General features: G+C 57.0%; 220 protein-coding genes, 2 tRNA genes and 2 pseudogenes (2 of these 224 only partly in view). 115 read left to right on the top strand and 109 right to left on the bottom strand.

The features are described 5' to 3' along the window. The 6 genes from COL8621_RS02510 to COL8621_RS02535 all read left to right on the top strand — a co-directional run. Positions 1-1,497 carry the 3' portion of a glycosyl hydrolase family 28-related protein gene (locus COL8621_RS02510; RefSeq protein ID WP_093966878.1) on the top strand. 795 nt of this gene lie to the left of the window's left edge, so the window shows 1,497 of its 2,292 coding nt (coding positions 796-2,292); the start codon falls outside the window, past its left edge; it ends in the stop codon at positions 1,495-1,497. A 179-nt stretch (positions 1,498-1,676) separates the two neighbouring features. Beyond that, positions 1,677-2,306, top strand: coding sequence for a ParA family partition ATPase (gene parA / locus COL8621_RS02515; RefSeq protein ID WP_093965750.1), 630 nt, complete (start codon positions 1,677-1,679; stop codon positions 2,304-2,306). A 72-nt stretch (positions 2,307-2,378) separates the two neighbouring features. Then, entirely contained in the window at positions 2,379-2,786 is a 408-nt protein-coding gene (locus COL8621_RS02520; protein WP_093965751.1) for a universal stress protein, read from the top strand. A gap of 25 nt (positions 2,787-2,811) precedes the next feature. Further along, complete coding sequence (locus tag COL8621_RS02525; protein WP_093965752.1) at positions 2,812-3,132, top strand: antibiotic biosynthesis monooxygenase family protein; 321 nt, start codon at positions 2,812-2,814, stop codon at positions 3,130-3,132. Positions 3,133-3,203: 71 nt separating this feature from the next. Next, the gene (locus COL8621_RS02530; RefSeq protein WP_093965753.1) at positions 3,204-3,605 is read left to right on the top strand and encodes an excalibur calcium-binding domain-containing protein; all 402 of its coding nucleotides are present in this window, start codon (positions 3,204-3,206) and stop codon (positions 3,603-3,605) included. 104 nt (positions 3,606-3,709) lie between these two features. Further along, complete coding sequence (locus COL8621_RS02535; RefSeq protein ID WP_141137808.1) at positions 3,710-4,132, top strand: hypothetical protein; 423 nt, start codon at positions 3,710-3,712, stop codon at positions 4,130-4,132. Here COL8621_RS02535 and uvrB read toward each other — a convergent pair whose 3' ends face one another. Further along, positions 4,133-6,328, bottom strand: coding sequence for an excinuclease ABC subunit UvrB (uvrB, locus tag COL8621_RS02540; RefSeq protein ID WP_093965755.1), 2,196 nt, complete (start codon positions 6,326-6,328; stop codon positions 4,133-4,135). Positions 6,329-6,923: 595 nt separating this feature from the next. Between uvrB and COL8621_RS02545 the strand changes: the two genes are divergently transcribed. Continuing rightward, entirely contained in the window at positions 6,924-7,238 is a 315-nt protein-coding gene (locus COL8621_RS02545; protein ID WP_093965756.1) for an ETC complex I subunit, read from the top strand. A 43-nt stretch (positions 7,239-7,281) separates the two neighbouring features. Then, positions 7,282-7,358, top strand: a tRNA-Arg gene (locus tag COL8621_RS02550). Between the two features lie 102 nt (positions 7,359-7,460). On the opposite strand, the gene kdgR is transcribed toward COL8621_RS02550, so the two are convergent. Then, a complete protein-coding gene (gene kdgR / locus COL8621_RS02555; RefSeq protein ID WP_093965757.1) occupies positions 7,461-8,258 on the bottom strand; it encodes a DNA-binding transcriptional regulator KdgR in 798 nt (265 codons plus the stop codon). Positions 8,259-8,464: 206 nt separating this feature from the next. Between kdgR and bglB the strand changes: the two genes are divergently transcribed. The 9 genes from bglB to COL8621_RS02600 all read left to right on the top strand — a co-directional run bounded on the left by bglB (position 8,465) and on the right by COL8621_RS02600 (position 18,346). Then, positions 8,465-9,586 (top strand): beta-galactosidase BglB, encoded by a 1,122-nt coding sequence (bglB, locus tag COL8621_RS02560; RefSeq protein WP_093965758.1) that lies wholly within the window; start codon positions 8,465-8,467, stop codon positions 9,584-9,586. Positions 9,587-9,677: 91 nt separating this feature from the next. Continuing rightward, complete coding sequence (locus COL8621_RS02565; RefSeq protein ID WP_093965759.1) at positions 9,678-10,958, top strand: ABC transporter substrate-binding protein; 1,281 nt, start codon at positions 9,678-9,680, stop codon at positions 10,956-10,958. Positions 10,959-11,099: 141 nt separating this feature from the next. Beyond that, positions 11,100-11,921, top strand: a complete 822-nt coding sequence (locus tag COL8621_RS02570) for a carbohydrate ABC transporter permease (protein WP_235823710.1) — start codon at positions 11,100-11,102, stop codon at positions 11,919-11,921. Further along, positions 11,902-12,810, top strand: a complete 909-nt coding sequence (locus tag COL8621_RS02575; protein WP_093965761.1) for a carbohydrate ABC transporter permease — start codon at positions 11,902-11,904, stop codon at positions 12,808-12,810. Before COL8621_RS02570 ends, COL8621_RS02575 begins: the two co-directional genes overlap by 20 nt. A gap of 13 nt (positions 12,811-12,823) precedes the next feature. Then, positions 12,824-13,915 (top strand): ABC transporter ATP-binding protein, encoded by a 1,092-nt coding sequence (locus tag COL8621_RS02580; RefSeq protein ID WP_093965762.1) that lies wholly within the window; start codon positions 12,824-12,826, stop codon positions 13,913-13,915. Beyond that, positions 13,912-15,204, top strand: coding sequence for a Gfo/Idh/MocA family protein (locus COL8621_RS02585; RefSeq protein WP_093965763.1), 1,293 nt, complete (start codon positions 13,912-13,914; stop codon positions 15,202-15,204). The genes COL8621_RS02580 and COL8621_RS02585 overlap by 4 nt, the downstream gene beginning before the upstream one ends. 18 nt (positions 15,205-15,222) lie before the next feature. Next, on the top strand, positions 15,223-16,269 hold the full coding sequence (locus tag COL8621_RS02590; protein ID WP_093965764.1) for a Gfo/Idh/MocA family protein: 1,047 nt from the start codon (positions 15,223-15,225) through the stop codon (positions 16,267-16,269). Next, positions 16,266-17,288 carry a Gfo/Idh/MocA family protein gene (locus tag COL8621_RS02595; protein ID WP_093965765.1) on the top strand — a complete coding sequence of 341 codons (1,023 nt, stop codon included), beginning with the start codon at positions 16,266-16,268 and terminating at the stop codon, positions 17,286-17,288. The genes COL8621_RS02590 and COL8621_RS02595 overlap by 4 nt, the downstream gene beginning before the upstream one ends. Next, the gene (locus tag COL8621_RS02600; protein WP_093965766.1) at positions 17,285-18,346 is read left to right on the top strand and encodes a Gfo/Idh/MocA family protein; all 1,062 of its coding nucleotides are present in this window, start codon (positions 17,285-17,287) and stop codon (positions 18,344-18,346) included. Before COL8621_RS02595 ends, COL8621_RS02600 begins: the two co-directional genes overlap by 4 nt. A gap of 171 nt (positions 18,347-18,517) precedes the next feature. Here COL8621_RS02600 and COL8621_RS02605 read toward each other — a convergent pair whose 3' ends face one another. The 10 genes from COL8621_RS02605 to pobA all read right to left on the bottom strand — a co-directional run bounded on the left by COL8621_RS02605 (position 18,518) and on the right by pobA (position 27,526). Next, the gene (locus tag COL8621_RS02605) at positions 18,518-19,753 is read right to left on the bottom strand and encodes a mandelate racemase/muconate lactonizing enzyme family protein (RefSeq protein WP_093965767.1); all 1,236 of its coding nucleotides are present in this window, start codon (positions 19,751-19,753) and stop codon (positions 18,518-18,520) included. After that, entirely contained in the window at positions 19,750-20,835 is a 1,086-nt protein-coding gene (locus tag COL8621_RS02610) for a Zn-dependent alcohol dehydrogenase (RefSeq protein WP_093965768.1), read from the bottom strand. The genes COL8621_RS02605 and COL8621_RS02610 overlap by 4 nt, the downstream gene beginning before the upstream one ends. Before the next feature lie 83 nt (positions 20,836-20,918). Next, complete coding sequence (locus COL8621_RS02615) at positions 20,919-22,250, bottom strand: class-II fumarase/aspartase family protein (RefSeq protein WP_093965769.1); 1,332 nt, start codon at positions 22,248-22,250, stop codon at positions 20,919-20,921. A gap of 1 nt (position 22,251) precedes the next feature. After that, positions 22,252-23,082 (bottom strand): 3-oxoadipate:acetyl-CoA acetyltransferase, encoded by an 831-nt coding sequence (locus COL8621_RS02620; RefSeq protein WP_093965770.1) that lies wholly within the window; start codon positions 23,080-23,082, stop codon positions 22,252-22,254. Then, positions 23,079-23,801 carry an alpha/beta fold hydrolase gene (locus tag COL8621_RS02625; protein ID WP_093965771.1) on the bottom strand — a complete coding sequence of 241 codons (723 nt, stop codon included), beginning with the start codon at positions 23,799-23,801 and terminating at the stop codon, positions 23,079-23,081. The genes COL8621_RS02620 and COL8621_RS02625 overlap by 4 nt, the downstream gene beginning before the upstream one ends. Positions 23,802-23,816: 15 nt before the next feature. Next, positions 23,817-24,443, bottom strand: coding sequence for a protocatechuate 3,4-dioxygenase subunit alpha (gene pcaG, locus COL8621_RS02630; protein WP_093965772.1), 627 nt, complete (start codon positions 24,441-24,443; stop codon positions 23,817-23,819). Positions 24,444-24,446: 3 nt separating this feature from the next. Next, positions 24,447-25,187 carry a protocatechuate 3,4-dioxygenase subunit beta gene (gene pcaH / locus COL8621_RS02635; protein WP_176438418.1) on the bottom strand — a complete coding sequence of 247 codons (741 nt, stop codon included), beginning with the start codon at positions 25,185-25,187 and terminating at the stop codon, positions 24,447-24,449. Further along, on the bottom strand, positions 25,184-25,564 hold the full coding sequence (gene pcaC / locus COL8621_RS02640) for a 4-carboxymuconolactone decarboxylase (RefSeq protein ID WP_093965773.1): 381 nt from the start codon (positions 25,562-25,564) through the stop codon (positions 25,184-25,186). The genes pcaH and pcaC overlap by 4 nt, the downstream gene beginning before the upstream one ends. Then, positions 25,557-26,345, bottom strand: a complete 789-nt coding sequence (gene pcaD / locus COL8621_RS02645) for a 3-oxoadipate enol-lactonase (RefSeq protein ID WP_093965774.1) — start codon at positions 26,343-26,345, stop codon at positions 25,557-25,559. The genes pcaC and pcaD overlap by 8 nt, the downstream gene beginning before the upstream one ends. Before the next feature lie 11 nt (positions 26,346-26,356). After that, positions 26,357-27,526 carry a 4-hydroxybenzoate 3-monooxygenase gene (pobA, locus tag COL8621_RS02650; RefSeq protein WP_093965775.1) on the bottom strand — a complete coding sequence of 390 codons (1,170 nt, stop codon included), beginning with the start codon at positions 27,524-27,526 and terminating at the stop codon, positions 26,357-26,359. A gap of 172 nt (positions 27,527-27,698) precedes the next feature. Between pobA and COL8621_RS02655 the strand changes: the two genes are divergently transcribed. After that, positions 27,699-30,032, top strand: a complete 2,334-nt coding sequence (locus COL8621_RS02655) for a Tex family protein (protein ID WP_093965776.1) — start codon at positions 27,699-27,701, stop codon at positions 30,030-30,032. A gap of 90 nt (positions 30,033-30,122) precedes the next feature. Here COL8621_RS02655 and rpsD read toward each other — a convergent pair whose 3' ends face one another. Further along, the gene (gene rpsD, locus COL8621_RS02660; RefSeq protein ID WP_093965777.1) at positions 30,123-30,743 is read right to left on the bottom strand and encodes a 30S ribosomal protein S4; all 621 of its coding nucleotides are present in this window, start codon (positions 30,741-30,743) and stop codon (positions 30,123-30,125) included. A 292-nt stretch (positions 30,744-31,035) separates the two neighbouring features. On the opposite strand from rpsD, the gene COL8621_RS02665 reads away from it, so the two are divergent. The 4 genes from COL8621_RS02665 to COL8621_RS02680 all read left to right on the top strand — a co-directional run bounded on the left by COL8621_RS02665 (position 31,036) and on the right by COL8621_RS02680 (position 34,495). Beyond that, complete coding sequence (locus COL8621_RS02665) at positions 31,036-31,575, top strand: TIGR00645 family protein (protein ID WP_093965778.1); 540 nt, start codon at positions 31,036-31,038, stop codon at positions 31,573-31,575. Between the two features lie 81 nt (positions 31,576-31,656). Then, complete coding sequence (gene hisC, locus COL8621_RS02670) at positions 31,657-32,739, top strand: histidinol-phosphate transaminase (protein WP_093965779.1); 1,083 nt, start codon at positions 31,657-31,659, stop codon at positions 32,737-32,739. Beyond that, entirely contained in the window at positions 32,739-33,659 is a 921-nt protein-coding gene (locus COL8621_RS02675) for a prephenate/arogenate dehydrogenase family protein (RefSeq protein ID WP_093965780.1), read from the top strand. Before hisC ends, COL8621_RS02675 begins: the two co-directional genes overlap by 1 nt. Further along, entirely contained in the window at positions 33,656-34,495 is an 840-nt protein-coding gene (locus COL8621_RS02680) for an extensin-like domain-containing protein (protein ID WP_093965781.1), read from the top strand. Before COL8621_RS02675 ends, COL8621_RS02680 begins: the two co-directional genes overlap by 4 nt. Here COL8621_RS02680 and COL8621_RS02685 read toward each other — a convergent pair. Further along, positions 34,483-35,472: a DUF2125 domain-containing protein gene (locus tag COL8621_RS02685; protein WP_093965782.1), complete on the bottom strand. Its 990-nt coding sequence runs from the start codon at positions 35,470-35,472 to the stop codon at positions 34,483-34,485. The genes COL8621_RS02680 and COL8621_RS02685 overlap by 13 nt on opposite strands. Before the next feature lie 67 nt (positions 35,473-35,539). Between COL8621_RS02685 and COL8621_RS02690 the strand changes: the two genes are divergently transcribed. The 4 genes from COL8621_RS02690 (at position 35,540) to COL8621_RS02705 (ending at position 40,733) form a co-directional block, all read left to right on the top strand. Then, on the top strand, positions 35,540-36,091 hold the full coding sequence (locus COL8621_RS02690) for a gamma-glutamylcyclotransferase (RefSeq protein ID WP_093965783.1): 552 nt from the start codon (positions 35,540-35,542) through the stop codon (positions 36,089-36,091). A 74-nt stretch (positions 36,092-36,165) separates the two neighbouring features. Continuing rightward, on the top strand, positions 36,166-37,350 hold the full coding sequence (locus COL8621_RS02695; RefSeq protein ID WP_093965784.1) for a biopolymer transporter ExbB: 1,185 nt from the start codon (positions 36,166-36,168) through the stop codon (positions 37,348-37,350). A 3-nt stretch (positions 37,351-37,353) separates the two neighbouring features. Next, positions 37,354-39,594: a peptidoglycan -binding protein gene (locus COL8621_RS02700; RefSeq protein WP_093965785.1), complete on the top strand. Its 2,241-nt coding sequence runs from the start codon at positions 37,354-37,356 to the stop codon at positions 39,592-39,594. A gap of 209 nt (positions 39,595-39,803) precedes the next feature. Further along, complete coding sequence (locus COL8621_RS02705) at positions 39,804-40,733, top strand: hypothetical protein (protein WP_093965786.1); 930 nt, start codon at positions 39,804-39,806, stop codon at positions 40,731-40,733. 227 nt (positions 40,734-40,960) lie between these two features. Here the strand turns inward: COL8621_RS02705 and clpA are convergent, their stop codons facing one another. Together clpA and gloB are read right to left on the bottom strand one after the other, a co-directional pair. Beyond that, positions 40,961-43,294 carry an ATP-dependent Clp protease ATP-binding subunit ClpA gene (clpA, locus tag COL8621_RS02710; protein WP_093965787.1) on the bottom strand — a complete coding sequence of 778 codons (2,334 nt, stop codon included), beginning with the start codon at positions 43,292-43,294 and terminating at the stop codon, positions 40,961-40,963. A 184-nt stretch (positions 43,295-43,478) separates the two neighbouring features. After that, positions 43,479-44,246, bottom strand: coding sequence for a hydroxyacylglutathione hydrolase (gloB, locus tag COL8621_RS02715; protein WP_093965788.1), 768 nt, complete (start codon positions 44,244-44,246; stop codon positions 43,479-43,481). Positions 44,247-44,308: 62 nt separating this feature from the next. Between gloB and COL8621_RS02720 the strand changes: the two genes are divergently transcribed. The 7 genes from COL8621_RS02720 to COL8621_RS02750 all read left to right on the top strand — a co-directional run bounded on the left by COL8621_RS02720 (position 44,309) and on the right by COL8621_RS02750 (position 50,652). After that, positions 44,309-45,055, top strand: coding sequence for a methyltransferase domain-containing protein (locus COL8621_RS02720; RefSeq protein ID WP_093965789.1), 747 nt, complete (start codon positions 44,309-44,311; stop codon positions 45,053-45,055). A gap of 267 nt (positions 45,056-45,322) precedes the next feature. Next, on the top strand, positions 45,323-45,883 hold the full coding sequence (locus COL8621_RS02725; RefSeq protein WP_093966880.1) for a F0F1 ATP synthase subunit delta: 561 nt from the start codon (positions 45,323-45,325) through the stop codon (positions 45,881-45,883). Further along, the gene (atpA, locus tag COL8621_RS02730) at positions 45,884-47,422 is read left to right on the top strand and encodes a F0F1 ATP synthase subunit alpha (RefSeq protein ID WP_093965790.1); all 1,539 of its coding nucleotides are present in this window, start codon (positions 45,884-45,886) and stop codon (positions 47,420-47,422) included. 21 nt (positions 47,423-47,443) lie between these two features. Further along, positions 47,444-48,313, top strand: a complete 870-nt coding sequence (locus COL8621_RS02735; RefSeq protein ID WP_093965791.1) for a F0F1 ATP synthase subunit gamma — start codon at positions 47,444-47,446, stop codon at positions 48,311-48,313. Between the two features lie 18 nt (positions 48,314-48,331). After that, a complete protein-coding gene (atpD, locus tag COL8621_RS02740) occupies positions 48,332-49,756 on the top strand; it encodes a F0F1 ATP synthase subunit beta (RefSeq protein ID WP_093965792.1) in 1,425 nt (474 codons plus the stop codon). 11 nt (positions 49,757-49,767) lie between these two features. After that, the gene (locus tag COL8621_RS02745) at positions 49,768-50,187 is read left to right on the top strand and encodes a F0F1 ATP synthase subunit epsilon (RefSeq protein ID WP_093965793.1); all 420 of its coding nucleotides are present in this window, start codon (positions 49,768-49,770) and stop codon (positions 50,185-50,187) included. 114 nt (positions 50,188-50,301) lie between these two features. Next, a complete protein-coding gene (locus COL8621_RS02750) occupies positions 50,302-50,652 on the top strand; it encodes an H-type lectin domain-containing protein (RefSeq protein ID WP_093965794.1) in 351 nt (116 codons plus the stop codon). Positions 50,653-50,669: 17 nt separating this feature from the next. Here COL8621_RS02750 and COL8621_RS02755 read toward each other — a convergent pair whose 3' ends face one another. Next, complete coding sequence (locus COL8621_RS02755) at positions 50,670-51,692, bottom strand: ribose-phosphate pyrophosphokinase (protein WP_093965795.1); 1,023 nt, start codon at positions 51,690-51,692, stop codon at positions 50,670-50,672. 107 nt (positions 51,693-51,799) lie between these two features. On the opposite strand from COL8621_RS02755, the gene COL8621_RS02760 reads away from it, so the two are divergent. Together COL8621_RS02760 and COL8621_RS02765 are read left to right on the top strand one after the other, a co-directional pair. Continuing rightward, entirely contained in the window at positions 51,800-52,399 is a 600-nt protein-coding gene (locus COL8621_RS02760; protein WP_093965796.1) for a 2-hydroxychromene-2-carboxylate isomerase, read from the top strand. Further along, positions 52,399-53,226, top strand: a complete 828-nt coding sequence (locus COL8621_RS02765; RefSeq protein WP_093965797.1) for an alpha/beta fold hydrolase — start codon at positions 52,399-52,401, stop codon at positions 53,224-53,226. The genes COL8621_RS02760 and COL8621_RS02765 overlap by 1 nt, the downstream gene beginning before the upstream one ends. On the opposite strand, the gene COL8621_RS02770 is transcribed toward COL8621_RS02765, so the two are convergent. The 6 genes from COL8621_RS02770 to COL8621_RS02795 all read right to left on the bottom strand — a co-directional run bounded on the left by COL8621_RS02770 (position 53,213) and on the right by COL8621_RS02795 (position 58,170). Next, a complete protein-coding gene (locus COL8621_RS02770; protein ID WP_093965798.1) occupies positions 53,213-54,265 on the bottom strand; it encodes a threonine aldolase family protein in 1,053 nt (350 codons plus the stop codon). The two genes, COL8621_RS02765 and COL8621_RS02770, sit on opposite strands and share 14 nt — an antisense overlap. Before the next feature lie 3 nt (positions 54,266-54,268). Then, complete coding sequence (locus COL8621_RS02775) at positions 54,269-54,739, bottom strand: YcgN family cysteine cluster protein (RefSeq protein ID WP_093965799.1); 471 nt, start codon at positions 54,737-54,739, stop codon at positions 54,269-54,271. A 40-nt stretch (positions 54,740-54,779) separates the two neighbouring features. Continuing rightward, positions 54,780-55,706: a bifunctional riboflavin kinase/FAD synthetase gene (locus COL8621_RS02780; protein WP_093965800.1), complete on the bottom strand. Its 927-nt coding sequence runs from the start codon at positions 55,704-55,706 to the stop codon at positions 54,780-54,782. A gap of 32 nt (positions 55,707-55,738) precedes the next feature. Then, positions 55,739-56,182, bottom strand: a complete 444-nt coding sequence (locus COL8621_RS02785) for a MaoC family dehydratase (RefSeq protein ID WP_093965801.1) — start codon at positions 56,180-56,182, stop codon at positions 55,739-55,741. Positions 56,183-56,318: 136 nt separating this feature from the next. Continuing rightward, the gene (locus tag COL8621_RS02790) at positions 56,319-57,188 is read right to left on the bottom strand and encodes a TIGR01459 family HAD-type hydrolase (RefSeq protein WP_093965802.1); all 870 of its coding nucleotides are present in this window, start codon (positions 57,186-57,188) and stop codon (positions 56,319-56,321) included. A gap of 61 nt (positions 57,189-57,249) precedes the next feature. Continuing rightward, on the bottom strand, positions 57,250-58,170 hold the full coding sequence (locus COL8621_RS02795) for a manganese-dependent inorganic pyrophosphatase (RefSeq protein WP_093965803.1): 921 nt from the start codon (positions 58,168-58,170) through the stop codon (positions 57,250-57,252). 171 nt (positions 58,171-58,341) lie between these two features. On the opposite strand from COL8621_RS02795, the gene COL8621_RS02800 reads away from it, so the two are divergent. The 5 genes from COL8621_RS02800 (at position 58,342) to COL8621_RS02820 (ending at position 63,036) form a co-directional block, all read left to right on the top strand. Next, positions 58,342-59,022, top strand: a complete 681-nt coding sequence (locus COL8621_RS02800; protein WP_176438419.1) for a DUF2161 domain-containing phosphodiesterase — start codon at positions 58,342-58,344, stop codon at positions 59,020-59,022. A 134-nt stretch (positions 59,023-59,156) separates the two neighbouring features. Then, positions 59,157-59,444, top strand: a complete 288-nt coding sequence (locus COL8621_RS02805; protein ID WP_093965804.1) for a co-chaperone GroES — start codon at positions 59,157-59,159, stop codon at positions 59,442-59,444. A gap of 49 nt (positions 59,445-59,493) precedes the next feature. Further along, positions 59,494-61,134 (top strand): chaperonin GroEL, encoded by a 1,641-nt coding sequence (groL, locus tag COL8621_RS02810; protein ID WP_093965805.1) that lies wholly within the window; start codon positions 59,494-59,496, stop codon positions 61,132-61,134. 188 nt (positions 61,135-61,322) lie between these two features. Beyond that, positions 61,323-61,835: a GNAT family N-acetyltransferase gene (locus tag COL8621_RS02815; protein ID WP_176438420.1), complete on the top strand. Its 513-nt coding sequence runs from the start codon at positions 61,323-61,325 to the stop codon at positions 61,833-61,835. Between the two features lie 85 nt (positions 61,836-61,920). After that, the gene (locus COL8621_RS02820; protein ID WP_093965807.1) at positions 61,921-63,036 is read left to right on the top strand and encodes a DUF8173 domain-containing protein; all 1,116 of its coding nucleotides are present in this window, start codon (positions 61,921-61,923) and stop codon (positions 63,034-63,036) included. On the opposite strand, the gene COL8621_RS02825 is transcribed toward COL8621_RS02820, so the two are convergent. Beyond that, positions 63,033-63,485 carry an NUDIX domain-containing protein gene (locus COL8621_RS02825; protein ID WP_093965808.1) on the bottom strand — a complete coding sequence of 151 codons (453 nt, stop codon included), beginning with the start codon at positions 63,483-63,485 and terminating at the stop codon, positions 63,033-63,035. The genes COL8621_RS02820 and COL8621_RS02825 overlap by 4 nt on opposite strands. 78 nt (positions 63,486-63,563) lie before the next feature. On the opposite strand from COL8621_RS02825, the gene COL8621_RS02830 reads away from it, so the two are divergent. Continuing rightward, positions 63,564-64,283, top strand: a complete 720-nt coding sequence (locus COL8621_RS02830) for an esterase/lipase family protein (protein WP_093965809.1) — start codon at positions 63,564-63,566, stop codon at positions 64,281-64,283. A gap of 41 nt (positions 64,284-64,324) precedes the next feature. Then, on the top strand, positions 64,325-65,161 hold the full coding sequence (locus tag COL8621_RS02835; RefSeq protein WP_093965810.1) for a DMT family transporter: 837 nt from the start codon (positions 64,325-64,327) through the stop codon (positions 65,159-65,161). Between the two features lie 9 nt (positions 65,162-65,170). Here the strand turns inward: COL8621_RS02835 and COL8621_RS02840 are convergent, their stop codons facing one another. From COL8621_RS02840 to COL8621_RS02850, 3 genes are read right to left on the bottom strand one after another with little or no spacing between them, the layout of a single operon-like run. Further along, on the bottom strand, positions 65,171-66,247 hold the full coding sequence (locus tag COL8621_RS02840) for a 5-(carboxyamino)imidazole ribonucleotide synthase (RefSeq protein WP_176438421.1): 1,077 nt from the start codon (positions 66,245-66,247) through the stop codon (positions 65,171-65,173). Beyond that, positions 66,240-66,728 carry a 5-(carboxyamino)imidazole ribonucleotide mutase gene (gene purE / locus COL8621_RS02845; protein WP_093965812.1) on the bottom strand — a complete coding sequence of 163 codons (489 nt, stop codon included), beginning with the start codon at positions 66,726-66,728 and terminating at the stop codon, positions 66,240-66,242. Before purE ends, COL8621_RS02840 begins: the two co-directional genes overlap by 8 nt. A 46-nt stretch (positions 66,729-66,774) precedes the next feature. Continuing rightward, positions 66,775-66,996 (bottom strand): YdcH family protein, encoded by a 222-nt coding sequence (locus COL8621_RS02850; RefSeq protein WP_093966882.1) that lies wholly within the window; start codon positions 66,994-66,996, stop codon positions 66,775-66,777. 171 nt (positions 66,997-67,167) lie between these two features. Between COL8621_RS02850 and COL8621_RS02855 the strand changes: the two genes are divergently transcribed. The 3 genes from COL8621_RS02855 to COL8621_RS02865 are packed head-to-tail and all read left to right on the top strand — an operon-like array spanning position 67,168 to position 68,712. Next, complete coding sequence (locus COL8621_RS02855; RefSeq protein WP_093965813.1) at positions 67,168-67,581, top strand: Hsp20 family protein; 414 nt, start codon at positions 67,168-67,170, stop codon at positions 67,579-67,581. Between the two features lie 19 nt (positions 67,582-67,600). Then, the gene (locus COL8621_RS02860; RefSeq protein WP_093965814.1) at positions 67,601-67,828 is read left to right on the top strand and encodes a DUF1150 family protein; all 228 of its coding nucleotides are present in this window, start codon (positions 67,601-67,603) and stop codon (positions 67,826-67,828) included. Further along, complete coding sequence (locus tag COL8621_RS02865) at positions 67,828-68,712, top strand: PhzF family phenazine biosynthesis protein (protein ID WP_093965815.1); 885 nt, start codon at positions 67,828-67,830, stop codon at positions 68,710-68,712. The genes COL8621_RS02860 and COL8621_RS02865 overlap by 1 nt, the downstream gene beginning before the upstream one ends. Before the next feature lie 21 nt (positions 68,713-68,733). Here COL8621_RS02865 and COL8621_RS18950 read toward each other — a convergent pair whose 3' ends face one another. Further along, positions 68,734-70,506 (bottom strand): calcium-binding protein, encoded by a 1,773-nt coding sequence (locus COL8621_RS18950; protein WP_141137809.1) that lies wholly within the window; start codon positions 70,504-70,506, stop codon positions 68,734-68,736. Positions 70,507-70,737: 231 nt separating this feature from the next. On the opposite strand from COL8621_RS18950, the gene COL8621_RS19350 reads away from it, so the two are divergent. Then, positions 70,738-70,863 carry a hypothetical protein gene (locus COL8621_RS19350; protein WP_268875506.1) on the top strand — a complete coding sequence of 42 codons (126 nt, stop codon included), beginning with the start codon at positions 70,738-70,740 and terminating at the stop codon, positions 70,861-70,863. A gap of 7 nt (positions 70,864-70,870) precedes the next feature. On the opposite strand, the gene COL8621_RS02875 is transcribed toward COL8621_RS19350, so the two are convergent. Together COL8621_RS02875 and trxB are read right to left on the bottom strand one after the other, a co-directional pair. Then, on the bottom strand, positions 70,871-72,580 hold the full coding sequence (locus tag COL8621_RS02875) for a bifunctional sulfate adenylyltransferase/adenylylsulfate kinase (protein WP_093965816.1): 1,710 nt from the start codon (positions 72,578-72,580) through the stop codon (positions 70,871-70,873). 297 nt (positions 72,581-72,877) lie between these two features. Continuing rightward, positions 72,878-73,819, bottom strand: a complete 942-nt coding sequence (gene trxB, locus COL8621_RS02880) for a thioredoxin-disulfide reductase (RefSeq protein ID WP_176438422.1) — start codon at positions 73,817-73,819, stop codon at positions 72,878-72,880. Between the two features lie 189 nt (positions 73,820-74,008). Here trxB and COL8621_RS02885 point away from each other — a divergent pair, with 189 nt between their 5' ends. Next, complete coding sequence (locus COL8621_RS02885; RefSeq protein ID WP_093965818.1) at positions 74,009-74,509, top strand: Lrp/AsnC family transcriptional regulator; 501 nt, start codon at positions 74,009-74,011, stop codon at positions 74,507-74,509. Positions 74,510-74,511: 2 nt separating this feature from the next. Here the strand turns inward: COL8621_RS02885 and COL8621_RS02890 are convergent, their stop codons facing one another. The 5 genes from COL8621_RS02890 to lgt all read right to left on the bottom strand — a co-directional run bounded on the left by COL8621_RS02890 (position 74,512) and on the right by lgt (position 78,582). Further along, entirely contained in the window at positions 74,512-75,297 is a 786-nt protein-coding gene (locus tag COL8621_RS02890; protein WP_093965819.1) for a Hint domain-containing protein, read from the bottom strand. Positions 75,298-75,585: 288 nt separating this feature from the next. Next, complete coding sequence (locus COL8621_RS19355; RefSeq protein WP_268875507.1) at positions 75,586-75,720, bottom strand: hypothetical protein; 135 nt, start codon at positions 75,718-75,720, stop codon at positions 75,586-75,588. A gap of 161 nt (positions 75,721-75,881) precedes the next feature. Next, positions 75,882-76,637 carry a peptidoglycan editing factor PgeF gene (pgeF, locus tag COL8621_RS02895; protein ID WP_093965820.1) on the bottom strand — a complete coding sequence of 252 codons (756 nt, stop codon included), beginning with the start codon at positions 76,635-76,637 and terminating at the stop codon, positions 75,882-75,884. Further along, positions 76,634-77,698, bottom strand: a complete 1,065-nt coding sequence (locus COL8621_RS02900) for a class I SAM-dependent methyltransferase (RefSeq protein WP_235823712.1) — start codon at positions 77,696-77,698, stop codon at positions 76,634-76,636. The genes pgeF and COL8621_RS02900 overlap by 4 nt, the downstream gene beginning before the upstream one ends. After that, positions 77,695-78,582: a prolipoprotein diacylglyceryl transferase gene (gene lgt, locus COL8621_RS02905; protein ID WP_093966884.1), complete on the bottom strand. Its 888-nt coding sequence runs from the start codon at positions 78,580-78,582 to the stop codon at positions 77,695-77,697. Before lgt ends, COL8621_RS02900 begins: the two co-directional genes overlap by 4 nt. A gap of 97 nt (positions 78,583-78,679) precedes the next feature. Here lgt and COL8621_RS02910 point away from each other — a divergent pair, with 97 nt between their 5' ends. Continuing rightward, on the top strand, positions 78,680-78,925 hold the full coding sequence (locus COL8621_RS02910; RefSeq protein ID WP_093965821.1) for an accessory factor UbiK family protein: 246 nt from the start codon (positions 78,680-78,682) through the stop codon (positions 78,923-78,925). Between the two features lie 109 nt (positions 78,926-79,034). Here COL8621_RS02910 and COL8621_RS18955 read toward each other — a convergent pair whose 3' ends face one another. Then, positions 79,035-79,484, bottom strand: a complete 450-nt coding sequence (locus COL8621_RS18955) for a hypothetical protein (protein ID WP_141137810.1) — start codon at positions 79,482-79,484, stop codon at positions 79,035-79,037. 115 nt (positions 79,485-79,599) lie between these two features. Between COL8621_RS18955 and COL8621_RS02920 the strand changes: the two genes are divergently transcribed. The 5 genes from COL8621_RS02920 to COL8621_RS02940 all read left to right on the top strand — a co-directional run bounded on the left by COL8621_RS02920 (position 79,600) and on the right by COL8621_RS02940 (position 83,278). Then, positions 79,600-80,256, top strand: coding sequence for a hypothetical protein (locus tag COL8621_RS02920; protein WP_141137811.1), 657 nt, complete (start codon positions 79,600-79,602; stop codon positions 80,254-80,256). Positions 80,257-80,496: 240 nt separating this feature from the next. Continuing rightward, positions 80,497-81,000, top strand: coding sequence for a type III secretion system chaperone family protein (locus COL8621_RS02925; protein WP_093965824.1), 504 nt, complete (start codon positions 80,497-80,499; stop codon positions 80,998-81,000). 165 nt (positions 81,001-81,165) lie between these two features. Next, complete coding sequence (gene proC, locus COL8621_RS02930) at positions 81,166-81,987, top strand: pyrroline-5-carboxylate reductase (protein WP_093965825.1); 822 nt, start codon at positions 81,166-81,168, stop codon at positions 81,985-81,987. Next, on the top strand, positions 81,984-82,322 hold the full coding sequence (locus COL8621_RS02935) for a tRNA-binding protein (RefSeq protein ID WP_093965826.1): 339 nt from the start codon (positions 81,984-81,986) through the stop codon (positions 82,320-82,322). The genes proC and COL8621_RS02935 overlap by 4 nt, the downstream gene beginning before the upstream one ends. After that, complete coding sequence (locus tag COL8621_RS02940; protein WP_093965827.1) at positions 82,322-83,278, top strand: 2-hydroxyacid dehydrogenase; 957 nt, start codon at positions 82,322-82,324, stop codon at positions 83,276-83,278. Before COL8621_RS02935 ends, COL8621_RS02940 begins: the two co-directional genes overlap by 1 nt. Here COL8621_RS02940 and COL8621_RS02945 read toward each other — a convergent pair. Then, positions 83,275-83,853, bottom strand: a complete 579-nt coding sequence (locus tag COL8621_RS02945) for a thymidine kinase (protein ID WP_093965828.1) — start codon at positions 83,851-83,853, stop codon at positions 83,275-83,277. The genes COL8621_RS02940 and COL8621_RS02945 overlap by 4 nt on opposite strands. Before the next feature lie 412 nt (positions 83,854-84,265). Here COL8621_RS02945 and COL8621_RS02950 point away from each other — a divergent pair, with 412 nt between their 5' ends. Next, on the top strand, positions 84,266-84,721 hold the full coding sequence (locus COL8621_RS02950) for a hypothetical protein (RefSeq protein WP_093965829.1): 456 nt from the start codon (positions 84,266-84,268) through the stop codon (positions 84,719-84,721). Positions 84,722-84,785: 64 nt separating this feature from the next. Here COL8621_RS02950 and COL8621_RS02955 read toward each other — a convergent pair whose 3' ends face one another. Then, on the bottom strand, positions 84,786-86,018 hold the full coding sequence (locus COL8621_RS02955) for a DEAD/DEAH box helicase (protein ID WP_235823714.1): 1,233 nt from the start codon (positions 86,016-86,018) through the stop codon (positions 84,786-84,788). Positions 86,019-86,294: 276 nt separating this feature from the next. Then, positions 86,295-87,182 (bottom strand): YghX family hydrolase, encoded by an 888-nt coding sequence (gene yghX / locus COL8621_RS02960; RefSeq protein WP_093965831.1) that lies wholly within the window; start codon positions 87,180-87,182, stop codon positions 86,295-86,297. 256 nt (positions 87,183-87,438) lie between these two features. Here yghX and COL8621_RS02965 point away from each other — a divergent pair, with 256 nt between their 5' ends. After that, positions 87,439-88,137: a hypothetical protein gene (locus tag COL8621_RS02965; protein ID WP_093965832.1), complete on the top strand. Its 699-nt coding sequence runs from the start codon at positions 87,439-87,441 to the stop codon at positions 88,135-88,137. Positions 88,138-88,426: 289 nt separating this feature from the next. Here the strand turns inward: COL8621_RS02965 and carB are convergent, their stop codons facing one another. After that, a complete protein-coding gene (gene carB, locus COL8621_RS02970) occupies positions 88,427-91,654 on the bottom strand; it encodes a carbamoyl-phosphate synthase large subunit (protein WP_093965833.1) in 3,228 nt (1,075 codons plus the stop codon). A gap of 73 nt (positions 91,655-91,727) precedes the next feature. Further along, the gene (locus COL8621_RS02975) at positions 91,728-93,008 is read right to left on the bottom strand and encodes a glycosyltransferase family 87 protein (RefSeq protein ID WP_141137812.1); all 1,281 of its coding nucleotides are present in this window, start codon (positions 93,006-93,008) and stop codon (positions 91,728-91,730) included. A 171-nt stretch (positions 93,009-93,179) separates the two neighbouring features. Between COL8621_RS02975 and COL8621_RS02980 the strand changes: the two genes are divergently transcribed. Next, positions 93,180-93,851: a CPBP family intramembrane glutamic endopeptidase gene (locus COL8621_RS02980; RefSeq protein WP_093965835.1), complete on the top strand. Its 672-nt coding sequence runs from the start codon at positions 93,180-93,182 to the stop codon at positions 93,849-93,851. Between the two features lie 3 nt (positions 93,852-93,854). Here the strand turns inward: COL8621_RS02980 and COL8621_RS02985 are convergent, their stop codons facing one another. Next, on the bottom strand, positions 93,855-95,075 hold the full coding sequence (locus COL8621_RS02985; RefSeq protein ID WP_093966886.1) for an SAM-dependent methyltransferase: 1,221 nt from the start codon (positions 95,073-95,075) through the stop codon (positions 93,855-93,857). Between the two features lie 278 nt (positions 95,076-95,353). Here COL8621_RS02985 and aspS point away from each other — a divergent pair, with 278 nt between their 5' ends. From aspS to COL8621_RS03010, 5 genes are all read left to right on the top strand, one after another. Then, positions 95,354-97,129, top strand: coding sequence for an aspartate--tRNA ligase (gene aspS / locus COL8621_RS02990; protein ID WP_093965836.1), 1,776 nt, complete (start codon positions 95,354-95,356; stop codon positions 97,127-97,129). A 165-nt stretch (positions 97,130-97,294) separates the two neighbouring features. After that, entirely contained in the window at positions 97,295-97,918 is a 624-nt protein-coding gene (locus COL8621_RS02995) for a DUF3885 domain-containing protein (RefSeq protein WP_141137813.1), read from the top strand. Between the two features lie 282 nt (positions 97,919-98,200). Then, the gene (locus tag COL8621_RS03000) at positions 98,201-99,580 is read left to right on the top strand and encodes a DUF1800 domain-containing protein (RefSeq protein ID WP_235823715.1); all 1,380 of its coding nucleotides are present in this window, start codon (positions 98,201-98,203) and stop codon (positions 99,578-99,580) included. A gap of 2 nt (positions 99,581-99,582) precedes the next feature. After that, positions 99,583-100,824, top strand: coding sequence for a DUF1501 domain-containing protein (locus COL8621_RS03005; RefSeq protein ID WP_093966888.1), 1,242 nt, complete (start codon positions 99,583-99,585; stop codon positions 100,822-100,824). 65 nt (positions 100,825-100,889) lie between these two features. Beyond that, on the top strand, positions 100,890-101,603 hold the full coding sequence (locus COL8621_RS03010) for a GNAT family N-acetyltransferase (protein WP_093965838.1): 714 nt from the start codon (positions 100,890-100,892) through the stop codon (positions 101,601-101,603). Between the two features lie 11 nt (positions 101,604-101,614). Here the strand turns inward: COL8621_RS03010 and COL8621_RS03015 are convergent, their stop codons facing one another. After that, positions 101,615-102,331, bottom strand: coding sequence for a response regulator (locus COL8621_RS03015; protein WP_093965839.1), 717 nt, complete (start codon positions 102,329-102,331; stop codon positions 101,615-101,617). Positions 102,332-102,474: 143 nt separating this feature from the next. On the opposite strand from COL8621_RS03015, the gene mce reads away from it, so the two are divergent. Next, the gene (gene mce, locus COL8621_RS03020; protein WP_093965840.1) at positions 102,475-102,879 is read left to right on the top strand and encodes a methylmalonyl-CoA epimerase; all 405 of its coding nucleotides are present in this window, start codon (positions 102,475-102,477) and stop codon (positions 102,877-102,879) included. After that, positions 102,879-103,172, top strand: a complete 294-nt coding sequence (locus COL8621_RS03025) for a DUF1467 family protein (protein ID WP_093965841.1) — start codon at positions 102,879-102,881, stop codon at positions 103,170-103,172. The genes mce and COL8621_RS03025 overlap by 1 nt, the downstream gene beginning before the upstream one ends. Here COL8621_RS03025 and COL8621_RS03030 read toward each other — a convergent pair. Continuing rightward, positions 103,111-103,827 carry an EI24 domain-containing protein gene (locus COL8621_RS03030; RefSeq protein WP_093965842.1) on the bottom strand — a complete coding sequence of 239 codons (717 nt, stop codon included), beginning with the start codon at positions 103,825-103,827 and terminating at the stop codon, positions 103,111-103,113. The two genes, COL8621_RS03025 and COL8621_RS03030, sit on opposite strands and share 62 nt — an antisense overlap. Continuing rightward, on the bottom strand, positions 103,824-104,402 hold the full coding sequence (locus COL8621_RS03035) for a nitroreductase family protein (protein ID WP_093965843.1): 579 nt from the start codon (positions 104,400-104,402) through the stop codon (positions 103,824-103,826). The genes COL8621_RS03030 and COL8621_RS03035 overlap by 4 nt, the downstream gene beginning before the upstream one ends. Positions 104,403-104,566: 164 nt before the next feature. Here COL8621_RS03035 and COL8621_RS03040 point away from each other — a divergent pair, with 164 nt between their 5' ends. Next, entirely contained in the window at positions 104,567-104,824 is a 258-nt protein-coding gene (locus COL8621_RS03040) for a DUF167 domain-containing protein (RefSeq protein ID WP_093965844.1), read from the top strand. 8 nt (positions 104,825-104,832) lie between these two features. Here COL8621_RS03040 and COL8621_RS03045 read toward each other — a convergent pair whose 3' ends face one another. Further along, a complete protein-coding gene (locus COL8621_RS03045; RefSeq protein ID WP_093965845.1) occupies positions 104,833-105,072 on the bottom strand; it encodes a DUF8831 family protein in 240 nt (79 codons plus the stop codon). 166 nt (positions 105,073-105,238) lie between these two features. Here COL8621_RS03045 and COL8621_RS03050 point away from each other — a divergent pair, with 166 nt between their 5' ends. The 4 genes from COL8621_RS03050 (at position 105,239) to COL8621_RS18960 (ending at position 107,610) form a co-directional block, all read left to right on the top strand. Beyond that, positions 105,239-105,943, top strand: a complete 705-nt coding sequence (locus COL8621_RS03050) for a M48 family metalloprotease (RefSeq protein ID WP_093965846.1) — start codon at positions 105,239-105,241, stop codon at positions 105,941-105,943. Positions 105,944-106,015: 72 nt separating this feature from the next. Continuing rightward, positions 106,016-106,273: a DUF6455 family protein gene (locus COL8621_RS03055; protein WP_093965847.1), complete on the top strand. Its 258-nt coding sequence runs from the start codon at positions 106,016-106,018 to the stop codon at positions 106,271-106,273. A gap of 3 nt (positions 106,274-106,276) precedes the next feature. After that, the gene (locus tag COL8621_RS03060) at positions 106,277-106,531 is read left to right on the top strand and encodes a DUF6455 family protein (RefSeq protein WP_141137814.1); all 255 of its coding nucleotides are present in this window, start codon (positions 106,277-106,279) and stop codon (positions 106,529-106,531) included. Between the two features lie 260 nt (positions 106,532-106,791). Beyond that, positions 106,792-107,610, top strand: a complete 819-nt coding sequence (locus COL8621_RS18960) for a hypothetical protein (protein ID WP_141137815.1) — start codon at positions 106,792-106,794, stop codon at positions 107,608-107,610. Positions 107,611-107,766: 156 nt separating this feature from the next. Here the strand turns inward: COL8621_RS18960 and COL8621_RS03070 are convergent, their stop codons facing one another. Continuing rightward, positions 107,767-108,339 carry a GcrA family cell cycle regulator gene (locus COL8621_RS03070; protein ID WP_093965850.1) on the bottom strand — a complete coding sequence of 191 codons (573 nt, stop codon included), beginning with the start codon at positions 108,337-108,339 and terminating at the stop codon, positions 107,767-107,769. Positions 108,340-108,480: 141 nt separating this feature from the next. On the opposite strand from COL8621_RS03070, the gene COL8621_RS03075 reads away from it, so the two are divergent. The 3 genes from COL8621_RS03075 (at position 108,481) to COL8621_RS03085 (ending at position 111,188) form a co-directional block, all read left to right on the top strand. Then, entirely contained in the window at positions 108,481-109,284 is an 804-nt protein-coding gene (locus COL8621_RS03075) for an ABC transporter permease (protein ID WP_235823717.1), read from the top strand. A gap of 203 nt (positions 109,285-109,487) precedes the next feature. Then, a complete protein-coding gene (locus COL8621_RS03080; protein WP_093966889.1) occupies positions 109,488-110,702 on the top strand; it encodes an aminopeptidase P family protein in 1,215 nt (404 codons plus the stop codon). A 138-nt stretch (positions 110,703-110,840) separates the two neighbouring features. Continuing rightward, on the top strand, positions 110,841-111,188 hold the full coding sequence (locus tag COL8621_RS03085; protein WP_093966890.1) for an SH3 domain-containing protein: 348 nt from the start codon (positions 110,841-110,843) through the stop codon (positions 111,186-111,188). A 33-nt stretch (positions 111,189-111,221) separates the two neighbouring features. On the opposite strand, the gene COL8621_RS03090 is transcribed toward COL8621_RS03085, so the two are convergent. Next, positions 111,222-112,691 carry an ABC transporter substrate-binding protein gene (locus COL8621_RS03090; protein WP_093965852.1) on the bottom strand — a complete coding sequence of 490 codons (1,470 nt, stop codon included), beginning with the start codon at positions 112,689-112,691 and terminating at the stop codon, positions 111,222-111,224. A 179-nt stretch (positions 112,692-112,870) separates the two neighbouring features. Between COL8621_RS03090 and panB the strand changes: the two genes are divergently transcribed. Further along, on the top strand, positions 112,871-113,704 hold the full coding sequence (panB, locus tag COL8621_RS03095) for a 3-methyl-2-oxobutanoate hydroxymethyltransferase (protein WP_093965853.1): 834 nt from the start codon (positions 112,871-112,873) through the stop codon (positions 113,702-113,704). Then, positions 113,701-114,549, top strand: a complete 849-nt coding sequence (panC, locus tag COL8621_RS03100) for a pantoate--beta-alanine ligase (RefSeq protein WP_093965854.1) — start codon at positions 113,701-113,703, stop codon at positions 114,547-114,549. Before panB ends, panC begins: the two co-directional genes overlap by 4 nt. Here the strand turns inward: panC and COL8621_RS03105 are convergent. Beyond that, positions 114,546-115,832, bottom strand: coding sequence for an acetylornithine deacetylase/succinyl-diaminopimelate desuccinylase family protein (locus tag COL8621_RS03105; protein ID WP_093965855.1), 1,287 nt, complete (start codon positions 115,830-115,832; stop codon positions 114,546-114,548). The genes panC and COL8621_RS03105 overlap by 4 nt on opposite strands. A 129-nt stretch (positions 115,833-115,961) precedes the next feature. Here COL8621_RS03105 and COL8621_RS03110 point away from each other — a divergent pair, with 129 nt between their 5' ends. The 7 genes from COL8621_RS03110 (at position 115,962) to COL8621_RS03140 (ending at position 123,282) form a co-directional block, all read left to right on the top strand. Beyond that, on the top strand, positions 115,962-117,038 hold the full coding sequence (locus COL8621_RS03110) for a hypothetical protein (protein WP_093965856.1): 1,077 nt from the start codon (positions 115,962-115,964) through the stop codon (positions 117,036-117,038). Positions 117,039-117,080: 42 nt separating this feature from the next. After that, entirely contained in the window at positions 117,081-118,223 is a 1,143-nt protein-coding gene (locus tag COL8621_RS03115) for a hypothetical protein (RefSeq protein WP_093965857.1), read from the top strand. 87 nt (positions 118,224-118,310) lie between these two features. Beyond that, entirely contained in the window at positions 118,311-120,245 is a 1,935-nt protein-coding gene (locus COL8621_RS03120; protein ID WP_093965858.1) for an AAA family ATPase, read from the top strand. A 13-nt stretch (positions 120,246-120,258) separates the two neighbouring features. Further along, positions 120,259-120,996: a hypothetical protein gene (locus COL8621_RS03125; RefSeq protein ID WP_141137816.1), complete on the top strand. Its 738-nt coding sequence runs from the start codon at positions 120,259-120,261 to the stop codon at positions 120,994-120,996. After that, on the top strand, positions 120,993-122,339 hold the full coding sequence (locus COL8621_RS03130) for a DUF6638 family protein (protein ID WP_093965860.1): 1,347 nt from the start codon (positions 120,993-120,995) through the stop codon (positions 122,337-122,339). The genes COL8621_RS03125 and COL8621_RS03130 overlap by 4 nt, the downstream gene beginning before the upstream one ends. Beyond that, the gene (locus tag COL8621_RS03135) at positions 122,339-122,620 is read left to right on the top strand and encodes a hypothetical protein (RefSeq protein WP_093965861.1); all 282 of its coding nucleotides are present in this window, start codon (positions 122,339-122,341) and stop codon (positions 122,618-122,620) included. Before COL8621_RS03130 ends, COL8621_RS03135 begins: the two co-directional genes overlap by 1 nt. Positions 122,621-122,628: 8 nt before the next feature. Beyond that, on the top strand, positions 122,629-123,282 hold the full coding sequence (locus tag COL8621_RS03140) for a DUF1523 family protein (protein ID WP_093965862.1): 654 nt from the start codon (positions 122,629-122,631) through the stop codon (positions 123,280-123,282). Between the two features lie 117 nt (positions 123,283-123,399). On the opposite strand, the gene COL8621_RS03145 is transcribed toward COL8621_RS03140, so the two are convergent. From COL8621_RS03145 to COL8621_RS03155, 3 genes and pseudogenes are all read right to left on the bottom strand, one after another. Beyond that, entirely contained in the window at positions 123,400-125,925 is a 2,526-nt protein-coding gene (locus COL8621_RS03145; RefSeq protein WP_141137817.1) for a hypothetical protein, read from the bottom strand. Positions 125,926-126,035: 110 nt separating this feature from the next. Further along, a protein-coding gene (locus COL8621_RS03150; protein WP_370804551.1) for an IS3 family transposase occupies positions 126,036-127,378 on the bottom strand; the annotation gives its coding sequence in 2 pieces (ribosomal slippage) (positions 126,036-127,049 and positions 127,052-127,378; 1,341 coding nt in all). An 81-nt stretch (positions 127,379-127,459) separates the two neighbouring features. Beyond that, positions 127,460-128,691: pseudogene (locus COL8621_RS03155) on the bottom strand (IS3 family transposase); the annotation flags it as partial. A 260-nt stretch (positions 128,692-128,951) separates the two neighbouring features. On the opposite strand from COL8621_RS03155, the gene COL8621_RS18965 reads away from it, so the two are divergent. Continuing rightward, complete coding sequence (locus COL8621_RS18965; protein ID WP_141137818.1) at positions 128,952-129,389, top strand: site-specific integrase; 438 nt, start codon at positions 128,952-128,954, stop codon at positions 129,387-129,389. A gap of 30 nt (positions 129,390-129,419) precedes the next feature. Here the strand turns inward: COL8621_RS18965 and COL8621_RS03165 are convergent, their stop codons facing one another. From COL8621_RS03165 to COL8621_RS03185, 5 genes are all read right to left on the bottom strand, one after another. Next, entirely contained in the window at positions 129,420-132,815 is a 3,396-nt protein-coding gene (locus COL8621_RS03165; RefSeq protein WP_093965866.1) for a DEAD/DEAH box helicase family protein, read from the bottom strand. A 115-nt stretch (positions 132,816-132,930) separates the two neighbouring features. Further along, on the bottom strand, positions 132,931-133,557 hold the full coding sequence (locus COL8621_RS03170) for a DarT ssDNA thymidine ADP-ribosyltransferase family protein (protein ID WP_093965867.1): 627 nt from the start codon (positions 133,555-133,557) through the stop codon (positions 132,931-132,933). Continuing rightward, on the bottom strand, positions 133,541-133,870 hold the full coding sequence (locus COL8621_RS03175; RefSeq protein ID WP_093965868.1) for a hypothetical protein: 330 nt from the start codon (positions 133,868-133,870) through the stop codon (positions 133,541-133,543). The genes COL8621_RS03170 and COL8621_RS03175 overlap by 17 nt, the downstream gene beginning before the upstream one ends. Then, positions 133,870-135,039 (bottom strand): restriction endonuclease subunit S, encoded by a 1,170-nt coding sequence (locus tag COL8621_RS03180; RefSeq protein WP_093965869.1) that lies wholly within the window; start codon positions 135,037-135,039, stop codon positions 133,870-133,872. The genes COL8621_RS03175 and COL8621_RS03180 overlap by 1 nt, the downstream gene beginning before the upstream one ends. Next, positions 135,036-136,568, bottom strand: a complete 1,533-nt coding sequence (locus tag COL8621_RS03185; RefSeq protein WP_093965870.1) for a type I restriction-modification system subunit M — start codon at positions 136,566-136,568, stop codon at positions 135,036-135,038. The genes COL8621_RS03180 and COL8621_RS03185 overlap by 4 nt, the downstream gene beginning before the upstream one ends. 162 nt (positions 136,569-136,730) lie before the next feature. Here COL8621_RS03185 and COL8621_RS03190 point away from each other — a divergent pair, with 162 nt between their 5' ends. Beyond that, a complete protein-coding gene (locus COL8621_RS03190; RefSeq protein ID WP_093965871.1) occupies positions 136,731-137,084 on the top strand; it encodes a TA system antitoxin ParD family protein in 354 nt (117 codons plus the stop codon). Between the two features lie 38 nt (positions 137,085-137,122). Here the strand turns inward: COL8621_RS03190 and COL8621_RS18970 are convergent, their stop codons facing one another. Both COL8621_RS18970 and COL8621_RS03195 read right to left on the bottom strand, forming a co-directional pair. Continuing rightward, complete coding sequence (locus COL8621_RS18970) at positions 137,123-137,524, bottom strand: hypothetical protein (protein ID WP_141137819.1); 402 nt, start codon at positions 137,522-137,524, stop codon at positions 137,123-137,125. Between the two features lie 339 nt (positions 137,525-137,863). Then, a complete protein-coding gene (locus COL8621_RS03195; protein WP_093966891.1) occupies positions 137,864-138,889 on the bottom strand; it encodes a hypothetical protein in 1,026 nt (341 codons plus the stop codon). Between the two features lie 376 nt (positions 138,890-139,265). Here COL8621_RS03195 and COL8621_RS03200 point away from each other — a divergent pair, with 376 nt between their 5' ends. Both COL8621_RS03200 and COL8621_RS03205 read left to right on the top strand, forming a co-directional pair. Continuing rightward, a complete protein-coding gene (locus COL8621_RS03200; RefSeq protein ID WP_141137820.1) occupies positions 139,266-139,541 on the top strand; it encodes a hypothetical protein in 276 nt (91 codons plus the stop codon). Between the two features lie 4 nt (positions 139,542-139,545). Then, positions 139,546-140,382: a pPIWI-associating nuclease domain-containing protein gene (locus COL8621_RS03205; protein WP_093965873.1), complete on the top strand. Its 837-nt coding sequence runs from the start codon at positions 139,546-139,548 to the stop codon at positions 140,380-140,382. A 106-nt stretch (positions 140,383-140,488) separates the two neighbouring features. Here COL8621_RS03205 and COL8621_RS03210 read toward each other — a convergent pair whose 3' ends face one another. The 10 genes from COL8621_RS03210 to COL8621_RS19265 form a co-directional block, all read right to left on the bottom strand. Beyond that, a complete protein-coding gene (locus COL8621_RS03210; RefSeq protein WP_093965874.1) occupies positions 140,489-142,717 on the bottom strand; it encodes a hypothetical protein in 2,229 nt (742 codons plus the stop codon). Positions 142,718-143,839: 1,122 nt separating this feature from the next. Next, positions 143,840-144,208: a helix-turn-helix transcriptional regulator gene (locus COL8621_RS19430; protein WP_093965875.1), complete on the bottom strand. Its 369-nt coding sequence runs from the start codon at positions 144,206-144,208 to the stop codon at positions 143,840-143,842. A 659-nt stretch (positions 144,209-144,867) separates the two neighbouring features. After that, positions 144,868-144,944, bottom strand: a tRNA-Arg gene (locus COL8621_RS03220). A 57-nt stretch (positions 144,945-145,001) separates the two neighbouring features. Beyond that, positions 145,002-146,270, bottom strand: coding sequence for a hypothetical protein (locus COL8621_RS03225; protein ID WP_093965876.1), 1,269 nt, complete (start codon positions 146,268-146,270; stop codon positions 145,002-145,004). A 288-nt stretch (positions 146,271-146,558) separates the two neighbouring features. Further along, on the bottom strand, positions 146,559-147,428 hold the full coding sequence (locus COL8621_RS03230; protein WP_093965877.1) for a hypothetical protein: 870 nt from the start codon (positions 147,426-147,428) through the stop codon (positions 146,559-146,561). Positions 147,429-147,733: 305 nt separating this feature from the next. Beyond that, a complete protein-coding gene (locus tag COL8621_RS03235; protein ID WP_093965878.1) occupies positions 147,734-148,492 on the bottom strand; it encodes a hypothetical protein in 759 nt (252 codons plus the stop codon). Positions 148,493-148,927: 435 nt separating this feature from the next. Then, positions 148,928-149,878, bottom strand: a complete 951-nt coding sequence (locus tag COL8621_RS03240) for a hypothetical protein (protein WP_093965879.1) — start codon at positions 149,876-149,878, stop codon at positions 148,928-148,930. A 369-nt stretch (positions 149,879-150,247) separates the two neighbouring features. Then, positions 150,248-151,348 (bottom strand): hypothetical protein, encoded by a 1,101-nt coding sequence (locus COL8621_RS03245; protein ID WP_093965880.1) that lies wholly within the window; start codon positions 151,346-151,348, stop codon positions 150,248-150,250. Between the two features lie 234 nt (positions 151,349-151,582). Next, positions 151,583-152,731: a helix-turn-helix transcriptional regulator gene (locus COL8621_RS03250; protein ID WP_093965881.1), complete on the bottom strand. Its 1,149-nt coding sequence runs from the start codon at positions 152,729-152,731 to the stop codon at positions 151,583-151,585. 550 nt (positions 152,732-153,281) lie between these two features. Continuing rightward, the gene (locus COL8621_RS19265) at positions 153,282-153,566 is read right to left on the bottom strand and encodes a hypothetical protein (protein WP_235823810.1); all 285 of its coding nucleotides are present in this window, start codon (positions 153,564-153,566) and stop codon (positions 153,282-153,284) included. Here COL8621_RS19265 and COL8621_RS03255 point away from each other — a divergent pair. Together COL8621_RS03255 and COL8621_RS03260 are read left to right on the top strand one after the other, a co-directional pair. Further along, positions 153,483-154,124 carry an SOS response-associated peptidase gene (locus COL8621_RS03255; protein WP_235823787.1) on the top strand — a complete coding sequence of 214 codons (642 nt, stop codon included), beginning with the start codon at positions 153,483-153,485 and terminating at the stop codon, positions 154,122-154,124. The genes COL8621_RS19265 and COL8621_RS03255 overlap by 84 nt on opposite strands. A gap of 246 nt (positions 154,125-154,370) precedes the next feature. Beyond that, the gene (locus tag COL8621_RS03260; RefSeq protein ID WP_141137821.1) at positions 154,371-155,102 is read left to right on the top strand and encodes a Rieske (2Fe-2S) protein; all 732 of its coding nucleotides are present in this window, start codon (positions 154,371-154,373) and stop codon (positions 155,100-155,102) included. Between the two features lie 174 nt (positions 155,103-155,276). Here the strand turns inward: COL8621_RS03260 and COL8621_RS03265 are convergent. Further along, positions 155,277-155,908 (bottom strand): annotated as a pseudogene (locus COL8621_RS03265) (tyrosine-type recombinase/integrase). A 177-nt stretch (positions 155,909-156,085) separates the two neighbouring features. Here COL8621_RS03265 and COL8621_RS03270 point away from each other — a divergent pair. Then, positions 156,086-157,717, top strand: a complete 1,632-nt coding sequence (locus COL8621_RS03270) for a phage minor head protein (protein WP_093965884.1) — start codon at positions 156,086-156,088, stop codon at positions 157,715-157,717. Then, a complete protein-coding gene (locus tag COL8621_RS03275) occupies positions 157,714-157,992 on the top strand; it encodes a hypothetical protein (protein WP_093965885.1) in 279 nt (92 codons plus the stop codon). Before COL8621_RS03270 ends, COL8621_RS03275 begins: the two co-directional genes overlap by 4 nt. A gap of 260 nt (positions 157,993-158,252) precedes the next feature. On the opposite strand, the gene COL8621_RS03280 is transcribed toward COL8621_RS03275, so the two are convergent. Both COL8621_RS03280 and deoC read right to left on the bottom strand, forming a co-directional pair. After that, positions 158,253-160,613 carry an aldehyde dehydrogenase family protein gene (locus tag COL8621_RS03280; RefSeq protein WP_093965886.1) on the bottom strand — a complete coding sequence of 787 codons (2,361 nt, stop codon included), beginning with the start codon at positions 160,611-160,613 and terminating at the stop codon, positions 158,253-158,255. Positions 160,614-160,617: 4 nt separating this feature from the next. After that, positions 160,618-161,730 carry a deoxyribose-phosphate aldolase gene (gene deoC, locus COL8621_RS03285; protein WP_370804553.1) on the bottom strand — a complete coding sequence of 371 codons (1,113 nt, stop codon included), beginning with the start codon at positions 161,728-161,730 and terminating at the stop codon, positions 160,618-160,620. Between the two features lie 237 nt (positions 161,731-161,967). On the opposite strand from deoC, the gene COL8621_RS03290 reads away from it, so the two are divergent. From COL8621_RS03290 to argF, 4 genes are all read left to right on the top strand, one after another. After that, positions 161,968-163,041: a DoxX family protein gene (locus tag COL8621_RS03290; RefSeq protein ID WP_093965887.1), complete on the top strand. Its 1,074-nt coding sequence runs from the start codon at positions 161,968-161,970 to the stop codon at positions 163,039-163,041. After that, positions 163,038-163,481 (top strand): hypothetical protein, encoded by a 444-nt coding sequence (locus tag COL8621_RS03295; protein ID WP_093965888.1) that lies wholly within the window; start codon positions 163,038-163,040, stop codon positions 163,479-163,481. The genes COL8621_RS03290 and COL8621_RS03295 overlap by 4 nt, the downstream gene beginning before the upstream one ends. A 244-nt stretch (positions 163,482-163,725) precedes the next feature. Continuing rightward, positions 163,726-164,907 (top strand): aspartate aminotransferase family protein, encoded by a 1,182-nt coding sequence (locus COL8621_RS03300; RefSeq protein WP_093965889.1) that lies wholly within the window; start codon positions 163,726-163,728, stop codon positions 164,905-164,907. Between the two features lie 36 nt (positions 164,908-164,943). Beyond that, positions 164,944-165,870, top strand: coding sequence for an ornithine carbamoyltransferase (argF, locus tag COL8621_RS03305; RefSeq protein ID WP_093965890.1), 927 nt, complete (start codon positions 164,944-164,946; stop codon positions 165,868-165,870). 84 nt (positions 165,871-165,954) lie between these two features. Here the strand turns inward: argF and COL8621_RS03310 are convergent, their stop codons facing one another. After that, positions 165,955-166,989 (bottom strand): Hint domain-containing protein, encoded by a 1,035-nt coding sequence (locus COL8621_RS03310; protein WP_093965891.1) that lies wholly within the window; start codon positions 166,987-166,989, stop codon positions 165,955-165,957. A gap of 142 nt (positions 166,990-167,131) precedes the next feature. Beyond that, positions 167,132-169,570 (bottom strand): ATP-dependent helicase HrpB, encoded by a 2,439-nt coding sequence (gene hrpB, locus COL8621_RS03315; RefSeq protein WP_093965892.1) that lies wholly within the window; start codon positions 169,568-169,570, stop codon positions 167,132-167,134. 120 nt (positions 169,571-169,690) lie between these two features. Between hrpB and meaB the strand changes: the two genes are divergently transcribed. From meaB to COL8621_RS03335, 4 genes are all read left to right on the top strand, one after another. Continuing rightward, positions 169,691-170,665, top strand: a complete 975-nt coding sequence (meaB, locus tag COL8621_RS03320; protein WP_093965893.1) for a methylmalonyl Co-A mutase-associated GTPase MeaB — start codon at positions 169,691-169,693, stop codon at positions 170,663-170,665. Positions 170,666-170,851: 186 nt separating this feature from the next. Next, positions 170,852-171,139, top strand: a complete 288-nt coding sequence (gene rpmB, locus COL8621_RS03325) for a 50S ribosomal protein L28 (protein ID WP_093965894.1) — start codon at positions 170,852-170,854, stop codon at positions 171,137-171,139. 104 nt (positions 171,140-171,243) lie between these two features. Beyond that, positions 171,244-171,591: a hypothetical protein gene (locus tag COL8621_RS03330; RefSeq protein ID WP_093965895.1), complete on the top strand. Its 348-nt coding sequence runs from the start codon at positions 171,244-171,246 to the stop codon at positions 171,589-171,591. A gap of 45 nt (positions 171,592-171,636) precedes the next feature. After that, positions 171,637-172,140, top strand: coding sequence for a copper chaperone PCu(A)C (locus COL8621_RS03335; protein WP_093965896.1), 504 nt, complete (start codon positions 171,637-171,639; stop codon positions 172,138-172,140). On the opposite strand, the gene COL8621_RS03340 is transcribed toward COL8621_RS03335, so the two are convergent. Then, on the bottom strand, positions 172,137-172,829 hold the full coding sequence (locus COL8621_RS03340; protein ID WP_093965897.1) for an NAD-dependent deacylase: 693 nt from the start codon (positions 172,827-172,829) through the stop codon (positions 172,137-172,139). The two genes, COL8621_RS03335 and COL8621_RS03340, sit on opposite strands and share 4 nt — an antisense overlap. 45 nt (positions 172,830-172,874) lie before the next feature. Here COL8621_RS03340 and COL8621_RS03345 point away from each other — a divergent pair, with 45 nt between their 5' ends. After that, on the top strand, positions 172,875-173,333 hold the full coding sequence (locus COL8621_RS03345) for a low molecular weight protein-tyrosine-phosphatase (protein ID WP_093966893.1): 459 nt from the start codon (positions 172,875-172,877) through the stop codon (positions 173,331-173,333). On the opposite strand, the gene COL8621_RS03350 is transcribed toward COL8621_RS03345, so the two are convergent. Beyond that, positions 173,334-173,636, bottom strand: a complete 303-nt coding sequence (locus COL8621_RS03350; RefSeq protein ID WP_093965898.1) for a hypothetical protein — start codon at positions 173,634-173,636, stop codon at positions 173,334-173,336. A 243-nt stretch (positions 173,637-173,879) separates the two neighbouring features. Between COL8621_RS03350 and lepA the strand changes: the two genes are divergently transcribed. The 3 genes from lepA to COL8621_RS03365 all read left to right on the top strand — a co-directional run bounded on the left by lepA (position 173,880) and on the right by COL8621_RS03365 (position 176,900). Then, positions 173,880-175,679, top strand: a complete 1,800-nt coding sequence (gene lepA, locus COL8621_RS03355) for a translation elongation factor 4 (RefSeq protein WP_093965899.1) — start codon at positions 173,880-173,882, stop codon at positions 175,677-175,679. Positions 175,680-175,964: 285 nt separating this feature from the next. Continuing rightward, positions 175,965-176,468 (top strand): hypothetical protein, encoded by a 504-nt coding sequence (locus tag COL8621_RS03360; protein WP_093965900.1) that lies wholly within the window; start codon positions 175,965-175,967, stop codon positions 176,466-176,468. A 3-nt stretch (positions 176,469-176,471) separates the two neighbouring features. Further along, positions 176,472-176,900, top strand: coding sequence for a hypothetical protein (locus tag COL8621_RS03365; protein ID WP_093965901.1), 429 nt, complete (start codon positions 176,472-176,474; stop codon positions 176,898-176,900). Between the two features lie 10 nt (positions 176,901-176,910). On the opposite strand, the gene COL8621_RS03370 is transcribed toward COL8621_RS03365, so the two are convergent. After that, positions 176,911-177,168, bottom strand: a complete 258-nt coding sequence (locus COL8621_RS03370; RefSeq protein ID WP_176438425.1) for a type II toxin-antitoxin system Phd/YefM family antitoxin — start codon at positions 177,166-177,168, stop codon at positions 176,911-176,913. A 186-nt stretch (positions 177,169-177,354) separates the two neighbouring features. After that, positions 177,355-177,723 (bottom strand): hypothetical protein, encoded by a 369-nt coding sequence (locus COL8621_RS03375; RefSeq protein WP_093965903.1) that lies wholly within the window; start codon positions 177,721-177,723, stop codon positions 177,355-177,357. Positions 177,724-177,908: 185 nt separating this feature from the next. On the opposite strand from COL8621_RS03375, the gene COL8621_RS03380 reads away from it, so the two are divergent. Then, positions 177,909-178,370: a cytochrome b/b6 domain-containing protein gene (locus COL8621_RS03380; RefSeq protein WP_093965904.1), complete on the top strand. Its 462-nt coding sequence runs from the start codon at positions 177,909-177,911 to the stop codon at positions 178,368-178,370. Here COL8621_RS03380 and COL8621_RS03385 read toward each other — a convergent pair. Then, positions 178,367-179,137, bottom strand: coding sequence for an alpha/beta fold hydrolase (locus tag COL8621_RS03385; RefSeq protein WP_093965905.1), 771 nt, complete (start codon positions 179,135-179,137; stop codon positions 178,367-178,369). The genes COL8621_RS03380 and COL8621_RS03385 overlap by 4 nt on opposite strands. A gap of 98 nt (positions 179,138-179,235) precedes the next feature. Between COL8621_RS03385 and COL8621_RS03390 the strand changes: the two genes are divergently transcribed. After that, the gene (locus tag COL8621_RS03390; protein WP_141137823.1) at positions 179,236-179,607 is read left to right on the top strand and encodes a hypothetical protein; all 372 of its coding nucleotides are present in this window, start codon (positions 179,236-179,238) and stop codon (positions 179,605-179,607) included. A gap of 38 nt (positions 179,608-179,645) precedes the next feature. Here the strand turns inward: COL8621_RS03390 and COL8621_RS03395 are convergent, their stop codons facing one another. The 12 genes from COL8621_RS03395 to glyA all read right to left on the bottom strand — a co-directional run bounded on the left by COL8621_RS03395 (position 179,646) and on the right by glyA (position 193,674). Further along, positions 179,646-181,001, bottom strand: coding sequence for a TRAP transporter large permease (locus tag COL8621_RS03395; protein ID WP_093965907.1), 1,356 nt, complete (start codon positions 180,999-181,001; stop codon positions 179,646-179,648). 1 nt (position 181,002) lies between these two features. Further along, positions 181,003-182,307, bottom strand: a complete 1,305-nt coding sequence (locus COL8621_RS03400; protein ID WP_093965908.1) for a TRAP transporter small permease subunit — start codon at positions 182,305-182,307, stop codon at positions 181,003-181,005. Between the two features lie 86 nt (positions 182,308-182,393). Next, complete coding sequence (gene dctP, locus COL8621_RS03405; protein ID WP_093965909.1) at positions 182,394-183,494, bottom strand: TRAP transporter substrate-binding protein DctP; 1,101 nt, start codon at positions 183,492-183,494, stop codon at positions 182,394-182,396. Positions 183,495-183,640: 146 nt separating this feature from the next. After that, positions 183,641-184,105: an SRPBCC family protein gene (locus COL8621_RS03410; RefSeq protein WP_093965910.1), complete on the bottom strand. Its 465-nt coding sequence runs from the start codon at positions 184,103-184,105 to the stop codon at positions 183,641-183,643. 108 nt (positions 184,106-184,213) lie between these two features. Then, positions 184,214-185,041, bottom strand: coding sequence for an XdhC family protein (locus COL8621_RS03415; RefSeq protein WP_093966894.1), 828 nt, complete (start codon positions 185,039-185,041; stop codon positions 184,214-184,216). A gap of 11 nt (positions 185,042-185,052) precedes the next feature. After that, positions 185,053-186,240 carry a vWA domain-containing protein gene (locus COL8621_RS03420; RefSeq protein WP_093965911.1) on the bottom strand — a complete coding sequence of 396 codons (1,188 nt, stop codon included), beginning with the start codon at positions 186,238-186,240 and terminating at the stop codon, positions 185,053-185,055. Further along, positions 186,237-187,115, bottom strand: a complete 879-nt coding sequence (locus COL8621_RS03425) for an AAA family ATPase (protein ID WP_093965912.1) — start codon at positions 187,113-187,115, stop codon at positions 186,237-186,239. Before COL8621_RS03425 ends, COL8621_RS03420 begins: the two co-directional genes overlap by 4 nt. Positions 187,116-187,163: 48 nt before the next feature. Then, positions 187,164-189,584 (bottom strand): aerobic carbon-monoxide dehydrogenase large subunit, encoded by a 2,421-nt coding sequence (locus COL8621_RS03430; protein WP_093965913.1) that lies wholly within the window; start codon positions 189,582-189,584, stop codon positions 187,164-187,166. After that, positions 189,581-190,075: a (2Fe-2S)-binding protein gene (locus COL8621_RS03435; protein ID WP_093965914.1), complete on the bottom strand. Its 495-nt coding sequence runs from the start codon at positions 190,073-190,075 to the stop codon at positions 189,581-189,583. Before COL8621_RS03435 ends, COL8621_RS03430 begins: the two co-directional genes overlap by 4 nt. An 11-nt stretch (positions 190,076-190,086) precedes the next feature. Continuing rightward, complete coding sequence (locus COL8621_RS03440; RefSeq protein WP_093965915.1) at positions 190,087-190,941, bottom strand: FAD binding domain-containing protein; 855 nt, start codon at positions 190,939-190,941, stop codon at positions 190,087-190,089. A 158-nt stretch (positions 190,942-191,099) separates the two neighbouring features. Beyond that, positions 191,100-192,197, bottom strand: coding sequence for an MHYT domain-containing protein (locus tag COL8621_RS03445; protein WP_093965916.1), 1,098 nt, complete (start codon positions 192,195-192,197; stop codon positions 191,100-191,102). Between the two features lie 181 nt (positions 192,198-192,378). Beyond that, positions 192,379-193,674 carry a serine hydroxymethyltransferase gene (glyA, locus tag COL8621_RS03450; protein ID WP_093965917.1) on the bottom strand — a complete coding sequence of 432 codons (1,296 nt, stop codon included), beginning with the start codon at positions 193,672-193,674 and terminating at the stop codon, positions 192,379-192,381. Between the two features lie 184 nt (positions 193,675-193,858). Between glyA and COL8621_RS03455 the strand changes: the two genes are divergently transcribed. Next, positions 193,859-194,626, top strand: a complete 768-nt coding sequence (locus tag COL8621_RS03455; protein WP_093966895.1) for an NAD kinase — start codon at positions 193,859-193,861, stop codon at positions 194,624-194,626. On the opposite strand, the gene COL8621_RS03460 is transcribed toward COL8621_RS03455, so the two are convergent. The 4 genes from COL8621_RS03460 to COL8621_RS03475 form a co-directional block, all read right to left on the bottom strand. Next, positions 194,623-196,026 carry a sigma-54-dependent transcriptional regulator gene (locus COL8621_RS03460; RefSeq protein ID WP_093965918.1) on the bottom strand — a complete coding sequence of 468 codons (1,404 nt, stop codon included), beginning with the start codon at positions 196,024-196,026 and terminating at the stop codon, positions 194,623-194,625. The two genes, COL8621_RS03455 and COL8621_RS03460, sit on opposite strands and share 4 nt — an antisense overlap. Then, complete coding sequence (locus COL8621_RS03465) at positions 196,023-197,600, bottom strand: ATP-binding response regulator (RefSeq protein WP_176438426.1); 1,578 nt, start codon at positions 197,598-197,600, stop codon at positions 196,023-196,025. Before COL8621_RS03465 ends, COL8621_RS03460 begins: the two co-directional genes overlap by 4 nt. 102 nt (positions 197,601-197,702) lie before the next feature. After that, positions 197,703-199,598 (bottom strand): propionate-CoA ligase PrpE, encoded by a 1,896-nt coding sequence (gene prpE / locus COL8621_RS03470; RefSeq protein ID WP_093965920.1) that lies wholly within the window; start codon positions 199,596-199,598, stop codon positions 197,703-197,705. 219 nt (positions 199,599-199,817) lie between these two features. Further along, positions 199,818-202,097 (bottom strand): NADP-dependent malic enzyme, encoded by a 2,280-nt coding sequence (locus COL8621_RS03475; RefSeq protein ID WP_093965921.1) that lies wholly within the window; start codon positions 202,095-202,097, stop codon positions 199,818-199,820. Positions 202,098-202,326: 229 nt separating this feature from the next. On the opposite strand from COL8621_RS03475, the gene COL8621_RS03480 reads away from it, so the two are divergent. The 6 genes from COL8621_RS03480 (at position 202,327) to COL8621_RS03505 (ending at position 207,669) form a co-directional block, all read left to right on the top strand. Next, the gene (locus tag COL8621_RS03480; RefSeq protein WP_093965922.1) at positions 202,327-202,719 is read left to right on the top strand and encodes a cytidine deaminase; all 393 of its coding nucleotides are present in this window, start codon (positions 202,327-202,329) and stop codon (positions 202,717-202,719) included. Positions 202,720-202,721: 2 nt separating this feature from the next. Then, positions 202,722-204,029 (top strand): thymidine phosphorylase, encoded by a 1,308-nt coding sequence (locus tag COL8621_RS03485; RefSeq protein ID WP_093965923.1) that lies wholly within the window; start codon positions 202,722-202,724, stop codon positions 204,027-204,029. Then, positions 204,029-205,237, top strand: a complete 1,209-nt coding sequence (locus COL8621_RS03490) for a phosphopentomutase (RefSeq protein WP_093965924.1) — start codon at positions 204,029-204,031, stop codon at positions 205,235-205,237. The genes COL8621_RS03485 and COL8621_RS03490 overlap by 1 nt, the downstream gene beginning before the upstream one ends. After that, positions 205,230-206,216, top strand: a complete 987-nt coding sequence (locus COL8621_RS03495; protein WP_093965925.1) for an adenosine deaminase — start codon at positions 205,230-205,232, stop codon at positions 206,214-206,216. The genes COL8621_RS03490 and COL8621_RS03495 overlap by 8 nt, the downstream gene beginning before the upstream one ends. Further along, the gene (gene upp / locus COL8621_RS03500; RefSeq protein WP_093965926.1) at positions 206,209-206,841 is read left to right on the top strand and encodes a uracil phosphoribosyltransferase; all 633 of its coding nucleotides are present in this window, start codon (positions 206,209-206,211) and stop codon (positions 206,839-206,841) included. The genes COL8621_RS03495 and upp overlap by 8 nt, the downstream gene beginning before the upstream one ends. A 66-nt stretch (positions 206,842-206,907) precedes the next feature. After that, on the top strand, positions 206,908-207,669 hold the full coding sequence (locus COL8621_RS03505; RefSeq protein WP_176438427.1) for an SPOR domain-containing protein: 762 nt from the start codon (positions 206,908-206,910) through the stop codon (positions 207,667-207,669). A gap of 15 nt (positions 207,670-207,684) precedes the next feature. Here COL8621_RS03505 and COL8621_RS03510 read toward each other — a convergent pair whose 3' ends face one another. Then, positions 207,685-208,701, bottom strand: coding sequence for a hypothetical protein (locus COL8621_RS03510; RefSeq protein WP_093965928.1), 1,017 nt, complete (start codon positions 208,699-208,701; stop codon positions 207,685-207,687). A 92-nt stretch (positions 208,702-208,793) separates the two neighbouring features. Further along, positions 208,794-210,431, bottom strand: coding sequence for an AMP-binding protein (locus tag COL8621_RS03515; RefSeq protein WP_093965929.1), 1,638 nt, complete (start codon positions 210,429-210,431; stop codon positions 208,794-208,796). A 111-nt stretch (positions 210,432-210,542) separates the two neighbouring features. Here COL8621_RS03515 and COL8621_RS03520 point away from each other — a divergent pair, with 111 nt between their 5' ends. After that, positions 210,543-211,184, top strand: a complete 642-nt coding sequence (locus COL8621_RS03520) for a sulfotransferase family 2 domain-containing protein (RefSeq protein ID WP_093965930.1) — start codon at positions 210,543-210,545, stop codon at positions 211,182-211,184. Between the two features lie 44 nt (positions 211,185-211,228). Here the strand turns inward: COL8621_RS03520 and COL8621_RS03525 are convergent, their stop codons facing one another. From COL8621_RS03525 to COL8621_RS03555, 7 genes are all read right to left on the bottom strand, one after another. Beyond that, on the bottom strand, positions 211,229-213,433 hold the full coding sequence (locus tag COL8621_RS03525) for a 3-hydroxyacyl-CoA dehydrogenase NAD-binding domain-containing protein (RefSeq protein ID WP_093965931.1): 2,205 nt from the start codon (positions 213,431-213,433) through the stop codon (positions 211,229-211,231). Between the two features lie 12 nt (positions 213,434-213,445). Then, entirely contained in the window at positions 213,446-214,657 is a 1,212-nt protein-coding gene (locus tag COL8621_RS03530; protein ID WP_093965932.1) for an acetyl-CoA C-acetyltransferase, read from the bottom strand. A 14-nt stretch (positions 214,658-214,671) separates the two neighbouring features. Beyond that, on the bottom strand, positions 214,672-215,310 hold the full coding sequence (locus tag COL8621_RS03535; protein WP_093965933.1) for a glutathione S-transferase family protein: 639 nt from the start codon (positions 215,308-215,310) through the stop codon (positions 214,672-214,674). Between the two features lie 13 nt (positions 215,311-215,323). Beyond that, entirely contained in the window at positions 215,324-216,463 is a 1,140-nt protein-coding gene (locus tag COL8621_RS03540) for an acyl-CoA dehydrogenase family protein (RefSeq protein ID WP_093965934.1), read from the bottom strand. Positions 216,464-216,491: 28 nt separating this feature from the next. Then, positions 216,492-216,704, bottom strand: coding sequence for a hypothetical protein (locus tag COL8621_RS03545; RefSeq protein WP_093965935.1), 213 nt, complete (start codon positions 216,702-216,704; stop codon positions 216,492-216,494). A 99-nt stretch (positions 216,705-216,803) separates the two neighbouring features. After that, complete coding sequence (locus tag COL8621_RS03550) at positions 216,804-218,582, bottom strand: acyl-CoA dehydrogenase C-terminal domain-containing protein (protein ID WP_093965936.1); 1,779 nt, start codon at positions 218,580-218,582, stop codon at positions 216,804-216,806. Positions 218,583-218,600: 18 nt separating this feature from the next. Then, positions 218,601-218,999 carry a MerR family transcriptional regulator gene (locus tag COL8621_RS03555; RefSeq protein ID WP_093965937.1) on the bottom strand — a complete coding sequence of 133 codons (399 nt, stop codon included), beginning with the start codon at positions 218,997-218,999 and terminating at the stop codon, positions 218,601-218,603. A 291-nt stretch (positions 219,000-219,290) separates the two neighbouring features. Between COL8621_RS03555 and COL8621_RS03560 the strand changes: the two genes are divergently transcribed. Then, positions 219,291-220,328, top strand: coding sequence for an SGNH/GDSL hydrolase family protein (locus COL8621_RS03560; RefSeq protein WP_093965938.1), 1,038 nt, complete (start codon positions 219,291-219,293; stop codon positions 220,326-220,328). An 8-nt stretch (positions 220,329-220,336) separates the two neighbouring features. On the opposite strand, the gene COL8621_RS03565 is transcribed toward COL8621_RS03560, so the two are convergent. Both COL8621_RS03565 and COL8621_RS03570 read right to left on the bottom strand, forming a co-directional pair. Beyond that, the gene (locus COL8621_RS03565) at positions 220,337-220,705 is read right to left on the bottom strand and encodes a MerR family transcriptional regulator (RefSeq protein WP_093965939.1); all 369 of its coding nucleotides are present in this window, start codon (positions 220,703-220,705) and stop codon (positions 220,337-220,339) included. A gap of 64 nt (positions 220,706-220,769) precedes the next feature. Further along, a complete protein-coding gene (locus COL8621_RS03570) occupies positions 220,770-221,918 on the bottom strand; it encodes a putative manganese transporter (protein WP_093965940.1) in 1,149 nt (382 codons plus the stop codon). Positions 221,919-222,027: 109 nt separating this feature from the next. Here COL8621_RS03570 and COL8621_RS03575 point away from each other — a divergent pair, with 109 nt between their 5' ends. From COL8621_RS03575 to COL8621_RS03585, 3 genes are read left to right on the top strand one after another with little or no spacing between them, the layout of a single operon-like run. Next, positions 222,028-222,465: a PaaI family thioesterase gene (locus tag COL8621_RS03575; RefSeq protein ID WP_093965941.1), complete on the top strand. Its 438-nt coding sequence runs from the start codon at positions 222,028-222,030 to the stop codon at positions 222,463-222,465. Continuing rightward, entirely contained in the window at positions 222,462-222,971 is a 510-nt protein-coding gene (locus COL8621_RS03580) for a PaaI family thioesterase (RefSeq protein WP_093965942.1), read from the top strand. The genes COL8621_RS03575 and COL8621_RS03580 overlap by 4 nt, the downstream gene beginning before the upstream one ends. After that, positions 222,964-224,280, top strand: coding sequence for an MATE family efflux transporter (locus COL8621_RS03585; protein ID WP_093965943.1), 1,317 nt, complete (start codon positions 222,964-222,966; stop codon positions 224,278-224,280). The genes COL8621_RS03580 and COL8621_RS03585 overlap by 8 nt, the downstream gene beginning before the upstream one ends. Here the strand turns inward: COL8621_RS03585 and arsC are convergent. Genes arsC through COL8621_RS03600 form a run of 3 tightly spaced genes read right to left on the bottom strand, consistent with a single transcriptional unit; the run spans position 224,277 to position 226,011 of the window. Further along, complete coding sequence (arsC, locus tag COL8621_RS03590) at positions 224,277-224,627, bottom strand: arsenate reductase (glutaredoxin) (RefSeq protein WP_093965944.1); 351 nt, start codon at positions 224,625-224,627, stop codon at positions 224,277-224,279. The two genes, COL8621_RS03585 and arsC, sit on opposite strands and share 4 nt — an antisense overlap. Continuing rightward, complete coding sequence (locus COL8621_RS03595; protein ID WP_093965945.1) at positions 224,618-225,676, bottom strand: quinone-dependent dihydroorotate dehydrogenase; 1,059 nt, start codon at positions 225,674-225,676, stop codon at positions 224,618-224,620. Before COL8621_RS03595 ends, arsC begins: the two co-directional genes overlap by 10 nt. Further along, on the bottom strand, positions 225,673-226,011 hold the full coding sequence (locus tag COL8621_RS03600) for a DUF952 domain-containing protein (RefSeq protein ID WP_093965946.1): 339 nt from the start codon (positions 226,009-226,011) through the stop codon (positions 225,673-225,675). Before COL8621_RS03600 ends, COL8621_RS03595 begins: the two co-directional genes overlap by 4 nt. Before the next feature lie 354 nt (positions 226,012-226,365). Between COL8621_RS03600 and COL8621_RS03605 the strand changes: the two genes are divergently transcribed. Next, a protein-coding gene (locus tag COL8621_RS03605) for a bifunctional metallophosphatase/5'-nucleotidase (RefSeq protein WP_093965947.1) crosses the window boundary here: on the top strand, positions 226,366-226,886 show its 5' end (the start). Its footprint extends 1,054 nt past the window's final position; 521 of the gene's 1,575 nt are visible here — the first part of the coding sequence; it begins with the start codon at positions 226,366-226,368; its stop codon lies off the right edge, out of view.

A 226,886-nucleotide genomic window follows, 5' to 3' on the forward strand; every position in this document is an offset into this window, starting at 1 on the left:
GACGCCTTTGGTGATGAGGTCGAGGCGCTGCGCAGGGCGCTTGCCGTGCTGTTCAACTTTTCAGACCACGACAGTTTGGACATGATGGGGCGTCGTGTTGATATTGACGGGCCGATCGATGTTCACGCCGCAGTTGCCAACAAGGATACGTTTTCGACGCGTCGCGTCTTGCGAAACGGTGAGATTAACGCCGTCGCTTCGACGAATTGGGATGCCGATGTCGTGGTGTCTGCAGGCACGTATTCGACGTCTAACCCTTTCCAGCTTAGCGCCGTTGTGGATGTGGCGAATATCGCGGTTGGGTCCTTGGTCCAAGGTCTGGGCGTCGGGCGCGAGGTATACGTTCAGGAAAAGAACGTGGGGGCAGGGACCATTACGTTAAGCCGCCCGCTGTTTGATGCTGCGGGAACGCAACCGTTCACGTTTAAGCGGTTCAAATATATCCTAGATTTCGGTGGCTTTAGCAGCCTGTCGCGGTTTGTATTGTCTGACGTTGATCTGCACTGCAACGGTCAGGCAAGCGGTGTGATGCTGGCCCCGGCGGGCGGAATCATCCACTTCCGGGACTGCTTTTTCACAAAGCCTAAGGATCGCGGGATTACCTCTTCCGGTACGGGATGCCAGGGCCTGTTGGTGGATCGGTGTCAGTTTATCTCCAACGAGCAGTCGCTGCGTGCGCAAGATCGCACAACGGTTGCTATGAACATCAACGCAAATGATAGCAAAATTCGTGAAAACCGCGTGGTCCGGTTTGCGCATTTCGCCGTGCTGGCAGGTGCTGGGCACGTCATCATGGGAAATCACTGGTTTCAGGGCGACAGCGAAACGGATGGGATCCGTCAGGCGGGTTTGGTTCTAACCTCGCCGAACATGAAGACCACGATTACCGCGAATTACGTCGATAACAGCTTCATCGAATGGACGAATGAACACGACGAAGACCCGGACCATTCAAGCGAGCTGTCGTTCGGAGGGCTTACGGTTTCTGGCAACGTGTTCACCGTTAATAACGTTGCGCCGTGGTTTAGGTGGTTCGTCATCAAGCCTGTCGGCGCAGGGCATTACATTCAGGGTCTGAATATCTCGGGCAATACGTTTAAATCTCTTAATGGTTCGGTCGAACGGATCGACAAGGTCGACACGACATATGCCGAGCTTGAGATGGGGCGCGCGCGAAACATCATTGTTGAAGGGAACTCGTTCAACGCGGTCGATCAGATCATCACCAACCCGGTGATGTTGCAATTCGATGAAAATTCGAATGCCAAGACTTGGGTGTGCGATTTCGCTGGCTATCTTCCGTTCGACGGTTACGCCCGCAACGTCACCGGAGTTGTGGCAGAGGGCCCCGTTTTGAATGGGGCCGGCAAGGTTGTTGCCGGCATGCCCTATGTTGAGGTTCAGGAGGGGGCGGCAAAGAACCAGATCCACCTTGTCTGGCCCGAGGCATGCCGAGGCCGCGTGAATGTGACCGCGCGGGTCGATAACGCAACTTAGTCGCTGAGCGGCCCTCCCTTCACATGTGAGGGGAGGGCCGTTTTTCGTTCCGCTTACAGTTTGCTCACGCGCTTAATGATGCGGATTTTCTTGGTGGGCGATGGGGGCGATAGAAATAGCGTGCAAACTTGGTGAAACTCTGCCATGCTGCGCTGCAGCATTTAGTGTAAGGATGAGCCATGGCAGGCCATGTAATAACGATTGCGCAGCAAAAAGGCGGATCGGGTAAGACCACTTTGGCAGCAAACCTTGCGGTGGCATTTGCCCAGCAGGGGAAAAGCGTGGCGTTGTTAGATACCGATCCACAAGGCAGTCTTGGCCGCTGGTTTATGGCGCGCGCGGAACGATTGGGTGATCCGGGTATGACGCTTTCAACGGCGTCTGCTTGGGGCGTTGGATATGAAACCGGCAAGCTTGCCGGCAGCCATGACTACGTCATTGTTGACACCCCACCGAAAGCAGACAGCGATCTTCGCCCGGCGCTGCGCGGGGCAAAGCTGATCTTGGTGCCAGTTTCGATTTCACATGTTGATTTGTGGGCCACCGAAGGCGTGCTTGACCTTGCCCGTCGCGAAGGGCGGGACGCTTTGTTGGTGCTGAACAGGACGCGATCCGGAACGCGGTTGAACGTTGATGTGGCTGAAAAAGCGGCAGAGCTGGATGTTGAAATGGCGAAATCGTCGCTTGGCAACAGGGTTGGCTATGCCGAAACGTTGGGCCTTGGCCTTGGCGTGTTGGAGGCGGGCCGCAAAACCACCGCTGCTGGCGAGATTGAAGCGCTGGCCAACGAAGTGAACTCCATCCTTTAGCGTGATTTGCATCAAAGCCGGTCTTTTCTGGTCGTGCCACTCTGATCTGGCAGGTCAGAGGAGGCTGCGCAAATGTACAAGAATATTATTGTTCCGATTGCCTTGGATCACGGCCCGAACACCAGCACCGCGCTAGAGGTGGCCCTAAAGCTGTTGGCCGAAGGTGGCCAGATCACCGCCCTGACGGTGGTAGAGGCGATTCCCCCCTATGTTGCGCAATATTTGCCAGAGGGGCAGGAAAAGCTGACCCATGACACGGTCAAGGCCGAACTGACCGCAGAACTGGGCGGTGTGGCTGATGTGATGCCGGTGGTGGTGACAGGCCACGCGGGGCGGACCATCGTGGACTATGCCGAAGAACATGGCGCGGACTGTATCGTCATCGCGTCCCACCGGCCCGGATTGCAGGACTATTTCCTTGGCTCAACAGCCGCCCGTGTCGTGCGCCATGCAGGCTGCGCGGTCCATGTGGTACGATAGGCGGGTGCCATAGTGGAGGAATCCGATGCCGACGATATCCAAGAACGCTGAATTACAGACGGTCATAACCACGTTTGAGGTGACGCCAGGCACCTGTCAGGACATTCTGGACGAACTGAACGAGGCGTATCAGAACGTCATCTCTAAACAGCCGGGGTTCATTGCGGCGGGGTTGCATGTGAACGATGCGCAGACCCGCATCGCCAACTATTCCCAATGGATCCGCCGCGAGGATTTTCAGGCCATGCTGCGCACGCCGGAAATGCGCGAACGCAACCGGCGCATCAATGCTTTGTGCAAAGGGTTTGAGCCGGTGATGTATGACGTCGCCGGGGTGTTTGGGTAACGGTTTCCGCAAACGGAGCCTGTGGCGGCGGATGCCATTGACCCGCCATGTTCAGGCGGTATCCATAGGATATGGTGCAGGAAGAAAACAGCAGCCACCCGCGGCAAACTGGGCGACGCGCAAATCGTGCGCGCCGGGCCGAGGCTTTGCGCAAAGACGCGTTGTCGCCCATCCGTATTCTGAAAAGATTGGTTTTGGTCCCGGTGGTCGCGGCAGGCATCGCCCTGTCGGCCTATATCCGTACCAGCGACTATGGCTCTGAAGACGCGCTGCGCCATCTTGTTGCGATGGTCGGATGCGGGCCAGCGGCGGCCATGGGCCTTGCCCCCGCGCAGGAAGGCGAACTGGGCTATCACCCCCGTAACGACCCCGAGGGTGACGGAGTGGCCTGCGGAACCGAAACCCGCTTCCCCGCGCCGGAGCAGGACAACCGAGTGCGCAGTGTAGGCGGGGCGAAATTCGTGCGGCCTTAGGGCGGCAAATGGGCATCCTAGGATGTTTTGATGTCAATGCACCGGTCGTCTACAGGTGGTTGAACTAAAAAATACGCAACTTAATGCTTGTAGGATTGGAGTTTGTGCAAATGCTCGTTCTTAGAAAACTTGTTTTCTCATTGGTGATTGGTCTGTTTCCACAAATTGCCGCCGCAGATCCTCTCTCATTTGTCTGCAGTTTCGACAGAAGTGTAGCCGCGAATATCTCAAGAGAGTTTGGCATTCAGATCGATGAGAGAGCGGAGAAAGATTTCACAATTCGTTTTGTTTCAGAGGTGAGAGCGGAAACAGCTCAGATGATTGGCAATAATGGCGCTGCCAATGTTATCCCTATTTGGGGTGACAATAGAGTAACTTTCGTGGAAATCACACCGAACGGCACTGTGCAGACAACGGCCGTCTACGGTTTTCGCCAGGGAGAAAAGGCTGCGGTTCATTCGCGAACGACGGGCGGAGAAGGGTACGAACTCCCATCGCAGTATTATGGTTTCTGCGAGGTGAGATAGCTATCTCCCCCGCCTCTTAACACCACCACGTTGCCCCGGCCTTCCTGCTGTGGAACGTCCCTTGGCCTTCACCGCCGCATCGCTTGCGGCTTCCACCGCCGATTGACGTGCCAGCGGGTCGTCAGAGATGGCAAGGTCCACTGCCTCCAGCCGTTTGACTTCGTCCCGCAGGCGGGCGGCTTCTTCGAATTCTAGATTCTCGGCCGCTTTGCGCATTTCGGCGCGCAGGCCGTCCAGATGCGCCTCTAGGTTGGCGCCGTGCATCGGTTTGTCGATCGTGGCTGTCACGCGGTTCATATCTGCGTCGCCCTTGTAGAGGCCGGACAAGATATCCTCGACGTTCTTTTTCACGGTCGCCGGGGTGATGCCGTGTTCTTCGTTATAGGCGACCTGCTTTTCACGGCGGCGGTCGGTTTCGCGCATCGCGCGTTCCATGCTGCCAGTGATCCGGTCGGCGTACATGATCACGCGCCCTTCGGCGTTTCGCGCCGCACGGCCGATGGTTTGGATCAGGGACGTTTCAGAGCGTAAGAACCCCTCTTTATCCGCGTCCAGAATGGCGACCAGTCCGCATTCGGGAATGTCCAAACCTTCGCGCAACAGGTTGATGCCGATCAGCACGTCGAACGCACCAAGGCGCAGATCGCGCAAAATCTCGATCCGTTCCAACGTGTCGATGTCGGAGTGCATATAGCGGACCTTGATCCCCTGTTCGTGCAGGTATTCGGTCAGATCTTCGGCCATGCGTTTGGTCAGGGTCGTGACCAAAGTGCGGAAACCATCAGCCGTAACTTTGCGGATTTCATCCAGCAGATCGTCGACTTGCATCTGAACCGGGCGGATTTCCACCATCGGGTCCAACAGGCCGGTGGGGCGGATCACCTGTTCGGTAAACACGCCGCCGGATTGTTCCAGCTCCCACGCGGCGGGGGTGGCGGATACGAACACCGACTGAGGGCGCATCGCGTCCCATTCTTCGAACTTCAGCGGGCGGTTATCCATGCAGGACGGCAGGCGGAACCCGTGTTCGGCCAGCGTAAATTTTCGGCGGTAATCGCCCTTATACATCCCGCCGATTTGCGGAACCGAAACGTGGGATTCATCGGCAAAGACAATCGCATTGTCGGGGATGAATTCGAACAGGGTGGGGGGCGGTTCACCCGGTGCGCGGCCCGTCAGATAGCGGGAATAGTTTTCGATGCCGTTGCAGACGCCCGTTGCCTCTAGCATCTCCAGATCGAAATTGGTGCGCTGTTCCAGCCGCTGCGCTTCCAGCAGTTTGCCTTCTTGAACCATCTGATCCAGCCGGGTTTTCAGCTCTTTCTTGATGCTGACAATCGCCTGTTTCATCGTCGGCTTGGGCGTGACGTAGTGTGAGTTCGCATAGACCCTGATCCGGTCAAACGTGTCGGTCTTTTCACCGGTAAGCGGGTCGAATTCGGTGATCGATTCCAGCTCTTCGCCGAAGAATGACAGCCGCCAAGCACGGTCATCAAGGTGGGCGGGCCACAGCTCCAGAACATCACCGCGGACGCGAAAGCTGCCCCGTTGGAAGCCCGCGTCGTTGCGGCGGTATTGCTGGGCGATCAGATCGGCCATGACCGTGCGCTGGTCGTATTCATTCCCAGCGATCAAGTCTTGCGTCATCGCGCCATAGGTTTCGACCGAACCGATGCCGTAAATACAGCTGACCGAGGCGATGATAATAACGTCGTCCCGTTCCAAAAGCGCCCGCGTGGCCGAATGGCGCATCCGGTCGATCTGTTCGTTGATCTGGGATTCCTTCTCAATATACGTGTCAGACCGCGCGACGTAGGCCTCTGGCTGATAGTAGTCATAGAAGGACACGAAATATTCGACGGCGTTGTCGGGGAAAAAACCCTTAAATTCGCCGTACAACTGCGCAGCCAAGGTTTTGTTCGGTGCCAAGATGATCGCCGGGCGCTGCGTTTCTTCGATGACCTTCGCCATGGTGAAGGTTTTCCCGGTGCCCGTCGCGCCCAGCAAAACTTGATCGCGATCACCGTTTCGCACGCCTTCGCTTAGCTCTGCGATCGCGGTAGGCTGGTCACCGGCGGGCGAAAAATCTGTGTGCATGACAAAGCGTTTTCCACCCTCAAGCTTGGGCCGCGACCGCACGTCGGCGGCGGGCGCGTCCATCATTGGAAGGGACTTGTCGGAATTGGCATAAGGCATGGGGTGATTCCTTTGTCGAACCCTACATTTGATCTGTTTTTGTTCCCATTCAAGTGCAGTGGTTAAACGAAGCTTTATGAGATGTAGACGATTATCGGCAAATACTCGCCATATAAGTGAATATTTTTATTGCCACAGCTTAAAGGCGAGCGTAGTCTTATCAGGCAAGCAGCAGACCAGATTGCCGATCGGGGCCGCACCACCCACCCCCTCGCACCACCAGCCTTGATCGGCAATCTCGGCTTGAACAACCAGTAACTTGTTATTTCCCTTACATTTTGTTGACGGTGTCGCCGCCGCCCGGTTGGCTTGAGCCAAGGGCCGACCCCGACAATTCGTCCGTCAGAGTGATTCCCGCAAGGCGTCGGCGTCTTGCGGCAAAGCTTTTGTGCGAAGGGGCGCTTTGCATGCGCGCATCGGGTAAAAATTAGTCTAGCATCGGCAGAGGCTGGCCTGCGGAAAATTAACATCTTGACGAAAGCGTAAAGTATTTCGCCGCAGTTGGTCGTGCGCAGCCTGCGATACTGTTCCTGCCTCTTGCACAAGCGGTGCATTTATTGCGATAAGCACACGAAGTTCGAAGGAGTCACCGAGCATGCAGCAGGCCCGTATCTATCAGCCCGCAAAAACCGCGATGCAGTCTGGCACGGCCAAAACCCACCACTGGGTTCTGGAGTTTGCACCCGCCAGCGCGCGCGAAGTGGACCCGCTGATGGGGTGGACAAGCTCGTCTGACACTCAGGCTCAGGTTAAGCTGCGTTTCGATACCAAAGAAGCTGCTCTCGATTACGCTCAAGAACACGGGATCGACGCGCTGGTGTTCGAACCGAAGACGCGCAAGCCCAACATTCGCGCGAATGGTTATGCCGAAAACTTTGCCCCAAATCGCCGGGCGGTTTGGACGCACTGAAGGCTTGCCTTTACGGGGCAGCTCACGCAAAACCCACATCAGCGGTCCCGTAGCTCAACTGGATAGAGCAGCTGACTTCTAATCAGCAGGTTCGGGGTTCGAGTCCTCGCGGGATCGCCAGTTTTCATAGGCTAGACGCAGCAAATCAGTCTCTGACCATCGGTTGTCATTTGCGACTGGGTGCAGGGAGCGTCAGCCGATCAAGCCAATCCATACTCAGCCTCATGACCTATCAAGTGGCACATACCCGAGTGAGTCTGACGCCTCTTTGCCCAACTCCAAAATTGTCCGAACGATTTCGGGTTTGCGTTCTTCACTGAACCGAAACAGCGGAAACGCGATCGACATTGCGGCGACAGGGCGACCTAGGTGGTCGAAGATTGGCACCGCAAGGCACCGTACCCCCGCTTCGCTTTCTTCGATTTCTTCGGCGTATCCACGCTCTTTCGTGATCGCTAGATCATTCAGCAATGTTTCTTTGTCGGTGATGGTGTTGGGTGCGGAAACTTCGAACGCCATACGCGAGATACGTTCTTCAATCTCTTTTGGGTCGCGCCATGCCAAAAGCGCCTTCCCCAATGACGTCGAATGCAGCGGGTTGCGTTTGCCCAATGTCGATTGCATCGAAAGATTGTAATGGCTGTCATACTTATGCGTATAGACGACCTTTTCTTCGGTATTATCCATGATCCCTAAATTGATGGATTCACCGGTTAGGCGCGATAGCTTTGCCATGACACGGTCTGCGGCCCAAAGCAGATCAGATCGGTCTTGGATAGAGCGTGCGCCGAGGCTGAACAATTTCAAGGTAAGGCCATAGCGTTCGGTGTCGTCGTCTTTTTCGACGTAGCCCAATTCAATCATGGTGTTCAAAAGTCGATGGGTCGTCGCCTTCGATGTCATGGCTAGATTGGCCAAATCCGCAAGCGTCGCACGCCGGTTTTCGACCAGTGATTCGAGCACAGAAAAGACCTTGAGTACTGCGGCTACGTTCTCGGTTTTGTGTTCAGAATTCGCCATTTAGCATACCTAATTTTTCGGAACGTCGTTTCGGAAATTTAAAAACCCGTTCGCGGACTTTTTCGACAATAAGTGCAACCTATTGAAATTGCAATAAAATAGGATCGGTAAAAACTGTTATATTAATGTTGATATTTTTCCAAACCTATGCGCAGAATATTTTGGAATGACGTTTCAAAAATTTTACACCAGGGACTTCAAGCGGAATGCACCCACTTCTCCGACAGAAAAAACACTTTGTTAGCCGTGCTGATGTTTGTGGGCTGATCGATGTGTTGGCAGACAATTTGATCAACATTTCGGACGACACCGGAGAGTTCATTCTGAAGCTTGAGGATGGCCGCGAAATTGACACCAAAGGGTGGGCCGGTTGGGAATGGACCCATGGCATCGGCTTGTATGGCCTGCTCAAGTATTTCCAGCAGACAAGCAACCCAACCGCGAAATCCATCATCGATGGATGGTTTGCGGACCGTCTGTCTGAAGGCACCCCCACAAAGAACATCAACACAGTCGCCCCTTTTCTGACGCTGGCCTGTCTTTACGAGGCCGAGGCGAACAGTGAGTGGCGCCCATATCTGGAACAGTGGGCCGATTGGATCATGTATGAAATGCCGCGCGTCCAAGAAGGCGGGCTGCAGCATATCACCTACAACAGCGTAAACCCTGGGCAGATGTGGGATGATACCCTGATGATGAGCGTACTGCCGCTCGCGAAAATTGGTCTGGTGCTGGATCGCCCCGAGTATGTCGAGGAAGCAAAGTTCCAGTTTTTGACGCACATTCAGTATTTGATGGATAGCAAAACCGGGCTTTGGTTCCACGGCTGGACATTTGAGGGCAACCATAACTTTGCCAACGCATTGTGGGCGCGCGGTAACAGCTGGGCGACCATCGCGATCCCCGAATTCATCGACATGCTTGATTTGAAAGAAGGCGACCCGATCCGCGCACATTTGCTTTCAACGCTGCGCCGTCAGGCCGCTGCACTAAAGCAGATGCAGGACGAAAAGTCGGGCATGTGGCACACGTTGTTAGACGATCCATCAAGCTATGTTGAGGCGTCGGCGACCGCCGGGTTCGCCTATGGCCTGCTAAAGGCGGTGCGACTGCGGTATCTCGACGACAGCTATGCCGAGGTTGCTGAAAACGCCGTAAAAGCTGTTGTTCAAAACATCAGCGACGATGGCGAATTGCTGAATGTGTCTTTTGGTACCGCAATGGGCCACGACATGGATTTCTACAAACAGATACCGCTGACGTCGATGCCCTATGGCCAGTCGATGGCGATGCTGTGCCTGTCCGAATACCTCAGAACATACATTTAATAATCACATAATGACCCGGCGATTTAACGCGGGGCACGCGAAAACGAACGAAGATATTCCGGCTTTTTGGTCGGGACCAAGGGAGGAAAAAATGACTAAAATGACAAGGCGCCAAGCGCTTGGAACAATTGGTGGTGCGGCAGCGGCATCTGCGTTGCCCGCATTGCCTGCAATGGCCGCAGACCGCACGATCCGCCATTTTTGGTGGGGGAACCCTGAACGCGACCGCCGCACGTTTGAAGTAATCGACGTGTTCCAGAAGAACCACAGTGGCGTCGAAGTTTCTGGTGAAACGATCGGTTGGGGTGATTACTGGACAAAGATGGCGACGCAGACTGCGGGTCGCAATATGGCCGACTTGGTCCAGATGGATTACCGTTTCCTGTTCGAATATGTCCGCCGTGGCGCTTTGCAGCCGTTGGACGATCACATTGGCAACGGTCTTGATCTGTCTAACTTTGACGCTGGCCCACTGTCTGGTGGTGTGGTCGATGGCAAGCTTTACGCGCTGAACATCGGCTCCAACTCTCAGGTCGTGCCATTCAACACGCGGCTGTTTGAAGAAGCAGGCATCGACGCCGATGTCATCAACTGGACACGCGCGGAATTTGCTGACGCTTGCGAACAGGTTGCCACCAATACCAATGCAAAAGGCGCCGACGATTTCTCACTCATGATCGAATACATGGAGGCATGGGCCCGCCAAGAGGGACGTGATTTCTATGACGCCGACGGCAATGTGACTGCAACTGCCGACGACGTCGCCGGTTACTGGGCATATTGGGGTGACATGCGCGATGCGGGCATCGTCATGGATAAGAACCACACCGTTATTCTGGACAAACCGATGTCGGAATGGGGGCTCGTAACAGGTGAAAGCGCGATGTCACCTTGTTGGTCAAACCAGCTGGTCGCCGTTCAGGGTTTGGTCACCGACACCATCGGCGCTGCAATGGTTGCCCACAAAGAAGGCGGCACTGGCTGGGGCCAGTTCATCAAGCCATCGATGTTCATGTCGCTGACGCGCGATGCCAAGGATGTTGAGGCAGCGATCATGTACATGAACGACTGGATCAATAACCCAGAAGCGACCGCGATCTTGGGTCTTGAACGCGGCATCCCTGCCAACCCAGTGGTTCGCGAAGCGCTCGCTCCGGGCTTTACCCCACCTGAAAAGCTCTCGGTTGATTACTTTAACGCGATCCAAGACAAGGTTGGCCCATTGCCGGTGCCCGCGCCCAAAGGTGCAGGCGAAGTTCGTGACGCATTTATGCGGATCGGCACGGACGTCGTGCTGGGCAATATGGATGCGGCCGAGGCTGCGGGTATCTTTATCGAAGATGCCCAATCCATCGTCGATCGCGCACGGTAATCGATCCGACCCAAAGGTCGACCCTAACAGGTTTAGGGTCGACACCCTTTTGCCGTTGAGCCACGCAATATGAAGAGATTTTTCAAACGAAATGCGCCCGCGTACGTATTTCTAACGCCCTGGTTTATAGGGTTTTTTCTGTTGGCTCTTGGGCCAATTCTGGCGTCGTTATATCTATCGTTTACGCGCTATGACATGGTCGCTGATCCGCGCTGGGTTGGGCTTGATAACTATGAATATATGTTCGAACGCGACCGGCGTTTTTGGAAGGCGCTAGAAGTCACCTTTACCTATGTCGCACTTGCGGTTCCTGCCCGGCTGGCGATGGCCTTGGGTGTTGCGATGCTGTTGGATAAGGGGCTGCGCACCATCGGTCTCTACCGCGCGATTTTCTATCTTCCGTCGCTGCTGGGATCGTCTATCGCCATCGCGATTTTGTGGCGCCAACTTTTTGCTGCGGACGGTGTCGTTAATCAGGTTCTGGCCAAGTTCGGCATCGAAGGGGCTGCCTGGATTTCGGACCCTGATACCTCGCTCTATACGCTTGTTGTGCTTGCCATGTGGCAGTTCGGTTCGCCGATGCTGATTTTTCTTGCTGGTTTGCGAGGCATTCCGCGCGACCTGTATGAGGCAGCCGAAATCGATGGAACGTCAAAGCCACGTCAGTTTTTTCGAATAACCTTACCTTTGTTGGCACCTGTGATTTTCTTCAATCTGGTGCTGCAAACGATCGAAGCCTTTAAGACGTTTTCATCCGCGTTCATCATTTCGAACGGGACAGGCGCACCGGCCGACAGCTTGCTGTTTTATACCGTCTATCTGTTCAACGAAGCCTTCAAGTTCTTCCGCATGGGCTATGCGTCTGCGTTGGCTTGGGTCTTGTTGCTGATCATCGGTTTCTTCACGGCAGTGACCTTCTTTACCTCTAAATATTGGGTGCACTATGAAAACGAACGCGACTGATACTGCCGTTCGCGACAAGAACGCACAGATCGCCCATGAAATCCGGTTGGGCCAGAAAAGACGGGCCCGCCGTGCGCGGATCTACAAGCACATCTTCTTGATCGGCATGTCGATTGTGATGCTTTATCCGCTGTTTTGGTTGCTTGCCTCATCCCTTAAGCCAGAGAACGAGATTTTCAGCACGCTCACGCTTTGGCCATCTGAATTCAACTGGGACAATTATACCGAAGGCTGGAACGCGCTGCCCAAGTCGTTCACCGTATTTTATATGAATTCGGCAATTGTCACCGTGCTTTCGGTGATCGGAAACCTGCTGTCGTGTTCGTTCGCGGCCTATGCGTTTGCGCGGCTTCAATTCAATGGCAAGAACCTGTTCTTTGCGTTGATGATGATGACGCTGATGATCCCGTATCACGTTGTTCTGATCCCGCAATACGTCCTGTTTTTGAACCTTGGGTGGGTGGATACATATCTGCCGCTTGTCGTGCCACGGTTCTTGGCGTCCGACGCGTTCTTTATCTTTTTGATGGTTCAGTTCTTCCGGCAGTTGCCGCGCGAATTAGACGAGGCCGCGATGATCGATGGCTGTTCCCCTTACAAAATCTATTGGGTGATCATCCTTCCCTTGTCGCTGCCCGCGATGGGCACGGCTGCGATCTTTTCGCTGATCTGGGTGTGGGAGGATTTCCTCGCGCCGCTGATCTATCTGAACGACATCAAATCTTACACGGTGCCTCTCGCGCTGCGACTGTTCCTTGATCAAGAAGGGCAATCGATTTTCGGGCAAATGTTCGCAATGTCGGTCCTGTCGCTTGTGCCAGTCATCGTGTTTTTCATCGCTTTCCAGAAACTGATCGTGCGCGGCATTGCCACCTCGGGAATGAAATAAGGAGCCGCAAGATATGGCGGGTTTAACACTTAGAGATGTAGGCAAATCCTACGGTGGACTATCGGTGATGTCGGGGCTTGAACTTGATATTCATGACGGTGAGTTTTTGGTGCTTGTCGGTCCGTCGGGCTGCGGCAAATCTACATTGCTTCGGATGATCGCCGGGCTAGAGGAAATCACCGACGGTACGATCGCGATCGAAGACACCATCGTTAATGATTTGCCTGCGTCCAAACGCGAACTGTCGATGGTTTTCCAATCCTACGCGCTTTATCCGCACATGTCCGTGCGCAAGAACCTCGCGTTTGGATTGCAGAACATGAAGATGACCAAGGCCGAAGTCGCCCGCCGCGTCGACGAAGCAGCCCGTGTATTGCAAATCGAAGAACTTCTAGAACGCAAACCCCGCCAACTGTCCGGCGGGCAAAAGCAACGTGTTGCGATTGGGCGCGCGATCGTCCGCGAACCAAAGCTGTTCTTGTTTGATGAGCCGCTATCGAACCTTGATGCGGAGCTGCGTGTGCAAATGCGTGTCGAACTTGCGTCTCTTTACGCCAAGCTGGGCACGACAATGATTTATGTGACCCACGATCAGGTCGAAGCCATGACAATGGCCAGCCGGATTGTTGTTCTTCGCAAAGGCACGATTGAACAAGTCGGGACCCCCCAAGAACTGTATACCCGTCCGGCGAACCTATTTGTTGCTGGGTTTATCGGGTCGCCCAAGATCAATATGTTCAAAGCAACCGCATCAAAGGTTGCAGATGGCATCCACATATCCGCCCCTGAGTTCGAAGACTTCGAAGTTAGCGGATTAGAGCGTGCAGTGGACGCGGTCACGATCTGCATTCGCCCCGAAGCATTGGCGCTGGATGGTGGATCAATACAAGTCACGGCCGAATTAGCGCTGGTTGAGTACCTGGGCAGCGAGATTTTGTTACACGCCAAATTGCCATCAGGCGCGATGGTGTTGTTGCAGACCAGCGGCAAGGAAAAATACGTCCGGGGGCAGCCCATTACCTTTGGTTTTGAAACGTCCGATGTGCATGTTTTCGACCATAATGGCGATCGCGTCGCATTCACACACGAGGAAGCAATCGCATGAAACTAGCCATTGTTGGCTGCGGGTCTAGGCATTCGATGTTTAGCGACAGCGTTACGGATGACTATCCTGACAAACATGAAATCGTGGCGGTGTGTGATAACAATCCACACCGGCTTAGCCTTGCAGCGCAGGCCGCGTCACGCGAAGGCACGAATGGTGTCGCGGCATATGACGCCGCTGATTTCGATGCCATGATAGCTGAACAAAAGCCCGATACCGTCGTGGTCACGACGCCCGACTTTCTGCACGCCAGCTATATCGTGCGTGCATTCGAAGCAGGCTGCGACGTGATTTGCGAAAAGCCGATGACGATTGATTTGGCATCGCTAAAGCAAATTACGGATGCTCAAAAACGCACGGGACGTCAGGTGCGGGTTACCTTTAACTATCGCTATTCGCCGGCGCGAACTCAGGTCAAAGACATTATAGCCTCGGGCCAAATTGGCGAAGTCACCGCGGTTGATTTTCGCTGGCACCTAGACCGTGTTCACGGGGCAGATTATTTTCGCCGCTGGCATCGTCAAAAGGAAAATTCAGGCGGGTTGTTGGTGCATAAATCCACGCACCATTTTGACTTGTTAAATTGGTGGCTAGGCGCGGTTCCATCGCAGGTAACCGCGTCTGGGCGCCGCGCGTTTTACCGGCCCGAAACCGCGCTCAGCATGGGGTTGGCACAGCGCGGTGCCCGTTGCGCCACTTGTGAAGTTGCTGATCGTTGTGATTTCGAACTGAACCTAGACGAAGACGCTCAGCTTCATGCGCTGTACCGCGAGGCTGAACACGAAGACGGGTATTACCGCGACCTATGTGTATTTGACGAAGAAATCGGGATCGAAGACACGATGCAGGCGCACATCCGTTATGGCTCAGGTGCCACGGTCAATTACACCCTGACTGCCTATTCTCCATGGGAAGGCCTAGAGATCAAGTTCCAAGGGACCAAAGGCGATTTGACACATAAACACGTCGAGGTTCACGGCGTTTTTGGTGGCGAACGCGCCCATGCAGGCAAAGACGCCGTTTGGACCGAACTGCACATCGCCGGCCAACCACCACAAAAGATCGATGTCCCAACCGCCGAGGGTCACCACGGCGGGGCTGACCCGGTGATGTTGGGCTATATTTTTGATCCCGATAACATGGAACCCGACCAATACAATCGCGCCTCGGACCATGTTGCGGGCGGCTGGTCGATACTGACCGGAATCGCCGCGAACATGTCGATCGAAACCGGAAGCACGGTCGATATCCCAACAATGCTAAAGGGGCGTGGCATTACGCTAAGTTGAATACACAGGGTGATCCAAATGGCTGCAAAGAAGAACGTCGTATTGATCGGCTGTGGCATGGTTGCCTCTGCCTATGTTGAGAGTTTTCGCAATCTTTCGGATCAAATGCAGTTGGCGGGGGTGCTGGCATCGACGGGCGACAGTGGCCGCGCGTTCTTAGCGCAGCACGCCAAGCATTTCCCAACGGCGCGCGCCTATGAAACCCTTGAGGAGGTCATTGCCGCCAAGCCCGACATGGCCGTGGTGATTACCCCACCGAATGCGCGTGTTTCGATTGTGAGGCCGCTTGCCAGCGCGGGTATTCCTATCCTGATGGAAAAACCAATCGAACGGACGTTCGCGAATGCGCAAGAACTCGTCGAGATTTGCGCGGATATTCCGTTGGGCATCATGCTGCAACACCGCGTTCGTCCGTCGGCGAAGGCGCTGCGCGAATTGCTGGAAGCGCGTGATTTGGGGCCGCTGGGGCTGGTCGAAATATACGTCCCTTGGTGGCGCGAACAGGCCTATTATGATGAACCCGGGCGCGGGACGCTTGCCCGTGATGGCGGTGGGGTTCTGATCAGTCAGGCGATACACACGCTTGATCTTGCGCTTCAGTTCACTGGCCCCGTCAAAGAGGTCATGGCAATGCGCCGGACCTCGACGTTTCACACCATGGAAAGCGAAGATTTCGTAAGCGCAGGGCTGACATTTGAAAACGGCGCTGCGGGCAGCCTTGTTGCATCAACAGCGACATACCCCGGCCGTACCGAAGAAATCATTCTGCATTATGCCAATGCGTCGGTGACGCTGAAATCGGCTGAATTAACGGTCAATTGGCGGACCGGTCAGACCGATACAATTGGGGCGGCCGTCGCGACTGGCGCAGGCGGTGACCCAATGGCGTTTACTTCGGATTGGCACCAAGCGGTCATCGCGGATTTCATTGATTGCATTGATAGCGGAGCCACACCCGCGGCAAGCGGCCAAAGCGCGCTTGCCGTCCATGCAGTGATCGAGGCGATCACCACATCAAGCACCACGGGCAGCGTTAGCCCGATCAAAAAGGTATTTCAAACATGACAACTGGCAACGGCCTTAAGCTGGCAGCAATTGGCGTAGATCATGGGCATATCTTTGGCATGCTTGGTAACATGGTCGCGCAAGGGTGCAGCATCACCCACTGGTGGACTGAGCGCGATTGGGCGCTGACTGATAAATTTACAGAAACCTATCCTGACCTTGTCAGGGTTTCTGACCGCAACGCCATCCTAGACGGTCCAGACGTCGATATGGTTCTGATTGCCGCCGTGCCAGAAGACCGCGCGGCGCTTGCGATTGAGGCGATGAAAGCTGGCAAAGATGTCATGGTCGACAAGCCCGGATGCACGACCTTGGCCCAATTGGCGGAAATTCAGGAAACAGTCGCCCAGACCGGGCGCATCTGGACCGTGAATTTTTCGGAACGCTTTCAGGTGCCATGCGTCGCTAAGGCCGAAGAACTGGTTGCGCAGGGTGCTATTGGCAATGTGATCCAAACGATCGGTATGGGCCCACACAAGCAAAACCTTCACACCCGGCCTGATTGGTTTTTTGAACGCCCTCGCTATGGCGGGATTCTGACTGATATCGGGTCGCACCAGATCGACCAGTTCTTGTTCTTTACAGGTTCAACCGAGGCCAAAATCAAACACGCCATGGTCGCGAACAAAAGCCTGCCCCAACACCCCGGCGTGCAGGATTTCGGCGAGGTCGTGTTGGAAGGAAACAAGGGCCATGGTTACGTCCGTGTCGATTGGTTCACGCCAAAGGGGCTTCCCATGTGGGGAGATGGGCGCCTGACGATCCTTGGCGATGCGGGCTACATTGAGCTGCGCAAATACATTGACCTTGCGAACGGGAACCGTGGCGATCAGCTTTTGCTTGCGAACCAAGACGGTGCCGAAATGATTGATTGCCGCGAGGTGCCCTTGACCTATTTCCCGCGCATTTGTGCGGACATACGAAACCGCACCGAAACCGCGGTAAGTCAGGCGCATACATTCCGTGTCATGGACCTAACGATCCGGGCGCAAATGCTGGCCGAAGGGGAAGCGCCATGAAAAAGGTCAAGGTTGCGATCATCGGTGCCGGGATTGGGCAAAAGCACTATATCGCCTATCAGCAGTTACCCGAAATGTACGATGTGGCCGCGATTTGCGATGTGAATAGAGCGCGGGCGCAGGCCTTCGTAGATGACGCGCATTTGTCACGTATCACCGATGATTTCGACGCGGTGCTAGCGGACCCAGAAGTCGAGCTTATTGATATATGCTTGCCGCCGCATCTTCACTTTGATTTCACCGCGCGGGCCATGCGTGCAGGCAAGGATGTGATCTGCGAAAAGCCGCTCGCGAACAGCGTTGCCGACGTTGACCGCCTGATCGCAATATCAACCGAGACGGGGCGCACCGTGTTCCCGGTATTCCAATATCGCTTTGGCAAGGGAATATCGCAGCTACGCGCCCTGATCGATAGTGGACTAGCAGGGCGTCCGTTCGTCGCTTCGCTTGAAACGCACTGGAACCGCGGCGCGGATTACTATTCGGTTGATTGGCGGGGTACGTGGCAGGGCGAACAAGGCGGCGCAGTCTTAGGCCACGCCATTCACGCGCATGATCTGCTGACATTCATCATGGGCCCGGTTTCATCAGTATTCGCGCGCGTCGCGACCCGTGTGAACGACATCGAGGTAGAGGACTGTGCGGCCTTGGCCATAGCACTTGAAAACGGGGCGCTTGCGACCAGTTCGGTAACCCTTGGTGGCAGCACAGACACAAGCAGGCTACGGTTTTGTTTCGCCGGCGTTACAGCCGAAAGTGGTTCCGAACCTTACCGCCCTGCAGAAGGCGAATGGACGTTCACCGCCCGCGCGCCCGTCACCCAAGATCAGGTAGATGCCGTTCTTGCCAAGGTTGACACACCCCCTGCGGGTCAGGTCGGCTTTGCGGTCGAAGTATTCCGCGCGATGCGCGGCTTGGAAACAGCGTTCGTCAACATTGAAGAGGCACGTCGATCAATCGAATTTGTCAGCGCGGTTTACGAGTCGGCAAAATCAGAACTGCCGGTTTCACTGCCAATGCAAGAAAACGCACCGACATACCAAGGGTGGTGGCCGTAACAGCCCGGATCGTTGTACGGCTGCCAGCCGTGCGCGCATTGCTGAACCGGCCGACGTAAATCAAGGCGTTCCATGTTCTGCGGCGGCGTCAGTCATCTCTAGACGAAAAAGGCCCTTGGCGTTGGCGCGAACGCGGGACAAGCCTGCTTGGCTTGCCCCTTTGTCAGCATCTCACTCGGGCGATGGCGCGCCGCCCTCAAAGGCATTGCCATTGCGCCAGTCGCAAGGATCTTCCTGCATTTCTAAGTGTAGCGCCGTTCCGGTGTAGGGGTTGGCGCGCGCCAGATCTTCGTCGAAGGTGATGCCAAGGCCCGGCGCTTGGGGGGCGAGGATGAACCCTTCGTCCCACGTGATGGAATGGCCGATCAGCTGTTGATGGAAGTCGCCGCCGGTGCCGATCGTTTCCACCATCAGCAGGTTCGGGATAGACGCGGCAAGGTGGATGTTTGCGGCCCATTCCACAGGCCCGGCATAAAGATGCGGTGCGACCTGCGCGGTGAACCCTTCGGCCAGCGCGGCGATCTTCTTTGCCTCCCATATGCCACCTGCGCGGCCCAAGGCGGGCTGCAGGATCCGCGCGCCGCCGACGCGCAGCAGGGTGGCGAATTCGGCCTTGGTTGTCAGGCGTTCGCCGGTGGCCACGGGGATGCGCACGTTGCGGGCGACCTCGGCCATATCAAGGGGGCTGTCGGGGGGAATGGGTTCTTCGTACCAAAGCGGGCCATAGGGTTCCAACGCTTGGCCCAGCCGGATCGCGCCAGCCACCGTAAACTGGCCATGCGTACCGAACAGCAGGTCGGCCTTGTCGCCCACGGCCTCGCGTATAGCCTTGCAGAACGCGACGGAGAGAGAGATGTCGGACATCGCCGGATCATGCCCGCCGTGGATGGTGTAAGGGCCAGCCGGGTCGAATTTCACGGCAGTAAAGCCCTGTTCAACCATTGCTGCGGCCGCCTCTGCGGTCATGTCGGGCGAAGTCCAGAAGTCCGGCGTTTTTTGATGCGCCAACGGCCAGATATATGAATACGACCGTATCCGCGGGTTCATCAGCCCACCCAAAAGCGCCCACACCGGGCGGTCGCGATCTTTGCCCAGAATATCCCAACAGGCGATTTCCAGCCCGGAAAACGCGCCGATCACAGTCAGGTCAGGCCGCTGTGTGAACCCGGCGGAATAGGCACGGCGAAACATCAGTTCGATGTTTTCGGGGTTTTCGCCCTTCATGTGACGGGTGAAGACGTCTTCGATCACGGCCTTCATCGCCCTGGGGCCAACGGAGCTGGCATAGCATTCGCCATAGCCGGTGACCCCGGTGTCAGTGGTCAGCTTGACGAAAATCCAATACCGCCCGCCCCAACCGGGGGCAGGGGGCGCGACGGTGAAAACCTCTAGATCCGTCAGTTTCATTTGAACAAGATCACGTTGCGCCGGGCCGCGCCGGATTTCGTATCGGCGATCGCTTCGTTGATCTGATCCAACGACCAGCGGCCGGAAATCAGCTCGTCCAGCTTCAGGCGCCCTTGTTGGTACAGATCGACCATCCACGGAATGTCGCGTGACAGCACCGTGTCGCCCATCAACGATCCGACCATTTCTTGACCCATCGCCGCGATGATGACGGGTTCATAGGATGTCGTCGCGCCGGAATGAGGCATGCCAACCATCACCATGCGCCCGCCGGGTGCAAGATAGCGGGTGGCGGTGTCATAGGCTTGGATCGCGCCGACCGTCACGAACACAGCATCCGCCCCGCGCCCAGTGATTTTGCGCGCGGCTGACCAAGGTTTGGGATCGGTGGCCAAGATGCCGTCGGTCGCGCCGAACTCTTTCGCGATTTCCAACTTTTCGGGAACCATATCCACCGCGATGATCCGGCCCGCACCCGCGATGCGCGCGCCCTGAATGGCGTTCAGGCCAACGCCGCCAGCACCGATCACAACCACGTTCTGGCCCGGACGAATTTGTGCGGTGTTGACCACGGCGCCAACGCCGGTAATCACACCGCAGGCCATCAGGCAGGCAGCCTCCATCGACATATCATCGGGCAGTTTGGCGATCTGACTGCGGTGAACAACGGCCTTTTCGGCAAAAGCACCGCAGGCCAGCCCGTGTTCCATCGCGCCCCCATCAGCCGCAGACAGGGGGCCGTTCTGGCGATCATACGGCGTGTCGCAATGTACCGCCGTGCCGGTGGCGCAGGGGGTGCAGGTTCCGCAAGACCGGATAAGGGTCACCAGAACCGCATCGCCAACGGCATATCCTGTCACCCCGTCGCCAATCGCACTGATCCGGCCTGCAGCCTCGTGGCCATAAACGGCAGGCAGGGCACCGCCCCAGCCGCCGTCAATATACGAGATGTCGGAATGGCAGATGGCGCACGCCTCTAGCGTGACTTCAACTTCGCCGGTTTCGGGCGCACGAAGTTCGACATCTTCGATGACTAACGGCGCGTTGAATTCGTGGCATACGGCAGCGCGAATCTTTGCCATGGCAGGCTCTCCCTCATTTTCGTCAAGGATTGCGAAGGATGAGGGAGGCTGACAAGCGGCCAGTTGATTTACGTAGCGGAAATTTACGCCTGTGCTTTTGCCGCCTCTGCAAAGCGATGCGCCTGCTGCGGGGCGTCGCCCATTTGTGCGGCAGGGCTGCACAGCACGGCCCAATCGGTGCCCGGCCATTCACGATTGGCAAGTTGGGCCAGCGGCGTCTGGCTTTCCTGCGCTTCTTTGCACAGGGCCTTTACGGCGGCTTGCGCATCAGGGCGAGGCATCTGCGCGGCCAGCGCAAAGCTAAGCGCCTCGGCGTAGGTCAGGCCAAGGCCGTCGTCGATGCCTGCCTCCATACGGTCCGCAACGGGCGTGATGGTGGTTGCAAGGCTTTCGGCCACGTCCAAGGCGCGGGCAAGGGCCATCGTGATCTGCGGCAGGCTCATCCATTCGACCAGCCATGTCGCACCGTCGCGCTGTTGGCGGTGTTGGGCGGCGGTTTGCATGTTGGCGTTCAGCCCAACCATTTGACGGGCCAGTGCCACCATCACGCCGGGGCCAACCGGGTTCTGTTTTTGCGGCATGGTGGATGAACCGCCACCTTGGCCCAACCGGATCTCACCAATCCCGGTTTGCGACATTAGCAACAGATCTTCGCCCATTTTGGCAAGCGATCCAGCCACTGCTGTCATCCACGCGGAAAGCTCGGCAACCGTGTCGCGGGTGGAATGCCAGCTTTCGCCGGGGTCGCCCAGACCAAGCGCTGCTGCAAGATCGGCCCGAACGGCCGCGCCTTTATCGCCCATCGCAGACAAAGTGCCCGACGCGCCTGCAAGGCTAACGTTCAAGAGGCGTGGGCGCAGTTCGGCCAGTCGCTCGCGATGACGTAACAAGGGCTGCCCCCAGCTGGCCACAACCGCACCGAACGAGGTGGGCGTTGCAACCTGCCCCCAAGTGCGCGCCGCCATCGGCAGATCGGCGTGCGTTTCAGCCAACGTGCCAAGCCGGGCCAGAATGCGAACCAACCGTTCGTCCATCAATGTCAGCGCCTGACGCAGCCGCAGGATCAGGCCAGTGTCGATGATGTCCTGACTGGTGGCGCCCCAGTGGGCGTATTGCGCGTGCTCTGGGGCTTCCATCGCTTTGCGAAAGGCTTTGACCAAGGCGGGGATGCACACCGCGCTTTCGCCCGTTTCAGCGGCAAGGCCGGTCGGGTCGATCTGTATTTCAAGCGTGGCGCGATGAATGAAGGCGGCGCTTTCTTCGGGGATCACGCCCAGCTTGCCTTGCACCTTGGCCAGCGCCCCTTCGACCAGCAGCATGGCGCGAACTTCGGCGCTGTCGGTGAAAAGTTTGCCGATTTCGGCGTCATGGAACAGGTCGCGGTAGAGGCCGCTGTCAAAAGGGGAAACGGCCATCTTATACTGCTTTCAAACCAAGAATGTCGCGGGCTTGTACCCATGTTGCGACGGGGCGTTCGTATTTTTCGCACAGCTCAACGGCACGTTTGACCAGCGCCGCATTCGATGGGGCCAGCGTTTCGCGGTTAAGGCGCATGTTATCTTCTAGCCCGGTGCGGGTATGCCCGCCCGCAGCAATAGACCATTCGTTCAAAACGATCTGGTTCGGGCCGACACCGGCACCGCACCACTGCGCATCGGGCGCAAGGCGGTTCAGGGTTTTGACGTAGAAATCGAACACCTCTTTATCCACGGGCATCGCGTTTTTCACGCCCATGACGAACTGAACATACAGCGGCTTTTTCAGGCGCCCATCTTCCGACAGCTTCACGGCCTGAAAGATGTGGGACAGGTCGAATGCCTCGATCTCGGGCTTGACGTCGTATTTCAGCATCTCGCTGGCCAGCCAGTCCACCAAATCGGGGGAGTTTTCATAGACCCGCGTCGGAAAGTTGTTCGATCCAACCGAAAGCGATGCCATATCGGGCGCAAGGGAAAGCATCCCGCCACGTTCGTGGCCCGCGCCGGAACGCCCGCCGGTGGAAAGCTGGACAATCATGCCGGGGCAATGCTTTTCGATGCCTTCTTTCAGACGCGCAAACTTTTCGGGGTCTGAACTGGGCGTTTCATCGTCGTTGCGCACGTGGCAATGCGCGATAGAGGCGCCGGCCTCGAATGCCTCGTGCGTGCTTTCGATCTGCTCTTCCACCGTGATCGGCACGGCGGGGTTGTTTTCCTTGCGGGGGACAGAGCCGGTGATGGCAACGCAGATGATGCAGGGGTTGGTCATGATGCCTCGGATATGATGGTGTTCAGAAGGGCCGCAAGTTGTGGTGCGGCGGTCAGTTGCGGGACGTGGCCGCAATCAAGTTCATAGGTTTCAGTGCCCGGCGCGGCGGCCAGCATGGCGCGCTGCAATTCGGGCGTGACGGTCCTGTCTTGCAGGCACAGGATATAGCTGCGGGGCAGGGTGCCGAACCGTTCCGCCGTGACATGGGCCGGTTCGATCTGACCGCGGTTTGGCTGATGGGTCAGCCCCTTTAGGGCAGCATCGCGAAGTTCGGGCGAGGCGTCTTGAAACAGAGCGTCCGCTGCAAGCTCTGGGTTCAGCACGGTTGCGCCTTCGGGGCCGCGTTGAACGGCTTTGCTGATGCCCAGAGCGCTTTGTGTTTTGATCAGGTCCAACAGCGATTGCCCGTCTTGCGGTATGAAGGCCGCGATGTAGATCAGGCGGCGTACCTGTTCGGGGGCAAGTTCGGCAGCGGCGGAAATCACCATGCCGCCCATTGAATGGCCCACCAGAAACGCAGGCTCCCCATCACGCAGGACGCCAGCGACGTAAGTAGCATAAGTGCTCAACCCCACCTCGGCGGGTGGGGTTGGATCGTTGCCATGGCCGGGAAGAGTGATGGCGGTGACGTCATGCCCTGCATCGCGCAGCAATGGCACAATGAATTGCCACGATTCCGCGGTGTTCCATGCGCCGTGGACTAGAACGATGCGCGCCATTCGGCCTTTCCCCCTTTAGATGTCAAGGAAGACGGTCTCACCCTCTCCCTGCAGGGTGATGTCAAAGCGGTAAACGACCTTGCCGTCAACCTCGGTCCGCTTCGCGACAAGGGTATCACGGCGATCAACCTGTTCCACCAGATTGATGACGGGGTCATTGGCGTTCGCGTCTGCCTCGTCCTCAAAATACAGGCGGGTGTTCAGGCCGATGTTGATGCCGCGCGCGACGATCCACAGGTTGATATGAGGTGCCTGCACGCTGCCATTGCGGCCCGGCGTTGCGCCCGGTTTGATCGTGTCAAAGCCCCACACACCGGTTTCGAAATCGGTGATGATGCGGCCCCAACCACGAAAGCCGTCTTCAACCTCGGCGTTGCGTGGGTCTTCGGGGTGGGCATAGATACCGGCGGCGTTTGCCTGCCATGCTTCCAGCATCACGTCTTTCACTGGCGCGCCCATGCCATCGATCACCAGACCTTCGACGCGGATACGTTCGCCGGCGGCGTTTGGCCCGGCAATGTCCCAGCCCAGCTCTTCACGGTAAATGTCAAAACCCGCAGCCCCCGGCGCAAGGCCGATGTGAACGTATGGGCCAGCCGTTTGAGACGATGTCTCTTTCAGGTAATTCAGCGATTGTACCATGGCTTAGTTCCCTTCCAGACGGTTTTCAAACAGGGTGGAGCGGCGACCGCGCAGGACGATATCGAACTTATACGCAATCGTATCCAGTGGCACGGTGGCGTTCAGATCAAGCGCAGCAACCAGACGGTTAATCGCATCCTGATCGGGGATGGTTTTCACGATGGGGCAGTGCGGGATCAACGGGTCGCCTTCAAAATACAGCTGCGTGATCAGGCGCTGCGCAAACCCTGACCCGAAGACCGACACGTGAATATGCGCGGGCCGCCAGCTGTTGACCCAGTTGCGCCACGGATATGCACCGGGTTTGATCGTGCGGAAGAAATAGTACCCGTCTTCGTCTGTCACGGTCCGGCCACAGCCACCAAAGTTGGGGTCAATCGGCGCAAGGTACATGTCTTTCTTGTGCCGATACCGACCTCCGGCGTTTGCCTGCCAGATTTCAACCAAGGTATTCGGGACAGGGCGGCCGTTTTCATCCAACACGCGGCCATGCACGATGATGCGTTCGCCAATCGGATCGCTCTCTTTGGCGTAGTTCTTGATCAGGTCGTTATCGATGGCATCAACGTCGTTGTGCCCAAACACAGGCCCGGTGATTTCCGAACGCGTGTTTTCCAGCGACAGCATCGCGTATTGCGGGGACCGTGCGACAGAGGTCTTGTAATCCTTCGTGTATGCGGGCGGATGGATGTTCCGATCTCGCATAAAGAATTCGCCCTTAGGCAGGGTTTTAGGGCCGGTCATATCTCTACCCCCATTTCCTTATAGGTTTGCTTGATAATTTTCAGCGCGTGGTTTGCTGCCGGGACGCCTGCATAGACGGCCACATGCATCATCGCCTCGCGCACGTCATCTGGCGTGGCGCCGGTGTTGGCGGTGGCGCGGGTGTGCATCGCGACCTCGTCCCACTGACCAAGGGCGGCCAACAGCGCAAGGGTGATCATCGAGCGTTCGCGCTTTGTGATGTTGTCGCGCGACCAGACAGACCCCCACGCCCCTTCGGTGATGAAGGTTTGGAACGGTTCGTCGAATGCGGTCTTGTTCGCCTCGGCGCGGTCTACGTGGGCGTCGCCCAGAACCGAGCGGCGGGTTTTCATGCCGTCGTCAAAACGTTCAGACATGGCCGATCTCCTTTAGGAATTTGTTCAACAGCGCGGCGAATTCGCCCGGCTTTTCTGCGCAGGGCAGGTGGCCCGTGCCGCGGATGATTTCGAAATTGGACCCCTTGATCAGGTCCACCGTTTCGCGCACCAGATCAGGCGGGGTGGCGCCATCTTCGCTGCCCACAATGCCAAGCGTTGGCAGAGTCAGGCCCGATGTGGGCGTATAGAAATCGGTGCCCGCAATCGCGGCGCAGCAGGCGGTGTAACCTTCCACCGGCTGGCGGATCAGCATATTGCGCCACAGTTCCAACTCGGGCGTGGCGCGGAAGGGTTTGGCGAACCAGCGTTCCATGGTGCCGTCTGCGATGCTTTCGATCCCGTCCGCCTTGATCGCGGCGATGCGGTCGTTCCACATTTCAGCCGTGCCGATCTTGGCGGCGGTATTGGAAAGAACCATCCCGCGAACCTGATCAAGCCGCTTTACAGCCAGCCCCTGCGCGATCATCCCACCGATGGAAAGGCCGACGAAAACGCAATCGCGCACGTTCAGGTGATCCAGCAGCCGTTCGGTATCGGTTACAAGCTTGCCCATCGAATAGGGGCCGGGTGGGCAGGACGAAAGGCCGTGCCCGCGCTTGTCGTACCGGATGATCCGCAACCCGGAGGGCAGCAGCGGCAACACGTCGTCCCACAGCCGCAGATCAGTGCCAAGCGAGTTGGAAAAGACAATCGGCGCGCCCTGCGGGTCGCCATCTTCGCGATAGTGGATCCGGGTATCGCCCAGGTCTGCTATTTTCATGCTTTTAACCTTCAGTAGGGAAGACCGATGTAATTTTCGGCCAACGCAGTTTGCGCGGCAACCGATGTTTCCAGATATGCCAGTTCGCTTTCCTGCATCCGCTGGCCGAATGCGCCCTGATCGGGGAAGCGGTGCAAAAGCGATGTCATCGACCAAGAGAACCGTTCGGATTTCCAGACACGGGCCAAGGCGCGTTCTGAATACCGGTCGATGCCTTCTTCGCTTTTGTCCTGATACAGCTCTGTCAGCGCGTTATACAGGTAATGCACGTCAGACACAGCAAGGTTCAGCCCCTTTGCGCCGGTGGGTGGCACGATATGCGCGGCATCCCCAACAAGGAACAACCGGCCCCAGCGCATGGGTTCAGCCACATAGCTGCGCAGCGGCGCGATGGATTTTTCGATGGTATCGCCGGTGATAATCGTATCGGCCGCATCGGCAGGGATGCGGCGTTTCAGTTCATCCCAGAACGCGTGATCCGACCACTGATCAACCTTATCTTCCAGCGGCACCTGAAGGTAATACCGGCTTAGGTTCGCATTGCGCATCGAACACAGGGCAAAACCGCGTTCGTGGTTGGCATAGATCAACTCGTCCGACACAGGCGGTGTTTCGGAAAGAATGCCAAGCCAGCCAAATGGGTAAACTCGTTCGAATTCCTTCAGAACGTCTTGCGGAATGCAGGTGCGGCTGACCCCGTGGAACCCGTCACACCCAGCGACATAGTCGCAATCGATGCGATGTTCGGTGCCGTCCTTGGTGTAGGTCACATAGGGCTTGTCAGTTTTCAGATCATGCGGCTGCGCGCCTTCGGCCCCGTGGATCACCACGCCGTCCAACTTTTCGCGCGCCTGATAAAGGTCCGACGTTACCTCTGTCTGGCCGTAAACCATGACAGTCGCGCCAACCCGTTCCTTAAAGTCGATCCGAAATCCACGGTTGGACGCGGCCAGATAGGTGCCATCGTGCACGAAACCTTCGCGATCCATCCGCGCGCCAACCTGCGCCTCGCGCAGCATTTCAACGGTGCCCCATTCCAGAACGCCCGCCCGAATACGAGACAGAACATATTCGCGCGAGCGACGCTCTAGCACGACTGTGTCGATCCCCTTTAGGTGCAGCAGTTGCGACAGAAGAAGGCCCGACGGCCCGCCCCCGATAATACAAACCTGTGTACGCATGACATTCCTCCCTGCGGCGGTATTGCCGTAAGTAGTTTGCAATGTCAATTAATTTGAGCTTTGAAACGCTGGCCCTGCCGCGCCGAAATGGGGTGTTTGCGCACAGCAAACCCCTTGGCGATGGCGGGCGCTATGGCTATTAAGACGGTCCAGTTAGATTGGAGTAAACCGCTTGGACACTGCAGTACGTATCGCCCAAACCATCGCGACAGAGATTAACGCCAGCCCAAAGCAAGTGGGCGCGGCGGTGACGCTGCTTGACGAAGGTTCGACGGTTCCTTTCATCGCCCGTTACCGTAAAGAGGTGACCGGCGGGCTTGACGATGGACAGTTGCGCCACCTGGCAGATCGTATCGCCTATCTGCGAGAGTTGGAGGCGCGCCGGGCCAGCATCGTTGAAACCATCAAAGGTCAGGACAAACTGACCGATGAGCTGGCAAAATCCATCGCCAAGGCCGAAACCAAGGCCGAGCTGGAAGATATCTATCTGCCCTACAAACCCAAGCGCCGTACCAAAGCGATGATCGCGCGTGAAAACGGGCTACAGCCGCTGGTCGACGCCATTATGGCGGATCGAAATGCCGACCCAGAGGTGCTTGCGAACGCTTATCTGGGCGAAGCCGTGCCAACGGTCAAAGATGCCCTGAACGGTGCGCGCGATATCGTTGCTGAAGGTCTGACGGAAAATGCGGCCCTGTTGGGCCAGCTGCGAAGTTTCATGCAGAAAGAGGCGCTGGTCACCGCCCGTGTTATTGCGGGTGAGGAGGAGAAGGGCGCCAAATTCTCTGACTATTTCGACCATAGCGAGCTTTGGGCAAATATCCCGTCTCACCGTGCATTGGCCATTTTGCGGGCCGCGAAAGAAGGTGTGGTAACGGTCGATATCGTACCAGAACCGGAAACCGGCACGGAACGGGCCGAGGGCATGGTTGCTGCACAACTTCAGACACGCGGCAGCGGGCCGGGGGATGCGTGGCTGCGCAAGGTCGCGGGCTGGACATGGCGCGTTAAGCTGAGCATGACGATGATGCTGGATCTGTTGGCCGAAATGCGCGCCCGATCCCATGAAGAGGCGATCGCCGTCTTCGCGCGAAACCTAAAAGATTTGCTTTTGGCCGCACCCGCTGGCCCACGTGCCACGCTTGGCCTTGATCCCGGCATTCGCACCGGGGTGAAGGCGGCGGTGGTCGATGCGACAGGCAAGTTGCTTGCCACCGACACGATTTACCCGTTTCAGCCAAAGAACGATATGAACGGCGCGCAGGCCGCGATTTTGAAACTGATCACCGCGCACGGTGTGGAATTGGTTGCCATCGGCAACGGCACTGCCAGCCGCGAAACCGAACGTTTGGTGGCCGACACGTTGAAACTGTTGCCGGCCGGTGTGAAGGCGCCGTCAAAGGTTGTGGTGTCCGAAGCGGGGGCCTCGGTCTATTCGGCGTCTGAACTTGCCGCACGCGAATTTCCAGAACTGGACGTTTCCCTGCGCGGTGCGGTTTCCATTGCCCGCCGCCTGCAAGACCCACTGGCCGAGCTGGTGAAGATTGAACCGCAGTCTATCGGTGTTGGTCAGTACCAGCACGACGTGGATCAGCACCGGCTTAGCAAATCCCTTTCGGGCGTGGTCGAGGATGCTGTGAACGCGGTTGGCGTTGATCTGAACATGGCCTCGGCCCCGCTGTTGGCGCATGTGTCCGGGCTTGGCCCTTCATTGGCGGATGCCATTGTAAGCCACCGAGACGCGCATGGCGCGTTCCCATCGCGCAAGGCGCTTTTGGATGTGCCCCGGCTTGGCCCCAGCGCGTTTGAACAATGCGCAGGCTTCCTGCGGATACGCGATGGCGAAGAGCCGCTGGATGCGTCCTCGGTCCACCCCGAAGCTTACGGCGTTGCGCGGCGGATTGTGGATGCCTGCGGGCGCGACATTCGTGCGATCATGGGCGAAAACACCGCCCTGCGCGGATTGCGGGCAGAGGATTTCGTTGATGACACCTTCGGTCTGCCAACCGTGCGCGATATCCTGTCAGAACTTGAAAAGCCCGGCCGTGACCCACGCCCAAGCTTTGTGACAGCCACGTTTGCCGATGGTGTTGAAGAAATCAAAGACCTGAAGCCCGGTATGGTTCTGGAAGGGACCGTGACGAACGTTGCCGCCTTCGGTGCGTTTGTGGATGTCGGCGTCCATCAGGACGGGCTGGTCCACATCAGTCAGTTGGCCGACCGGTTCGTCAAAGACCCGCATGAGGTTGTGAAGGCTGGCGATGTTGTAAAGGTCCGCGTGACCGAGGTGGACGTGCCGCGCAAGCGTATCGCGCTGAGCATGCGCAAAGATGGCGGCGCGTCGGCGCGCGATGATCGCGCAGCACAACCCGCGCGCGGCGGGAACAAGAACGCCCCCAAAGGCGGCAAGCGGCAGATGCAGGCCGGACCAAAGGGTAAATCCGCAGACAGCGCGCAGAACGGCGCACTTGGTGCGGCCCTGCTGGATGCGATGCGAAAGCGCTAAGGCGCTTTCGTTCAGCCATCACCACTAACCACGCAAAGAAAAACCCGCCACTTGGGCGGGTTTTCCATAAATTCGTATCTGCGGCGAAGATTAGTTCTTCGCGTAGAATTCGACCACGAGGTTTGGTTCCATCATGACCGGGTAAGGCACATCGCCCAACGCAGGTGTGCGTGTGAACACAGCGGTCAGTTTGGAGTTGTCAACGTCCAGGTAGTCAGGAACGTCACGCTCTGGCAGTTGAGTTGCTTCAAGAACCAAAGCCATCTGCTTGGACTTTTCGCGAACTTCGATAACGTCACCTTCTTTAACGCGGTAAGAAGGGATGTTCACTTTCTGGCCGTTCACGGTCACGTGGCCGTGGTTCACGAACTGACGTGCAGCGAAAACTGTTGGCACGAACTTGGCGCGGTAAACAACTGCGTCCAGGCGGCGCTCCAGCAGACCAATAAGGTTTTCACCTGTGTCGCCTTTTACACGCTCAGCTTCGGCATAAATGCGACGGAACTGTTTTTCGGTCAGATCGCCGTAGTAGCCTTTCAGCTTCTGCTTAGCACGCAGCTGAATACCAAAGTCAGACAGCTTGCCTTTGCGGCGCTGACCGTGCTGACCGGGGCCATATTCACGACGGTTAACTGGGGATTTCGGACGACCCCAGATGTTTTCACCCATCCGGCGGTCTAGTTTGTACTTGGCAGACGTGCGTTTGGTCACGGCTGTTCTCCTTCGTTAGTGCGTCGCCCGGGGGCGACTATGAAGGGCGTTGTCCTTCCCCTTAGCGGGAGACAGGCTTTCCCTTGCGGGAGCCACCAACACCAATGAATAAACCCGGCAACAAGGCCGGGAATGGCGGGCTTATACAGCCGGTCAGGGCAGAGTCAATGGCTGCGCCTTGTTTCCTTCGGCAAAATACACGCTTTCATCTGAAAACCGCAACGCTACGCCGCATTGCGCGGGGCAGGGTAAGGCGCTATCGACCCCGGGCGCGAAAAGGAGGGCAGAATTAATGGCCGCAAAGTCAGTCTTGGAACAAAAGTTTGAACAGGGGCTGTTTGCCTCGCGGTGGTTGATGGCGCCAATGTATTTGGGGCTGGTTGTCTCTCTTGGTATGTTGATGATCGTCTTCCTGCGCGAGCTTGCATATTACGCGCCTCAGGTTCTTACGATGAGCAGCGACAAGGCGATCCTTGCGGTCCTGACGCTGATCGACATGACACTGGCGGCGAACCTTCTGTTGATCGTGCTCTTCTCGGGGTACGAAAACTTCGTGTCGAAGCTGGACATTAATGATGGTGGCGATCGACCGTCGTGGATGGGGACGGTGGACTTTTCGGGCCTGAAGATGAAGCTGATCGCGTCGATCATCGCGATTTCGGGTATCCACTTGTTGAAACGGTTCATGGAAATCGGCCAACAGGCGGCGGATGCGACCTATGGTGAACACGAACTGAAGTGGTTCGTTATCATCCACTGCACTTTCGTCATTTCCGGCGTGCTGATGGCCGCGATGGACTGGATGCAGGCCCGCAGTGTGAAGAAATACTGACCCACTGACAGACAAAGCGTGTTTCTGTCTGGCCTTGTGTCCCCTGCGCCGCTAAAAATCCGCCAAGCAGGAGAGTAACCTATGGCAGAAATTCGCCCCCAACCCGGAATTATGGACATCGCGCTTTATCAGGGCGGGCAGTCCCATCTGGATGGGGTGGCCGATGTGGTAAAGCTTTCGTCGAACGAAAACCCCTTTGGCCCCTCGGATAAGGCGAAAGAGGCGTTCGTGCGCAGCGGTCACCAATTGCACCGCTATCCCAGCACTGATCACGCCGGTCTTCGCGCGGCCATCGGCGAAGTGCACGGGGTAAACCCAGATCAGGTGATCTGCGGTGTTGGTTCGGATGAAATTATCACGTTCCTCTGCCAAGCCTACGCCGGCCCGGGGGATGAGGTTATTCACACCGAACACGGGTTTTCGATGTACCGCATATCGACCCTTGCCGCTGGCGCGACGCCCATAGAGGTGCCCGAACGCGAGCGTGTGGTGGATGTCGATGCCATTCTGGCCGCGTGTAATTTCCGCACCAAGCTGGTTTTTATCGCGAACCCCGCGAACCCCACCGGCACGATGATTGGCGGAAACGAATTGGCGCGGCTTGCTGATGGGTTGCCCAAACAGGCCATTCTTGTGCTTGATGGTGCCTATGCGGAATACGTTGAAGAATACGATGGCGGTAAGGCGCTGGTGGATGCGCGCGAAAACGTCTTCATGACGCGGACGTTCTCCAAAATATACGGTCTTGGTGGTTTGCGCGTCGGTTGGGGCTATGGCCCGAAAGAGATCGTTGACGTGCTGAACCGCGTGCGTGGTCCATTCAACCTAAGCCAAACGCAGCTGGAAACAGCCGAAGCGGCCGTGCGGGATATGGATTATACCGAACGCTGCAGAACCGAAAACACCCGCCTGCGCGCGTGGCTGGCCGAAGCACTGGCAGAGGCTGGCGTGCCTTCGGACACTTCAACGGCGAACTTCATCTTGGCGCGGTTCACCTCGCCGGACGAAGCGGAGGCCTGTGACGAGTGGTTGAAATCGAAGGGAATTATCGTGCGACGTGTCGCTGGATATAAGCTTCCCAATTGTTTGCGCATCACCGTCGGGGATGAGGCATCGTGCCGGCGCGTGGCGCATGCCGTCCGGGCCTTTAAGGAGAGCGTCTAATGAGCGTTATTTACGAACGCGTCGCGCTGATCGGCTTGGGCTTGATCGCGGGTTCCATGGCGCATGGGATGCGCCGCGCGGGCCTGGCGACAGAAATTGTGGGCAGCGCGCGTTCAGCTGAAACCCGGAAAGTAGCCGCTGAAATTGGCCTGTGTGACCGCGTGGTCGAAACAGCTGCCGAAGCGGTGAAAGATGCGGACCTTGTCGTGCTTGCCGTGCCCGTCGGCGCAATGGGCGCCGTCGCGCAAGAGATTGTGCCCCATTTGAAACCAGGCGCGACGGTGACGGACGTTGGTTCGGTTAAGCGCGCGGTCATCGACGCGGTTCAGCCATTCATCCCTGAAAACGTCCACTTTGTTCCCGGTCACCCGTTGGCTGGTACGGAACATTCTGGGCCGCGGTCCGGTTTCGCGGAACTGTTCGATAATCGTTGGTGCCTGTTGGTTCCCGCCGAAGGAACAGACCCAGAGGCTACGGCGACCCTGCGCCGTTTTTGGGAAGGGCTAGGCGCGAATGTAGATGAGATGGACCCGGATCATCATGATCTGGTGCTTGCTGTTACCTCTCATGCGCCGCACCTGATTGCTTACACGATGGTGGGCGTCGCTGACGATTTGCGCCGCGTGACTGATAGCGAGGTCATCAAATACTCGGCCGCTGGTTTCCGGGATTTCACGCGGATCGCCGCGTCGGACCCGACCATGTGGCGCGATGTGTTTCTAAACAACAAAGAAGCGACGCTGGAAATTCTGGGCCGTTTCACCGAAGAGCTGTTCGCCCTGCAGCGTGCGATCCGTACCGGGGACGGTGAACATCTGCACGATTATTTCACCCGCACGCGCGCCATCCGGCGCGGTATTATCGAAGCGGGTCAAGATACGGCAGCGCCTAATTTCGGGCGTTCCACGGCTGCGTCATGAAGCGGCTGGTCGCCTCTTTCGCTTTGCTGGCCGTTCTTGCCGCAAGCGCTGCGCAGGCGGCGCCCAGCAGTTCGCCGTTTCCGCGACTGCGCCCAACCGCGATGCCGCGCCTGTTGCCAGTGTTTGGGCCAAGCCCTGAAACCATGCGCCCGCGTGCGCGCCCCGGTACCCGTACAGCCCCGATTGTGGTGGCAAGCGTCGGGTCGGCGTCTTTCACGGCTGCGCGTTCCCTGCGCCCCAAAGCGCGACCATCCTATGTGCGCAAAGTGGCGGCGGTGCAAAGCCAGCCCAAAGTCACAACGACAGGCAAAAGCGGTTCAATCTGCGGCGTGAAAAGCATTCGTGGGGTCAAGGCCGCGCCCATCCCTGGGCGGTTGAAGGGATGCGGGGTCAAGAAACCGGTTAAGGTCAGCTCTGTCGGCGGGGTCGCGTTAAGCCGCCCGTCGGTGATGAATTGCGAAACCGCCAAGGCGCTGAACAGTTGGGTGAAGAATGGCGTAAAGCCATCCGTCGGGCGTTTGGGCGGCGGTTTGAAATCCATCAACGTTATCGCGGACTATTCCTGCCGGACCCGGAACAACCAGCCGGGGGCCAAAATATCTGAGCATGGGCGCGGCAAGGCGGTCGATGTTTCGGGGATCACCCTGAACAACGGCAAAACGATCACAGTCTTGAAAGGCTGGGGCAAGACCGCCGACGGTAAGATTCTGCGCCGGATGCACAAATCGGCCTGTGGTCCGTTCGGCACCGTACTGGGCCCGAATTCGGACAAGTACCACAAGGACCACTTTCACCTAGATACGGCAAGTTACCGGTCTGGATCCTACTGCCGCTGACGCAGGCGTGGTGCGGGGCCAAGGGGGATTGGGCCAAGGCTCATCACGCCGCCGCGCAGATTAAGCGGAAGTTCCAGTGTATCGCGATTGGCAGAAAGCAGCGCCAAGCCACGCTCGATCTGTTTTGCCTGCCGCTGGGGGATAAGCCCGCCATTTACTGCAAGCGTCAAGACCTGCTTCCAGTTGGTGATGCCAAGGGTAATGCTGCCGTCAAGGTTACCGGCGCGGTCGACATCCAGATCACCGTTCGCGCGCAGGGCCATGTCGCCCCATTGAACGCGGGTATGCTTCAGCTCAATCCGGTTGATTTGCGCTGGTGTCCCTTCCAACGCAAAACGATCAAGCGGGCGGTCAAAGCCAAGGGCCGCGTCCAGCTTTAGCTGCTCAATAACCGCTGGTGCCGCGCGGCCAAGACCTAGCTGGGCCAGAATATCGGCAGGCGGCGTTATGTCGGATGCGTCTAGGCCGATCTCATGCACATTGGTACGTGCCGGGGCGAGGCGGGTGGCGAACAGGGCGCTTTTTGCCGTGAACTCTCCGCTTTCAGAGATGGCGGCGCGCAGCCCGTCGATCACGAAGTTTGAATGATCCAGCGCCAGATCGGTGCTTGCGCTGAACACGATGCTTCCGCGCATGTCGTTGGTTGTGATGTTGGCGGTGCCAAAGGGCGTTTCAACGGTCTGTTGGTCAGGCCAAACCAATATGACGTGGTTGGGTTTGTAACTTAGCGCCATCGCCTGAAAGAACGGCGCGCGCCATGCGATGCCGCTGTCGGTCGTGACAACGGGCTTTTCGATCACGGTATCCAAACGGTTCGGGAAGCCGCGCACGTTCAGGTCAGCGTATTCAGTGGCCCATCCGACCTGCGGCGTTGCCAGCCAATTGCGCAGCCCAGTTTCAAGCCCGCGTGCAGCGATGAACCAATAGCCACCCCACAACGCGGCCGCGGCCACGATCAAGACGATTAGTCTGCGCATTATTTGGCCCTCTTTCCCTTACCGGCTTGCTGGTGTTTACAGGTCCCAGAACAGGAGGGCCAGAGCCATGGCGCGCGCACCACTTTGGGTTTTCGGATACGGGTCACTTATGTGGAACCCCGGCTTTGCGGTTGCTGAACAGCGCGTGGCGCGGTTGTCGGATTTCCACCGCTCGTTCTGCATGCGCTCCATCCACCATCGTGGAACCGAAGAAGACCCGGGCCTTGTACTGGCACTGGATGCGCTGCCGGGTGCGGCTTGCACCGGTTTGGCGTTTCGCGTGCAAGACGGGGCAGAGGATGAAACCGTCAGCTATCTGCGAGAGCGAGAGTTGATCTCTTCGGCCTATCTAGAGGCCGAGTTGCCGCTTGAATTGCGCGATGGGCCCAAGGTGCAGGCGCTGACCTATATCATCGATCCTGACCACGTTCAGTATTGTGGCGGCCTGCCGTTGGAGGAACAGGCCAACACCATCGCAACGGCGGTGGGGGGGCGCGGGCCGAACACCGAATATCTGTTCAATACGGCCCAGCACCTTGTTGAATTGGGGATCGAAGACGCTGAATTGAACTGGCTGACGCGAAGAGTGCGCGAAATCACAACAGTTTCCGGCGCTTGACGTAATTGCATGTTGTCGTACTGGGGACGTTCGCCTAGAGTTTTGGCAACAAATAAAGGGGTCAGGACTTGTCTATGGACATGACCGAACGCGAGGCTGAGCCGCAGTTTTCCCAACCAATTCGCCAGATCCTGATGATGCTGGTTGCGGTAGGGTTGTTTTCCATCGGTGCCTATATGGCGTTTCCGAGGGTGGCACCGGTTTTTCTCTCGAACCCTTACCTGAACGGCGTCATCCTGTTGGTCTTTGCGGTGGGCGTGATCGCCTGTTTCTTGCAGGTGTTTCAGTTGATCTCGTCCGTTAACTGGATCGAAGGGTTTGCCAAACAACGGCCCGGCCACGAAATGACCCGCGCGCCGCGCCTGTTGGCTCCACTGGCTGCGCTATTGCGGTCGCGCGCTGCACGGATGCAAATTGGCGCATCTTCCTCGCGCTCTATCCTTGAATCGGTCGGCACGCGGATCGAAGAAGCCCGCGATATCACGCGCTATATCGTGAACTTGCTTATCTTTCTGGGCCTTCTGGGAACGTTTTATGGCCTAGCGACGACCGTTCCGGCGGTTGTTGATACGATCCGTTCCCTCGCGCCCAGCGATGGCGAATCCACGGCTGACGGGTTTGCCCGCTTGATGTCGGGGCTTGAAGAACAGCTGGGCGGCATGGGCACGGCGTTTGCATCGTCGCTGCTTGGTCTTGCGGGCTCTCTTGTCGTCGGGCTGCTAGAGCTTTTTGCGGGCCACGGGCAGAACCGTTTTTACCGCGAGTTGGAAGAGTGGCTTTCGACCATCACCCGCCTTGGATATTCCAGCGGCGAAGGGGAAGGCGGCGAAGGTGGCATGGTTGCCGGTGTGCTTGAACAGATGTCCGAACAGATGGACACAATGCAGGCCATATTCACCCAATCTGACGTCGGCCGTTCAATGATCGACGAACGGCTTGGCAAGGTCGCAGACGCGGTTGAGCGGCTGACAGTGAAGTTGGACAGTGACGATGGCCTTGCGGCAGGAACCACCGCCGCGCTTGGCCAGATCGCGGCCGGACAAGAGCGCATGATCGCCGCGCTGGAAGGTCGCGCCGAAGACGGTGGCGCGCATGTAGATGCGGAAAGCCGTATGCGCCTGCGTTCGATCGACGTTCAGCTTTTGCGCATTCTCGAAGAAATCTCTGCTGGTCGTCAGGAAAGCCTGACAGATCTGCGCAGCGACCTTGCGACGTTAAACCGGACGATCCGGCGGGCCACCGGCGAACCGGAGGAATAATAAATGGCCCTGTCGCGCCGTACCGGGAACCGCTTCCAAGCCTCGATCTGGCCGGGTTTCGTTGATGCGATGACGGCCCTGTTGTTGGTCCTGATGTTCGTTCTGACGATCTTTATGGTCATGCAGTCGATGCTTCAGGAAACCATCACTGGTCAGGAATCTGAACTGACCGAGCTTAATTCAGAACTTGCCGCCTTGGCCGAAGCGCTGGGCCTTGAACAACAGGTCAGCTTTGCCCTGCGCGAAGAGGTGGGGCAGCTTGGCGGTGAATTGGATACTGCGCAACTGCGTGCGGATGCCCAAGAAGCCATGATCGCAAACCTGAACTCGCGCCTCGGTGCGCAGGCTGCAGATCTGGCAAACGCCCGCGCGCAAATCACAAATTTTGAGGCGCAGGTTGCAAGTCTTCTGGCCCAACGGGACGAGGCTGTTAGCCGTGGCGCGGCATTGGAAAGCGATCTGGCCGCGCTTGAGGAAGAACGTGGCCGCCTGCTTACCGCGCAAGAACAATTGCAACTTGCCGTTGCCCAAGCCCGCAGCGAAGTCGACGCGCAGGAAGAGGAGGCCCGCCTTGCCGCCGCCCGGCGAGAGGCTCTTGAGGCACTGATCGCCGATCTGCGCCAACAGTCCGCCGATGCAGGGGACGCAAACGCGGCGCTCAGTGCGCGCGTGGACGTGTTGGAAACCCAACTGTCCGAAGAAGAGGCAGCTAAACTTGCCGAAATCGCTGCCGCGCAGGCGTTGCGCGACCGTCTGAAGGGGGCCCAAGATGAACTGACGGCGATGACCTTGGCGTTGGAAGAACAGCGTCGCCAAGCCGAAGAAACGCTAACCTTACTTGCTGCTGCGGACGCTGCAAAAAGCGATCTGGATGTTCAACTGGCCGCCGCACTTTTGGCGCGCGAACAGCTTTCGCAAAGCCTAACCGCCGCCTCGGAAGGGCAAGAGGGGCTTTCCGAAGCATTGCTGAAGGCGGAAGAAGAACGCGATGATCTGGCGGAACGTCTTGCCATCGCCGTTGCCGCGCGTGAGCGTCTGACCGCAGAACTGGAAACCGTGCAGCAAGAGGCATCCGAAAAAGCCGCCGCACTTTTGGCCAGTCAGGCAGAGCAGGACGAGACCACCGAAACCACCCGCCAAGAGCTGTTAGAGGCAATCGTCGAACGTCAAACGGCTGAGGATGAGCTGCAGCAAGCGCGCGACGAAAAAGCCGCGACCACAGATGAACTTTTGGCCGCTATCGCCGCGCGCGACCGCCTGCAGGCCGATCTGACAGCGGCGCAAGCCGATCAACAAGCGCTGACAGAGGCACGCGCCGCCCTTGCGCGGGCCGAGGCCGAACTGGTGGCCCTGCGCGGTGTGTCGAGCGATCAAGAGACCATCCAGAAACAACTGGCTGCCGCGCTTGCCGCGAAACTGGCCGCCGAGCAGACCGCCGAACAGCAGTTGAGCGAGGCCGAGCAACGCGCCGCGCTGTTAGCCTCCGCCAACCGCGCGCTGGATGCGGAAGAGGCAAAATCGGCCGAAAGCCAGCGTAAGATCGCGTTGCTGAACCAACAGGTCGCGGCATTGCGCGGGCAGTTGGGATCGCTTCAGGCGCTATTGGATTCGGCCTCGGAACGCGATGCCGATGCGCAGGTTCAGCTAGAGGCTTTGGGCAATCGCCTGAACGCTGCTTTGGCCAGTGTCGCCGCCGAACAGCGCGCGCGGGCTGAATTGGAAGAAGCAGAGCGTATCCGGCTGGAAGAAGAAGCACGGCGTTTGACAGAGCAGGCCAAGAACCTTGAAAACTATCGGTCCGAGTTCTTTGGGCGCCTGCGCACCGTTCTGGCGGGGCGCGAAGGCGTGCGGATCGTCGGGGACCGTTTTGTCTTTTCGTCCGAGGTGTTGTTCGAAACAGCCTCGGCTGAATTGGCGCCCGAAGGGTTGGTGCAAATCGCCAATGTCGTTGGCATCCTGCGCGACATTTCAGACGAAATCCCGGACGGGATAGATTGGATCATCCGCGTGGATGGCCACACCGATAACGTGCCCCTTTCCGGCACCGGCGAATACCGCGACAACTGGGAGCTAAGCCAAGGCCGCGCGCTGTCGGTGGTGCGCTATATGACCGACGGGCTGGGCTTTCCCCCGAACCGTCTGGCCGCAACGGGTTTCGGTGAATACCAGCCCGTGAACACCGAAAACAGCGCTGCCGCCCGCGCCCAGAACCGGCGGATTGAGCTTAAGCTGACGGAGCGTTGAGGGCTTGTTGGGACGAATTACTTGCCAGCTTCGAACCCATGTTGACCGATGCTGCACTTCGCACGAAGGTCCGGACTTCGGCACGCGATAAAAAAGAGAAAAAATATGGGTTTAGCTAAGGTTTTTTAGCGCTGTGTAATCGAACTCTTCACTTTACCATCTGACGCTGGCACGGTTGGGTCTGTGTATACTGCAAGGTGCAAGCAATTATGGTGAAACAATCAGCACGGCATGAACTGTGCGTACCTACTGAGCTGCTTGAAGCGTTGAACCGGCCAGAGGCTCCGTCTGAAATCTGGCAAGCACCGTTCGATCATATCCGCGGCCACTGTGAGCGGATTGCTGAAACAACCGAACCTACCGATCTCTTAGACTTTTGCGACTTCTTTCTCGACTACCAATACATGCCAGTTCAGGAAGACCTGCTCGCATTTGCCTTTCCAAAGGCACTCGAAGCTTGGGCAAGGCAAGAACTTGGAACGCCTGCACCTGAGCGCTTCAAGGGAGATTGGCATTTTGAAGGAATGTGGCATGCATTGGCCTACCGGCCAATACATCCTGAGTTCTTCGATGCGGCACAGTTCAATGCAGTGACGGAGTTTTTCGTGAGGGTGTTGCTGGCCCGCATGCAGCAAGAGAAAAGGCTTTCGTTTCAGGGAAGCGGTGCCAGCCCACACGAGTGGATTTATCTGCACGCCACGCTGATCTGGCAATTTCCAGTCGCCGAACAAATCTGGAAGCGATGGTGGAGCTTTGATACTCCAGAGTTAGCCGTAAGTGCCGTCCAATGGCTTTCGGCATTCATCTACGATATGGATGACAACCCGTATTTCAAACCTTGGACTCGTAGAGAAGGGGGTGGCCCGCCGACAGTATTCGAAACCCATCACATGCGTGTGAAGGCTGCGCCACCAGAAAACGCTGATTTCATTTCTTCGATCCTGACCAAGGAAAGGGTTGAAGAAGTGTTGCTTCGCGCTGTCGAATTATTGTCAAAACACGAGCGCGCTGACCAAGTATATGAAACTTGGCTTGATCTTTCGCGACGATCCGAGACGTTCGAGGAGCGCGCCAAGAAATTCACCACACTCATGCGACGCGACAAGCAAGAGATGGTGATCTCTTGGGATGATATCTAGTCCATTTGAGTCCTGTAGTTTGCCAAGACCCGTGCGTTCTGTCGCCATCGAACACGAGTGTTGATGGAAAGGTGGTACATGGCGGTTTCCAGAGAGCGGTCATTGGCTCAATAGCAGTAAAGGACCGCTTCGTCCCGCAAAGCGGACTAACGCCAATATTAGCCCTTCCAAAAAAATATCCCCGCAATCTGCTTGATTGCAGGGCTATTCGTTCGTTGCCGAGATTGTCAGTCCGCGGTCAAGAGAGGTGGCTTTTTCGACGAAATCTGACGTTTGCCCGGCTCTTCGATGCGAAGGTCGATTTTGCCGTCCTTCATGCCAACCTTGACCAAGCCACCTTTGGCCAGTTTGCCGAACAGCAATTCCTCGGCCAGTGGCTTTTTGATGTGCTCTTGGATCACACGGCCAAGTGGGCGGGCCCCCATCTTATCGTCATAGCCTTTTTCAGCCAGCCATTCGGCCGCCGGTTTGGTCAGTTCGATTGCCACGTTGCGGTCCATCAACTGGGCCTCTAGCTGCAGTACGAACTTTTCGACGACCTGCAGGATCACATCCTTGGGCAGCGGCGCAAAGCTGATCACAGCATCCAGACGGTTGCGGAATTCCGGCGTGAACGTACGTTCGATCGCGGCGGTATCTTCGCCTTCGCGACGATCCCGGCCAAAGCCGATGGCCGATTTCGCCTGTTCGGCTGCACCCGCGTTCGAAGTCATGATCAAGACCACGTTGCGGAAATCCACCTGACGGCCGTTGTGGTCGGTCAGTTTGCCGTGGTCCATCACCTGCAACAGGATGTTGAACACATCGGGGTGGGCCTTTTCGATTTCGTCCAGCAGCAACACGCAATGCGGATGCTGATCAACGCCATCGGTCAGCATGCCACCCTGATCAAACCCAACATAACCCGGAGGGGCCCCAATCAGGCGCGATACGGCGTGTTTCTCCATGTATTCCGACATGTCGAAGCGCAAAAGTTCCACGCCCAGCGTATCGGCCAGCTGTTTGGCGACCTCGGTCTTACCTACACCGGTTGGGCCGGCGAACAGGTAGTTGCCGATGGGCTTTTCAGGTTCACGCAGACCCGCGCGCGACAGTTTGATCGCAGAGGCCAGCGCCTCAATCGCGTTATCCTGACCAAAGACCACGCGTTTCAGCGTTGGTTCCAGATCTTTCAGAACCTCGGCGTCGTCTTTGCTGACGTTCTTTGGCGGGATGCGGGCGATTTTGGCCACGACGGCCTCAATCTCTTTCGCGCCGATGGTTTTGCGGCGTTTGGATTCGGCCAGCAGGTGCTGTGCGGCACCGGCCTCATCAATCACGTCGATGGCCTTATCGGGCAGCTTGCGATCGTGGATGTAACGCGCGGAAAGTTCCACCGCGGTTTTGATCGCATCCGTGGTGTATTTGATATCGTGGTGTTCCTCGAAATAGGGCTTCAGGCCCTTGAGGATCTTCACGGCATCATCAACCGAAGGCTCGTTCACGTCGATCTTTTGGAACCGGCGCGACAGCGCGCGGTCTTTTTCAAAGTGCTGACGGAACTCTTTATACGTGGTCGAACCCATGCAGCGCAGTTTGCCGCCTTGAAGCGCGGGCTTCAGCAGGTTCGACGCATCCATCGCGCCGCCGCTGGTCGCGCCAGCGCCGATTACGGTGTGAATTTCGTCGATAAAAAGAATCGCGTCTGGATGATCTTCCAGTTCGGTCATCACGGCCTTCAGGCGTTCTTCGAAGTCACCACGATACCGGGTGCCAGCCAGCAACGCGCCCATGTCGAGCGAATAGATGGTGGCGTTTTGCAACACTTCTGGCGTTTCGGCGCGCACGATTTTGCGGGCCAGACCTTCGGCAATCGCGGTTTTACCAACGCCGGGATCACCCACCAGCAGCGGGTTGTTTTTACGGCGGCGGCACAGCACCTGAATGCAACGTTCGACTTCCTGATCGCGACCGATCAGCGGGTCAACATCGCCTTCGCGGGCTTTAGTGTTCAGATCCACACAATATTTGGAAAGCGCAGATTCTTTCTGTTCGCCTTCTTCCACGTTGGGGGCGCTGGCGTGGGCTTCTTCTTCGAACTCTGGCGCGCCAGTGATTGGACGGCTTTCGCCGAACGTCGCATCTTTTGCTACGCCGTGCGCGATGAAGTTAACCGCATCATATCGTGTCATTTCCTGTTCTTGCAGGAAGTAGGCGGCATTCGACTCACGCTCGGCGAAGATCGCGACAAGCACGTTTGCGCCGGTCACTTCGGTCCGGCCAGAGCTTTGAACGTGAATCGCCGCGCGTTGGATTACGCGCTGGAACGCGGCTGTGGGAACAGCTTCGGAGCCCTCAATTTCGGTGACCAGCGTCGAAAGTTCCTCGTCGATGAATTCAACAAGTGTTTTTCGCAGATCATCAAGGTCGACGGCACAGGCCTGCATAACTTTTGCGGCGTCAGGTTCGTCGATCAGGGCCAGCAACAGGTGTTCAAGCGTCGCCAATTCGTGGCGGCGCGCATTGGCCAGTGCAAGAGCTGAATGAATAGCTTGCTCGAGTGTGTTCGAAAACGAAGGCACGTGATGTGCTCCTTTCCTTAAGGGCCGAGGGGGCGGGAGAGCCCGACCTCAACCGTGGCCTCATATCTTTAAGGTTCGGTTTTTAAGGCGGCGCTTCAAGTGTTTTCTTATCAAATCTGTTCACCAGATGTGACGCAGCGCAATATTTGAGCGGTTTTCATGCCGCCTAGCCAGTGACCTTGCCTTAGAAATTATCCTTGCGCCGACGGATTTCGGCGAAGACGTCAGTGTCGGATGCTTGATCCATGCCGACTGCCTTTTTCACTTCGGGTAAGGCGGCACGCAAGAACGGGTTTGTGGCCAGTTCTTCCGACAATAGTGATGGGACAGTGGGTTTACCCGCGTCGCGCGCTTTAGTCACCGCCTCTATACGCAAAATAAGCCCGGAATTATCCGGTTCAATGGTTTGCGCGAATTTGGCGTTGGAAACAGTGTATTCATGACCCGAATAAACAACGGTTTCTGCGGGCAGTGCGGCCAGCTTGGACAGGCTTTCCCACATCATTTCAGGTGTGCCTTCGAAAAGGCGGCCACATCCAAGTGCCATCAGGCTGTCCGCTGTGAAAACAGCGTTGCTGTTCGGGAAATGGAAGGCGATGTGACCCACTGTATGGCCGGACACGTCGATTATGTCGGCAGACTCGCCACAGATTTCAACAGAATCGCCTTCGCTCACAGCGACATCAAGCGGTGGAAGCCGATGCGCGTCGGCCGCCGCGCCAATGACACGCGCATTGGTTTCGTCCTTCAGCTGCTCTACGCCGTCTATATGGTCCCAGTGGTGGTGGGTGATCAGAATATCGGTCAGCGTCCAGCCACGGCTCTTTAGAGCGGCTAGAATAGGGGGAGCTTCGGGTGCATCGACCAATGCCGTCTGCCCACTGTCCGAATTATGGAGCAGATACGCGTAGTTGTCGCTTAGGCATGGGACGGTCATGATCTCAAGGGGCATGGCATTCTTGCTCGGCTTGGTTATTCTGCCCCTAACTGTTGCCGATCCCGAGGCGGGCTGCAATGCACCTAGACGTGTTAGACCTAAGGAATTTCTACTACCGCACCAATCTGGGGCGTGTGGCACAGCGGGCAATTCGCGATCAGGTCAAACAGATCTGGCCCGAAGCAAAGGGCCAAACAGTGGCCGGGTTCGGCTTTGCCGTTCCGTTGTTGCGGCCCTATCTTGCCGACGCACGCCGCGTGATCGCGGTTATGCCCGGGCCGCAGGGCGTTATGCCGTGGCCCGCCGGAATGGCGAATGTGTCTGTTCTGTCTGAAGAAACCCAATGGCCCATACCGACGGGGCTGGTTGATAAGCTTGTCCTTATGCATGGGCTGGAAACCAGCGAACAACCGTCTGCGGTGTTGGAAGAAGCCGCGCGCGTGTTGGGGCCGGGGGGGCGTGCATTGTTTGTGGTGCCAAATCGTTCGGGCCTTTGGGCGCGACGGGATGCGACTCCGTTTGGTTTTGGGCGGCCTTATTCGTTGGGTCAGTTGGAAGCACAGTTAAAGCGCCACGGGTTCCAGCCCGAAACGCATCGCGCGGCACTTTATGCTCCGCCCAGCCAAAAGCGGTTTTGGCTAAAGACGTCGGGCATGTGGGAAAAGGCGGGGCGACAGGTAAGTTCGTATTACGCGGGCGGGGTGCTGATGGTTGAAGTGTCCAAGCAGGTCTATCGCCCGACAGGAATCGGTGTCGAAGAAAAGCGCCGCAGCCGCCTGAATGTTCTGGATGGGATCCCTGCGGCAGGTGTTGAGCCGGCATAAATGAACGAATCTTTGATTCTGCCGAAAAATGTTTCGCGGCCGAGTCGCGCCACAGAGTCGCATGCACTTTGGCGTGTTAGCGCCAAACGCTTTAAGATAGGGTGTTGCTCAATCACAGATCGGTGTTCTTGACTGTTGCGAGCGCGCATTTGCTCTGCTACACCCACGCCGATTTCGGGAGCGTGCCCTCTATGAGGGTGCGCCACTTGAGCCGCCCCCGCCGCGACCCGTGGCATTCGTGGGGCTACAGACATCGGAAGGGTGGACGTGTCCGAACCAGCTTCGATCTCAACCGGCATTGCTGCGCGCTATGCCACGGCCATTTTTGAACTGGCCAAAGAGAGCAAAAAACTCCCCGCGCTTGAGGGCGATCTTGACGCTATTGAATCCGCTCTTGCGGATAGCGCCGATTTTCGCGGCCTTATTACATCACCGATCTATGCACGTGATGAGCAGGCAAAAGCCATTGGCGCAATTGCTGCCAAAATGGGGCTTTCAGATCTTACGGCAAATTCCCTGAGCTTGATGGCTCAGAAACGTCGTTTGTTTGTGCTGCCTCAACTAGCACAGCAGCTGCGCGGGCTGATCGCCGATGAAAAAGGCGAAGTTATCGCTGAAGTCACCGCCGCCAAGGCGATGACCGAAGTGCAGCAATACAAACTTGCGAAATCGCTGAAGTCCAGCATTGGCAAGAATGTAAAAATTAGCATGGCAGTCGATGAAACACTCATCGGCGGTCTTATCGTCAAAGTGGGCTCTAAGATGATCGATACGTCGATCCGCTCTAAGCTCGCCGCACTCCAGAACACCATGAAAGAGGTCGGATAAATGGGTATCCAAGCAGCTGAGATCTCTGCGATCCTCAAGGACCAGATCAAGAATTTCGGTCAGGAAGCCGAAGTTGCCGAGGTGGGCCGCGTGCTCTCCGTCGGTGACGGTATTGCCCGTGTGCACGGCCTTGATAACGTGCAGGCCGGTGAAATGGTCGAATTCCCCGGCGGTATCCGCGGGATGGCATTGAACCTCGAAGTTGACAACGTTGGTGTTGTTATCTTCGGTTCTGACCGTGACATTAAAGAAGGCGACCAGGTTAAGCGCACGAACTCCATCGTGGACGTTCCAGTGGGCCCAGGCCTGTTGGGCCGCGTTGTAGACGGCCTCGGTAACCCAATCGACGGCAAGGGCCCAATCGCGGGCACCGAGCGTCGCGTTGCTGACGTTAAAGCGCCGGGCATCATTCCACGTAAATCGGTTCACGAACCGATGGCGACTGGTCTGAAATCGGTTGACGCGATGATCCCAGTTGGCCGTGGCCAGCGGGAACTTATCATTGGTGACCGTCAGACGGGTAAAACCGCGATCGCACTCGACACCATCCTGAACCAGAAGTCGTATAACGAAGCTGCTGGCGATGATGAAAGCAAGAAGCTTTACTGTGTATACGTTGCGATCGGCCAGAAACGTTCGACCGTTGCTCAGCTGGTTAAAAAGCTGGAAGAGACCGGCGCGATTGAATATTCGATCGTTGTTGCTGCGACCGCTTCTGACCCAGCACCGATGCAGTTTCTTGCACCATACGCTGCGACTTCGATGGCTGAATACTTCCGCGACAGCGGTAAGCACGCCCTGATCATCTATGATGACCTTTCCAAACAGGCTGTTTCGTATCGCCAGATGTCGCTTCTTCTGCGTCGTCCACCCGGCCGTGAAGCTTACCCAGGTGACGTTTTCTACCTTCACTCCCGTCTGCTGGAGCGTTCGTCGAAGCTGAACGAAGACAACGGTTCCGGTTCCTTGACGGCTCTGCCGATCATTGAAACCCAAGGTGGTGACGTTTCGGCGTTTATTCCAACCAACGTGATTTCGATCACCGACGGTCAGATCTTCCTTGAAACCGAACTGTTCTATCAGGGTATCCGCCCAGCTGTGAACACCGGTCTGTCGGTTTCGCGTGTTGGTTCGTCCGCTCAGACTGACGCGATGAAATCGGTTGCTGGCCCAGTTAAGCTGGAGCTTGCTCAGTACCGCGAAATGGCTGCGTTTGCGCAGTTTGGTTCCGACCTTGATGCCGCAACTCAGCGCCTGCTGAACCGTGGTGCACGTCTGACCGAGCTGATGAAACAGCCACAGTACGCGCCGCTGACCAACGCCGAGATCGTTTGCGTGATCTACGCAGGCACCAAAGGTTACCTGGATAACATCGACGTTAAACAGGTTGGCCGCTTCGAAGCTGGTCTGTTGGCACACCTGCGTCAGAAAAACGCTGACCTGCTGGCAGACATCACCAACAATGACCGTAAGGTTAAAGGTGAGCTGGAAGACAAAATTAAAGCTGCGATTGACGATTTCGCGAAAGACTTCGCCTGAGGGCGGGTAAGGACTGGATAGATGCCAAGCCTTAAGGACCTTAAAAATCGGATCGAAAGCGTCAAGTCGACGCGGAAGATCACGAAGGCCATGCAGATGGTCGCGGCGGCTAAACTCCGCCGCGCCCAAGAAGCAGCCGAAAGCGCCCGGCCTTACGCCGAACGCATGAACGCCGTTATGGGCGGGCTTGCGGCTTCGGTTGCGGGCTCGGACAGTGCACCGAAACTTCTTTCGGGCACTGGCAGTGACCAAGTTCAGCTATTGGTCGTAATGACCTCTGAGCGCGGTCTTTGCGGCGGCTTCAACTCGACCATCGTGCGACTGGCCCGCACAAAAATCGAAGCATTGTTGGCTGAAGGCAAGACGGTGAAAATCCTGACTGTCGGCAAAAAAGGCCGCGAACAGCTAAAGCGGGACTACGAGGCGCATTTTGTGGGCCACGTTGATCTGAGCGAAGTTAAGCGTCTTGGCTATGCCAACGCGCAAGACATCGCGAAAGATGTGTTCGCCCGCTTTGACGCTGGTGAGTTCGACGTTGCGACGATCTTCTACAATGAGTTCAAGTCGGTGATCAGTCAGATCCCAACCGCTCAGCAGATTATCCCAGCTTCGTTCGAAGCCACGGATGCCGAAAGCACGCTCTACGATTACGAACCGTCTGAAGAGGCAATTCTGGCCGATCTACTGCCACGCGGTGTGGCAACTCAGATCTTCGCCGCTTTGCTTGAAAACGGTGCGTCGGAACAGGGTGCCCGGATGAGCGCGATGGATAACGCCACGCGCAATGCTGGCGAAATGATCGACAAACTGACGATTGAGTTTAACCGCTCGCGTCAGGCCGTGATTACCAACGAGCTTATCGAAATCATCTCGGGCGCTGAAGCGCTCTAAGACCCGGAGAAACGAAACATGGCAGAAGCAAAAGGCAAAATCACGCAGGTGATTGGCGCCGTTGTGGACGTTCAGTTTGAAGGCGATTTGCCCGCAATTCTGAACGCTCTTGAAACCGACAACAACGGTAACCGTCTGGTTCTTGAAGTTGCACAGCACCTTGGCGAGAACACAGTTCGCGCCATCGCTATGGACGCAACCGAAGGCCTCGTACGTGGTCAAGGCGTGACCGACACTGGCGCACCAATCAGTGTGCCTGTTGGTAAAGCGACACTTGGTCGTATCATGAACGTGACCGGCGACCCTGTGGATGAAAAAGGCCCAGTAAACGCTGACGCGCGTCGTCCGATCCACGGTGATGCACCTGAGTTTGACCAGCAGTCCACAGCGACTGAAATCCTGGTGACAGGCATCAAAGTTATCGACCTTCTGGCCCCCTACACCAAGGGTGGTAAGATTGGTCTGTTCGGCGGTGCGGGCGTTGGTAAGACCGTTCTTATCATGGAACTGATCAACAACATCGCGAAGGTGCACTCTGGTGTGTCCGTGTTCGCGGGTGTTGGTGAGCGGACCCGTGAAGGTAACGACCTTTACCACGAGATGATCGAATCCGGCGTTATCGTTCCTGATAGCCTTGAGGATTCGAAAATTGCGCTGGTTTACGGCCAGATGAACGAGCCTCCCGGTGCGCGTATGCGGATCGCTCTGTCCGGTCTGACAATTGCGGAACAGTTCCGTGATGACACCGGTTCGGACGTTCTGTTCTTCGTGGACAACATCTTCCGCTTTACCCAAGCTGGTTCCGAGGTGTCCGCGCTTCTGGGTCGTATCCCTTCCGCTGTGGGCTATCAGCCGACACTGGCAACCGACATGGGCGCGATGCAGGAACGTATTTCGTCGACCAAGAACGGTTCGATTACTTCGGTTCAGGCCGTGTACGTACCTGCGGATGACTTGACCGACCCTGCGCCGGCCACTTCGTTTGCTCACCTTGACGCGACAACCGTTCTTGACCGTTCGATCTCGGAAAAAGGCATCTACCCGGCTGTGGACCCACTGGGTTCGACGTCGCGTCTGCTTGATCCGCTGGTTATCGGTGAAGAGCACTACAAAGTCGCAACCGACGTTCAGCAGGTTCTTCAGCGTTACAAATCGCTGCAAGACATCATCGCCATCCTTGGTATGGACGAGCTGAGCGAAGACGACAAACTGGCCGTGACACGCGCACGTAAGATCGAGCGTTTCTTGTCCCAGCCGTTTGACGTTGCGAAAGTGTTCACTGGCGCCGACGGTAAACAGGTTCCGCTGGAAGACACGATCAAATCGTTCAAGGCTGTTGTCGCTGGTGAATACGATCACCTGCCCGAAGCAGCGTTCTACATGGTCGGTGGCATCGATGAAGTGATCGCTAAAGCCGAAAAGATGGCGGCTGACGCTGCCTAAGGGGGCCTCTGATGGCTGATACGATGCAATTTGATCTGGTGTCGCCCGAGCGGAGGTTATCCTCCGTTCAGGCCACCGAGGTCAGAATTCCAGGCGCCGACGGCGACCTGACTGCTATGCCAAACCACGCGCCTGTCATCACCACCCTGCGCCCCGGCGTTCTGGAGGTGATCACAGCCGAAGGTTCCACAACTTACGTGGTAACCGGCGGTTTCGCTGAAGTGTCCAGCACGGGCACGACAGTGTTGGCGGAACAAGCCCACGCGGTTTCGGACGTCACGCAAGAGATGATCGATGCGATGGTTGCTGAAGCCCACGAGGCGCACAAGGCAGCCCACCCAGACGTTGTTGATGCGGCAGCCAAGCTGTTGTCCGACCTTGTCGCGATGGGTGGTCACATCGGCCTAGAGCCGACGTTGCCGACAAGCTAATTGGCGGTCGAAAAAGAATAAGAAGGGCTCTGCTTGTCGGGGCCCTTTTCAATTTGTAGTCTGACTTTTGCAGCAATTTCCGCGATCACACGTATCGGCGAGGGGGAAGAGCCGATGAAAGAATTTGATAATCGAAAAATTGGTGTTGATCAGGGTTCGACCATCCTGTTTTCAGATTATGAAAACGATGGCCCCATGTGGGCCGAAGTTGGCCCGCGTTCCACCTCTGTTAAAATCACATTCGACCGCCCGTTCCGCTCGGCTCCGGCGGTGACGGTGGGCATGTCGATGTGGGATATGGACCAAAAAACCAACCTGCGGGCGGATATTTCGACCCAAAAGATCAATCGCAAAGGTTTTGAGATTGTCTTTAAAACATGGGGCGACACCCGCGTGGCGCGGGTGCGTGCTGATTGGATGGCAATTGGAGAGCTGCCCTTCGACGACGACTGGGACGTCAGCTAGGGCGTCGTGCCGGCGCTTTACGCGCCGACTGTGTACATACCTTCATAGATAGGTGCCAACGTCCCATGTTCGAACAGGGACGAAACGGATGTGCCGTGCCAGATGTTCATGATGGCCTGCGCAAACATCGGTGCTGTTGGAACAATGCGGATATTCTTGGCATCCAGAACCGGCTGGGTCGGCTGGATGGAATCAGTGATCACCAAGCTTTTCATTTTCGAATTGGTGATACGCTCAACCGCGGGGCCAGAAAGCACGCCGTGCGTAATATACGAGTGGACCTCTTTTGCGCCTTTTTCGATCAGGACTTCGGCCGCCTTGCAAAGGGTACCGGCCGTGTCACAGATATCGTCTACGATAATGCAGCTCTTTCCGGTCACATCGCCGATCACTGTCATTTCAGCAATCTCACCGGGCTTTTCACGGCGTTTGTCCACGATGGACAGTGGCGCGTTGATACGCTGTGCAAGTTCACGCGCGCGGGCAACGCCGCCCACATCAGGGGAAACGATCATCAGGTCGTTCATCTTGCCCTTGAAGTGGTGCGCGATATCCAGCGCGAAGATGGGCGATGCGTAAAGGTTATCAACTGGGATGTCGAAGAAGCCCTGAATCTGCGCCGCGTGAAGATCCATCGTAAGGATGCGTTCGATTCCAGCTTCGGTCAGCAGGTTCGCGACCAGCTTGGCCGAAATCGGCGTCCGCGCCTTTGTGCGGCGGTCCTGACGGGCATAGCCGAAATAGGGGATCACGGCCGTGATGCGGGCAGCAGACGAACGGCGCAGCGCATCCGAGATGATCAGCAATTCCATCAGGTTGTCATTCGCCGGGTTCGACGTAGGCTGGATAATGAACATATCCTCGCCGCGGACGTTTTCGAAAACCTCGACAAAGATCTCGCCGTCGTTGAAACGTTCGACCCGCGCATCGACCAGACCGACGTTCACCCCCCGATGCATAGACATGCGGCGCGAGATGGCGCCAGCAAGCGGTTGGTTGGCATTACCAGAGATAAGTTTCGGTTCGGTGACTGATGGCATGGCAGAGGGTCCCAAAGAGCAGCGTCCAGATGACAGATTCGTGACGTTGACACCGCTTACCACCCGGTTACGGTCTTGCAAACCGTGCGCAGCAGCGAGTGAGCAAAATGCCCCACATTGATTACTATTTTTCGACGATTTCGCCCTTCACCTACCTTGCCGGAACCCGGTTAGAGGATATCGTGCAAAAGCACGGTGCCAGCGTGACCTATAAGCCGCTGGATGTGATTTCCCTGTTTGGGCGTACAGGCGGCACGCCATTGCCGCAGCGCCACGAAAGCCGGTTGTCGTACCGGTTGAAGGAATTGCAGCGTCAGGCGAAAAAGGCCGGATTGGCGATTCATGAAAAGCCCGCACATTTCCCGACCAACGCGGCGCCCGCTTCTTATGCAATTATCGCGGCGCAATCCGAAGGCGGTGGTGATGTCGGGGCATTGGTTCACAGCGTTTTGCGCGCCTGTTGGGCCGAAGAAAAGGACATCGCGGCGGATGATGTGGTGCGCGATTGTCTAAGCGCGGCGGGTTTAGACCCTGCGCTGGCCGATCGCGGGCTTCTGCTGGGTGCAGAGACATACGCCGCCAATCTGGAAGAGGCCGTGAATGCGGGCGTGTTTGGCGCGCCGTTTTATATCGTCGACGGGGCAGAGCCGTTTTGGGGCCAAGACCGGTTGGATGATTTGGACCTGTTCCTGTCTGGAAAGCTTTGATGCCAGTTAAGTCGCGCGGCGGTTTCGATACCTATTCTGCGCAGTTAGGGCAGGGCGCGCGTAAGGCGTTGTTGATCCACTGCTCGTTGGCGCATTCGGGCAGTTGGGCGGGGTTGATGGGCGCGCTTGGCGACACTCTGTCGGCCGAGGCATTTGACTTGCCCGGCCATGGGCGCAGCGGCGATTGGGTGGGCGACGTGGACTTTCAGGATCAGGCGCTTGCGATGGCGGCTGATTTCATGGCGGAGGAGCCGATTGACCTGATCGGTCATTCCTTTGGCGGCACGGTCGCACTTAGGCTGGCCTTGGAACAACCTGACCGCGTACGAAGCCTGACCTTGATCGAGCCGGTGTTGTTCGCTGCGGCGCGTGGCACCCCGGAATACGCAGAGAACGAGGCGCTTTTTGCGCCGTTCGCTGAAGCGATAGCACGAGGCGACAGAGTGGCGGCCTCCAAGGCGTTCACCGGGCCGTGGGGGGCTGGTGCCCCGTGGGAGGCGCTGCCTCGGCAGCTGCAGGATTATATCGAACGGCGTATCCACCTTATCCCAGCGGGCAACGCGGCCCTGATGGACGACAGGCCCGGCGTCCTAGCCCCTGATCGGCTAGAGGGGCTGGATATACCGGTTCTGCTGCTAGAGGGGGGCAGTTCGCCCTCTATCGTCGGCGCGGTGAACGCTGCGCTGGCCGCGCGGCTGGCGCGTGCGCGGCGTGCCACCATCCCTGGCGCGGGCCATATGCTGCCGATCACGCATCCCAAACAGGTTGCCCACGCGATTGAGGGGTTCTTGGCAGATGCCAGCGCGCCCGCGATCAGCCCCGGATAAGCTCCAGAAACTTTTCGACATCGGCGCTGGACGTGCACCAAGAACAGACAAGCCGCGCCGAAAGCGGCTCTTCATCAGGCCCTTCCAGCGATTGGTTCATCGGCCACAAGTAATACACCGCCCCGGCGTCTTGCGCGCGGCGGTGCCCTTCGCGGGGCCAGCGGGCGAAAACCGCGTTTCCATCCGTAGGATGAAGAAGCGATGCGCCCTCGATCGTCAGAATGCCTTTGGACAGGCGTGCCGCGGCATCGTTCGCGCGGGTTGCCAGCTTTAGCCAAAGATCATCTTCCAGATAGGCATCCATCTGTGCGGACAGATAGCGATGCTTTGAAAACAGATGCCCACCGCGTTTGCGCCGCAGCTCAAACTCCCACGCGCGCTTGGGGTCAAACAGCACAACAGCTTCGACGCCCATCAGGCCGTTTTTGGTGCCGCCAAAGGACAAGACGTCAACACCGGCTTTCCACGTCATTTCGGCAGGCGTACACCCTGCGCCGACGACTGCGTTAGCAAACCGCGCACCGTCCATGTGAACAGGCAAGTCGCTGGCCTTGGCGATGTCACACAGCGCGCGCACTTCGTCCGCGGAATAGAGCGCGCCGTTTTCGGTAATGTTAGTGATCGAAACCGCGCCTTTTTGCACGTTATGAACACCCGCGCGGGCGGTGAAACTGATCGCCTGTTTCAAGGCCTCGGGGGACATTTTCGCATCGTCCCCGCCGACAAGGGTCAGCTTTGCCCCACCGGTATAGAATTCAGGCGCGCCACACTCATCTTCTTCGATATGTGCGTTTTGGTGGCAGTAAATCGTCGCCCAAGGCGGGCAAAGGCAAGACAGGGCCAGCACGTTTGCGGCGGTGCCCGTAGGGACCAGATAAACGGCGGCCTCTGGGGCCTCAAAAACCTCGCGAATTTTGTTGCGAACGCTGTCCATGATGGTGTCCGCGCCATAGGGCATCGCATAGCCGTGGTTGGCGTGAACCAATGCATCCAGAATTTGCGGCGGAACCGGCGAGGAATTGTCTGATGCGAAATACATGCCCTAAAGCTCCTCATCTATGACGTGATCTTCCCAATCTTCCACGGGCACGTCAAACTCTGGCACAGTCCAACCCTGAACGGACTGACCTGCGCGGTGAACACTTTCTGGATCGCCCGATATGAGCGGATGCCAATCATAAAGCGCCTTGCCTTCGAAGAGCAGGCGATAGGCGCATGTCTTTGGCATCCAATAGGCGATATCGGCGATGTTGGATGGTTTCAAAACGACACATTCCGGCACGATTGTTTTACGCACGTCGTAATGGGCGCAGCGGCATGTTTCGTCGTCCAACAAACGGCAGGCCACGCGGGTAAAGACCACTTCGCCCGTGTCGGCATCTTCCAACTTGTTCAGGCAACATTTGCCGCAGCCATCGCAAAGGGCCTCCCACTCTTTTGGGGAAAGATTCTTTAGTGGCACGCGTTCCCAGAATTTCTGGCGCAGGCCATCGCGGTCGATTGGGTCAGTCATGTGGCGGAGCCTAGCGCTTGGACGCGGAAAAGGAAGAGGGTCACGTATCGGCCAGAATGGCGCGTGCCTTTTGGCAATCGTCATCCATCTGGGCGATCAGTGCGTCAAGATCGTCGAATTTTGCTTCGGGGCGCAAGTATTCGACCAACGCGACGGACAGGTGTGTGCCGTATAGGTCGCCCTTGAAATCGAACAGGAAGCTTTCGCAATTGGCGGTGTTCACGCCAAAGGTCGGGCGCACCCCAATGGACGCCGCGCCGTCATAGCTGCCTTTGTGCGGGCCAGACAGAACGTCGACTTTGACCGCATAAATACCGAAACGCGGTGGGTGCAGCCCGGCAATGGTCATGTTCGCTGTGGGAAAGCCAAGGTCGCGCCCACGCTTGTCACCGTGCAGGACTTCGCCCTCAATCCGGTGCCAGTGGCCCAGCATCGCAGCGGCATCGCGGGGGCGACCATCAGTCAATGCCGTGCGGATAGAGGTTGATGAAACAGCGCCCGCTTGCCCCTGAAGCAACTTGGCAAGGGTAACGTCAAACCCCATCTGCGCACCAAAGCGAACAAGATCCTGCGCGGTGCCAGAGCGGCCTTTGCCAAAGCAGAAATCTTCGCCCACCACGACATGCGACAGACCCAAGCCATCAACCACGACCTGCTGTGCAAACTCTTCAGCAGAGAGGGAGGCCAGCGTCGCATCGAATGGCAGCTGGAACAGTTGCTTTACCCCCAGTTTGGCAAGGCGGTTCGCCTTTGCCTCGGCATTCATCAAACGAAACGGGGGGGCGTCGGGGGCAAAGAATTCGCGGGGGTGGGGTTCGAAGGTCAAGACACCAAGCGGCGCGCCGGTGTTGCGGGCAATGTCGATCACGGCCTGATGGCCCAGATGCACCCCGTCAAAATTGCCAATCGCGGCGGAGGCGCCGCGATCGTCAGGGGTTAGGTCATGCCAGTTTGTAAAGGTCTTCATCGGATCCCGGTGGCACCGGGAAACCGGCGCGATCAGTCAAGTTTGTTGCTTGGCGCCAGCACCAATGCTTCGCCCTTAAGCACGACCGTATCGCCCACGGCGCAGTGACAATCAAGTGTAACGCGGCGCTTGTGGTGATTGATCTCTTTTACCTCAACCTCGGCATAGACAACATCGCCGGGGCGAACAGGGGCCATGAACTTCAACGACTGGCTCATGTAGACCGTGCCGTGCCCAGGAAGCTGTTCGCCGATAACGGCGGAAATCAGGCTGGCTGTCAGCATGCCATGCGCGATGCGGCCATGAAAACGCGTGTCTTGCGCGTAATCATCATCCAGATGGACCGGATTGTGGTCGGTCGAAACCTCGGCGAACATTTCAATGTCGCGGTCGGTGATTTCCTTGCGGATGTAACGGCGCATGCCGATTTCCATGTCTTCGATGCAAATCGTTCCGCGTGGCATATTATCCAACATCTTTATCGCTCCCCTCGTGGGTCATGTTGCAGTGCAGCATAACGGAGGCGATCACGGATCGCAATCGATAAAGTAATTTTCGGGCGCATATGTTGAATTTAGCGCAATTTTGTTGCGAGCCCGATTCTGGGTGAGCCTAGCGCAGGAAGCCGATCGAATAGGTCGGTGCGATTTTCTCTTTATCAAGCAACGCGTTAAGTGCGTCTGGGTCGGGTTGGTGTTTTGTCAGTGTCTCGGCGGCGGCAAGGCCGCCTGTGATGAACAAACTGTCCAAATCTTCGCCCATTGCGCCCCGAACGTCGGTGGCCATGCCATCGCCGATGCACAGGATTCGGTCGTCGCTGACGTTTGCGATCTGGGCAAGGCGGCGGCGGGCGAGGTCATAGATCGGCGGATGTGGCTTGCCGAAATAGAGGCTTTCACCGCCCATTTCAGTGTAGAGCGCGGCGATCGCACCGGCGCACCATTCGCGCGTTTCACCACGATCCACGACGATATCGGGATTGGCGCAGAGCAGCTTCATGCGCTTCTGCTTTGCATAAAGTAGCTGAGGGCGCAGATCGGACGGGTCGGCAAGCGGATCAAACGGGCCGGTGCAAATGATGCCTTCGGCGTCTTCCAGCGGGGTCTGGGTGATTTCCACAGGGTCTTCGATGATTTTCAGCGGGTCAAAAAAGCTTTGATCGTGCGGTTCGCCGATGTGGAACACTTTGGAGCCGACGACACCGCGATACATCGCAGCGCGGGCACTGTCGCCGGATGTGGTGATGGTATCCCAGCAATCTTCGGAGACGCCCATTTTGGCCAGCTGCGCGGCGACGCTGTGGCGGTGGCGGGGGGCGTTGGTCAGCAGCACGACGATGCCGCCGCTTTCGCGGTAGGCCGTCAGGGCGGCGACAGCCTCAAGAAACGGTTCGCGGCCGTTATGCACGCAGCCCCAAAGGTCGACGAACATCGCGTCATAGTTGGCGGAAATTTCAGAGAGGTGTTCGACGATCCGGGTCATGGGGCAGCCTTCAAAATTGAAAAGGGGCGCTGAACGCGCCCCTTTGTAACATGCTTGGCGATCAAACTTTGAGGTTTGGAATGATCTGCTTTTTGCGGCTGACGACGCCCGGCAGAACCACCGCATCGCCAGAAGCGGCAGCGCCGAAGCTTTTTTCAGCGACGGTTTTTACCAGATCGTTTGGAACCAGCAGTGTGGATTCTTCGTTCAGGATGTCCACGACGAACAGCAGAACCTGATCAACGCCGTCTTCGCTGGCGACCGTTGTCATGGTTTCGATCAGGCTGGCCTTACGGTCCAGAACGGTGGCCGGCGATGTGGTTTCCAGAACCGAAACGCGGAACTTGGTGCCGTCCACTTCGTATTCTTTCGAATCCATGCGCAGCAGTTCCGCGTCAGAGAATGCCGATACGTCGGATTTGGCCGCGAACATTTCGGCGGAGTATTCTGCGATGTTGATGCCCAGATCGGCAGCCAGCTTTTCAGCCACGGCTTTGTCGTGATCCGTTGTCGTGGGAGAGCGGAATTCCAGCGTGTCGGACAGGATGCAGGACAAAGCCGCGCCTTTAATGTTTTCGGGCATCTTGGCTGCGTCGTCGCCCATCAGGTCAACCATAATGGTCGCGGTACAGGCCAGCGGGCGGATCGTGATGTCGATCGGGCCTTTGGTTTTCAGGCCGCCCTGCAGCATGTGGTGGTCAATCACGGCCACAACATTCGCATCGTTGATGGAGGCAGGCAGTTCCGCGATGTTGTTCGTGTCAACGACAACAACGGTGTCCTCGGCGGTGACGTCGGCGATGATCTCGGGCTTGTCGAAATTCCAGCGGTCCAGAACGAAGGCGGCTTCGGTGTTGGGTTCGCCCAGCAGTTTTGCTTCGGCGGGGGTGCCTTTTACTTCGGTCAGGTACCAAGCCCAAACGAGTGGGGAGCCGGTGGAATCGGTGTCGGGGGCCTTATGGCCGAGAACTTTAATGGTCATGTCACTGTCCGTATCAGGGTGAAATTGTTCGGCGCCCTTATAGGTGTGCTTGCACGGCTTGTCACGCGGCCAAGGAGAGCACGAACGCCGCATCCGTTAAAACGATGATGTCGCTTTGGCAGGATATCGCCCATGGCTTGCTGGTGTCGGGTGAAGCGGTTAGAAAATGCCATGGCTGCGATCAAAGAGACTGACCTTTACCCGGCGATTAAGTCCTTCCTTGAAGGGCAGGGGTACGAGGTTAAATCTGAAATAGGTGCGGCGGATGTTGTTGCCCTGCGTGATGGTGAAGAGCCGCTGATCATCGAGTTGAAGACCGGGTTTTCGCTAAGTCTGTTTCACCAATGCATTGCCCGCCAATCCATCACTGACCTCGTTTATCTTGCCGTTCCTCGCGCCACGGGGAAACGGTTTGCAAAGTCACTGCTAGACAACAAAGCGTTGTGTCGGCGTTTGGGGCTTGGCTTGATTACGGTCCGGCTGCGTGATGGGCATGTGGAGGCGCAGGTTGATCCCGCGCCGTACCGTCCGCGCCCGTCGGTGAAGCGAAAGCAGCGGCTGTTGCGCGAGTTTGCGCGCCGTGTCGGAGACCCGAACACGGGTGGGGCGACGCGTTCAGGGTTGGTGACGGCCTATCGCCAAGACGCTTTGCAGTGCGCGATTTTCCTGTCGCAGAACGGACCCTCTAAGGGGGCGATCGTTGCGCGCACGACGGGGGTGGAGCGCGCGACGCGGCTGATGGCTGACGATCACTATGGTTGGTTCGAGCGGGTCGAAAAAGGTATCTATTCGTTAACCCCGGCGGGCCAAAAAGCGCTTGTCGATTACCAACATGCGGTGCCGACCCAGTAGCAGGGCGAAAAACCGCAGAAACTTTCGTCTGATATGGTTGACTCAGTCTGATGATCTCCTTAGCTATCGCTCGTTAGCACTCGATGGGAGTGAGTGCTAATACCCGAACAACCTTGAACGAAGGAGCGTTCCACATGGCATTTACTCCGCTTCACGACCGAGTTCTGGTCGAGCGCGTTGAATCCGACGAAAAAACCGCCGGCGGCCTGATCATCCCTGAAAGCGCAAAAGAGAAACCTGCTGAAGGTATCGTTATTGCTGTTGGCGCTGGCGCCAAGGATGAAGACGGTGACCGCATTTCCATGGACGTTAAAGAGGGTGACAAGATCCTCTTCGGCAAATGGTCCGGCACAGAAGTCACGGTCGACGGCAAAGAGCTGCTGATCATGAAGGAAAGCGACATCATGGGCATTATCGCCTGATCGTTCGCTACCATCTTAACTGAAATTCAGACAACCAGGAGCAATCAACATGGCTGCTAAGGACGTCAAATTCGATACCGAAGCCCGCAACCGGATGCTGAAAGGCGTCAACGTTCTGGCTGATGCGGTAAAAGTTACTCTCGGCCCTAAAGGCCGTAACGTCGTCATCGAAAAATCCTTCGGCGCACCGCGCATCACCAAAGATGGTGTATCCGTTGCCAAGGAAATCGAACTGGAAGACAAGTTCGAAAACATGGGCGCACAAATGGTGAAGGAAGTTGCTTCCCGCACCAATGACGAAGCAGGCGACGGCACAACCACTGCCACCGTTCTGGCCCAAGCCATCGTAAAAGAAGGCATGAAGTCGGTTGCGGCTGGCATGAACCCAATGGACCTGAAGCGCGGCATCGATCTTGCTACGCTGAAAGTTGTTGAGGCCATCAAAGCTGCTGCACGTGAAGTAAAAGACTCTGACGAAGTTGCGCAGGTTGGCACCATTTCCGCCAACGGCGAAGCTGAAATCGGCCGTCAGATTGCTGACGCGATGCAGAAAGTCGGCAACGAAGGTGTTATCACCGTCGAAGAAAACAAAGGTCTGGAAACAGAGACCGTTGTTGTTGAAGGCATGCAGTTCGACCGCGGCTACCTGTCGCCATACTTCGTGACCAACCCAGACAAAATGATTGCAGACCTTGAAGACTGCATCGTTCTGCTGCACGAAAAGAAACTGTCTTCGCTTCAGCCAATGGTTCCGCTGCTTGAGCAGGTTATCCAGTCGCAAAAGCCACTGCTGATCATCGCTGAAGATGTTGAAGGCGAAGCTTTGGCAACGCTGGTTGTGAACAAACTGCGCGGTGGTCTGAAAATCGCTGCTGTTAAAGCACCTGGTTTCGGCGACCGTCGTAAGGCCATGCTGCAGGACATCGCAATTCTGACCGGTGGTCAGGTTATCAGCGAAGATCTGGGCATGAAGCTTGAGTCCGTCACAATGGACATGCTGGGTTCTGCTAAGAAAATCACCATCACCAAAGACGAAACAACCATCGTTGACGGTTCTGGCGAAAAAGCAGAGATCGAAGCACGTGTTGCTCAGATCCGCACGCAGATCGAAGAAACCTCTTCCGATTACGACCGTGAAAAACTGCAAGAACGCGTTGCCAAACTGGCAGGCGGTGTTGCTGTTATCCGCGTTGGCGGCATGACCGAAGTCGAAGTGAAAGAGCGTAAAGACCGCGTTGATGACGCACTGAACGCAACCCGTGCTGCGGTACAGGAAGGCGTGATCGTGGGCGGCGGTGTTGCTCTGGTTCAGGCTGGCAAGGTTCTTGAAGGTCTGACCGGCGAAAACTCCGATCAGGACGCAGGTATCACCATCGTTCGTCGTGCTCTCGAAGCTCCGCTTCGTCAGATTGCTGAAAACGCAGGTGTTGACGGTGCAGTTGTTGCCGGCAAAATCCGCGAAAGCAGCGACGTAACGTTCGGCTTTAACGCGCAGACCGAAGAGTATGGCGACATGTTCTCGTTCGGCGTTATCGACCCTGCAAAAGTCACGCGTACCGCACTGGAAGACGCGGCTTCGATCGCTGGTCTGCTGATCACGACCGAAGCGATGATCGCAGACAAGCCTTCGAAAGACGGCGGTGGCGCACCAGCAATGCCTGACATGGGCGGCATGGGCGGCATGATGTAATCCTGACCTTCAGGTTTACGGAAAAGGGGGCCAATTCGGCCCCTTTTTCTATTTGAGGGTCTGAATTTTCCGTAGCGTCTGTTTGATTTTGCTTCTTTCGCACCAATCTAGCGCTTAACAATTAAGTAAATCTGCGAATCTGTATTTCTGAGTATGTGATGTACCGCGTAGGTATGGGGCCTGAACGAATGCACTCCATCAACAAAGAAGCAATAAAAACGGACCTGCGGCCCGCAACAGAGAAAGATTGGCTTTCGATTTCTGTGCTTTTGGCAACCGTTTTTGATAGCCCCTACGAGGCGCGGCTGGTCGAAAAACTGCGCCGAGATGGCGACATGGCGATGGAACTTGTCGCTGTGGATGACGGTGGATGCTACGCCTATATCGCGTTTGCTAAGATGTTGGCCCCGCAAGGGGTTTGGTCGCTTTCGCCGGTTGCTGTGCAACAGGCGCGGCAGGGTAACGGGGTCGGTAGCGAGGTCATCCGCCAGTCACTGGACGAGGCGCGGCAAGCCGATGCAAATGCGGTGATCGTTCTGGGTGACCCTGACTATTACGGTCGTTTTGGATTTTCACTACAGGCTGCGCAAAACTTGATGACGCCCTTCGCACAAAAGCTGACGATGCTGTATCCGATTGCGCCCGGCACAGGCGGAATGCGCGCGGCCGTCAGCTATCCTGCTGCGTTTTTTCAGGACTAAAGACGCGCTTTTGCCTTGATCTGCCGCAAGGCGGGCGACCTGATCGCGGCTAGAATACCCCCTAGTTTATTTTGGGGGCTTTATCATGCACCGAATTCTTCTTTCTTTCGTTCTGGCGGTTATCGCAAGCGCCGCATTCGCCGATGACGAGGCATTTCTGAATTTTTCCGGGGATGTTTTTCAGGCTGGCTCTACGATCATTCACAATGAGGCAGGGGCCGATGATTTGTTCATGGCAGGTGAAAAAGTTCAAGTTTCCGCCGATGTGACAGGGTCTGCCCACACCATTGGGCGACGGGTCGAGATTGACGCCGAAGTTGGCGGCGACGTCTACGCCGCGGGGATGGATATCGCGGTGGTTGGTGATGTCCGCGGGGATGCGACGCTGGCAGGGTACGATGTAGTCGTGTCGGGTGTCGCGGGCGACCTTCGTGTTTCGGGAAGTAAGATTAGGCTGAACGGGCCCATCGGCGGCTACGCGTTGGTTGCAGGCGAAGACGTTCAGATCAACGCGCCGATCGCAGGTGACGTTAGTGTAACGGCGCAAGACATCGCTTTTGGTGATGATGCGGTCATCGGCGGTACGCTGACGCTGTACGAGAAAAAGATCGGACAGATGAACATCCCCGAAGGGCTTGTTCCCGCGGATCGGGTCACTCGGAAAGAGTTGACCGAATGGCAGAAAGACACCGAACGATACCGCAGTGTCAGCTTTGGCGGTATGGTGCGTAGCTTCCTGTTTGGCGTGGTGATTATCACCGCCTTGGCCGCGTTGATCGCGTCATTGGTGCCCGAGCATCTGGCAGCCATGCGTCGCCGTATTCTGGATGCGCCTTTCCGCACGCTGTGGTTTGGGTTCATCACGCAATCGGCGGTCGTTGGGTCGGCCATCCTTTTTGCGATGACCTTGGTTGGTATCGTGCTTAGCCCCGGCGCTATCATCCTTGCGCTGATCGGCGGGTTCGCGGGCTATATCATCGGCGTTTATGCCTTTGGGGTGGGGTTGATGCTGGCCATAGGGCGCGCGGAACCTGAAACCATCGCGCAGCGTGCACTTGCTGCAGGGGTGGGGGCATTGGTGGCGGGCCTGTTGGGGCTGGTGCCGTTGCTGGGCTGGATTTTCATTCTGGCGCTGACATTGGCTGGCGTGGGGGCAATCACGATCCGTGTGTTCCAGCCTCGTTTCTTTGCAGTGCCCTAGCGCACAATCCGTTCAAGCGGGTCATAGGCAGCCACCGGGTGGCTGCCGAAGGCCGCGTTGATCAGCCCGCCGGGCTTAAACCGGATACCTTGCAATTCGTCTTGGGTGAAGAAGCGACGGCGTGTCACGACCCGTTCGGGATCTTGCCAGCGTTCCTCAAGATCACCGGCGACAAGATCGCAGCGAAAGAAAAGCTCGACCTGATGAAAGCCTGATGGCGGGTCGTGAAATTCGTTGACCAGCCGCAGCTCGCCCACGGTGACGCGCAGGCCGGTTTCTTCGTGAACCTCTCGCATCAGATTTTCGGGCAAAGAGGTGCCCTTTTCCACGCCACCGCCCGGTGCGCACCACAGATCGCTTTTCGGGTTGGCCCAAGCGTTGACCAGCAACAGGCGGTTGTCGCGCAGAATAAGCGCACGAACGGCAAGACGAGGCGGTGTGGCAGACATGGCTGCACCCTGACGAAAGTTTCAAGGTCAGGCAAGACAGACCTGCAAACGCGTCCAAGCGCGCCTTATGTTTGCAGCATGCGCTTTGCTTTCGCCTTTCTGTTATCCCTGCTGCCTACGGTGGCAATGGCCGATTGTGTGGTCCTGTTGCACGGGCTTGCGCGGTCGGCCGGATCGTTCCTGATTATGGAGCAAGCGCTGAAAGCCGAAGGATATGAAACCGTCAGGGTGGGCTATCCTTCCACCGCACAACCGATAGAGAATCTTTCGAATGCTGCCGCTGCAGGGATGAACGCCTGCGACGCGAAGACGGTGCATTTCGTGACGCATTCGATGGGGGGCATCTTGTTGCGCCATTGGTTGGCAAGTCAGAAACCGGAAAGGTTAGGCCGCGTTGTGATGCTTGGCCCGCCAAACAGCGGATCAGAGCTGGTGGATGATCTGGGCCATTTGGGCCTGTTCCAACGCATCAACGGGCCTGCCGGGCTGCAACTGAGCACGGGGGAAGACAGCATTCCCAACCAGCTTGGAAAGGTGGAGTTTTCGCTGGGCGTCATCGCAGGTAGCGCGTCGTTAAACCCTGTCTATTCTTCGATGATCGACGGGCCAGACGATGGCAAGGTTTCGGTGTCTTCTACGAAGGTTGCCGGGATGACGGATCATATCACCTTGCCGGTGACGCATACGTTCATGATGAACAACCCGCGCGTCATTGCGCAAACGCTGCATTTCCTAAAGCACGGCACCTTTCAAGAAGAGTTGAGCTATTATGATGCCGTAAAGGCGTTGGCCGACTGACGCAGGCTTGCCTTCATCCCGCGGCCCTGCAACATCACACAATGCGTTTGATCCTTTTAACCTGCCTGACCATGATCGCCTTTGCGGCGAATTCTGTGTTGAACCGATTGGCCTTGGCGGACGGGGCGATGGGCCCGGCCAGTTTTGCGGCTATTCGCCTTGTCGCGGGGGCTGGTGTGTTGGTCGCGCTGTGCTTGGCGACGCAAGGCGGCTTTTCATGGCGTGGTAAACATCGGATCTGGGGCACGCTTTCGCTGGCGCTCTATGTGGTGGGGTTTTCCTTTGCCTATGTCACGTTGCCGTCCGGCGTTGGGGCGCTGATGCTGTTTGGCGGCGTGCAGGTCACGATGTTCTCGGGCGCGGTGGTCTTGGGCGAGGATGTTCCGCCCAACCGCTGGCTTGGGGCAGGGGTGGCCTTTGCCGGGCTGGTCTGGCTGTTGTGGCCCGGTGGGGCTGCAGCGCCGTCTTTGGCGGGTTGCCTGTTGATGGGGGCCGCCGCGCTTGGCTGGGGTGTTTATTCTTTGCTGGGGCGCGGGGCTGATAACCCGCTTCAATCCACCGGGGCGAATTTCTTGTTGGCGGTGCCGTTGGGGCTGTTGATGTTTGCCATCTTGCCTGACACCGCAACGCCCAAGGGGATCGTTCTGGCGGCAATCTCGGGAGGTGTGACGTCGGGGTTGGGCTATGCGTTGTGGTACAGCATCCTGCCGCAGCTGGGGGCAGCGCGGGCGGCTGTGGCGCAGTTAACCGTGCCGATCATCGCATTGGTCGGCGGCATGGCGTTCCTGAGCGAGGCACTGAGCCTGCGGTTCGCCATTGCCGCCGCGTTGGTTTTGAGCGGGGTCGTAATTTCCCTTAGGGGCGGGAAACGGGCCTAGTTCGCAGGCCTAGTTCGCAGGCCCGGTGCGCCGGTTCAGGTGGCCCATCTTGCGGCCCGCCTTAACCTCTGCCTTGCCGTAAAGGTGGATCGCGCTGTTCGGCTCTTTTGCGAATTCCGGCACCTGATCCACGTCGTCGCCAATCAGGTTCAGCATCTCAACGTCCGAATGGCGCTGACCATCGCCCAGCGGCCAACCCACGACGGCCCGGATGTGCTGTTCGAATTGATCCACGACACACCCATTTTGCGTCCAGTGGCCAGAGTTGTGGACGCGGGGGGCGATCTCGTTCACGATCAGGCCGCCGGGTGTCACGAACAGTTCAACCCCCATCACACCGACGTACTCCAGCGCATTCAGGATTTTCGCCGCCAGCAGGACAGCATCCATACGCTGTGGTGATTTCAGGTTCGCGGGCACCGTCGTGGTGTGCAAGATACCGTCTTTGTGGACGTTTTCGCCGGGATCGTAGCACGAGATTTCGCCGTTCAGCCCGCGTGCGGCAATCACCGAAACTTCGTGGCTGAAGTTAACAAACCCCTCCAGAACACTCGGTGCCCCGGCCATAGAGGCGAAAGCGTCATCCGCATCAGCGTCTTGCATGATGCGGGCTTGGCCTTTGCCGTCATATCCAAACCGGCGCGTTTTCAGGATAGAGGGCGCACCGATCGTTGCCAGCGCGGCATCAAGGTCGGCGCGGGTTTCGACATTAGCGAAAGGGGCTGTTTGCAAGCCCAGATCGGCCAGAAAGTTCTTTTCGACCAGCCGGTCTTGCGAAACGCGCAGCGCCTCGCGGCCCGGCCGAATGGGGCGTAGCCCCTCTAGCAGATCAAGGGCCGAGGTTGGGATATTCTCAAACTCGTAGGTGATAACATCCACCGCTTCGGCAAACGCGCGAAGGGCTGCTTCGTCATCATAGCTGGCGGTCGTCACGCGATGCGCAACTTGCCCGGCGGGCGGTTCAGCACCCGGTTCAAAGATGTGGCAGATAAACCCAAGGCGGGATGCGGCAACAGACAGCATGCGGCCAAGTTGCCCGCCGCCCAAGATTCCGATTACGGCACCGGGGGCCAAAACATCAGTCATCATAAGGCTCATCGGGGATAGAGGCGGAAAGGGTCGCGCGCCAATCATCCAGACGCTTGGCAAGTTCGCTGTCGCCAATGGCCAGAATTCCGGCGGCCATCAGTCCGGCGTTCGCCGCGCCTGCTGCGCCAATCGCCATGGTGGCAACGGGAAAACCCTTGGGCATCTGCACGATGGAATAAAGGCTGTCGACACCCGAAAGCGCCTTTGTCTGAACCGGCACACCAACCACAGGCACGCGCGTCTTGGACGCCATCATCCCCGGCAGGTGCGCAGCACCGCCAGCACCGGCGATGATAACCTGCAACCCACGGTCAGCGGCGGTTTTGCCATAGTCCCACAGCCGATCGGGCGTGCGGTGCGCCGAGACGATCTTGGCCTCATAGGCCACACCCAGTTCATCCAGAATATCGGCGGCAAGTTTCATGGTTGGCCAATCCGATTGGCTCCCCATAATAATGCCCACTTTTACGTCCGTCATAGCGCCCTCTTCCAATGAGAGGCGGCACTATAGCGGGATCAAGTCGTTACGCAATAATGTCTGGCATCAGCTGGTCTTCAATCGCGGCAATGCGATCTTTCAGCGTCAATTTTTGCTTCTTCAGCCGCCGCACCGTGAATTGATCCGCCGATGGACCGCGTTCGACCAATGCGTTGATCGCATCGTCAAGGTCGCGGTGCTCGCGTTTAAGAACCTCCAGCTTTACGCGGAGGACTTCTTCACTGTTCATTTCGTTTGCGATGTTCATACCTGTCCGGGTGGTTTGTCTGCCTTGGGCCAGAGTTTGCAACATAACGAATTTAACCGCTTCGGGGAAGGGTGCCCTTGTTACGGGCGACTATTCTGCCCATATCTTTAGCAGGCCGCCGAAAACCGGGGTCGTAAAACCAATCAGGTCGCTTCATCAAGGACTTGCAGTATGACAAAACTATCCCTCGGCTCGCATCCCTATCTTTTAGGGTTTGAACAGCTTGAACGCCTTTTGGAACGGAACGCAAAATCCGGCAACGAAGGCTATCCGCCATTCAACATCGAACAAACAAGCGAGCGGAGTTACCGCATCACCTTGGCCGTCGCGGGGTTTCGCGACGAAGACCTTTCTATCACCGTTGAAGAACGCCAACTTATGATCCGAGGCGGTCAGGCCGAAGACGACGCAGAGCGTTTGTTTCTGCATCGGGGAATTGCTGGTCGGCAATTCCAACGCTCTTTTGTGCTGGCCGACGGCGTAGAGGTGGCAGGTGCGACATTGGAAAACGGTTTGCTTCATGTGGATCTGGAACGGGCCGCACACGACAAAGTGGTTCAAACGATTCAGATCAAACGCGCGTAATCAGTAAGAGGGGATAAAGATGAATACCGAATACGAAATTTTGCCCAAAGCCGACGATAACATCGTGTATGTCCGCCGCGTTGCAGTGGCTGATCTGCCCGAAGATGTTCAGGAACAGGCAGAGGGTGCCGAACAGCTTTACGCTGTGCACAACGCTGATGGCGAACGGTTGGCGCTTGTCAAAGACCGGAACCTTGCCTTCATTCTGGCCCGCCAGAACGACCTAGCACCAGTGAACGTCCACTGATGCCCGCCTTTGCCTTCGACTGGGTCGATGCCTTCACCGATCAGCCCTTCGGCGGCAATGGTTGTGCCGTGTTTCATGATGCGGCGACACTGGATGAAGAAACATGCACCGCGATCGTGCGTGAAACCAGCCTTTCGGAATGTACGTTTCTTGGCCCGTCTGACGTGGCTGATATCAGGGTGCGCTATTTTCTGGCCAGCCGGGAAATCCCGTTTGCGGGCCACCCGACAATTGCGACCGTTGCGTCGATGATTGAACGCGGCATGGTGCCGGGTGACACGCTTTCCTTAGAAACACTGGCCGGTGTGATCTCGGTCGAGATCCGCCGCGGGCAGGGCGCGCCGGAAATCATCATGACGCAGAATGCCCCCGAATTCGGCAAGCCCGTTCGCGCGGCATTGGTCGCAGAGGCCATGGGGCTGAAGCCCGCTGACATTATCGCGCCGCCCCAAATGGTTTCGACGGGGCTTGAGTTTTGCATTGCTTTGCTAAGCGGGCACGATGCACTGCGGCGTGCGAAATTGAACCCAGAGGGTTTCAAACACTTCCAAAACGTCGTTGCTGGCCCCGACACCGAAGTGATGGAGCCATTCCTTGTCACGCTGTCTGGTGCGACGGATGCAGGTGACACGTTTTCGCGGATGCTAATGGTGCCACCAGCTCCACCTGAAGACCCGTTCACAGGATCGGCCACTGGCTGCATGGCGGCGTATCTTTGGCACAACGGATTGATCGACACCCCAAAATTTACCGCCCAGCAGGGCCACTGGATGGGTCGGCCGGGTCAAGCCAAGGTCGAGGTTCTGGGTCCGCGCGATGCGATCTTGGGCGTGCGCGTTGCAGGGCAGGGAAGGGTGCTGATGCGGGGCGAGATCCTGCTATAGGCCCCGCACCGCAATGGTTTCTTAGACGATCAGGAAGTCATCCGCAGACAGATCGTTTAGGGAAGTGTTTTCCAAGGTTACATCAATCCCGTTTAGCGACAGGCGAACATCGTTGCCGTACTGCGCCGCCGACGCCAGCGCAGCGTTGACCGATGCAGCCTGCGCAGATGACAATAGGATCACATCGCCATCGTCATGCCCACCGGGGTTCAAGTCGGTAATTACCGCCTCGTCCGAAAGCCGCAGATCGAAGACATCGGCGCCAAGCCCGCCACTTAGGATATCTGTCCCCTGATCGGCGATCAGCAGGTCATCTCCCGCGCCGCCCAGCAGCATGTCGTTCCCTGTGCCCCCGGTTAGGGTGTCTTTCCCAGAATCTCCGTGCAAGAAGTCATCGCCTGCGCCGCCTGAAAGCGTGTCGTCGCCCTCTAGCCCGAACAACCGATCCCGTCCGTTGCCGCCTGCCATGACATCACCACCGGTACTGCCCTCTGTCGCGCTGGAGTAGGAGCGGTCAGAAGTGAACCAGGATGTGGCGTCCAACTCGTCTGCATCAAGGCGGTATTCGTGCCAGCCGAAGTCCAGCTCTTCCAACTCGATCAGCTCTTCGACGCCATTGTCACCCGTTGTGTCGATGGCAAAGACGCGGCCATCGGACAGGCGCACGAATTCGTAATCGCCCACGTTCCCGGCCATATCCACCCGGTCTGTTCCCGCGCCGCCGTGCACAGTGTCGTTCCCGGTGCCAAGGTCGAAACGATCATCGCCTTCGAACCCATCCAAGAAATCGTCGGATTCACCATCGCGGATCTTGTCATCATTTTCGGTGCCCAACAGGAAAGCACGTTCGTTGTGATCGCGGGTGGTGAAGGACACCGTCTTATCCTCGACCCAATATAGCGACGCTTCGAAATCGGTTAGCTGGGAAACGACGATCACGCTGTCGATCTCCATATCAGCCGCGAAGTTGGAGCGGGTCATCGTGGTGATCGGGTTGGTGAAGGCTCCCAGAACGTGGGCGAACCATCCTTCGGGCACGTTCAGAATGGACCATGGCCCGATGTCATAGAAATCTTGCGCATAATATCCGTTGAACTGAACAAGGTTGCCGGTGGTGTTGGAATAATCCACATCCTCGTTAAACCCGCCGCTTAGCGCCAGTTCCCAGAAATCGGTGCCGGTGCTGCCGATGCGGTGCACAACATCATTTTCAAAGCCGATGTTCAGCACGTCAGGGTCTTCGGTGATCTTTGGCACAGCAAATGCGAAGTAGTCGGAATTGTCGAAGAACCCGCCATAGGCGTCTTCCTTGATCGTCGCCATGTTGTTCACCGCGCCCGCACCAAGGCTGTAGCCAGTCACAACCACATCTTCGCCGGTCATGCCCTGGCCTTGGGCGAACTCGGCCACTGCGGCTAGCAGATAGTCAAACTCTGCCACATAGTCGTCGGCCAGCATGGCGGGGTAATCAGCAATATCCAGCACCCCGTTGGTGCCCGCGTAAGTGATAGAGATTTTGATCAGGTTCCCAGCATCGTCATACTTGCCAACGATCTGTGCTTCGGCTGCGCTGCTGTTTTCGCCGGTGTAAAAGCCCGCGCCGTTCATCATCGCCGGGTCAACGCCCAGTGTTTCGGGGTCGATCAGAACCCAGTCATCCGGCAGGTCCGGGGCGGACGGTACGAAAATATCCAGAAGCGTTTCGAACTTTGCCACGTTGGCATAACTGGCCAACTGATAAGCTTCGGCGATTTCGGCGGACGCATCGCGCCCCTTATAGTCAAATATACCCATTTAATCCTCCGTTGATGGAGCCGCCCCTCAACAGCCCGAAATTGTGCGCATTATCAGTATATTGGGTGGCAACTTGTCGATCAGGGATTTGCATGACGTCGCGTAATAATATTCTGCACGGCAGCATATTTTGGTAATTTTATTGCTTGGTAAAATTGTGGCCTGCACGGGCGAACGCCGCAAATGCCCAGTACCACGCTGAAATATATGCGTAAAAAACGGGACGCCTGATTGGCTGAACCTGCAAGGGGCGCGGCGTTGATCCGCCCTCAGTTTTTCCGCGTTGCAGCAGGCGGCGGATGGCAGAACGAAAAACGCCCCAGCCAAGCGGCCGGGGCGTTCTTAATTTCGGGTTAATCTAGGCTTAGTTGCCTGCGATCAGGCCCATTGCTTCCAGCTTCAGCAGAACCTGATGCGCGCAGTTATCAACGTCCACGCCTTCAGTATCCACAACCAGCTCTGCGTTTGCGGGCTCTTCATATGGGTCCGAAATGCCGGTAAACTCTTTGATCTTGCCTTCGCGCGCAAGCTTATAAAGGCCCTTGCGGTCACGGCGTTCACACTCTTCCAGCGATGTCGCAACATGCACTTCGCAGAACGCGCCATAGGCTTCGATCATTTCACGAACCGAACGGCGGGTTGAAGTGTAAGGCGCAATCGGCGCACAGATCGCGATACCACCGTTTTTGGTGATTTCGGATGCGACGTAACCGATACGCTTGATGTTGATGTCGCGGTGCTCTTTCGAGAAGCCGAGTTCGGACGACAGGTGCTTACGCACCACGTCACCGTCCAACAGCGTCACAGGGCGACCACCCATTTCCATCAGCTTGACCATCAAAGCGTTCGCGATGGTGGATTTGCCGGAGCCGGACAGGCCGGTCAGGAATACGGTGAAACCCTGCTGAGCGCGTGGTGGGCGTGTCTTGCGCAGTTCTTTCACCACTTCGGGGAAAGAGAACCACTCTGGAATATCCAGACCTTCGGCCAGACGACGACGCAGTTCCGTGCCCGAGATGTTCAGGACAGTAACGCCTTCTTCGATCTCATCCGCAGGTTCGTATTGTGCGCGTTCTTGCACCCAAACCATGTGTTTGAAATCGACCATTTCGATGCCCATTTCCTCTTGATGCTCGCGGAACAGTTCCTGAGCGTCATAGGGGCCATAGAAATCTTCACCGGCAGAGTTTTTACCGGGGCCAGCATGGTCACGACCAACGATGAAGTGGGTCACGCCGTGGTTCGCGCGGATCAGACCGTGCCAAACAGCCTCACGCGGGCCAGCCATACGCATGGCAAGGTTCAGCAGGCTCATGTTGGTGGTCGCTGCTGGGTACTTGTCCAGAACAGCTTCGTAGCAACGCACGCGGGTAAAGTGATCAACGTCGCCCGGCTTGGTCATACCAACAACGGGGTGGATCAACAGGTTTGCCTGCGCTTCTTTCGCGGCACGGAACGTCAGTTCCTGATGCGCGCGGTGCAGCGGGTTACGCGTTTGGAACGCAACGATGCGGCGCCAGCCCAGCTTGCGGAAATAGGCGCGCAGTTCGTTTGGCGTGTCGCGGCGACCGCGGAAGTCATAGTGAACGGGTTGCTGAATGCCGGTGACCGGGCCACCAAGGTAAACAGGGCCAGCAGAGTTGTGCAGATAGTTCACCGCAGGGTGGGCCAGATCGTCAGCACCAAAAACCTTTTCGGCTTCTTTTGCTTTGTTTGGCTTCCAGTTGTCGGTGACGGACATGATCGCCAGGATCACGCCTTCTTGGTCGCGCAGGGCGATGTCTTGGCCAACTTCAAGGCCAGCCGCGAATTCTTCGGAAACATCCAGGTTGATGGGCATCGGCCAAAGCGAGCCATCAGCAAGGCGCATGTTATCAACAACGCCGTTGTAATCTTCTTCGGTCAAAAAGCCTTTCAGCGGGTTGAAGCCGCCGTTCATCAGCAATTCAAGATCGCAGATTTGGCGCGGTGTCAGATCCCAGCTGGGCAGATCGCCAGCTTCGTCTTTCAGTTTCAGCGCGCTTTCATGGGAAACGTACAACTCCGGGATCGGAGCAAGGTTGTTCATCGACATGTCATCAACTCGATTTTGTGTGTCGTTAAAATTTTGGCTGCACCCCACTCGGGCACAGCCGCTTCGATCCAGCCCAACTCGGACAAGACCATACAGGCGGGGCCTAGACCGGTTTGGGTTATAATATCAAGCTTGATGAGGGCTTCGTTTGCAGTTGCGGCAAAAAGGTTGCGGAATCGCGATGACCCAGAAAAGCGTTCTGGGAACGCAACGCATTGAAGAACATTAGTAAATTGCCCGGATTAGGCAGTTGGGGGCCAGCGGCGGGGAATTTTCCGCCGCTGATCCCCTAAAGTGTTATTCGTTCTCGGCCAAAAAGCGTTCTGCTTCCAGCGCGGCCATACAGCCCATACCGGCCGAGGTGACGGCCTGACGGTATTTGTGGTCCGTCAAATCGCCCGCCGCAAATACGCCGGGGATAGAGGTTTCGGTGCTGTCAGGCTTGGTCACGACATAGCCGCCCATGTGGGTTTCCAGCTTGTCCTTCACCAGTTCGGATGCCGGCGCGTGGCCGATTGCAACGAAAAAGCCCTTACATGGAACTTCGGTGATTTCGCCGGTTTTGACGTTCTTGGCGCGTACACCTTCAACGCCCAATGGGTTCTCGCCGCCGACAACCTCTTCGATCGAATGATCCCACAGGATTTCGACTTTGGGGTTCTTGAACAGACGATCCTGAAGGATCTTCTCCGACCGCAGGGTATCGCGGCGGTGGATCAAGGTAACCTTGGACGCGAAGTTTGTCAGGAACAGCGCCTCTTCGACGGCTGTGTTGCCACCGCCGACAACCACGACCTCCATGCCGCGATAGAAGAAGCCGTCGCAGGTGGCACAGGCCGAAACGCCGAAGCCTTTGAATTTCTCTTCCGATGGTAGGCCAAGCCATTTCGCCTGTGCGCCCGTGGCAAGGATCAGCGCGTCACATGTATATGTGGTGCCGCTGTCGGATGTCGCCGTGAACGGGCGCTTTGACAGATCCAGCGAACTGATGTGATCCGAAATGATTTCGGTGCCCACGGCGCGGGCATGCTCTTCCATCTTGATCATCAGGTCGGGGCCCTGAATCTCTGTCTCACCGGGCCAGTTTTCGACTTCGGTGGTGATGGTCAGCTGACCGCCGGGTTGGATGCCTTGGATTAGCAACGGTTCCAGCATGGCACGTGCGCCATAAACCGCTGCGGTATAGCCTGCCGGGCCGGACCCGATGATCAGAAGTTTGGTATGGCGCGTGTCGCCCATGTCTGGCCCTTTCAAAAACTGCTTATCGGTCGATATAGCGATGCCGGACGGCCCGTAAAAGGCCCTTCACGAACCGGTGCACAGAGAAAAACGCTGAACTAGAGGTGTTCAAAAAGTTGCGCAAGCGCGAAATATTATTGCGCTCCCACTAGCACCTTCGTATCATCTGCAAAATTTCTGGAGAGCCGAATGTCTGGGTCCAAACTTGATCCCATCGATCGCAAAATCCTAGCTGAGCTTCAGGCTGATGGGCGCATGACCAACGTTGAGTTGGCCAAGCGCGTGGGTATTTCTGCGCCGCCATGCCTGCGCCGCGTCCGTACCTTGGAAGAGGCCGGGTACATTCGGGGATACCATGCGGACGTGGATTCGCGCGAGCTGGGCTTTGAGGTTCAGGTCTTCGCGATGGTCGGTCTGCAAAGTCAGGCCGAATCCGACCTGTCGGCTTTCGAAGCACGCTGCCGCGACTGGCCGCTTGTGCGCGAATGCCATATGCTGAACGGCGAGGTGGACTTTGTTCTGAAATGCGTCGCGCCTGACCTATCGACTTTTCAAAGCTTTCTGACTGAACAGCTGACTTCTGCTGACAATGTGGGAAGTGTGAAGACGTCGCTGGTTATTCGCTGCGCGAAGGACGAACCCGGCGTACCCTTTGATGTGCTAGAGGCCCGCCTGACCAGCGCGTCGTAAAGTTACCCAGCCTGAAGTGTATTCAACTCGAACGCGGTTAGGCGCGGGTAGGGGGCTGGGCCAAAATCCTCAATCGACTTGATATGTGGGAACAGGCTTAGGAACAGCTCAAGCTCGTCGTTGTCCATCAGTGCTTGACCGTGCGGACCGGGATGAAAGCTTTCTGTTTCTACCCCGTTGGCCAGGATGATCTGCTGCCCATCCAGCACAAGGTGATAGACCTTAACGGGCGCGACTGAACGCATGGCGAAAATGCTATCGCCGTCGATCATGGCGCGGGCTGGGGCAAGGGCGCTGGGGCGGTCAAAAAGCTGACGACAGCCCGCATGTTGAAACATGATGCGTGCCCTTGGGCCAAGGATCAAATCGGGCGAAGGGCGCGCCATGCCCAAGCTATCGCTGGCAAAGCGGATCAGCGGGCGGGTTTCATCAAACCGTTCGGATGAGATGATCGTAGACCCGATCCAACGAAGCGGCTGTGGCCCATTGTCGGCTGTTTCGATCAGCATACCGGGCGCAAGATCTTCGATGGCGACTGGCCCATCGGGCGTCGCGATCAGCGAACCGCGCGCGAACCCTTCGAACGCATCCGAGATAAACGGCGACGCAGGTGCAGAAATTGAAAGCTTTTGGATTGTACCGGAAGACGTGTGGCCGACGATCTCATATCTGCGGGCTTGAGGCAAAGCACCATGAGGTCGTCGGCCGAAACGTTCTGACGTAGTTTGGCCTGTTGAGGCCCGAGGCGCCACCGCGAGGCCTGCGGCAGCAAAATGAGGGTCTTCCATGCGAACAGTTCCTTAGATCTGGTCACATCTGCATCGGCCCCCACCGATGAAACTTGCAGAGGTGTTTCGTTAAAAACGTAACTGCCCTATGCGCCTTAATATTGTCAAAAAGAATCTACCAATAAGCAAGGGGAATAGGTAAAATACATGCATATTTTGCGTATTGTTTCCAGATTGACCGCCAATCGCGCCCTAATCACTTCGGAAATGTGGCGAATCAAAAACCCCGAGCGAATGCCCGGGGTGATTCCGTCATAAAGGGCGACATGCGCCCGATTGGTCTAGGTATCAGTTGCTTGCGACGCGAAGCAGGGGGAGGGCTTCTGTCTCTTCGGTGCGGCTCTCACGCGCCCAAGGTAGCTTGACCTCAGTCTTCGCAGTTTCTTCCAAAACCGAAGTCATCCAGCGGCGTTTGTTCTGCATATCAATCACTCCTGAATGTGCCGGGTGCCTCAGTTGGCGTTTGGCGCGGTGTTTGGGCGAGTCGCCCCGTTGATCACAATCTCGCCCACGATTGGGCCGTAGTGACGCCGGGAATGTGACCACTTGAAGTCAAGTTAAGGAGGAATTGTGGCGGTCAGGCTCTAAAGCCGAATAACCGAAATTAACCGACCATAATCGGCCTCTCCGGCGTGGGTCGTGCGGCGGTATGAAAAGAACCGTTCCGGGTCGGAATAGGTGCAATGCCGCGTCCATGTCGCCTGCCCAACGCCAGCTTCGCGCAGGCGGTGCAGCCCAAAGGCTGGCAGGTCAAATTGCATTTTGCCACCTTCGCCGCCTGCAAAGAAGCGCCCGTAGGCTTGGTCTTCGTCTAGAAATGCTTCCAGAAACTCTGGGCCAACTTCATAGGCGCGCTGACTGATGGTGGGGCCCACGACGGCCGTGATGTTTTCACGTGTCGCGCCCAGCGTCTCCATCTTTTCTACGGTGGCCTCAAGCACGCCAGACAGCGCGCCTTTCCAGCCTGCGTGGGCCGCGCCAACGACCCCAGCGGTTTGATCTGCAAAGAGGACGGGCTGGCAGTCTGCCGTCAGAATGGCAAGTGCAAGCCCCGGCGTTGCAGTCACGATACCATCAGCGGGCGGGCGCTGCACCGCAGGGTCATCCACAACGATCACATCGGCGGAATGCACCTGATGCACCGATACCAGCGCATCAAGTTCCACGCCCATGGTGCTGGCGACCCGGCTGCGATTGATCTTAACAACCTCGGTTAGGTCAGAAGAGCCGACACCACAGTTCAGCCCCTTAAACACACCAGACGAAGCACCGCCGCGGCGGGTGAAAAAGCCATGGCGGATAGGTGACAATGCATCTGAGGTCAGAATTTCCAAAGTCATGGTGCGAATCCCGGTGGTGTGGGCGAGCCCTTGGGGTGCAGGGCAAGTGTTTTGAAGAGCGTTCCCATTTCCTGCGGGTGGGTCAAGCGGCGATGTGCAGAGATGTGGCTTTCAAGCGGCTTCCCGATCATATTTCGCGCCAGCGCCTGCGCACGAGCGGTGATGCCAAGCCGTTCCAACAGCATGCCTTGGCCGATCATCGTCGTGTGGGCAACGCCCTTGGCGGCCACTGCCAACGCCTCAAAGTCCACATGGGCTGTCAGATCTGCATCGCCAACTTGGGTCAGCGGGTCGATGACCTTGTGCGCCTTAAGTGCTTGGAACGTATCGCCAAGCGAGCGCCAATCGCCATAGTCGATAAACAACGCCACGCCACCATTACCTTCGATACGTTCGGCGATTTGTTCGACAATCGCGGTGGCGCTGGGGCAAAGTTCGACGATGTCGCCGGGATTGGTGTCATCTAGTCGATGATCCAGCGCCGCGATCGGTGCTGGCGCGGAAAGACCCTTGGCCAAGATGCCGTCGCTTAGCGTCACCTGCACTTCGCGCCAACCATTGATGTCGCGGTGGAACTGGCGAATGGGAAGCGCATCAAAGAATTCATTCGCAACCAGATAAAGTGGCGCATCGGGCAGTTGGGAAACATCGTCCAGCCAGTTGACCTGATAGGCGGCCAGATTTTCCTGCTGTACCTTTCGCAAGGTGGGGGAGGCTTCGATCAGGTGGACGTTCGCGGCGGCATGAAACCCCGGCACACCGGCGGTCGCGCGCAGGATGTCGGCCATAAGGGTTCCGCGCCCCGGTCCGGGCTCTGCCAAGGTGAAATTGGCCGGTTGCCCCTGATCCACCCACGTCTGCGCCAGAAACAGGCCCAACATCTCGCCGAACATCTGGCTGATCTCGGGGGCGGTGGTGAAATCACCTGCGGTGCCAAATGGGTCGCGCGTGGCGTAATACCCGTGTTCGGGGTGAAGCAGGGCGTCTGCCATAAAATCGGCAAGCGTGATTGGCCCCGTCGCTGCGATGCGCTGGGCTAGCATATCGGCAAGCTTGCTCACGCTCGTCGCCGTGCGATGATGATCAGCGCGACCCCCAAGGCGATCATAGGAAGCGATAGAAGTTGGCCCATCGTCACGCCAAAGCCGTTGGAGTGGATGATAAACCCAATTAGGTTTTCGGGTGTGATGAACTGGGCATCTGCTTGGCGGAAGTATTCCACAAAGAAGCGTGAAGCACCGTAGCCGATGAAAAACACGCCCGCGATTTGGCCGGGCACCTTTAGCCAGCCGCGCCGGTAGACAAGGAACAACAGGATCGCGCCAAGCAACAGCCCCTCTAACCCCGCTTCGTAGAGCTGAGAGGGGTGGCGCGCACACGGCCCTTCCCAGCCCGGTGGGCAAATCTGTGCGCGAGGGTCCGGGAAAACAAAAGCCCAAGGCACGTCAGACGGGCGGCCCCAAAGCTCTGCGTTTACGAAGTTGGCCAATCGCCCCAGAAGCAGGCCAAGCGGTGTCACGATTGCAAGGGCATCAGCGGCGGACATCAGTGTGATTTTGTTCTTTCGGCAGAACAAGAACAGCGCAGCCATGACACCCAAAAGTCCGCCGTGGAAGGCCATGCCGCCATTCCACAAAATCGGAATTTCCAGAGGATTTTCCAAGTAATACGCTGGCTTGTAAAACAGCACAAAGCCAAGCCTGCCGCCGATAATCACACCTAGGATCACCCAGGTCAAAAGCTCTTCAACTTGTTCGGCCGTCATCGGGGCGCGGTTATCCGGCCACAACCGTTCGGCGCGCATCAAACGGACGACAAGTCGCCATCCGGCCAGAAGGGCAACGATATATGCCATCGCGTACCAGCGAAGCGCAAAGTCAAAACCGAAGATAGAGATCGAAAAGATCTCTGAGCTGATATCGGGGAAGTTCAGGATTGCCTGCATGATGGCCCCTCTTTTGCGTCGCGCTGCGTCGAAGTCAACCTTGAGCTTCCCGTCTGCGCAGCCCATATAGATACCAAATGTAACGCCGGAGGGTCCAATGCAGAGCCGGAACAAGTTTTTCGACGATATGTCCCAATTGATGACCAACGCCATGGGTGTTGCACAAGGTGCCAAGGGCGAGGCTGAAAATGCTTTTCAAAGCATGATCGACCGCTGGTTGGCAGATCGTGATTTCGTGACACGCGAAGAGTTCGACGCAGTGCGCGCGATGGCGCAAAAAGCACGCGAAGAAAACGAATCGCTGAAAGCCCGGCTGGACGCGTTGGAAGCGGCGTCTAAATAATCGGGGTGTCGGGCGTGCCCATATTTGGGCACGCCGTCCCCTTCCGAGATACAACTCGGCACAACTTTTACTGAACTACCTTGTTGAGAACGTCAGGCGCAATCGTCCCTTATTGTTCCTTGGTTTGTGCTGTCAGGTATTCTGAAATCTCTGTTAGAACACCGTCTGCATTAAGGGCTGTCAGCTCTTCCAGAATGTCTTCCAACGTGCGGGAAAATGCAGAAATGGCAAAGTCGCGCATTTGTGCGCTGTCGTTGCAGTGCATTTGAGCGCGGTAAAGTTCGGCAAAGTGGACGAGCGTCTGCAACTGCGCGAAACGCTCTGCCTGCCTAATTTTTTGTTTGTTCTCTGACGTCGGTTCCAAGTGCATCGAATGGAGAGGTAGATACCTGCCGCGTAGGCCAGTTCGCGGTGGGATCGTGTCTAAGATCGCGGCTTGCAGCATATCTGCGTGTCCTTTCGTCAGCGATCGCAGCCTTCCATGGAAATGTAGAAAGGAAGCGGTAATGGTTTGTTCGGTACCATGCCTGTCGAAGGGCGGCGGTGCCGATTCTATCAATCAGTGCTATCCCTTGCAGTAAGGCACATAAATCTTGCCACCGCAAGACAAATATGCCTTGATTGCGTAATAAGATTTATCCGCCTCGGCATGCGTGCCATTTAGAGGGATGCTATTGAATTCTGCGAAATCCGAAGCTCTTGGCGCGCGTGTGCGTGAACTCGTCGAAGAGGGGTTGGCGAAAAAAGGTGTGTCCGCGCGCCGTGCATCGATGGATGTTGTCGGCCACGACGGGCTGATCCGGGATATTCGTGCGGGTCGCGTCCCCAGCTTTGATCGCCTTGTCAGCCTTTTTGAGTATCTTTCGATCCCCGTAGAGTTTGGCAAACGTCCCGCTGTGCCGGGCGTGTCTGAGGATCCACCGGCAGTCACGACATCCGGCTTCGCCACCCCAGAGGCGTTGCGGGCAGGTTTTCTGCCTTTCCCTTGGCATCGGTCCGCGCGGCAGCGCGGAATGGGGCCTGTGGCGTTTTCATCCGGTTGGTTGGCGCAGTCGGGGCTGATCGCCGAAAATCTTAGTTTCGCGGCCCCGGATAACAAGCAGGGTCTTGTCGCGCTTGTTGATGTCGCAGCGTCACGCAGCGGTGGGCCGGATCTTTGGTGCTTTGTGGAAGGCGGTCAGCCCAAGATTGGCCGCCTGCAATGGCAGGGCAAAGACATTCTGATTGTCACCGACGACACCCCACAGGCATCCGCCCGCGTCCTTGTTGGGCCAGCGCGCGAGGCGCTTCAGATACTGGGGCGGGTTGTCTGGACGGGCACACTGATTTAACCCCCAATCCGGCAAGCGACACAACAGATAGCGGTGGGCCGGTTGGTTTGCCCAACAGTTGGGCTTATCCACAACTTTCTGCGCTGTCGCCAAAGATTCACAAAAAATGTTCTTTACAGCTCATGCCTTTCGGCACACCATATCTAGTAAGGGTATCGGTGCTAAACTGCCGAACCTAGAGCAGGCACCTAAGCATTGTGGGCTGCCACCCGCGATTTGCTACAACCAAAGAGGCCGGGCATGTCACTTTCCGAAGACTTTCATCAGACAGACGAATTGCACCCGATCGATATCGTCGAACATCTTGCAGAACATCATGATTGGGATTTTGACCGCGTAACTGACGACCAGATCGCAATGGCGGTCGAAGGGCAGTGGCGCACTTATTCCATCACGTTGGCTTGGTCGTCCTACGATGAAACTCTTCGCCTGATCTGCACGTTCGAGATGGAGCCGCCAGAGGACAAGCTGCCCAACCTATACGAAGCACTTAACCGTACCAATGACATGTGCTGGGCGGGTGCGTTCACGTATTGGAATGAACAGCGCCTGATGGTTTACCGTTATGGTCTGGTGTTGACCGGTGGTCAGATCGCCAGCGCGGACCAGATTGACCGGATGATCGGTGCCGCCGTCAGCGCATCAGAGCGGTTCTACCCCGCGTTCCAACTTGTGTCATGGACGGATCAAACCCCGACAGAAGCCATGGACGTTGCAATCGCAGAGGCTTACGGGCGCGCCTAAGCGCCAACACTGCGAAATCACCGTTGTTAAGGGCGCCCCTGATGTGGGCGCTCTTTTTGTTTGTGATTGGCGAAGTGTTCATTCGCGGTTCTGAATAAGTCTTCTGCCCATTGATGCCCTTAGCCCACGCGCCTAACCTGCGCGCGAAATGGACCGGGGGACACTATGGATATGAACGACGTCAGCGCGCGCGGGCTGGTATTGCTGGGCTGCGGAAAGATGGGCTCTGCGATGTTGGAGGGGTGGCTGAAAAGCGGCCTACCTGAAGCGTCTGTTTGGGTGAAAGATCCTTACCCGTCTGATTGGCTGACAGGGCTGGCACAGCGCGGGCTGCATCTGAATTCAGATCTGCCAGACGACCCGGCGATTGTTCTGGTGGCGGTGAAGCCGCAAATGATGGACGAGGCGTTGCCGGTTCTTACCCCCCTAGGAAATGGCCGTACTCTGTTTCTGTCGGTCGCCGCTGGCACACCGATTTCGTATTACGAGCGGGTGCTGGGCAAAGAAACACCAATCATCCGGGCGATGCCCAACACCCCAGCCGCCGTTTCGCGCGGAATTACGGCCCTTATCGGCAACCAATTCGCCGACGAAGCGCAGGTTCAATTGGCCGAGGCGTTGCTTTCCGCAGTTGGTCAGACCGTCAGGCTTGATGATGAAGGGCAGATGGATGCGGTTACGGCGGTGTCTGGGTCTGGCCCGGCCTATGTGTTCCACCTAATCGAAACGCTTGCTGCCGCAGGGCAGGCCGAAGGGCTTTCGCCCGAACTGGCCATGAAACTGGCAAAAGCAACCGTGGGGGGCGCTGGGCATCTGGCTGAACAGGCCGCCGGTGATCCAACGCAGTTGCGGGTCAACGTAACCTCGCCCAATGGCACAACGGCCGCCGCGCTTGAGGTGTTGATGGACCCGGAAACGGGCTTTCCGCGCTTGTTGAAACGCGCGGTCAAAGCCGCAGCCGACCGCAGCAGGGAGTTGGGGAAATGACTGAGATCAGCTTCGATGACTTTCTGAAGGTCGATATCCGCGTGGGGCAAATCACCCGCGCCGAACCCTATCCAGAGGCCCGCAAACCCGCGATCAAGCTGTGGGTGGATTTCGGCCCCGAGATTGGAGAGAAGAAAAGCTCGGCCCAGATCACGGCGCATTATGCGCCGGAAACGTTGCCTGGAAAACGCGTGATGGCGGTGGTGAATTTTCCACCCCGCCAGATCGGTAAATTCATGTCAGAGGTTCTGGTGCTGGGTGCGCCTGATGACGCTGGCGAAGTTGTGCTGTTGGTGCCGGACAAAGACGTGCCCATCGGTGGAAGGATGTTTTGATGCAAAAACTGTTTATTACGCGGCCCTTACCCGAAACCGTTTGTGATGCCGCCCGCGAATTGGCGGATGTGACCGTTCGCCAAGACACCTTGCCGCTGACAGAGCCAGAGATGATCGCCGCGCTGACCGACTATGACATTGTATTGCCGACACTGCGCGACATGTTCTCGGCCGACGTGCTGAACAAAGTTGAAGAACCGCGCGCCAAGCTGCTGGCGAATTTCGGCGTTGGGTATAACCACATCGATGCGGATGCTGCGCGGGCCAAGGGCATTACGGTGACCAACACGCCGGGCGCGGTAACAGACGCGACAGCTGATATCGCCTTGACGCTAATCTTGATGACCTGCCGCCGTGCCGCCGAAGGCGAGCGGCTGGTGCGTTCGGGCAAGTGGGAGGGGTGGCACCCAACCCAAATGCTTGGCCAGCACGTGACGGGCAAAACGTTGGGGGTGGTTGGCATGGGGCGCATCGGCAAAGCCATCGCGAAACGGTGCCATTTCGGGTTCGACATGGATGTCGTGTTCTTCAACCGCTCAACCGTTTCGGATGTGGGTGTGCCAGCGACCCAGCTTTCCACAATCGGCGAGGTTGCGAAGGCTGCGGATATGGTCGTCATGGCCGTGCCGGGCAGCCCTGCGACACACCATCTGTTCAGCACCGATGAATTCAACGCAATGAAACCCACAGCGCATTTTGTGAACATCGCCCGAGGCGACGTTGTTGAAGAGGCCGCGCTTATCGCGGCGCTTCAGTCGGGGCGAATCGCGGGCGCAGGGTTGGATGTGTACGAGTTTGAACCCGACGTGCCAGAGGCGCTGCAAGCCCTGCCGAACGTTACCTTGTTGCCGCACCTTGGCACCGCCGCGCTGGAAGTGCGCGAAGCGATGGGGATGCGGGCGGTGGATAACGTGCGCGCGTTTCTAAGCGGGAAAACGCCTGCTGACGTGGTTTAGGTTTCGACGGCCTCACGCCAATGTCGGCGGCAAAGTGAAACGTAAGTCTCATTGCCGCCGATTTGAACTTGCGCCCCTTCGCGCAGCGCATTGCCATCGCCGCCCATGCGCACGACCATTGTGGCTTTCTTACCACAATGGCAAATCGTTCTTACTTCTCGCATTTCATCGGCAAGGGCCAACAAGGCGGCAGATCCGGGAAAAAGTTCACCCCTGAAATCAACGCGCAAGCCGTAACACATCACCGGAATTTTCAGATCGTCGACCGTTCTGGCCAACTGCCAGACCTGCTCTTTTGTCAGAAATTGCGCTTCGTCGATGAAGATGCAGGCGCAGGGGCCATCGGCCAAACGGGCGCGAATGACGGCAAAAAGATCGGTGTTTTGGTCAAAGGTTTCCGCGGCTTCGCCGATGCCAATACGGGACGCGATACGCGCTTCGCCGGCCCGATTATCAAGCTGAGCGGTCAGCAAAAACGTTTGCATGCCGCGTTCACGATAGTTGTAGGAAGCCTGAAGCAGGACAGTAGATTTCCCTGCATTCATAGTGGAATAGTTGAAATAGAGCTTTGCCATGACCCGGTTATTACGTCCAAGAACGCTGCGATCAAGTCTTGGATGCGGGTGGGGGCCATCCCCCGTTGCCAGACAGTCACTGGGACTGCTGGCTTCGGGGTAAAAAACTCAGGCTCGATGACAGGTTGATCTGGGGAAGACAACCGAACCCGAAGAACCGTTTAACATACACACCTTTAACTATGGGACGGGGCCGCTACCATTGATCCGGTCGCCCGGAAGCCTCGTCTCCCATGGACGAAAGGCAGCTGGCCCCCACCACAAACCAACGCTGGGGACGCCGGTTACTCGCACCAATCCCCTTATCCGAGGACTTATTTATATATGACAAATGGCTTCAGGCACATTAATGGGAAAAGGGAGCGGGTATTCCCCGCACGAAATATCAGGACGCAACAGCGGGCAATCAGTGATGGCGGGTGTAGGAAATTACCTTAAGAAACACAGTGAAGCGCTGGTCAAAGACGTGGGAATCGAAGCCGCGTGTACTTTGACAGGGCGATCAAAAGCGACGCTGGGACGCTATTATTCAGATGCGGAGGAGCACGCAGATCGGTTTATGCCGATAGATGCCGTAGCGGCACTTGAGGGTGCAGCACGTTTCCCTCACGTAACCACGGCGCTGGCTGAACTGCAGGGGATAACCCTGTCGTATGACCAGGAACGCCGCAATTCTGAGGGCGGAGGAATCAACTCTGACGTCGTGGCGTTGTCGCAGCGGTTCGCGATGTTGATGGGCGAATACAGCCAGTCGATCGAAGACGGCATTATCACCATCAACGAGGCAAAGCGTTTGCTGCGGGAAACCACAGCCCTACAGCGTGTGCTTTTGGATATGAAATTGCATTTGGAAGAAGAAGCGACCTAATCGCGGCTGCTTTCAATACACAGCAAATGAAATGGGGCGCTCCGAAACGGGCGCCCCATTGTTTTTACGCGGCCATCCGTTGGCCTTTGCCGCCGCGGCCTCGCTGAGGCCGGCGACCACGCCCTTTGTTGCCAGAAGGGCCTTTACGCTTGGGCTTTTGCTCTTCCGCAGGCGGTTGACCGGATGCAACGGGGATAGAAATGCCCATTACCTTTTCGATGCTGCGCAGTTCGCCGATTTCATCAGGCGAACAGAAGGCAACAGCAGCGCCGTCAGCACCTGCGCGCGCGGTCCGGCCAATGCGGTGCACATAGTTTTCGGCCACATTCGGTAGGTCATAGTTGTAAACATGCGCCACGCCGGGAATGTCGATGCCACGGGCGGCCACGTCTGTTGCAACCAGAACTTTGATTTTGCCGTCACGGAACGCTTTCAATGTCCGCTCGCGCTGACCTTGGCTTTTGTTGCCGTGGATGGACCCGGCAGAGAAGCCAGCCGCATCAAGCTGTTTCATCAGGCGTTCACAACCGTGCTTGGTGCGCCCGAAAACAAGCGTCAGCTCGTCAGAATGATCTGCAAGCAGCTGTTTTAGTTTGGCAGACTTTGCGGACTGCTCAACAAAGTGAACGCATTGCGTGACTTTGTCGGCGGCCTTACCCGGAGGGCTAACCTGAACGCGCACGGGGCGATCCAGATAGGTCTGGGCGATTTCATTCATCTGTTTGGGCATGGTGGCCGAAAACAGAAGGGTCTGACGTTCCTTCGGAAGGAACTTAGAAATCTGGCGCAGCGCGTGGATGAAGCCCAGATCAAGCATCTGGTCGGCTTCGTCCAGCACCAAAAAGCCGGTCTTGTTCAATGTCAGGGCCTTGCGGTCGATCAGGTCCAGCAGACGGCCCGGTGTGGCGACAAGGATGTCAGCACCGCGGTTAAGCCGCTTGATCTGGTTGTTGATCGACGCGCCGCCAACAACGCATGCGATGTTGATCGGTGTCTTGGTCACAAAGGTCGACAGGTTATCGGCGATCTGGTTCACCAGTTCGCGCGTTGGGGCCAGAATAAGGGCGCGCACCGATTTCGGATCGGGCTTGCCGCCGTTTTCCATCAGCCCGTGAATAAGCGGAAGGCCAAACGCAGCCGTCTTACCCGTACCGGTTTGGGCAAGGCCCATCAGGTCACGGCCTTCAAGGATGTGTGGAATTGCCTGCGCCTGAATTGGCGTGGGATCAGTAAAACCCTGTGCTTCGAGGGCGGACAAAAGGCGCGGCGCAAGGCCGAGCATAGAGAAGTCAGTCAAGTGACAACCTTTCAAAGGGTGACCGCAGCCACCCGTTAGGGAAGTGCACAGCCCAATTGGGCCGGCAACAGCATGGGTTGCGGACATAGCATCGCCTTGGGCCGTATTGCCCGTAAGCTGCCAGTCCGACGGGACCCTGCGTGAAATGGGAACCTTGGGGTGGGGCATGTGCCCCATGATCCGACGCCAGATTGGGCTGCTCACGCGGCAGCAGGGCGTCGGGTTAGGGGACACATGCGCGTTAGAGGGCGCTAAGTCAAGGGCGCGCCCGTATCGCTATGCCAAGTGAGCGGCGAAAAACGCCAGTGTACGCTCCCACGCCAGTTCGGCGGCTTCGGCGTCATAACGGGGCGTGGTGTCGTTGTGGAAACCGTGGTTCGCGCCGTCGTAAATATGCGCGGTATAGGTTTTGCCATTTGCCTTCAGCGCGGCCTCGTAATCGGGCCAGCCTGCGTTCACCCGTTCATCCAACCCCGCATAGTGGAGCAACAGTGGCGCCTGAATGGCCGGAACGTCTGCCGCTGTTGGTTGGCGTCCGTAGAACGGTACGGAACATGCCATGTCGTCATATGCCACGGCCAAGGCGTTGCACACGCCGCCACCGTAACAGAACCCAACCGCCCCGGCCTTGCCGTTGCTTAGCGGATGATCGCGGACATATTCGAACCCTGCAAAGAAATCCTCCATCAGCTTGGTGCTGTCGATCTGGCGCTGCATTTCGCGCCCTTCTTCGTCGGTTCCGGGATAGCCGCCAAGCGGGGACAGCCCATCGGGGCCAAGCGCCAGATACCCAGCCTTGGCCACACGGCGCACCACATCTTCGATATAGGGGTTAAGGCCACGATTTTCGTGTACCACCAAAACCGCGCCAAGCGGGCCTTCGGCACCGGCGGGGCGGGCCAACAGCCCCTTGATGGTGCCATTTCCATCGGGCGAATTATATTCGATCACTTCGGTTTCAATCGTGGGGTCGTCTGGCGAGACCTGTTCTGCCAAGGCGTAATTAGGCTGAAGGCTTTCCAGTACCGCCGCCGCGCTGACTCCGGCGGCGACGTATTTTGTTGCGTTGCTTAGAAATTCGCGCTTGGTCATCTTGCCATGCACGTACCCATCGAACAGTTCTAGAATGCGTGGGTCAAAATCACTGGCTTTCTTGCGTTGCATTGGCCCCTCCTGGGAAAATACCTGCCCTAGGGTAACGCAAGAGCGGCAACAGGAAAACGACGGTGCCTTCAACGTTTCGAGAGCGGGGCGCGCGTTGCTTCAAACAGCCCTTCCACACTGGGCGAATGTGGCGACTGAACAACCTTTGCAAACTATCTGAAGCGTTGTCAGGGGAAAGACGGAAAAAGCCATTTACTCTGCCGTTAGAGCGCGCATCTTGATCACGCTAGACCAGCAAACTTTGTACGGAGTTCTCATGAAACCGCTTCTTACCCTCGCAGCCACAGCCGTGACCGCCCTTTTTGCGCAGCCCGCTGCAGCGCTTGAGCTTAACGGCGGCGAAGTTCAGCTGGGATATTCCACATTTCCCGAAGAAACCGATCTGTCGCGCACGGCCCTTCAGGGTTCTGTGGAAATCGGCTTCACTCAGAAGTTTGCGGCACAGTTGGATCTAAGCCACTTTAATTTCGACTTCGCAAATGAAGACGGGCAGAACGTGACGCTGCACGCAATTTACAACGTCGGCCCCGTCGTATCCGTTGGTGCGTTTTACGGCATGGATAAAGTCGCCGATGCTGATTTGGATTTCTACGGCATCGAAGGCGGAAGCCAGACGCAGGTTTTCGATACCGAAGCGTATTTGGGTTATCTGGATGGCGATAACGACGGCACTCTTGTTGGCCTTTACGGTCGGTTCGCAGTTTCCGAAAACTGGGGTTTGTCGGCGTCCTATGACCTTGCGGATATCGATGGCGGTTCGGACGTGTCGCGCTATGCGTTCACTGTTGATTACCGGATGGCTCAGGGCATTGAGTTGTTCGGTCAGGTCGGCTCTGTCGAGATTGGGGACGACGCTGAAGCCTATGTCGGCATCGGTGCGAAATACCGCTTTGGTGCCGATGGTGGCGTGACCTTCGGTCGACGCGGTTTTCTGGAGCAGATCCCGGGCCTCTAATCACTTGGGGATAGGATGATACAGAAAGGGCCGGCGTTAGCCGGCCTTTTGCGTTTGTGCGTGCTGTGGCGGAAAGGTCAGACTGCTTAGATCAGCGGAACCAACGGCACGCCGCAGGCAGACAACATCAAAAGGGCAGAGAGGGCCAACAGGGCTTTAATCATTACACAGGTTCCGTTTCTTTGTGATTGGTTCAGGCACGCTAGAAAAAACGCGCGTGAATGAAAAGCAAGAACGCCGCCTTCGTGGGTACGAAAAGGCGGCGTTCTGTTTTTAATCGCGCTGTGCGTTAGCCTTGCAGGGGCTTAACGCTAACTTCACCCTCTTCGCGGCTTTTCATTGCCATCGCAGCTGCGTGGCTGGCAGCGGCCGTGGTGAAGTATGGGATCTTGTCATAAAGCGCCACAGCGCGGATTTCACGGCTGTCTTCGACGGCTTGCGCGCCTTCGGTCGTGTTCATGACCAATGCGATCTTACCGTCTTTCATCATGTCCACGATGTTTGGGCGGCCTTCGTAGACCTTGTTGACCACTTCACAGGCAATGTCGTGCCCTTCAAGGAAGGCCGCCGTGCCGCGTGTTGCGACGATCAGGAAGCCCATCTGGATCAACGTCTTGGCGGTTTCGATCAGCGCAGGCGTCTTGTCTGCATCCTTGATCGAGAAGAAGACATTGCCTTCGGTCGGCAGTTCAACACCCGCACCCATCTGCGCCTTCAGGAAGGCACGGGCGAAGTTGACGTCGGACCCCATGACTTCGCCGGTGGAACGCATTTCAGGGCCAAGGATCGTATCAACACCGGGGAAGCGGGCGAAGGGCAGAACCGCCTCTTTCACCGCGAAACGTTCGATGTTCGGATCGACCAGTTCAAACGAGTCCAGCTTTTCACCCGCCATAACGCGCGCCGCGATCGAGGCGATGGGGCTGTTCACAGCCTTCGCCACAAACGGCACGGTGCGCGATGCACGTGGGTTTACCTCGATCAGATAAATGTCGCCGTCTTTGACTGCGAACTGGATGTTCATCAGGCCAACCACACCCAGCGCCAGCGCCAGTGCTTCGGTTTCCCGGTGAAGCTGTTCGATAATCTCAGCCGAAAGCGAATAGGGGGGCAGCGAACAGGCGCTATCGCCGGAATGGACGCCCGCTTCTTCGATGTGCTGCATGATGCCAGCCACGTGGACCTTTTCACCGTCACACAGCGCGTCAACGTCAATCTCGGTCGCGCCAGACAGATAGCTGTCAAGCAAGACGGGGCTGTCGCCCGAAACCACCACGGCCTCTTTGATGTAACGTTCAAGCTGCGCCATATCGCGCACGATTTCCATCGCGCGGCCACCCAGAACATAGGATGGGCGGATCACAAGCGGGAAGCCGATTTCCTCGGCAATGGCCAGCGCTTGCGCGTCGGTCGATGCGATGCCGTTCTTTGGCTGCTTCAGGCCCAGCTTGTTGACCAGCGCCTGAAAGCGTTCGCGGTCTTCGGCAAGGTCGATGGCATCGGGCGTGGTGCCCAAGATTGGAATGCCTTCCTCTTCCAGCGCGTTGGCCAGTTTCAGCGGGGTCTGACCGCCGAACTGAACGATAACGCCGTGCAGGGTGCCGTTCTGCTGCTCTACGCGCAGGATTTCCATCACATGTTCGAACGTCAGCGGTTCGAAATACAGCCGGTCCGAGGTGTCATAGTCGGTGGAAACCGTTTCGGGGTTACAGTTGACCATGATCGTTTCATAACCGCTTTCTGTCAGCGCGAAACACGCGTGGCAGCAGCAATAATCAAATTCGATCCCTTGGCCGATACGGTTCGGGCCACCCCCAAGGATAACCACCTTCTTGCGGTCGCTTGGGCGTGCCTCACACTCCACCTCGCCCATAACGGGGGCTTCGTAGGTGGAATACATATAGGGCGTCTGAGCCTCAAATTCGGCGGCGCAGGTATCGATCCGTTTGAACACGGCGGTCACGCCAAGGTTCTGACGCGCACGGCGCACTTGGGCTTCGTCGCGGCCCGTCAGCGTTGCAAGGCGCGCATCGGTGAAGCCCATCATCTTAAGCTGGCGCAAGCCGTCTTCGGTAACGGGCAGACCTTCTTTGCGAACCTCTGCTTCAGTTTCGACAATCTCGCGGATGCGGGCAAGGAACCATGGGTCGAACATGGTAGCCGCGTGGATTTCATCGTCGGTCAGACCGTGGCGCATGGCCTGCGCAATCGTGCGCATGCGGTCGGGCGTTTGAACGCTGATCGCTTTGATCACGGCTGCTTTGTCTGGCGCGCCTTCGATTTCGACCTCGTCAAAGCCGGTTAGGCCGGTTTCCATCGATGCCAGCGCTTTTTGCAGCGACTCATGGATCGTGCGGCCAATCGACATCGCTTCGCCCACCGATTTCATCGCGGTCGAAAGGACGGGTTCAGAGCCGGGGAATTTCTCAAACGCAAAGCGCGGGATCTTGGTGACGACATAGTCGATCGTCGGTTCGAACGATGCCGGCGTGACCTTGGTGATGTCGTTGTCCAACTCGTCCAGCGTGTAACCCACGGCCAGCTTTGCGGCGATCTTGGCAATCGGGAAACCCGTCGCCTTGGACGCCAACGCGGATGAGCGCGACACGCGTGGGTTCATTTCGATCACGACCATGCGGCCATCGGCAGGGTTCACAGCCCACTGAACGTTCGACCCACCGGTTTCTACGCCGATCTCACGCAGCACGTTGATCGAATGCGTCCGCATGATCTGATATTCTTTGTCAGTCAGCGTCAGGGCAGGGGCCACGGTGATGGAATCACCCGTGTGCACGCCCATTGGATCGACGTTTTCGATGGCGCAGACGATGATCGCGTTGTCGGCAGTGTCGCGCACCACCTCCATCTCGTACTCTTTCCAGCCCAGCAGCGACTCGTCGATCAGGATTTGATTAACGGGGCTGGCATCAAGGCCGGTGCGGCAGAAGTGTTCATAATCGTCACGGTTATACGCAACGCCACCGCCGGTGCCGCCAAGGGTGAATGCAGGGCGGATGATTGCGGGCAGGCCCACATCTTCCAGCGCGGCCATGCATTCTTCCAACGTGTTGGCGATGGTGGCTTTCGGGTTTTCGATGCCCAGACGGTCCATCGCTTCGCGGAACAGTTTGCGATCTTCGGCCATTTCAATGGCTTCGCGCTTTGCGCCGATCAGTTCCACGTTGAATTTTTCCAGCACCCCCATGTCGGCCAACGCCAACGATGTGTTCAGGCCAGTCTGACCGCCCATCGTCGGAAGCAACGCATCGGGGCGCTCTTTCTCGATGATTTTGGCGACGACTTCGGGGGTGATGGGTTCGATATAGGTCGCATCGGCCATATCGGGGTCTGTCATGATGGTGGCCGGGTTCGAGTTTACCAGGATAACCCGGTACCCTTCTTCGCGCAGCGCTTTACACGCTTGAGCGCCGGAATAATCGAACTCGCACGCTTGCCCAATAATAATGGGACCTGCGCCGATGATCATGATGCTGCTGATATCGGTTCTTTTAGGCATGTCCCGTCCCTCGGAATGGCAAATTGCAGGGCGTTATAGACATGACGGAACGAGGCGCAAGCCCCAAGCAGCGTTACGTTGGCACGCCAGCCTGCTTAATTTCATCATGTCGCGGACGTTTAGTTACCACGGCAACGAACAATAGCAACAAGAAGCACGACATTGGGACCACAATGAACAGGTCATTGGAAAATGTTTCCGTAAGCATGACGTAGACCACCTCACTGGTGACAAAAGCCGTGATCAGCAAAAGAATCACCCCAGCGCGTTTCGCCAGAAAACCGACCAGTGCAGGCAGCATCACCAGCTGAACCAAAAAGTAGTGGGCCCAGCTAAGCGGGCCAAACAGGCTGATCAGCAAAGTCAGGCAAAAAAGCTGGACGGGCAGGCGGCGTTCCGATGTTTCTTGGGCCGTAACACGGATCAGCCAGACAAGCGCGACGGCAAACATCACCTTCGTTGTAACAGACACCACAGTCGGGACACCAAACAGCAGCGTATTGTGCCCGGTTAGGTCCGCTGGGGGCGTTAAACCCAATGCGGCCAGTGCGGCGTACACAGAAGTCTGCATCGAAAAGTTGATCGGGGTGATGAACATCACGCTTTTCACGCCATCAATCGCATTCAAAAATTCTAGATGCAGGTCAACGCCAACCACGACCAAACCAAGAATTGCGATCACAGCGCAGGTAATCACGAAGCCGGCAAAGCTGCGCCACTGGCGATTCAGCAAAAAGATAAGGGCAAGACCGGCGGGCGTCAGCTTAAACATTGCGGCAACGCCCAGCAGAACACCGGCCAGCACCCACTGTTTGCTTTGATACCGTTCAAAGGCAAGCAACGTCAGAAACACCACGATGATTTGCGGTTGAAGCTGCACGATAGCCGCCGCCGAGATCGCAGAGGTCGCAAGCAACCCAACGCTGACCAGCAGCCAAGCCCAGAACGGCATCGTAAAACGACGCACCAGCCGCCACGCCAGTATAGAAGAGGCCGCGATCATCGGAATCTCGATCAGCGCGAACAGATTGAAAAAGGCGTGCGGCGCCATCGCGTTCGAAAGTGGCGCCAGAACAGCGGCCCAAAGCGGCGGATAGATATAGGGGAATACGACCTGATCGCCCAATCCAGACGCCGCGATCGGATCAACCCATTGCGGTGGCGTGCCGCCGAAAAAACCCTCGGGCGCGGCGTAAATCAGATCGGTCTGTCCGTTGGCAAAAAACTTGCCCGCAAAATACAGCGCTGCCAAATCCGGCGGAACCACATTCCACAGCGTCGTAATTTCCATCGCGCACCACGCCGCAAGGCAGATCAGCCCGACAACGACTTTCATATCGATTTGTTTTTGCAAAAGGATAACTCTTGGCAGCGCGCTCAAAATTCGAGCGTCATGAAAAAGGAAAATAAGCGGACGGGCCTTTTTTGGTGCAATGCCACCACCATGTATAGTCCTGTCAAAATGATGCCGAAAAATCGTTGCATCTTCGCGCTAGACACAACGCGCCACGAGGGAAAGTAAGTGATGGAACGAACCGGTTTTGTACGTGCGCGGCCTTTCCCGCGTGGGGTGCTGTGGGCTGAATTCATTGGCCTTTTCATCGCGGCACCTATCGCGATGGCGGTCTTGCTTCCGGCACAGATGATGTTTTCGGTCCTGTTTTTGGTCACTGCGCTGGGCGTAGTGCTGCTTCACGTTACCGAAGGGTTTCACTGGCAAGAACTTTCGCGAAATATGAAGGCCATCGATTGGAAGGTGGTCACAGGTTTCACGCTGATCACACTGCTGATTGCCGTCAGCGTCGTTTTCAAATTCGTCCCCGAGGCGTTCTTGTTCCTACCGCGCGAACAGCCGGTTTTGATGCTGATGATCCTTGTCTTCTATCCGATCCTATCAGCCCTTCCCCAAGAGGTGGTGTTTCGGCCGCTGTTCTTTCGCCGCTATGGCCCCCTGTTGCCCAACACCTCTGCTGCGATCCTGTTGAACGCGGGCGTCTTTTCGCTTGCGCATTTGATGTATTGGAGCTGGATCGTTGCCCTAATGACATTTGCCGGCGGCGTGATTTTCGCATGGATGTACGAAGCACGGCGCAGTTTCGCGATGGCGGTGCTGCTGCATTCCATCGCGGGCTGGATCATCTTCACCGTGGGGCTTGGCGTGTTCTTTTATTCCGGCAACGTGGTGCGCCCGTTCTAAAGGTTATTCCGCCGCGCGATGCATGGTCAGCGTCCTGTCGTGGTACAGGTAATCGCGCGTTAACGGCACCGCATCCTGTTTGCGCGCCAGTTGAAACTGGAAAACCACCTGATGGTGTAACCGGAACGTCAACTCGCTAGCGACAAGGTAATAACGCCACATCCGGCAGAACCGTTCATCATAAAGCGCGCGCGCCTGATCGATGTTGGCGACAAAGCTATCATGCCAATGGCGCAAGGTTTCGGCGTAATGCAGGCGCCACACTTCGACATCGGTGGTGAACAGATCCTCTTTTTCGACGGCGGTCATGACTTCCGACATTGATGGCACATAGCCACCCGGAAAGATGTATTTCAGCACCCAAGGGCTGGTTGAACCCGGCGGGTCGGACCGCCCAATCGTATGGATCAGAGCGACACCGTCGTCGTTCAGCTTGTCATGTACATGGCTGAAATATTCGCGGTAATGGGGCACGCCAACATGTTCAAACATGCCGACCGAAACGATCCGGTCAAAGGTCTGGTCCACCTTGCGATAGTCGATCAGCCGAAATTCCACCCGATCACTTAGCCCGGCTGCTTTGGCGCGTGCGCTGGCGACCTTGTGCTGTTCTTCGGAAAGGGTCACACCCAGAACCCGCACGCCGTAATCCCGCGCCAGCGTAAGCGCCATACCGCCCCAGCCACAGCCGATGTCCAGCACCTGCATGTCAGGTTCCAACAATAGCTTTCCGGCGATATGGGCCTTTTTCTGGGCTTGGGCCTGTTCCAGCGTGTCGTCGGGATGCTGGAAATAGGCACAGGAATATTGCTTGTCCGCGTCCAGAAACAAATCATACAACGCGCCGGACAGGTCATAGTGATGGGCGACGTTGGCTTGGGCTTTGCCGATGGGGTTATATTGCTGCAAACGGCGGGCCAGTTTGCGCAGGGCAAGGTTTAACTGAATCGTCCAGTGGCTGCTGCCTTCGCCCCGGTTTCTAAGCAAAAGACCCAGAAAACCGTGCAAATCATCGCCTTCGATCGTTAGCGTGCCGTCCATATAAGCCTCGCCCAGGGCCATGTCTGGGCCAAGCAATATCCGGCGTGGCAAATCCGCGGTGTGCAGGCGAACATGAACGCCACCATCGCCGTAAGCGCGCGTCGTTCCATCGGCCAGCGTCAGCGTCAGCCCACCCTTGCGGATCAGCCGCGAAAGCATTTCGTCAAGTAATCGGTCCCACATTTGCACCCCCATCGGGCCATAGTGACCCGCCGAAATTGCGTTGCTCGACCTTCCCCAATGGGCGTTTCGCCCGATTTTATGGTTGCAGGGATAAAGTTTAAGACCTTTGATGTGTAAGTAAAGAAGGGCAGGGCGGCTGCGCGGGCTATGGCCTATCTTGAACGGGTTTGTTGGCCTTTTGGCCTTAATGCGCGGGGGAAATGCCGCACCGTCCCTTGACTTTGGCGCTTAGGAAAGGTGTATCGGCGCGACACTAGAATTAAGTCCGAGGGACGATCATGCACGCCTTTCGCAGCCACACCTGCGCCGAACTGAATAAATCGAACGTCGGCCAGACGGTCCGCCTGTCTGGCTGGGTCCACCGGGTACGCGACCACGGCGGCATCCTGTTCATCGACCTGCGCGACCATTACGGCGTGACGCAAGTCTTGGCCGACCCCGACAGCCCGGTCTTTGCCGAGGTGGAAAAGGTCCGCTCTGAATGGTGTATCCGCATCGATGGCGAAGTGAAGGCGCGTGACGAAAGCCTGATCAACCCCAAGCTGCCCACCGGCGAAGTCGAAATCTTCATCCGTGACATCGAAGTTCTGGGCGCTGCTGACGAACTGCCGTTGATGGTGTTCGGTGATCAGGAATACCCCGAAGAAACCCGCCTGCGCTATCGCTACCTCGATCTGCGCCGCGAGGTGATGCAGAACAACATGAAGCTGCGTTCGGACGTTGTATCGTCGATCCGCAAGCGCATGTGGGATCGCGAATTCCGCGAATTCCAGACGCCAATCATCACCGCATCCAGCCCCGAAGGCGCGCGCGACTTCCTTGTGCCGTCGCGTCTGCACCCCGGTAAGTTCTATGCGCTGCCACAGGCCCCTCAGCAGTTCAAACAGCTGATCATGGTTTCTGGCTTCGATAAATACTTCCAGATCGCGCCGTGCTTCCGTGATGAAGACCCGCGCGCCGACCGTTCGCCGACCGACTTCTACCAGCTTGACCTAGAGATGTCGTTTGTTGAGCAGCAGGACGTATTCGACACGATCCAGCCGGTCATCGAAGGCGTGTTCGAAGAATTCGGCGGCGGCCACACGGTTGATAAACACTGGCCCCAGATCAGCTATAAAGACGCGGCACTTTGGTACGGCACGGACAAGCCCGACCTGCGTAACCCGATCAAGATGCAGGTGGTTTCCGAACACTTCCGCGATTCCGGCTTTGCGATCTTCGCCAAGCTGCTGGAACAGGAAGGCACCGAAATCCGCGCCATCCCAGCACCTAAAGGCGGCAGCCGCAAATTCTGCGACCGCATGAACGCCTTCGCGCAAAAAGAAGGCCTGCCCGGCATGGGCTATATCTTCTGGCGCGACGGTGAAAACGGCCTAGAGGCGGCCGGCCCGCTCGCCAAGAACATCGGCCCCGAACGAACCGAAGCCATCCGCCAGCAGCTTGGCCTTGGCAAGGGCGATGCGGCCTTCTTCCTTGGTGGCAAACCGCACGCATTCGAAGCTGTCGCAGGCCGCGCGCGTGTTGAAATCGGCAACGAACTGGGCCTGACCGATAAAGACCGGTTCGCCTTCGCCTGGATCGTCGATTTCCCGATGTACGAAAAAGACGACGAAACCGGCGTGATCGACTTCAGCCACAACCCATTCTCTATGCCGCAGGGCGGGATGGACGCGCTGAACGGTGATCCGTTGGAAGTTCTGGGCTATCAGTACGATCTGGCCTGTAACGGGTACGAACTGGTGTCTGGCGCGATCCGGAACCACAAGCTGGAAATCATGTACAAAGCGTTCGAACTGGCCGGTTACGGCAAGGACGAAGTCGAAAAGCGCTTTGGCGGCATGGTCAACGCGTTCAAATACGGCGCTCCGCCCCACGGCGGTTGTGCTGCTGGGATCGACCGTATCGTGATGCTTCTGGCCGATCAGGCCAACATCCGCGAGGTCATCATGTTCCCGATGAACCAACGCGCCGAAGACCTGATGATGAACGCCCCAAGCGAGCCGTTGAACGAACAGCTACGCGAACTGTCGCTGCGCGTTATCGAACAAGACTAACCGCCCTTCGTTGGCGAAACGGGAAGGGGGCCTTTGCGGCCAGCCCATTGCAGTACATAGTGCAGCCTGGGTTTCATCGCCTTTTGGGCACTCCGCCATATAGAACGTTAGCTCCCGAAGAAAACTTCGGGAGCTGCCCGCGCTGAATGTCGCCTAAGCGGGACATTGCCGCCGTTCGTAGAAATAGTTTATTCAAACTGCATGCCAGCAAACGAAGCCAGAGTTGAGCAAAATGAGTTCTCCAAAGCGTGGCGGCGATCCTTTGGGAGGAGCCCACCTCTGGGGCATGTGCTGAGGCACGACTACTTCCAAAATTGGACGCGGTTCCACGCGCTGCCTGACTCCAAACGGTATGCAGAATGTGACGAAGAATTTGGCATTATTCTCGAACGAGCCAACACTCTCGCGGCAGAGTGTTTTGAGCAACAGCCACCTGTCTGGATTGCTACCGGATGCCTCTCGGAATTTGCCTTAGAAGACAATGATCTCCCTACTCGCATGAATATGTCGAAAGTAATGGTTTGGATCGACAAGGACGAAGCGCCGGCAGATCAACAGGAATGGTCATTTTTTGCATCCCGCGCGGAATGGACGCGAAGCTCTTTGGACGGGCTTTTTCGAGAGATCGCTGAAGATCGAGAACGAGCAGTTTTGTTTTCCGAAGGTGCTCAAACTGTGTTTGCGCCGTATGATGGAGGCTTCGACATCATCAGTTTGCAGCCCGGTAAAGTTACTCAACTCGAAAATACCTACAGCACTTGGATGTCGAGTAGATCGGATAAGTTGTAGGTAGGTCTGGGCTCGAAGCGGTCATTGCGCTTCGAGCCAGCCTTGGTTCTCAAATGCACCTTTTACTGCAATGGGCTGGCCCTTGCGGCCGCCTTTTTGTTTTTGGGGGCTTCGGCCCCATGTTATACAGGCGCGCGCGCCTCACTTTCGCCATAAGGGTCGGCTCCTTTTGGCTTAAACGCTGCGCGTGCAAAAGCAGGGGCGACATTCGTTCGCGGGAATGGTTAAAATTAGCATGAGTTACCTGATTAAGAAGACAGGTCACTGGCAGAGGTTCCACAGATGATGAAATTCACAGACCTTGCCGAGGTGCGATTTGGCACTGGCATAAGCGTCAGGCGGTCTGGCCCCAAGGATGTTGATGATATTCTGCGCCGCTTGCAGTCGCGCGACGATATGGCAGCACGGCATCCGATTGATGAATTCAAAGAAGTGCTTCCTGTTCTGTGGGAAATCCGCAAGCTGCAGAAGGTGCGCAAAGAAAAGAAGGACTCCCCAGAAGGGCTGGAGGCGCTGACAACGGTACGCGATTTGCGCAAGACGGCGCGCGACAATCAGCAGCATTTCCTGAACGCAGCCTTTCGACGGTCGATCGATACAACCGACGGCTTCCGCGAGCGTTTGACCAGGTTCTGGGCAGACCATTTCACCGTCAAAGGCAAAACCGATATCTTGCGCAACTCGGTTTCCACCTATGTGGAGGAAGCCATCCGCCCGAACATGACAGGCTCTTTTGGCGCGTTGCTTAAGGCGGCCACGACGCATGTGATGATGCTGAACTATCTTGATCAAGCGACGTCGGCGGGGCCGAACTCGAAGGCGGCGCTGGCCACCAATCGGGGGATGAACGAAAACCTTGCTCGTGAGGTGATCGAACTCCACACGCTTGGCGTGGATGCCGATTATTCCCAGACAGATGTGCATGAATTGGCAAAGCTTTTTACGGGCATGTCGTTCACGGCCGAAAAGGGTTTCCTGTTCCGCCCCTATTTTGCCGAACCCGGCGCGCTAAGCGTTCTGGGAAATACCTATGGCAGCGATACGCCCAAGATGGATGACATCTATGCCGTGCTGGATGATCTGGCCGTTCACCCCGCCACGGCGCATCATATCACGCGTAAGATCGCCACTCATTTCGTATCGGACCACCCCGACGAAGCACTGCTGACGCATATGGTGGCGGCCTACACAGGGTCGGGGGGCGATTTGCTGGCGACCTATGCGGCCATGCTGGAACATCCTTCGGCATGGGCGCCGACGCTGTCCAAGGTGCGCCAGCCCTTTGATTTTGTCGCCGCATCGCTGCGCGCGCTGGACATCCCATCCGAAGAGCTTCTGAAACTGGATTGGAAACGGACCAGAGCATTGCTGAACCTGCCCATGCGCGTGATGGGGCAAAATTGGGAAAACCCCACAGGGCCTGACGGTTGGCCAGAAGCCGCCGAAGAATGGGTGACACCACAGGGCATGGCAGGGCGCATCCAATGGGCCATGTCGGCCCCCGCATTGCTAAGCCCGGCGTTGCCCGATCCGCGCGTTTTTGTCGATTCCGCGCTGGGTGGTGCCGCCAGCGGCGACTTGCGATTTGCGGCGAATGCGGCCGAAACACGGGCTATCGGGATTGGCCTGATCCTGTCCTCACCCGACTTCCAAAGGAGATGACGATGGCATCATCCGCCATATCCCGCCGCCGTTTTCTGGCCCGCTCTGTCGCCGTTGGATGTTCGGCTGCGGCGTCGCCGTTTCTGACGCCGGTCACCTTGGCAGCGGCTCCTTGGGATCAGCGGCTGGTGGTCATCATCCTGCGGGGCGCGATGGATGGGCTGGACGTCGTGCAGCCCTATGGTGACCCGGAATTTGCCTCAACGCGCAAACGGTTGCGGTTCGGCGAAGCAGGCGGCGCGACCGACCTTGACGGGTTCTTTTCGCTGCACCCGGGGTTGTCGCCACTGACTGGGCTTTGGCTGAAAGGTGAACTTGGCTTCGCCCATGCCGTTTCCACCCCTTACCGCGACAAACGCAGCCATTTCGATGGTCAAGATTTGCTAGAGGCCGGAACCGGGTTCGATTTTGGCAATACCCAAATCCGCGACGGTTGGCTGAACCGCATGTTGCAGGCCGTTCCGGGGCTAAGCGCCCAAACCGCCTATGCCATCGGGCAAGACGAATTGCTGATCCTGTCTGGCGATGCCGAGGTTTCAAGCTGGTCACCCGATGCGCGCCTTTCGTTGTCGCCGCAGGCCAAAAAGCTGTTGGCGAAAGTGTCGCACAATGACCCGCTGTTTCGCGAAGCCCTGAACGAAGCGGTCGATATTGCCGAAAGCACCCAAGCCAACGCCGGGGTCTTTGACCCAGAAACCGATAACAGCGCTGCAGAAATGCAATCACAGATGATGGCCGTTGCGCGTGGCGAAAACCATCTGAAGGTCGTCAATTTCGCGATTAATCGCTTGCTGGAGGAAACCCGCATCGCCTCGTTCTCGATCAACGGGTGGGACACGCATAACAACCAGTCGAACGGCCTGAAAAAGCCACTGTCGCAGCTTTCCGATACGATCCTTGCGCTGAAACAGGGGTTGGGGTCCGTCTGGGGCCAGACAACGGTTCTTGCCATGACCGAATTTGGCCGCACGGTGCGTGAAAACGGGTCTGGCGGCACCGACCACGGAACGGGCGGCGCGATGATCATGGCGGGCGGTGCCCTGCGCGGCGGGCAGGTCTGGGGCAACTGGCCGGGCTTGGCGCTGGCGGATCTTTACAAGGGGCGCGACCTAACACCAACCGAAGACGTCCGCGCCTATGCCGCATCGGCCATGCAGGGCTTGTTCGGGCTGGATAGGCATGTGTTGGAAACGGCTGTTTTTCCCGGTCTTGATATGGGCGGAGTGGGGCGCATCATTCTTTAAACACCTTCCCTCGGTCACTCTGTTCCGATTAAATCGAACGAACAGACAGTGAGGGAGGCAAAGCCGTGTCACAAGATCGGAGCCTTGGTGCGCCAGTAACAGACTGGGTGCCGCCGCCACGCCCGAACGAGGTCGTGCTTGAAGGACAATACGCGCGCCTTGAAAAGCTGACGGCAGGCCAACACGCCGCTGACCTTCACACAGCCTATGCCGTTGATGATTCCCTGTGGGATTACATGCCAGACGGCCCGTTCCATTCGTCGGCCTCGTTTCATCGCTGGGCCGTTGAAGCGGCCGCCAGCAGCGATCCCTATTTCTATGCGATCAAAGATCTTGAAACCGGGCGCTTCGCCGGGCAGGCCAGTTTCTTGCGGATCGCCCCCGAGGCAGGGTCGATCGAAGTGGGGTACATCAATTTCTCTCCGGCCCTGCAACGCACCCGCGCCGCGACAGAGGCGATGTATCTGATGATGCGCTGGGCATTTGAGGCGGGCTATCGCCGGTATGAATGGAAATGCAACGCGCTGAACATCCAATCCCGCCGCGCCGCTCAGCGGCTTGGGTTCAGTTATGAAGGTGTGTTTCGCCAAGCAACCGTCGTGAAAGGACGCAACCGTGACACGGCTTGGTTCGCTGTGATCGACAAGGAATGGCCCGCACTGAAAGAAGCCTTCGAGGCTTGGCTGGCCCCGTCGAACTTCGACGCGGATAGGAAACAGATTGAACGCCTTGCTGACCTGACAGGGCTTGTGCGCGCGGCGAACGACCCGGCGCTGTGACGGGGCAGACCCTATACCGGGCCTGCCGCCTTAATCCGCGCTTCGACCAGCCCACTTAAATGGCTTAACGCAGTCTGGGCTGCCAAACCTTGGCGGCGTTCGGCAAGGCAGACGGCGGCCTCTTCCAGCGGGCTATCAGCGGCCGCCCGCGCAACGCCCGTCAGGAATTGAGAGACATAGTCCAACGTTTGCGTGTCCATGCTTGCTGCCAGGACGCTGGAAATATGAACCATATCATCACGATAGGCGAACGGATCGGGGTTGATCCTTTCGTCGCGTACGGTGCGCAGACCAACGGGGCGATCTTCTTCCGGAAGGCGCGACAGGACGGCGTGTTGGAACACGGCAAGGCTTTCGACCGGTTTGGGCAAGAAGCCATCGGCCCCTGCATTCAGGGCACGTTGTTCGGCCCCGTCGTCACCGCTTGTCGCCAAAATCGCGCCGACGCGTGGGGTTGTGGCGGCAAGTTCGGCGATCAGGCTTTCACCCGCACCATCCGGCAGCCCCAAATCGATGATGGCGACGCTGGGGCGATAAACCTGCAAATGCCGCCGTGCCGAACGCAGACAATCGGCGCGCCTGATCCGGGCACCGGATCGCAGACACAAAAGCCGCATGGCTTCGGATGCGAAGTGGCTGTCTTCCACAACCAGAATCGTCATCCCAAGAAGAGGGCGGTCTGATTGGCTGTGATGCTGATTAAGAAGGTTGGTCAGTTTGTTGGTCATGGCTGCGACTCTTTGATCATCAAGGGCAGTAAAGCGCAGGAATGCCTAATGCTTGGTAAACGCCGCGGCATTTCGCGCGGCCCCCTTGCGGCAACACAGCCCGCAAAGCATAACCTGCATCAACGGAGGAAAAGGAGTTTGCTATGATCGGTCGTCTGAACCATGTCGCCATCGCCGTGCCGGACCTTGAAGCCGCGTCGGCGCAATATGCCAACACGCTGGGTGCGAAGGTCAACGCCCCGCAGGATGAGCCGGATCACGGCGTGACGGTAGTGTTCATTGAACTGCCCAATACAAAGATCGAACTGTTGTACCCGCTGGGTGACGATAGCCCGATCAAAGGCTTCCTTGAAAAGAACCCCGCCGGTGGCATCCATCACATCTGTTACGAGGTCGATGACATCATCGCGGCCCGCGACAAATTGAAGGAATCCGGTGCGCGTGTTCTAGGAACCGGAGAGCCGAAGATCGGTGCGCATGGCAAGCCTGTTCTGTTCCTGCACCCAAAGGACTTTAACGGCACACTCGTAGAGCTGGAGCAAGTCTGATGGGGATCACCTCGGCCATTGTTCTGTTCGCTGTGATTTGGTTCATGGTGTTGTTCATCACGCTGCCAATCCGGCTGCGAACGCAGGGCGATGAAGGCGAGGTGGTGCCGGGCACCCACGCGGGTGCCCCAGCAAACTTTAACCCAAAGCGTACCGCAAAAATCGTCACGATGATTGCGGTCGTGCTTTGGGTGATCATTGCCGGGACAATCCAGTCCGGTGTGATCAAAGTCAGTGACTTTGATGGGCTGAATCGCCTGACGATAAAGAAAGTCGGTGGAACTGATGAGTGAACGTAGCGGCGCCCAAAACGGGCACCAAAAGGTTCAACAGCGGTACGGATAGCGGCATCGCCATCAAAATCCCGGCGGCCCAGATTTTAAGCCCGTGCTTTTTGCGCAGAGCAGTGGCCGCCGTGTTCCCGATGCGTCGTGCCGCGACCATCTGAAAATATTCACGGCCCAGCAGATACCCGTTCACCACCCAAAACAGCACCGGGGCGAAGGGGCCGACGAAGAAGTAAAAGATCAGCGCAACGATGTTAACCGCGATCAGAACGCCGAAAAAGTTCACGCTTTCCCTGAACGCTTCGTAAAACCCAACGGGTTTGGCCGGTGGCAGGTGAGGATAATGCCGGTCCTCTACTGCGGCGGCGACCTCGTCCAGAAACAGACCGGTAAAGGCCGACGCAACGGGCACCATCAAAAAGATAGACAGGAATATCATCAGGCCGACGGCGGCGAATGATAAAAGATCACCGACCCAACGAACCTCGCCAATAAACGGCAACGTCGTCCCGTCGGGAACCGCCCAGCCGATCAGGCCAACGAAAAGCGCGGTGATTGCCGCCAACAAGATCAGAGTCAGCCCGATACCAAGCCAAAGCACCTTGCGAAACCGTCGGTCGGTTAGCTGGGCGATCGACTTTAGAAAGTCGTTGAAAATCATTCGCTGACCCAGTTCGTGATGGCATCCAGATCAGGGCGCGGGCGTTCTGGCGGGGCCGAGGTTTCGGTGCCCAGATGAATGAACCCCGCCACGCTTTCGTCTGCGGAAAGGCCAAGACCCTGTTCCACAAATGCCCGGTCGTGCGAGGCCCAGCCGCTTAGCCAATTCGCACCCCAGCCAGAGGCAAGCGCCGCATTGACCAGCGCAAGACAAACCGCCCCGGCGGAATATACCTGCTCAATCTCGGGCACTTTGGCCGAAGGTTTCGGCGCAGCGATCACCGCAACGATCAACCCGGCATCAGCAAAAGATTTGCGCGTCTTTTCAATTTGGTCGGCATCCATGCCAAGCGCCTGACCCCGTTCAGCCGACAGCGCGGCCAAACGGTCGGTCGCTGCGCTTTCTAGAACGATGAACCGCCAAGGCTCCAACTTGCCATGGTCCGGAGTGCGCGCCGCTGCGGTTAAGATCGGGACAAGCGCGGCTCGCGCCGGAACCGGTGCTCTAAGTGTTTTGGCCGGTCGGGAACGGCGGCTTAGCAAAAATTCCATCGCAGCGGGGTTTGGGGTTGGCATGGCATCTCCGATATTTTTACTCGGGAAATATGTCGGCGTTGCGCGCGCGCAATTCAACCCGGAAATCACCGTAACGCTGGAAACTGCGTTCTTCCGGGGGAAATCTGTGGTCTTTCCTGCATTGCCCCCGCATTTTCGTGTCAGATCACCCCCAAGGGACGACAATGACCAACCCCGACCTTTCGCATCTTTCCGCACCCGGAACCGAAATCGCACTGCGCGTCACGCCCAAAGCATCGCGCAACGCCGTGAAACAGGAAAAGGGCGGCCTGCGCGTTTATGTGACAACGGTGCCAGAGGGCGGCAAGGCCAACGCGGCGGTCGTTAAACTGTTGGCAAAGGCCGTGGGTGTGCCAAAGACGCGGCTGCGTCTGGTGCGGGGCCAAACCTCGCGCGATAAGGTGTTTATCGTGCTGGACTAAGCCGCGCGTTACTTGTTTTTCCCGACAAGCTTGTAAACCCCTTCGGGTAGATCCAGCGCGGCGGCAAGCTCATCAATCTGCGTCAGGGATAACGTGATTTTCTGAACCTTGTCAGTGCGCTGATCGTATTGTTCGACCGTAATACACTCTTCAAACGCATTGATGGTCACGTCTTCCTGAAGGTGCCCCCCGCCTTCGTCGACAAGGGTGATAACGGTGGCGTCAAATTCGTGCTCAATTGTAAACATAAGATCAGGCTAGCCCGGCCCGGCGGGTTTGGAAATGGCAAACCTGCGCTGTCGATGACAAAGAGTTTATGGCGCGCGATCATATATTCGCGCTTGCCGGAAAGAGTTGATTGGCGTCGGGCGTCACAATCACTATCTTGAAGCGACTAGAGTTTGGAGTTTGCCAATGCGTGTTGTTTTACCACTGATCTGCCTTGCCCTGTCGGGCTGTGTTGTCACCACAGTCGATACTACATCCCCGACCGCGCCGTCGCGCACCTCGTCTGTTGCGCCGGGGCCATCCAAAGTGGCGTCGCGCAATTTCAATTCGGTGGTGAAACGGGTCGAACCAGTGGCCGAGTCGATCTGCCGCAGGCGTACCTCTGGCGCAAATTGTGATTTCAGAATTCTGGTGCACCCCGACGCTCGTCAGCCATCCAACGCCTATCAAACGTTGGATAAGTCGGGTGTTCCGGTCATCGTCTTTACGCAGGCCCTGATCGCCGAAACCCAAAACAATGATGAATTGGCATTTGTGCTGGGTCACGAAGCTGCGCATCACATCCGCGGCCACATCCCCAAACAGCAGCAATCCGCGACCGCAGGCGCGTTGTTGGCGACGGTTGGTGCGTCCATTCTTGGGGCCGGTCAGGCAGGCGTGGACGTGGCGCAGCAGCTTGGCGCGACCGTTGGCGCCCGTGCATTTTCCAAGGATATGGAGCTTGAGGCAGACTCCCTTGGTACCGTGATCGCCGCGCGGGCAGGGTATGACCCCATCCTTGGCGCCAAGTATTTTGATCGTATCCCCGATCCGGGCGATCAGTTCCTCGGCTCTCATCCGCCGAACAAAGAACGTCAGAAAACCGTGCGCCGCGTCGCAAAGGGTCTTTGATCCGTGTCAAAGTGAAAACACCGCGTTTCTGTTCTTCTTAAGGGGGTTTCCCTTTCAAAAAGGACAGAAGCGATGTTTGGCTTCAAGAAAATGGATGAACACGCCGATCTGGTTGGCCGGATGGCCGACGCGCTTGGCGTTGATCTGATCGAAGAAATGCAGGCCGGCCGGCTGGCCCCGCAAGAGTTGCGCGCGACAGTCGTGCGCTGCGTCGGGTGCGGCGGTGCTGAAGACTGCGCACACTTCCTTTCCGCGCATCCTGATGGCGCTGATCACACGCCTGCCTATTGTCGAAACAAGGATCTGCTGGAAACGCTTCGCGGTGCTTAAGCCATGCCCGATTGCAGTAAGCTTTCACTGCATTTCTGGCTAACGCAAAGCATGGCGCGCACAATCGGCGTGAACCTACATCAAGCGCTGGTCAGAGGGCAGTTTGCGCGCAGCGACTATACCCAAACCATCGCGGAATGCATGGCATGCGCCCAGACAGAAAAATGTGTGCCTTGGCTGGCTAAGCAAGGCGCTGGCGCTGACCACCTGCCAGACTATTGCGCGCTGAAATCCACGTTAGAGGCGCTAAAACCCTAGCGCACGTTATGAGAACCAGCGCCCAATCACATCGGTCGCGGCTAGGCTTTGCAGTGTACATCGCCCACAGCGCCCTGTTGCGGGGTTTGGCTGGGTAACGCCCTAGGTCCGGTTGGAGCCCACTTTGTCGAATGTTGCACGTTGCACCAATGGCGGTGGAGCAAAAAAGCAGACGTTGCATAGTCATGCACTTGGGCTAGTCTGAAGTTGTTTCCAGACTGGCGCTATTTCTATCTTCACGTGAGCTATTCGGAATTTTGATGCCAAAGAATAAGTCAAATCTTGGGTGCTGCGCGCTTACTGGTTCACGCGGCAAGTTCGTAAAGTGCCACATATTACCACAAGCCTTTACCCGCCCTGCAGTGAGAGGCGAAGCTTTGTACCAATCGAGTAAAGCGAGGGGAGAGCGAAGAAGATGGTCCAGTTGGTACGACAAAAACCTAGTTACAAGGGAAGGAGAGGATTTTCTTTCTGAAATAGACGATGCAGCTATTAAGTTACTCAGGAGGCATCAACTTGTCTGGAGCGGCTGGACAGTGTTCCGGCCGTATTTTGAGAAGATGGCGCTTACGTTGCCAGATCATGGCTATCGGAAGGTGAAAATTGCCGATGTAAGCACATTGATCCGTTTTGCGCTTAGCGTAGCTTGGCGAGCGTCCGCGTCGTCGCTTCCAGATATGGCGGAAGCAAAACTCGGGGAGGAAGAAGAAAAAAGGCTAAGGGAGTTTGTACTAGGAGAGCCGATTGTTGGCGCTTCGCCGTTTCCTGTTTCGCTGACACAGCTTTCAACAGTAGGGATGACACACAATCAGTCTCCGTGGATCGACGAGAAACAAATTTTTGACCTGGAAGGCTCTAACGATCAATTCGTGAAGATCATGCGAATTTATTTAGACGGCCTAATTCTGCATGTGCATCTATCTCAATTTCCCAAAGAACATGTTGCGGGCAATCCACTCTTCTTGGGCAGTGCCGACCATGCGCTCATCACGTCTGTTACTTACGAGGCATCTTTTCAATATGAAAATATGCTGCACCTAATGCGTGAATGTCATCCTTCACTGATTGAAGGGGGCTGACTGCGTCCGCTCTGGGCCGGGTGCAGCCATTGGTGCAACCGCAGCGAATTCACACTTCGTCCCGCAAAGCGGACCAACGCGGTTTGTGGACACCCCCAACAAAAAAAGCGCGCCGATTTTCACCGGCGCGCCTTCAAAGACTAAGTTGTGGTGGGTTTACCGTTTCCGGTCCCGGCGTGAGCTCATGGGCTGGAACGCCACGCCTACGTGGGCTTCGCAATAAGGCTTACCTTGTTGTACGCCCAAACCGCAGAACCAGAATTCTTCGGTTGCCGGGTCACCGATGGGCCATTTGCAGGTGCGTTCGGTCAGTTCCATCAGCGAAATCTTCTTCGCCTTCTTCTCAACCTCACGGACCGAGGCAAGCGCCTCGGGGCTGATCTCATTCGCGGACGGCTGCGGCGGCAATGGCTGACCGGCCGGAATAATCTGCTTACGCGCGGAAATCGGCGTCGGGGGCGGGTTCGCAGAAACCGTTGCAGGCTCTGGCTTGGGCTGTTTCACCTCGGCCTTGGGCTTTGGCGCGGCCTCTGCCTTAACGGGCTTTTCCTTCGCAGGCGCTTTCGCACCGCCGCCGCTTCCGGCGCGGTTCGACAGGCCAAGGCGATGCACCTTGCCGATGACAGCATTCCGGGTCACACCGCCCAGTTCTTTGGCGATCTGACTGGCCGACTGGCCTTCGCCCCACATTTTTTTCAGCGTCTCAACACGCTCTTCCGTCCAGGACATCCTGCTTCCTTGGCTGACGGCAACCGGCGGGCAACGCCCTTCGCACCCAGTCACCTTGGAGAATTCTTACTTACCCCTATTCTATTCGGGGTAGGCACCGGGATACAAGCCCGGTGCAGGCATACATAGCTGGGAAGTGTAATGAACAATTCAACCACCATGGGCGTTCGCCGTTTTGGCCGGGTAAACTGGCTGGGTCTTTATACCCTCGCGTCCAGAGAGATTCGCCGCTTTTTGGCGGTCTGGACACAAACCCTTGCCGCGCCTTTGGTCACGGCGGGCTTGTTCCTGACGGTGTTTGCGCTGGCCATCGGCCCGACGCGCGGGGATGTGATGGGTGTGCCGTTCGTTCAATTTCTGGCACCGGGCATCTTAATGATGACCGTGATGCAGAACGCGTTTGCGAATACATCGTCCTCGATCGTCATTTCAAAAGTGCAGGGCAATATCGTTGATACGCTGATGCCGCCGCTATCCCCGGCGGAACTGGTTGTCGGTTATGTGGCCGGCGGCATGGCGCGTGGTATGTTTGTGGCGCTGGCCATCGGTGCGGTGATGGTGGTGTTCCTTGGCATGGGCATTGCGCACCCGTTGTGGGCGCTGGCCTTTGCGATCCTTGGGTCGGCGTTTTTGGCGGGCCTTGGAATCGTGGCGGCGATTTTCGCTAACAAGTTCGACCAGATGGCGGCGATTACCAACTTCGTTATCACGCCGCTTAGCTTTCTTTCGGGTACGTTCTATTCGATCGAAAACCTGCCCCCGGTGATGCAAGCGATCACCCACTTCAACCCGGTCTTCTACCTGATCGACGGCGTGCGTTATGGGATCATCGGCCAATCTGACAGCAACCCTTTGCTTGGTGTCGTGATCTGCACCATCGCCACGGCGTTCGTATTGCTGCTGTGCTGGCACTGGTTCCGCCGCGGGTACCGGATGAAGGCGTAAGGGGCGGCGGTGAAATACGCTGGCCTTCGCCAAGCCACGCTTGCCATCCCGGAATTTTTCGCCAAACATTTGCACAAGCGGTGGCGATGGCGTCGCCACGGGGGCATCTGCCCCACGCTTGGCGGCAAAGCCCGCCTGTCGTCCTGAACGCCGGGACCTTTCTTTAGGCCCGGATGCACTCCGTGCCGTTTCAGGAGGTCGTGATGACAAAAAACGAACGCCCAGAATTCTTTAGGTTTCACAACGGTCAAAAGGCCCCGCTGCCTTTTGCGCCAGCAGAATATGACGCGCGCCTGATGGGGCTGCGGTCTGCCATGGATCACGCGGGGGTGGACGTTGTTGTTCTGACCTCGATGCAGAATATCGCCTATTATTCGGGGTTTTTGTACTGCACGTTCGGGCGGCCCTATGGGCTGGTCGTGACGGCCAGTGAAAGCGTGACAATCAGCGCCGGGATTGACGCAGGCCAGCCGTGGCGGCGGTGTCATGGCGATAACATCACCTATACCGACTGGACGCGCGATAACTTTTGGCGCGCGGTTCGGCACGTGGCGGGCGAAGGCCGCGCCGTTGGGTATGAAGGTGACCACCTGACACTGGTGCAGTCCGACAAGCTAAAGGCGTTCCTTTCCCCGCGTTCCGTGAAGGACATTGCCCCCGCCACGATGCAACAGCGCATGCGCAAATCACCGGCAGAGATTGATCTGATCCGTGCGGGTGCCGCCGTGGCCGATGTGGGCGGCTATGCCATCAAAGACTCCGTAAAGGCCGGTGCGCGCGAGATTGACATCGCCATGGCAGGACGCGACGCGATGGAGCTGGAAATCGCCCGCCGTTACCCCGACGCCGAATACCGCGATACGTGGGTCTGGTTTCAGTCAGGGCTTAACACAGATGGCGCGCATAACCCGGTGACCGCGCGGGTGCTGGCGCGGGGCGATATCCTGTCGCTAAACACGTTCCCCATGATCTCGGGTTATTACACGGCGTTGGAACGCACCATGTTCGTGGAGGAGGTGGACGACGCCTCGCTTGCGGTCTGGAACGCCAATGTGGGGGCGCATGAACTTGGCATGTCGCTGCTGAAGCCGGGCGCCACCTGCGCCGAGGTGACCCATGGCGTGAACGCGTTCTTCGCCGAACGGGACCTGCTGCAATACCGTTCGTTTGGGTATGGGCATTCGTTTGGCGTGCTGTCGCATTATTATGGGCGCGAGGCGGGGCTTGAACTGCGCGAAGATATCGACACCGTGCTGGAACCCGGCATGGTCATTTCGATGGAGCCGATGCTGACCATCCCCGAAGGCCAACCCGGCGCGGGCGGGTATCGCGAACATGACATCCTGATCATCACCGAAGACGGGGCCGAAAACATTACCGGCTACCCCTATGGGCCTGATTTCAACGTGGTCGGATAGGTCACGCTTCAACGCACGGATTTCGCCCTCTGGGGTGGGGCGATGTGGTATCCTAAGTCACGGGCGCGATTTTGCCCGTGACACTGGCCGGTTTGGCCAACTGATTTTGAAACTCAATTTTTGACGATGGAGGGTGCGATGATTGAACTTCGCGCAGCACTTTTTGCCCTTGCTTGCGTCTCAACACCGCTTTGCGCACAGACGTTGGATGTTGCGATCCAGGTTCCACAAGGTGACGGTCAGGCCGCCAATTGTGCGCTGGATGTTGTCGCGGGGCTAAACCCGAATGGCGACGGTTTTCTTGCGGTGCGCACCGGGCCGGGAACGCAATATCCGCAGATAGGGTCATTATATAACGGTGATCAGGTCATCGTTTGCGATGCGCGCGGAAAGTGGCGCGGCGTGTTCTATGGCCCGAATATGGGAGAGGGCAGCGGACAACGCGGTTGGGTCCATAGCAACTGGCTTAGACCGCTGGCAGGGTAACGGGGCAGGGCATTTCGCCCCGCCGCCGATCACTTATTCCATCCAGCTTACGCCGGTCAGGTCATTGGCCTGAGTTGGTGCGTTTTCCCAAAGCCCTTGGATTTTGGAATTCGCCACGCCCGTCTTGGCCAGCTGGAACAGATAACCGTTCACATAATCCCCGGCGATCATGGTTTGCGCCTGTTTCAGAATGTCAGAACGCATCGCCGGATCGGTCGTCAGGTTCAGCTTGTCCATCAGCGCGATGAACTCGGGCTTACCGTATTGGAAGTAATATTCGGGCCGGGCATAGATGTTGATATCTGCCGGTTCTGTGTGGCTGACGATGGTCAGGTCAAAGTCTTTGCCCTTGAACGCCTGTTCCAACCACTGGGCCCATTCCATGTTGGTGATCTCTGTCTCGATCCCCACGGCACGCAGTTGGGCGGCGATGATCTCTCCGCCGCGGCGGGCATAGGTGGGGGGCGGCAGGGCAAGCCGCAGCGTCAGATCGGACACGCCCGCCTCGGCCAACAGGGCCTTGGATTTTTCGGGGTCAAAGGCCGACAGGCCGGTCAGATCCACATAGTCCGGGTTATGCGGCGCGAAATGCGTGCCGATGGGCGTGCCATAGCCAAACATCGCGCCATCAATGATATCCTGACGGTTGATCGCATGGGCAATCGCCTGACGCACCTTCACGTTATCCAGCGGCGGCATGTGGTTGTTCATCGCCAAGATCGTCTCACCCTCGGTCGAACCGACGATGACGCTAAATCGTGGGTCGGCATCGAACTGCGAAAGCGTCTCGGGCGCGGGGAAGTTGGGGAAGGCATCCACATCACCTGCCATCATCGCGGCAAAAGCTGCGTTCGGATCCGAGATGAACTTGAACGTCGCACTTTCCAGCGCGGGCGCCGGGCCCCAGTAATCAGGGTTGCGGGTGATTTCGACGCGGTCGCCCTGAACCCATTCGGCAAATTTGAACGGGCCGGTGCCAACAGGCGCGGTGGCCGCCGTTTCAACAGACTCGGGCGCCACGATCACCGCATCGCCCCACGCCATCTTGAACGGGAAACTGCCATCAGGGGCCGAAAGCGTGACCTTCACAGTGACCGAGTCAACAGCTTCGACCGATGCAATGCCCGTAAACAGGGCTTTTTGCGCATTGGTGCTGTCTTCTGCTGTCGCCCGCTCTAGCGAGAATTTGACATCGTCGGCGTCCATCGTGGTGCCATCGTGAAAGGTAACCCCTTCGGCCAGATGGAACGTATAGACGGTTCCGTCATCGCTGATGTCCCAGCTTGTCGCAAGGCCGGGCACCACCGCGCCGTCGGGGGCGAAACGGGTTAAGCCTTCGAAAATGTTTGCATAAACAACTTCGTCAATCGCGGCAGCGGCGCCGCCGGTTGGGTCAAGGTTTGGTGGCTCCAGAACCATGCCAAGGGTGATTTTGTCATTCGCGGCAAGGGCCGCGCTAGAGCTGAGCAAAATAGCTGCAGCCGTCATACGGAGGGTACGCATGTTTAGTCTCCCGCTTCGGCCCGCGAAATGCGCGGATGCTTGCCTATGAAACGCGTTGACGGCGCGTAACGCAAGCAGTGCGTGCGCAATATTGTTGCGCGCCGCAGCGTTGGGCTGGTTTTTCTGCGCTGCGGCGGTATAAGACAGCCCACGTTTGACCTGCCTTGGGAGGATTGCCGTTGAGCGCGACGATTAAACGAACAGTGCCGACTCCGTCGGATATTCTGGCCCGCAAAGGCGGTACGCCGCTGGTATGCCTTACCGCGTACACAACCCCCATCGCCCAGTTGGTTGATGAACAGTGCGACATCGTGCTGGTTGGCGACAGCGTCGGTATGGTTCTGCATGGTCTGCCCTCTACGCTGGGTGTGACGATGGATATGATGGTGATGCACGGTCAGGCGGTTGCACGCGGGCTTAGCCGTTCGATGATGGTCGTCGATATGCCCTTCGGCAGCTACGAAGAAAGCCCCGAACAGGCGTTTCGCAACGCCGCGCGACTGATGGCTGAAACCGGCTGTTCCGCTGTTAAGCTGGAAGGTGGGGTGGAAATCGCCCCGACGATCCGGCACCTGACCGCACGCTCCATCCCGGTGATGGCCCATATCGGGCTGACCCCGCAGGCGATCAACACGCTGGGCGGTTACAAGGTTCAGGGCCGTGGCGAAGATGCCAAGCGAATTCTGGCAGACGCCGACGCTGTGGTAGAGGCCGGCGCGTTCTCTGTTGTTCTGGAAAAGGTTCCGGCAAACCTTGCGGATGAGATTACAGCGCGCATTCCGATCCCCACAATCGGGATTGGTGCCTCGGCGGGTTGTGATGGGCAAATTCTGGTCGTTGACGACATGCTGGGCCTGTTCACCGCGTTCAAACCCAAATTCGCCAAACGCTATGCCACGCTGGGCCAAGACGCGGCCACAGCGATTGAATCCTATGCGGACGAGGTTCGCGCCCGCGAATTCCCCGCAGCCGAACACATCTTCGGCGATACCGCACCGGAGCCTAAGAAGTGATAGCACCCATTCTGCGTACCCTTGCCGACCTGCGCGCGGCCACGTCGGCGTGGCGTAAGGCCGGTGAAACCGTTGCCGTTGTTCCCACCATGGGCGCGCTGCACGACGGGCACCTAAGCCTTGTACGTGCCGCCAAAGCCGGTGCCGACCGGGTGATCGTTACGATCTTTGTGAACCCAAAACAGTTCAACAACCCCGAAGATCTGGAAAACTATCCCCGCACCGAACATAAGGATGCCGAAAAGCTGGAACCGTTCGCGGTGGATGCCATCTATGTTCCCGATGTGGATCAGATCTATCCCGACGGTTTTGCCACCAACGTCAGCGTTTCCGGCGTAAGCGAGGGGCTGTGCGGTGCGCATCGTCCGGGCCATTTCGATGGCGTGGCGACGATTGTCAGCAAGCTGTTCAACCAAACGCAGGCCGATAAGGCGTTCTTTGGTGAAAAAGACTTTCAACAGCTAATGCTGGTGCGCCGTATGGCGCGCGATCTGGATATCCCGATCGAGGTTGTCGGTTGCCCCACCATCCGCGAAGAAGACGGGCTGGCGCTGTCGTCCCGCAACCTTCTGCTGTCTGACCGTGCGCGCGTTTACGCCCCTGCGCTGAACGTGGCGATGACCCGCGCGGCCGAACGTATCGCCGCGGGCGAAGATGTGGCCACAGTTTTGGGCGAAGCCGCAGCCGAGGTTGTGGCCGGTGGGTTCAACGATGTTGAGTATATGGAGCTTCGCTCTGCCGAAACGCTTCAGCCGATGACCGCGCTAACTGGCCCCGCGCGCCTGTTGGCGGCGGCCAATCTGGCCGGTGTGCGCCTGATCGACAATATCGGCGTCAAAGACTAACGCACCAACAGCTCTTTCAAGGTCAGCGCCATCACTTTGGCGCTGTCCACCATATCGTCGATGCCAACCCATTCGTCGGGCTGGTGGGCAAGGTCCAGAATGCCGGGGCCATAGGCGATGCAGTTCTTCAGCCGCCCGATCCGGTCGATATGTTTCTGGTCATAAGTGCCGGGGGACACGACGTATTCGGGCTGTTTCGCCAAAACCTTTTCAATCGCCTGCGCCACGGTTTTCACCACTGGCGCGTCTTTTTCCGTCATCGTTGGCTGTACCTCGAACAGATCACGGATTTCGTATTCAAAGCTGGGGCGCTGGGCCTTCACGCTTTCCAGCATGGCGGTGACTTCGCGCTTTACCTCGGCGATGTCCTCTTCAATCAGGAACCGGCGGTCCAGCACGATGCGGCACCGGTCGGGCACACAAGGGGCTGGCAGGCCGGTATAATCCGGCTCCTGCTCGGCCTCGCCGCCGTGGATCGAGTTGATGTTCAGCGTCGATTGCCGCGCCCCTTCGGGCACGACGGGCATGGCGGTGTGTTTGGTGGCCAGTAGGGGGAACAGCGTGCGTTCCATCTCTTCCAGCACGGCACTCATGTGGCGCACGGCGCAATCGCCAAGGAAGGGCATCGAACCATGGGCAATCCGCCCCTTGGTTTCGATTTCAGCCCACCAGACACCGCGATGGCCCAGGCAGATACGATCTTTGTTCAGCGGTTCGGGGATGATGACGTGCTGAACGCGTTCGGGGTTGAACCAACCCTTTTCGGCCAAATAGGCAACGCCGCCGTAACCGCCGGATTCTTCATCCGCTGTGGCCGAAATTTCGACCGCGCCGGCGTAGTCGGGGCAGGTTTTGATAAACGCCTCGGCCGCGATGATCGACGCGGCAAGCCCGCCCTTCATGTCGCACGCGCCGCGCCCGTAAACACGCCCGTCTTTCACGACGCCTTCGAACGGGTCCACCGTCCAGCCATGGCCAACCTCAACCACGTCATGATGGCTGTTGAAATGCACACATTCGCCGGGTTTGGTCCCTTCGTGGCGGGCGATGATGTTCCAACGGGGGTGTTTGGCGCTGTCCGCCGGTGCCCCTTCGGCGCGGATCATTTCAACCTTAAACCCGGATCGGGCCAACCGTTCCGCCAGATACGAACATATTTCGCGGTAATTCCGCCCCGGAGGGTTCAACGTGGGGATCTTGATCAAATCCTGACACAACGAAATCAAATCGTCACGTTGCGCATCCACAGCCTGTTTCAGCTTTTCGTCAAAAAATTCTGCCATTTCCAAACCCTAGCTGGCACTTTTCAGTGCGACAATGCAACAATGTGCCAAAACTGGACGACCCGCCGATGTAATTCGGCGTAACATTACCCATATTCTAATCAGATCGTACTGATTTAAGGAGTTAAAATGGCCGATTTCGATGCGCAAATTCGCGAATCTCAGGAACAGGTTCAAGCCGCACAGGCCCGAATTTCCGAGCTAAGCAGTAAAATTGAAACTGCTGGGGCTAAGTTGAAATCGGGTGATGATATTTCCATCGATATCGAAAACGCCTCGCTTGAAGACGTACATGCGCATACCGAAGCGATGAACGCTAATATCGCCGAACTAATTATGGGTTTGGACGATGTGACCACCGGCTTCTCAAAAGACTTTGATGAGATGCGCAATAAAACCGGCTGGGAAAAGTTTGTCGGCATATTCGCGGGCGGTAAATCCGAAGCGATGCGTCAGGAACGCATGCGCTCGGCCAGTATTGACGACAAGCTGCAGGATTTGATCGGCAAATCCGACGTGATCGTGCAACTGCTTCAGGGTCAGCTTGATATGCTGAATGAACAGAAGGAAAAAGTTGGCGCGAACCTTACCGAAACGCTGGACGAACGGGAATTCACCGTCGGTGACCTTGAAAAACTGCGTGCAGAAATCTTGGCGCTGGACCCCGAGATTATCGAACTTGAAAACAAGATTTCGGTTGAACAGGACGCCGCCGCGCGGACCAAGCTGGAAACCGAACTGGCCGATCTGAACACCCGTTATAATGAGATGGTCCAGAACGAACAGGTTAAGCTGGCCAAATCGCAAACGCTGGAACGTTATATCGAAAAGGGTAAAACTTGGGTCGATAGCCTTCAGAACCAAGCGGCCACACAGATGGTGCTGATCAACAAGCTTCAGACAGACACAAAACAGCGTGTCGTTCTGTATGACGCCCTGACGAAATCGTTGAAAACCGCACAGCAACAGGACGTCGCGCACCGCATTAACGAAATCGGTGTGAAGACCGATCAAGAGGCGCAGACAGCCATGGCGGCAATCGGCTCTGCCACGAATTCGCGCATGGCCGAGATGATGGAGGCCCACGAAGACCACATGGTTTTCGCCCGCGAGGTGCTGGAGCAAAAGGCAAAATCCGACGAACGCTTTGCCCGCCGGTTTGCCGAAATCGTCGAAAAGCACGACAAGAACCTTTATGGGGCTTAAGCAGAGCGTTGCGCCGATTTTGGGATCAGCACGGTCTGAATTATGACTGATACAGACCTTACCAAAGACCACGCAGGTCTGACCGACACCTATGCCGCGCGTCGGTATTTCCGGAAGTTTGAGAAAATCACCGGGCACCTCAGCCGTGTCGCCACCACGATGCAGGACGAGGGGCGGCTGACGCGTGCGGACGTGAAGGTCATCTTGGGCTATCTGGCAAAGATCAGCTTCAGCTTTCAGGCGCTTGGCAACAAATACCTGATGACAGGGCGTGATACCGGGCAGTTCTTTGGCTCGCTTATGATTGACCGCGTCGAAAGCGGCTTTCCGGTCTATTCCGAACTGCTGACCATGGCCAATGACGCACAACAGGCCGAACGCCACCTGCGCAACATGCCGGGTGCGGAAGAGCTGAAGGATCAGATGGTTCGCACGATTGTGGGTGATCTGGCGATTCCCACCAAGTTGCAGTTCGCCATGTCCCAGCGGCTCTACTACGAAGCGCTGCAGAAGGGGGTTTTGTTCTGGGCGCAGAATGACCCAGAGGCGATCTGGCAAGGTAACAACGGTGATGAAAACCGCAACCCGCGCCGCCGGTTTCTGGTGCATTGGGCGGTTTACGACAGTCAGATCAACCTGCCCGTCATCTATCTGATGGAGGTCGAAGACACCGGCCGCGAAAGCCTGCCCCGCGATCAACGCCGCTGGCCCGAGGCGCAGCGTCATTTGATGGCGCAGTCGGTTGCCGGGCTAAAGCTGCTGACAATCGCCAAGGGGTTCGACACCGATTTCGACGACCTGCACCCCAAACGGCTGCGCCGTATTCACGTGGGGCCGATGCATTCATCGGCCTTCACCAGCCAATCCGGCCCACTGCACGACGTGCTGGATCAGGCGAACGCCCCTGCGGGCGAAGACTGGGCCCTTGCCTGGACCGTCGAAGAACTGGTCAGCGAAAGTGTGACCGAAGAAAAAAGCGGCTGGTTCGGTAAGGTCGAGCGGGAAATATTTGCGCTGGACCCATTTTCGGGCCGGGGTGCCGACACTGGGGCCACCCGAACCGAACGCGCAATCATTCTGCCCCAGCGTCCATTCCAGGTGCTGGCCGAAAGCAACCCGCCCGGCTTTCACGATGTGCGCAAATTCGTGGTCAGCCCGAATGGCCGTGTGTTGAGTTACAGATGATGGGGCTTGATGCTGGCGCAAGCGCAGAAACTTTCTTGCCTCCGGCGGAGGTATTTTCGCCAAGATGAATAGTGAAGGAATTTTGAGATGAGCCTGCCGTCTGACGCAATGGAGTTGCGCGAGGAAGAGATCGTAAAACACTATCCGGCGGCGGCTGCGATGCTGGAAGGGGTGGATCACACGCCGCGCATTGCCAAGGGAAAAGAGGCACCGCAGGAAGGGCGTTCGCCCGGTATCACCCGCACGCGCCGCTTTCGTTCCACCACGCCGGGGCTTGTCACGCGTTCCACCGCGCGGCCCGAAGGCGTGCGGCTGATCGAACGGATTGAGGGGGCTGATGGCGACGACCCGCTGGTGTCGCCGTTGCAGGCGACCGCATTGCAAAGCTTGCGGCGCAGTTTGGCCATTGGCTTGGCCGTTGGTGAAGGGTTTGGCGAACAGACCGGGCTGGCCGAGCTGAAGAAGGCGAACCTGTCTGGGCACCTGCCTGCCGCGCGCAAGACCGAGTTTTCGGAGCTGCTTGCCGCTGAGGCTTTGGTGACGCTGGCCGCTTTTGCCAATGCCACGGCGTTTCTGCTGTCGCCCCATCTGTCCGAGACCACTGTTGAGATTGGCGGGGTTGAGGAAATTCTGACCGACAACGCGCAGCTGGCCCTTCACGGCGCGCTGTGGGAGTTGGACCAAGACCTTGCCGCCTTTGCCAGTGACGAGCCGCGGATGATTGCCACGATCAGCGCCTATGCCGAACAGCTGATGGAAAAGCTGGGCCTGCGCGCGCAAACCGCCCCACAGCTGGAAGCGTTCAACAGCGCCAGCTATCGGGTCGAGGCGGACGATTTCACCATTCAGGGTTTCACCCCAGCGCGTCGGGGGAAGGGCAGCACCCTGACCATGACGTTCAAGAAACCGAACGAAGTGGTCGGCAACCACATCGCCAAATATCAGGCGATGAAGCTGGCCAAGATGGTTATGGCCTATGACTTTGATCGCAAGCTGAACCCGTTTGCGGAAATGGGCGGGTTCATCTTTACCTTCATGGGGGATGGCAAGCCGGGCACGGGTAAGACGACGCTGATCCAAATGATGGCTGGGCTGGTGAACGAATACTGCCAGAACGCGGGGTATCCGTTCCGGTATCAGAACTTCTCGATTGATCAGATCGACAGCTATCAGGGCAAATCGGGCCAGAACGCCAAGGCCTTTGTGCAGAACGTGTTGGACCCGAATGTGATCGGCTTTGGCACCATTGACGATATCGACCAGATCGCCGGTAAGCGTGGCGACCGCCAATCCAGCGCGGGCCAGCAAGAGGTCACGGCCGTGTTCATGGAGGCGTTTGCGGGTGCCAATACCGTGGTGCGGGGCAACTGCACTTTCGGCATGTTCTCGAACTATCCTGAAAACGTTGATGACGCTTTGCGCCAGCGGGCCGGGGCGCGGTTTTTGGTGGATGGGCCGCAAACGCGCGAAGATTACATCGACATCCTGCACCTGCTGATGGGCAAGAACCACGACATCCCCGTTGGGAACCACGAACTATTCGCCGCGCAAGAGATTAAGCGTGCCGTCGCGGCCAGTTTCGAAGGCCACGGCAAACCGCACGAAGAGGGGCTGTTGCGCGTCTGGGAGCAGGTCGAAAGTGACATCGGCACATTGGATACCATCGCCAAGCTGGGCACGTACCTAAAAGCGATCCAACAGGCGGATGAAAGGTTCACGGGCCGCGCCATCAAGAACATCACCGACGCGGTGAAGGTGCGCGCGATGGATTTCGAACTGCCCGACGAATGGATGGAAAACCCTGATCTGTTCCTGTTCAAACCCTATGACGAAAAACTGTCGATGATCCGCGGAATGACCCAGCCGATCACGGTCGACATGGTTGTGCAAGAGATCAACCGCTATGCCGACAGCGAATTCCGCTATGCCGACAAATCCGACGAGGTCGCGATCGAGAACGCCGTGCGCGAGATGGGGCGGATGGAAGAGGCGCGGAAGAGGTATGCGGAGGGGAGAGGGTGAGGTGCGTTCAACCATGACATCGGCGACGCCGGCATTTTGGGGAGCCGTGATACTAACGGTAGCTACTGTAGTATTCGTGCTATGTCTTGCGCTCGGCGAACATTGCGAGATGATTGCAGTTGGGCAAGAAGTCTGCATGGTTCGATATAGAAGTTTCCTCCGCCTTTCTCCTAATGAAATGGGGGACACGATTGCAGGGATCGCTGGGGCGCTTGCTTTGATTTGGGTGGCCGCGTCGGTTGTAATCCAAAGGTCTGAACTCTCTGCAACGGTTTTTGAGTTGAAAAAGACAAACAAACTATCGTCCGAGCGTGCAGCGCTTCGAGAATATGACCTGGTGCTAGACGATCTACTAGATGCCGTCGCATGTTTGGATACGGCGACATCAATGTACGGGGGATGGCGGTTCAGAAAGGGCGAAGGCGAACCCATCGAGAGTGCAGATCTTTTAACGCGATCCGACTGGAAGAAGGATGGCAGAGAGCAGTGGCTTCCCACCATCCAGAAACGCATAGAGCATCTCCAGAAGTTCTTTGATGACCCATTATGGATTCGCTACAAGTTTCCCCAAAGAGGGCCGGAATACCGAAAGCTTCTGGTTTGCCTTGGGCGTGTTGACGAGCTTGTTGATGCTCTCCCCCGTCTAGAGCAACGCTTGGTCAGGGAATGGCGTCTTCCTGAAGCGGCTCGTAGTTTCCAGGAAATTTGGGACGATGATCGCTACTGGGATAAAGAGGTGGCTACTTCATGAAACGCCTCATCCAAAAAGGCCTGATGTTCGGCAATCTGATCGAGGTTTCCAGCCCCGCCTTGGTCTCTCGGTATAACCGTGCGCTCAAGCATCTGACGGGTAAGACCACCGCGTTGAGCGATTTCCACATCGACATCTCCGGCTACTCGCCCGAGGTGGGGGATGAGCTGGGCGATCATCTGTATCTGAACCCCAACGGGGTGAACCGGCAGTTCATTCTGCTGACGACCGAACAGAAAACTGCGCCGCATCTGAATGCGAAATTTTCGACCTCTCGCGCGTTGCTGCGGCGTTTCATTGAAGTGAACGAACCGCAGCTTTTCGCGCTAACCGCCCATGATGCCGTGGTGGGGGAGCTTGATAACTCTGTCTTCGAACTCTCAACGCCCGAACGGTTGTTCGATATTCGCAAGATCACCGTGCATGCCGATACCACGCGCGAACATGTGGCCAGCGCCGAAAAGCTGGCGGGCCTCATCACCCGCTTCCGCGAGGAAGAAGACGCATGGTGGGATGACGTGTTGATTGCCCAGATGATCGGGCTGGCCAAGGAAACCGGTGATGTCACCCGTAACCCGATCCGCCTGAACGATGTCAGCACCGAACAGGGCAATTTCTGGACCGACCATTTCGGCGGCCTTTATGTGTTCCGCGATGTCGAACACCCGGCGGCGATTGCGGTGGCCGACAAGGCGCGGCTGGGCAAGCTGCCGCTGCGCTATGTGTTCGATCTGGGCGACCGCAACCAAATCGCCCACTTTCTGGAACTGAACGATCTGGTCGAACCGATTGTGAAAGCCCGCAATGTGGATGCAAGCGCCATCCTGCGCCAAAAGATGGATTTTATTCTGGTTGATGCCGCCGCCACGCTTGGCCATGACCTTGGCGGGGCCAACCGTCAGGATCTGCGCAAGCTGGCGCAACGGTTGGGGGCTGCCTTGCCCGAAGAGTTCAAAGCGCTGGGCGATCTGGCGCGCTGGGCCGAAGGGGGCGGGGACTGGCCGCGCATATCGTCTCAGCATCCGGCGTATTTCTATACGCTGCGCGCCGCACCCGGGCCGGACCGTGATATCGTGAACCAATTGCTTGCCGAACTAAGCCCGCTTGACGTGCGTCAGCTGTTTATCTGTCACAAACAACTGTTCTATCGCACCTATGCGGGGTGGTCGGATGCCAAGAAAGGCTTCGTTGCTGATTTCCTTGAACGCGAGTATCAGGTGGATAAGGCGGGCGCGCGGGCAGAACTGTTCGGCCCAGAGCCCGGGATGGAAGAGCCGAAGGCACCGCAGGACGACATCGTCGCACGCGTGGGCCCTTGGGGTGCGGTACGAAGGGGGCGCTGATGTTAGGTTTTATTCGACTGGGCGTGTTCGGCTTTCTTGGCCTGTGTGTTCTGTACCTTATGGTTGCGTTCTATTCCCGCTCTGTGCGTCGCGAAAAGCTTGAAAACCAAGCGGCCGAGCAGATCGCCGAAGGCACGCTTGAGGTAACCGGGTACGAAGCCTTTATCGAAAATGGTATGCGCGAGTACGAAGGCTCGTTGCGCCGCAAGTTGATCGTTGGGGTCTTTATCGTGCCGGTGGTTGCCGTTCTGGTCCTGATCTATGTAACGAATTTCACGTGAGGAATCTGATGCGCTACGTCAAATGGACAATCCTTTTCGTGCTGGCTCTCTTCGTGTTCAGCTTCCTTCACTATTCCATGCCGCAGCGCGATATCGTGCGGATCGTGAACACCTATGAGGAACGGCAAGACCTGAACGACTGGACGCGCATGTTCTGGTCGGTGCCGGACGATCAGTCGGGCAGCCTGTCAAACCGCGACGTGCAGTTCATCCAAGCGGTCAAGGCCAACGGCAAAACGATGGTCTATCGCAACGAAGATACCGGCTGGGGCTGGCCGCCCTATTTCAAGTTCGACACCGCGAACCTCTATACAGAGGCGAACGACGCGAAATCCACCAAGGACGCCCCGGAATGGTACGCGATCAAGCATTACGGCTGGCGCAACGAATTCCTGTCGATCTTTCCCAACGCCGTGGGCCTGCGCCCCGTGGACGGCCCCGATGCGCGCCTGATCCCGTGGGGTAACATCATCATCCTGATCGGTTTTGCGCTGTTCTTTCTGTTCCTGTCGCGGCTGTGGGCACAGTTCCGCGAACGCACAATCGACCCGCTGCTGGAAGATGCCGAGGAAACCTGGGACGCCGTAGACGAACGCGCCGACCGCGCCAAAGGCCGCTTTCGCGGCTGGTTGGATAGCTGGAAGGGGAAGCCACGGAAGTAGGGGGAGGGCGGAAAGCGGAAGTTCGCGGCAGGACAGTACGCGCTCAACGGTTAAGCGAAAGCGGACCTCCAAGCGCTGCTTGGAGCTAGGCAAGCATCGGCGGGATGAGTGCCAAGATTACGGCCTTAGCAACTTTTCAAGAATTTCCCTAAGTTCGTTTTGGTTTCCAAGTCCGAGTGTCGGCAATATCGAAGACAAGACCCGGACAACCTTCGTTTTCGTTGAAATACCCTCTCGCTCGAAGGCCGTGCTGATTGCCTCCCCGTGTAGTGATGGATCGCTCAATAGAAAGCGTTGGCGATCCCAACAGAATGTCCATCTTTGCCTTAACCAAGGCAGAAGTGTTCCTGAAAACAACTCAGTATTTCCCGAGGCCTCAGCTATTTGTATGACTTTAAACGAAAGTTCGAAGACCTGAGCGGGCGTCCCTTGTGCCTCGCCCGTCAGGACGCGACTCTCCAGAAAGACATTTTTTGCAGTTTGCATATAAAAGTCTTCAGAAGATCCATCGCATTGCAAACGGTTAAGAAGCTCTGGTCGCACTGTAAATTTCGATGAGCGAAATACCTCTTGTACAAACAAAGTTACCTCATCTGCCATATCCTTAAAAATGCAATTCGCAGAATATAGCAGAACAAATTGCTCAGCGACGTCAGAAAGCGAAATTTGTTGCTCTTTGCTGGCTATCGGGATTCTAGAATAGTTGAATTGAGCAACGTTATTGATGCTATCTGCACCTCTAGCTTGGGCATAAGCGTAGTAGGCGATTTGATCCCCGAGGGCTTCTACAAACAGCGTCCGATCCAAACGTGTAAATGCATTGTACATCTTCGCGGAAATCAACAGCATTTGACCTTCAACGAGGGGGCCATTTGGTAAAAAGTTGTCGAGGTTTTCCGTAATCCCAACACTCAACAAGGCGTTGTTCTCGGCCTTCGCCAGCATATACCAAGCCATATCAATAGGAAGCCGAGGCCATGAAGTCACATGGTTGCTTGGGTCTGGATTACTTACGCAACCTGGGAAAATCTTTGCTTCTACGCCGCCATCTAGAAAGAACTTTTTGCCTGTCGCGTCGTGATACAGCCAAATGATTGCATGTATGGCAATAGCGTAGCAACGCGCGGCTCGTTGCGATTTGTCGGGTTCAAAGCTCTGCATCTTAGTGAGCACAGCAACGAAGTCCTGAAGGCAAGTTTTCCGATCTCCGGCATGCCAACTTGCGATGGCTGCATCTGCCAGTAACCCGACACCCATTACCGCCATATCAGGAAGATCACTCTTCTCTGCCGCTGCACTGCCGTAAAGATAGTAACGGCGCGCAGCCTCAAAATCCCTCTCGTTTTCGGCGCTTATTCCGGCATCTCGACCCAGAAATGCCTTTTCGACCTCGCTTAAGGTCGCATCGCCTTCGATGAGCGTTTTGGAGAGTTCGAGGCTACCTTTGTGGTCATCTGAACGATACAAGACCTTCGCTTTTGCGCGAACAAGCTCGGAGTTGGTAGAGCCGTAGCGCTGCAGTCCCTCATCTAATAATGCTAAGGCCCCGTCCTTGTCGCTGCCATACTCGTCTAGAATTATGGCCTGCAACTTCCTACAACAAATAGCAAGCTCAGCCTGTCCCCAACTTGTCGCATATTCTTCGAGGCGAGCAAAAATTGGAACATGATTTGATGCATCAATGGTGTCAGCATCATGTTCACGTAGCCAAGCGCTATTTACGAGCATATCAATTTCAAAGTCATCGTGATGAAACGCGCGTAGTAGCTTTTCACGCAGTGCTGGTGGACTGCGATCAAGGTAGTCGAAAACAGCTAGTAGGTCGCGGATTTTCGATATTCTGTTCGATTGGTTCAGAAACATAAAAGCTATAGCTTCGACGCCTTCAGAGCCTGGAATCGCAAGGTGTTCGACCATTTCAGAAGGAAGTGTGTTGTCTTTATTCTCCAGAATTTTATTGAGCTTCGAAATAAGCTCTAGGAAGCCAATGCCTAGCCCCGCTTTTGAGGTTTGAAGTAAGATTTTTGAGTATGCTAACATACTCATGGAGGTTCTTATCGATGAGTCCTCAACCTCCAAGGCCTCTCGTTCAAAACACTTCAATGCGTCTGAAAACTGTTGGCCACGATCACTTTCTTGATTCAGTAGGATGAGTTGAGCAGCGCGGAACATCTGGCTGATTGCCGGTTCTGACGGATACGCGCTGGTATCTGTCCTGAACAACGTAAACATGGACATGTGTGGTGCAATGATTTCCAACTCATCATGCTCAGCACCAAAGATGGCCATACATATTTTTGCGATCACTGCTGTGTTCTGGCCGCTCCAAGCAGCAAGCAGGGCGGCGTTCATGTCGCTTACGTCGAGGCTCCGGCCTTTTGTTAGGGAAACGGCGATGGCGTTCTGAATGGTCTCTTTGTATTCGTTGGATAGCGTCTTTGCCGCATAATCTGACAACAATGGAGATAGGTGGAATCGGTCACCTTCTTGTTGGTCAACCCACGATCCAATCAGGCTATCCAACACAATCCCGGCGTCAGGTATGGTTGGTGAAACCTTCGCGAGATAAAACGCAAGCTCACGTTTGAAGCTACCCGTTTTTAGAGATAAACGTTCGATGAGGCGACGGCTGGATACTGACAATTCATCAAGAAGGCGTTCGCGAGTCTGCCTTCTTACTGTCCGTCGTCAGGGTTTTTGGGACCAATGGCTGCCTAAACTAAGAGAGAGTTTGGCTCATCTTGTTGGTTTGATTATGCGGCGTGCTGGCGGTGATGCAAGCGTCGCGCTTCGAGTGTCTTTCGTTTGATCCTTTCCCTTTGTTTTAGAATGGCTTTGTCACGGCCGAAGTAGACGTCGGCAGGTGTGACGTTGTTGATGCTCTCGTGATAACGTTGGTGGTTGTAGTGATCGACGAAGGCTTCGATCTGAGCTTCGAGGTCACCCGGCAGGAAGTAGTTTTCCAATAAGATGCGGTTCTTTAAAGTCTGATGCCATCGTTCGATCTTGCCTTGGGTTTGCGGATGATACGGCGCACCGCGAGAGTGCTTCATGCCCTTGTCGTGCAACCATTCCGCCAGATCCCCTGAGACGTAACTGGATCCGTTGTCGCTGAGTAGACGTGGCTTGTGAACGACATGAACTTGGTCACAGCCAGACGCTTGCAAAGCGAGGTCCAGTGTATCTGTCACGTCTTCAGCCCGCATGTTGGTGCAGAGCTTCCAGGAGACGATGTAACGGCTGTAATCGTCGAGGACCGTGCTGAGATAGAACCAACCCCAGCCCAATACCTTGATGTAGGTGAAGTCTGTTTGCCAAAGCTGGTTGATCCCAGTTGTCTTGTCTTTGAACTCATTGGCAGCCTTGATGACGATGAACGCAGGGCTGGTGATCAGATCATGGGCCTTCAGCACGCGATACACCGTAGATTCTGAGACAAAGTAGCGTTCCTGATCCGTGAACGTCACTGCCAGTTCGCGCGGTGACAATTCTGTTTCCTGCAAGGCGAAGTCGACAACCTTCCGCTTCACCTCGTCAGGCACGCGGTTCCAAACGTGCTTTGGCTTGGGGGATTGATCCTGCAAGCCAGCCTCACCGCGCTGCAGATATCGATCATACCAGCGATAGAAAGTTGTGCGAGGGATACCCAGCTTAGCCAATGTCAGACGCGCTGAGAGATGGCTTTCTTCGACCAACCGGATGATCTCCAGTTTCTCTGATGCAAGATACCTCATTCGTGGTCGCCCCCATCGCTTATCATGCTTTTTTTGAGCAAGCGGAGTTCGAGCGTTTGTTCCGCCACGACCTCTTTCAGATCACGGGCTTCACGGCGAAGATCTTTGACCTCATCGGTGTTAGCAGAACGGGCTGTATCACCCGCAAGCCGCTTCTTGCCAGCTTCCATGAAGTCCTTAGACCATTTGTAATAGATGCCCTGCGATATGCCCTCACGGCGGCACAACTCAGCAATGCTGTCTTCGCCACGCAGGCCATCCAACACGATCCTGATCTTCTCTTCTGATGAATAATGCTTGCGCGTCGCGCGCTTGATATCTTTGACGATCTTCTCGCCAGAGCTCTTCGTTGTCTTTCTCATCGTCCACTCCTCGGTGGCTACGATGAGCAACAAACCCTCCCTTAGCAAATTGCCTTATTTGGACCCACAAGCGCTGACGTCAGACACGTTGTTGATGCTCTCGTGATAACGTTGGTGGTTGTAGTGATCGACGAAGGCTTCGATCTGAGCTTCGAGGTCACCCGGCAGGAAGTAGTTTTCCAATAAGATGCGGTTCTTTAAAGTCTGATGCCATCGTTCGATCTTGCCTTGGGTTTGCGGATGATACGGCGCACCGCGAGAGTGCTTCATGCCCTTGTCGTGCAACCATTCCGCCAGATCCCCTGAGACGTAACTGGATCCGTTGTCGCTGAGTAGACGTGGCTTGTGAACGACATGAACTTGGTCACAGCCAGACGCTTGCAAAGCGAGGTCCAGTGTATCTGTCACGTCTTCAGCCCGCATGTTGGTGCAGAGCTTCCAGGAGACGATGTAACGGCTGTAATCGTCGAGGACCGTGCTGAGATAGAACCAACCCCAGCCCAATACCTTGATGTAGGTGAAGTCTGTTTGCCAAAGCTGGTTGATCCCAGTTGTCTTGTCTTTGAACTCATTGGCAGCCTTGATGACGATGAACGCAGGGCTGGTGATCAGATCATGGGCCTTCAGCACGCGATACACCGTAGATTCTGAGACAAAGTAGCGTTCCTGATCCGTGAACGTCACTGCCAGTTCGCGCGGTGACAATTCTGTTTCCTGCAAGGCGAAGTCGACAACCTTCCGCTTCACCTCGTCAGGCACGCGGTTCCAAACGTGCTTTGGCTTGGGGGATTGATCCTGCAAGCCAGCCTCACCGCGCTGCAGATATCGATCATACCAGCGATAGAAAGTTGTGCGAGGGATACCCAGCTTAGCCAATGTCAGACGCGCTGAGAGATGGCTTTCTTCGACCAACCGGATGATCTCCAGTTTCTCTGATGCAAGATACCTCATTCGTGGTCGCCCCCATCGCTTATCATGCTTTTTTTGAGCAAGCGGAGTTCGAGCGTTTGTTCCGCCACGACCTCTTTCAGATCACGGGCTTCACGGCGAAGATCTTTGACCTCATCGGTGTTAGCAGAACGGGCTGTATCACCCGCAAGCCGCTTCTTGCCAGCTTCCATGAAGTCCTTAGACCATTTGTAATAGATGCCCTGCGATATGCCCTCACGGCGGCACAACTCAGCAATGCTGTCTTCGCCACGCAGGCCATCCAACACGATCCTGATCTTCTCTTCTGATGAATAATGCTTGCGCGTCGCGCGCTTGATATCTTTGACGATCTTCTCGCCAGAGCTCTTCGTTGTCTTTCTCATCGTCCACTCCTCGGTGGCTACGATGAGCAACAAACCCTCCCTTAGCAAATTGCCTTATTTGGACCCACAAGCGCTGACGTCAGACACTGGAGAGTAGCTTCCTTCTTGATTTTATTGAGTCGTTTCCAAAGGAATATTCTCTCTCAAATCATATTGCGCCCACTGAACTTGGAGCGTGGTTTCAGCGGCTTCGTCGGTTGCCCAACCCACTACGCCGACAGATGCATCTCTTTGGACTATACTCTGGCCTGAAACCTTCATTGATCACGCGACTTGAAAAAAATTGGCTCAACCTTTCGCTGGGTGAGATACATTGTCCCGCGGAGGCAACATCATTTCGACACGACTGCACTCACTATTTATCCAGCCAGCAAGTTGCCATCCTGTCAAAAGCATTAAGCTTAAACGAATTACTCGACCCAAAAAGCAATCTTGTTTTTCCGGCAAAATCGAAAAGACATTGTATTCCCGCGATCACCCGTGAGAGAGCGATGCCGGGCCTGACCGGTCATGTCCTCCGAAACACCTACCGGGAAGTGGCATCCAGCCTCGGCGCGCCCCCCGAGACCATTCGCATGTTGCTCAACTACCGAGATCAAACAAGCCCACGGGTGCGACTGACAGAATATTCGGGCCACCTCAAAGCGACCCAGCAGAAAATATCGGACCATCTGGATAAGCTAACATCCATGACCTGATAGGTGTGCGTCCAAATCACGCCCACCCCTTTATGCGGCTTCGACTTGGTTCAGTCGCGTCACAATACTGATGATTTCTTTCGCTTGGACCTTGGAGAAAACTCCTGCGATTCCGAGGTCATCGATGTCCGTAAAGGGACTTTCGTAGAACAATTTCGGCTCGACAACGCCAGTCTCAGTCAGGAAGTCGATCAACATCCCAAGAAACTCGTTTTGGTCCGCATTTAGGTCACTTCTGGCAGAAAAAGATGAGAATGCCTCCTTCGCGGCGGCTCGATCCAGCCCAGTAAGACGGCGCAGAAAGACGGCAAGGCCGCCCTCTTTCCCCATGGAAGCGAGACCATCTTCGTCGGTGACATTGAGCTTCAGCATCATTGAGCTGAGCTCGTCCAGATCTTTCTGTGTGACGGGAGTTGCTCGCTTGATCTTTTGGAGGGCGATGTGGTCAGCATGCTCATCAATGAACCGGCGAACTTTCATTTTGAAGCGAGCCTTGTCAAAGCCGGTGCCGACATCCGGCAAATCGACCTGATCACCCTTCCCGATTTCATCCTCAAAATCCGTGATCACGACTTTCCGCTCTGTCGGTTGAATGAGGTCAGCCAATCCTCGGAGCTTCTTGCGAACGTTCTCCAAAGATTCGACAGAAATATCTGTCCAGAAGTCGTCTGTCTGGACATCCAGGATTAGTTCCATCGCCTTAGCAACGGCCGGCACGTTCGACAGGGATTCAAGTGCAGAGGCGAATTTCACGATCCGGGTTTGCAGCGCCGAAAAGCCGCTTTCTTGGCGAAGTAGCAAAAGTTGTGCATTCAAAATCAACAGATCGAACTGTTTGGCTGGGAGAGCATCGTCCTGAAAAGATGACGGAAGGCCGGCCACCTCTTCGGTAAGAGAAATGCGGGCATCCAGGTCGAGGGCCTTCCAGTTCGCTTCATCCTGAAAACGTTCCACGGCACGACGTTTGGCACGGACCATGAAGTTCTCAAGGTTCATGCCTCGAACCTCATCCATCAAACGAGATTTGACCTCGCTCAAAATTTCGGAATGATCGTCGTCGGCATCCTGGATTTCGCCGACAAGATCGACCCTTGTTGAAAACAACCGTTCGCCGATGGGGCGCGCCAAGGGACTATCGAACGTTGCCGGGCTCTCCTTGAAAAACTCAAGGTTCTGGCAAAAATCGAAGACCAGAAATTCTTCCTTGTCCTCAGCTGGACCAAACAGCTCAGGACAAAGTCGTGTGCCGCGACCAATCATCTGCCAGAATTTGGTTTTGGACCGGACGATCTTGAAAAACACGAGGTTCACCACCTCGGGCACATCGATCCCCGTATCCATCATGTCCACGGAAACCGCGATGTGTGGGCTTTTTTCCCTTTCGGAAAAATCGTCTATTAGCGACTGCGCATACGGAACGCTGTAGTCGATCAGTTGAGCGAACTTTCCTTCAAAATGGGGATAGGCTTCATTGAAGCGCTCGACAATGAAACGAGCGTGCAGGCTGTTCTTGGCGAAAATGATTGTCTTTCCGAGGCGATCGCCTCCCGCCACCTTTATTCCGTTCGTCATCAGGTGCTCGAGCACCTTGTCGACAGTGTCCTTGTTGAAAAGCCATTTGTTCAGGTCCGCCGCTTCCACTCGGTCAGGAACATTGCCTTCCTCGTCCCATTCAAGCGCGTCCCATTCTTCTTTCTCATCCTCTGATAGCTCGTCGTAACTGATGCCGTCGCGCTGGAATTTTGTCGGCACGGAGATCGATTTCGGGGGCACGAGGTAGCCGTCTGCTACTGCATCATCAAGGTCGTAGGCATCAGTTGGGACACCACGCTCCAACTGAAAAAGCGAGTAGGTGTCTCTGTCGATTTCGTCTCGTGGCGTGGCGGTCAAACCGACCAGCATACTGTCGAAATACTCAAAAATGGCTCGGTATTTCTTGTAAACAGAACGATGCGCTTCATCGATGACGATCAGATCGAAATGGCCCGGACCGAACTTCTTTTGCCCATTCTTTACCTCGTCGATCAGCCCCATCATGGTAGGGTAGGTTGAAAGAAGAACCTTCGCACCTGCGTGGTCGTTTTTCTGGGGGTCATTGCGTTCCAATAGGTTCGCACTCGGCGTCGCTCCCAAGTGCGTTTTGAACGCGCCGTGAGCCTGCTTAACCAGAGCCACTCGATCAGCCAGGAACAGAACCCTCTTCACCCAATTGGCTCGCTGCAGCTGGTCGATGAGGGCAATCACCGTTCTCGTTTTTCCGCTACCTGTGGCCATGACCAAAAGGGCTTTACGCAGCCGGTCTTTCTCAAAGGCCTCCCCCACACGCCGAATGGCCCGCTGCTGGTAAAAGCGCCCCGCGATTGCTTCGTCGATCGCCACGCCGTCGAGTTTTTTCCGGGTATCCCGCCGTTGGTGCAAGAGCGCCAACTCATCTTTCTTCATGAAGCCTGAGACAGAGCGAGGCGGATACATCCGATCATCCCAGAACCAGTGCTCGTATCCATTGGTGGTGAAAATGACGGGGCGACGGCCATACATTTTTTCCAGGCAGTCGGCGTAGAGTTTAGCCTGATGTTGCCCATTCCGGGAGTCCACCTTCGTGCGCTTCGCCTCGACAACGGCCAAGGGCTTTCCGTCATCTCCCCAAAGGACGTAGTCAACAAACCCCTCGCCAGACTGATTGGGCATTCCCTTTACTGGCAGTTCACGATCGCGCTGTTGGTCGAGTGGCCAGCCGGCCTCCGCCAACAGCAGATCAATGAAGGCATCGCGCGTGGCGGCTTCATCGTAGTCATGCGGGTCGGGGACCGCTTGGTTTGCCTTACGTGCAGCGGCCACTTCGGCCCGCAGCAGGGCCAGTTCAGCCTCCAGGGCAGCCCGCCCCTCTTCAGACGCCTTTCGCGCCTCTTCGGCAGCCTCCAAGGCCTTCTGGGAGGCACTATGCTTCTCACCCAGCTCCTTGATTTGCTGAACGGTGCTGGCCGTGATCGTCAGCGTTTTTTCCAGCTTTCCGATATCGAAGCTGTGAGACGGATCGGGTTTGTCTTTCGTCGCATAGGTCCGAGCGATCCAGTAGCAGACGTGGAAAAGCTCCCTGACCGTCGAGGCCGCATCCTGTGCACTGATCTGCTTGCCGCTGTCATGAGCCGCGCGGTTGCCTTGATCCTTGATGTATTTCGCCTTGGTGACGATGGCCGGGCCCGTCAGCGCCAACAGGGATGGTTCCGCGATCAAAGCTGCGAGCTCTCGACCGTAGGGTAGCTTCAGTGCGGCCTCCCGACGATAGAGCCAGTTCAATGCCGTCTCAAGCGTCAGTCGGGAATAGAAGCAAGCTCCGCGTGGGTCAGAAAGCGCAGCGGCCTCCGCCTTCTGAGCATGTTCCAAAAGGTGCGGAAACTCTGACGACAAGAACGCGAACTGGGTCATGACAATCTCCGCCGAAAAATAACTTGCTTCAAGGTGCGGGAACTATCGAGTTGTTTCAACCTGTTTGGCTGGCTCAGGAATATGTATCTCGTAATCAAATCCGGCATTTTCCTTGCTACCCAAAAGCGTCAGGCATCGCCAAAACAGGTTTGACACATTCCAACTCACACATTTTCTGCTCAAGCATTTCTCTGAACGGATCGGTCTTGACTATCACTGCCAAGATCAAATCTGGATGTATGGGTTCAAGAACTTGAACTTCGGCGGCGCCGTCTGTCGGCTCACATGGATCGCGCTCCATATGGCGGCGGTAAGAAGACTGATCGCCGTGGCTGACCTCGCGGTCCGCAAACATCTCGCGGAATGCCCATGGCCCGCCTCGAAATCCACTGTGATCCAAAATCTCAGAACTTCCTGCGTTAGCCCACGCAAACCGGCACTCGTGAGTCCATAGAATGCAAGCGTCCAAAGCGAAGATTACCCACTCGCCGGAATAATGTCGGCGTTTTTCTGCAAACGTCTTCGGGTTAACAGAGTGAATAGAAACAGAAATCGCATCATCCATGTCATCCAGTCGCCACGCCTTGGTTTGTTGATACTGAACTCCATGTGCATCGAGTAAATCGCGACTTCCAAGGCCGTGTTGAAGTATACTCAAGACGTTTACGTCTGGGGTGAAATGAAAAAGCTGCGATATCCCGCGCCTGTGGGCTTCCTCACGAATTTCAGATTGCCGCGACAATTTTAGTTGTCTCCCATCTCAGATTGCCTTCGCTGGAGTCGTCGTTGTGAGCGCCAAGCTGGTCGTGGAAGGCAACAGAAGCGGCGTCATAGGCGTCGCGGGCCTGAATGTCGCCATCGAGGTAGATGTTTCCGTCGTCATCGAAGGCAGCGTAAGCGGGGGTTTCGGGAGCGGTCGGCGTAGGGATTGCCTCGCGGAAGAGGTCGCCCCAAAGATCTTCGTCCAGAAATTCCTCATCTGACATCTCATCCAGGAGCGGCTCGAATATGCCCTTGATGATTTCACCCTTCACACCTGCGAACGCGCCCCGCATTAGAGTTCTCCTCGGAAGGCACGGTGCTGGAGGGAGGTGAAAAGATCGTCGGTCCTTGTGATCCCCTCAACTACTTGGTTTTTGCTGCTGTCCAATAGAGAAATTCGGCTCAAAAAATCCTGCTGCAACTCAACGGGAGGGACGACGACTTCTGTTTCCCTGATTTGTTTAATATTCAGCGTGGGTTGCGCAACCAAGCGGACTTCTTTCTGGAAATACCTTTGAACAATATCCGATTTTATGTATTCGGCCACAAAGCGAGGGTCACATTTTTGTGGGTCAACTGGGACCCGTGCGACCGCCCGAGCAATATTTGCACCGTTAAATTCTGGAGGTGCAATCATTGTGCTTCCAATTGATCCAACGCAACCGATCAGGATTTCGCCACCCTTCAAACGCGATCGGGAATAACTCGCATCGATCAATCTCGATATCCGCTTCACGCTCTCGAAATCCACCGTGGGCGCAGCAAGATCGGCAACCCGGATAATTGGCACGCCTTCGGCGTCGTGGTCTCCTGGTTGAACCACGCCATAGTTTATTCGGTCATTCTCGAAAATCAGTTCGTCCAGCGTGAGGCGTTTCCAGTCACGCGTAATTTGCGAGTTTCCGACAAACATCTCATGAAAGATCGCCTGGCCGAGGGTGTTCAGTTTGTCGAGGGCGCGGGTGCGGAGGCGGCGCAGCGCGTCCGCCTGATCCAATATCCCCGCAATCCGCTTCTGCTCATCCAGCGGCGGGTGGGGGGTTGTCAGTTCTGAGAACTTAGACTTTGAAATAATCTTAACTGTCGTCGCGGGCGCCATCATCTCCATCTCAGGGCGAAGGCGTTTCGCTGCGTAGTATCCGAACCGAGGCCAAATTTTTGCCTCGTCAAACACGACTGCGTTAATTTGCTGGTTAGTTGCCAAAGGCTTTCCAGCCATGCCGACTTTACCAAGCGTTCCTATGCATCCGACAAGGACCGCATTTTTCGGAACAAGCTTGATGCTGGCGGCTCCGATCTCACTAAGTGTTCGTGGCGTTGAAAGAATTGTTGCTTCAGCGTCCAACTCCGCAGGAGTGACAAATGGAATATCACCACCGAAATTTGCTTCGTCTTTCGTGGAAGGAGTTTTTCCAGTGACAATCATCGAAACCTCGCCGAGCGGGACTTGGGGCCAACTCATCCCAACATACCCTCCAACCGGTCCAGCCCCTCGGCAATCTCTCCCTCAATCGCGCGCAGTTCAGCGATGATCTCGGCGGGGGATTGATGGTCGACCTCTTCGTGTTCGATCTCTTTGTAACGATTGAGCGAGAGGTCCCAGCTGCCGGTCGCGATGATCTCGGATGCGGGCACCATAAAGCTTTGCGCGGTGCGGGGGCGGTCGCCCTCGGCCGCCTGATCACCCCAACGGGCCAGAATGTCGGGCAGGTTGTTCTTGACGTGTTCGTCCTCGGTCAGATCCGCCGAAACGCCCAGCTTACCCTCGTCCAGCAGGGGAGTGCGTTTGTCATCAAGGCTGAACCCGTCGGCGGTCATGTCATAGAACCAGACATTGTCGGTGCCGCCGCTGTTTGTCTTCGTAAAGATCACAATCGCGCAGGACACACCCGCGTAGGGGCGGAAGACGCCCGAAGGCAGCTTAATGATCGCCTCAAGCTGGTGATCCTCGACCAGCATCTTACGCAGGTCTTTGTGCGCCTTGGAGGAGCCGAACAGCACGCCATCGGGAACGACCACCGCCGCGCGCCCGCCATTGCGCAGAAGGCGCAGGAACAAAGCAACGAACAGCAGCTCGGTCTTCTTGGTTTTGACGATCTTCAGCAGATCCTTGGCCGTGGTGTCATAGTCGAGCGATCCGGCGAAGGGCGGGTTGGCAAGGATCAGCGAGTAGCGCCCCGCATCGTCGTTGTGCTCTTCTGCCAGGCTGTCACGGTAAGAGATGTCGGGATTGTCGACCCCGTGCAGCGTCATGTTCATCGCGCCGATGCGCAGCATGGTGCTGTCGAAATCAAAGCCGTGGAACATGCCCTTGTGGAAATGGTCGCGCTGTTCTTTGTTGCGCAGTATTTCGGGATGCGTGTCGCGCAGGTATTCGCCCGCGGCGACAAGGAAACCGCAGGTGCCCGCCGCTGGGTCACAGATGGTGTCTGTGGGCTTGGGGGCCATCAAGTGGACCATCAACTGTATGATGTGGCGTGGCGTGCGGAACTGGCCGTTCTGGCCCGCGCTGGCGATCTTGCCCAGCATGTATTCATAGACGTCGCCCTTCGTGTCGCGGTCATCCATGGGGATGTCGTCGAGCATCTGGACGACCTTGGCGAGCAGGTTGGGGTTCGAGAACCCAAGCCGCGCATCCTTCATATGGGTGCCGTAGGACGAGCCTTCCTCACCCAGTTGGCGCAGGAAGGGAAAGACGTGCTCGTCGACGATGCGCATCATCTCGCGCGCTTCGAAGTTCTTGAAAAGCGACCAGCGAAGGTTGGCGTAGGGTTCGCCTTTGGGATCATCACCCCCGGGAAAAATGCGACGTTCAAGCGTGCCACCGAGCATCTCGACCTTGGCTTCTTCGGCGGTCTGGAGGTCATCCAGACGCTTGATGAACATCAGGAAAGTGAGCTGTTCAATCACCGAAAGCGGGTTGGACACGCCCCCCGACCAGAAGGCGTTCCAGATTTGATCGATTTGGGAGCGGATGGGGCCCGTCAGCATAGGTTCTCGATTCTTAGATTATTCGTTCGAGTCCAGGCTATTGGGTGCACCTTGGTTGGGCAATAAGTTCTGAACGAATTCCGCAACCTGTGCTTGTGCATGCGGACCAAGAATTTGACTTCCAGCTGCCTTGCGTCACGATGAATACGTCAGGAGGCGAACATGGCCGAATCTGTGAATATCCCCGATGAACTGTTTTACGCTGCTTGCTGCGAGGCAAACTCGAACAATCGATCGGTAGCTGACCAAATCGCACGCTGGCTGTTGATCGGTCGGGCGGCTGAAGCGTCCGACAGCTTTGACTATGACCGTGTCGTAGATGCACTCGAAGGCAGGTGTGACACGACGCAGCTAACTGATCTCGAGGCGGCTGTATGGCTGGATGCCTTTTGCGAAAAGATGGGGCACGCGTCGGATGCAGACGAAGCTTTCTTGGCGGGGCGCAGGCGGCCGGGAAAAGGCGTCGGTACGGAAGTTCCCAATGCCCAGCCGCCTGCCCACGATGACAACGCATGACCAGTTACTCACGGCCAGCGATATAGCGTTTCCTCTCCTTAGGAGGCCAGCGCACGATCCAGAGTTGATATAAGATCCACTAAACGTGCCGCACTCCATCCCAGGTGCACGTGCAATGGTGCAGGCCCCGGAAAACCCCATGCAGTCTCAAGTCTGCAACGACTTGGAATGGCGCAAAGAATGTCACACAGAAAGTTTAGGCTGGCCCTTGCCTCATCGAGCAAGTCGCGCAGAGCAGCTTCATCGCTGCTTGGTTCTAAGTGAAGTTGGTCTAAACCTTCGAGCGCTGCAGCGGCATGGCGGCGACCGCATTGGGCGAATATGCGACCAAGCGTGTCGCGCTCGTCATCCAGCCAAGCCCCCAAACGCTCCAGAGCGGCCTCCAGCAAGAGTTGGCTATCGGCGGGCGAAGAGACATGGGTAAGAATTATTGAGTTCATTTGGAACCTCCAGGCGATGGTCCGGGGGCTTTCGTGCCCAATGGCCGCGTCCGGGAAAGGACGACAGGGATGTCGCCGCGGCCGTCAGAAATCCGGGTAATGAACCTGCTCAGAGGAATAGCTCTCCATGTTGCTCTCGAATGAGATATTGGCCAGACTGGGAAAAGACGAAGAAGAATTGTCAGGTCATTCTCTGCGCAAAGACCCGATGTGAACGCCAAGAGCGTCCCCATCTATGCAGATCAGCATGACGCTCCGGCCCACTGCCGACATTTAGAAGGATTGGAAAATGCTGCGGTTCCGCCCCGCATTGCGGACATTCGATCAGAAACGTGCTCTTCAAATGCTCACAGATGATCGAATAACTTCGATCAAACGTCGAAACTCCATGTCATCAGAAGCGCCTTTCCAGAAGTTTGCGAAACGACACACAACCTGAAGGTTGCCGGGCTCATAATGCCTGCTGCTGTCGATACGATCTAAAGAGGCGAACATCGCAGGATCACCGTTGACCTCATCCAGCTCCAGAGGAAGCCCCGTCAGTTCGCAGCAATACTCCTGCGCCCCCATGATTTCTATGATGTGATCCTGAAGAGCTGCTGCTGACGGGAACCCGAGGTCCTTCTTTTTCACTACTCGCTCTACCGTCTGACCATTAGCAGAATTAGTGGTCGCAACGACGGTACGGGCCATACGTTCAGCAGCATCTGCCGCTTCGAATAGTTCCGCAGCTCGTTGGTACGCTATCTTGTCTGCCTGGGAGCCATATTTGACTGGAGCATACCCTTTCTTGGCATGTTCGCTTCGTTTCGCCCAAAGAGGAGTGTCGTGCCACTGGCTAAGGTCATCTCCGGCGATCAGTGCCAATGTGTAATCTCGATAGAGAGGACTGAGAGACTGAAGAGTGGCCTCAGTCGACAAGAAGTCTTTCGCCTTGGGATGTAGTTCGTTCCACCTCAGCGGAACACCTTTCTTTGACTTGTTCGACCAAGGCTCACAGGGCTTGTGACACACTACGACCTCACGCCCTCGCTCGATAGGTTCCTTCTTCGTTTCAAAAAAAGGAGTATCACCGTGTGAGGTCGTCCACCAAAGTAGATCCCCGTCCTTGTGAACCCAAACATCACCAGCCGTCTCAGCGACGGTAGTCATCAAGTTGAACCAGCGAGAAGCCGTCGCTTTGGTCGGTTTCTTTCCCGCCGCAGTGGTATCGTTTGCCATCCTGTTGGATACGTAACCTTCACGGTCATTCGCGGCCCAATACTTCTGGGCATCGACGGCATTCATTGTCGCGACTGTTCCACGCTCCCGACAGATCGGCCACTCGTAGTTCTGCCGACCAAAGTTCGCGATGTAGACCTTCATTGTGATCCATCTTGCTCCATAGAGATACCGCATAAGTCTTACTGGCATAGACAGGCATTGCGAGAAGATTTCCGAAAGCTTACGAAGCATCGTTTTCGATGACGAGCCACTCGCAAGCTCGGCCCTTAGCCGCCGCTTGACCCTCGCGGATGCTGCGTGGCGACACTCTCCAAAGCGGTCTTTCGATGGATGGCGCAGCAATTCAGTAGCAAGGGGGGCGGGAATTCCGGACAGAACTGCTGCGCGGCTGATTGCGCCAGGTATCCCGGCGTAGAACTGGCCAACGTGATGCATTGGTTTCTCTCTTCAGAGAATGATTTTTGCTCTTCAAACGCGCTGGAGATTCCTCTATCCGAGCTTGTCTGCGAAGGTCTTAATGTCGAATCTGTTGGGCTTTGCTGGGGCGGCGAGGTTTTGTGAAAAAGTGGATAGGGCCTTCGTCAATTGCGAGGACCAAGATGCCAACGAGCCTGAGAGGAAAAAGACAAATAAGGTTCTTTTCAGCGCCCACCGGTTGATCCTCACCCGCGCACGTGCCGATTTGGCCGTATTTTTTCCAGAAGGCAGCGATAAAGATGAAATGCATCAGCGCTATGATTTCGGCGATACCTTCGGGGCTATTCAGAAGTCTGGGGCATCAGCTCTCAACTAATGCAATGATCAACGAGCGCGCATTTCAGAAGCTTCGTGAATACGCTGATGCTTCGAACGACGACTTTGTAAAAGCCCTGTGTGTCGGCATCGAGAGATTGCTGCCGGATCGTCAAAATCCTGTGCGGCTCAACCTCATCGCGTCATGCATTCGGGAACTGCTGACATATCAACTCGACACTCTCGCGCCCCACGCCGTAGTCCAGCAGTGTCCTTGGTACGTGCAGGACCCGACCGCGAACGCTGCCACGAGACGTCAGCGTCTCCGCTACGCAATTTCCGGCGGTCTTCCAGATGCAGTGCTGACAACTCTCGGCGTAGATGAGCCTGGCTCGATCGCTGACCTTATCACTCTCTATAACGAGGCCAGCAAATACACCCACGTCCGGCCAGATCGTATCAATCACCCAGACGATGAGGTCGGCGACTTTGTTGTTGATGGCGTAACCGCGCTGGATGGTCTCAGAGAAGAAATTGATCTTCTTTGCGACGACGTCAAAGAGCATCTTCGGCAGGCAATCTCTGAACATACTCTTCAAGAATTTTTGGGAGTCGTGCTCGATGAACTCGACATACTGTCAACGCACACCCGCGTCGAATACCCTTTTGTGGATGAAATCACGGTCGAAAAGATCGACCAGTCGCATGTGTATGTGGGCGTCACGGGTGACGTGAATGTCGAATTCGTTTACGGGTCAGGGTCCGATTTCCGCCGGGGTGAAGGCGCAACGCTGGATGATTCATTTCCCTTCGAGGTGAGCTTGCGGTCTCCTGTCACTGATCTTGACAAATTCAAGACCACTCAGCCGATTAAGGTCGATACGTCTTCTTGGTACGAGTAAGGAGTTCAGGCATCATTCGTACAGACAACCAATCCGATACGTGTGCCGTGTCGTGTCGGCGAGTTAAGCATCCGAAGCCAAGGCTTTCGCGCGCTTACGCTCACTCTCAGATAACTCTGCCAATGCCCTCCTGGCCAAGCCGGAAGAAAAAGACGCCGTTATGCGTGATCTCGCGCGACTTCTTCAGATAGACGAAGACCACAACATCTGATGTGCCATCGAACTCGCTGGCGACGCCGTGCGCGAGAAGGCGCGCCTCGGCCGTTAGGGCCTCCTCGCTCTCAAAGCCCTTTGCCAGAAGCCAAGTCGCCACGACGAACTGACGGTTCGCGACTGTGTACTTACTGTATTGCGGGCCTTTGCCTGCTCCGCCGCCGCCGCGTCGCCATTTTCGCACGTAGTTCTGAAGTTCTGATAATGCCGGGGGCGCCTGGTTGAGGATTGTAAAGATGATGTCAAAGCGGTGCCGCACTGTGCCGATGGTTGACGTATAGATTTCCGCGACGGTGCGTTGCCACAACGGCGGCATGGTAATCCCCACAACCGTCGGCGTCGCGCGGTTGATTGCCGGAACGGTCTTCTTCCTGACTTGCGCGTCGGAGTTGTGGAGCAGTATCCGCTTGCCCTCTGGACCGCGTCCCAGCAAGCAGAATCCGTTTGTGAGATACATTGAAAGCAGGTCTTGCTCATCCCCCTCATAGTCCAGTTGCGTACCGATCAGTGGACGTCGCGTCAGGTAGTGCGCAAACGAAACTTCGGAATCGAGAAACCGCGCCACCATGTCGAGTTCCCCGAGCGATAGCACTGGTGCCCACGGCTCGTTTGCACCAATAATGCCGCTCTCTGCGAAGAATTCCCGGGTTGCGGAAAGCGAGGCGAAGTGCTCAAGGCAGATGCTGTAGCTGAAGGCAACCTTCAACCGGTCTAAATTTAGTGGAACCGGTTTGCCGGTCTTCTTTTCTCGTAGGCTTACCGAGACAGTACGATCATTCAAATAGTCCTGAAGGCGGCGCGCCTGTTTCGCGGGCTCAATAAATAGATCAGAGACATTGGTCTCAAGACTTTTCCCAGCGCCGCGACGTGCCGCCGGACTAATCTTTCCGGACTTGGCCTCGAACATGAACAGGAAGTTGTCGAGAACTACAACAACGTCATTCTCATAGCGCACGCCATTTGCCGGATCATCCCAGATCACGCTCCGATAGACAGACGCACTGGGCATAGCCAGTTCCAGTAATTCGGCCAGCGCGTCTTCCAGATATTCAGCACGCGCGTCACTATATGCCGTACGCACCTTCGGTTCATTGCCGATCAAGTGCTCGGCAATACGGAAAGGATGGCTGTAGGGGAAATACTGGATCGGCAGCAGATACGTCTCATCAGGCATGGCAATAAAGGGCTTCTGCCACACCGGGTTGTCCATGAGGAAGCGTCGGGGGTCCGCGCCGGAAAGCTCTCCACTCGTGTGTGAGAACCGTTCAATCAGAGGCAGGATTTCATCACCGAACTTGGAAACAAGTTCTTCCTTCTCAAGCGTGAACAGCCACGGCGTTGCGAGTTCCGATAGTTGATAGCCGAGATGGTTGAGGTCCCTGACAGACCGTTCCTGGTGTCGGCACCTCGCCCACAGGCGCGTTGCAACCGCGCTACGGGCGCAGAAGTATTCGATCCGCGCAATGACTTCTTCGTGAGTCTTTGCCCGCAGCATTTCGCCACAGTTCGCGTAAAATTCCGTGATCCGGTCGCTGACAAGCCGGGACACCTCCAAGAGCCGGGCATACTGCGCGGCAAACGGCTCAACTTGCGGAACTTTGACATCAACGCGGGAGAGGATATTGCCGATGATCCCGGCGCACACGTCCTGATCAAAGGGAAAACGGTAGAACATGGTCTGAAGGCGAACCCTCCAAATAAGCACGTCCGTCTTGTTCTCCGTGTCCAGTGCCTCGCCCTGCTCCGCCATGAAGGCACTCATCATGCGTCCGAGTACACGCCAGTGGCGCGAGAAACTGCCCGGTGCTGTGGGAATGCGGGACAGACGCGGTGGGCGTGTCAGATAGAGCGCCTGCAATATTTCAAGGCTGCCGAGCTCTATCGATGGATCAGGTTTGCCCATGACAATCGTTTCAAGAATGCACTGGTGTGCAGTCTTCGAAAGCGCCAGGCGTGCATCCCGACTATCAAGAAAGCTCAAAAGCTTCTGAGTGTTCAGATCAAAGGCTTCGCGCGGCGCAAGGCCGTCATCAGCTTCATCCGCCGTGAGACTGTTTGCCCCGACAGCTTTGGCATCTCCCGGAAACTCATAGCCGTGAACGTAGAACTCTTCCGTGGGCAACTGTCAGCTAATCCGGTGTTGTTTTGGCGTAGGTCCGAAGCTGTATCATCCTATCCCAAAAAACCCGTGTCCAGTCTGTTGCCAACGGCGCACCCGCCATTCATCTTCGTCGCAGCGAATGTCAGGAAACCGCCCGTCTCACGCAGGGTTCGGCGGTGTCGGCTGTGTGCGTCCGTCGCTCTTGGCCAAGCTCGCACTTAGGGTTGTATTTGCCCAGCCCCAAGAAAAGCCTATAGGAACGTTCAGATTGGGTCGAATGTACTCCATCATTTCCAACGGCATTTCTGATCAAGCTTACTCCCGGATTGGGCGCAGACATATGCATTTGATGTACCGGCCCGTGGCTCCGTGTATGCTGGTCATGTTTGACAACAAAGTTGAGGGTGAAGTTGAGAAAGCGAACGCAAGATGTTTCCAGTACGCCGGACTGCGTAGAGGATGCCGGAAACAATGTTAATGCTCTCACGGAGACGGCGCTTGTGGAGCAACGCAAAGCTTGGCTAATTGAGAACCAGTGCGCGTTTGCGGATCAAGCTGCATGGCACGAAGGACGAGGTCACCCTCTCGCTGACATCTATGCTTCGCCGATTGGTGCTACATGGAACGAAAATATGACGCGCGACGATATGCGCTCAACTGGCGCAACCTTTTCCGCTTAAAGCGAGAGCTAAGTCCCTGGAACCCCGTTCCCGGCGCGTAAGCATACGGGCGCCCAACAGGATGAAGCATTCAAAATAAGTGAATGGTGGCAATGTCGTGACCCACGTATAGCACCCTCGTAGCGTGACGGGGAAGGCTTCCCACGTGAGCGGTGGTTCGGTCTATAGAAACAAAAATGGGCCAGTTTCGGAATCTTGGTAGGAGATGATTTTTCGGTAGCAGAGAAATTCGAACGCGCCCGCGCACAAGTGCCACCTTGGCTTGGGCATCGCTGCGTCTTTTCCATCCTCACCGCCTTAAGCGGCTTGCCAAACCTACAGCTTCAAGAAGCCCGATATCCTCCTTTCATAAGGGCAGTGTAGGGTCGATCTTGCTGTAGCAGCAGCATGTTTCAAAAGATCAACCAGCATTAAAACAATTCTGCCTCTCGAGTTGGCAGAGCGCGTGACCTAAGTCTCGGGATTAGCTTGCGATCATATCTCCGTCTTCGCGATTTGCCTCCATCCACGCTCGTACTTCATCAGACCGATAGCGAACATTGTAGCCTTGGCGGTAATAGGGCGGGCCTTGCCTCTTTGATCGCATCGCCTCAAGGGTAGCTTTTTTGTATTTTGTAAGCGCTGCGACCTCAGGCGTGGTTAGGTATTCTGGTGTCGCCTCCCGGCACTCCGAGTCGACTGTCTCAGTCAACTTGTCGAGGCAACTCTCTATGATCTCCCGGATCTCTTCGAGATCACGAACGGAAAGTTTGGGGATCATACCTTTGTTTGAACGATGATGTAGACTCACTATGCATCTCTCCTTGACATGTTTCAGCAATCGTTCGGGCATTCAGGCCCGGTCAAGGATACGGCGTTGCCAACGCCATCGTTCAAGCTACACGTAATGTAGTCGTTCACAACTGCGCGTCAAGCCGTCATCTTCATGATTTTTAATGTTTATTTTCTTCCTGAACAGGAATTTAGGCCAATACTCTTCTGTTTTTCTTCCTGCGCTTTTTCGAAGTAAAACGACTTCAGCAAAGACAATTGGATAGATGCCGATCACCTCGACTGAAACCGTCGGCAGAAAACGCTGCGATGCGACCCACTCACCTTTTTGTTCCCTCATTTTTCCGATTTACACGCAATCAAGCGTTGACCCTGGCAACAAGCCAAAAGTGCTATAGTCCGTTCCAAGCATCAGGCGGAAATTAACAACCGGTGACCAACACCCACGGCAAGGAAAAAATGAAAGCCAAGGCTCAATGAGCCTGTACAATCGTGGTCACCCGAAAGGATCGCAGCACAACAGCAAGCTCGTGAAATTACGGGATGCCTCATACCCGGATCGCCAGCTTCTTGCGGCTGCAAAAACGGAGAGATGTCCCTTTGCGCGTAACCAGCAGATCGCCTGGCGCCACCGCAGTGCGACCAGCCGACGTTGGGTGGCAGATTCAAACGTGCATCTCAGTCGCGAGTTTCATAGTGTATCGTGACCTGTTGAAGTTTTGGCGACCCCGGAAGGACTCGAACCCTCAGCCTATTGATTAGAAGTCAATTGCTCTATCCAGTTGAGCTACGGGGCCGCGAAACGGTCTGGAAAACCGTCTGAAAAATTATCTACCTCAGCAAGCCCCTTAACTTCAAAGCGAAATTTTGCCTTGACCCAACGATAAGAAGTCTGACGGTGGAGCGTTTGGTGCGGTGCAAACTGTAAGAACGTCCAAGCGGTCGGCCGAGTGGAGCAAGTAGTGCAAGCTATCGGATACATTGGGGTCTAGTTTGCACTCAAGGTCGTCGAGCAAAATGCCCTGAATGTCATAGTCGTGCATTGCAGCCGCTGCTTCTGACAAAATTGGCGCGACTTGTTCACTATTCAATCCTTTTAAGTTGATGCTTGCCCAATTGCCTCCAGCGCGAAGAGCCGCTACTCGCGCCGCTACCGTCTTCCCCATACCAGCAGCACCAGAAACCCAGCTCATGCCATAGAGCTCTAAGCTTAGAGCAATATCATTTATTTTGCTTTTTCTAGCTGCCAATGCTCGTGGCAACGGCACCTCAGAGACTGGTCGAGGCTTAGCGAAATGTGTGTTTGAGAGTTCTGATCCAGTGGATGCCGTTGCCGAAAGCGCCTTGGTCAATAAGCGGTTCTGTTCTTCAAAATTTGCACGGTTCTGCACGACTTGGGTTGCACGTTCGAGATGTTTTTCAAGTTCGGTGCGGCCGACTACGCGCTCGTCGCGGTTCTTGGTTGTTGCTAAACGAAGAAGTGACAGAACCATGCGTGCTGTACAGTCAGCAGCCTGAGAGTGTACTCCTCCACGCTCCATCACTAGTTTAGAAACTCTTGAATTGAGCTGTCTGGCAAGAAAACGAGATTCTGGCGCACCACAATCAAAATGAATCTTCTTTAGAAACTGATCGCGAAGTTCTGAATCATTTAGGCTACTAACAAAATCTTTCGTGGATTTAGAAAGTTTGGAATTGCCCAATACTGTTCGAAACTGAGTTAAGTCACCTGTCTTTGCAAGATTTCGCCACGCAGTCAGCGTCGGAACGTCATTCACTCTATGCGCTGACTTTTGTTCTTTGCCAATTGTTGATGTCGTCAAGTGGCGTAAGGAAACATCCAAGTTAGGATTTTTCTCCCTAAGCTGAACGAAACTGTCGATTGATGCAACGACGTCATCGGAGTTTATCGTAATGCGCCCTGCGGTCTCTTTGACTTGAACTGCTTGAAGTGCACTATCAGCTACCACAGAAAAATCTTCTGCAATCTCTAAGAATAGAAAGCCATCTTCTTCCAGCTCGGTCCAAGCTAGAGCCGATTGGTATATTTGATATACGTAGCCTCGCAGGGAATCTATGGCCTCTCGGCTTTGATCTCCCGCTGGAGTGCCTACTCGCTCCATTTAATATTCAACTTCTACGATGTCCTCTCGGGAAACATGGGCCACGGAAGCGACTAGTGCAACCGCAAGGATCAGTCCCGATTGTGCTTTTGGAAGCCGCCCCGTGGATTTCGACCGTGAAGTCTATCGGCAGCAAAGTCCGCAGACCGACGTTTGACCCTCAAAAATGCTACACAATGCACGAAGGGCCGCTTCGACGGACCGCACCGCAGCATTGGGAGGGCATGGTCAATGTCCGCAAAGGGCCGAAGCATCAACTCCACTAAATTTTCGGGTGAACTGTTTCCATCACTCCTGATAAGAAGAGATATGTCGTTCTTGCTCGAGAAGCGGGCCAGCACCTCGGATATGCGGATTCCTCCAACTGATGCCACCGGCCCGATTGCGCATAAAATGGCCCTGTACCCAGTGAGCTCTGCGCTTGGAGGTGACTTCTTCGTTTTCCTTACTCTCGCCGCTAGTTGCTTCAAGCTGATGTTTACCTAGTTCGCCCAGCTTGACCTTAATTATCGATTTGTTGGGCAGTGTCCGCCCAGATTTCTGAGCTCTTCGTCTTTCAGCTCGCGGATAGATAGCCACTTCCTCTTTTTCCAGCATGGCCTTGTGTTCGAACAAAATCGACATGCCAACCGCAATTGCTAAGAAGTCAAAACAAAGAGATTTTTCCTGCTTGATGGCTGCATCTTCGGTGACATGTTCTCCGATAGCCTGAGACAACGCAAATGTCGGTGAATGTAAAATTTCTACTGACGCTCCTTTTGATTTGAAAATCAGCAGGTTCGGGAAAAGGCCGCCCTTGCTCGCAAGATAAATTTGGGTGTAGAGCGTATCGTCATCCTGGGTGATCAGCGCGGCAGGCCATTCTCCGACATTTGGTTCCGGTACCGTCAACAACATGGCCGGGAATGGCAAGCGAACGTTGCTGAACATGCCGTCTAAGCCGTCCCTTTGCATTTGAGCTGAGAGGTTGCGCAGCATCACCTCCGCGTGCTCGTCAATTTGGTATACCTGAGCGACATCGAAAATCTCACGTTGTCGCTGCCCGTGAGCGTTAAGAGATTCAAGAAGGTTAGAGGATAGTGAAGCCCGGTCAATACTCTTCAGGTACAGCAAAATGTCGGGGTATCGATGATAGAAATCGAGCAGGCTTGCTAGCATTGATCGTACCTCAAAATACTATTGCGCAACACTATGCCGCGACTGTGCACACCATCAAGCACATTCGGAATACGCGTTGGCCGCACTGATACTCGGGTCCAAAGGTTTTCTTTGATCAAGTGTTTGGCATTGGAAGTCATTCGCTCATGGCCCTCTCCAAAATCAAACTTATCCGTGAGGCGAATGTCCAGAAAGCGGGCTGCTACCGCAGCATCAGGGCTCGGTGGCCAACGGCAGGAATGGGCCATTCACACTGCTCGATAACAAGGGCAGTTTGTGTAAACGGACGCAGTCGGGGCTACTTTTTAAGTCCAGCCCTTGCCTTCGTCGAAGCCAACGCGGGGCTTAGCGAACTTATAACCGTTCCACATAAACTTGATGGCCCCCACGAAACCAAATTTTGGAATAACCAGTCGCAGCAATTGGTCTGGTGTTACGACCTTCACCGACGTTTCAATTTTCGACCGCCCAACTACTTTTTGTAGCTTATAATCCATAGTCAAAAAGTATTCTATTTCAGCCGATTCCGCACACCAAATGTGGTAGGCGTCTAGTGCTTGGTTCAGGTTCAAGGTCTTGCTTGCGCCTTGATACGCGCCCGTCATTTTCGTCAGTTCGATAAAGCGTGGGTGCTTGATGCGGCACACAAAATCAAGAATGTGTTCTTTGAACTTCTTGTTGCCGCCAATGATAATGCGCGACTGCGGCGCAACCGGGTCGGGAACTTCATGGATGGTGCATTCGAAAAATCGTCCAGATGGGCTCGCCATTCCAGGCAAACCCCAAGTTTCCAGATCAACTTCGCGGTGAATGTAGAAGTTAAGCCATTCGGAAGTTCCAGCGTAGGCCAGCATCCCGAGAAACACAGCGTCGCGCTTCTGAACTTCGTTTTTGATTTTATGCAGATCGTTGACCGTATGCGGCTCGTGAATTTCCGTCTCGAACTCGGTACCGCCCCAATTCGCGGTTGTTTTCTTTGCGCGATAAACGTGTTTCTTAATCGCAGAAAACTTCAATATGTTTGTATCAATAAATACAGTTGCTACTGGCTTGGTCTTTCCCATCACGCTTCCAATGTGCCTTGGCCTTTTCGCGTTACCGTGCGCGTCGGAACATTGATTGGCAACTGCGGAACGAGCGTTGGAGGCGAGCCGACCTTAAGCCCGCTTAAATGCGGTGCCGCCTCGCCAATGTCGGCTTGCGGGAAGCCGCGCCGCAGCATCGACGCTCCTTACGAATGTCCGGTAAGGGCCGATCATCGTCGATTTCGCCTTGGATCGTAGCAAGAGGCGGAAAGCCTTCTGCTGGCACTGCGGCGAGCTTTCTCGAACGTGCCTCATCTCAGCATTTAGGCCGGCTGCACGCCGCTCCAAGCGCCATTCGGTGATGACGAGATGCGACAAAACCGTCAAATCGCCGCGCCAATCCACCCAGAACGGCGCCGCAGATGTCGTTGCTCCTGCCGTCTCGAACGGTGCTCACCGGCGGCCTTCGCGCCGCTATGCCTTCCTGCCGAAAAACACCTGACGCGCCTCGTCCTCGTGAAGGTCGAATTTTGCGGTGTGATACTGAGACGGCGGAACGGCATCCGAGGTCATCTTGAACGGCAGTTTGTCGATGCGGATCTCCGAGATCAAGGCGGAAAAGTCCTTGTCGTAGCAGTCCGCCAGTACTTTTAGATTGGTCGAAGGGAAGCTCTCTTTGAATTCCTTGTTAAACGGTGGCTGGAAGTGCCGGATCAGGGACGCCTCGTAAAGGGTCACGCGCTCGGCTTCTGATGTACCGAACAGCTTATCCAAGCCTGCCGAGATGCGGACGCTGCCGCCCTCCCTGTTCTCAGCCCAAGGGTTCATGAAGGTGATCATGCTGTTGGCCGGCTCAATCTCAAGCATGAGGATTGTCAGCCGACGATCGGCCGGCACGCCCGTGACCGCGATCCGCTGCAGGGTCTCGTGCTTGAGCAACCGGTCCAAGGCGCTGCGCGATCCATCCTTTCCATAAGCCTGACCGATGTAGAGGACCTCGAAGCGGATCGCGTCCTGCTCGACATTCAACCGTTGCACAATCTCGTCGTCTGAGGGCGCCCAGTAGCCGTCACCGTTCTTGATGAACCAGCCTCGGTCTGTCTCTACCACCTCGACGCCTTCAGGCATGGGCCAGGTGAGATTGTAACGTTTGCCGGCAACGAGGGTTGCGATGACAAGCTGTCCGTCCTCAAGGCGTTGATCTACAGTCTCTATCGGCGGGATGGTGCCGATGACGTAGATATGGCATTTCGCGAGCTGCGCTTTGAACGCTGCTACGATCTCCTCCTCGTAGATTCCGAAGGCGGGCATGAGCACGAAGCTCGTGGCATACATGTTGAGAGCGTGTTCGATGTCGAACTGCTTAGCGCCGAACAGTTCGGTATGAACGTGCTTCGGCTTTGAACCGGGTCCATTATTAGCCATTCGTGGATTCTACATTCGCCCGTCTGGCCCAAGCAAGTCACCTGGCCTCCGGTAGCCGCTTAGGCGAATGTCAGCATTCAACAATCAGTTATTTTGGCGTTGCCAACCCGCAACCGGTCAGTCTTGCCCACTCATGGGGAGCGGTGTCGCAACCGAGTGAATGTCCGGTTTCGGCTACTCAGCCATGCATCATCCCGAGCGCCAACCGGCGGCTTGGGCCGTACTTGAGGGTAGCGAAGGAGGCTTGCTGCGTGCTTTGCCCCGGAGACCACCATCGTACGGCAGTTGGGAATATCCAGCTTCCGATGGTCCACGTCCGGGGGGGGCAAAGCATGAACGATGGTGCTCCGAGACGATTGACTGTTGAATCTAATGGACCAAGCATGAGACGTAATACAATGCGTGCCCGCAAATACCGCCTCCCACATCAAGGACGCCGAAAGGCCCAATTGCACGCCGTTTTCCGCATATTTTCTGGGCCAATGCTACATCAACCTTCGTGCCGCACGAAACATCCTTGTACCGCTTGCTGTCCCAATTCGGTCTACTATCGTGGTTGTGAACGTGACCATTGTGTCCCGAGGGAAAACCATTCCCATCTCCGGCATGGATGATCCAAGTATCGACGCTCGCATTTGAAAGAGTATTCTTGAGCCGATTTTGCTCCGCAACGGCCTGATCTCTGCTTTGAAGTGCAGCATTTCTGTCTGCCAATGCTGTATCAAAAGCCGCCTGCGCTTCGCTCGCCAAATCGAAATTCAAGAGTTTGTCGTTTCTTAGCCGTACAGTGTAGTTCCCTTCGGAAGTGCCAAGCGTTAATGCCGTGGATGGGTAGAACTCAGTGCCGTTCGATTTCTGGGGCTTGCGGAGACAACTGATTACAAAATTCTCCTCAATGCCGGAGATTGCTCGCCCGAGTCCAATGTCTTCTTGGGACCCATCTTCGGTGAAGCTGTTTGATGTGCAGGTGATGAGGTCCTCTTGGTGCAGAAGACCAAGAATACGAACAGGGTTTTGGGATTTGATTGTTCCCGAAATAGACACCCCGATAGGGGGCGTCAGATGATGCGTAACCAAAAGATTTTTTTGCTCGAGGGCGACACACTCGTTGAAGCTGGCAAGTGCGTCGCTGACGACGACGCTTCCGAATGAAAAATCCGAACTTTCATAGAACTTTTGCTCTGACCCGGTCTTGCAGAAATCTTTCCATTCCTTCTCATCCCAATTCCCGTCGCCAGAAAATTCAACGGGCACTCCTTTGATCGGGAGTGTAAACGAGGCCGATGTGGTGAGCGTCTTGGTCTCACCGCTCTTCTCGCAATACATATTGAAGTAGAAAGACTTTGAACTTCGTTCTTGCGTTGTAACGTTCACATCACGAACGGCGTCTTTATAGACGGATACACAGCTTTGAGCATAACCGATTGTCGGCAGTGCACAGATCAACGCGCCAATAAACTGCATTTTCATTTAGGATTCTCCTCTCAAGAAAATTGAACGACGCCAAAAATTTGAAGCGGCTTGATCTCAGGGAAGTTGACTTTGAAAAGTCAGACCGATCAGTCTCGCCAATGCGGCGAGGCACAGCGCGCTTCGTGGTACTACCTCTGGATAGTACTGTGCGCGGACCGAGGTTTCATGATCCATTCGGATCATGACAATTCCATTTCAGGAGATCCAGACGTCGAAGGTATAGGCTTTCAACTATGCTACCGGAGGCAACACGCGGAGAATTACTCTAATCAGTTCAGCCCGACTGCTTGCACCAGTTTTGGAAAGGACTGTGGAGACTTGATTCTTTGCGGTCGTCCGGGTGGTATTTCTCCGCTCCGCGATTTCCGAAATACTCGCCCCATCCGCAATCCATCGGCAGACGTCGGTTTCCGCGAGTGTCAATCCGTAGAGTTCAGTAAAGCGGTTCAATCGGAGGTACGGGATACGCTCGGGGTCAATAATAGTGATAAGGGCGCCATCGAGCCCCTTTTCCAGTTCGGCTTTGCTATCACTAACGGGACAAATGTCGAGCAATAGCGATGTAAGCCCCGATGGACGTGCAATCGAGACCAAGAATTCATGCCGATTGGCCCGACCCCGCGCTGTTGAACCCACTTCAAGGATGTGCTCTTGAATTCTGGCAGTTAGATCGGGATCAGGAGTAACAATCCGGCCTTCACCTGACAGCGCAATGCCATCCTTAAGCCCAAGTATCCTCTTTGCTTCGGCGTTCGTAACGATGACTTGTCCATCCGTAAGTGCAATTGCAATTCCCGCTTGCACCCGCTCCAAGGCCGCGAGTGCCGCTTTGTATCGGCTTTTCAGGAGCGCAAAAACTCGTCCAATCTCAAGAGCCTTAGTGAGATGTGGAAGTAGGACTCGTGAGCGTTCGCTGGCGGGTGATGGAACTTCCATCATCCTACGATCAAACCCGATGCTCATTGCATCGAACCAAACAGAGTCGGCGTTCAAACGAACCCCGAGCCGCCGGCCAACACCAGCTCGTTTTCTCAGAAACATGTAATCCTTACGAGCATCGAGAACTTCTGCCGAAAGGCCGGTTTTCACATCGGGCACTGGTTCATGAGGAGGTTGCGATCGAAGAAAGTCCCAATCTTGATTCTGCATCCGTGAGAGCCGAGCACCATAGTACCAGCCTGCAGGTGTGCGTGAAAAATCCAAATAGACGCTGGACATCATTGTCAGATCTTTTGCGCCGGCCTTTTTTCCTCGGATCACCAACGCGATGGCCTTGGCTTCTACAGCTGCAGCTGTCGCGTCCAAGGCCCGCCGCCAACTTCCAGGGTTGACTGCGGTGTCATAGATCAGTTCGAGGGCCTGATAGCCCCGCGGGTCCATTTCGTTATCATCCTTGATTGAAGTCCTACCCAACAACAAGTTTAACAGATTTGAACACCCTTGCTACCAGCATTCGCTGTCGGTTCCGCCTGACTTGCGTGGAAAAGGCAATGTCGGCCGTTTCTGATCCGTAGCTCTAAAGCAGCGATGGCAGCAGGCGCGGTGAAACCTCGCTTTGTCTCGCGATTCTGACATCGAGGCCAATTGTGAATTTGCGTTTGCAGCGAACGGCGGCAATGCGGGCTGCGATGGCAACACCTTGGCGTGCCGCTAAATGTCGGCTTTGGGCCGAACCCTCTCGTTCACTTGTCACCATCTCCAAACCTCACGGTTTTCCACACGCGCTTCCATCCTACGGGGCGGCGAATAAGAAGCGTGCCAATGTCCCCCGGAGCAGGGCTACGCCACTGAATGTCGACGTAGTCGCAGGAACCGCACTTTGAGCAGCCGAAGGGGGCGATGTGGCAGGGGTGGGAAGCCTCAACGACCTCTACAAGGTCGGCAGCAAGGAAATGGACACAGCGGCGACATAGACGGCAGCGCAGAATCATTAGTTGGCCGTCACGTGCCGCATCGCGGATCGTTCGAACTGGCTTACCAGGATGAGGATGGATCGGGGGATAACCGGCGGGCATGATTCCTCGCACACAAACAGCGAAGGAACAAAGATAGAACATTTGCCAGCACTGATCCAGACCGCTAAGTTTCCGGGATGTGTAATCTCTATTCCAACACGACGGCTGCCGACGCCATGCGCGGCCTCTTTAACGTCGAACCAAGCATGGATCACATGGGCAATGCGGAACCCCTGAGCGCCATCTTCCCCAAGTATCATGCCCCTGTTCTGCGTGTTTCAGATGGGACACGGGAACTTGTTCGGATGCATTGGGGCTTTTTGATGCCGCAAACGTCCAAGAAGACCGGGCTACCGATCCTGCCACGGGCCGTGAACAACGCCCGTGACGACAAGTTGCAGACTTCACCATTCTGGCGTGAATCCTTCCAGACGCGCCGATGCCTCGTCCCTGTATCGTCTTTTTGTGAAGCGAAGGGCAGAAATCCCGCAACGTATTATTGGTTCGGCCTCACGTCTGAGGAGCCCGACGAACGCCCGCCATTCGCATTTGCGGGGATTTGGCGGCATTGGAAAGGAAACATCAAAGGCGAGCTTGTTGAGGAAGATACCTACTCGATTGCCACGACGACACCGAACGAGTTGGTGCGCACTATTCATCCCGACAGGATGCCGGTCATTGTTGCGCCAGAAGACTATGAAACTTGGCTAACAGGAACGGCAGAAGCGGCATCCAAACTTCTGCGCCCGTTTCCCGCCGACCAGATGCGGATCGTCTTGAGGGGTGAGGGCGAGAAATCGGACCCGCTAAGGAACTGAGGGAGTATCTGTAGGGCTTCACTTCAACCAAATAGATCTAAACACAATTACAAGCGTTTTCAGTAAGATAGCTAGTCTTGAAAATCCGTGTACACCGGTTCGATTCTGGTACTCGCTCCAATGCTTAGCAGAAAATGCGTCACCCGGTTTACGGCTTGGCTTACAGACACCGGCACGGTTTTCCGCTTGTCTGACGACCGGGCGCGCTTCGATTTGCCCGTGGCTAAGTCAGATCAGATTTGGCCAATGCGCACGAACATCTCATTAGTAAGCGCGAACATCCGCGAAGAATTTGCGTCAGCAGCGAATGCTGGCATAGAGCCCACTTTGCCGAATGCTGCGCCTTGCACGTACGTCCGCCTGTGGGCTTGGCCAGTCTTTGCTTTGCAAAGAATATTTGGTAGTTTTGCGATCAGTATGCGACGTTCTCAAACCCTTTACATAGTGACCGCGGCGACGGTCCTATTTTCAATGTTCTTGGGCATTGTCTTTCTTTTGCAAACTGGCCTTCCCTCTGCCGACGTCATAGCTCGCGAAGCGGCGCAGCGACCGGCAATCAGAGTGTCTGACTTCAATCCAGGAGATGTAGAAATCGTAAGGTTAAACGACCTTCCGGTTATCGTCTGGAGACGTAGTGAAGCTGACCGAAAGCTCGCTGCAAGCCAAAACTACCCCGAAGCGTGGCGACATCAAAGCACGCAGGTTTTGGGACATCCAGCACAAGTGTTTGCGGACGATGCCAATTTGACACTGGATCATGAATGGTTCTTTGCACTGGCTAAGTTTCCGAGCGAGCTTAGCTATCTATTGCTGAGAGCCGGAGATTATGGCGGTTTCTTGGAAGGGAGGTATTTAGCGCACTTTGATTTGTCAGGACGCATACTAAAGGGCGGAGGAAGCGAAAATCTAACGGTGATAAATGCCAAGTACATCGATGACGGCAAGAGCATCCAACTCAATCTAACTGGAAGACCCTGAAAGCAGCCATTTGGGTAACCTTGGGCAAGGTCAGCTTTGTCCGCAAAGCAGCCATCTGACACTGCTGAGTTCGGGCAGTTGCAGCGAACTGCAGCTATGCGGGCTGCTGATGCGGCATCACAACCTGTAGCTGGACGGCAGCTTAGGGCCGTCCTTGTCGAACGGCCCAAATACTTATATCTCAATAGCTTCTGCGATTGCCAACGCATCTTCAAGTTCAACGCCTAAGTAACGAACAGTGCTGTCCATTTTTGTATGCCCCAACAGCAGCTGAACGGCACGCAGGTTGCCCGTCTTCTTATAGATCTGGGTGGCCTTCGTGCGTCGCATCGAATGAGTGCCATAGGCGGTCACTTCCAAACCGATGGATGATACCAATCCCGCACGATTCGTGCATATTGGCGTGTCGAGATGTGAAGCCGCTCGTGAAAACGCCCAGGCCAGAGATATTCGGATCCGACCATCAATTCGTCGTTCATCCATTTCTCGACGGAAGCGCGTGTACCTTCAGATATCTCAAACCGGACTGGTTTCTGCGTCTTGCTCTGCAGCATGGAAGCGCGCTCTTTGATCTGACCAGACGCCATAACGTCAACGACTTTCATCTTCACAAGATCACAGCCGCGAAGCTTACTGTCGATCGCCATGTTAAACAGAGCGAGATCGCGATGATTCTCGGCCAGTTCAAGTCGAACTCGGATCGCCCAAACGTGCTTTGGCTTGAGCGGTCGTTTCTGGCCGACAATGCGCCCCTTGTTCCAGGCTGGTCGCAGGGCGCGAATTGCAGGTAGGTTTGGTGTTTCCATGACTGATCCTCCGGTCCGCCATGCCCTCCTCAAACGATAACCCAATGCTGACAGCTTAGCTTAGCATCAAATACCAAATTTCTCTTAGTTGCCAGTTTGGGCCTTACCGCTCGGTCCGTTTCCTAAAAATTAACTGCAAATTGAAAGGATAAGGCCAACTTCGTTCAGAGGCTGGTCATGGCGCTTGATACACCTTTTGTCCGCTTCGTTCGGTCTGGCGGCAAATCAGAATTTACGGTCAGTCTCGACCGATTGAACCGTGCCCCAGAGAGGAAGGATGCATCCTTCAATCTGGCACCGTATTTACAGAGATTTCTGGAGCTTCTGGAAGACGCTGACGCGGGCAATGCCGCGTTCCTGTCTGAAAGTCTTGGCGACGCAGATGGTTATAACTCCGGACCTTTGAAGCAGCGCATTTTTGATGAATTTGAGGCCCGCCTTACCGTGACGCAGGCCGTTTATGAGCGTGAAGGTCATGACAGAGCCGGGATATTATCTTTGATTGAAGTGGACATCCAAGCGAATGAAGCCTGGTTGTTGCGGCGATTTGAGAACGAACTGAACGAGGCGCGGCAACGGGCAGCGGGTGTCACGCATTACATCTGGCGATCTGCTGACGATTCAAAGGTCCGGTCTAGCCATGCCGAGCGGGATGACCGTGTATTTCCATGGGATCACGGCTTTCCGGATGGGTTGCCGGGTGAAGCGCACAACTGTCGGTGCTATGCGGAACCGGCCATTCTCAATGGACAGACCATTCTGACAGGTCGCCCCGTTTCGCCGGACTTGGCGGATCGCATCTCAGATGCACAAGGCAGAGGTCTCGCACGCGCCGGTGAGGACGCGCTGGTTAGCACGGTCACTGGCATCTACGATGTGCTCCGTTTTTCCTATCTCGGATATCGGCGTCTGTTCGGTGTCATCACGGATGAGGAAGAACAGGAACGGCTGACCGCGCGGCAGAATATCCTTGATGCACTGGAACGATTGGCGGAGCTGGATCGTGAGACGGCCGAGCAAATCGCCGAGGAGGCGGCTTCCTATTTCGAGGCGCAGCACGCAGAGCTCCGCTTGCTTGACCTTGAATACCGCCTAGGCCTGACCAGTGAAGAAGCCTTGCTGCGCGCCTATGAAGACGTGGCTTACCTCGATGCGTCGGTTCTTCTTGGTGGAACGGCCTTCACGGCGGGTGCGGCAAAGCTGGGGATCAATCTGACTCGTCTGCGTCCGACAGCAGCTCTGAACGCTCTACGTGCTGGTCGCAATCGGTTTGACGATATGATCAATACGCGTCGCCGCGAGGTCGATACGCTGGTTGCGAGCCGTTTTGCAGATCTGGAGGCTCAGGGACACGGGCCACAACGGCATGAAGGAGCGGTAACACGCCAGATGCTGGAGGATCGGGTTCTGCGTGGCATTGACCCAATGACCGGCACTACGACAGATGGGGTCACCGGAGGGACACACAATACGGTCCGAACCGCGACCCGAATAACCAACGAAGCAGACTTTGTAGCGGCGGAAGCCCAAATTCGCAGGTCACCTGACTACCGTGCGGCACGTGATGAGGCGATGTCGAGGTTAGGATTGCGGACAAGAACGACCTTTGAGGTATCGTTGCCGATTGAAGATGTTCTTGGGCGAGATTTCCATAACGCTGTGGAGGGAATCCGTCGCCTAGGTAGTGTTAAAAATCCAACGGGAATACAGACGGTTGATTTTGGTAGTGGTACAGTCACTGCTGTATATGAGCTTTTGCATACGGGCGAGCCTTCTTTGGTCACGTTGTTCCCGACAGGAGTTAGATGATGGTCGATCTTCGAACCCAGGCATGGCTGGATGATATGTTCATCTATGGCGGAGGCAACGTGTATGGTCCCCCACAGTTAAAAGAGGAGATCGACGCGCGCGGTGAGTGGGCCGAGCGCTTCCGTTCAAATTTTGATCATGTCCTGGCCAAAAGAGAGCTTACGGCTTTGGAATATGAGGATCGCACAGAGATCAGCTTTGATACCGATGTTGAGTTTTATGATTATCTCGCAAAGCTTCATCATTTTCTTTTCTCGGATGGCCCGATGCCTTGATGGGTTGGTAGGGCAATTGTCCACGCGCCCGACATGTCTCGGACGATGACAAACCTGCCGTCAACGAGCTTTGTTAAGGTGTCGAAACCCTGCGAGAAAGTACATTTTGTCCCCGTAGTGGCTCGAATTTGGGTCCAAAGCGGTTGGCCTAAGCGAATGTCGGCATTGCGGGCTGCGATCGCAGCATCCGGCATTGGCGCTGAGAGTCCGCTATGGGCCGGAACGGTGACACTCTAGGGCCCCCTTAACCGACCCACTCCTCACTCCCCATACGGCACCCAGATGTTCTTCACCTCGGTGGCGGCGCGCAGGAATTCGCGGCCTTCGCCTTCGGCTGTCATCCAATCGCGGGTGCGGGCGTGGTTGACCCATGTGCGTTTCAGGTTGCCGGCCGCGCCCTTTTCGATCACCGCCGATACATCGCTTGAGGAAAAGGACCACACCGCGTCCACATCCAGATGGCCCGCCAGCGTTGGCGCCAGTTCCGCGTGGTTGCCTGTGATGATGTTCACCACGCCCGCCGGCACGTCCGAAGTTTCAAGCACTTGGTAGAAATCCGTCGCGGCCAAGGGGAACGGCTCGCTCGCCGTCAAAACGCAGGTGTTGCCCATCGCAATGGCGGGCGCCATGACCGACACAAGGCCCAGCAGGGGCGCATCATCGGGGCAAAGCGCGCCGATTACGCCCACGGGTTCGTGCATTGCCAGCGCGACACCGCGAATGGGCACCGAATGCGCGGCCCCGTCGTATTTGTCCGCCCATGCGGCATAGGTGAATAGGCGGGCGATTGCGGTTTCCACCTCTGCCTGTGCGGTTTTGGCGTGCACGCCGGTCAGGCTGCGCAGGCGTTCGGTGAATTCAGCCGAACGCGCCGAAAGGTTCTCTGCGATATAATAGAGGATCTGCGCGCGCAGGTGGCCGGTCGTCTTGGCCCAGCCAGCGGCTTTGTGCGCGGCCTCTACGGCGTTGCGAATGTCTTTGCGGCTGCCCAACCCTGCATGGCCCAGCAAACGACCCCGCGCGCCATAAATCGGGCGGGAATAGCCGCTGTCAGGGCGGGCCTGTTTGCCGCCGATGTACAGTTTGGCGGTGCGGTCCAGCGGGTCTGCGACGTCAAGCTCTTCTGGTTTTGCTTCTGCGGTGATGGGCTTAAGCGGCTTGGTGATGCGCGCAGGCTTTAGATAAGCGTGGATGCCTTCCCAACCGCCTTCGCGCCCAAACCCGCTTTCGCGCATGCCGCCGAACCCGGCAGCGGCGTCAAACAGGTTGGTGGCGTTGACCCAAACCACGCCCGCGACCAGCTTGGGCGCGATGTCGAGCGCAAGGTTCACGTTTTCCGTCCACACACTGGCGGCAAGGCCGTAGCGGGTGTTGTTGGCCAGTTGCACAGCCTCGGCCGGGGTGCGGAAGGTGCAGCCGACAAGCACGGGGCCAAAGATTTCTTCCTGCATCAGCTTGGCCGCGGGGGACAGGCCGGTGATCAGGGTGGGGGGGTAATAACAGCCCTGTTCGGGGATGGCGCACTTGGCTTGGTAAACCTCTCCCTCTGCGCCGCCTTCGGTGACAAGCTGGGTGATTGTTTCAAGCTGAACAGGGTCCACAACCGCGCCAACGTCGATACATTTGTCCAGCGGGTTGCCAAGGCGCAAACCGTCCATCCGGGTCTTCAGCTTGGCATAGAACCGATCGGCGATCCCTTCCTGAACCAACAGCCGCGAACCCGCACAGCAGACCTGACCTTGGTTGAACCAAATCGCATCCACCAAGCCTTCGATCGCGCTGTCGATGTCGGCATCTTCGAACACGATATAGGGGGATTTCCCGCCCAGCTCTAACGTCAGGGATTTGCCGCTTCCGGCGGTCGCTTCGCGGATCTTGCGGCCCACCTCGGTCGAGCCGGTAAAGGCGATCTTGTCGATGCCGGAGTGGTTGACGATCAATTCACCCGCAGCGCCATCGCCGGTGACGATGTTCACCACGCCTTTAGGCAGGCCCGCCTCGCGGCAGATGTCGGCAAACCGCAGGGCCGTCAGCGATGTGTATTCGGCAGGCTTCAGAACCACGGTGTTGCCCGCAGCCAGCGCAGGCGCGACCTTCCACGCCAGCATCAGCAGGGGGAAGTTCCACGGAATGATCTGACCACAGACGCCAAGGGGTTCGTGCCCGGGCAGCTCTGCCTCCATCAATTGGGCAAGGCCGGCGTGGTAATAGAAATGGCGCTGCACCAGCGGGATGTCGATATCGCGGCTTTCGCGGATCGGTTTGCCGTTGTCCAGCGTTTCCAGAACCGCAAACAGGCGGGCGTGTTTCTGAACCAAACGGGCCAGCGCATAAAGGTATTTCGCGCGGGCATGGCCGGGCAGCTTGCCCCATTTGGCTTGTGCTTTACGCGCGGCGGCGACGGCAGCATCCACATCGTCAGGGGTCGCTTGTGACAGGGTGGCCAGCACCTCTTCGGTGGCGGGGTTGCGGCTTTCGAAGCCGTCGGTGGGGCTTGTGAACTTGCCATCAATGAAATGGCCGAACCGATCACCGCCATCCACCAGCCACGCCAATGCCTCGGCCGCGCCTTCGGGGGCAGGGCCGTAATCCATGGTTTCGAAAATTTCGGATACGTTCATCGTCTTATCCCATCGGGTGGCGGTAAGAGGCCGAATACTGGCCCGTCACGTGGTGTTCCAACTGGCGCTCAATATCGCCCAACAGGGACGAGGCACCAAACCGGAACAAATCGGGCTGAAGCCATCGGTTGCCCAGCTCGTCCTTCAGCAGCGCGATATAGTTCAGGGCGTCCTTGGCCTTGGAAATACCGCCCGCCGGTTTGTACCCGACCCGGTGGCCGGTGCGTTCGTGATAGTCACGGATGGCGCGGATCATCGTTAGGGTCACAGGCAGCGTGGCATTCACGCTTTCCTTCCCGGTCGAGGTCTTGATGAAATCCGCCCCGGCCATCATGCACACAAGCGACGCACGGGCGACATTGCGCAACGTACCCAATTCGCCGGTCGCCAGAATGGCCTTCACATGGGCTTCGCCACAGGCGTCGCGGAACTCTTTCATCTCGTCATACAGAGCCTGCCAGTTACCGGTCAGCACGTGGCGGCGGGAAATGACGATGTCGATCTCTTCGGCACCGGCCTTCACGCTTTCGCGGATTTCCTGAACACGCAGGTGAAAGGGCGACAGGCCAGCGGGAAACCCGGTGGAAACGGCGGCAACGGGAATGCCCGTGCCTTCTAACGCTTCGACGGCGGGCTTGATCATTTCGTGGTACACGCAGACCGCACCGGTGTGGATCGGCCCCATGCCAAGCGCATCAAGAATATCGGCGCGCACGGGCTGGCGGGCTTTTGCGCACAGGCGCCGCACACGGCCGTCCGTGTCGTCGCCCGACAGCGTCGTCAGGTCGATCAACGTGACCGCCTTCAACAGCCACGCGGCCTGAAACTCTTTCTTCACCGACCGGCGGCCGGGCAGGGTGGCGCAGCGCCGCTCAATGGCCGAGGTGTTGGCCTGAACGCCTTTGACCCAGTCCATGTCCAGTTCCATCCCCGGATTGCGGGCATGGCTGACCTGCGGCAAAGCAGCGTCGTCAGAGCGTGCTTGCGTTATCGTTTGCGGGTTGGTTTGCACTGGTGATTGCCTCCCATCCATTGCGTTTTCAAAGGTCGCACGAGGGCGCAGAATTGGCAAGCCGGGGCGCGGGCTTCGCGGCAAGTGACGCTGGGTGCGCCGCATCTAAAAACCCGCCCCGATGACATTTCTGTGAACTTGACGCAAAAGTCAGGATGTCCTGACTGCCCCAACGCCGCAGAGCAGCGTAGCATTCAACCCATCGAGGAATTTACCCTCGGACGGTGCAAACGCACAGACAATCGCACATCTGATTTCGACAAAAACACCGGCCAATTTTTGACGCCGCGTGGCCAAACGCACCGAGTTTTTTGACCGAAACACATTTCTTAGGAACACGTTATGTTTGTATTCATTTCTCAAAAAGCCAGCCAACACTGGCGAAGTCCATGGTTGCTGGCTGGGTTGGTTGGCCTGTTCGCAACCTCGCTTCATGCGCACGAAGCGTGGCTTTTAACCCCGGAAGAGATCGAGGCCCTGGCAGCAGAGCCAATGCCAGAACTGTTCGCCAGCCGCCTTTGGCTGGGCTTGGCTGCCGTGATCGGCTGCGCTGTCACCGCGATAGCCCTGGTCGGCGAAGACATCCTGCGCCCGCTAGAGGCACGCCTTGCCGCGCCCCTTGTCGCCATTTCGATGACGGTTGGTCCGCTTTTGTTGCGGATCGGTACGGCCGTCATGCTTGGGCTTGCCGCGCTGGGTGGCCTGCCGCGCCACGGCGTTGCCCATTGGGCAGAGCCCACCTTTCTGGTCCCGGATATGCAGCTTTCGCTTTTGGCGGGCTGGGGGTGGCTTGCCCCACTGCAAATGGTCGTGGCCTTCTTCCTTTTGCTGGGTTTCATGACGCGGTTCGCGGGGTTGGCGCTTGTCCTGTTGTCCGCTGTCGGGATCGCCCTGTTTGGGCCGACCTTCCTGTCCTACACCCCCCACTTTGCCGCGCCCGGCGTGATGCTGGCGCTGATGGGTGGCGGCGCGGCGTCTGTTGACCGCTTAATGGGTACTGGAAGCATCCTTCGCCCGACGCCCGGCGTGGCGCAGATGGGCTGGCGCGTGGCGCAGATCCTTGTTGGTGCCGGGTTCGTCTATCTGGCGGTGGCCTATAAGCTTACTCAGCCGACGCTGCTGATGGCGATTTTGGAACATGGCAGAATGCCCACGATGGGCCTGTCTTACGCGCTGATCGCGCTGGTGATGACAGGCGTTGAAATCATTTGCGGCCTTTTGCTGATGATGGGGCGGCTGATGCGCCCGGTTGCCGTTGTCATCGTTGGGGCGATCACCTTCCTTGCCGTGGTGCTGAACGAAACGCCGCTGTTTCACGCCAACCTTTATGGCGCGATGCTGTTGCTGGCGATGACGGGGCGGATGTTCCCACAGCGCCCGGCCCGTGCGCAGGTTATCTGGGGGGCGACGGCATGACGTTCGATCGCCTCGCAGCGCCGCTTGCCATGGCGCTTTGCCTGTCGGCCTTTGCGCTGTTCGTCCCCCAGATCAATGCGGGGGGCGGGCCGCCACGGTCGGTCTTTCTTCAATTGCCAGACGAAGCGCCAACCCCTGACGTACAACTGACCGCCGTGCCAGCCAAAGACGGCGAATGGTTCGTAACGATCACGGCGTCGGATTTTCGCTTTACCACGCTTTGCCTGCCCGAAGCAGAGCCCGTGCCGCTGGGCCATGCGCATATCATCGTCGATGGGCAAAAGGTCGCGTCCGCCTATCATCCGGTTGTTAAATTGGGTGTTCTTGCCCCGGGCCAAAGACACATACAGGCGGTTCTGCGCGGCCAAGACCATCGCGCGCTGCTGGGCCGCCAAGGTATGATCAAGGCTGACATCTTTGTAACCGTGCCAAAGGCCTAGCCACTGAAAACGCCCCGTCTTAGGGGCGTTTTTCGTCTGGCGCACACCGCCACTAGACACATCCGTGCAATCCCGTTATCCCACCAGCATGATCAAGCAGCTTCATATCGCCTCTTTGCGACGCCGACGTTTCTAACGTTCCGCGCCTGATCTTTCGTGCTTTGCACGTAACCTTCCTTCAAATCGTTGACTTGCCTCCGTGCCTTTGGCACCAATCGGGCTTCCATTCGTAAGGACTCTCTCCATGATCCCGTCAATTCTGCCGACCTATAACCGGGCACCGCTAAGTTTCGTCAAAGGCGAAGGCTCTTGGCTGACAACGGATCAGGGGGAACGATACCTTGATCTGGGCGCCGGGATCGCGGTGAACGCGCTGGGCCATGCGAACCCCATGCTGGTTGATGCGCTGACCGCGCAGGCCAACAAGGTTTGGCACCTGTCCAACCTTTATCAGATCCCCGAACAACAGGCGCTGGCCGATGCGTTGGTCGCAAAGACCTTTGCCGACACCGCGTTCTTCACCAACTCTGGCACCGAGTCGTGCGAGCTGGCGGTAAAGATGGCGCGCAAATACTGGTACGAAAAGGGCCAGCCAGACCGGGTGAAAATCATCACCTTCTCTGGTGCGTTCCACGGCCGGTCTTCGGCCGGTATCGCGGCGGCAGGGTCTGAAAAGATGGTCAAAGGCTTTGGCCCGATGTTGCCCGGCTTTGTGCACTTGGAATTTGGCGATGACGCCGCCTTTGCCGAGGCGATGAAAGACCCAGACGTTGCGGCCGTTCTGATCGAACCCATTCAGGGCGAAGGCGGCATCCGCCCCGTTCCAGACGCAACGCTGAAAGCTATGCGCGCGGCCTGTGACGAAACCGGCGCGCTGTTGATCCTAGACGAGGTGCAGTGCGGCGTTGCGCGGACCGGCAAATTGTTCGCCCATGAATGGGCCGGCATCACGCCCGACATCATGATGGTCGCCAAAGGCATCGGCGGGGGCTTTCCCCTTGGCGTGGTGCTGGCCACTGAAAATGCTGCAAGCGGCATGGTGGCGGGCACGCACGGGTCCACCTATGGCGGCAACCCCTTGGGCTGCGCAGTTGGGCTGGCCGTGCTGAACGAGGTTTCGACACCAGAATTTCTGGAAGAGGTCGGCCGGAAATCTGGACTGCTTCGCCAAAAGCTTGAAGGTTTGATCGCTTCTCATCCCGACGTGTTTGAAAGCGTGCGCGGCACCGGCCTGATGCTGGGCCTGAAATGCAAAGTGGCAAACGGTGACGTGGTGAACGCAGGCTATGCGCAACACGTGCTGACAGTTGCCGCAGCTGACAACGTGGTGCGGCTTTTGCCTGCGCTGAATATTACCGACGAAGACATCGGCGAAGCGGTTTCGCGCCTTGATCTGGCCGCCGCCTCGCTCAGTTCGGACGGATAAACAAAATAGTGGGGGCAACCCCAAGGGACACTTAAGATGACGCATTTTCTTGATATCAACGCAACCAGCCCCGCCGACCTTAGGTCGATGATCGATCAGGCCAAAGTGATGAAGGACGCCCGCAAAGGGCAACCCAAAGGCGCATTGGATGCCGATCAGCCCCTTGCGGGCCAGATGGTCGCGCTGATCTTTGAAAAACCTTCCACCCGGACGCGCGTATCGTTTGACGTCGGCGTGCGTCAGATGGGCGGGCAAACCATGGTGCTGTCGGGCAGCGACATGCAGCTTGGCCATGGCGAAACCATCGCCGACACGGCCCGCGTGCTAAGCCGCTATGTTGACCTGATCATGATCCGCACCTTCGAAGAACAGACGCTGCTGGAAATGGCCGAATACGCGACCGTGCCGGTTATCAACGGGCTGACCAACCGCACGCACCCCTGCCAGATCATGGCCGATATCCAAACCTTCGAAGAACACCGCGGCTCCATCGCGGGCAAAAAGGTGGTTTGGTCGGGCGACGGCAACAACGTCTTCGCCAGCTTCGCCCACGCGGCGGGGCAGTTCGGGTTTGACCTAACCTTCACCGGGCCGCCCGCGCTGGACCCGGAAATGGTCTTTGTCGAAGAAGCCCGCGCCAAAGGCGTGAAGGTCGAAATCGAACGTGACCCGGTAAAAGCGGTCGAAGGTGCCGATCTTGTTGTCACCGACACATGGGTTTCCATGCACGATCCGCAATCGGCCCGCGAACGCCGCCACAATCAACTTCGCCCTTATCAGGTGAACGACGCGCTGATGGCCCATGCCAAATCCGACGCGCTGTTCATGCACTGCCTGCCAGCCCACCGCGACGAAGAGGCGACAAGCGCCGTGATGGATGGCCCGCATTCGGTGATCTTTGACGAGGCTGAAAACCGCCTTCATGCGCAAAAGGCCGTCATGCGGTACTGCTTGGGCGTCTAAGCGCAGATTGATCAGAACAGATGAACCGGGCTGCTTTGGCCCGGTTCTTTCGTTTAGGGTTGTGATCGGAACAGGCCTGTCAGGCTATTCCTGCAACAACGATGCCGCCTCAAACGGGCGCAACAGCCGGCGCGCGGCCTGCAGGTTTTCCAGCGCGATTGGGCAGTCCAGCTCTGGGAAAATCTTGAAAAACTCTTCGCGGCTTGGCGTGTTCAGCGCCGAAAGGGTCCATTCCGCCGGAAGGAAGCTTTCGCTCCAGACGCCGTTGCTGGAAATCACCTCGTGGTCATCAAACATGATGTGGATGTAGCAGACAGTCGGCACATTAAGTGTTTCGGCCAAATTGGCTTGGGCCAGACACTTTGCATGTACCAAAACCTCGGGCTCGGAAAACAACAACTCTGCTGCAGGGCGTTGCACCAGAACGCGGTGATTGGGGGAAAGAGTGATGTCACGTTCCGGCATGTCGTTGCCAAGCGCGCCCTTACGAATGCGCACGGGGCGCAATTCGGGGCTCTTTATCATCTGTCGGGGATTAAGCGTGTTCGTGCCAATCCAGCGGATCGTTTTCAGGCCATTGTCGCGGGTCAGAACCCGATCGCCGACCTTAAGGTTCAAGACCGGGCGTTCACCTTTGTCGGTCGCGATAAGGCAGTCGGGTGTGAAACAGACCGTTCCGGGTGTGGAAGGGGCCTCGCCAATATAAGCGCCGTTCGAATCCCAGAAATGAGAGTCGCCAGACGTTGTATTGCCGACCCTAGGGGCGCTTAACCCGATTGCTGGGCCATCGTTAGCGGTGATCATTGCGTTTCCGACGCCAACGAATTGCACAACATCTGCGCTGCCGCTGCTGTTATCAACCAAGGCAAATCCGGCCGGTACTTTTTGGCTGCCGCCTTCAACGATGTTGGTGAACAACGTATAGATGGTTTCGCCATTTGGCAGGGTGACTATGTTTGTGACCGAAGTCAGTTCGACGGTGGTTCGCAGGTCGCCACTTCGGTTATAGATGGCAAGATCGAAATCCGCGGGGTCTTCGCCCGGAAGCAATACAATTTCAATATAGTCGCTGGCGTTGGTCGGGTCGTTCCGTCCCTTAATCTCTGAAATATAGGCCATACGCTGACGACGATCCTCGGAATTCTTTACCCGCCTGCAATCGCAGACTTACCCACTCGGTAAATTGAGCGCAGTTAACACTTTTTTCGTCAAGGTTCCTTTCCCGTTGGTTTTCCCCCCATACGGCCTGTTGACGGCGTCTTTAACGCCTGCGTTTGGCCCGCAATGTGGGTTCCTCAACGGTTGGGTCTTCGGGCCACGGGTGGCGCGGGTACTTGCCGCGCATGTCCTTTCTGACATCCGCATAAGAACTGGCCCAAAAGCCCGGCAAATCCATCGTGGTCTGAACCGGGCGTTGTGCTGGCGACAAAAGCGTGATGCGAAGCGGAAGGCGTTTGGGGCCAATTACCGGGTGCTGTGTGACGCCGAACATCTCTTGCAGGCGCACAGAAATCTCTGGCGCTTCGCCGGAATAATCGATGGCCACTTTACGCCCCATTGGGGTTTCGAAATGCGCCGGTGCCAAGCGGCTGACCAATTGCTGCTGGTCCCAGTCCAGCGCGTTCAGCAGCGGGTTTGACATATCAAACCGTTTCAGAGCCTCGGCGGTCTTTACGCCGCCAAGATGTGGCAGAAGCCAATCGTCGATCCGCGCCATTAGCCCATCGTCGGAAAAGTCGGGTAAACCCGCGCCTTCGTGACGCAGCAATTCCACCCGCGCCTGAAACCGCCGCGCGGCATCGTTCCATGGCAAGCCCAGTTCGCGAATGCCATCCAGCATCGCATGGGCGATTGCGTCTTGCGGGGCGTCTTTCCAGTTTTGGTCGTTCAGGACCAACGCGCCGAACACCTCTTGTCTGCGGGCAACGACGCGGCGTTCGCGCCGCGACCATTCACACAGATCACGCCATTCAATCTGATCGCTGTATAACCCGCGCAGTTCTGACTCGCTGATCGTTGCGGCCATCCTGATGCGGGCTTCGCGCGCGTCGCCATCCAGATCGGTCGCGACGATCAGCCGGGCGCCCGCCATCGGGTCGCTTGCCTCCATCACCGCGCCTTTGCCCCCCGACAACACATATCGCGGGTCATCCCCATTGCGGCGCATCCCGATGCGGTCGGGATAGGCAAGGGCGGCCATCTCTCCGGCGGTTAGGCTTCCCTCATCGCGCACAAACTTGGCCAAGCGGCGGCTTTCGGCATTTATCGCGGCTGCATTGCCACGAACCCGCATGTTCTGGCCCTGCGAAAAGGCCCGCGTGTCGGCCAAGGCTTTTAGCCGAAGGGAAAGATCAACCTGCCGCGTTTCCAATGGATCACGATCTGCCAGCAACGCCGCCAACCGTGCGCCGCCCTTGCCCGCACGGATCAGCATGTGGCCCAGCCGGGGGTGCAGGGGCAGGGCAGCCAGCGCGCGCCCGTGTTCCGTGATCCGCCCGTCTTTTAACGCGCCCAACTGCGTCAGCAGTGCCTGCGCTTCGGCAAAGGCACCGGGGTTGGGTGGCGTCAGAAACGCAAGGTCACCGGGCGTCGCCCCCCACAGCGCCAGTTCCAGCGCCAGACCCGTCAGGTCGGTCGCCTCAATCTCGGCCGGAGGGAAGGGCATCAGCCCGCCTTCCTCGCCTTTGGTCCAAAGCCGGTAACAGGTGCCTTCCGCCACGCGCCCGGCACGGCCCCGGCGCTGTTCTGCTTCGGCTTTGGTTACCCGCTCTGTCACAAGGCGCGACATGCCCGAATTCGGATCAAACCGCGCCCGCCGTGCCCGTCCGCCATCCACGACCACCCGGATATCCTGAATCGTCAACGAGGTTTCGGCGATCGCAGTCGCCAACACCACCTTGCGCCCGGTCTGTGCCGGGGAAATCGCCGCACGCTGCGCCTTGAAATCCATCGCCCCAAAAAGCGGATGAACCGAACAATCCGCCGGAAGGTTCAGCGCGCGTTCCACGCGCCTGATCTCTCCCTCGCCGGGCAGGAACACCAAAATGCCGCCCTCTGTCTCTGCGGCGGCCTGTTCCACCAACGCCGCCACCGCCTGTTCATAGCGTTGCGTCTTTGCCATCGGCTTTTCCAGCCACCGGGTTTCAACCGGAAAACTGCGCCCTTGCGATGTGACCACCGGCGCATCCGACAACAAAGCCGCCACCGGCGCGGCGTCCAACGTCGCAGACATCACCACCACGATCAGGTCATCGCGCAGCGCCTCGCGGATTTCCCACGTTAGGGCAAGGCCCAGATCGGCGTTCAACGACCGTTCGTGGAATTCGTCAAAGATGACCGCGCCGATGCCTGACAGCTCTGGGTCGGATTGGATCATCCGGGTCAGGATGCCTTCGGTCACGACCTCGATCCGGGTGTCGCGCGAAACCTTGGCATCGCCGCGAATGCGGTACCCAACGGTGCCGCCCACGTTTTCGCCCAGCGTTTCAGCCATTCGTTCGGCGGCGGCACGCGCGGCCAAACGGCGCGGTTCCAGCATCAGAATGCGCCCGTCACACAGCCCCGCCTCTAGCATGGCCAAGGGCACGCGCGTTGTCTTGCCCGCGCCGGGTGGGGCCTGCAAAACCGCGCGCCCTGCGTCGCCAAGGGCCGCCAACAGCGCCGGAAGCGCTTCGTCTATGGGAAGGTCAAATCGTTTCACCCGGTTCTTATCGGTGATTTACGGCACCTCTGCCAGCGCTTGCGAAAAACTCGTCTCGTGGGCTGGACATGACCCTGCGTGCAAGGGCAAGAACAGCAGCGGACCAGACCGGAGTACCCAATGGACATTGCCGATCTCGCAACCCGCATTCTTGCAGGCGAACGCCGGGCACTGGCCCGCGCCATTACATTGGTGGAAAGCGGGCGCGATGATCACCGCGCGCAAGCTGTCGAATTGCTGGATGCATTGGCGACAAGCAACCGTCAGGCGCTGCGCATCGGCCTGTCGGGGACGCCGGGGGTTGGTAAATCCACCTTCATCGAAAGTTTCGGGATGATGCTGACGGGGCAGGGGCTGCGTGTGGCGGTTCTGGCCGTTGATCCCAGCTCTGCCCGTTCGGGGGGCTCTATCCTTGGCGATAAAACCCGGATGGATCGGCTTTCGCGCGATCCGAACGCGTTTATTCGCCCCTCGCCAAGCCAAACAGCGCTGGGGGGCGTGGCCCGCCGAACCCGTGACGCCGTCGCCCTGTGCGAAGCTGCGGGGTTTGACGTTGTCCTGATCGAAACGGTTGGCGTCGGCCAATCCGAAACCATGGTCGCCGAAATGGCAGACCTATTCGTGCTGCTTCTTGCGCCCGCGGGGGGTGACGAACTTCAGGGTGTCAAACGCGGCATCATGGAAATGGCCGATCTTATCCTCGTGAACAAAGCTGACGGTGATCTGAAATCCGCCGCCACGCGCACCTGCGCCGATTATGCCGGTGCGCTGCGCCTGTTGCGCCGCCGCCCGCAAGACCCCGATGGGTTTCCCAAGGCGATGATGGTTTCTGCGCTGGCCGAGGAAGGGCTGCAAACCGCCTGGGCGGAAATGCAAACGCTGACCGACTGGCGCCGCGAAAACGGCCACTTTGCCACCCGCCGTGCCGACCAAGCCCGCCATTGGTTCGAAGAAGAAGTCCGCCTTGGCCTTTTGGCACGGCTGGAAAAAGATCCCGCAATGCGCAGCCAGATGGCTGAACTGGGAAATGCCGTCGCCCATGGCCAAACCAGCGTTTCAGGTGCTGTTCTTGAAATGTTGCGCGCGTTAAGCTGATATTGGCGCCCAGTGCGGGATAAGCGGCGAAAATAGCCCGCAAAGGGCTTCAATGTGATCCGCGCACAGGATTCCTTGGATGAATCACTTGACGCCCCCCCGCTTTTGCCCGTAAAGCACCCAAACGGAATTTGAGGGCCCGCTTTCGCGGCACCCTAGTGTTATATCGAGACAAGGAAGAGACCCATGTCGCGCGTCTGCGAACTGACCGGAAAAGGCCCCATGTCTGGCAACAATGTCAGCCACGCCAACAACAAGACCAAGCGCCGGTTTCTGCCGAATCTGAACGACGTTACGCTGATCTCTGATACGCTGAGCCGCTCGTTCAAGCTGCGCGTGTCCGCTTCGGCACTGCGTACGGTGGACCATCGCGGTGGACTCGACGCGTTCTTGGCAAAAGCCAAGGATGCAGAGCTTTCCGCAAAAGCGCTGAAAATCAAAAAAGACATCGTTAAGGCACAGGCAGCAGCCTAATCGCCCGACTGATGTATCGGAATTGCGGCCCCGTCATTCTTTGGCGGGGCCGCTTCCTTTTGGCACGTTTAAGATATGTGCCTCAGACCCTATATGCCTAGCTGATGAAACTGCTGCGCCCCTTGTTCGCCACGCTATTGGCGCTGACGCTAAGTTTGGCTTCGGTCACGCTTGCCAGTGCGCGTGGGCAGGCACCGGTTTCTGGCGAAATCGTCATCTGTTCGGGGTTGGGTCTTCAGACCATCACGATTGACGCCGATGGCAACCCGGTTGGGTCGCCCCATATCTGCCCTGATGGCGTCGCCTCCTTCGTTTCTATTGATGTTATTCCTCCTGTTTTGCCCCAGCAGCCATCTGTTGTGGGCAAGCGACTTGTCCCGCTTCAGGCGCTGGTGCGCGCTGGCGAACAATCGCTTCGGGCCACGGCACGCGCACCCCCCGCGTTGTCCTGACCCGGCACAGACACAATATCAAAACTCAGAAAAACGGAGGACACCATGTCCCTCTTCAAAACGACTCTCGCGGCCGTGTCCGCAATCGCTTTCGCGCTGCCTGCCTTTGCTGACGGCATGATGGTGCAAGATCCCTATGCCCGCGTTTCGACCGCGATGTCGAAATCCGGCGCGGCATTTATGATGATCGAAAACATGACCGGCGAAGATGATCGCCTGATTGGCGTCAGCTCTGACGTGGCGCAGCGGGTGGAACTTCACACCCATCTGTCCAACAATCAGGGCGTCATGCAAATGATCCACGTCGAAGAGGGCTTTCCCATTGCCGCCGGCGAAACACATGCGCTGGAACGTGGTGGCGATCACGTGATGTTCCTTGGGCTGAACCGTTCGCTGGCCCATGGCGATATGGTGCAGGTGACCCTGACGTTTGAAAAAGCCGGCGACGTGGTTGTCGACATTCCGGTCGATCTGGAACGCATGCCCGTTCACGGCAACATGCAGCACGGCAAAATGGACCACGGCCAGATGGGCGCGCCCAGTAACTAAGCCGATAACATCTCGTCCACCCAGGTTGGGACAATCTGGGTGGCGGGGCCTTGCCGGGTGTTGGCAAAGTCATGTGCGCCAAGCGATGGCTCTAGGTTCAACTCTAACGTATCCGCCCCGGCCCGCGCCGCATCCTGCACAAACGCAGCCGCCGGATAGACGTTTCCAGATGTTCCGACGGACACAAACAAATCCGCCGCGCGCAACGCATCCCAGATCTGATCCATGTAAAACGGAAACTCGCCAAACCAGACGATGTCGGGCCGCGTGGTGTTTTCCGCACAGGCAGGGCAGGGCGCGTGGGCGTGCATTTCCAGCGGCGCGTCCCAATGATGATCACAGGCAGAACACCGTGCGCGCATCAGCTGCCCATGCATATGCCACACAGCGCGGGAACCGGCGCGTTCATGCAGGTCATCCACGTTCTGAGTAACGATCAGTACATCGCCGTCAAACTCGCTTTCCAGCTTTGCCAATGCGTGGTGTGCGGCGTTCGGGGATGCCTCGTGGCAGTTCTTGCGCCGGGCGTTGTAAAAGTCGTGGACCAGATCGGGGTTGCGGGCGAATCCTTCGGGTGTGGCGACGTCGTCTAGGTCATATTTCGTCCACAGCCCGTCTTTGTCGCGAAACGTGCCCAGCCCGCTTTCCGCAGAAATTCCTGCCCCGGTCAGAATGACAATCTTGGTCATCACACACTCCTTACGCTACAACACTTACCAAAGATGGAGGCCGCAATGACCACCCGTATTCTGTTCGTTTGTCTAGGAAATATCTGCCGATCGCCCACAGCGCACGGGGTTTTTGCGCAACTGGCGCAGCAATCCGGTGTGGATGTTGTGGTGGAAAGTGCGGGAACGGGCGGTTGGCACATCGGCGATCCGCCCGACGCCCGCGCCACCGCCGAGGCCGCCGCGCGCGGCTATGACCTCTCACCGCTGCGCGCGCAACAGGCGACAGCGGCTGATTTCGGGCGGTTTGATCTGATCATTGCGATGGATCACTCCAACATGGCCGCGCTGGAACGGATGCGCCCCGCCGACAGCGAAACGCCTGTTGAACTGTTCCTAAACTATGCTGATACGCTGCGTGACGAAGTGCCCGACCCTTATTACGAGGGCGGCTTTGACCTTGTTCTGGATCTGGTCGAAGAGGCCAGTCGCGGCCTATTGGCCGCGCTCAGCGCGCGTCGCTAATCAGCCGCAATAGGCTTGGGCCGTATTGCCGAACTGTTTGTACCGCTTCCAGAACGCTTCGTGGCTGCGGTTGTCCGACTGGCGGATTTCCTGCGCACGGTGCGGGTCTTTGAAGAACTTGGCGGCCATTTTCTGATCGCGCTTGTCCAGAACCAGATCAGCCGCATCTTGAATGCAGCCACACAGGTTGCGGGAAACGGCTTTGCGATCCGACTGAAGGCATGCACGTTCAATAGATGACCCCGCCGTTGCGATGGGGGCCGAAAATGCGACGATGAAAGCCGCGATTACCAGTTTTTTCATTTTACTGCCTCGATCCGTGCGGGTGCCTGATTTGCTCAGATTCTCCCCGGGTGGGTTAATACCGTCTGAAAATTCTGCCCGATTTTGGCGAATTTTTCAATTCACAAGATGTAGGGCAACGCGCGCGACATGCGTACTAGCGGTGTGAAAGTCGGGCTGTGCCGGTAATCTTACGTTATCAGCGGGTCGGAAACACCAATTCCCATTGACCAAGGGCTATTTCCACAGCATATCGCAGTGATCATGACCGAGCTTAAAAACATCCGCAATTTCTCCATCGTGGCGCATATCGACCACGGTAAATCCACGCTTGCCGACCGGCTGATCCAGCTGACCGGAACAGTGGCCGAACGCGATATGAAAGAGCAGCTGCTCGACGCGATGGATATTGAGCGGGAACGCGGTATCACCATCAAGGCGAATACCGTTCGTATCGAATATCCCGCCAAAGATGGCGAGACTTACGTGCTCAACCTGATCGACACGCCCGGCCACGTTGACTTCGCCTACGAAGTCTCGCGCTCCATGCAGGCGGTCGAAGGGTCACTGCTGGTCGTCGATGCCTCCCAAGGGGTAGAGGCACAGACGCTGGCCAACGTGTATCAAGCCATCGACGCCGATCATGAAATCGTGCCCGTCCTGAACAAGGTCGACCTGCCTGCCGCCGATTGTGACCGCGTGGCCGAACAGATCGAAGACGTCATCGGCATCGACGCCACCGACGCCGTGCGCATCTCGGCAAAAACCGGCATTGGTATCCCCGACGTGCTGGAAGCCATCGTAACCCGCCTTCCGGCCCCCAAGGGCGACCGCGACGCGCCGCTTAAGGCGATGCTGGTCGACAGCTATTACGACGCCTACCTTGGCGTTGTGGTCATCATCCGCGTGATCGACGGCGTTATCAAAAAAGGCGACCGGATCAAGATGATGCGCACCGGCGGGCTCTACCCGGTTGACCGCCTTGGCGTCTTCCGCCCCGCAATGCAAAACATCGCAGAGCTTGGCCCCGGTGAAATTGGCTTCCTCACCGCGTCCATCAAACAGGTGCGCGATACCCGCGTGGGCGACACGATCACCCACGAAAAGAAAGGCTGCACCGAACCACTGCCGGGCTTTAAACCTGCGCAGCCTGTGGTGTTCTGCGGCCTGTTCCCCGTGGACTCCGCCGAATTCGAAGACCTGCGCGACGCCATCGAAAAGCTGGCGCTGAACGATGCGTCCTTCTCTTATGAAATGGAAACCTCTGCCGCGCTTGGCTTTGGCTTCCGCTGCGGCTTCCTTGGCCTGCTGCACCTAGAGGTGATCCGCGACCGCCTTGAACGTGAATACGGCATTGACCTGATCACCACCGCGCCCTCGGTTATCTACCACGTCCACATGAAGGACGGGACGATGCAGGAACTGCACAACCCCGCCGACATGCCCGACCTTACCTACGTCGATCACATCGAAGAGCCGCGCATCAAGGCGACCATCCTTGTGCCCGACGAATACCTGGGTGACGTGCTGAAACTCTGCCAAGATCGCCGCGGCATCCAGCAGGATCTGACCTATGCCGGCACCCGCGCGATGGTCGTCTATGACCTGCCCCTGAACGAGGTGGTCTTCGATTTCTACGACCGTCTGAAATCCGTGACCAAAGGCTACGCCAGCTTCGATTATCAGATGATCGGCTACCGCGCGGACTTCTTGGTTAAGATGCAGGTTCTGGTGAACGACGAACCCGTGGACGCGCTTTCCACCATGGTACACCGTGACCGCGCCGAACAGCGGGGCCGCGCCATGTGCGAAAAGCTGAAAGAGCTGATCCCGCGCCACATGTTCAAAATCCCGATCCAAGCCGCCATCGGAGGCCGCGTCATCGCACGCGAAACCCTGTCGGCCATGCGCAAAGACGTGACCGCCAAATGTTACGGCGGCGACGCGACGCGTAAGAAAAAGCTGCTGGAAAAGCAGAAGGCCGGTAAGAAAAAGATGCGCCAGTTCGGGAAAGTAGAGATCCCACAGCAGGCCTTTATCAACGCTCTCAAAATGGACGATTAATCGTCCGTTTTTGGCGCGGTTGGTCGAAAGCGATTACCGCAAGAAATCGCGTGCCCAGCCGGTTTGGGGGGGCTGGGGCGTGGATGCGCTTAAGACGGATGACTGATTGGCACGACCATCTTAGACAACGCTGATGGGGTCAATTGTACCCCATCAATCGATGATGTGATGATACCGACGCTACAGAAGTCCAGTACACACGACATCTCTTAAACGCTTATTTCACTGTGCGTGAGGAGCGTTTTTTGGTACAATTGTCTGATTTTAGAAATAATTGGTCATTTAATGCGCATTCACATTTGCCTTTTCCTTTGGGCTTTTGGGGCTTCATCCGCACAAGCCGAAAGCCACGTAGATTTTGGATTCCCGCAAAATATCGACATGGTCACTCAACGAGCGTTGTTTGGTGAGGCATTCCCAGAAATCGACGTCAGCTTTAAGAAGCTCGACAGTCTTCTTAAATATCGCCGTGATCTGGAAATCTATCGAGCAACTCATTTAGAAGCTTTTAACGAACGGATTTTAGCGATCTGCGAAGAACTGGAAAGAGTCGAACGTCGGGTCGCTGCATCCTTTGCCAAAGGTGACCTTTCACGAAACGAAAAAGCTTCTCTGGATCAACGCATTGCTGATGAGCGGGCAAATTGCCGGGCCCAAAACAAGGGGACCAGCAAATACTATAAGCTCTACGATACCTTTCTGGAGATCTACCGCACTCAGTCGTCCTCCTCCAAAGACGAACTTGATCGCTGCTATGCTAGCGATCCGTGCCGGTTGAGGAATTTTTAGGCCATGATCGAGATTATCCTGGGCAGGTTCATTGTAGCGACGCAGCATTTTTCGCTTGCTCTAATTGATCTGACGCCTGCGATCCTTTTCGCGTTAATCTTACCAATTTTTGCCCTCAAATTGGTCGAGTTCGGTGAGGAATCACAACGACTCGTGGCCTTTGAGCTTACGTTTTTCTCGCTCATCGGCGTGTTGATTGCTTACCTGACCTATCTTAGCCTCGACACGGTCTTGGAAAACCTACTTCCTTCCCTTGTGGTTTTGCTGACGTTCTTCTTTCAACTTTTCGGTCGAACGAAATCCGATGCGAATATACCACTCGGCACGCGGATGACGCTGGTCGCGGGAAGTTTGGCAGTCGCTTCTTTTTTGTTATGCTCACGGTATTTCAATCTGCTTTTTGGTGTCGGGGTTCTGCCCGCTCGGCCCTGAACCCGCTGCCTTACCGCCACCGCTTCCCCGTCAGCATGTCGGCCATCGTCAACAGCGCCCCGCGCCGTCGTCCGGTTTCCGGGTTGATCGGGCCGTACAGCTCTTCCTCCTCCGCGTCCCAGACGCGGGCGTAATCTTTCATCGAAACGATCGCCGCCACCTGTCGGCCGTGCTTCATCACGATCACCCGTTCCTGCCCGTGTTCCACCACCCCCAGCAGCCCGGTCAGCCGTGGGCGCAGGTCGGTCACATTCACCCGTTTCACCACCTTTAAACCCCTTTGAAGTTTTCGAAATACAGGGGCCATTTTCTTTGAAGACTGCAAAGAACCCTTGAAAGAACCGCGCGCACCAAAGCATCACGCCCGCGCCCCAAAATTTTTCCCGATGGCGCGGATGATCCCCTGACCGCCCACATCAAAGGGGCGCCGAAGGCCGCGTTGGTTAACAAAGGGTTAGGCGCCCGTCACCTCGGCCCAGGCATCGGGATCGACACGTTTCAGCCGTTCCAACGCGGCCTCAGCCTCGGCCCGAAGGGTGCCGCGGGCCTCGGCTTTTTCGGCGTTCACACTGGCGATCAGCTTGTCGATTTCCGGCAGGTCGGTGCCCGTGGCTTTCCCTAAAATATCCAACGCACGCAATATCTTACCCAGCTGCGTGCCATAGCTGGCGACGTTCATGTGGATACGCTCTTCGATCTCTGCATCACCAGCGATAGAGGGCGAAAACACGCGCGGTTCGATGGTCTGAACAACATCGCCGGAAAACGGCGCGTTAAAGTCGGTCGTCCAGCCGGGAAACGGAAAAGGGGGGTATTGAAACATGGCGGGCCTCAAATGCTTAACAGAAAAACAAAAGCGTCCGCCTTTCGTTTCGCCCTGTCAATCGGCATTCGCGGCACCCCGGCCTGTCTATTTGGCCATCATACCTGTCTTTTTGAACGAGTTGTGTGAACGTACCGTACGGTGCACCTTGGTCGCGCCAAATCAATCGGGAAGACAATTAGGCTATGGCATCGTCCGTTTATACAAAGGCGCAAAAACGCTTGCACTGGGCTGTTGCGCTTGTCCTTGTCGTGCAGGTCTTTCTGGAAGTTTGCCGCTTGGGCCTGTTTCGTCAGGGCGAAGCTGGGGGCGGGCTGGATGTGACTGCGACGCTGAGCTTTGTGCTGGGCGCGCTGTTGTTGGCATTGGTTTTGCTGCGGGTCTCCATTCGTCGCGAAATAGGCGTTCCGATGCCCGCGACGCCCTTGGCTGGCTACGTTCATTACGCGCTTTATTTTTTGTTGATCTTGTCGCCGGTCTCAGGCGCGGTGGCGTGGATCACAGAGACTGAAAGGTCCGAAAGCGTGCACGATATGATGAAATTCCTGCTGTTCGCTGTGGTATTCCTTCACATCTTCCAAGTCTTATGGGGGCAGTTCGTCGCAAAAGACGGCACCCTTCGCAGGATGCTGCCAGCCCGCGATTAGCTTGGGTCGATCGGCAAAAAGGCCTGAAGCGCGGCTTCGAACTCTCTGGGCTTTTCGGCGTGAAGCCAATGACCTGCGCCCGGAATTTTCGCGAACTTCGCGGCGGGAAACAGGGTTTTGATCAAGGGCCGGTATTCGGAGCGCACGTAATCGGAGTCTGCGCCAGACAGGAAAAGCGTCGGGCCGTCGAAATGCCCGACCGCGCCGGGCCAGCCCACGATCTTGCTCATCTCGGCCTCTAGAACATCTAGGTTCAGGCGCCAGCTTTTTGCTTTGACATCAAGGGATTGAAGCAAAAACGCGCGCACCGATGCCTCTGGCACATGTTGCGAAAGCTGGGCATCGGCATCTGAACGCTTTTCGACCTTGGACAAATCGACGGCGCGCATCGCTGCGATCAGGCTGTTTTGCGAATGGGTGTAGGCGACCGGGGCAATATCGGCGACCACCAAGCGGTTGACTGCATCGGGGTGTTTCAAGGCCAGCGTCATTGCAGTTTTGCCACCCATAGAATGCCCCATGACATCGGCCCGTCCGCCGTGTGCGGCGATCACTTCGGCCAGATCGTCGGCAAGTTCTGGGTAGCTATGGGTTTGTTTCCAATCACTTTCCCCGTGATTGCGCATATCGACTGTGATGACTTTACGCTTGTCAGACATCCGTTTGGCAATCACGCCCCAATTTCGCGCAGAGCCAAACAGGCCATGTGCAATCAAAAGGGGCGGGGCGTCGGCATTTTCGGGGCCGTTTAGAACAGTATTGAGCATGGGTTCTGCTTAGCGTCTTGACGCGAGCAGTGCCAGTAGAGTTGAAGCGATATCGCTGCGCGGTTTACAGTTGCGATGGAGTGCAAAAGGGGTAGGGCGTGGCCGAGGTAACAGTAAAGCAATTGGCCGATGAGATTTCCGAGCTAATGGAAGAACGCCTTGGCGTGGGCGGGCACGACTTGGCGGCCAAGATCAAGCGGGCGGGGCGGTTGTTGCCCAGACACGTGCGCCGCGATGCAGAGGCTGTTGCCCAAGCGGTTCCGATGGCGAAAAACCCCAAGCTGATGAAGCAAATAGACTTGCCCAGACTTGAGGCCGCAGAACGGCGCGTGGTGTCCCACCTTAAGACGGTGGACCGGGCAGAGCGGCGCAAAGATGCGGTTCTGGGGCTGCTGGGAAGTATCTCGTTCAGCTTGATCGCGGTGTTTGCGTTGCTGGTTACCGTGCTGGTTTGGCAGGGCTTTCTTTAGGTTCGGCTGGCGGGAATGACCCCGCCAACCGCTTCTCGTTATCCGTAGACCAGCCTTGGCAGCCATGTGATCAGTTCTGGGAAGGCCATGCACAGAACCAGCCCGACAACCTGCAAGAACAGGAACGGTAGCGCGGATTTAAAGATATCCGTCATCGGGATGGAATCTGGCGCGACCCCGCGTAGATAGAACAGCGCATAGCCGAACGGCGGGCTGAGGAAGCTCATCTGCATGTTCACCAGATACAGCACCCCAAACCACAGGACCAAATCGTTTGGATCCGTCATGCCATAGGCGCCCGCGCCCAGCTCTTTGATGATGGGCACAAAGATTGGCACGCACAAAAGCAGGATGCCGACCCAGTCAAGGAACATGCCCAAGACGACCAAGACCACCATCATGAAGATCAGGATGCCCCATGGCCCAAGGCCCGCGCCTTGCAGGGATTCACGCACGAATTCCTGCCCGCCCTCCAGAACATAAAGGCCAACAAAGATCGTCGCGCCGAACATGATCCAGATGACCATTGCGCTGGCCTTCAGGGTTGTCAGGCACGCCTCGCGCACGGTGGGCCAGTCCAGCTTGCGGTGGATGGCGGCCACTATGAACGCGCCAAAGGTGCCGATGCCTGCGGCCTCGACCGGGGTAGCGACGCCGGTGAAGATGACGCCAAGCACGATCACAATCAGCGCGATGGGCGCCGACATTTTGTTGATCAGGCGTATCTTCTCGGCGGTGCTGATCCGTTCATCCATGGGGATGGGGGGGCCAAGGTCGGGGTTGATATAGCAGCGCACAGAGACATACAGGATGTACATCCCCGACAGCAGCAGCCCCGGTATAACGGCACCGATGAACAGCTCGCCCACCGATTGTTCGGCCACCACGGCATAGATGATCGCCAAGATCGACGGCGGGATCAGAATGCCCAGCGTACCGCCAGCCATGATCGAACCCATCGCGATTTTCGGGTCATAGTGGCGCTTAAGCATGGCAGGCAGGGCGATGATGCCCATCGTCACCACGGCCGCGCCAATCACGCCAACCATCGCCGCAAGGATCGTAGAGGCGATGATCGTGGCAGACGCCAGCCCGCCTTTCACGCCGCCCAGAACCTTATAGATCACATCGAACATGTCGTTGATGATCCCGGCCCTTTCCAGCATCGCCGCCATGAATATGAACAGCGGAATGGCCGAAAGCTGATAGTTGGTCATCAGCGGGAAGATGCGGCTTGGCACGATGTTCAGCGCGCGGGCATCGCCCAGCACGAACAGGAACACACATGCCAGACCACCGGTCACAAAGGCCAGCGGCAAGCCAGCCATCAGCAGCGCCAGAAGGCTGCCGAACATGATGAGCGTCAGCAGCTCAATAGAGATATCCAGGCCCATCCTAAGCCCCCTTCATCACTGCGCGAAGATCTTTGCCGATCTTCGAGATGCCCTGCAGGACCAGCAGCAAGCCGCCCACGACCATCATCCATTTCATCGGCCAAAGCGGCACTTCCCATTCGTTGAACGAAATCTCGCCCCAGCGGATCGCCGGGTCCGTGATTTCCGAGGTAGAGAAGCTTGAAAGCGCCTGACCAAAGCTTAGATCACCACGCGCCCAGTCAGACACCACGCCGTTGCCCGAAGGCACCGCGATGGCATCGAACGCGAAGATGTAGGATGTCACCAACAACGTGCCCGCGAAGATGAAGAAGAAGATCGATGTCGCCAGATCGGCAATCGCCTTTTTCGGCCGCGTCATCGGGGCGTAAAAGATATCGACCCGCACGTGGGCCTCGGTCAGCATCGCGTATGACCCGGCGATCAGGTATTGCATTCCGAACATCAGATACATCGCCTCATGCGCCCAGTTGGTCGGAGAGTTGAAGACGTATCGCGCGATCACCTCGTAATAATACACCACCACGGCGATGACGGCCCAGTAACTGACAAACTCGCCCGCATAGAGCGACATCTTGTCAATCCAGTTTTCGGCATAGTCTGAATCCAGTTTGGTATCTTCGACCTGATCGGATGGGATGACATCAATCTCATCCTCACCGCTGGCACGCAGCTTGGCGTTGGCGTTGCGCACCATGGCGGGCAACAGCACTGCATCAAGCGCGACCAGCGCCAGCAACGCAAAGAACGTGAACCGCGCGGCGTTGGACCAGAACTGCCGTTTGTCGGCGGCGGCTTGTGCAATGGGGCCTGCGGTTTCAAGTTCTGCGCGTGCTTCGGCAATGCGTTCGGTGCCAGTTTCAATCCGGTCTTTCGACCGCGTCAGCCGCTTTTCAGCGCTGCGTTTGGTGAACGATCCTTCCTCGGCCGCATCAAAATCTGCCTGAAGCTGGGCCAATTCGGCCTGTGCGCTTTCAACGCGCGGCCCTTCGCGTGCGATGGTTTTTTCTGCGACGCGCACGGTGTTGTCGGCATCGGAAAGGGCTGAACGGGCCTCTCGTTCGGCACCGTTTGCGTAAAGCACGAAGGCGAAGATGGGCAGGAACAGCAGCCCCCACTTGTTCTTCAGGTAAAACCGGTGAAGGCCCAGAATACCGCCTGTGATCAGGATCATGTACCCAAGGGGCGTCGAATACTGCGCGCGGTCTGGTTTGGCACGGCGGGCCATGATCATGCCCAACACGGGGAACAGGATCAGACCCAGCCAATACATCCAGTGCGGCAGGGTGAATTCAAGACTTGGCATCGTTTTGTCCACTTGCCGATATGTCGAAGGGAATAGGGCCCGCGCGGTCCTTTCGCGCGAGCCCCCAATTCGGGTTCAGGCCCAGATCAAAGATCCAGTTCCAGTCCCTCGATTTGTTCTGGGGTCACATAACCCAGCGAACCGGACATCATGTAATCCAGTTGAATCTTGAACACCCGCGCCGCGTCTTTGTCGCGGTTGGCGTAGTTGAACCAGATCGGCACGGCGACTTCGGTCATCAGCTCTACGTCGTCCTGAGTCAGGCGGGTCACTTCGGTGCCGTCTGCTTCGAACTTGGCCCAAGCCTCTTGGTCGGCTTTCTGGATCTTGGCGTGGTGCAAATCGGAATAGACGTGCGTTTCCATTTCGACGAACTGCTTCATCTGCGGCGAAAGCGCATCCCAAGCAGCTTGGCCCACCGTGATGTCCATAAGGTCGACCGGCTGATACAGCGACATAAAGCCCGGAGGGCCCATGGAGATGTATTTGGTCACCTGACTGAACCCGAGCGAATAGTTCACCGCCGGGCCCACATAGTCGGCCACATCGATGGTGCCCTTTTCCAGCGCCGGGAAGATTTCCGAACCGGGCAGAACCGTGGTTTCAGCGCCGATTTCCGTAAAGACTTCGGCAACCATGCCGCCGGGCAGGCGCATCTTACGGCCGCGGAAATCGTCGATAGAACGGATGGGCACCTTCGAATGGATGATATTTGGGCCGTGATGCACAGGGCCGACGTAATGCAGGCCTTGCTTTGCAAACAGCTCCCGCGCGATTTCCAGCCCGCCAAGGCTGTAATAGAACACATCCCATTCGTGCGGGTTGCGCAGGCCAAGCGGGTAAGACGTTAGAAACGTCGCCGCAGGAATAATGCCTTGGGCGTAGATGGTGAACGGGTTCACAGCATCCAGAACGCCGTTCTTAACGGCATCATAAAGCTGAAAGTCACCAACCACGTCATTCGCGCCAAACGCTTGGAACGATAGCTCGCCACCGGTTTTTTCCTGAATGGTGCCGCACCAATCCTTAAAGATTTGCAGACCAGCGCCACCGGGCCATGAAGATTGAATCTTCCATGTTGTGCCGTGGCTGGCGGCGGTTGCGATTGAGGGGGCCGCAAGGGCACCCGCGCCGCCAAGCGCAAGTTTGCGCAGGGCATCACGACGGGTCGTGTGTTTAACAGTCATGTCTTTCCTCCCATTTGTGGTGCCCGGTTGCCGCTTTTGCGCCATTACGGGCGATTGCGGGGGTTTACCCCCACAACTGTTTCACCCGGCCGCTAATCGGCACGGGCGAATGCATTGCCCAGCAATCCTCCTCAAAACTGCGGGGTTTACGCGCCTATGGTATCTTCCCTTTCGGTTTCGACAACATCGGCAAAAGTCTTAAAAAACTTACCAGCCAGCTTCTTGGCGGTACTTTGAACGAGGCGGCTTCCCAATTGGGCCAGCTTGCCCCCGATCTGAGCTTTGGCGTCATAGCGCAGCAAAGTCTGACCGTCTTTTTCTTCCAACGAAACGTCCGCGCCGCCCTTGGCAAAACCTGCCGCGCCGCCCGAACCCTCGCCCGTTAAGGAAAAGTTATCCGGTGCGCCCGCCACGTCAAGCGTTACGTTTCCGCCGAACTTTGCTTTCACCGGCCCAATTTTCAGAACAACCAGCGCCTCAAGCTCTGTGTCGGAGTGTTTGGTCAGTTCTTCGCAGCCGGGGATGCATTGTTTCAGAATCTCCGGATCGTTCAGCGCGGCATAGACCTTGTCACGCGGTGCGTTGATCAGGATTTCGTCATTCAGCTCCATAAGTTTCTCTCTTTCAGCAACATGGAAATTTGATTTGCGCGATCAGTTTCGCCTGATCGGCGGTGAGTTTCGGCCAAAGCTTTCCCAGACGGGCGGTGATGCGGCGCATCAGGTTGCTCCTTTTTCGGGGCGCTGGCGCGCGCGGCGCTTGGCGATGATTTCGGCCAGAACGGACAGGGCGATTTCATCGGGCGTGATTGCGGCGATATCCAAGCCGGCTGGGGATTTGACTGCGGCAAAGGCATCGGCGGGGATGCCATCGGCGATCAGCCGGTCGCGAAGGGTTTCGTATTTCCGCCGACTTCCGACAAAGGCGATATAGCTGGCACCCGAGGCGATCGCGGCGCGCAGGGCGGCCTCGTCGCCCTTGCCTTGGGTCGCAATAACGATGAAATGCTCGGCCGCTGTTTCGGTTTCAAAGGCGAAGCCTTCGATCATGCGTTCGACGGGGGGCGCATCGGATGCGATGATGCCGGGGGCGCACAGCGTGCGGTTAAAATCAAAACGTTTGCCCATATCCGCCAGCGCCATGGCCACAGGGCCCGACCCACAGATGATCAACTGCGGCGTTGGAATGACCGGTTCGATGAAAATATCCATGGATCCTTTCGAGGGGCAGCCGTTGCGCGCGAATTTCACGCCGTCCCGTTCGTCGCCGGGCTGAACGCCTTCGGCATCCAACAGTTCTTCGGGGCGAAGCGAGACGAAGCGCGGCTTCCCTTCCTGCATTGCGTCTTTCGCGGCGCGGGACACGGCGGAACGCGCACATCCGCCGCCCACCCATCCTTGCGCGATAGCACCGGTTTCAAGAATAACCGCCTTATCCCCCGGCTTGGCCGAGGTCGCATCGACGGTCCGAACAATCGTGGCAATGGCAAAGGGCGCCCCGATTTGGCGCAGGCTTTGCACGCAATCTTCGAATTCAGTCTTCAACATCACGGCACCTGTCATATTTTCGCAAGCTCCGGTTCTAGGGCGGCTAGGGTTTCAAGGGTGTTGGCGGCGGCAAACAGATCCAGATGGGGAAGGGCGGCCGCCATCGCCTTGGACGTGGGTTCGTACCCCGCCCAACCCTTTAGCGGGTTAAGCCAGATCACGCGGCAGCCCCGGCGTTTCAGCCGTTTCAGCGCGTCGCCCACCGCATCGGGCGTTGCGGTGTCGTAGCCATCGGAAAAGATGATCACCACGCTGCGCCCGGTGACGAAACGACGGGCATAGGTTCGGGCAAATTGGTCAAGGTTTTCCCCGATCTTGGATCCACCGCCAAAGCCATCGGACAGCAGGGTAAGCCGGTTCAGCGACCGCAGCGGGTCATCGTCGCGCAGGGCGTCGGTGACGCGCACCAACCGGGTGTGAAACAGATACGCGTCGGTGGTGTCATCTGCCCGCATCAGCCCGGACAGGAACGCAAGGAACACGCGGGCATAAACGCTCATCGAACCCGACACATCGCAAAGCGCGGTAATTTGGACAGGGCGTTCCGGGCGACGTTTGCGGGGCAGGTGAAGCGGTTCGCCGCCACTGGCCATCGACCGGCGCATCACGCGGCGAAAATCGATCTGGTCGCCCTTACGCGCGGCCTTGCGCCTGCGCGAGCGGCGGTCGCGGATCGCTGCGGCCAGTTTGCGTGCCACGACCTCTGCCGCGGCGATGTCTTGCGGGTCGACCAGATCGCGCAGGTCTTTCTTCATCAGGTTCTGCAACGAACTTGCGACCAGTTTTCCGGTGCCGTCACCGGCGGTGTCGCCTTCGCCATCGGCGCCGTCGGGCGAATGAACCTTGCCCGTTTTTCCGGTGCTTTGCCCTTCGTCCATCAGGCTGGAACGGGTGTCTTCGCGTTTGGTTGCATCGTTCGTGGGGGCGATACGCGCCTTCACGCGCCCGCCGTTCATCCAATAGCTTTGGAACAGTTCGTCAAACCGGGCGGCGTCGTCCGCGCTGCTGGTGCAGACGGCCTTTAGTGCCAATCGAGTTTCTTTCGGATCAGCGGCGGCAACATGGGCAAGCGCGTTCAGCGCGACCTCTGTCTCTCCGACGCCCAGCTTCAGGCCGTTTTCACGCAGATGCACGATGAACCCGGCCATCCGCGCGGCAATGCCCGGATCACGGGCGGCAAAGCGGGTTACGCGGCTCATGCTGCTTTCCCGGCAAGGCGCTGCGCCACTTCGTTGGGAATGGCGGCGCGGTCGGCGCGTGTCTTCAACAGCGTGCCCAACGTGGCCTGCAACGCGACCGGATCGTCGTTCAGATCGTTGATACCAAGGCCGCAAAGCGCGGCGGCAAAGTCCAGCATTTCGGCGATGCCGGGGGTCTTTTCCAGTTCTTCCTTACGCAAGGCTTGGACAAACCCGACGATCTGTCCGGCTAAGGTCGCCTCTATCTGCGGGCAACGGGCATCAAGGATGGCCAGCTCGGTCGCGCGGTCGGGGTAATCGACATGCGCGTAAATACAGCGACGGCGCAGCGCATCGGAAAGGTCGCGCGTGCCATTGGCCGTTAGAATAACATAGGGTTTGCTGACTGCGTGCAGCGTGCCAAGCTCGGGCACCGTCACCTGAAAGTCGGACAGGATTTCCAACAAATACGCCTCAAACTCTTCATCCGCGCGGTCAATTTCGTCGATCAACAGCACGGGCGGTTCATCTTGGCGAATGGCCTGCAGCAGGGGGCGTTCCAGCAGGTATTCTTCGGAAAAGATGCGGGCCTCTACGTCTTTGCCGGTTTCGCCGCGTTCGGCCGACGCGCGGATCGCAAGAAGCTGTCGCTGGTAATTCCATTCGTAAATCGCATGCGCGGCGTCCAGCCCTTCGTAACATTGAAGCCGGATTAGATGAGCGTCTTTCACAGCCGCCAGCGCCCGCGCGATTTCGGTTTTGCCGACCCCTGCCGCACCTTCCAGCAACAGCGGGCGGTTCAGGCTGACGGCGATATGCAGCGCCATCGCTAGATCATCGGGCGCGATATAGCCTTGATCGGTCAGGTCGGACTGTAGGGTTTGCCAAGTGTTCATAGATGGGTCGGGCGGGGCAGCAACGCGCTGCCCGCGCCCCTCCTTTCTTTAGCCGTGAAGGCCAAGGTCATTGGCGGTTTTCCAGATGCGCCAGTGATCGTGCGGCATGTGCGTATGGCGCAGGCCAAAGGCACGGAACGCATCGTTCACTGCGTTGGAAAAAGCCGGAACCCCGCCCACGTTCGGGCTTTCGCCCACACCTTTTGCGCCGATCGGGTGATGCGGGCTGGGTGTTTCGGTGTGGTCGGTGGTGTAATTGGGCGTCTCCCAAGCAGTGGGCAGGAAGAAGTCCATCAAGGTGCCGGTCTTTACGTTGCCCAGTTCGTCATAGGCAATCTCTTGGCCCATCGCGATGGCAAGGGCTTCGGTCAGGCCGCCATGAACCTGCCCTTCGATGACCATCGGGTTGATCCGGGTGCCGCAATCATCCAGCGCATAGAACTGGCGGATGTCATGTTCGCCTGTGTCGGCGTCAATTTCCATGACGCAGATATAGGCCCCGAACGGATAGGTCATGTTGGGTGGGTCGTAATAGCTGACCGCCTCTAGGCCGGGTTCGACACCGGGGATGGCTTGGTTGTAGGACGCATAGGCGATTTCAGCCATGGTCTTGAACCGCTCTGGTGCGCCCTTGACTTGGAAACGGTCAACATCCCATTCCACGTCGTCGTCGTGCACTTCCAGCAGATAGGCAGCGATCATCTGCGCCTTGGCTCGAATTTTTCGGCCCGCCATCGCGGTTGCAGCACCGGCCACCGGCGTCGACCGCGACCCGTAGGTTCCCAAACCATACGGCGCTGTGTCGGTGTCCCCTTCTTCGATGGTGATGCTGTCAGCTGGGATGCCAATCTCGGATGCAAGGATTTGCGCGAACGTCGTCGCGTGCCCCTGACCCTGAGAGATCGTGCCCAGCCGTGCAATGGCGGACCCCGTTGGGTGGATCCGGATTTCACAACTGTCAAACATCCCCATTCCCAAGATGTCGCAGTTCTTGACCGGTCCGGCCCCAACGATTTCGGTGAAATGCGTCAGCCCGATCCCAAGCAGCTTGCGCGTTTCACCGCGCTTGAATGCTTCGACCTGTGCGGCCTGTTCTTTACGCAGGTCGTCATAGCCAACAGCGGCAAGCGCCTTGTCCCAAGCGGTGTGATAGTCGCCGCTGTCATATTCCCAACCTAGGGCGGACTGATACGGGAACTGATCCTTGCGGATAAAGTTGATGCGGCGCAGTTCGGCGGCGTCCATGTTCAGTTCGATCGCAAGAACTTCGATCATGCGTTCGATGAAATAGGCGGCCTCGGTTACGCGGAACGAACAGCGATAGGCCACACCGCCCGGCGCTTTGTTCGTGTAAACGCCGTCAACGCCCACATAGGCCACGGGAATGTCATAAGACCCGGTGCAGATGTGGAAGAACCCGGCGGGGAACTTGGTGGGGTCAGCGCAGGCATCGAATGCGCCGTGGTCGGCTGTTACGTGGCAGTGCAGGCCAGTGATCTTGCCGTCTTTCGTGGCGCTGATCTTGCCCTTCATCCAATAGTCACGCGCGAAAGCGGTGGCCATCAGGTTGTCCATCCGATCCTCAATCCACTTCACCGGACGACCCGTAACGATGGACGCAACGATGGAGCAGACATAGCCGGGGTAAACGCCAACCTTGTTGCCAAAGCCGCCGCCGATGTCGGGGCTGATGACGCGGATGTTGTGTTCTTCGATACCCGACAGAAGGGACGCAACGGTCCGCACCACATGCGGTGCTTGGAACGTGCCCCAAAGGGTCAGCTTGCCGTTGACCTTATCCATCGACGCGACAGAGCCGCAGGTTTCAAGCGGGCAGGGGTGCGTGCGGTGGTAGTACACCATTTCTTCTGCCACGACCTCGGCGCTGTCGATGGCCTGATTGGTGGCTTCCGCGTCGCCTTCTTCCCACAGGAAGATGTGGTTGTGGTGCTTGCGCGGGCCGTGGGCACCATCGGCACCGGGTTCCAGATCTTCGCGCAGAACGGTCGCGTCTGGTTCCAGCGCTTTGAACGGGTCAGTGATGACGGGCAGCTCTTCGTAATCCACCTCGACCAGTTCCACCGCGTCGGCGGCGATATAGCGGTCTTCGGCGACGACAAAGGCGACCTCTTGCCCTTGGAACAGTACTTTGCCATCGGCCAGCACCATCTGCTTGTCACCGGCCAGCGTGGGCATCCAGTGCAGCGACAGGGGCTCCAGATCTTTGGCGGTCAACACGGCGATCACGCCGGGCAAAGCCATCGCCGCATCGATGTTGATCGACTTGACGCGCGCATGTGCATATGGCGAACGCACGAAATCACCGTGCAGCATGCCGGGCAGTTTCACGTCATCGACATAGTTGCCCTTGCCTTGGGTGAACCGCACGTCTTCGACGCGCTTACGCGACGTGCCTAGGCCCTTTAGCTTGGCGGTGCGTTCTTCGCGGGTGGGTGTCAGATCGTTCATTCTGCTGCCTCCTTCGCTGCGTTCATCTCGGCCGCGGCGGCAAGGATGGACTTCACGATGTTTTGGTAGCCGGTGCAGCGGCACAGGTTGCCTGCGATGCCGAAACGCACCTCTTCTTCGGTTGGGTTCGGGTTTTCCTGCAAAAGGCGATGCGCGCGGGTGATCATACCCGGCGTGCAGAAACCACACTGAAGGCCGTGATGTTCACGGAACGCTTTTTGCAGCACATGCAGATCGTCAGGCGTGCTGAGCCCTTCGACAGTCGTGACCTCGGCGCCCTGCGCCTGAGCAGCCAAAACAGTGCAGGATTTGACAGACTTGCCGTTCAGTTCAACCGTGCAAGCACCGCAATGGGTGGTTTCGCAGCCCACGTGCGGGCCAGTTAGGTTCAGCTTTTCGCGAAGCACATAGATCAGCAGCTCGCGCGGTTCGACAAGCAGGTCTTCCTGTTTGCCGTTCACCGTCATTTTCAAATGCATCTTATCGGACATTGGTTTCCTCCTCAGGCGCGCGACCAAGCGCGGGTGATGGCGCGTGCGATCACAACGGCGGCCACGTGGCGCTTGAATTCAACAGGGCCGCGGTTGTCTTCTGTTGGGTCGATATCGGACAGGGCTGCGGCAACTGCCGCTTCGATGTCTGCCTTGCCGACGGATGTGCCCGTCAGCGCGGCACCTGCGGCTTCGGAAAACACAGGTGTGTCCGACAGGTTGGTCATCGCGATGGATGCGCCGGTGCAGGTGTCACCATCCTTTTGCAACAGCACGGCGGCTGCGGCGGTGGCATAGTCCCCAATCTTGCGCTTTTGCTTTTCATACGAATAGCCGCCAGCGGTCGCATTGAAGCTGATCGCGGTCAGGATCTCTTCGTCGCTGCGTTCGGTCATATAGGCCGCTTCGTAAAAGTCGCGCGCCGCGACTTCGCGGGTGCCGTCGGGGCCAACAAGCGTAAAGCTGGCATCAAGACACTGCATCAGGCCGGGCATGTCGTTGCCGGGATCGCCGTTGGCGACATTGCCGCCGATTGTGCCGACATACCGCACCTGAGGGTCGGCAATTTGCAACGCTGCTTCGCGCAGGATGGGCGCGGCAGTTGCCAAACCATCATGCGTGATCAGTTCATGCTGTGTGGTCATCGCGCCAATCGTGATGCGACCACCGTCGATGGAAATGCCGGACAGGCCATCAACATCTTGCAAATCCACAAGGTGTTCGATGGCTGCCATACGCAGTTTCATCATTGGTATAAGGCTGTGGCCGCCCGCAAGGACGCGGGCCTCATCGCCGTGTTCCACCAAAATGCCGATGGCATCCTGAACATTCTTCGGCCGATGATACTCGAACGCAGCTGGTATCATTTCGCTCCTCCCATTGAAATGACGAACGCCGCTGTTGATGCGGCGATTTCTGGCTGAGAAAGAAGCTATGAGGCAGGGTGTCGCAGGGCCGACTTGAAACTAGCGGCCCGCGCAGCTGGTTTCACGAAATGCGAAATGGTTGCACAAGTTGCGAAGGGTCAAAGGCCCAGTGCATCCCGTACTTCGGACAGGCGCGAGCGGCTGACCGGGACTTTGCCCAACGCGGTCGCGTGTTCGAAGAAGCAGATTCCGTTGTCCTTTTTCCGCTCGAACCCGGTGACCTGTTTCGTGTTGATCAGATAGCTGCGATGGGCGCGCATGAACTGCGGTTCGGGCAGGCGTTGTTCGGCCTCAGAGATTGACCAAGGGCAGAACAGTTTCCGGTCGTCGATGTAGAGAACAGTGTAATGCCCTTCGGCCCGGACAGCGGCGATATCGCTGGCATCAAGGAACAGAATGCGGCCATCGGTTTCATAAGGAACGCGGATAGCGCCGGGTGCTTCGGGTGTGTCGTGGTGTTCCTGCGTGGGCGGTGTGCTGTCAGCGGCCTTTGAGGGAAAGAAGGTCACACCCGTCAACAGGAACGAACCACTGATCAGGAATGCCGCCAAGGTAACGATCACCGCGAGGGTGGAGTTTTCGAACCCCGGACGCACAGCAGATGGCGTATCCGACAGAACAAACCCCGTGCCGCCCATCGCAACGAAATGCATAACAAACACCGCCACGCCAAAGCACGCCGTGCCGAACAGGATGTCACGATGGGTGCGGCTGGAATAAGCCACGCGGAACGACAGCACGCTTAGGATGATGGACGCAGCCACCGCCAAAACGACGCCGCCAACCGAATAGACCGGCGCGCAGTTTTGCATGCCCGACATCCCCACATAGTGCATCGTCGCAATCCCGATCCCAAGGATCGTACCGGCGATATTCGTGCTGGACGGTGTGCGCGGCAGAAAGTGCATGATCAACAGCGCGACACCGGCCATCAAAATGGCGATCAGCGCGGAAATCAGCGTTGTCAGCGCGTCATAGAAGAACAGAACCGGCAGCCGCACGCCCAGCATGGCCACGAAATGCATCGACCAGATGCCGCCACCCAACGCGATGGCGGCCATCACGATGCTTAGCTTGCGTTCTGCCAATGGCTGATTGGAAATCCCTTTGGTCAGGGACATGCCGGTGAAAGCGGCCATCAGCGCGACGGCAAAAGATGCAAGGACAAGAAGTGGACTATGTGAATAGTCGAGCAACGAGCACCTCCCCAGGCAAGTCGTTCGTGTTCAGGCAGAGGGCCGGAAAACGAAACGCAATTTGAGCGAGGAAAACAGATATGTCCACGGAATTCTGAAATTTTCCGCCCGGCTTGTCCATCGGGGCGGCACGAAAAAGGGGGCCGAAGCCCCCTGATCCACGTTCAATTTTCCGTAAGCCTTACAGCTCTGGGTACAGCGGGAAGTTTTTGGAAAAGGCCAGAACTTCGGCTTTTACCTTGGCTTCGACTTCGCCGTTGCCTTCTTCGCCATTCGCAGCAAGACCATCCACAACCTCGACGATCCAATCGGCGATCTGGCGGAACTCAGCCTCGCCAAAGCCGCGTGTGGTGCCCGCAGGGGTGCCAAGGCGCACGCCGGACGTGACCATCGGCTTTTCTGGGTCAAACGGGATGCCGTTCTTGTTGCATGTGATATTCGCGCGGCCCAGTGCCTTTTCGGTCGCGTTGCCCTTTACGCCTTTGGGGCGCAGGTCAACCAACAGAACATGCGTGTCGGTGCCGCCGGTCACGATGTCCAAGCCACCCTTCATCAGCTGATCAGCCAACGCTTGGGCGTTTTTGATCACTTGCGCGGTGTAGTCTTTGAACTCGGGGCGCAGGGCCTCGCCAAAGGCAACGGCTTTACCGGCGATGACGTGCATCAGCGGGCCACCCTGAATACCCGGGAAGATGGCAGAGTTCACCTTCTTCGCGATATCAGGGTTGTTGGTCAGGATCATGCCGCCGCGTGGGCCACGCAGGGTTTTGTGCGTGGTCGTTGTGGCAACGTCTGCGTACGGGAACGGCGATGGGTGGTGGCCACCGGCAACCAGACCCGCGAAATGCGCCATATCAACCATCAGATACGCGCCAACGCTGTCAGCAATTTCGCGCATCTTTGCGAAATCAACCTGACGCGGAATGGCAGAACCACCAGCGATGATCAGCTTTGGCTTATGTTCGGTCGCCAGTTCCTGAACCTGATCATAGTCGATCAGGCTGTCCTGCTTGCGCACGCCGTATTGAATGGCGTTGAACCATTTGCCCGACTGGTTTGGCTTTGCGCCGTGGGTCAGGTGACCGCCCGCATCCAGCGACATGCCAAGGATGGTGTCGCCGGGCTGAAGCAGTGCAGTGAACACACCTTGGTTCGCCTGAGAGCCAGAGTTCGGCTGAACATTCGCAAACTCACAGCCGAACAGTTGCTTGGCGCGGTCGATTGCCAGATTTTCGGCGATGTCCACATAGTCACAACCACCGTAATAGCGACGGCCGGGGTAACCTTCGGCGTATTTGTTCGTCATGACCGAACCTTGGGCTTCCATCACAGCTTGGCTGACGATGTTTTCGGAAGCGATCAGTTCGATCTCGTCGCGCTGGCGGCCCAGCTCTTTCTCAATCGCCTTTGCGATTTCCGGGTCACGGGAAGAAAGGGGTTCGGTGAAAAAGCCGCTGTCGCGGTGCTCTGCGTTCATCTCACATCTCCTTGAAGCGGCTGTTAGCGCCGTTGGGGGGCGTTTTATCGGAACTCTTCCCGCTTCAAAAGACCGGAAAACGATTGAATAGCGCGTGAATGCGTCGCGTGGGCATTCTAACGTCGCCCTTGTGTTTCGTTTCGGGGCACGCGATGACTTTCGGAAACAGGTTCAAGGGTGCGAAATGGCCGACCGAAGCAAAATCGCCTTTATGGCCAGCGGAACAGAGATTTCCGAAACCGCGCGCCGGCATCTGTCGCAGGAATACGGCGATGTCGCGCCGGAAGATGCCGATGTTATCGTTGCCTTGGGTGGGGACGGTTTCATGCTGCAAACGCTTCACGGCACCCAGCACCTTGATACGCCAGTTTACGGGATGAACTGCGGCACGGTCGGTTTTCTGATGAACGAATACCATGAACCCGGTTTGATTGAACGCGTCGCCGACGCCGAGGAAGAGGTGATTCACCCCCTTCGTATGCGCGCCATCGGCGAAGACGGCACCGTGCACGAGGCACTGGCAATCAACGAAGTTTCGCTTTTGCGTGCCGGTCCGCAGGCGGCGAAGTTGCGGATCACCGTCGATGGTAAGATGCGGCTGGACGAACTGGTCTGCGATGGCGCGCTGCTGTCGACGCCAGCGGGTTCTACGGCCTATAACTATTCCGCGCACGGGCCGATCTTGCCCATCGGATCGGACGTTCTGGCATTGACGGCGATGTCTGCCTTCCGTCCGCGCCGTTGGCGTGGGGCGTTGTTGCCCAACACGGCACATGTGCGTTTTGACGTGCTTCAACCGTCAAAGCGGCCCGTCATGGCAGACGCCGACAGCCGATCCGCCGGGAAAGTCATTTCTGTTGAGATTAGCAGCGAACCAAGCATTTCCCACCGCATCCTGTTCGATCCCGGTCACGGGTTGGAGGAACGGCTGATCCGCGAACAGTTCGTCTAGGCGCTGTCTTTTCGGTTCTTGGCCCAGCTTTCGCGCTTGCGGTAAATCGTCGACGGCGAAACATCCAGCTCGCGCGCGGCCTTGGGAACGGAACCGTGGTGGCGTGCAATCGTGTCTTCGATCACGCGCTGTTCGATCTCTGCAAGGGTTTTCCCGATCAACTCATTCAGGCCCGCACCTTCGGGCGCAGGGGCCGGCGCGACGGGCTGAACTGGGATGCTGGTTAACGTCGCGTGGGGTTGGCGCAGTTCGGCCGGAAGCATTTCAATGGTGACGGTCGGCCCTTCATTCAGAACGACGGCATGGCGCAGCACGTTAAGCAATTGGCGAACGTTGCCGGGCCAATCAAAGCTTCTGAACAGGGCTTTTACCTCGGGCGAAAGGGCGGTGAAGTTACGCCCTTCTTCCTGCGAAAAGGTGACAAGCGCGGACTCTGCAATTTCGATCGCATCTTCGCCACGTTCCCGCAGCGGAGGCAGATGGATCGGAACCACATGAAGCCGATAGTACAAGTCTTCGCGGAACCGACCTGCGCGGACTTCTTCCATCGGGTCGCGGTTGGTTGCGCAGATGATCCGGACGTTCACTTTGCGCGGCGTCGGCGCACCCACGGGTTGGATCATCGACGTCTGCAAAAAGCGCAAGAGCTTTGTCTGCAGGTTCAGATCCATTTCGCAGATTTCGTCTAGGAACAGCGTTCCGCCATCTGCAACGGCGGCCGCGCCCAACTTGTCTGCGATGGCGCCGGTGAACGACCCTTTCAGGTGGCCGAACACTTCGGATTCCAAAAGGTCGGACGGGATCGCGCCGCAGTTCAGGGGCACGAACGGGCCATTGGCCCGCAGCGATTCACCGTGAACGGCCTGTGCGCAAATCTCTTTCCCGGTGCCACTTTCGCCGGTGACAAATACCGTCGCCATCGAATGACTGACTGATCTGATACGGTCGTAAACCTGCCGCATGATCGGGGATGAACCGACAAAACTGCTTAGCGGACCCGAATCTTTTGGCTTGGCCGCGCGTTCACCGCGTGCGCGAGTTCCATCGGCCAATGCGTTTTCGACGGCGTGCAGAAACCGTTGTTCGTTGAAGGGCTTCAGCAGAAACTCATAAGCGCCGCCGCGCATGGCTTCGACAGCGCGATTGATCGAACCGTTGGCCGTAACCACGATGATATTGGTGTCGGGCTGAAGTTCCAGAAATTCGCGCATCAGTTCCTGCCCGGAACCGTCGGGCAACATTAGGTCAAGAAGCACAACCTGCGGTCTTAGCTTGCGAAATTGTGCGAGTCCTTCGGCTGCGGTGCTTGCACTGACTACTTCGTGGCCTGCGCCTCGGAGAACCGATTCATAGACCATCTGCAAGGATGCGGTGTCTTCAATAAGTAAGAGTGGGTTCATACGCTGTTTGCTCCGAACCGATCATGGAATTCGCGGTCTAGACGCGTAAGAACCATGTCGATCTGCTGCAATACTTGCGGGCACATCGCCCGCGTTACACTACTGTCTTTGTCATGCGAGGCAATGTTGACTGTCTCGGCCATAGCCTGAAGATGGTCCGCCCCGATCGCACCTGCAAGAGAAATCAACACATGGGTGCGGGCGCGCAGCAACGCGTAATCGGAAATGCGCATCCCTTCTTCGACGCCGGTTTTTACGGTTTGGAAGTCCTGCGTCAGTCTTTCCAACAACTCTTGCCCGTTCTCGTCGCCAGCCAATGCAAGCAGCCGATCAAGGTTGACTTCGTTTAGGGCCGGCGTGTTTTGCGTCGGCACCGTAACGCGTGCAGTTTTTTCGCCTTTTGTCAGGACGCCGGAAATCGCTTCGCCGAATGCTTCGATGCTCATGATCGGTTTGGCGAGGATGCCATCGGCACCGGATTCATAAATCTCATCACGGTTGGCAGACAGCACATAGGCGGTGATCGCCAACACAGGCAGAACCTCGGCGGCGTCTGTTCCACGCTCATGCAGACGAACGGCGCGGATAAGATCCAGCCCCGACATTCGCGGCATCTCGATGTCGATTAGCGCAAGGTTGAAGTGTTGTTCCTGAAGCAGTTCCCATGCTTCTTGCCCGTCCGAAGCGATCCGGTAATCCGCGCCAAGCGTATCTAGCATCTGGCGCATAAGAAGCTGGTTGGTTGGGTTGTCTTCAGCAACCAGAACGCATTTCCCGGAAAGATCAGGAAGCGTCGCGGCGGCACTGGGGGCATTAACGCCGGGGGCCCAACTGGCCCGAGGAACCAGAATTACGACTTCTGCGCCGCCCAGGGATCGGTTGTGCACCTCCATCCGGGCATTCATCTGATCGCATAGTTCATGCACGATGTGCAGCCCAAGCCCGGTTCCCGGCGTTTCACTTTCAGGGGGGCGGCCACCGGGCTCAAACAAGCGGGCGAGGGCCGCGTCAGAAAAGCCGTGGCCCGTATCGCGCACTGCAAAGCTAAGGGTTTCGCGTTCACGCATGCTGACCGAAAGGGTGACTTCGCCCGCATCGGTATGTTTCATCGAATTCCCGATAAGGTTCGTTAGTATGCGTTCCAGCGCGCCGCGGTTTGTGCCAATCACTTGGGGCAGGTCCGAACCCGCCTCTAGGCCGAACTTTAGGCTTTTGCCCTGCGCATGGGCAGACCAACGGGCGTGCAGGTCGTCAAGGAAGGGTTTCAGCGCAAGGTTGCGTTCATCTTCTTCAACGGTGCTTTCGCCGGTAACAAGCGCCAAAACTTCGTCGCTTAGCCGGGCCAGTTGTTCACCAGCGCTGCGCACCCGCTGAAGCTGTTGACGCGAGTTGGGGTCAAGTGAAGAAAGATCGGCAAGTGTCAGGCCGCCAATGATATCTGCCACCGCATTTCGGATGTCATGGCCCAGCAACGCCGCGCGGGCGTTGATGGGAATAACATCCTCTGACAGCTGATCAGTGCCCTCAAATGAAACCTTAGCTGAAATAGCGCTACCTTCTCGAAATACCTGCATAACAACCATGCACTCGTATAAGTTGCATCATGCAATGCATAGCGCAGGGTATGCAATGGCACCAACCTGTCTAAACCGGCAGGTTAGTGCCCAATTTCGAGTTCAATCCGCGTTTGCGTAACCGAGTGTTTTCAAAGCGGCAGCAATTTCATCAAGAATCACCGGGTCATCAATCGTCGCCGGCATCTTGAATTCTTTTCCGTCGGCGATGTTCACCATGGTCCCGCGCAGGATTTTTCCGGACCGGGTTTTGGGCAAACGGTCGACAACACAGGCCAGCTTGAACGCGGCGACGGGGCCGATCTGATCGCGCACCAGTTTGACGCATTCTTTCACGATGTCCGCGTGTGGGCGGTTCACGCCAGCAGTCAGACACAAGAAGCCAAGTGGCAACTGCCCCTTCAACTGATCCCCAACACCAATTACCGCGCATTCGGCGACGTCCGGGTGGGCGGCCAGCACTTCTTCCATGCCGCCAGTTGACAGCCGGTGACCCGCAACGTTGATCACGTCATCGGTGCGCGCCATGATGTAAAGGTACCCGTCGTCATCAATGTATCCGGCATCCCCGGTTTCGTAATAGCCGGGGAAATGTTCAAGATAGCTTTTCTTGTACCGCGCTTCGGCATTCCAGAGGGTTTGCAGCGTGCCGGGGGGCAGGGGAAGTTTGATCGCAATTGCGCCAAGTTCGCCCGCGGGCAGGGGATGGCCGCCTTCGTCAAGAACTTGAACATCGTGGCCCGGCATCGCGACCGATGGCGAACCAAGCTTGATCGGCAGCTTTTCAATCCCGGCCGGGTTCGACGCAATCGCCCAGCCCGTTTCAGTTTGCCACCAATGGTCAATCACCGGCACGCCAAGCTGGTTCTGCGCCCATTCAATCGTATCCGGATCAGCACGTTCACCCGCCAGATAGACCGCCTTAAGGTTGGACAGGTCGTATTTCTGGATGAATTCGCCCTTCGGGTCTTCGCGTTTTACAGCGCGCAGTGCGGTGGGCGCGGTGAAGAAGCTTTTGACTTTGTGCTCTGACATCACACGCCAGAACGTGCCCGCATCGGGTGTTCCCACGGGCTTGCCTTCGAAGACGATTGTCGTGTTGCCATGGATCAGGGGACCATAGCAGATATAGCTGTGGCCAACGACCCAGCCCACGTCAGACGCTGCCCAGAACACATCGCCGGGATCGACGTTATAGATGTTCTTCATCGACCAATTCAGCGCGACAAGGTGTCCGCCGGTTGAACGTACAACGCCCTTGGGCTGCCCCGTGGTGCCAGAGGTATAAAGGATGTACGCCGGGTGGTTCCCTTCGACGGGCACACAGTCGGCCGGTTGCACGCCATATTGGAAGCCGTGCCAGTTGTAATCGCGCCCCTCTTCAAGATGCGCGACTTCTTGTTCACGCTGGAAGATGACGCAGAAATCAGGCTTGTGCGAGGATTGCTCAATCGCGCCATCCAGCAAGGGTTTGTAATGCACAACCCGGCCCGGTTCGATCCCGCAAGAGGCGGCGATGATGCACTTTGGTTTGCAATCGTCGATACGCACGGCAAGTTCGTGTGCGGCGAAGCCACCAAACACGACCGAGTGTACAGCACCTAGGCGCGCGCAGGCCAGCATCGCCTCAAGTGCCTCGGGTACCATGGGCATATAGATGATAACGCGGTCACCCTTTTCCACGCCTTTGGCGCGCAGCGCACCGGCAAGGTTGGCCACGCGGTTACGCAGTTCGAAATAGCTGATTTCACGCTTGGTGTGGGTGACGGGGCTGTCATAGATGATGGCCGTCTGATTGCCCTTGCCAGCTTCGACATGACGGTCCACCGCGTTCCAGCAGGTGTTTACCATGCCGTCGGAATACCATTCGTAAAGGGGGGCGTTGTCGTCGAACAAGGCCTTGCTTGGCGTCTTGTCCCAATCAATCGCTTGGGCGGCTTCCATCCAGAAACCTTCGGGGTCGTTCTTCCACGCGCCGTAAACGTCTGCGTATGCCATGGTATTCCTCCTCCTCGACAACGCCTTTGTGTTACGGAGCGTCACGTATCGGAGCAAGGATTAATACATGCGCATTTTGCCACTGGGAGCGCTAAAGGTTCGCTGACAGCGCTAACCGACAGCGCTGACATGTAGGCCAACCCAGAATCAGCGCGAAATTCGCCGCCGAAAGGGAAGGCGCGCCCAGACAGTTTGATCGTCAAACTGTCTGGGATATCGTTACCCGTAATGCGCGACCGGCGTGCCGGCCAACGCCGAGATATTCAACAACCCCCGCGCCGTGATCGAAGGCGTTACGATATGCGCCCGGTTGCCCATGCCCATCAAGATCGGTCCAACCTCCAGACCACCGGCACGCAGTTTCAAGATGTTGCGCACGCCAGAGGCAGCGTCGGTATTGGCAAAAACCAACACATTCGCGGCACCTTCCAAGCGGGATTGGGGGAAGATCCGTTCGCGCAATTCCGGGTCCAATGCAGAGTCGATGTGCATTTCGCCCTCATATGCGAAATCCGGTTCGTGTGCTTCCAGAAGCTCCATCGCGCTGCGCATGCGACGACCAGTTTCACAGTCAAGGTTCCCGAACTGCGAGTGAGAGCAGAGCGCGACATTGGGCTGTAACCCAAACCGGCGCACGTGACGCGCGGCGCCGATCACGGTTTCCGTAATCTGTTCGGGTGTGGGTTCGGGGTGAACCTGCGTGTCGGCCACGAACAGGGGGCCATCTTCCAAGATCATCAGGCTAAGCGCGCCAACGGGGTGCAGCCCATCCCGCGCCAGCACTTGGCGGACATAGTTCAGGTGCCACAGATACTGCCCAAAGGTTCCACAAATCAGCGAATCCGCCTCGCCGCGATGCACCATGACGGCGGCGATTGCGGTTGTATTCGTGCGCATGATCGCCTTTGCCAAATCGGGCGTGACGCCGCGCCGGGCCATCAGCTCGTGATAGGTTCCCCAATAATCACGGTATCTTAGATCGTTTTCGGGGTTCACCACCTCAAAGTCTTTTCCGGCGCGAATGGTCAGGCCGGCACGGTCACACCGGTTTTCGATCACGTCCGGGCGGCCAATCAGGATCGGCTTGTCGGTGGTTTCTTCCAGCATCGCTTGTGCGGCGCGCAGCACGCGTTCGTCTTCGCCTTCGGCAAAAACGATACTACGCGTGGCTTGCGCGGCTGCGGCAAAGACCGGGCGCATAATCAATGCGGATTTAAAGACCGACCCATCAAGGCTTTCTTTATAGGCGGCGAAGTCTTCGATTGGGCGGGCCGCAACGCCAGATTTCATCGCGGCCTTCGCCACGGCAGAGGCCACAACCCCCATCAGGCGTGGATCGAACGGTTTGGGGATCAGGTAATCCGCGCCAAACGTCAACTGTTCGCCTTGATACGCTGCGGCGGCTTCGGCCGAGGTGGTGGCGCGGGCCAAGGCGGCGATGCCTTCGATACAGCCAAGCTGCATCTCGTCGTTGATTTCAGAGGCGCCAACATCCAGCGCGCCGCGGAAAATGAACGGGAAGCATAGGACGTTGTTCACCTGATTGGGGTAATCAGACCGGCCCGTCGCAATGATCGCATCAGGTGCGACGGCGCGGACGTCTTCGGGCATGATTTCGGGTGTCGGGTTGGCCAGCGCGAAGATGATCGGGCGTTTGCCCATTTTCGCGACCATTTCAGCTTTCAGAACGCCGGGGCCAGACAGGCCAAGGAACAGATCAGCGCCTTCGATCACTTCATCCAACACGCGCAGGTCCGATTTCTGCGCATAGGCCGCTTTTTGCGGGTTCATGTCTTCGGTACGGCCTTCGTAGACCAAGCCATTGATATCACAAAGCCAGACGTTTTCGCGTTTCACACCCAGCTTTAGAAGCATGTTCAGGCAGGCAATCCCTGCTGCGCCGCCGCCGGTGGAAACCACCTTGATGTCTTCAAACGACTTGCCAGCAACACGCAACGCATTGGTTGCAGCGGCACCTACAACGATGGCGGTGCCGTGCTGATCGTCGTGGAAGACCGGGATGTTCATCCGTTCACGACACAGCTTTTCGACGATAAAACAGTCGGGTGCCTTGATATCTTCCAGATTGATGGCGCCGAACGAAGGTTCCAGTGCACAAACGATATCGGCCAGCTTTTCGGGGTCACTTTCGTTCAGCTCAATATCGAAACAGTCGATGTCGGCGAACTTTTTGAACAGAACGGCCTTGCCTTCCATCACAGGCTTAGAGGCAAGCGCGCCGATATTTCCCAGCCCTAGAACCGCGGTGCCGTTCGTAACAACGGCAACCAAGTTCCCGCGCGCTGTGTACTTGGCGGCCGTTTGGGGGTCGGCTTTGATTTCAAGGCAGGCTTCGGCCACACCGGGGGAATAAGCACGGGACAGATCGCGGCCGTTTGCCAACGGCTTTGTCGCGCGAATCTCCAGCTTTCCGGGCTTTGGATGGGCGTGATAATCTAGCGCCGCTTCGCGCAACGATTTCGCTTTACTGTCGCTCATGTGGCCTCCCCTGGGGAATAGTTTAAAGTTAAACTATATTTAATGCCCTCGGATACGATAGACTGCATCATCTCGCAAGGTGAACATTGAAAAACGCGGTCTTACAGGCGAAATGCGCTGAAATCCGCATCAACCGCTTACCGACGTCGCGGTATTTTCCATTAGCGTCGGCTTGGCGGGCTTGCATCCCCCCGCGCCGCGCCGCAGATTGAGCGGAGGAGGTTTTCCCATGACACTTCTCGATGCGGCACGCGCCGTTCAGCTTAATGCATACGCACCCTATTCCAAGTTCAAGGTTGGTGCCGCGATCCGCACGAAAAGCGGGGCGGTCTATTCCGGCTGTAACGTGGAAAATGTCGCTTACCCCGAAGGCACCTGTGCCGAGGCTGGTGCAATTGCCGCCATGTGTGCCGCCGGTGATTACGACATCGTCGAGGTGGCAGTCATTGCGGAAAGCCCCGGACCGGTTCCGCCATGCGGCGGCTGCCGCCAAAAATTAGCGGAATTTGCCGAGGGCGAGGCCAAGGTGACCATGGCAACGCTGTCTGGTGAAACGCTGGTTATGACCGTGGCCGAACTTTTGCCGGGGGCATTCGGCGCTGAACATATGGATCAGGTGTAACCATGGACGCCCGCGTTATCATCGCCAAGCTGCGTGACGAAGAGAGACTGAGCGACGAAGAAATTCAATGGTTCGCGAAGGGGCTTGCCACAGGCGATGTTACAGATGCGCAAGCGGGGGCCTTTGCGATGGCTGTGCTGTTGAACGGCCTGATCCGGGAAGAGCGTATCACCCTAACGCGCGCGATGCGCGACAGTGGCTTGGTGATGAAATGGGATTTGCCCGGCCCGGTGTTGGATAAGCATTCCACGGGTGGCATCGGTGACTGTGTGTCGCTTTTGCTGGCACCGGCGCTGGCGGCTTGCGGCGCGTACGTGCCGATGATCTCGGGCCGTGGGTTGGGGCATACGGGCGGAACACTTGATAAATTGGAATCCATCCCCGGCTATTGCGGAGAAATCCCAGTAGAGCGGTTGCGCGAAGTTACGGCCACCATCGGCTGTGCGATTGTTGGGTCGTCGGCTGATATCGCCCCGGCTGACAAACGGCTTTACGCAATCCGTGATGTTTCAGGAACGGTCGAGAGTGTCGATCTGATCACGGCGTCGATTTTGTCTAAGAAACTGGCCGCTGGCCTGGAAGGGCTGGTGCTTGACGTCAAGGTCGGCTCTGGCGCGTTCATGAAAACGATGGAAGAGGCCGAAGAGTTGGCCGAAGCCTTGGTCGAAACCGCGCAAGGTGCGGGCTGTATGACGACGGCGCTGATCACCGACATGAGCCAACCTTTGGTCGGCTCTGCCGGGAACGCACTGGAAGTGATCGAGGTGATGGAAACCTTGACCGGCACCGGTGTGACCCCCGCATTGTGGGATATTACCTGCGCGTTAGGGGGCGAGTTGCTGGCCCTTGGCGGTTTGGCCGCCGACGCAGCCGACGGCGCAGGACGTATTTCCAACGCGTTGGAAAGCGGCGATGCGGCTGAAAAGTTCGGAGAGATGGTCGCAGAGCTTGGCGGCCCGGTTGATTTCGTGGAACGCTGGCCTGACCGTTTGCCATCTGCGCCGGTCGTGCGCGAAGTGACCGCAGGCGTCGGCGGTATTGTGCAAGAAATTGACTGTCAGGCGCTTGGCATGTCGGTGGTTGAACTTGGCGGTGGTCGTAAACGCGGCGGGGACAAGATCAACCCATCGGTCGGTTTGTCAGAGCTTGCCCCGCTGGGCGAAGTGGTAAGCCCTGAGATGCCGCTTGCCCTGATCCACGCGGCCGATACCGAAGCTGCGGAAGTCGCCGAAAAGATGGTTCGTGCGGCCTATAACATCGGTGACAAAGATCCGGTCATTCCGCCTTTGGTGCATCGGAGGCTGCGCTGATGCCCCGCGTATTTCTTGTCGTCATGGACTCTGTCGGATGCGGTGGCGCGACGGATGCGGACCGTTTTTTCAATGATGGAACCCCTGACACAGGGGCCAACACACTTGCACATATCGCACAATCCTGTGCGGCTGGACGCGCTGAAAACGGGCGTAACGGGCCGCTTCAGCTTCCAAATCTCGACAATTTGGGGCTGGGGGCGGCGGTTCAACTGGCCTCGGGCGATGATGCGCCGGGGCTTGGGGCGGACCCGACCGGATTGTGGGGTGCTGCAAGCGAAATCTCTCCGGGTAAGGATACGCCATCGGGCCATTGGGAACTGGCAGGCGTGCCCGTGCCGTGGGACTGGCACTATTTCCCGAACACCACGCCAAGCTTTCCGCCCGATGTCGTCGCAGAGGTGTGCCGCTTGGCCGGCACCGACGGTATTCTGGGGAACTGCCACGCTTCGGGGACCGCGATCATTGCCGATCTGGGGGCAGAACATCTGCGCACTGGGATGCCGATTTGTTATACCTCGGCGGACAGTGTGTTCCAGATCGCAGCCCACGAAGAAACTTTCGGGCTAGATCGTCTGTTGCAGCTGTGTCGTGACCTTGCGCCGATGTTGCATAAGATGAAGGTTGGCCGTGTCATCGCGCGCCCCTTCATCGGGTCAGAGGCCGAAGGATTTACCCGCACGACCAACCGCCGCGACTTCGCCATTGCGCCGCCCAAGCCAACGCTGTGTGATTGGGTGAAAGCCGCAGGCCGCCACGTTTATGCGGTTGGTAAAATCGGCGACATTTTTTCGATGCAGGGCATCGACGAAGTGCGCAAGGGGGCAGATGCCAAGTTGATGGAACATCTGATCGACCTGATGGACGAGGCAGAGGATGGCAGCCTGACATTTGCCAATTTCGTGGAATTCGACAGCCTGTTCGGTCATCGTCGCGACGTGTCTGGATATGCCGCCGCGTTAGAATGGTTCGACAGCCAACTGCCCCGCGTTTTCGCCAAAGCGCGCGAAGGCGACTTGATCTTGTTCACGGCGGATCATGGCAACGACCCAACGTGGATCGGCACGGATCATACGCGCGAACGTGTGCCGGTGTTGGGGCACGGCGTTGGCCTTCGTGAAGTCGGGCTGATCGGGTTCACGGGCGTGGCCGATATTGTCGCGCAGCATTTGAAAATCTCTAAACCCGCCGAGGCATCCGATGCGTGATTTCCCCAAGGTTGAACTGCATCTGCATCTGGAAGGCGCTGCGCCGCCCGCGTTCATTCGGGGGCTTGCCCGTGAAAAGAACATGGATATTTCCGGTGTGTTCGATGAACACGGAAACTATGCTTTCAAAGATTTCTGGCATTTCCTGAAGGTGTACGAGGCCGCGACCTCGACCCTGCAAACGGCCGAGGATTACCACCGGCTTACGCTGGCGGTGCTAGAGGAAAGCGCAGCGCATGGTGTGATCTATACCGAAAGCTTCTTGTCACCTGATTTCTGTGGCGGGCGTGATGTTGGCGCGTGGCGCGAATACCTTCATGCCATCCGCGACGCTGCCGATCAGGCCGAGAAAAGCCACGGGATCATCATGCGCGGTGTCGTGACCTGTATCCGACATTTCGGGCCAGAAAAGGCGAAAGAGACCGCATTATGCGCTGCGGAAACCGCAGGCGATTGGCTGACTGGGTTTGGCATTGCCGGGGATGAAACCGCCGGAAAGCCCAAAGATTTCGCCTATAGCTTTGATATGGCGCGCGAGGCGGGGTTGCGCCTTACGGCCCATGCGGGGGAATGGGGCGGGCCGCAGTCCGTTCGCGATGCGTTGAACGATCTGGGTGTCGAACGAATTGGCCACGGTGTGCGGGTCGCCGAAGACCCGGCATTGGTTGAAGAACTGGCCGAAAAAGAAGTGGTGCTGGAAGTTTGCCCCGGTTCGAACGTCGCGCTTGGCGTCTATCCGAACTGGCGGGCCCACCCAATTGGTATGCTTTTTGACAAGGGGGTGAAGGTCACGGTTTCCACCGATGACCCGCCGTTTTTCCACACAACGATGACGGACGAATATGACCGGCTTTCCGATACGTTTGACTGGGACGACGGAGTGTTTAAGACATTAAATACCATTGCTGCTAATGCTGCTTTCTGCGACGAAAAGACTCGCGCTAATGTGTTGGAACGCTTGGAGAAAACCGATGACTGAACATCTTACGATCGTTGAACACCCATTGGTGCAGCATAAGCTTACCCTGATGCGCGACAAAGAAACGTCGACGGCGGGGTTTCGGCGACTGCTGCGCGAAATTTCACATCTGCTGGCCTATGAGGTCACGCGCGAATTGGCGATGACGACCAAGCGGATTGAAACGCCGCTTCAGGAAATCGACGCGCCGATCCTTGATGGCAAGAAGCTGGCGCTGATTTCGATCTTGCGGGCTGGCAACGGGTTGCTGGATGGCATTCTAGAGCTGATCCCAGCCGCGCGCGTTGGTTTCGTCGGGCTATACCGCGATGAAAAAACGTTAGAGCCTGTGCAGTACTATTTCAAAGTGCCAGAGGCGCTGGAAGATCGGTTGGTTATTGCGGTTGATCCGATGCTGGCCACCGGCAATTCGTCGGTCGCGGCGATCGATCTGTTGAAAGAGGCCGGGGCGAAAGACATCCGCTTCCTCTGCCTTCTCGCCTCGCCCGAAGGGGTGGCGCGAATGAAAGAAGCACATCCCGATGTGCCAATCGTCACAGCGTCCTTGGACGAAAAGCTGAATGAACAGGGGTATATCGTTCCTGGGCTAGGGGACGCGGGTGATCGCATGTTCGGCACAAAATAGCCTGTTTTCTCATTTATGAGAAATAGGCGGTTCGCCATCATCACCAACGGCTTTTTGGGAAGACTTATGCGCGCTAATAGGCTGATTTCAGCGACAGGGCTGTCAGTTTTGCTGATGGCCAATGCGGCGTTCACGCAATCCTTGGATGTTGGAGCCGGGCCTTCCGAACTGCCACCGGGCGACTATTTCGCCGCGCAATATGTCGACAGTGAGGGGTGTGTATTCAGCCGCGCGCGCTATGCGGGCGAGGTGATATGGCTTCCGCGGATCAGCGCCGAGCGGAAGCCGGTTTGCGGATCAGAGCCGACGTTTGCTGCAGAGCAGGCTCCACTTGCAAGCGTGACGGCGGAAACGCCCGCACCGAAGTCTGCAGCTGTGCGACAGGCGCCCGCGCCAAAACCGGCGCGCAAACCGCAAGTGAAGGCGAAAACACCCGTCGCAGCCAAAGTCGCGCCACCGACAAGGCAGAAAGCCATGCGTTTGCCGGAAGACGTGTGTGGCGGTCGTTCAGTCATTGACGCGAAATACACTGCGGATGGCAAAAAGATCGAAGTCACGTGCGGCCCTGAAGGGGCGGCCAATTCGACGATACGCATTGCCGCTCACAGATATGTCCAAGTTGGCACTTTCGGGGTGGAACGCAACGCCAAGGCGACCATCGCAAAGCTTCGTGTCATGGGCTTGCCGGTTTCGGTGGCCACAGCAACCTTTCAGGGCAAGCCAGTGCAGGTTGTTCTGGCGGGCCCGTTTGTGCAACAGGGCAAGCTGGACAGTGCGCTTGAGGCTGTGAAAGACGCCGGGTACACCGACGCGTTCTTGCGGAAATAGCCTGGAACCGGGCGCTTACCCGCCGCAAATCCCCTGAAGCCTGACCCAATCACTGTCCGCCAAAACGGGCTTTCGGGTTTGGCCCCGCATCGGGTCAGCCTCGATCAGGCCCAATACGGTTTCTCCGGTCAGGTCCAGCGCATAGGCATAAGGGGATGAAGGAACCCCTGCCGCTTCAAAACGCGCCAAAAGGACTTCGTCAGACAGGGTTGCCGGGGGGGCAGTCAATAAAGACTCTGCGTAATCGTTCAGCACCTCATTCGATAGGGCGCCCGTTGTCAGAAGTTTAAAGGTTGGCACTGTGCCGACGGCTTTCAACAAACGGTCCAGCGGGTCTTGTTGCGCGGCGCGCTCGGCCTCGGCCAGAATGAAACCGGCGGCAACGTCGGCGTCTTCATAGTCTTCGACCATCGCGCGGTTCAGCAGGGTCAGGCCACCGGGCAGATGGGCCGCTTGCGTGACGCCAGCGGGTAAGACCACGATGCCATTCTTGCCCGCCCCTAGAAGACGCGTGCTTAGCTGCGCAAGGGCGCGGTCACCCTGCGCCGTATGGCAGGGCTGGCCCGAAACGCGCCCGATGCGAGCCAAAAGGGTGTGTCCAATATCTGTGCGGACCGATGGCGGCACGACCGAAGCCGTATGTTGGCGCAACGCGCCCGGCATCCAGAACACCATGAGCGCAGCAAGCAGAACCAGCCCAGCACCCAAAAGGTAAAGTCGCAAACGCCCACGATGAGGACGCGCGCGTTCGATGGCAGAGGTGACTTTGGTGATGGCGTCGATCATCACCTCGTCTTCGATTTCAAGGGTTTCATCGGCATCGGCGCCGGGGCCAAACAGGGCGGGCGTTGTGCCGGGGTTCAACCGGGTGACCGCGGCAAGGGACCAATGCGTCAGCACACGTTCACGCAGGTCCGAAAGAACAAGCGAGGCATCGCCAAACGATACGATCACATCACGCCGCTGGGCCTCTGACCCTTCGCGCCACAGGCCAGAGCTTTCAAGCCGTTCAAATTCTGTAAGCGCCGTCATTTGCGGCTTGGTCCTGCTCGGTTACTTCTGCATTTTCAAGCGCATGATAGCGGCAAGTGCAAACCGTCACAATGCGGGTATACCTGCATATGTCAGTCTGGAAGTTCCTTTGCGATGACGCGCAGTTCGAATTTCTGGATCTTCCCGGTCGAGGTCTTGGGAAGTTCGGCAAACACCACACGTTTTGGGGTTTTGAACCCGGCAAGGTGTTCACGGCAAAAGCTGATCAAATCAGCCTCGCTTGTGTCTTCACCGTCTTTCAATTCGACAAAGGCGCAGGGGACTTCGCCCCATTTTTCGTCGGGTTTGGCGACGACCGCGCACAGCTCCACGGCGGGGTGGTGCATCAGGGCACCCTCAACCTCGACCGACGAGACGTTTTCGCCGCCCGAGATGATGATGTCTTTCGACCGGTCGGTGATCTTGATGTAGCCATCAGGGTGGCGGAAGGCCACGTCGCCCGAATGGAAATAGCCGCCCTTGAAGCTTTCGGCGGTGGCTTCGGGGTTCTTGTAATACCCTTTCATCACCGTGTTGCCGCGCATCATGATTTCGCCCGTTGTGGTGCCGTCACGCGGGATGTGGCTCATGGCCTCATCCATCACGGTTGCCTCTTCCAGCATCGGCATGGCGACGCCGGTGCGGGCCTTGATCGCGGCGCGTTCGTCTTGCGAGCTTCCCCCCCACAGATCGTCTTGCCATGTGCATTCGGTGGCCGGGCCATAGGTTTCGGTCAGCCCGTAAACCTGCGTGATGTTGAAACCCAGCGGTTCGATCTTGGCCAACGTCGCGGCGGGGGGCGGGGCCCCGGCGGTGAATACCTCGACCGTGTGATCGAAGGGCATCCGGTCATCCTCTTTGGCGTTCACGATGGCGTTCAACACGATGGGCGCGCCGCCGAAATGCGTGGCCCCATCGACCGAGATCGCGTGATAGATGTTCTTGGCCGTGATATCGCGGCAGCAGATCGTCGTGCCGCCAAGGGCGGGCATCATCCACGGGTGGCACCAGCTGTTGCAGTGGAACAGCGGCACGATGGTCAACAGGCGCGGGTGCATCACCATGCGCCACGAAATCACCGTGCCCATCGTGATAAGGTAGGCACCGCGATGATGGTAAACCACGCCCTTGGGCTGCCCCGTGGTGCCCGAGGTATAGTTCAGCGTGATGCTTTCCCATTCGTCCTGAGGCATGATCCAGTCGAATTTCGGGTCGCCTTCGGCAATTAGGTCTTCGTATTCCGGGTGCCGCCCGTCGGCGTAAAGCCCGGCGTCGTGGTCGGCCACTTCGATAATCTGGGGGACGTCGTTGCCATCCATCGCCGATATCGCAGCTTCGGCAAGTGGCATCAGCGCGGTATCGACCAGCACCATCTTTGCCCCGCTATGCGACAGGATGTAGGTGATCGTTTCAGCCTCTAGCCGCGTGTTGATCGCGTTCAGCACGGCGCCACAGGCCGGCACGCCGAAATGCGCTTCGACTTGTGCGGTGATATTGGGCAGCAGGCTGGAAACCACATCGCCGGGCTTGATCCCGAGCTTTGCAAGGGCAGAGGCAAGGCGCGTGACGCGTTCGTGCATCTGGGCATAGGTGAACCGGCGTGAACGATCCAACAGTGCCTCGCGCTGCGGAAAAATGTCTGCCGCGCGGTTCAGGTGTGACAGTGGTGTCAGCGGTACGTGGTTCGCCGCGCATTTTTCAAGCCCGGTTTCGTCAGCCAGCCAGCCCATGATATCCTCCCAAATATCTCCTCCGATTGTGATATTGGCGGGCGTTCGGGTGAATGAAAAGGTGCGAAACGCATCTTTCCCTGTGCAGGCTTGACGCGCTAGTGTCGCGCTATGATCATCTCGCACGGGCGGCGCTATATTTTTGTTCACATCCCCAAGACGGGGGGCACGTCCATGGCTTTGGCGCTGGAGGCGCGGGCCAAGGCTGATGACATCCTGATTGGTGACACCCCGAAGGCCGTGAAACGGCGGCATCGGTTGAAGGATGTGCAGGTCAGCGGGCGCCTGTGGAAGCATTCGCGCCTAAGCGACATTTACGGCTTGGTGGCGCAGGAACAGGTGGCGGATTACTTTACCTTCACGCTTGTTCGGAACCCGTGGGATAGGATGGTCAGCTATTACCACTGGCTGCGCGGGCAGGGGTTTGAGCACCCGGCGGTGAGACTGGCAAAGGCGCATGACTTCAGTGCATTTCTGAACCACCCGCACACCCAAGCCAGCTTTCGCACCGAAACATTCGGCAGCTATATGTTGGACCAAAAGGGGCAGGAGCAGTGCGGCGCCTTTATCCGGCTAGAGCATCTGGCCGATGACATCGCGCCGCTAGAGGCGCATTTGGGTTTCACGCTGGATATCCCGCACGAAAACGCGTCTGACCGCGATGGGTATCACGGTTATTATTCCGATGATGATGCTGGGATGTTGGCCAAGCTGTGTGCCGAAGATATCGAACGGTTCGGCTATTCGTTCTGACCGGGGATCACGGCGCGGCGGTTAAACCGCGCCGTGAGGTATTGTTAGGCTGCTTTGGCTTCTGGATCGAAGCGGCCATAGAAAGTTTCACCCTTCGCGGCCATGTCACGCAGAAGCGCAGGTGTCGTGAAACGCGCACCGTGCTTTTCTGTCAGCGCATCGGTCAATTCGACCGCACGCCCCGCGCCCATGATATCAAGCCAGCTAAGCGGGCCACCGGACCAAGGCGCAAAGCCCCAGCCAAGGATCGCGCCAACGTCACCTTCACGGATATCCATCAGAACGCCATCTTCCAGTGCGCGAACCGCCTCTAGGACTTGTGCGAACAGCAGGCGGTGCTGAACTTCGGTCACGTCAGGCTGTTCAGCGGCTGCCGGGTATTTCGCGGCCAGACCTTCCCAAAGGCCGGTACGCTTGCCCTTTTCATCATAGCCATAGAAGCCCGAGTTCGACTTGCGGCCAAGGCGGCCTTCTTCGAACATCCAGAACAGAACCTCATCCACCGCATCATCGGGGTATTCGTCGCCCATGGCAGCTTTGGTTGCCTTGGCGATCTTAACACCCAGATCGATCGAGGTTTCATCAACCAGCTGCAGCGGGCCCAATGGCATACCGACCAGCTTGGCCGCGTTTTCGATGAGGGCGGGGTTTACCCCTTCCTTCACCATGCGGATGCCTTCGTTGATGTATGGAATGATGCAGCGGTTAGCATAGAAGAAGCGCGCATCGTTCACCACGATCGGGGTCTTGCGGATCTGACGGACGTAATCCAGCGCCTTGGCGGTGGCACGGTCGCCGGTTTCCTTACCCTTGATGATTTCCACCAGCATCATCTTGTCTACGGGGCTGAAGAAGTGGATGCCGATGTACTGCTCGGGCCGCTTCGAGGCCTTCGCCAGTTCGCTGATCGGCAGGGTCGAGGTGTTGGTGGCAAAGATGCAATCTTCGCCCACGACAGCTTCGACCTTGGCGGTGACTTCGGCTTTGATGGCTGGGTCTTCGAACACGGCCTCAACGATCAGGTCGCAGCCTTCCAGCGCGGCGTAATCAGTGGTGGCGGTGATCAGACCAAGGACGGCTTCTTTCTTTTCAGCCGTCGCTTTGCCGCGTTTGATGCCCTTGTCCATGTAGTCAGCGGTATAGGATTTACCCTTATCCGCCGCTTCCTGTTTCTGGTCGATCAGCACGACTTCGATCCCGGCAAGCGCCGATACCAGCGAAATGCCAGCACCCATCATGCCCGCGCCCAGAACGCCAACCTTGCTGACCTTCTGATCCGGTACACCGGCGGGGCGCACTGCGCCTTTTTCCAGTGCTTCTTTGTTCAGGAACAGCGAACGGATCATGGCCGAGGAAGACGGGTTCATCAGAACGTTGGTGAACCAGCGCGCCTCGATCTTCAGCGCAGCGTCGAATGGCACCAGAGAGCCTTCGTATACAGCTGAAAGCAGGGCCTTGGCCGCTGGGTAAACGCCTTGGGTCTTGCCGTGCACCATCGCCGATGCGCCAACGAAGGTCATGAACCCTGCAGGGTGGTAGGGCGCGCCGCCGGGCATTTTGTAACCCTTGGCATCCCATGGTTTCAGGATGTCAGCATCCTTGGCGTTCAGAACCCATTCCTTCGCAGCCGACATCAGTTCGTCAGCCGGAACAACTTCGTCGATGACGCCAGCGGCCTTCATCTTCTTGGGGTCCTGCATCTTGCCTTCCAACAGGAAGGGGGCCGCGCCCATTGCGCCCAGCTTGCGCACAAGACGGGTGGTGCCGCCTGCGCCGGGGAAGATGCCGACCATGATTTCCGGTAGGCCGATCTTGGCCTTCGGATTGTCAGCAACAAAGATGCGGTGACAGGCCAAAGGAACTTCAAGCCCGATGCCAGCCGCCGTGCCGGGCAGGGCGGCCGCGATCGGCTTGCCGCCTTTGTTGGTCTTGGCGTCCATGCCAGCGCGTTCGATTTTGCGCAGCAGGGCATGCATGCTCATGATGCCGTCGAACAGACCCTTGGCAGGGTTGTCGCCCGCGCTTTCCTTCATTTCGGCCAGCACGTTCAGGTCCATCCCGCCGGCAAAGTCTTTCTTGCCCGAGGTGATGATAGCGCCTTTTACGGCGTCGTCGGCCAGCGCTTTGTCGATGCTGGCGTCAAGTTCCTGCAATGCTTCGAACGACATGACGTTCATGCTTTTGCCGGGCACGTCCCACGTGATGATGGCAACGCCGTCCGCGTCTACGGAATAGTGAAATTCAGCCATTGTTTTTGCTCCTTACACGCGTTCGATGATCGTGGCCGCACCCATGCCGGATGCGATACAGAGGGTGGCAAGGCCGACCTCTTTGTCGCTGCGCTCCAGCTCGTCCAGAAGGGTGCCGATGATGATCGCGCCGGTGGCGCCCAGCGGGTGACCCATCGCGATGGAGCCGCCGTTTACGTTGACCTTGTCGTGGTCCACGTTGAACGCCTGCATGAAACGCAGCACAACGGATGCGAAGGCTTCGTTCACTTCGAACAGGTCGATATCGGAAATCGCCATGCCGTGATCTGCAAGGATCTTTTCGGTCACCGGAACCGGGCCGGTCAGCATGATGGTCGGGTCGGTACCGATTTTAGCGGTCGCACGGATGCGCGCGCGTGGCTTCAGGCCGTATTTCTCACCGAACTCTTTGCTGCCGATCAGAACACCAGCCGAACCATCCACGATGCCAGAGCTGTTGCCAGCGTGGTGGATGTGGTTGATCCGCTCTAGGTGCGGGTATTTCATCAGGGCGATCTTATCAAAGCCGGGCATGCTTTCGCCCATATCTTTGAACGACGCTTTCAGGCTGCCAAGCGCCTGCATGTCGGTGCCGGGGCGCATGTATTCATCGTGGTCCAGAATCGGTAGGCCGTTCACGTCACGCACGGTGATCACCGACTTGGCGAAACGGTTGTCTTTCCATGCGGCTTCGGCGCGGTTCTGGGATTCCACGGCCAGCGCATCGGCATCGTCACGGGTGAACCCGTATTCGGTTGCGATGATGTCAGCGGAAATACCCTGAGGCACGAAGTATGTTTTTAGCGCAAGCGAGGGGTCAACGGCAATTGCCGCGCCGTCGCTGCCCATGGCCACGCGGCCCATCATTTCAACGCCGCCCGCGATGTATGCTTCGCCTGCGCCGCCCTTAACTTGGTTCGCGGCAAGGTTCACAGCTTCCATGCCGGATGCACAGAAACGGTTGATCGCAAGACCGGGGATAGATTCATCAAGGTTGGATGCCAAAACAGCTGAACGCGCAAGGCAGCCGCCCTGTTCGCCAACCTGAGTAACGTTGCCCCAGATCACATCCTCAACAGCGTGGCCTTCAAGGTTGTTACGCTCTTTCAGGGCGTCCAGAACCTGCGCAGACAGGCGCAGCGAGGTGACTTCGTGCAAAGAGCCGTCTTTGCGGCCCTTGCCGCGCGGTGTGCGCACGGCGTCATAAATATAGGCTTCGGTCATGTTTGCCTCTCTTCTTAAGTATTTCGGTCCGCGGGGGAACCGGGCATCAGGTCATATGGGGGTTTCCAGCCGGGCAGGGCGGCGATGCGGTCCAGCCAGGCGTCGATATTCGGGTAATCCTTGCGGTCAAAGCCGAAGGGTTCGGGGTAATACAGGTACCCACAGCAGGCGAAGTCGGCGATCGTGGGCGCGTCACCCACCAGCCAATCTTTGTCGGCCAGCTCAGCCTCCAACACCTTTAGCGCGGCGCGCAGGCGGCCCTGCAAGAAGGCAATGACATCAGCCGAACGTTTGTCTTCCGGTAGGAAGTTCATCATGAACCGCGTGGTGCCTGCTTGGCTGGACATCTTGTGATTGTCCCAGAACAGCCAGCGCAGAACCTCGCGCCGTTCCGCCGCGCTGCGCCCGCCGAACTTTCCGGTCTTGGACGAGATGTAATCTTGGATCACGCCCGACTGGCTGAGCGTGACGTCGCCGTCCACCATTACGGGAACTTCACCCATCGGGTTCAGTTCCTGAAACGCTGGTGTGCGTGCCTCGCCGTTGAAGAAATCAACGAAAACGGGTTCCCAATCGACCTCGGCCAATTGCAGCGTCAGCGCGGCCTTATAGGCGTTCCCGCTTTCGCCGAAGCAATAAAGTTTGATCGTCATGGTGTCTCCCCAGTCACAGCGATCTTGCGATCAGCTCTTTCATGATCTCATTGGTGCCACCATAGATGCGCTGCACCCGGGCATCCGTCCACATTTCCGCCACGTCGTATTCCTGCATGAAGCCGTAACCGCCGTGCAGTTGCAGACATTCATCCAACACTTCGCCTTGCGTGTCGGTCAGCCAGTATTTGGACATGGCGGCCTTTTCGACGGACAGTTCACCGCGCAGATGTTCGGCGATGCATTCATCCAGAAACGCGCGGGCGACGGCGGTTTTGGTTTTGCATTCGGCCAGCTTGAAACGGGTGTTCTGGAACTGGGTCAGGGGCCCGCCGAATGCCTCGCGTTCTTTGCAGTATTGGATGGTGCGTTCGACCGCGCCTTCCATGGCACCCACGGCGCCACAGCCGATGATCAGGCGTTCCTGCGGAAGCTGCATCATCATCTGGGCAAAGCCCTTGCCTTCATCCCCGCCAAGAATGTTTTCCGGCGGAATTTCGACATTGTCGAAGAACAGTTCGGATGTGTCGGCAGCGTGGCAGCCGATTTTTTCAAGGTTGCGGCCGCGGCTGAACCCTTCGGCCCCATCCGTTTCGACCACAACCAAAGAGATGCCCTTGGCCCGTTCATTGGGGTCGGTCTTGGCCGCAACGACGATAAGGTTCGCGTGCTGGCCGTTGGTGATGAACGTCTTTTGGCCTGACAGGCGATAGCTGTTGCCTTCGCGCAGGGCCTTGGTGCGGATGCCCTGAACATCGGACCCGCCCGACGGTTCAGTCATCGCAAGCGCGCCGACAAGTTCGCCGCTAACCATCTTGGGCAACCAGCGCTGTTTCTGTTCCTCGGTGCCATAGGCCAGAATGTAATGGCCAACGATGCCGGAATGGATGCCGTGGCCCCAGCTGGCCAGATTGGCCCGCGACGCTTCGGTCAGGATTACCGCCTCGTGCCCGAAATCACCGCCGACACCGCCGTATTCTTCGGGGATAGAAGGGCAAAGTAGGCCCAGTTCACCGGCTTGCGCCCATGTGCTGCGGTCCATCTCTCCCTGTTTGCGCCAGCGGTCGAAATGCGGGCGCCATTCGTCGTTGATGAACTTCTGCGTCATTTCAGCGAGCATTTTGTGCTCGTCCGTCATCCAGTTCGCGCTCATCATCCCCTCCCTTGAATGTGTCGCTTGGTTAGCGTTTTCGCGCTTCCAGCTCTGAATTGAAAATTCTAAGCCGGTGCGAAAGATTGTCCTGATCCGTCACGCTTTCGAAATGTTCGAACAGAAATGAAAGCGCTTCGCCTTCATCCAGACCGGCTTCACGCGAAAAGCGTTTCAGCCTGCGGTATCCGTCTTCTGTCATGGCAATCGGAAAGCGGCGTGTCAGGCGTAGGCGTTTTGGCAATGTAACCTCCGTTTAGTGGGGCAGAGCGGGCAGATGGCGAAGCCACCAAAACAGTGGCTTCGACCCTTTGCATTACACCCAGCCCCAACGGGTGGGCGATCAGAAGTTCGCCGCGTCCAGTGCCATTACGGTGTCTGCACCGCTTTCGATACGCGCAAGGTGCATCGACGTAGCAGGCAGTTGGCGGGCCATGTAATAGCGGCCAGTCGCGATCTTCGTGTTGTAGAATTCTACATCCGAAGCGCCGCCTTCAAGAGCCTCCATCGAAGCTTTCGCCATTTGCGCCCACATCAGGCCAAGGCAAACATGGCCGAACATGTGCATGAAGTCGTAAGAGCCGGACAAAGCGTTGTTCGGGTTCTTCATACCATTTTGCATGAAGTACATGCCAGCGGCCTGAAGATCTTTCGACGCTTTCTTCAGTGGCTCAAGGAAATCAGCCTTCAGTGCTTCGTTGCCATCGTTTTCTTTGATGAAGTTTTTCACCATTTCAAAGAACGCCATCACGTGCTTGCCGCCATCCTGCGCCAGCTTACGGCCCACAAGGTCCAGCGCCTGAACGCCGTTGGCACCTTCGTAGATCATGGCGATACGCGCATCACGAGCGAACTGGGACATACCCCATTCTTCGATATAGCCGTGGCCGCCGTAAACCTGCTGCGCCTGCGTGGCCATTTCAAAGCCCTTGTCGGTCTGGAAACCCTTGATGACCGGGGTCATCAAAGAGATCAGGCCTTCGGCATCTTTGTCGCCACTTTTGTGCGCCTTGTCGATCAACGAGGCACCCCAGAACGTGAACGCGCGCGCGCCTTCGACGAACGACTTCTGGTCCATCAGGTTGCGGCGGATATCAGGGTGAACGATCAGCGGGTCAGCCGGGCCATCGGGGTTTTTCGCGCCTGTCACGTCGCGGCCCTGAAGGCGGTCGTTCGCATAGATCACAGCGTTCTGATACGCGGCTTCGGCCTGTGCGTAACCCTGAAGCCCAACGCCAAGGCGGGCTTCGTTCATCATGGTGAACATCGCGCGCATGCCTTTGTGCATGTCGCCGATCAGGTAACCGGTCGCGCCGTCATAATCCATCACGCAGGTGGAGTTGCCGTGGATGCCCATCTTTTCTTCGATCTTGCCGACAGAAACGCCGTTACGATCACCCAGAGAGCCGTCATCATTCACGATGAACTTAGGCACGATGAACAGGCTGACGCCTTTGATGCCTTCGGGGCCGCCTGGAATTTTCGCCAGAACAAGGTGGATGATGTTTTCCGCCATGTCGTGATCGCCAGCCGAGATAAAGATCTTCTGGCCAGTTACCTTGTACGAACCGTCGTCCTGTGGCTCTGCCTTGGTGCGCATCAGGCCCAAGTCGGTGCCGCAATGCGGTTCGGTCAGGTTCATGGTGCCTGTCCATTCACAGGTCACCATCTTGGGAAGGAACTTCGCCTTCTGTTCGGCGGAACCGTGAGCGTGGATCGCGGAATAAGCGCCGTGGGTCAGGCCCTGATACATGTTGAACGCCATGTTGGCCGAAACGAAGATTTCGCCAACCGCAGTTGCAAGCACATAAGGCATGCCCTGACCGCCGTATTCGGGGTCACAGTCCAGCGCGGTCCAGCCGCCTTCTTTGATCTTTTCGAAGGCTTCTTTAAATCCGGTCGGCGTGCGCACGACGCCGTTTTCCAGAACACAGCCTTCAGTATCGCCCACTACGTTCAATGGGGCCAACACATCAGAGGCCAGCTTGCCAGCTTCTTCCAAAACGGCAGATGTGAAATCTGCTTCGAGTTCGTCGTAGCCTTCGATGTCGCTTTTGGACACGTTCAGCAGGTCATGCAGAAGGAACTGCATATCCTTGGTAGGCGCTGTGTATGCTGGCATCTTATTCTCCCATGATCGTTATTCGGCGGCGGCTTGCCGCCCATACTCGTCAAGGCGGTTTTCCACCCAGCCGAGTTGTTCTTTTAGGTCTGCAATTGCTTCGTCCAGTTCGGCGCGCTGACTTTCCATGTCAGCCAGTCGCGCGCAGGCGACTTCGTGCGTGCGGCGAAGCTGTGTCTCTTGTTGGTCACCGATTGTGTACAGTTCCAGCAGTTGACGAATTTCTTCCAAGCTGAAGCCGAAGCGCTTGCCGCGCAGGATCAGCGTAAGACGCGCCCGGTCGCGCTTTGTGAAAAGCCGTTTCTGCCCTTCGCGGATAGGGAACAAAAGTTCCTTGGATTCGTAAAAACGCAATGTGCGTGGCGTCACTTCGTACATGTCGCACATTTGCCGGATCGTCATTGTGCTCTCGGTCATAGTTACCTCTACGTCAAATACATGCGGCCGAGCGGGTCAGATGCGTGTATCAGGTTTCATTTACAAGTAATGTTGACGCGCACGTAAATGAAACGTGGCGTCATTTTTTGTCTGACGTAATGTCAGAACGTCTCCTTTACCGTTTTGGTTGGCAGGATCATTAGGCCAACTTCGATTCCAATGAAGAATCGCGTTGATTTTGTGGAAAAACCAAGATTTCTCGGGGGGAACTTTCGTGCAAAATCGTCAGCTTTCGTTTTTGTGTGCTACGGAGGTGCATCGGGAGAGTTTATGACAATTTACATTACGGGCGGTTCGAACACTGCCAAGCCGGGCGGTTGGTCCGATAAATTTGCAGCACGGATCGTGCGTAAATACGCGGTGCGCAATCTGGCGCTGGGGGCAACAAACTCGCATATGGCCTTCATCCGTGTCATGCGCGATGCGCAGTTGGGGCCGGGCGATGCGGTGGTTTGGGCCAATTCGACGAATGACGCTATGTGCATGTCAGAAGGGCATTATTCCGATTTTGCGCTGATCGGTTACGTCGAACAGATGATCCGTTTGTGTGCAGAAACCGGTGCGCGTTTTATTCCGTTGATCATCGACAGCTATAACAAATTGGTGGACGTCGAACAGGCGGAATACAAGCGCCGCATTCTGGCGCTTCTTGAACATTACAGCCTTCCATGGATCGACCTGCGTGCCGCCTATTTTGGTGAAACGGGCGAAGCCGACCTGCCGCGACATTTCTTTATGGATCCGTTGCACTTCAATGCCGACAGCCCGGTTACCGATTTCATCGGTGATCTTGCGATTGAAGCTGTCGAAAGTGGCCTTGGCCATCCCGCCAAGACAAGTCCGATGAGCGATGATGCCAAATGCCGGTTCGAGGTGGTCAGCGAATTCGGCCCAACGCAGCAAAGCGCACGATTTGAGAATAGCGTGGCAAATCTGGCGACTTGGAAACCGCCCTTTGCATCAACGCCCCTTAGCCCCTCAGGCGCGGCCGAGGTGGACGCCTTGGTCGTCGTCGCGGGGTCGGAAGGGGGGGCTTTTACGATTTCAGTGGGCGCGCAATCGCTGTCATTTTCGGCCTGCCATTGCTTCGGCTACTGGCCAAAGCCGGGGCTATTGATAGTTCGCCCCAGAAATCTGTTGGCAGAGGGGCTTAGGATTGGGACAGGTGACAAGATCAAAGTGGATTGGTGCGATAGCCCGGCCAATTTGAAAGCGGACATGTATTTTCGCGGCAACCTTGAGCCACACCAATTGGGCCAAAGCCAGTCGCGCATCGCCTATGCGGTTCTAAAGCACCACGCGGATTAAACGGTCGACTATTTGGACCCACCTTCGACGCGGTCGCGCAGCTGGGTCAGATCATCAATGGTTGCATCCAGCTCAACGCGTTGCGCCTTCAGATCATCCAGCTTTCGCGATGCCATCTCTACCCACGCAGAGTTCTGCGCTTCGGTGCCTTCTTCTTCATACAACAGAAGCCATTGGCGGATTTCTTCAAGGCTAAAGCCGAATCGACGCCCCCGCAAAATAAGGGTCATCCGGGCCACTTCCCGAGACGTGTAAAACCGGGTGCGCCCATCCTTAATCGGATTGAGAAGCTCAATATATTCGTAGTACCGCAATGTGCGCGGTGTCACATCGAATTTCGCGCACATTTCTTTGAAGGTCAGGTGTTGTTCTGACACCGCTCTTCACCTCTTTGCTAGCTTAGGCCTGACAACGGTAATGACTTACGGGGCAAGGTGCAAATCAGTTCAGGAACCCCGGCGCTAGAAAATAGAACCCATAGGCGACGATCAGCGCAGGCACCGCAGAATAGATGGTCGCAACCATCGCGGCCTTGGGATTAAGGGCGATGGCGGGGAACAACGCATCGCCATCGTTCGCGATTGCATTACCAATCAGCGCCGAGAACGGGATCGCGCCGTTGATATATAACGTTGCGACAAGCACTTGAGGGCCGCACCCCGGCACGAACCCGACCAGAATCGCGATCAGCGGCAGGATAGGGGCCACGGCCTGGAACCACAGTTCCAGATCAAGCCCGGCAAATTCCGCAGCATAGTCGTAGGCCAGATAGGCGGCGATCACCCAAATGGTGATAAAGCTGGTTTCTTCGGCGGCGCGTGTGATTGGGGTGTCGGATGGGTTGGTCATCGCTTTTACGTTGGACGTGGACCAGATCATCAATCCGGTCAGCACGCCTGCCAAAGCGATGAAAAGGACGGGAACGCCCAAAACGTTCGTGATCTCAATCTGGACAAGCTGTGCACCGCCGACGATCAGCCCGGGCACAACGAAGGCAACATAGATCCAATCACGCACCCGCGTTCGGCCCACGGTGGGCACAATGTCACACAGCGGGTTGGAGGGCTTAATTTCGATCTTGTTGAAATGGTCAACGACCCAGCCACTTAGAATACCTGCGACCAAGGAAAGCGGTAAGACAACCATCGCGGCGTCTGGCCGGGTTGCGATCAGCAGGAACGCGGCATCGCCCATGGTTGCTGTCAATGTTGCCACCATGGCGCCCAACCCGACGTGGCCAGAGCTATAGGCAGCAACCACAATCACCGCGCCGCCACATCCGGGGGTCGACCCCAAAAGCGCCGCGATGGGAACTTGCCAACCTTTAGCGTTCTTTAGCGTTTCGGCCATGTCGAAACGGAACAACCGTTCAGCCCCGTAAAACAGCAAAAAGGTGACAGCCACAAAAACCGACACCTGCGTATAGGCATCAACCAATAGGCCGCGCGTGACTTCGCCCAGCCGTCCCGGGGCAAGGGCCAAGCCGATGCAGACCAGCGCGATAAGCAACCGGCGCACACGGAACGGGCCAAGCCTGTCGGGGATGGCGGCCGGCGTAGGTCTAATCTGTGCTGGCGTGTCGGTGGGCATTTAATGCTCCGATAAACTTGCTTTTGCGAATTACTCTCAATTTCAGAACTTAGCACTTGATGCTGGCTTGGCAAGGACCAATAACAAAAGAAATCAACAGGGGACGCCGATGAACGACGACAAGCTGAAGATTGCCAGGCAGTTTATCGAAGCTATTCCGCATTCACGCGCGTTAGGAATGCAACTGGACCTTATGGAGCCCGGTATCGCCGAGATTTCCATGCCCTATGATGAAAAATTGATCGGCGATCCGCGGACTGGCGTTATTCATGGCGGCGCGGTGTCGGCGCTGTTGGATACCTGCGGTGGGGCAGCGGTGGTAACGCACCCAGCGGCCCCTGCGGGCACAGCAACGATCGATCTGCGCATCGACTATATGCGCCCAGCGACGCCGGGCCAGCGGATCAAAGCGCGGGCAGAATGCTATCACGTGACGCGTTCGGTCGCGTTTGTGCGTGCAACCGCAATGGATGAAGATGCGGATCGCCCGGTTGCAACGGCAACGGGGACATTCACCGTGGAACGCCTTGAAGGAGCCGCGAAATGAACCGCCCCCGGCCAGAGCCCGTTCAAGTGGTCAAACAACGCCGTGACGCTGTTCTTGCGTCGCTGGTTCACGGTGTTCCCTACATCCGCTTTTTGGGGATCGAGTTTGACCGGCGCGGCGATGAACTGACCGCCATCTTGCCCTTTGACGAAAAGCTGATCGGCAACCCGATGCTGCCTGCCCTTCACGGTGGTGCAACGGCGGCGTTTCTGGAGGTGACCGCAATCATTGGCCTGTCGTGGGCAATGGTGTGGGAACAGATGGAAAGCGGCGCGCTTGATCCGCAATCCCTTGACGAAGACCACATGCCTAACCTGCCCAAGACGATCGATTTCACCGTTGATTATCTGCGGTCGGGTCTGCCGCGTGATGCATATGCGCGGGCGCGTGTGAACCGTTCTGGCCGCCGGTATGCCTCTGTGCATGTCGAAGGGTGGCAGGACAATCGCGGACGGTTGTTTGCGCAGGCCACGGGTCATTTCCTTATGCCTCAACGCGATGGCTGACACGGCCGCCGCGCTGACGCACCGCCGCGTTCTGACCATCGCTCTGCCTATCGTGCTGTCGAATGCGACGGTGCCGATCTTGGGGGCGGTTGATACCGGGGTGGTGGGCCAGATGGGGCTGGCCGCGCCGATTGGTGCCGTCGGCATCGGCGCGATTATTATCACCGGGATCTATTGGATATTCGGGTTTCTGCGGATGGGCACGACGGGGCTAACCTCGCAGGCGCATGGCGCTGGGAACCGCGGCGAAGTTGACGCAATGCTGTCGCGGGCGTTGATGGTCGGGGTTGGCGCTGGGCTGGCGATGATCCTGCTGCAAATTCCGCTGTTTTGGGCCGCCTTCCAACTTTCCCCCGCCAGCGCCGAGGTCGAGGGGATGGCGCGCAGCTATATGGGCATCCGCGTCTGGTCGGCCCCAGCGGCGATTGCGATTTACGGGATCACCGGCTGGCTGATTGCGCTGGAACGCACGCGGGCGGTTTTGGTCATGCAGCTTTGGATGAACGGCGTGAATATCCTGCTGGATCTTTGGTTCGTGCTTGGCCTGGACTGGGGTGTCGAAGGCGTGGCGACTGCGACGTTCCTTGCCGAATGGTCTGGGGCGGCGCTTGGACTTTGGCTGTGCCGCGATGCGTTTGCAGGGGCTGGGTGGAAAGACTGGCCCCGCGTCTTCGACAGGGCGCGGCTAAAGCATATGGCGCGGGTGAATTCCGATATCCTGATCCGGTCACTTTTGCTTCAGGCGATCTTTATCTCGTTCCTGTTCTTTGGCGCGGATTTTGGCGATGTGCCTTTGGCGGCAAATCAAATCCTTTTACAGTTCCTAGCAATCACCGCCCATGCGCTTGATGGTTTTGCCTTTGCGGCAGAGGCATTGGTGGGCCAAGCGCTGGGCGCGAAAGCGCGGGATGCTTTGCGGCGCGGCGCGTTGCTGACAAGTTTTTGGGGGCTGATCTGCGTTATCGCGTTGGCCGGTGCGTTCGCAGTTTTCGGCGGGCAGATCATCGACATCATGACCACCGCACCCGAGGTGCGGGCAGAGGCGCGGCAATACCTGATCTATATGACCTTTGCGCCGTTGATCGGCCTTGCCGCTTGGATGTTTGACGGGATATTTATCGGTGCAACGCGCACGGCCGATATGCGCAACATGATGGCGATTTCATTCGTGGTTTACGGTGTTGCGCTGGCCGTGCTTATGCCGCTTTACGGAAATCATGGCCTTTGGCTGGCGCTGTTGATTTCATTTGCCGCGCGCGGGCTTACCCTTGGGGCACGTTATCCAGCGCTTGAGGCTTCGGTGGATTAAAGAATATCCAAAACCCGCTCGGGCGGGCGCCCAATTGCGGCCTTGCCGTTGGCAAAGACGATGGGGCGTTCGATCAGCACCGGGTTTTGGGCCATTGCCGCCAGCAGCGTTTCGTCGTCATCGTCTTTTGTCAGGCCAAGTTCGCCGAACCGCTTTTCCTTGATGCGCATCATTTCGATCGCGCGCAGGCCAAGCGTGTCGCGCGTCAGGCGAAGCTCTTCGATGCTGGGGGTATCATCCAGATACTTGCGAACCGCGGGCTGATCGCCGCGGTCCTGCAAAAGCGCCAGTGTTTCGCGCGATTTTGAACAGCGCGGGTTGTGCCAGATTGTAATGCTCACAACCATTCCTCCCGTCCGGAGCCAACTGCGTCGGCCACGTTGGCGAATTCATCACGTTCCAGCAAGCTTTCCAGCCCGTCAACGATCCGTGGGATCAGGGACATGCCTTCGTATACCATCGCCGAATACAGCTGCACGGCAGAGGCCCCCGCGCGGATCTTGGCATAGGCCTGTTCAGCCGACGAGATACCGCCAACCCCGATCAGCGGCAGTTTCCCGTCGGTAAGTTGGGAAAGTCGCGCCAGAACACGGGTCGATTTTTCAAACAACGGTGCGCCGGACATGCCGCCCATTTCCCCGGCGTCCGCACTTTTCAGCCCGTCGCGCGATAGGGTGGTGTTTGTCGCAATAATCGCATCCACGCCGGTGGTGGTCGCCACTTCGGCAATCTCGGCCAGTTCGGCGTCGATCAGGTCCGGGGCGATTTTCAGGAAAACCGGAATGGGTTTGGCAAGTGCAGCGCGTGTTTCCATGACGCCGGTCAACAAGGCCGTAAGCGCGGCTTTCCCCTGAAGGTCGCGCAGCTTTTCGGTGTTGGGCGATGATACATTGACGGTGGCAAAATCCAAATGCGCGCCGCAATGGGCAAGCACTTTGGAAAAGTCGCCAGCACGATCTTCGCTGTCTTTGTTTGCGCCAAGGTTCAGGCCGATAACCGCGTTTCGGGGGCGATTGGCAAGGCGGGTGCCGATTGCCTCCATCCCTTGGTTGTTAAAGCCGAACCGGTTGATGACGGCGCGATCTTCGGTCAGGCGAAACAGTCGTGGGCGCGGGTTACCGGGTTGGGCGCGCGGGGTCGCCGCGCCAACTTCGACAAAGCCAAAACCCGCGCGCGACAATGGCGCAAGGACTTCGGCGTTTTTGTCATACCCAGCGGCCAACCCGACCGGGTTAGGCAGTTTCAGACCGGCAACTGTCGTCGCCAAGCGATCAGAGGTTTTGACGCCGGGCAGCGGAACCAGCCCGCTTTTCAACGCGGTGATGGAAAGCGCGTGCGCGCGTTCAGGGTCGCAGCGATGAAGCAGCGAGAGCCCCAGCCGTTCAAATGCGCTCAAACCACGCCCTCCGGGAAAATATGGCCGGTGGCACCAAGGGGCAGGGATTTATCCCAAATCACCTCATCCATCCGCAGTTCGCGATAGAGGTGGGGGAACAACGCGCCGCCGCGCGACGGTTCCCATTTCAAATCGGCGCCCATTTTGTCAGACTCAAATGCCACAAGCACAAGGTCACTTTCGTCTGCGAAATGTTTCGCAGCGGTTTCGGTCACCTGTTTCGCAGTAGAAAAGTGGATGTAGCCATCAGCCAAATCCACAGGCGCACCTTGGGTGCTGCCACTGGTGCGGAACGTTTCCCATTCGGGACGGCGGAGTATTTTGAATATCAGCATGGCGCGGTGATGCCTTGCAAACTGCGCTGGGTCAATCCTGATGATTGGTCAGAAATGCGATCATTCTTGCACGCGCAGCATGCACCTGTTGGTTGGGGCGAAACGGGCGTTTGTCGGCGCATATGCGCCAGTCCCGCAGCCGCAGAGGTGCGACAAAGCTGTGCCATATTGGCGGTTCAGCAGCAACGGTGCGCTAGAAATAATCAACTAACCGGCTGATTGTCATAAATTTTTGCGCTTTGCGTTTTATGGCGATCCCCAGCCACGTTGGTTGACGTACGGAGAGCGGAAACGCCCTTTGACTCCCTCGCGAACGCGCGTCAATCTATTCCAATAATTCAATGGGAGACTTCCATGTCCATTCGCTTCCTTTCAACTACTGCTGCCGCGCTTGCACTTTCCGCGGGCACCGCCGCAGCCGATTATTCGCTTACCATTCTGCACACGAACGATTTCCACGCGCGTTTTGAGCCGATCTCAAAATATGACAGCGGGTGTTCGGCAGAGGACAACACAGAAGGCAAATGCTTTGGCGGTTCGGCCCGTCTGGTCACCGCGATCGAAGAGGCACGCGCGCGCACCAACAACTCCATCCTTGTGGATGGTGGCGATCAGTTCCAAGGCACGCTGTTCTATACCTATTACAAAGGTAAGGTCGCGGCCGAGATGATGAACAAGATGGGTTACGATGGCATGACCGTCGGTAACCACGAATTCGACGATGGCCCCGAAGTTCTGAAGGGCTTCATGGACACGATCAATTTCCCGATCCTGATGTCCAACGCCGATGTATCGGGCGAGCCGCTGTTGGCTGATAGCCTGATGAAATCGACAATCATCGAACGTGGTGGTGAAAAGCTGGGCCTGATTGGTCT

The sequence above is a fragment of the Actibacterium lipolyticum genome, assembly GCF_900184935.1.
Taxonomy (GTDB): Bacteria; Pseudomonadota; Alphaproteobacteria; order Rhodobacterales; family Rhodobacteraceae; genus Actibacterium_A; species Actibacterium_A lipolyticum.

Excerpts from the sequence above, each read along its gene's own strand:
- parA (WP_093965750.1), top strand. The coding sequence starts at position 1,677 with ATGGCAGGCCATGTAATAACGATTGCGCAGCAAAAAGGCGGATCGGGT.
- COL8621_RS02520 (WP_093965751.1), top strand. The coding sequence starts at position 2,379 with ATGTACAAGAATATTATTGTTCCGATTGCCTTGGATCACGGCCCGAAC.
- COL8621_RS02525 (WP_093965752.1), top strand. The coding sequence starts at position 2,812 with ATGCCGACGATATCCAAGAACGCTGAATTACAGACGGTCATAACCACG.
- COL8621_RS02530 (WP_093965753.1), top strand. The coding sequence starts at position 3,204 with ATGGTGCAGGAAGAAAACAGCAGCCACCCGCGGCAAACTGGGCGACGC.
- uvrB (WP_093965755.1), bottom strand. The coding sequence starts at position 6,328 with ATGCCTTATGCCAATTCCGACAAGTCCCTTCCAATGATGGACGCGCCC.
- COL8621_RS02545 (WP_093965756.1), top strand. The coding sequence starts at position 6,924 with ATGCAGCAGGCCCGTATCTATCAGCCCGCAAAAACCGCGATGCAGTCT.
- kdgR (WP_093965757.1), bottom strand. The coding sequence starts at position 8,258 with ATGGCGAATTCTGAACACAAAACCGAGAACGTAGCCGCAGTACTCAAG.
- bglB (WP_093965758.1), top strand. The coding sequence starts at position 8,465 with ATGCACCCACTTCTCCGACAGAAAAAACACTTTGTTAGCCGTGCTGAT.
- COL8621_RS02565 (WP_093965759.1), top strand. The coding sequence starts at position 9,678 with ATGACTAAAATGACAAGGCGCCAAGCGCTTGGAACAATTGGTGGTGCG.
- COL8621_RS02575 (WP_093965761.1), top strand. The coding sequence starts at position 11,902 with ATGAAAACGAACGCGACTGATACTGCCGTTCGCGACAAGAACGCACAG.
- COL8621_RS02580 (WP_093965762.1), top strand. The coding sequence starts at position 12,824 with ATGGCGGGTTTAACACTTAGAGATGTAGGCAAATCCTACGGTGGACTA.
- COL8621_RS02585 (WP_093965763.1), top strand. The coding sequence starts at position 13,912 with ATGAAACTAGCCATTGTTGGCTGCGGGTCTAGGCATTCGATGTTTAGC.
- COL8621_RS02590 (WP_093965764.1), top strand. The coding sequence starts at position 15,223 with ATGGCTGCAAAGAAGAACGTCGTATTGATCGGCTGTGGCATGGTTGCC.
- COL8621_RS02595 (WP_093965765.1), top strand. The coding sequence starts at position 16,266 with ATGACAACTGGCAACGGCCTTAAGCTGGCAGCAATTGGCGTAGATCAT.
- COL8621_RS02600 (WP_093965766.1), top strand. The coding sequence starts at position 17,285 with ATGAAAAAGGTCAAGGTTGCGATCATCGGTGCCGGGATTGGGCAAAAG.
- COL8621_RS02605 (WP_093965767.1), bottom strand. The coding sequence starts at position 19,753 with ATGAAACTGACGGATCTAGAGGTTTTCACCGTCGCGCCCCCTGCCCCC.
- COL8621_RS02610 (WP_093965768.1), bottom strand. The coding sequence starts at position 20,835 with ATGGCAAAGATTCGCGCTGCCGTATGCCACGAATTCAACGCGCCGTTA.
- COL8621_RS02615 (WP_093965769.1), bottom strand. The coding sequence starts at position 22,250 with ATGGCCGTTTCCCCTTTTGACAGCGGCCTCTACCGCGACCTGTTCCAT.
- COL8621_RS02620 (WP_093965770.1), bottom strand. The coding sequence starts at position 23,082 with ATGACCAACCCCTGCATCATCTGCGTTGCCATCACCGGCTCTGTCCCC.
- COL8621_RS02625 (WP_093965771.1), bottom strand. The coding sequence starts at position 23,801 with ATGGCGCGCATCGTTCTAGTCCACGGCGCATGGAACACCGCGGAATCG.
- pcaG (WP_093965772.1), bottom strand. The coding sequence starts at position 24,443 with ATGGTACAATCGCTGAATTACCTGAAAGAGACATCGTCTCAAACGGCT.
- pcaH (WP_176438418.1), bottom strand. The coding sequence starts at position 25,187 with ATGACCGGCCCTAAAACCCTGCCTAAGGGCGAATTCTTTATGCGAGAT.
- pcaC (WP_093965773.1), bottom strand. The coding sequence starts at position 25,564 with ATGTCTGAACGTTTTGACGACGGCATGAAAACCCGCCGCTCGGTTCTG.
- pcaD (WP_093965774.1), bottom strand. The coding sequence starts at position 26,345 with ATGAAAATAGCAGACCTGGGCGATACCCGGATCCACTATCGCGAAGAT.
- pobA (WP_093965775.1), bottom strand. The coding sequence starts at position 27,526 with ATGCGTACACAGGTTTGTATTATCGGGGGCGGGCCGTCGGGCCTTCTT.
- COL8621_RS02665 (WP_093965778.1), top strand. The coding sequence starts at position 31,036 with ATGGCCGCAAAGTCAGTCTTGGAACAAAAGTTTGAACAGGGGCTGTTT.
- hisC (WP_093965779.1), top strand. The coding sequence starts at position 31,657 with ATGGCAGAAATTCGCCCCCAACCCGGAATTATGGACATCGCGCTTTAT.
- COL8621_RS02675 (WP_093965780.1), top strand. The coding sequence starts at position 32,739 with ATGAGCGTTATTTACGAACGCGTCGCGCTGATCGGCTTGGGCTTGATC.
- COL8621_RS02680 (WP_093965781.1), top strand. The coding sequence starts at position 33,656 with ATGAAGCGGCTGGTCGCCTCTTTCGCTTTGCTGGCCGTTCTTGCCGCA.
- COL8621_RS02685 (WP_093965782.1), bottom strand. The coding sequence starts at position 35,472 with ATGCGCAGACTAATCGTCTTGATCGTGGCCGCGGCCGCGTTGTGGGGT.
- COL8621_RS02690 (WP_093965783.1), top strand. The coding sequence starts at position 35,540 with ATGGCGCGCGCACCACTTTGGGTTTTCGGATACGGGTCACTTATGTGG.
- COL8621_RS02695 (WP_093965784.1), top strand. The coding sequence starts at position 36,166 with ATGGACATGACCGAACGCGAGGCTGAGCCGCAGTTTTCCCAACCAATT.
- COL8621_RS02700 (WP_093965785.1), top strand. The coding sequence starts at position 37,354 with ATGGCCCTGTCGCGCCGTACCGGGAACCGCTTCCAAGCCTCGATCTGG.
- COL8621_RS02705 (WP_093965786.1), top strand. The coding sequence starts at position 39,804 with ATGGTGAAACAATCAGCACGGCATGAACTGTGCGTACCTACTGAGCTG.
- gloB (WP_093965788.1), bottom strand. The coding sequence starts at position 44,246 with ATGCCCCTTGAGATCATGACCGTCCCATGCCTAAGCGACAACTACGCG.
- COL8621_RS02720 (WP_093965789.1), top strand. The coding sequence starts at position 44,309 with ATGCACCTAGACGTGTTAGACCTAAGGAATTTCTACTACCGCACCAAT.
- atpA (WP_093965790.1), top strand. The coding sequence starts at position 45,884 with ATGGGTATCCAAGCAGCTGAGATCTCTGCGATCCTCAAGGACCAGATC.
- COL8621_RS02735 (WP_093965791.1), top strand. The coding sequence starts at position 47,444 with ATGCCAAGCCTTAAGGACCTTAAAAATCGGATCGAAAGCGTCAAGTCG.
- atpD (WP_093965792.1), top strand. The coding sequence starts at position 48,332 with ATGGCAGAAGCAAAAGGCAAAATCACGCAGGTGATTGGCGCCGTTGTG.
- COL8621_RS02745 (WP_093965793.1), top strand. The coding sequence starts at position 49,768 with ATGGCTGATACGATGCAATTTGATCTGGTGTCGCCCGAGCGGAGGTTA.
- COL8621_RS02750 (WP_093965794.1), top strand. The coding sequence starts at position 50,302 with ATGAAAGAATTTGATAATCGAAAAATTGGTGTTGATCAGGGTTCGACC.
- COL8621_RS02755 (WP_093965795.1), bottom strand. The coding sequence starts at position 51,692 with ATGCCATCAGTCACCGAACCGAAACTTATCTCTGGTAATGCCAACCAA.
- COL8621_RS02760 (WP_093965796.1), top strand. The coding sequence starts at position 51,800 with ATGCCCCACATTGATTACTATTTTTCGACGATTTCGCCCTTCACCTAC.
- COL8621_RS02765 (WP_093965797.1), top strand. The coding sequence starts at position 52,399 with ATGCCAGTTAAGTCGCGCGGCGGTTTCGATACCTATTCTGCGCAGTTA.
- COL8621_RS02770 (WP_093965798.1), bottom strand. The coding sequence starts at position 54,265 with ATGTATTTCGCATCAGACAATTCCTCGCCGGTTCCGCCGCAAATTCTG.
- COL8621_RS02775 (WP_093965799.1), bottom strand. The coding sequence starts at position 54,739 with ATGACTGACCCAATCGACCGCGATGGCCTGCGCCAGAAATTCTGGGAA.
- COL8621_RS02780 (WP_093965800.1), bottom strand. The coding sequence starts at position 55,706 with ATGAAGACCTTTACAAACTGGCATGACCTAACCCCTGACGATCGCGGC.
- COL8621_RS02785 (WP_093965801.1), bottom strand. The coding sequence starts at position 56,182 with ATGTTGGATAATATGCCACGCGGAACGATTTGCATCGAAGACATGGAA.
- COL8621_RS02790 (WP_093965802.1), bottom strand. The coding sequence starts at position 57,188 with ATGACCCGGATCGTCGAACACCTCTCTGAAATTTCCGCCAACTATGAC.
- COL8621_RS02795 (WP_093965803.1), bottom strand. The coding sequence starts at position 58,170 with ATGACCATTAAAGTTCTCGGCCATAAGGCCCCCGACACCGATTCCACC.
- COL8621_RS02800 (WP_176438419.1), top strand. The coding sequence starts at position 58,342 with ATGGCTGCGATCAAAGAGACTGACCTTTACCCGGCGATTAAGTCCTTC.
- COL8621_RS02805 (WP_093965804.1), top strand. The coding sequence starts at position 59,157 with ATGGCATTTACTCCGCTTCACGACCGAGTTCTGGTCGAGCGCGTTGAA.
- groL (WP_093965805.1), top strand. The coding sequence starts at position 59,494 with ATGGCTGCTAAGGACGTCAAATTCGATACCGAAGCCCGCAACCGGATG.
- COL8621_RS02815 (WP_176438420.1), top strand. The coding sequence starts at position 61,323 with ATGCACTCCATCAACAAAGAAGCAATAAAAACGGACCTGCGGCCCGCA.
- COL8621_RS02820 (WP_093965807.1), top strand. The coding sequence starts at position 61,921 with ATGCACCGAATTCTTCTTTCTTTCGTTCTGGCGGTTATCGCAAGCGCC.
- COL8621_RS02825 (WP_093965808.1), bottom strand. The coding sequence starts at position 63,485 with ATGTCTGCCACACCGCCTCGTCTTGCCGTTCGTGCGCTTATTCTGCGC.
- COL8621_RS02830 (WP_093965809.1), top strand. The coding sequence starts at position 63,564 with ATGCGCTTTGCTTTCGCCTTTCTGTTATCCCTGCTGCCTACGGTGGCA.
- COL8621_RS02835 (WP_093965810.1), top strand. The coding sequence starts at position 64,325 with ATGCGTTTGATCCTTTTAACCTGCCTGACCATGATCGCCTTTGCGGCG.
- COL8621_RS02840 (WP_176438421.1), bottom strand. The coding sequence starts at position 66,247 with ATGACTGATGTTTTGGCCCCCGGTGCCGTAATCGGAATCTTGGGCGGC.
- purE (WP_093965812.1), bottom strand. The coding sequence starts at position 66,728 with ATGACGGACGTAAAAGTGGGCATTATTATGGGGAGCCAATCGGATTGG.
- COL8621_RS02850 (WP_093966882.1), bottom strand. The coding sequence starts at position 66,996 with ATGAACATCGCAAACGAAATGAACAGTGAAGAAGTCCTCCGCGTAAAG.
- COL8621_RS02855 (WP_093965813.1), top strand. The coding sequence starts at position 67,168 with ATGACAAAACTATCCCTCGGCTCGCATCCCTATCTTTTAGGGTTTGAA.
- COL8621_RS02860 (WP_093965814.1), top strand. The coding sequence starts at position 67,601 with ATGAATACCGAATACGAAATTTTGCCCAAAGCCGACGATAACATCGTG.
- COL8621_RS02865 (WP_093965815.1), top strand. The coding sequence starts at position 67,828 with ATGCCCGCCTTTGCCTTCGACTGGGTCGATGCCTTCACCGATCAGCCC.
- COL8621_RS18950 (WP_141137809.1), bottom strand. The coding sequence starts at position 70,506 with ATGGGTATATTTGACTATAAGGGGCGCGATGCGTCCGCCGAAATCGCC.
- COL8621_RS02875 (WP_093965816.1), bottom strand. The coding sequence starts at position 72,580 with ATGTCGATGAACAACCTTGCTCCGATCCCGGAGTTGTACGTTTCCCAT.
- trxB (WP_176438422.1), bottom strand. The coding sequence starts at position 73,819 with ATGGGCGACACGCGCCATACCAAACTTCTGATCATCGGGTCCGGCCCG.
- COL8621_RS02885 (WP_093965818.1), top strand. The coding sequence starts at position 74,009 with ATGTCTGGGTCCAAACTTGATCCCATCGATCGCAAAATCCTAGCTGAG.
- COL8621_RS02890 (WP_093965819.1), bottom strand. The coding sequence starts at position 75,297 with ATGGAAGACCCTCATTTTGCTGCCGCAGGCCTCGCGGTGGCGCCTCGG.
- COL8621_RS19355 (WP_268875507.1), bottom strand. The coding sequence starts at position 75,720 with ATGCAGAACAAACGCCGCTGGATGACTTCGGTTTTGGAAGAAACTGCG.
- pgeF (WP_093965820.1), bottom strand. The coding sequence starts at position 76,637 with ATGACTTTGGAAATTCTGACCTCAGATGCATTGTCACCTATCCGCCAT.
- lgt (WP_093966884.1), bottom strand. The coding sequence starts at position 78,582 with ATGCAGGCAATCCTGAACTTCCCCGATATCAGCTCAGAGATCTTTTCG.
- COL8621_RS02910 (WP_093965821.1), top strand. The coding sequence starts at position 78,680 with ATGCAGAGCCGGAACAAGTTTTTCGACGATATGTCCCAATTGATGACC.
- COL8621_RS02925 (WP_093965824.1), top strand. The coding sequence starts at position 80,497 with ATGTCACTTTCCGAAGACTTTCATCAGACAGACGAATTGCACCCGATC.
- proC (WP_093965825.1), top strand. The coding sequence starts at position 81,166 with ATGGATATGAACGACGTCAGCGCGCGCGGGCTGGTATTGCTGGGCTGC.
- COL8621_RS02935 (WP_093965826.1), top strand. The coding sequence starts at position 81,984 with ATGACTGAGATCAGCTTCGATGACTTTCTGAAGGTCGATATCCGCGTG.
- COL8621_RS02940 (WP_093965827.1), top strand. The coding sequence starts at position 82,322 with ATGCAAAAACTGTTTATTACGCGGCCCTTACCCGAAACCGTTTGTGAT.
- COL8621_RS02945 (WP_093965828.1), bottom strand. The coding sequence starts at position 83,853 with ATGGCAAAGCTCTATTTCAACTATTCCACTATGAATGCAGGGAAATCT.
- COL8621_RS02950 (WP_093965829.1), top strand. The coding sequence starts at position 84,266 with ATGGCGGGTGTAGGAAATTACCTTAAGAAACACAGTGAAGCGCTGGTC.
- yghX (WP_093965831.1), bottom strand. The coding sequence starts at position 87,182 with ATGCAACGCAAGAAAGCCAGTGATTTTGACCCACGCATTCTAGAACTG.
- COL8621_RS02965 (WP_093965832.1), top strand. The coding sequence starts at position 87,439 with ATGAAACCGCTTCTTACCCTCGCAGCCACAGCCGTGACCGCCCTTTTT.
- carB (WP_093965833.1), bottom strand. The coding sequence starts at position 91,654 with ATGCCTAAAAGAACCGATATCAGCAGCATCATGATCATCGGCGCAGGT.
- COL8621_RS02980 (WP_093965835.1), top strand. The coding sequence starts at position 93,180 with ATGGAACGAACCGGTTTTGTACGTGCGCGGCCTTTCCCGCGTGGGGTG.
- COL8621_RS02985 (WP_093966886.1), bottom strand. The coding sequence starts at position 95,075 with ATGTGGGACCGATTACTTGACGAAATGCTTTCGCGGCTGATCCGCAAG.
- aspS (WP_093965836.1), top strand. The coding sequence starts at position 95,354 with ATGCACGCCTTTCGCAGCCACACCTGCGCCGAACTGAATAAATCGAAC.
- COL8621_RS03000 (WP_235823715.1), top strand. The coding sequence starts at position 98,201 with ATGATGAAATTCACAGACCTTGCCGAGGTGCGATTTGGCACTGGCATA.
- COL8621_RS03005 (WP_093966888.1), top strand. The coding sequence starts at position 99,583 with ATGGCATCATCCGCCATATCCCGCCGCCGTTTTCTGGCCCGCTCTGTC.
- COL8621_RS03015 (WP_093965839.1), bottom strand. The coding sequence starts at position 102,331 with ATGACCAACAAACTGACCAACCTTCTTAATCAGCATCACAGCCAATCA.
- mce (WP_093965840.1), top strand. The coding sequence starts at position 102,475 with ATGATCGGTCGTCTGAACCATGTCGCCATCGCCGTGCCGGACCTTGAA.
- COL8621_RS03025 (WP_093965841.1), top strand. The coding sequence starts at position 102,879 with ATGGGGATCACCTCGGCCATTGTTCTGTTCGCTGTGATTTGGTTCATG.
- COL8621_RS03030 (WP_093965842.1), bottom strand. The coding sequence starts at position 103,827 with ATGATTTTCAACGACTTTCTAAAGTCGATCGCCCAGCTAACCGACCGA.
- COL8621_RS03035 (WP_093965843.1), bottom strand. The coding sequence starts at position 104,402 with ATGCCAACCCCAAACCCCGCTGCGATGGAATTTTTGCTAAGCCGCCGT.
- COL8621_RS03040 (WP_093965844.1), top strand. The coding sequence starts at position 104,567 with ATGACCAACCCCGACCTTTCGCATCTTTCCGCACCCGGAACCGAAATC.
- COL8621_RS03045 (WP_093965845.1), bottom strand. The coding sequence starts at position 105,072 with ATGTTTACAATTGAGCACGAATTTGACGCCACCGTTATCACCCTTGTC.
- COL8621_RS03050 (WP_093965846.1), top strand. The coding sequence starts at position 105,239 with ATGCGTGTTGTTTTACCACTGATCTGCCTTGCCCTGTCGGGCTGTGTT.
- COL8621_RS03055 (WP_093965847.1), top strand. The coding sequence starts at position 106,016 with ATGTTTGGCTTCAAGAAAATGGATGAACACGCCGATCTGGTTGGCCGG.
- COL8621_RS03060 (WP_141137814.1), top strand. The coding sequence starts at position 106,277 with ATGCCCGATTGCAGTAAGCTTTCACTGCATTTCTGGCTAACGCAAAGC.
- COL8621_RS18960 (WP_141137815.1), top strand. The coding sequence starts at position 106,792 with ATGCCAAAGAATAAGTCAAATCTTGGGTGCTGCGCGCTTACTGGTTCA.
- COL8621_RS03070 (WP_093965850.1), bottom strand. The coding sequence starts at position 108,339 with ATGTCCTGGACGGAAGAGCGTGTTGAGACGCTGAAAAAAATGTGGGGC.
- COL8621_RS03075 (WP_235823717.1), top strand. The coding sequence starts at position 108,481 with ATGAACAATTCAACCACCATGGGCGTTCGCCGTTTTGGCCGGGTAAAC.
- COL8621_RS03080 (WP_093966889.1), top strand. The coding sequence starts at position 109,488 with ATGACAAAAAACGAACGCCCAGAATTCTTTAGGTTTCACAACGGTCAA.
- COL8621_RS03085 (WP_093966890.1), top strand. The coding sequence starts at position 110,841 with ATGATTGAACTTCGCGCAGCACTTTTTGCCCTTGCTTGCGTCTCAACA.
- COL8621_RS03090 (WP_093965852.1), bottom strand. The coding sequence starts at position 112,691 with ATGCGTACCCTCCGTATGACGGCTGCAGCTATTTTGCTCAGCTCTAGC.
- COL8621_RS03105 (WP_093965855.1), bottom strand. The coding sequence starts at position 115,832 with ATGGCAGAATTTTTTGACGAAAAGCTGAAACAGGCTGTGGATGCGCAA.
- COL8621_RS03110 (WP_093965856.1), top strand. The coding sequence starts at position 115,962 with ATGGCCGATTTCGATGCGCAAATTCGCGAATCTCAGGAACAGGTTCAA.
- COL8621_RS03115 (WP_093965857.1), top strand. The coding sequence starts at position 117,081 with ATGACTGATACAGACCTTACCAAAGACCACGCAGGTCTGACCGACACC.
- COL8621_RS03120 (WP_093965858.1), top strand. The coding sequence starts at position 118,311 with ATGAGCCTGCCGTCTGACGCAATGGAGTTGCGCGAGGAAGAGATCGTA.
- COL8621_RS03125 (WP_141137816.1), top strand. The coding sequence starts at position 120,259 with ATGACATCGGCGACGCCGGCATTTTGGGGAGCCGTGATACTAACGGTA.
- COL8621_RS03130 (WP_093965860.1), top strand. The coding sequence starts at position 120,993 with ATGAAACGCCTCATCCAAAAAGGCCTGATGTTCGGCAATCTGATCGAG.
- COL8621_RS03135 (WP_093965861.1), top strand. The coding sequence starts at position 122,339 with ATGTTAGGTTTTATTCGACTGGGCGTGTTCGGCTTTCTTGGCCTGTGT.
- COL8621_RS03140 (WP_093965862.1), top strand. The coding sequence starts at position 122,629 with ATGCGCTACGTCAAATGGACAATCCTTTTCGTGCTGGCTCTCTTCGTG.
- COL8621_RS03165 (WP_093965866.1), bottom strand. The coding sequence starts at position 132,815 with ATGACCCAGTTCGCGTTCTTGTCGTCAGAGTTTCCGCACCTTTTGGAA.
- COL8621_RS03175 (WP_093965868.1), bottom strand. The coding sequence starts at position 133,870 with ATGCGGGGCGCGTTCGCAGGTGTGAAGGGTGAAATCATCAAGGGCATA.
- COL8621_RS03180 (WP_093965869.1), bottom strand. The coding sequence starts at position 135,039 with ATGAGTTGGCCCCAAGTCCCGCTCGGCGAGGTTTCGATGATTGTCACT.
- COL8621_RS03185 (WP_093965870.1), bottom strand. The coding sequence starts at position 136,568 with ATGCTGACGGGCCCCATCCGCTCCCAAATCGATCAAATCTGGAACGCC.
- COL8621_RS03190 (WP_093965871.1), top strand. The coding sequence starts at position 136,731 with ATGGCCGAATCTGTGAATATCCCCGATGAACTGTTTTACGCTGCTTGC.
- COL8621_RS18970 (WP_141137819.1), bottom strand. The coding sequence starts at position 137,524 with ATGAACTCAATAATTCTTACCCATGTCTCTTCGCCCGCCGATAGCCAA.
- COL8621_RS03195 (WP_093966891.1), bottom strand. The coding sequence starts at position 138,889 with ATGAAGGTCTACATCGCGAACTTTGGTCGGCAGAACTACGAGTGGCCG.
- COL8621_RS03200 (WP_141137820.1), top strand. The coding sequence starts at position 139,266 with ATGTCGAATCTGTTGGGCTTTGCTGGGGCGGCGAGGTTTTGTGAAAAA.
- COL8621_RS03205 (WP_093965873.1), top strand. The coding sequence starts at position 139,546 with ATGATCAACGAGCGCGCATTTCAGAAGCTTCGTGAATACGCTGATGCT.
- COL8621_RS19430 (WP_093965875.1), bottom strand. The coding sequence starts at position 144,208 with ATGCCCGAACGATTGCTGAAACATGTCAAGGAGAGATGCATAGTGAGT.
- COL8621_RS03225 (WP_093965876.1), bottom strand. The coding sequence starts at position 146,270 with ATGGAGCGAGTAGGCACTCCAGCGGGAGATCAAAGCCGAGAGGCCATA.
- COL8621_RS03230 (WP_093965877.1), bottom strand. The coding sequence starts at position 147,428 with ATGCTAGCAAGCCTGCTCGATTTCTATCATCGATACCCCGACATTTTG.
- COL8621_RS03235 (WP_093965878.1), bottom strand. The coding sequence starts at position 148,492 with ATGGGAAAGACCAAGCCAGTAGCAACTGTATTTATTGATACAAACATA.
- COL8621_RS03240 (WP_093965879.1), bottom strand. The coding sequence starts at position 149,878 with ATGGCTAATAATGGACCCGGTTCAAAGCCGAAGCACGTTCATACCGAA.
- COL8621_RS03245 (WP_093965880.1), bottom strand. The coding sequence starts at position 151,348 with ATGAAAATGCAGTTTATTGGCGCGTTGATCTGTGCACTGCCGACAATC.
- COL8621_RS03250 (WP_093965881.1), bottom strand. The coding sequence starts at position 152,731 with ATGGACCCGCGGGGCTATCAGGCCCTCGAACTGATCTATGACACCGCA.
- COL8621_RS03255 (WP_235823787.1), top strand. The coding sequence starts at position 153,483 with ATGCGCGGCCTCTTTAACGTCGAACCAAGCATGGATCACATGGGCAAT.
- COL8621_RS19265 (WP_235823810.1), bottom strand. The coding sequence starts at position 153,566 with ATGATACTTGGGGAAGATGGCGCTCAGGGGTTCCGCATTGCCCATGTG.
- COL8621_RS03260 (WP_141137821.1), top strand. The coding sequence starts at position 154,371 with ATGCGCACGAACATCTCATTAGTAAGCGCGAACATCCGCGAAGAATTT.
- COL8621_RS03270 (WP_093965884.1), top strand. The coding sequence starts at position 156,086 with ATGGCGCTTGATACACCTTTTGTCCGCTTCGTTCGGTCTGGCGGCAAA.
- COL8621_RS03275 (WP_093965885.1), top strand. The coding sequence starts at position 157,714 with ATGATGGTCGATCTTCGAACCCAGGCATGGCTGGATGATATGTTCATC.
- COL8621_RS03280 (WP_093965886.1), bottom strand. The coding sequence starts at position 160,613 with ATGAACGTATCCGAAATTTTCGAAACCATGGATTACGGCCCTGCCCCC.
- deoC (WP_370804553.1), bottom strand. The coding sequence starts at position 161,730 with ATGCGGCGCACCCAGCGTCACTTGCCGCGAAGCCCGCGCCCCGGCTTG.
- COL8621_RS03290 (WP_093965887.1), top strand. The coding sequence starts at position 161,968 with ATGTTTGTATTCATTTCTCAAAAAGCCAGCCAACACTGGCGAAGTCCA.
- COL8621_RS03295 (WP_093965888.1), top strand. The coding sequence starts at position 163,038 with ATGACGTTCGATCGCCTCGCAGCGCCGCTTGCCATGGCGCTTTGCCTG.
- COL8621_RS03300 (WP_093965889.1), top strand. The coding sequence starts at position 163,726 with ATGATCCCGTCAATTCTGCCGACCTATAACCGGGCACCGCTAAGTTTC.
- argF (WP_093965890.1), top strand. The coding sequence starts at position 164,944 with ATGACGCATTTTCTTGATATCAACGCAACCAGCCCCGCCGACCTTAGG.
- COL8621_RS03310 (WP_093965891.1), bottom strand. The coding sequence starts at position 166,989 with ATGGCCTATATTTCAGAGATTAAGGGACGGAACGACCCGACCAACGCC.
- meaB (WP_093965893.1), top strand. The coding sequence starts at position 169,691 with ATGGACATTGCCGATCTCGCAACCCGCATTCTTGCAGGCGAACGCCGG.
- rpmB (WP_093965894.1), top strand. The coding sequence starts at position 170,852 with ATGTCGCGCGTCTGCGAACTGACCGGAAAAGGCCCCATGTCTGGCAAC.
- COL8621_RS03330 (WP_093965895.1), top strand. The coding sequence starts at position 171,244 with ATGAAACTGCTGCGCCCCTTGTTCGCCACGCTATTGGCGCTGACGCTA.
- COL8621_RS03335 (WP_093965896.1), top strand. The coding sequence starts at position 171,637 with ATGTCCCTCTTCAAAACGACTCTCGCGGCCGTGTCCGCAATCGCTTTC.
- COL8621_RS03340 (WP_093965897.1), bottom strand. The coding sequence starts at position 172,829 with ATGACCAAGATTGTCATTCTGACCGGGGCAGGAATTTCTGCGGAAAGC.
- COL8621_RS03345 (WP_093966893.1), top strand. The coding sequence starts at position 172,875 with ATGACCACCCGTATTCTGTTCGTTTGTCTAGGAAATATCTGCCGATCG.
- COL8621_RS03350 (WP_093965898.1), bottom strand. The coding sequence starts at position 173,636 with ATGAAAAAACTGGTAATCGCGGCTTTCATCGTCGCATTTTCGGCCCCC.
- lepA (WP_093965899.1), top strand. The coding sequence starts at position 173,880 with ATGACCGAGCTTAAAAACATCCGCAATTTCTCCATCGTGGCGCATATC.
- COL8621_RS03360 (WP_093965900.1), top strand. The coding sequence starts at position 175,965 with ATGCGCATTCACATTTGCCTTTTCCTTTGGGCTTTTGGGGCTTCATCC.
- COL8621_RS03365 (WP_093965901.1), top strand. The coding sequence starts at position 176,472 with ATGATCGAGATTATCCTGGGCAGGTTCATTGTAGCGACGCAGCATTTT.
- COL8621_RS03375 (WP_093965903.1), bottom strand. The coding sequence starts at position 177,723 with ATGTTTCAATACCCCCCTTTTCCGTTTCCCGGCTGGACGACCGACTTT.
- COL8621_RS03380 (WP_093965904.1), top strand. The coding sequence starts at position 177,909 with ATGGCATCGTCCGTTTATACAAAGGCGCAAAAACGCTTGCACTGGGCT.
- COL8621_RS03385 (WP_093965905.1), bottom strand. The coding sequence starts at position 179,137 with ATGCTCAATACTGTTCTAAACGGCCCCGAAAATGCCGACGCCCCGCCC.
- COL8621_RS03395 (WP_093965907.1), bottom strand. The coding sequence starts at position 181,001 with ATGGGCCTGGATATCTCTATTGAGCTGCTGACGCTCATCATGTTCGGC.
- COL8621_RS03400 (WP_093965908.1), bottom strand. The coding sequence starts at position 182,307 with ATGCCAAGTCTTGAATTCACCCTGCCGCACTGGATGTATTGGCTGGGT.
- dctP (WP_093965909.1), bottom strand. The coding sequence starts at position 183,494 with ATGACTGTTAAACACACGACCCGTCGTGATGCCCTGCGCAAACTTGCG.
- COL8621_RS03410 (WP_093965910.1), bottom strand. The coding sequence starts at position 184,105 with ATGGAGCTGAATGACGAAATCCTGATCAACGCACCGCGTGACAAGGTC.
- COL8621_RS03415 (WP_093966894.1), bottom strand. The coding sequence starts at position 185,041 with ATGTTGAAGACTGAATTCGAAGATTGCGTGCAAAGCCTGCGCCAAATC.
- COL8621_RS03420 (WP_093965911.1), bottom strand. The coding sequence starts at position 186,240 with ATGAGCCGCGTAACCCGCTTTGCCGCCCGTGATCCGGGCATTGCCGCG.
- COL8621_RS03425 (WP_093965912.1), bottom strand. The coding sequence starts at position 187,115 with ATGAACACTTGGCAAACCCTACAGTCCGACCTGACCGATCAAGGCTAT.
- COL8621_RS03430 (WP_093965913.1), bottom strand. The coding sequence starts at position 189,584 with ATGAACGATCTGACACCCACCCGCGAAGAACGCACCGCCAAGCTAAAG.
- COL8621_RS03435 (WP_093965914.1), bottom strand. The coding sequence starts at position 190,075 with ATGTCCGATAAGATGCATTTGAAAATGACGGTGAACGGCAAACAGGAA.
- COL8621_RS03440 (WP_093965915.1), bottom strand. The coding sequence starts at position 190,941 with ATGATACCAGCTGCGTTCGAGTATCATCGGCCGAAGAATGTTCAGGAT.
- glyA (WP_093965917.1), bottom strand. The coding sequence starts at position 193,674 with ATGAACGCAGAGCACCGCGACAGCGGCTTTTTCACCGAACCCCTTTCT.
- COL8621_RS03455 (WP_093966895.1), top strand. The coding sequence starts at position 193,859 with ATGGCCGACCGAAGCAAAATCGCCTTTATGGCCAGCGGAACAGAGATT.
- COL8621_RS03460 (WP_093965918.1), bottom strand. The coding sequence starts at position 196,026 with ATGAACCCACTCTTACTTATTGAAGACACCGCATCCTTGCAGATGGTC.
- COL8621_RS03465 (WP_176438426.1), bottom strand. The coding sequence starts at position 197,600 with ATGCAGGTATTTCGAGAAGGTAGCGCTATTTCAGCTAAGGTTTCATTT.
- prpE (WP_093965920.1), bottom strand. The coding sequence starts at position 199,598 with ATGGCATACGCAGACGTTTACGGCGCGTGGAAGAACGACCCCGAAGGT.
- COL8621_RS03475 (WP_093965921.1), bottom strand. The coding sequence starts at position 202,097 with ATGAGCGACAGTAAAGCGAAATCGTTGCGCGAAGCGGCGCTAGATTAT.
- COL8621_RS03480 (WP_093965922.1), top strand. The coding sequence starts at position 202,327 with ATGACACTTCTCGATGCGGCACGCGCCGTTCAGCTTAATGCATACGCA.
- COL8621_RS03485 (WP_093965923.1), top strand. The coding sequence starts at position 202,722 with ATGGACGCCCGCGTTATCATCGCCAAGCTGCGTGACGAAGAGAGACTG.
- COL8621_RS03490 (WP_093965924.1), top strand. The coding sequence starts at position 204,029 with ATGCCCCGCGTATTTCTTGTCGTCATGGACTCTGTCGGATGCGGTGGC.
- COL8621_RS03495 (WP_093965925.1), top strand. The coding sequence starts at position 205,230 with ATGCGTGATTTCCCCAAGGTTGAACTGCATCTGCATCTGGAAGGCGCT.
- upp (WP_093965926.1), top strand. The coding sequence starts at position 206,209 with ATGACTGAACATCTTACGATCGTTGAACACCCATTGGTGCAGCATAAG.
- COL8621_RS03505 (WP_176438427.1), top strand. The coding sequence starts at position 206,908 with ATGCGCGCTAATAGGCTGATTTCAGCGACAGGGCTGTCAGTTTTGCTG.
- COL8621_RS03510 (WP_093965928.1), bottom strand. The coding sequence starts at position 208,701 with ATGACGGCGCTTACAGAATTTGAACGGCTTGAAAGCTCTGGCCTGTGG.
- COL8621_RS03515 (WP_093965929.1), bottom strand. The coding sequence starts at position 210,431 with ATGGGCTGGCTGGCTGACGAAACCGGGCTTGAAAAATGCGCGGCGAAC.
- COL8621_RS03520 (WP_093965930.1), top strand. The coding sequence starts at position 210,543 with ATGATCATCTCGCACGGGCGGCGCTATATTTTTGTTCACATCCCCAAG.
- COL8621_RS03525 (WP_093965931.1), bottom strand. The coding sequence starts at position 213,433 with ATGGCTGAATTTCACTATTCCGTAGACGCGGACGGCGTTGCCATCATC.
- COL8621_RS03530 (WP_093965932.1), bottom strand. The coding sequence starts at position 214,657 with ATGACCGAAGCCTATATTTATGACGCCGTGCGCACACCGCGCGGCAAG.
- COL8621_RS03535 (WP_093965933.1), bottom strand. The coding sequence starts at position 215,310 with ATGACGATCAAACTTTATTGCTTCGGCGAAAGCGGGAACGCCTATAAG.
- COL8621_RS03540 (WP_093965934.1), bottom strand. The coding sequence starts at position 216,463 with ATGAGCGCGAACTGGATGACGGACGAGCACAAAATGCTCGCTGAAATG.
- COL8621_RS03550 (WP_093965936.1), bottom strand. The coding sequence starts at position 218,582 with ATGCCAGCATACACAGCGCCTACCAAGGATATGCAGTTCCTTCTGCAT.
- COL8621_RS03555 (WP_093965937.1), bottom strand. The coding sequence starts at position 218,999 with ATGACCGAGAGCACAATGACGATCCGGCAAATGTGCGACATGTACGAA.
- COL8621_RS03560 (WP_093965938.1), top strand. The coding sequence starts at position 219,291 with ATGACAATTTACATTACGGGCGGTTCGAACACTGCCAAGCCGGGCGGT.
- COL8621_RS03570 (WP_093965940.1), bottom strand. The coding sequence starts at position 221,918 with ATGCCCACCGACACGCCAGCACAGATTAGACCTACGCCGGCCGCCATC.
- COL8621_RS03575 (WP_093965941.1), top strand. The coding sequence starts at position 222,028 with ATGAACGACGACAAGCTGAAGATTGCCAGGCAGTTTATCGAAGCTATT.
- COL8621_RS03580 (WP_093965942.1), top strand. The coding sequence starts at position 222,462 with ATGAACCGCCCCCGGCCAGAGCCCGTTCAAGTGGTCAAACAACGCCGT.
- COL8621_RS03585 (WP_093965943.1), top strand. The coding sequence starts at position 222,964 with ATGGCTGACACGGCCGCCGCGCTGACGCACCGCCGCGTTCTGACCATC.
- arsC (WP_093965944.1), bottom strand. The coding sequence starts at position 224,627 with ATGGTTGTGAGCATTACAATCTGGCACAACCCGCGCTGTTCAAAATCG.
- COL8621_RS03600 (WP_093965946.1), bottom strand. The coding sequence starts at position 226,011 with ATGCTGATATTCAAAATACTCCGCCGTCCCGAATGGGAAACGTTCCGC.